General features: G+C 73.4%; 196 protein-coding genes, 1 pseudogene and 2 riboswitches (1 of these 199 running past the window's edge). Of the genes and pseudogenes, 108 read left to right on the plus strand and 89 right to left on the minus strand.

Features of this window, described 5'->3' with window-relative positions; translation table 11 throughout:
- Together CCE02nite_RS00005 and CCE02nite_RS00010 are read left to right on the plus strand one after the other, a co-directional pair.
- The coding region (locus tag CCE02nite_RS00005; protein ID WP_141386972.1) for an IS3 family transposase at positions 1-888 on the plus strand (888 nt) is incomplete at its 5' end.
- Between the two features lie 184 nt (positions 889-1,072).
- Positions 1,073-2,917 (plus strand): hypothetical protein, encoded by a 1,845-nt coding sequence (locus CCE02nite_RS00010; RefSeq protein WP_141386976.1) that lies wholly within the window; start codon positions 1,073-1,075, stop codon positions 2,915-2,917.
- Positions 2,918-2,975: 58 nt separating this feature from the next.
- On the opposite strand, the gene CCE02nite_RS00015 is transcribed toward CCE02nite_RS00010, so the two are convergent.
- The gene (locus CCE02nite_RS00015) at positions 2,976-5,153 is read right to left on the minus strand and encodes a KAP family P-loop NTPase fold protein (RefSeq protein WP_141386978.1); all 2,178 of its coding nucleotides are present in this window, start codon (positions 5,151-5,153) and stop codon (positions 2,976-2,978) included.
- A 282-nt stretch (positions 5,154-5,435) separates the two neighbouring features.
- On the opposite strand from CCE02nite_RS00015, the gene CCE02nite_RS00020 reads away from it, so the two are divergent.
- The 5 genes from CCE02nite_RS00020 to CCE02nite_RS00040 are packed head-to-tail and all read left to right on the plus strand — an operon-like array spanning position 5,436 to position 9,963.
- Positions 5,436-6,413 (plus strand): nucleotidyltransferase domain-containing protein, encoded by a 978-nt coding sequence (locus CCE02nite_RS00020; protein WP_141387516.1) that lies wholly within the window; start codon positions 5,436-5,438, stop codon positions 6,411-6,413.
- Positions 6,410-6,952, plus strand: coding sequence for a hypothetical protein (locus tag CCE02nite_RS00025; RefSeq protein ID WP_141386980.1), 543 nt, complete (start codon positions 6,410-6,412; stop codon positions 6,950-6,952). The genes CCE02nite_RS00020 and CCE02nite_RS00025 overlap by 4 nt, the downstream gene beginning before the upstream one ends.
- Entirely contained in the window at positions 6,942-8,234 is a 1,293-nt protein-coding gene (locus tag CCE02nite_RS00030) for a HesA/MoeB/ThiF family protein (RefSeq protein WP_141386982.1), read from the plus strand. Before CCE02nite_RS00025 ends, CCE02nite_RS00030 begins: the two co-directional genes overlap by 11 nt.
- Positions 8,231-8,695, plus strand: coding sequence for a Mov34/MPN/PAD-1 family protein (locus tag CCE02nite_RS00035; protein WP_141386984.1), 465 nt, complete (start codon positions 8,231-8,233; stop codon positions 8,693-8,695). The genes CCE02nite_RS00030 and CCE02nite_RS00035 overlap by 4 nt, the downstream gene beginning before the upstream one ends.
- Positions 8,692-9,963: an SAVED domain-containing protein gene (locus CCE02nite_RS00040; RefSeq protein WP_141386986.1), complete on the plus strand. Its 1,272-nt coding sequence runs from the start codon at positions 8,692-8,694 to the stop codon at positions 9,961-9,963. Before CCE02nite_RS00035 ends, CCE02nite_RS00040 begins: the two co-directional genes overlap by 4 nt.
- 275 nt (positions 9,964-10,238) lie before the next feature.
- Here the strand turns inward: CCE02nite_RS00040 and CCE02nite_RS00045 are convergent, their stop codons facing one another.
- Positions 10,239-11,216 (minus strand): choice-of-anchor L domain-containing protein, encoded by a 978-nt coding sequence (locus CCE02nite_RS00045; protein WP_141386988.1) that lies wholly within the window; start codon positions 11,214-11,216, stop codon positions 10,239-10,241.
- 346 nt (positions 11,217-11,562) lie between these two features.
- Here CCE02nite_RS00045 and CCE02nite_RS00050 point away from each other — a divergent pair, with 346 nt between their 5' ends.
- From CCE02nite_RS00050 to CCE02nite_RS00060, 3 genes are all read left to right on the plus strand, one after another.
- A complete protein-coding gene (locus CCE02nite_RS00050) occupies positions 11,563-13,281 on the plus strand; it encodes a glycoside hydrolase family 68 protein (RefSeq protein ID WP_255318537.1) in 1,719 nt (572 codons plus the stop codon).
- 105 nt (positions 13,282-13,386) lie between these two features.
- The gene (locus CCE02nite_RS00055) at positions 13,387-15,030 is read left to right on the plus strand and encodes a glycoside hydrolase family 32 protein (protein WP_141386990.1); all 1,644 of its coding nucleotides are present in this window, start codon (positions 13,387-13,389) and stop codon (positions 15,028-15,030) included.
- Positions 15,031-15,251: 221 nt separating this feature from the next.
- The gene (locus tag CCE02nite_RS00060; RefSeq protein ID WP_170227146.1) at positions 15,252-15,518 is read left to right on the plus strand and encodes a hypothetical protein; all 267 of its coding nucleotides are present in this window, start codon (positions 15,252-15,254) and stop codon (positions 15,516-15,518) included.
- A 225-nt stretch (positions 15,519-15,743) separates the two neighbouring features.
- Here CCE02nite_RS00060 and CCE02nite_RS00065 read toward each other — a convergent pair whose 3' ends face one another.
- Positions 15,744-17,675 (minus strand): sigma-70 family RNA polymerase sigma factor, encoded by a 1,932-nt coding sequence (locus CCE02nite_RS00065; RefSeq protein WP_170227147.1) that lies wholly within the window; start codon positions 17,673-17,675, stop codon positions 15,744-15,746.
- 536 nt (positions 17,676-18,211) lie between these two features.
- Between CCE02nite_RS00065 and CCE02nite_RS00070 the strand changes: the two genes are divergently transcribed.
- The 9 genes from CCE02nite_RS00070 to CCE02nite_RS00110 all read left to right on the plus strand — a co-directional run bounded on the left by CCE02nite_RS00070 (position 18,212) and on the right by CCE02nite_RS00110 (position 30,283).
- Positions 18,212-20,260, plus strand: coding sequence for a DUF6923 family protein (locus CCE02nite_RS00070; RefSeq protein ID WP_170227148.1), 2,049 nt, complete (start codon positions 18,212-18,214; stop codon positions 20,258-20,260).
- Positions 20,261-20,368: 108 nt separating this feature from the next.
- Entirely contained in the window at positions 20,369-20,530 is a 162-nt protein-coding gene (locus CCE02nite_RS00075; protein ID WP_141386998.1) for a peptidase, read from the plus strand.
- A 26-nt stretch (positions 20,531-20,556) separates the two neighbouring features.
- Complete coding sequence (locus CCE02nite_RS00080) at positions 20,557-21,975, plus strand: XrtP-associated glycosyltransferase (protein ID WP_255318538.1); 1,419 nt, start codon at positions 20,557-20,559, stop codon at positions 21,973-21,975.
- A gap of 50 nt (positions 21,976-22,025) precedes the next feature.
- Positions 22,026-22,520 (plus strand): exosortase S, encoded by a 495-nt coding sequence (gene xrtS / locus CCE02nite_RS00085; RefSeq protein WP_170227149.1) that lies wholly within the window; start codon positions 22,026-22,028, stop codon positions 22,518-22,520.
- On the plus strand, positions 22,517-23,632 hold the full coding sequence (locus CCE02nite_RS00090; RefSeq protein WP_141387002.1) for an acyltransferase family protein: 1,116 nt from the start codon (positions 22,517-22,519) through the stop codon (positions 23,630-23,632). The genes xrtS and CCE02nite_RS00090 overlap by 4 nt, the downstream gene beginning before the upstream one ends.
- A gap of 57 nt (positions 23,633-23,689) precedes the next feature.
- Positions 23,690-24,934 (plus strand): non-hydrolyzing UDP-N-acetylglucosamine 2-epimerase, encoded by a 1,245-nt coding sequence (gene wecB / locus CCE02nite_RS00095; RefSeq protein ID WP_255318539.1) that lies wholly within the window; start codon positions 23,690-23,692, stop codon positions 24,932-24,934.
- A 4-nt stretch (positions 24,935-24,938) separates the two neighbouring features.
- Entirely contained in the window at positions 24,939-27,329 is a 2,391-nt protein-coding gene (locus tag CCE02nite_RS00100; protein WP_170227150.1) for an SGNH/GDSL hydrolase family protein, read from the plus strand.
- Positions 27,330-27,386: 57 nt separating this feature from the next.
- On the plus strand, positions 27,387-29,414 hold the full coding sequence (locus CCE02nite_RS00105) for an ATP-binding protein (protein WP_141387008.1): 2,028 nt from the start codon (positions 27,387-27,389) through the stop codon (positions 29,412-29,414).
- On the plus strand, positions 29,411-30,283 hold the full coding sequence (locus CCE02nite_RS00110; RefSeq protein WP_141387010.1) for a VOC family protein: 873 nt from the start codon (positions 29,411-29,413) through the stop codon (positions 30,281-30,283). Before CCE02nite_RS00105 ends, CCE02nite_RS00110 begins: the two co-directional genes overlap by 4 nt.
- A 14-nt stretch (positions 30,284-30,297) precedes the next feature.
- On the opposite strand, the gene CCE02nite_RS00115 is transcribed toward CCE02nite_RS00110, so the two are convergent.
- The 3 genes from CCE02nite_RS00115 to CCE02nite_RS00125 are packed head-to-tail and all read right to left on the minus strand — an operon-like array spanning position 30,298 to position 33,166.
- Positions 30,298-31,287, minus strand: coding sequence for a DUF8320 family protein (locus CCE02nite_RS00115; RefSeq protein ID WP_503826120.1), 990 nt, complete (start codon positions 31,285-31,287; stop codon positions 30,298-30,300).
- The gene (locus CCE02nite_RS00120; protein ID WP_141387014.1) at positions 31,287-32,483 is read right to left on the minus strand and encodes a sensor histidine kinase; all 1,197 of its coding nucleotides are present in this window, start codon (positions 32,481-32,483) and stop codon (positions 31,287-31,289) included. The genes CCE02nite_RS00115 and CCE02nite_RS00120 overlap by 1 nt, the downstream gene beginning before the upstream one ends.
- Complete coding sequence (locus CCE02nite_RS00125; RefSeq protein WP_141387016.1) at positions 32,480-33,166, minus strand: response regulator transcription factor; 687 nt, start codon at positions 33,164-33,166, stop codon at positions 32,480-32,482. Before CCE02nite_RS00125 ends, CCE02nite_RS00120 begins: the two co-directional genes overlap by 4 nt.
- A 580-nt stretch (positions 33,167-33,746) precedes the next feature.
- On the opposite strand from CCE02nite_RS00125, the gene CCE02nite_RS00130 reads away from it, so the two are divergent.
- Both CCE02nite_RS00130 and CCE02nite_RS00135 read left to right on the plus strand, forming a co-directional pair.
- A complete protein-coding gene (locus tag CCE02nite_RS00130) occupies positions 33,747-34,853 on the plus strand; it encodes a DUF4434 domain-containing protein (protein WP_141387018.1) in 1,107 nt (368 codons plus the stop codon).
- 126 nt (positions 34,854-34,979) lie between these two features.
- Positions 34,980-35,348 carry a hypothetical protein gene (locus CCE02nite_RS00135; RefSeq protein ID WP_141387020.1) on the plus strand — a complete coding sequence of 123 codons (369 nt, stop codon included), beginning with the start codon at positions 34,980-34,982 and terminating at the stop codon, positions 35,346-35,348.
- Between the two features lie 9 nt (positions 35,349-35,357).
- Here the strand turns inward: CCE02nite_RS00135 and CCE02nite_RS00140 are convergent, their stop codons facing one another.
- Positions 35,358-35,693 (minus strand): hypothetical protein, encoded by a 336-nt coding sequence (locus tag CCE02nite_RS00140; RefSeq protein ID WP_141387022.1) that lies wholly within the window; start codon positions 35,691-35,693, stop codon positions 35,358-35,360.
- A 527-nt stretch (positions 35,694-36,220) separates the two neighbouring features.
- Here CCE02nite_RS00140 and CCE02nite_RS00145 point away from each other — a divergent pair.
- Together CCE02nite_RS00145 and CCE02nite_RS00150 are read left to right on the plus strand one after the other, a co-directional pair.
- Positions 36,221-42,889 (plus strand): DUF11 domain-containing protein, encoded by a 6,669-nt coding sequence (locus CCE02nite_RS00145; RefSeq protein ID WP_170227151.1) that lies wholly within the window; start codon positions 36,221-36,223, stop codon positions 42,887-42,889.
- A gap of 230 nt (positions 42,890-43,119) precedes the next feature.
- Positions 43,120-44,934 (plus strand): DUF5979 domain-containing protein, encoded by a 1,815-nt coding sequence (locus CCE02nite_RS00150; RefSeq protein WP_141387026.1) that lies wholly within the window; start codon positions 43,120-43,122, stop codon positions 44,932-44,934.
- A gap of 276 nt (positions 44,935-45,210) precedes the next feature.
- On the opposite strand, the gene CCE02nite_RS00155 is transcribed toward CCE02nite_RS00150, so the two are convergent.
- Positions 45,211-45,744, minus strand: a complete 534-nt coding sequence (locus tag CCE02nite_RS00155) for a hypothetical protein (RefSeq protein WP_170227152.1) — start codon at positions 45,742-45,744, stop codon at positions 45,211-45,213.
- Positions 45,745-46,162: 418 nt separating this feature from the next.
- On the opposite strand from CCE02nite_RS00155, the gene CCE02nite_RS00160 reads away from it, so the two are divergent.
- Positions 46,163-48,064 (plus strand): glucoamylase family protein, encoded by a 1,902-nt coding sequence (locus CCE02nite_RS00160; protein WP_141387030.1) that lies wholly within the window; start codon positions 46,163-46,165, stop codon positions 48,062-48,064.
- A 159-nt stretch (positions 48,065-48,223) separates the two neighbouring features.
- On the opposite strand, the gene CCE02nite_RS00165 is transcribed toward CCE02nite_RS00160, so the two are convergent.
- The 3 genes from CCE02nite_RS00165 to CCE02nite_RS00175 are packed head-to-tail and all read right to left on the minus strand — an operon-like array spanning position 48,224 to position 50,846.
- On the minus strand, positions 48,224-49,240 hold the full coding sequence (locus CCE02nite_RS00165) for a LacI family DNA-binding transcriptional regulator (protein WP_141387032.1): 1,017 nt from the start codon (positions 49,238-49,240) through the stop codon (positions 48,224-48,226).
- Positions 49,237-49,899 (minus strand): beta/alpha barrel domain-containing protein, encoded by a 663-nt coding sequence (locus CCE02nite_RS00170; RefSeq protein WP_141387034.1) that lies wholly within the window; start codon positions 49,897-49,899, stop codon positions 49,237-49,239. The genes CCE02nite_RS00165 and CCE02nite_RS00170 overlap by 4 nt, the downstream gene beginning before the upstream one ends.
- Positions 49,896-50,846 carry a sugar-binding transcriptional regulator gene (locus CCE02nite_RS00175; RefSeq protein WP_170227153.1) on the minus strand — a complete coding sequence of 317 codons (951 nt, stop codon included), beginning with the start codon at positions 50,844-50,846 and terminating at the stop codon, positions 49,896-49,898. The genes CCE02nite_RS00170 and CCE02nite_RS00175 overlap by 4 nt, the downstream gene beginning before the upstream one ends.
- Before the next feature lie 151 nt (positions 50,847-50,997).
- Between CCE02nite_RS00175 and CCE02nite_RS00180 the strand changes: the two genes are divergently transcribed.
- Genes CCE02nite_RS00180 through CCE02nite_RS00205 form a run of 6 tightly spaced genes read left to right on the plus strand, consistent with a single transcriptional unit; the run spans position 50,998 to position 57,470 of the window.
- The gene (locus tag CCE02nite_RS00180; protein ID WP_141387038.1) at positions 50,998-52,002 is read left to right on the plus strand and encodes an ABC transporter permease; all 1,005 of its coding nucleotides are present in this window, start codon (positions 50,998-51,000) and stop codon (positions 52,000-52,002) included.
- 26 nt (positions 52,003-52,028) lie between these two features.
- A complete protein-coding gene (locus CCE02nite_RS00185; RefSeq protein ID WP_141387040.1) occupies positions 52,029-53,039 on the plus strand; it encodes a substrate-binding domain-containing protein in 1,011 nt (336 codons plus the stop codon).
- 1 nt (position 53,040) lies between these two features.
- On the plus strand, positions 53,041-54,600 hold the full coding sequence (locus tag CCE02nite_RS00190) for a sugar ABC transporter ATP-binding protein (protein ID WP_141387042.1): 1,560 nt from the start codon (positions 53,041-53,043) through the stop codon (positions 54,598-54,600).
- Positions 54,601-54,632: 32 nt separating this feature from the next.
- Complete coding sequence (locus CCE02nite_RS00195; RefSeq protein ID WP_087470396.1) at positions 54,633-55,292, plus strand: KpsF/GutQ family sugar-phosphate isomerase; 660 nt, start codon at positions 54,633-54,635, stop codon at positions 55,290-55,292.
- 2 nt (positions 55,293-55,294) lie between these two features.
- Complete coding sequence (locus CCE02nite_RS00200) at positions 55,295-56,770, plus strand: FGGY family carbohydrate kinase (protein ID WP_141387044.1); 1,476 nt, start codon at positions 55,295-55,297, stop codon at positions 56,768-56,770.
- A 40-nt stretch (positions 56,771-56,810) separates the two neighbouring features.
- Positions 56,811-57,470, plus strand: a complete 660-nt coding sequence (locus CCE02nite_RS00205; protein WP_141387046.1) for a transaldolase family protein — start codon at positions 56,811-56,813, stop codon at positions 57,468-57,470.
- Between the two features lie 135 nt (positions 57,471-57,605).
- Here the strand turns inward: CCE02nite_RS00205 and CCE02nite_RS00210 are convergent, their stop codons facing one another.
- Positions 57,606-58,664 (minus strand): hypothetical protein, encoded by a 1,059-nt coding sequence (locus CCE02nite_RS00210; protein ID WP_255318541.1) that lies wholly within the window; start codon positions 58,662-58,664, stop codon positions 57,606-57,608.
- Positions 58,665-59,038: 374 nt separating this feature from the next.
- Between CCE02nite_RS00210 and CCE02nite_RS00215 the strand changes: the two genes are divergently transcribed.
- The 6 genes from CCE02nite_RS00215 to CCE02nite_RS00240 all read left to right on the plus strand — a co-directional run bounded on the left by CCE02nite_RS00215 (position 59,039) and on the right by CCE02nite_RS00240 (position 66,649).
- Complete coding sequence (locus CCE02nite_RS00215) at positions 59,039-60,112, plus strand: LacI family DNA-binding transcriptional regulator (RefSeq protein WP_141387048.1); 1,074 nt, start codon at positions 59,039-59,041, stop codon at positions 60,110-60,112.
- Between the two features lie 78 nt (positions 60,113-60,190).
- Complete coding sequence (locus tag CCE02nite_RS00220) at positions 60,191-61,465, plus strand: sugar ABC transporter substrate-binding protein (protein WP_255318542.1); 1,275 nt, start codon at positions 60,191-60,193, stop codon at positions 61,463-61,465.
- A gap of 60 nt (positions 61,466-61,525) precedes the next feature.
- Positions 61,526-62,491 carry a carbohydrate ABC transporter permease gene (locus tag CCE02nite_RS00225; protein WP_141387052.1) on the plus strand — a complete coding sequence of 322 codons (966 nt, stop codon included), beginning with the start codon at positions 61,526-61,528 and terminating at the stop codon, positions 62,489-62,491.
- A 3-nt stretch (positions 62,492-62,494) separates the two neighbouring features.
- Positions 62,495-63,403 carry a carbohydrate ABC transporter permease gene (locus CCE02nite_RS00230; RefSeq protein ID WP_141387054.1) on the plus strand — a complete coding sequence of 303 codons (909 nt, stop codon included), beginning with the start codon at positions 62,495-62,497 and terminating at the stop codon, positions 63,401-63,403.
- A gap of 108 nt (positions 63,404-63,511) precedes the next feature.
- The gene (locus CCE02nite_RS00235; protein WP_141387056.1) at positions 63,512-64,480 is read left to right on the plus strand and encodes a family 43 glycosylhydrolase; all 969 of its coding nucleotides are present in this window, start codon (positions 63,512-63,514) and stop codon (positions 64,478-64,480) included.
- A 108-nt stretch (positions 64,481-64,588) separates the two neighbouring features.
- Complete coding sequence (locus CCE02nite_RS00240) at positions 64,589-66,649, plus strand: glycoside hydrolase family 32 protein (protein WP_141387058.1); 2,061 nt, start codon at positions 64,589-64,591, stop codon at positions 66,647-66,649.
- A gap of 46 nt (positions 66,650-66,695) precedes the next feature.
- Here CCE02nite_RS00240 and CCE02nite_RS00245 read toward each other — a convergent pair whose 3' ends face one another.
- Genes CCE02nite_RS00245 through CCE02nite_RS00260 form a run of 4 tightly spaced genes read right to left on the minus strand, consistent with a single transcriptional unit; the run spans position 66,696 to position 71,012 of the window.
- Positions 66,696-67,865 (minus strand): glycoside hydrolase family 1 protein, encoded by a 1,170-nt coding sequence (locus CCE02nite_RS00245; protein ID WP_308463671.1) that lies wholly within the window; start codon positions 67,863-67,865, stop codon positions 66,696-66,698.
- A 23-nt stretch (positions 67,866-67,888) separates the two neighbouring features.
- Complete coding sequence (locus CCE02nite_RS00250) at positions 67,889-68,782, minus strand: carbohydrate ABC transporter permease (RefSeq protein ID WP_141387060.1); 894 nt, start codon at positions 68,780-68,782, stop codon at positions 67,889-67,891.
- Between the two features lies 1 nt (position 68,783).
- Positions 68,784-69,707 carry a carbohydrate ABC transporter permease gene (locus tag CCE02nite_RS00255; protein WP_047230920.1) on the minus strand — a complete coding sequence of 308 codons (924 nt, stop codon included), beginning with the start codon at positions 69,705-69,707 and terminating at the stop codon, positions 68,784-68,786.
- Positions 69,708-69,722: 15 nt separating this feature from the next.
- Positions 69,723-71,012 carry an extracellular solute-binding protein gene (locus CCE02nite_RS00260; RefSeq protein WP_141387062.1) on the minus strand — a complete coding sequence of 430 codons (1,290 nt, stop codon included), beginning with the start codon at positions 71,010-71,012 and terminating at the stop codon, positions 69,723-69,725.
- A gap of 139 nt (positions 71,013-71,151) precedes the next feature.
- On the opposite strand from CCE02nite_RS00260, the gene CCE02nite_RS00265 reads away from it, so the two are divergent.
- The 3 genes from CCE02nite_RS00265 (at position 71,152) to CCE02nite_RS00275 (ending at position 76,057) form a co-directional block, all read left to right on the plus strand.
- Positions 71,152-71,925: a TetR/AcrR family transcriptional regulator gene (locus CCE02nite_RS00265; RefSeq protein WP_141387064.1), complete on the plus strand. Its 774-nt coding sequence runs from the start codon at positions 71,152-71,154 to the stop codon at positions 71,923-71,925.
- On the plus strand, positions 71,922-75,353 hold the full coding sequence (locus tag CCE02nite_RS00270) for a GH36-type glycosyl hydrolase domain-containing protein (RefSeq protein ID WP_141387066.1): 3,432 nt from the start codon (positions 71,922-71,924) through the stop codon (positions 75,351-75,353). Before CCE02nite_RS00265 ends, CCE02nite_RS00270 begins: the two co-directional genes overlap by 4 nt.
- 110 nt (positions 75,354-75,463) lie before the next feature.
- A complete protein-coding gene (locus CCE02nite_RS00275) occupies positions 75,464-76,057 on the plus strand; it encodes a hypothetical protein (RefSeq protein ID WP_141387068.1) in 594 nt (197 codons plus the stop codon).
- Positions 76,058-76,093: 36 nt separating this feature from the next.
- Here CCE02nite_RS00275 and CCE02nite_RS20830 read toward each other — a convergent pair whose 3' ends face one another.
- Entirely contained in the window at positions 76,094-77,206 is a 1,113-nt protein-coding gene (locus tag CCE02nite_RS20830) for a 3-keto-disaccharide hydrolase (protein WP_255318543.1), read from the minus strand.
- Between the two features lie 144 nt (positions 77,207-77,350).
- On the opposite strand from CCE02nite_RS20830, the gene CCE02nite_RS00285 reads away from it, so the two are divergent.
- Positions 77,351-78,007, plus strand: coding sequence for a GntR family transcriptional regulator (locus CCE02nite_RS00285; RefSeq protein WP_218026984.1), 657 nt, complete (start codon positions 77,351-77,353; stop codon positions 78,005-78,007).
- A gap of 28 nt (positions 78,008-78,035) precedes the next feature.
- Here CCE02nite_RS00285 and CCE02nite_RS00290 read toward each other — a convergent pair whose 3' ends face one another.
- Both CCE02nite_RS00290 and CCE02nite_RS00295 read right to left on the minus strand, forming a co-directional pair.
- Positions 78,036-78,473: a hypothetical protein gene (locus tag CCE02nite_RS00290; RefSeq protein WP_141387070.1), complete on the minus strand. Its 438-nt coding sequence runs from the start codon at positions 78,471-78,473 to the stop codon at positions 78,036-78,038.
- Between the two features lie 199 nt (positions 78,474-78,672).
- The gene (locus tag CCE02nite_RS00295; RefSeq protein WP_141387072.1) at positions 78,673-79,947 is read right to left on the minus strand and encodes a glycosyltransferase; all 1,275 of its coding nucleotides are present in this window, start codon (positions 79,945-79,947) and stop codon (positions 78,673-78,675) included.
- A 90-nt stretch (positions 79,948-80,037) separates the two neighbouring features.
- Between CCE02nite_RS00295 and CCE02nite_RS00300 the strand changes: the two genes are divergently transcribed.
- The 6 genes from CCE02nite_RS00300 to CCE02nite_RS00325 all read left to right on the plus strand — a co-directional run bounded on the left by CCE02nite_RS00300 (position 80,038) and on the right by CCE02nite_RS00325 (position 83,748).
- The gene (locus CCE02nite_RS00300) at positions 80,038-81,342 is read left to right on the plus strand and encodes a hypothetical protein (protein ID WP_141387074.1); all 1,305 of its coding nucleotides are present in this window, start codon (positions 80,038-80,040) and stop codon (positions 81,340-81,342) included.
- Between the two features lie 24 nt (positions 81,343-81,366).
- Positions 81,367-81,441, plus strand: a riboswitch (Fluoride riboswitch).
- A 42-nt stretch (positions 81,442-81,483) separates the two neighbouring features.
- Positions 81,484-82,032, plus strand: coding sequence for a universal stress protein (locus CCE02nite_RS00305; protein ID WP_141387076.1), 549 nt, complete (start codon positions 81,484-81,486; stop codon positions 82,030-82,032).
- Positions 82,029-82,466 carry a FluC/FEX family fluoride channel gene (locus CCE02nite_RS00310; RefSeq protein ID WP_141387078.1) on the plus strand — a complete coding sequence of 146 codons (438 nt, stop codon included), beginning with the start codon at positions 82,029-82,031 and terminating at the stop codon, positions 82,464-82,466. Before CCE02nite_RS00305 ends, CCE02nite_RS00310 begins: the two co-directional genes overlap by 4 nt.
- On the plus strand, positions 82,463-82,840 hold the full coding sequence (locus CCE02nite_RS00315) for a fluoride efflux transporter FluC (RefSeq protein WP_218026985.1): 378 nt from the start codon (positions 82,463-82,465) through the stop codon (positions 82,838-82,840). Before CCE02nite_RS00310 ends, CCE02nite_RS00315 begins: the two co-directional genes overlap by 4 nt.
- A 105-nt stretch (positions 82,841-82,945) precedes the next feature.
- Entirely contained in the window at positions 82,946-83,431 is a 486-nt protein-coding gene (locus CCE02nite_RS00320) for an SRPBCC domain-containing protein (protein ID WP_141387080.1), read from the plus strand.
- A complete protein-coding gene (locus CCE02nite_RS00325; RefSeq protein WP_141387082.1) occupies positions 83,428-83,748 on the plus strand; it encodes an ArsR/SmtB family transcription factor in 321 nt (106 codons plus the stop codon). The genes CCE02nite_RS00320 and CCE02nite_RS00325 overlap by 4 nt, the downstream gene beginning before the upstream one ends.
- Before the next feature lie 10 nt (positions 83,749-83,758).
- Here the strand turns inward: CCE02nite_RS00325 and CCE02nite_RS00330 are convergent, their stop codons facing one another.
- The 5 genes from CCE02nite_RS00330 to CCE02nite_RS00350 all read right to left on the minus strand — a co-directional run bounded on the left by CCE02nite_RS00330 (position 83,759) and on the right by CCE02nite_RS00350 (position 87,109).
- The gene (locus tag CCE02nite_RS00330; protein WP_141387084.1) at positions 83,759-84,364 is read right to left on the minus strand and encodes a flavodoxin family protein; all 606 of its coding nucleotides are present in this window, start codon (positions 84,362-84,364) and stop codon (positions 83,759-83,761) included.
- Between the two features lie 138 nt (positions 84,365-84,502).
- Positions 84,503-84,949 carry a PRC-barrel domain containing protein gene (locus CCE02nite_RS00335; protein ID WP_141387086.1) on the minus strand — a complete coding sequence of 149 codons (447 nt, stop codon included), beginning with the start codon at positions 84,947-84,949 and terminating at the stop codon, positions 84,503-84,505.
- A complete protein-coding gene (locus tag CCE02nite_RS00340) occupies positions 84,946-85,374 on the minus strand; it encodes a hypothetical protein (RefSeq protein WP_141387088.1) in 429 nt (142 codons plus the stop codon). Before CCE02nite_RS00340 ends, CCE02nite_RS00335 begins: the two co-directional genes overlap by 4 nt.
- On the minus strand, positions 85,371-86,600 hold the full coding sequence (locus CCE02nite_RS00345) for an NRAMP family divalent metal transporter (protein ID WP_141387090.1): 1,230 nt from the start codon (positions 86,598-86,600) through the stop codon (positions 85,371-85,373). The genes CCE02nite_RS00340 and CCE02nite_RS00345 overlap by 4 nt, the downstream gene beginning before the upstream one ends.
- A complete protein-coding gene (locus CCE02nite_RS00350; RefSeq protein ID WP_141387092.1) occupies positions 86,597-87,109 on the minus strand; it encodes a hypothetical protein in 513 nt (170 codons plus the stop codon). The genes CCE02nite_RS00345 and CCE02nite_RS00350 overlap by 4 nt, the downstream gene beginning before the upstream one ends.
- Positions 87,110-87,241: 132 nt before the next feature.
- Between CCE02nite_RS00350 and catA the strand changes: the two genes are divergently transcribed.
- On the plus strand, positions 87,242-87,895 hold the full coding sequence (gene catA, locus CCE02nite_RS00355) for a type A chloramphenicol O-acetyltransferase (protein ID WP_141387094.1): 654 nt from the start codon (positions 87,242-87,244) through the stop codon (positions 87,893-87,895).
- A 27-nt stretch (positions 87,896-87,922) separates the two neighbouring features.
- Here catA and CCE02nite_RS00360 read toward each other — a convergent pair whose 3' ends face one another.
- Together CCE02nite_RS00360 and CCE02nite_RS00365 are read right to left on the minus strand one after the other, a co-directional pair.
- Complete coding sequence (locus CCE02nite_RS00360) at positions 87,923-88,939, minus strand: zinc-binding dehydrogenase (RefSeq protein WP_141387096.1); 1,017 nt, start codon at positions 88,937-88,939, stop codon at positions 87,923-87,925.
- Between the two features lie 94 nt (positions 88,940-89,033).
- Complete coding sequence (locus CCE02nite_RS00365; protein ID WP_141387098.1) at positions 89,034-89,741, minus strand: ANTAR domain-containing protein; 708 nt, start codon at positions 89,739-89,741, stop codon at positions 89,034-89,036.
- Between the two features lie 189 nt (positions 89,742-89,930).
- Between CCE02nite_RS00365 and CCE02nite_RS00370 the strand changes: the two genes are divergently transcribed.
- The gene (locus tag CCE02nite_RS00370) at positions 89,931-90,560 is read left to right on the plus strand and encodes a PAS and ANTAR domain-containing protein (protein ID WP_141387100.1); all 630 of its coding nucleotides are present in this window, start codon (positions 89,931-89,933) and stop codon (positions 90,558-90,560) included.
- A 75-nt stretch (positions 90,561-90,635) separates the two neighbouring features.
- Entirely contained in the window at positions 90,636-91,301 is a 666-nt protein-coding gene (locus CCE02nite_RS00375; RefSeq protein WP_141387102.1) for a flavin reductase family protein, read from the plus strand.
- Between the two features lie 45 nt (positions 91,302-91,346).
- Here CCE02nite_RS00375 and CCE02nite_RS00380 read toward each other — a convergent pair whose 3' ends face one another.
- Positions 91,347-92,219, minus strand: a complete 873-nt coding sequence (locus CCE02nite_RS00380; RefSeq protein ID WP_141387104.1) for an alpha/beta fold hydrolase — start codon at positions 92,217-92,219, stop codon at positions 91,347-91,349.
- A gap of 147 nt (positions 92,220-92,366) precedes the next feature.
- On the opposite strand from CCE02nite_RS00380, the gene CCE02nite_RS00385 reads away from it, so the two are divergent.
- Positions 92,367-94,334 (plus strand): AfsR/SARP family transcriptional regulator, encoded by a 1,968-nt coding sequence (locus CCE02nite_RS00385; RefSeq protein WP_255318544.1) that lies wholly within the window; start codon positions 92,367-92,369, stop codon positions 94,332-94,334.
- Positions 94,335-94,347: 13 nt separating this feature from the next.
- On the opposite strand, the gene CCE02nite_RS00390 is transcribed toward CCE02nite_RS00385, so the two are convergent.
- Positions 94,348-94,920 carry a TetR/AcrR family transcriptional regulator gene (locus CCE02nite_RS00390; protein ID WP_141387106.1) on the minus strand — a complete coding sequence of 191 codons (573 nt, stop codon included), beginning with the start codon at positions 94,918-94,920 and terminating at the stop codon, positions 94,348-94,350.
- Positions 94,921-94,996: 76 nt separating this feature from the next.
- Between CCE02nite_RS00390 and CCE02nite_RS00395 the strand changes: the two genes are divergently transcribed.
- Complete coding sequence (locus CCE02nite_RS00395) at positions 94,997-95,593, plus strand: dihydrofolate reductase family protein (RefSeq protein ID WP_141387108.1); 597 nt, start codon at positions 94,997-94,999, stop codon at positions 95,591-95,593.
- A 38-nt stretch (positions 95,594-95,631) separates the two neighbouring features.
- Here CCE02nite_RS00395 and CCE02nite_RS00400 read toward each other — a convergent pair whose 3' ends face one another.
- From CCE02nite_RS00400 to CCE02nite_RS00425, 6 genes are all read right to left on the minus strand, one after another.
- Positions 95,632-96,570 (minus strand): nucleotidyl transferase AbiEii/AbiGii toxin family protein, encoded by a 939-nt coding sequence (locus tag CCE02nite_RS00400; RefSeq protein WP_170227154.1) that lies wholly within the window; start codon positions 96,568-96,570, stop codon positions 95,632-95,634.
- Positions 96,567-97,514, minus strand: coding sequence for a type IV toxin-antitoxin system AbiEi family antitoxin domain-containing protein (locus CCE02nite_RS00405; protein WP_141387112.1), 948 nt, complete (start codon positions 97,512-97,514; stop codon positions 96,567-96,569). The genes CCE02nite_RS00400 and CCE02nite_RS00405 overlap by 4 nt, the downstream gene beginning before the upstream one ends.
- Positions 97,515-97,787: 273 nt before the next feature.
- Positions 97,788-98,552 (minus strand): anti-sigma factor, encoded by a 765-nt coding sequence (locus CCE02nite_RS00410; RefSeq protein WP_141387114.1) that lies wholly within the window; start codon positions 98,550-98,552, stop codon positions 97,788-97,790.
- A complete protein-coding gene (locus CCE02nite_RS00415) occupies positions 98,536-99,108 on the minus strand; it encodes an RNA polymerase sigma factor (RefSeq protein ID WP_255318545.1) in 573 nt (190 codons plus the stop codon). The genes CCE02nite_RS00410 and CCE02nite_RS00415 overlap by 17 nt, the downstream gene beginning before the upstream one ends.
- Before the next feature lie 130 nt (positions 99,109-99,238).
- Positions 99,239-99,958, minus strand: coding sequence for a class F sortase (locus CCE02nite_RS00420; RefSeq protein WP_141387118.1), 720 nt, complete (start codon positions 99,956-99,958; stop codon positions 99,239-99,241).
- A complete protein-coding gene (locus CCE02nite_RS00425; RefSeq protein WP_141387120.1) occupies positions 99,955-100,851 on the minus strand; it encodes a DUF4397 domain-containing protein in 897 nt (298 codons plus the stop codon). Before CCE02nite_RS00425 ends, CCE02nite_RS00420 begins: the two co-directional genes overlap by 4 nt.
- Before the next feature lie 280 nt (positions 100,852-101,131).
- Between CCE02nite_RS00425 and CCE02nite_RS00430 the strand changes: the two genes are divergently transcribed.
- A complete protein-coding gene (locus CCE02nite_RS00430) occupies positions 101,132-106,261 on the plus strand; it encodes a glycoside hydrolase domain-containing protein (RefSeq protein WP_141387123.1) in 5,130 nt (1,709 codons plus the stop codon).
- Between the two features lie 157 nt (positions 106,262-106,418).
- Positions 106,419-107,030, plus strand: coding sequence for a hypothetical protein (locus CCE02nite_RS00435; protein ID WP_141387125.1), 612 nt, complete (start codon positions 106,419-106,421; stop codon positions 107,028-107,030).
- A 6-nt stretch (positions 107,031-107,036) separates the two neighbouring features.
- On the opposite strand, the gene CCE02nite_RS00440 is transcribed toward CCE02nite_RS00435, so the two are convergent.
- From CCE02nite_RS00440 to CCE02nite_RS00450, 3 genes are all read right to left on the minus strand, one after another.
- The gene (locus tag CCE02nite_RS00440; protein ID WP_141387127.1) at positions 107,037-108,704 is read right to left on the minus strand and encodes an ATP-dependent DNA ligase; all 1,668 of its coding nucleotides are present in this window, start codon (positions 108,702-108,704) and stop codon (positions 107,037-107,039) included.
- A 219-nt stretch (positions 108,705-108,923) separates the two neighbouring features.
- On the minus strand, positions 108,924-109,967 hold the full coding sequence (locus CCE02nite_RS00445; RefSeq protein WP_141387129.1) for a cation diffusion facilitator family transporter: 1,044 nt from the start codon (positions 109,965-109,967) through the stop codon (positions 108,924-108,926).
- Positions 109,964-110,380, minus strand: coding sequence for an ArsR/SmtB family transcription factor (locus tag CCE02nite_RS00450; protein ID WP_141387131.1), 417 nt, complete (start codon positions 110,378-110,380; stop codon positions 109,964-109,966). Before CCE02nite_RS00450 ends, CCE02nite_RS00445 begins: the two co-directional genes overlap by 4 nt.
- A 194-nt stretch (positions 110,381-110,574) precedes the next feature.
- Between CCE02nite_RS00450 and CCE02nite_RS00455 the strand changes: the two genes are divergently transcribed.
- The 3 genes from CCE02nite_RS00455 to CCE02nite_RS00465 are packed head-to-tail and all read left to right on the plus strand — an operon-like array spanning position 110,575 to position 112,866.
- Positions 110,575-110,910: an ArsR/SmtB family transcription factor gene (locus CCE02nite_RS00455; protein WP_064314954.1), complete on the plus strand. Its 336-nt coding sequence runs from the start codon at positions 110,575-110,577 to the stop codon at positions 110,908-110,910.
- The gene (locus tag CCE02nite_RS00460) at positions 110,907-111,644 is read left to right on the plus strand and encodes a cation diffusion facilitator family transporter (protein WP_174774873.1); all 738 of its coding nucleotides are present in this window, start codon (positions 110,907-110,909) and stop codon (positions 111,642-111,644) included. The genes CCE02nite_RS00455 and CCE02nite_RS00460 overlap by 4 nt, the downstream gene beginning before the upstream one ends.
- A 37-nt stretch (positions 111,645-111,681) precedes the next feature.
- Positions 111,682-112,866: an SLC13 family permease gene (locus tag CCE02nite_RS00465; RefSeq protein WP_141387133.1), complete on the plus strand. Its 1,185-nt coding sequence runs from the start codon at positions 111,682-111,684 to the stop codon at positions 112,864-112,866.
- A 71-nt stretch (positions 112,867-112,937) separates the two neighbouring features.
- Here CCE02nite_RS00465 and CCE02nite_RS00470 read toward each other — a convergent pair whose 3' ends face one another.
- A complete protein-coding gene (locus tag CCE02nite_RS00470) occupies positions 112,938-113,483 on the minus strand; it encodes a GNAT family N-acetyltransferase (protein WP_141387135.1) in 546 nt (181 codons plus the stop codon).
- Positions 113,484-113,578: 95 nt separating this feature from the next.
- On the minus strand, positions 113,579-114,469 hold the full coding sequence (gene dapA, locus CCE02nite_RS00475; RefSeq protein ID WP_141387137.1) for a 4-hydroxy-tetrahydrodipicolinate synthase: 891 nt from the start codon (positions 114,467-114,469) through the stop codon (positions 113,579-113,581).
- A 72-nt stretch (positions 114,470-114,541) separates the two neighbouring features.
- Here dapA and CCE02nite_RS00480 point away from each other — a divergent pair, with 72 nt between their 5' ends.
- Entirely contained in the window at positions 114,542-115,432 is an 891-nt protein-coding gene (locus CCE02nite_RS00480; RefSeq protein ID WP_141387139.1) for a LysR family transcriptional regulator, read from the plus strand.
- A 21-nt stretch (positions 115,433-115,453) separates the two neighbouring features.
- Here CCE02nite_RS00480 and lepB read toward each other — a convergent pair whose 3' ends face one another.
- Positions 115,454-116,260: a signal peptidase I gene (lepB, locus tag CCE02nite_RS00485; protein ID WP_255318546.1), complete on the minus strand. Its 807-nt coding sequence runs from the start codon at positions 116,258-116,260 to the stop codon at positions 115,454-115,456.
- Between the two features lie 67 nt (positions 116,261-116,327).
- Positions 116,328-116,669 (minus strand): YciI family protein, encoded by a 342-nt coding sequence (locus tag CCE02nite_RS00490; RefSeq protein ID WP_141387141.1) that lies wholly within the window; start codon positions 116,667-116,669, stop codon positions 116,328-116,330.
- Between the two features lie 379 nt (positions 116,670-117,048).
- On the opposite strand from CCE02nite_RS00490, the gene CCE02nite_RS00495 reads away from it, so the two are divergent.
- Entirely contained in the window at positions 117,049-120,450 is a 3,402-nt protein-coding gene (locus CCE02nite_RS00495) for a CARDB domain-containing protein (protein WP_255318547.1), read from the plus strand.
- A gap of 158 nt (positions 120,451-120,608) precedes the next feature.
- Entirely contained in the window at positions 120,609-122,318 is a 1,710-nt protein-coding gene (locus tag CCE02nite_RS00500; protein ID WP_170227156.1) for an alpha/beta hydrolase, read from the plus strand.
- A 52-nt stretch (positions 122,319-122,370) separates the two neighbouring features.
- Here CCE02nite_RS00500 and CCE02nite_RS00505 read toward each other — a convergent pair whose 3' ends face one another.
- The gene (locus CCE02nite_RS00505) at positions 122,371-123,621 is read right to left on the minus strand and encodes an MFS transporter (protein ID WP_170227157.1); all 1,251 of its coding nucleotides are present in this window, start codon (positions 123,619-123,621) and stop codon (positions 122,371-122,373) included.
- A 42-nt stretch (positions 123,622-123,663) separates the two neighbouring features.
- Between CCE02nite_RS00505 and CCE02nite_RS00510 the strand changes: the two genes are divergently transcribed.
- Positions 123,664-124,341 (plus strand): FadR/GntR family transcriptional regulator, encoded by a 678-nt coding sequence (locus tag CCE02nite_RS00510; RefSeq protein ID WP_141387147.1) that lies wholly within the window; start codon positions 123,664-123,666, stop codon positions 124,339-124,341.
- Between the two features lie 27 nt (positions 124,342-124,368).
- On the opposite strand, the gene CCE02nite_RS00515 is transcribed toward CCE02nite_RS00510, so the two are convergent.
- From CCE02nite_RS00515 to CCE02nite_RS20845, 4 genes and pseudogenes are all read right to left on the minus strand, one after another.
- Positions 124,369-124,806 (minus strand): VOC family protein, encoded by a 438-nt coding sequence (locus CCE02nite_RS00515; protein ID WP_141387149.1) that lies wholly within the window; start codon positions 124,804-124,806, stop codon positions 124,369-124,371.
- A 9-nt stretch (positions 124,807-124,815) separates the two neighbouring features.
- The gene (locus CCE02nite_RS20835) at positions 124,816-125,445 is read right to left on the minus strand and encodes an MFS transporter (protein WP_255318548.1); all 630 of its coding nucleotides are present in this window, start codon (positions 125,443-125,445) and stop codon (positions 124,816-124,818) included.
- Between the two features lie 91 nt (positions 125,446-125,536).
- A pseudogene (locus tag CCE02nite_RS21255) lies at positions 125,537-126,085 on the minus strand (MFS transporter); the annotation flags it as partial.
- The gene (locus CCE02nite_RS20845) at positions 126,082-126,258 is read right to left on the minus strand and encodes a hypothetical protein (RefSeq protein ID WP_170227158.1); all 177 of its coding nucleotides are present in this window, start codon (positions 126,256-126,258) and stop codon (positions 126,082-126,084) included. The pseudogene CCE02nite_RS21255 and the gene CCE02nite_RS20845, both read right to left, overlap by 4 nt.
- 73 nt (positions 126,259-126,331) lie before the next feature.
- Here CCE02nite_RS20845 and CCE02nite_RS00525 point away from each other — a divergent pair, with 73 nt between their 5' ends.
- Positions 126,332-126,979 carry a nucleoside/nucleotide kinase family protein gene (locus CCE02nite_RS00525; protein ID WP_141387151.1) on the plus strand — a complete coding sequence of 216 codons (648 nt, stop codon included), beginning with the start codon at positions 126,332-126,334 and terminating at the stop codon, positions 126,977-126,979.
- A gap of 51 nt (positions 126,980-127,030) precedes the next feature.
- Here the strand turns inward: CCE02nite_RS00525 and CCE02nite_RS00530 are convergent, their stop codons facing one another.
- Positions 127,031-127,513: a glutathione peroxidase gene (locus tag CCE02nite_RS00530; protein ID WP_141387164.1), complete on the minus strand. Its 483-nt coding sequence runs from the start codon at positions 127,511-127,513 to the stop codon at positions 127,031-127,033.
- Positions 127,514-127,648: 135 nt separating this feature from the next.
- Here CCE02nite_RS00530 and CCE02nite_RS00535 point away from each other — a divergent pair, with 135 nt between their 5' ends.
- From CCE02nite_RS00535 to CCE02nite_RS00560, 6 genes are all read left to right on the plus strand, one after another.
- Positions 127,649-128,215, plus strand: a complete 567-nt coding sequence (locus CCE02nite_RS00535) for a DUF6993 domain-containing protein (RefSeq protein ID WP_141387166.1) — start codon at positions 127,649-127,651, stop codon at positions 128,213-128,215.
- 141 nt (positions 128,216-128,356) lie between these two features.
- Positions 128,357-129,151 (plus strand): SDR family NAD(P)-dependent oxidoreductase, encoded by a 795-nt coding sequence (locus CCE02nite_RS00540; protein WP_141387168.1) that lies wholly within the window; start codon positions 128,357-128,359, stop codon positions 129,149-129,151.
- 75 nt (positions 129,152-129,226) lie between these two features.
- On the plus strand, positions 129,227-129,922 hold the full coding sequence (locus CCE02nite_RS00545) for a DNA alkylation repair protein (RefSeq protein ID WP_141387170.1): 696 nt from the start codon (positions 129,227-129,229) through the stop codon (positions 129,920-129,922).
- Between the two features lie 135 nt (positions 129,923-130,057).
- Entirely contained in the window at positions 130,058-131,284 is a 1,227-nt protein-coding gene (locus CCE02nite_RS00550) for an N-acetylglucosamine kinase (protein WP_141387172.1), read from the plus strand.
- Positions 131,285-132,172 (plus strand): MurR/RpiR family transcriptional regulator, encoded by an 888-nt coding sequence (locus tag CCE02nite_RS00555; protein WP_141387175.1) that lies wholly within the window; start codon positions 131,285-131,287, stop codon positions 132,170-132,172.
- Entirely contained in the window at positions 132,169-135,282 is a 3,114-nt protein-coding gene (locus CCE02nite_RS00560) for an FAD-binding and (Fe-S)-binding domain-containing protein (RefSeq protein WP_141387177.1), read from the plus strand. Before CCE02nite_RS00555 ends, CCE02nite_RS00560 begins: the two co-directional genes overlap by 4 nt.
- Positions 135,283-135,326: 44 nt before the next feature.
- On the opposite strand, the gene CCE02nite_RS00565 is transcribed toward CCE02nite_RS00560, so the two are convergent.
- Together CCE02nite_RS00565 and CCE02nite_RS00570 are read right to left on the minus strand one after the other, a co-directional pair.
- On the minus strand, positions 135,327-136,622 hold the full coding sequence (locus CCE02nite_RS00565; protein ID WP_255318550.1) for an MFS transporter: 1,296 nt from the start codon (positions 136,620-136,622) through the stop codon (positions 135,327-135,329).
- 120 nt (positions 136,623-136,742) lie between these two features.
- Positions 136,743-137,693: a PhzF family phenazine biosynthesis protein gene (locus CCE02nite_RS00570; protein WP_141387179.1), complete on the minus strand. Its 951-nt coding sequence runs from the start codon at positions 137,691-137,693 to the stop codon at positions 136,743-136,745.
- 170 nt (positions 137,694-137,863) lie between these two features.
- Between CCE02nite_RS00570 and CCE02nite_RS00575 the strand changes: the two genes are divergently transcribed.
- Both CCE02nite_RS00575 and CCE02nite_RS00580 read left to right on the plus strand, forming a co-directional pair.
- Positions 137,864-141,187 (plus strand): 3-keto-alpha-glucoside-1,2-lyase-like domain-containing protein, encoded by a 3,324-nt coding sequence (locus CCE02nite_RS00575; RefSeq protein WP_141387181.1) that lies wholly within the window; start codon positions 137,864-137,866, stop codon positions 141,185-141,187.
- 259 nt (positions 141,188-141,446) lie between these two features.
- Entirely contained in the window at positions 141,447-143,732 is a 2,286-nt protein-coding gene (locus CCE02nite_RS00580; RefSeq protein WP_141387183.1) for an MMPL family transporter, read from the plus strand.
- Positions 143,733-143,744: 12 nt separating this feature from the next.
- On the opposite strand, the gene CCE02nite_RS00585 is transcribed toward CCE02nite_RS00580, so the two are convergent.
- A complete protein-coding gene (locus CCE02nite_RS00585; RefSeq protein WP_141387185.1) occupies positions 143,745-144,251 on the minus strand; it encodes an FBP domain-containing protein in 507 nt (168 codons plus the stop codon).
- A 687-nt stretch (positions 144,252-144,938) separates the two neighbouring features.
- On the opposite strand from CCE02nite_RS00585, the gene atpC reads away from it, so the two are divergent.
- Positions 144,939-145,253, plus strand: coding sequence for an ATP synthase F1 subunit epsilon (atpC, locus tag CCE02nite_RS00590; protein WP_170227159.1), 315 nt, complete (start codon positions 144,939-144,941; stop codon positions 145,251-145,253).
- Between the two features lie 3 nt (positions 145,254-145,256).
- Here the strand turns inward: atpC and CCE02nite_RS00595 are convergent, their stop codons facing one another.
- Positions 145,257-145,655 (minus strand): VOC family protein, encoded by a 399-nt coding sequence (locus CCE02nite_RS00595; protein ID WP_141387189.1) that lies wholly within the window; start codon positions 145,653-145,655, stop codon positions 145,257-145,259.
- An 82-nt stretch (positions 145,656-145,737) separates the two neighbouring features.
- Between CCE02nite_RS00595 and CCE02nite_RS00600 the strand changes: the two genes are divergently transcribed.
- Entirely contained in the window at positions 145,738-145,986 is a 249-nt protein-coding gene (locus tag CCE02nite_RS00600; protein ID WP_141387191.1) for a DUF2630 family protein, read from the plus strand.
- 54 nt (positions 145,987-146,040) lie between these two features.
- Entirely contained in the window at positions 146,041-146,286 is a 246-nt protein-coding gene (locus CCE02nite_RS00605; RefSeq protein WP_255318551.1) for a hypothetical protein, read from the plus strand.
- Positions 146,287-146,370: 84 nt separating this feature from the next.
- Here the strand turns inward: CCE02nite_RS00605 and CCE02nite_RS00610 are convergent, their stop codons facing one another.
- The 3 genes from CCE02nite_RS00610 to CCE02nite_RS00620 form a co-directional block, all read right to left on the minus strand.
- Complete coding sequence (locus tag CCE02nite_RS00610) at positions 146,371-147,825, minus strand: ATP-binding protein (RefSeq protein ID WP_170227160.1); 1,455 nt, start codon at positions 147,823-147,825, stop codon at positions 146,371-146,373.
- A gap of 136 nt (positions 147,826-147,961) precedes the next feature.
- Positions 147,962-150,478 (minus strand): 5-methyltetrahydropteroyltriglutamate--homocysteine S-methyltransferase, encoded by a 2,517-nt coding sequence (gene metE, locus CCE02nite_RS00615; RefSeq protein ID WP_141387195.1) that lies wholly within the window; start codon positions 150,476-150,478, stop codon positions 147,962-147,964.
- 32 nt (positions 150,479-150,510) lie between these two features.
- A complete protein-coding gene (locus CCE02nite_RS00620; protein WP_255318552.1) occupies positions 150,511-151,575 on the minus strand; it encodes a methylenetetrahydrofolate reductase in 1,065 nt (354 codons plus the stop codon).
- 94 nt (positions 151,576-151,669) lie between these two features.
- Positions 151,670-151,772: riboswitch (SAM riboswitch) on the minus strand.
- Positions 151,773-151,907: 135 nt separating this feature from the next.
- Here CCE02nite_RS00620 and CCE02nite_RS00625 point away from each other — a divergent pair.
- The gene (locus CCE02nite_RS00625; protein ID WP_087470335.1) at positions 151,908-152,171 is read left to right on the plus strand and encodes a hypothetical protein; all 264 of its coding nucleotides are present in this window, start codon (positions 151,908-151,910) and stop codon (positions 152,169-152,171) included.
- Positions 152,172-152,240: 69 nt separating this feature from the next.
- On the opposite strand, the gene CCE02nite_RS00630 is transcribed toward CCE02nite_RS00625, so the two are convergent.
- From CCE02nite_RS00630 to CCE02nite_RS00645, 4 genes are all read right to left on the minus strand, one after another.
- A complete protein-coding gene (locus CCE02nite_RS00630; RefSeq protein ID WP_141387197.1) occupies positions 152,241-153,764 on the minus strand; it encodes a sodium/solute symporter in 1,524 nt (507 codons plus the stop codon).
- Complete coding sequence (locus CCE02nite_RS00635; RefSeq protein WP_141387199.1) at positions 153,761-154,084, minus strand: heavy metal transporter; 324 nt, start codon at positions 154,082-154,084, stop codon at positions 153,761-153,763. The genes CCE02nite_RS00630 and CCE02nite_RS00635 overlap by 4 nt, the downstream gene beginning before the upstream one ends.
- A gap of 203 nt (positions 154,085-154,287) precedes the next feature.
- Positions 154,288-155,094 carry a LytR/AlgR family response regulator transcription factor gene (locus CCE02nite_RS00640; protein WP_141387544.1) on the minus strand — a complete coding sequence of 269 codons (807 nt, stop codon included), beginning with the start codon at positions 155,092-155,094 and terminating at the stop codon, positions 154,288-154,290.
- Between the two features lie 116 nt (positions 155,095-155,210).
- A complete protein-coding gene (locus CCE02nite_RS00645; RefSeq protein ID WP_141387201.1) occupies positions 155,211-156,404 on the minus strand; it encodes a sensor histidine kinase in 1,194 nt (397 codons plus the stop codon).
- An 85-nt stretch (positions 156,405-156,489) separates the two neighbouring features.
- Between CCE02nite_RS00645 and CCE02nite_RS00650 the strand changes: the two genes are divergently transcribed.
- Both CCE02nite_RS00650 and CCE02nite_RS00655 read left to right on the plus strand, forming a co-directional pair.
- The gene (locus CCE02nite_RS00650; protein WP_218026987.1) at positions 156,490-157,455 is read left to right on the plus strand and encodes an ABC transporter substrate-binding protein; all 966 of its coding nucleotides are present in this window, start codon (positions 156,490-156,492) and stop codon (positions 157,453-157,455) included.
- Between the two features lie 79 nt (positions 157,456-157,534).
- Positions 157,535-158,380: a siderophore-interacting protein gene (locus CCE02nite_RS00655; protein WP_218026988.1), complete on the plus strand. Its 846-nt coding sequence runs from the start codon at positions 157,535-157,537 to the stop codon at positions 158,378-158,380.
- On the opposite strand, the gene CCE02nite_RS00660 is transcribed toward CCE02nite_RS00655, so the two are convergent.
- From CCE02nite_RS00660 to CCE02nite_RS00680, 5 genes are all read right to left on the minus strand, one after another.
- Positions 158,358-158,978 carry a hypothetical protein gene (locus tag CCE02nite_RS00660; protein ID WP_141387205.1) on the minus strand — a complete coding sequence of 207 codons (621 nt, stop codon included), beginning with the start codon at positions 158,976-158,978 and terminating at the stop codon, positions 158,358-158,360. The genes CCE02nite_RS00655 and CCE02nite_RS00660 overlap by 23 nt on opposite strands.
- 117 nt (positions 158,979-159,095) lie before the next feature.
- The gene (locus CCE02nite_RS00665; protein WP_141387207.1) at positions 159,096-159,614 is read right to left on the minus strand and encodes a hypothetical protein; all 519 of its coding nucleotides are present in this window, start codon (positions 159,612-159,614) and stop codon (positions 159,096-159,098) included.
- A gap of 5 nt (positions 159,615-159,619) precedes the next feature.
- The gene (locus tag CCE02nite_RS00670) at positions 159,620-160,078 is read right to left on the minus strand and encodes a hypothetical protein (protein ID WP_141387209.1); all 459 of its coding nucleotides are present in this window, start codon (positions 160,076-160,078) and stop codon (positions 159,620-159,622) included.
- A gap of 18 nt (positions 160,079-160,096) precedes the next feature.
- On the minus strand, positions 160,097-160,330 hold the full coding sequence (locus CCE02nite_RS20850; protein WP_308463672.1) for a YbdD/YjiX family protein: 234 nt from the start codon (positions 160,328-160,330) through the stop codon (positions 160,097-160,099).
- Positions 160,327-162,624: a carbon starvation CstA family protein gene (locus tag CCE02nite_RS00680; RefSeq protein WP_141387211.1), complete on the minus strand. Its 2,298-nt coding sequence runs from the start codon at positions 162,622-162,624 to the stop codon at positions 160,327-160,329. Before CCE02nite_RS00680 ends, CCE02nite_RS20850 begins: the two co-directional genes overlap by 4 nt.
- A 312-nt stretch (positions 162,625-162,936) precedes the next feature.
- Between CCE02nite_RS00680 and CCE02nite_RS00690 the strand changes: the two genes are divergently transcribed.
- Positions 162,937-163,650: a hypothetical protein gene (locus tag CCE02nite_RS00690; protein ID WP_255318553.1), complete on the plus strand. Its 714-nt coding sequence runs from the start codon at positions 162,937-162,939 to the stop codon at positions 163,648-163,650.
- A 40-nt stretch (positions 163,651-163,690) separates the two neighbouring features.
- Positions 163,691-164,245, plus strand: a complete 555-nt coding sequence (locus CCE02nite_RS00695; protein ID WP_141387215.1) for a GNAT family N-acetyltransferase — start codon at positions 163,691-163,693, stop codon at positions 164,243-164,245.
- Positions 164,246-164,258: 13 nt separating this feature from the next.
- Here CCE02nite_RS00695 and CCE02nite_RS00700 read toward each other — a convergent pair whose 3' ends face one another.
- Genes CCE02nite_RS00700 through CCE02nite_RS00715 form a run of 4 tightly spaced genes read right to left on the minus strand, consistent with a single transcriptional unit; the run spans position 164,259 to position 167,669 of the window.
- Positions 164,259-164,837 (minus strand): TetR/AcrR family transcriptional regulator, encoded by a 579-nt coding sequence (locus CCE02nite_RS00700; protein WP_141387217.1) that lies wholly within the window; start codon positions 164,835-164,837, stop codon positions 164,259-164,261.
- Between the two features lie 2 nt (positions 164,838-164,839).
- Positions 164,840-165,433: a sugar O-acetyltransferase gene (locus CCE02nite_RS00705; protein ID WP_141387219.1), complete on the minus strand. Its 594-nt coding sequence runs from the start codon at positions 165,431-165,433 to the stop codon at positions 164,840-164,842.
- The gene (locus CCE02nite_RS00710; RefSeq protein ID WP_141387221.1) at positions 165,430-166,791 is read right to left on the minus strand and encodes an MFS transporter; all 1,362 of its coding nucleotides are present in this window, start codon (positions 166,789-166,791) and stop codon (positions 165,430-165,432) included. Before CCE02nite_RS00710 ends, CCE02nite_RS00705 begins: the two co-directional genes overlap by 4 nt.
- Positions 166,792-166,847: 56 nt before the next feature.
- Complete coding sequence (locus CCE02nite_RS00715; RefSeq protein WP_141387223.1) at positions 166,848-167,669, minus strand: alpha/beta fold hydrolase; 822 nt, start codon at positions 167,667-167,669, stop codon at positions 166,848-166,850.
- A gap of 140 nt (positions 167,670-167,809) precedes the next feature.
- Between CCE02nite_RS00715 and CCE02nite_RS00720 the strand changes: the two genes are divergently transcribed.
- Positions 167,810-169,090, plus strand: a complete 1,281-nt coding sequence (locus CCE02nite_RS00720; protein WP_141387225.1) for an NYN domain-containing protein — start codon at positions 167,810-167,812, stop codon at positions 169,088-169,090.
- A gap of 45 nt (positions 169,091-169,135) precedes the next feature.
- On the opposite strand, the gene CCE02nite_RS00725 is transcribed toward CCE02nite_RS00720, so the two are convergent.
- A complete protein-coding gene (locus CCE02nite_RS00725; protein ID WP_141387227.1) occupies positions 169,136-169,978 on the minus strand; it encodes an alpha/beta fold hydrolase in 843 nt (280 codons plus the stop codon).
- A 110-nt stretch (positions 169,979-170,088) separates the two neighbouring features.
- On the opposite strand from CCE02nite_RS00725, the gene CCE02nite_RS00730 reads away from it, so the two are divergent.
- Together CCE02nite_RS00730 and CCE02nite_RS00735 are read left to right on the plus strand one after the other, a co-directional pair.
- Positions 170,089-170,658, plus strand: a complete 570-nt coding sequence (locus CCE02nite_RS00730) for a TetR/AcrR family transcriptional regulator (protein ID WP_174774874.1) — start codon at positions 170,089-170,091, stop codon at positions 170,656-170,658.
- A 241-nt stretch (positions 170,659-170,899) separates the two neighbouring features.
- Positions 170,900-172,225: a glycoside hydrolase family 16 protein gene (locus tag CCE02nite_RS00735; RefSeq protein ID WP_141387231.1), complete on the plus strand. Its 1,326-nt coding sequence runs from the start codon at positions 170,900-170,902 to the stop codon at positions 172,223-172,225.
- Between the two features lie 87 nt (positions 172,226-172,312).
- On the opposite strand, the gene CCE02nite_RS00740 is transcribed toward CCE02nite_RS00735, so the two are convergent.
- Positions 172,313-173,485: a cation:proton antiporter gene (locus CCE02nite_RS00740; protein ID WP_218026989.1), complete on the minus strand. Its 1,173-nt coding sequence runs from the start codon at positions 173,483-173,485 to the stop codon at positions 172,313-172,315.
- A 236-nt stretch (positions 173,486-173,721) separates the two neighbouring features.
- Between CCE02nite_RS00740 and CCE02nite_RS00745 the strand changes: the two genes are divergently transcribed.
- The 4 genes from CCE02nite_RS00745 to CCE02nite_RS00760 all read left to right on the plus strand — a co-directional run bounded on the left by CCE02nite_RS00745 (position 173,722) and on the right by CCE02nite_RS00760 (position 179,297).
- Positions 173,722-175,098, plus strand: a complete 1,377-nt coding sequence (locus CCE02nite_RS00745; RefSeq protein WP_141387233.1) for an 8-oxoguanine deaminase — start codon at positions 173,722-173,724, stop codon at positions 175,096-175,098.
- A gap of 164 nt (positions 175,099-175,262) precedes the next feature.
- A complete protein-coding gene (locus CCE02nite_RS00750) occupies positions 175,263-176,888 on the plus strand; it encodes a nucleobase:cation symporter-2 family protein (RefSeq protein WP_141387235.1) in 1,626 nt (541 codons plus the stop codon).
- Between the two features lie 220 nt (positions 176,889-177,108).
- Positions 177,109-178,563, plus strand: coding sequence for an amino acid permease (locus CCE02nite_RS00755; RefSeq protein WP_141387237.1), 1,455 nt, complete (start codon positions 177,109-177,111; stop codon positions 178,561-178,563).
- An 89-nt stretch (positions 178,564-178,652) separates the two neighbouring features.
- Positions 178,653-179,297, plus strand: coding sequence for a lysophospholipid acyltransferase family protein (locus tag CCE02nite_RS00760; RefSeq protein WP_141387239.1), 645 nt, complete (start codon positions 178,653-178,655; stop codon positions 179,295-179,297).
- 3 nt (positions 179,298-179,300) lie between these two features.
- Here CCE02nite_RS00760 and CCE02nite_RS00765 read toward each other — a convergent pair whose 3' ends face one another.
- Positions 179,301-180,044 carry a ZIP family metal transporter gene (locus CCE02nite_RS00765; protein WP_141387241.1) on the minus strand — a complete coding sequence of 248 codons (744 nt, stop codon included), beginning with the start codon at positions 180,042-180,044 and terminating at the stop codon, positions 179,301-179,303.
- 111 nt (positions 180,045-180,155) lie between these two features.
- On the opposite strand from CCE02nite_RS00765, the gene CCE02nite_RS00770 reads away from it, so the two are divergent.
- From CCE02nite_RS00770 to CCE02nite_RS00785, 4 genes are all read left to right on the plus strand, one after another.
- Positions 180,156-181,499, plus strand: coding sequence for a sensor histidine kinase (locus tag CCE02nite_RS00770; protein ID WP_141387243.1), 1,344 nt, complete (start codon positions 180,156-180,158; stop codon positions 181,497-181,499).
- Positions 181,496-182,146: a response regulator gene (locus CCE02nite_RS00775; protein WP_141387245.1), complete on the plus strand. Its 651-nt coding sequence runs from the start codon at positions 181,496-181,498 to the stop codon at positions 182,144-182,146. Before CCE02nite_RS00770 ends, CCE02nite_RS00775 begins: the two co-directional genes overlap by 4 nt.
- 55 nt (positions 182,147-182,201) lie before the next feature.
- Entirely contained in the window at positions 182,202-182,648 is a 447-nt protein-coding gene (locus CCE02nite_RS00780; protein ID WP_141387247.1) for a DoxX family protein, read from the plus strand.
- Between the two features lie 72 nt (positions 182,649-182,720).
- Positions 182,721-183,878, plus strand: coding sequence for a hypothetical protein (locus tag CCE02nite_RS00785; RefSeq protein ID WP_218026990.1), 1,158 nt, complete (start codon positions 182,721-182,723; stop codon positions 183,876-183,878).
- Between the two features lie 95 nt (positions 183,879-183,973).
- Here CCE02nite_RS00785 and CCE02nite_RS00790 read toward each other — a convergent pair whose 3' ends face one another.
- From CCE02nite_RS00790 to CCE02nite_RS00805, 4 genes are read right to left on the minus strand one after another with little or no spacing between them, the layout of a single operon-like run.
- The gene (locus tag CCE02nite_RS00790; RefSeq protein ID WP_141387249.1) at positions 183,974-184,825 is read right to left on the minus strand and encodes a hypothetical protein; all 852 of its coding nucleotides are present in this window, start codon (positions 184,823-184,825) and stop codon (positions 183,974-183,976) included.
- 52 nt (positions 184,826-184,877) lie between these two features.
- Positions 184,878-185,987, minus strand: coding sequence for a hypothetical protein (locus CCE02nite_RS00795; protein WP_141387251.1), 1,110 nt, complete (start codon positions 185,985-185,987; stop codon positions 184,878-184,880).
- Entirely contained in the window at positions 185,984-186,622 is a 639-nt protein-coding gene (locus CCE02nite_RS00800; protein ID WP_255318554.1) for a SigE family RNA polymerase sigma factor, read from the minus strand. The genes CCE02nite_RS00795 and CCE02nite_RS00800 overlap by 4 nt, the downstream gene beginning before the upstream one ends.
- Positions 186,623-186,669: 47 nt before the next feature.
- Positions 186,670-187,743: an App1 family protein phosphatidate phosphatase gene (locus CCE02nite_RS00805; protein WP_141387253.1), complete on the minus strand. Its 1,074-nt coding sequence runs from the start codon at positions 187,741-187,743 to the stop codon at positions 186,670-186,672.
- Between the two features lie 141 nt (positions 187,744-187,884).
- On the opposite strand from CCE02nite_RS00805, the gene CCE02nite_RS00810 reads away from it, so the two are divergent.
- A complete protein-coding gene (locus tag CCE02nite_RS00810; protein ID WP_255318555.1) occupies positions 187,885-188,343 on the plus strand; it encodes a hypothetical protein in 459 nt (152 codons plus the stop codon).
- Positions 188,344-188,413: 70 nt separating this feature from the next.
- Positions 188,414-188,998 carry a pyridoxamine 5'-phosphate oxidase family protein gene (locus CCE02nite_RS00815; protein WP_141387255.1) on the plus strand — a complete coding sequence of 195 codons (585 nt, stop codon included), beginning with the start codon at positions 188,414-188,416 and terminating at the stop codon, positions 188,996-188,998.
- A gap of 30 nt (positions 188,999-189,028) precedes the next feature.
- Here the strand turns inward: CCE02nite_RS00815 and CCE02nite_RS00820 are convergent, their stop codons facing one another.
- The 4 genes from CCE02nite_RS00820 to CCE02nite_RS00835 all read right to left on the minus strand — a co-directional run bounded on the left by CCE02nite_RS00820 (position 189,029) and on the right by CCE02nite_RS00835 (position 195,169).
- Positions 189,029-192,409: a discoidin domain-containing protein gene (locus tag CCE02nite_RS00820; RefSeq protein ID WP_141387257.1), complete on the minus strand. Its 3,381-nt coding sequence runs from the start codon at positions 192,407-192,409 to the stop codon at positions 189,029-189,031.
- A 591-nt stretch (positions 192,410-193,000) separates the two neighbouring features.
- Positions 193,001-193,873 (minus strand): ferredoxin reductase, encoded by an 873-nt coding sequence (locus CCE02nite_RS00825; RefSeq protein ID WP_141387259.1) that lies wholly within the window; start codon positions 193,871-193,873, stop codon positions 193,001-193,003.
- Positions 193,874-193,882: 9 nt separating this feature from the next.
- On the minus strand, positions 193,883-194,482 hold the full coding sequence (locus CCE02nite_RS00830; RefSeq protein ID WP_047231004.1) for a sulfite oxidase-like oxidoreductase: 600 nt from the start codon (positions 194,480-194,482) through the stop codon (positions 193,883-193,885).
- Between the two features lie 39 nt (positions 194,483-194,521).
- A complete protein-coding gene (locus CCE02nite_RS00835; protein WP_255318556.1) occupies positions 194,522-195,169 on the minus strand; it encodes a TetR/AcrR family transcriptional regulator in 648 nt (215 codons plus the stop codon).
- 158 nt (positions 195,170-195,327) lie between these two features.
- Here CCE02nite_RS00835 and CCE02nite_RS00840 point away from each other — a divergent pair, with 158 nt between their 5' ends.
- Both CCE02nite_RS00840 and CCE02nite_RS00845 read left to right on the plus strand, forming a co-directional pair.
- On the plus strand, positions 195,328-196,632 hold the full coding sequence (locus CCE02nite_RS00840) for a glycosyltransferase (RefSeq protein WP_141387263.1): 1,305 nt from the start codon (positions 195,328-195,330) through the stop codon (positions 196,630-196,632).
- Between the two features lie 18 nt (positions 196,633-196,650).
- On the plus strand, positions 196,651-197,193 hold the full coding sequence (locus tag CCE02nite_RS00845) for a DapH/DapD/GlmU-related protein (protein WP_141387265.1): 543 nt from the start codon (positions 196,651-196,653) through the stop codon (positions 197,191-197,193).
- A 129-nt stretch (positions 197,194-197,322) separates the two neighbouring features.
- Here CCE02nite_RS00845 and CCE02nite_RS00850 read toward each other — a convergent pair whose 3' ends face one another.
- The gene (locus CCE02nite_RS00850) at positions 197,323-198,765 is read right to left on the minus strand and encodes an L-serine ammonia-lyase (RefSeq protein ID WP_141387267.1); all 1,443 of its coding nucleotides are present in this window, start codon (positions 198,763-198,765) and stop codon (positions 197,323-197,325) included.
- Positions 198,766-198,809: 44 nt separating this feature from the next.
- Positions 198,810-199,454 (minus strand): DNA-3-methyladenine glycosylase I, encoded by a 645-nt coding sequence (locus tag CCE02nite_RS00855; RefSeq protein ID WP_141387269.1) that lies wholly within the window; start codon positions 199,452-199,454, stop codon positions 198,810-198,812.
- Positions 199,455-199,713: 259 nt separating this feature from the next.
- Between CCE02nite_RS00855 and CCE02nite_RS00860 the strand changes: the two genes are divergently transcribed.
- Both CCE02nite_RS00860 and CCE02nite_RS00865 read left to right on the plus strand, forming a co-directional pair.
- Positions 199,714-201,243: an ATP-binding protein gene (locus CCE02nite_RS00860; protein WP_141387271.1), complete on the plus strand. Its 1,530-nt coding sequence runs from the start codon at positions 199,714-199,716 to the stop codon at positions 201,241-201,243.
- A 16-nt stretch (positions 201,244-201,259) separates the two neighbouring features.
- Complete coding sequence (locus tag CCE02nite_RS00865) at positions 201,260-202,969, plus strand: tetratricopeptide repeat protein (protein ID WP_141387273.1); 1,710 nt, start codon at positions 201,260-201,262, stop codon at positions 202,967-202,969.
- An 18-nt stretch (positions 202,970-202,987) separates the two neighbouring features.
- On the opposite strand, the gene CCE02nite_RS00870 is transcribed toward CCE02nite_RS00865, so the two are convergent.
- Positions 202,988-203,863, minus strand: coding sequence for a TetR/AcrR family transcriptional regulator (locus CCE02nite_RS00870; protein ID WP_141387275.1), 876 nt, complete (start codon positions 203,861-203,863; stop codon positions 202,988-202,990).
- Between the two features lie 129 nt (positions 203,864-203,992).
- On the opposite strand from CCE02nite_RS00870, the gene CCE02nite_RS00875 reads away from it, so the two are divergent.
- Genes CCE02nite_RS00875 through CCE02nite_RS00885 form a run of 3 tightly spaced genes read left to right on the plus strand, consistent with a single transcriptional unit; the run spans position 203,993 to position 206,477 of the window.
- Positions 203,993-204,991: an ATP-binding cassette domain-containing protein gene (locus tag CCE02nite_RS00875; protein WP_141387278.1), complete on the plus strand. Its 999-nt coding sequence runs from the start codon at positions 203,993-203,995 to the stop codon at positions 204,989-204,991.
- On the plus strand, positions 204,988-205,839 hold the full coding sequence (locus CCE02nite_RS00880; RefSeq protein ID WP_141387280.1) for an ABC transporter permease: 852 nt from the start codon (positions 204,988-204,990) through the stop codon (positions 205,837-205,839). The genes CCE02nite_RS00875 and CCE02nite_RS00880 overlap by 4 nt, the downstream gene beginning before the upstream one ends.
- A 41-nt stretch (positions 205,840-205,880) precedes the next feature.
- A complete protein-coding gene (locus tag CCE02nite_RS00885) occupies positions 205,881-206,477 on the plus strand; it encodes a GNAT family N-acetyltransferase (RefSeq protein WP_141387282.1) in 597 nt (198 codons plus the stop codon).
- A 75-nt stretch (positions 206,478-206,552) separates the two neighbouring features.
- Here CCE02nite_RS00885 and CCE02nite_RS00890 read toward each other — a convergent pair whose 3' ends face one another.
- Together CCE02nite_RS00890 and CCE02nite_RS00895 are read right to left on the minus strand one after the other, a co-directional pair.
- Positions 206,553-207,347, minus strand: coding sequence for a hypothetical protein (locus CCE02nite_RS00890; protein WP_141387284.1), 795 nt, complete (start codon positions 207,345-207,347; stop codon positions 206,553-206,555).
- 202 nt (positions 207,348-207,549) lie between these two features.
- Positions 207,550-209,577, minus strand: a complete 2,028-nt coding sequence (locus CCE02nite_RS00895) for a YhgE/Pip domain-containing protein (protein ID WP_141387286.1) — start codon at positions 209,575-209,577, stop codon at positions 207,550-207,552.
- A gap of 411 nt (positions 209,578-209,988) precedes the next feature.
- Between CCE02nite_RS00895 and CCE02nite_RS00900 the strand changes: the two genes are divergently transcribed.
- Positions 209,989-213,060 carry an esterase-like activity of phytase family protein gene (locus CCE02nite_RS00900; RefSeq protein ID WP_255318557.1) on the plus strand — a complete coding sequence of 1,024 codons (3,072 nt, stop codon included), beginning with the start codon at positions 209,989-209,991 and terminating at the stop codon, positions 213,058-213,060.
- A 113-nt stretch (positions 213,061-213,173) separates the two neighbouring features.
- Here the strand turns inward: CCE02nite_RS00900 and CCE02nite_RS00905 are convergent, their stop codons facing one another.
- The 3 genes from CCE02nite_RS00905 to CCE02nite_RS00915 form a co-directional block, all read right to left on the minus strand.
- The gene (locus CCE02nite_RS00905; RefSeq protein ID WP_053370472.1) at positions 213,174-213,392 is read right to left on the minus strand and encodes a PspC domain-containing protein; all 219 of its coding nucleotides are present in this window, start codon (positions 213,390-213,392) and stop codon (positions 213,174-213,176) included.
- 111 nt (positions 213,393-213,503) lie between these two features.
- The gene (locus CCE02nite_RS00910) at positions 213,504-214,034 is read right to left on the minus strand and encodes an O-acetyl-ADP-ribose deacetylase (RefSeq protein ID WP_141387288.1); all 531 of its coding nucleotides are present in this window, start codon (positions 214,032-214,034) and stop codon (positions 213,504-213,506) included.
- A 104-nt stretch (positions 214,035-214,138) separates the two neighbouring features.
- On the minus strand, positions 214,139-215,347 hold the full coding sequence (locus CCE02nite_RS00915) for a beta-ketoacyl-[acyl-carrier-protein] synthase family protein (RefSeq protein ID WP_141387290.1): 1,209 nt from the start codon (positions 215,345-215,347) through the stop codon (positions 214,139-214,141).
- 202 nt (positions 215,348-215,549) lie between these two features.
- Here CCE02nite_RS00915 and CCE02nite_RS00920 point away from each other — a divergent pair, with 202 nt between their 5' ends.
- Complete coding sequence (locus CCE02nite_RS00920) at positions 215,550-216,305, plus strand: hypothetical protein (RefSeq protein WP_141387292.1); 756 nt, start codon at positions 215,550-215,552, stop codon at positions 216,303-216,305.
- A gap of 9 nt (positions 216,306-216,314) precedes the next feature.
- On the opposite strand, the gene CCE02nite_RS00925 is transcribed toward CCE02nite_RS00920, so the two are convergent.
- The gene (locus tag CCE02nite_RS00925) at positions 216,315-217,409 is read right to left on the minus strand and encodes an amidohydrolase family protein (protein ID WP_255318558.1); all 1,095 of its coding nucleotides are present in this window, start codon (positions 217,407-217,409) and stop codon (positions 216,315-216,317) included.
- A 196-nt stretch (positions 217,410-217,605) separates the two neighbouring features.
- Between CCE02nite_RS00925 and CCE02nite_RS00930 the strand changes: the two genes are divergently transcribed.
- From CCE02nite_RS00930 to CCE02nite_RS00955, 6 genes are all read left to right on the plus strand, one after another.
- The gene (locus tag CCE02nite_RS00930) at positions 217,606-218,493 is read left to right on the plus strand and encodes an SIS domain-containing protein (protein ID WP_255318559.1); all 888 of its coding nucleotides are present in this window, start codon (positions 217,606-217,608) and stop codon (positions 218,491-218,493) included.
- Between the two features lie 129 nt (positions 218,494-218,622).
- Positions 218,623-219,921, plus strand: coding sequence for an ABC transporter substrate-binding protein (locus CCE02nite_RS00935; RefSeq protein WP_255318560.1), 1,299 nt, complete (start codon positions 218,623-218,625; stop codon positions 219,919-219,921).
- Complete coding sequence (locus CCE02nite_RS00940; protein ID WP_141387298.1) at positions 219,918-220,838, plus strand: carbohydrate ABC transporter permease; 921 nt, start codon at positions 219,918-219,920, stop codon at positions 220,836-220,838. Before CCE02nite_RS00935 ends, CCE02nite_RS00940 begins: the two co-directional genes overlap by 4 nt.
- Complete coding sequence (locus tag CCE02nite_RS00945) at positions 220,838-221,779, plus strand: carbohydrate ABC transporter permease (protein WP_141387300.1); 942 nt, start codon at positions 220,838-220,840, stop codon at positions 221,777-221,779. Before CCE02nite_RS00940 ends, CCE02nite_RS00945 begins: the two co-directional genes overlap by 1 nt.
- Complete coding sequence (locus CCE02nite_RS00950; RefSeq protein WP_141387302.1) at positions 221,776-222,786, plus strand: carbohydrate kinase family protein; 1,011 nt, start codon at positions 221,776-221,778, stop codon at positions 222,784-222,786. Before CCE02nite_RS00945 ends, CCE02nite_RS00950 begins: the two co-directional genes overlap by 4 nt.
- Positions 222,783-223,718 carry a 1-phosphofructokinase family hexose kinase gene (locus CCE02nite_RS00955; protein ID WP_141387304.1) on the plus strand — a complete coding sequence of 312 codons (936 nt, stop codon included), beginning with the start codon at positions 222,783-222,785 and terminating at the stop codon, positions 223,716-223,718. The genes CCE02nite_RS00950 and CCE02nite_RS00955 overlap by 4 nt, the downstream gene beginning before the upstream one ends.
- A 13-nt stretch (positions 223,719-223,731) precedes the next feature.
- Here the strand turns inward: CCE02nite_RS00955 and CCE02nite_RS00960 are convergent, their stop codons facing one another.
- Positions 223,732-224,589, minus strand: a complete 858-nt coding sequence (locus tag CCE02nite_RS00960) for a DeoR/GlpR family DNA-binding transcription regulator (RefSeq protein WP_141387306.1) — start codon at positions 224,587-224,589, stop codon at positions 223,732-223,734.
- 123 nt (positions 224,590-224,712) lie between these two features.
- Between CCE02nite_RS00960 and CCE02nite_RS00965 the strand changes: the two genes are divergently transcribed.
- The 3 genes from CCE02nite_RS00965 (at position 224,713) to CCE02nite_RS00975 (ending at position 227,913) form a co-directional block, all read left to right on the plus strand.
- Positions 224,713-226,050, plus strand: a complete 1,338-nt coding sequence (locus CCE02nite_RS00965; protein ID WP_255318561.1) for an alpha-glucosidase/alpha-galactosidase — start codon at positions 224,713-224,715, stop codon at positions 226,048-226,050.
- Positions 226,047-226,895 (plus strand): class II fructose-bisphosphate aldolase, encoded by an 849-nt coding sequence (locus CCE02nite_RS00970; protein ID WP_141387308.1) that lies wholly within the window; start codon positions 226,047-226,049, stop codon positions 226,893-226,895. Before CCE02nite_RS00965 ends, CCE02nite_RS00970 begins: the two co-directional genes overlap by 4 nt.
- Before the next feature lie 82 nt (positions 226,896-226,977).
- Positions 226,978-227,913: an endo alpha-1,4 polygalactosaminidase gene (locus CCE02nite_RS00975; protein WP_141387310.1), complete on the plus strand. Its 936-nt coding sequence runs from the start codon at positions 226,978-226,980 to the stop codon at positions 227,911-227,913.
- A gap of 43 nt (positions 227,914-227,956) precedes the next feature.
- On the opposite strand, the gene hrpA is transcribed toward CCE02nite_RS00975, so the two are convergent.
- Positions 227,957-230,111, minus strand: partial view of an ATP-dependent RNA helicase HrpA gene (gene hrpA, locus CCE02nite_RS00980; protein ID WP_371861889.1) — the end only. 2,597 nt of this gene lie beyond the right edge of the window; 2,155 of the gene's 4,752 nt are visible here — the last part of the coding sequence; the start codon falls outside the window, past its right edge; the stop codon is at positions 227,957-227,959.

The following is a 230,111-nucleotide window of genomic DNA, read 5'->3' on the forward strand; positions in this document are numbered from 1 at the left end:
GGTCTGCGGTGGGGAGTCGAGCCGATCTGTGCGGTGCTCACCGAGCACGGCATCAAGATCGCCCCGTCCACGTACTACGAGGCACTCGACCGGTCTCCGTCCAAGCGGGCGGTGCGCGACGAGGAGCTCAAGGCCGTGATCTGGGCCGAGTGGTCCAAGCGCGGTGTCCTGGGCGCCCGCAAGCTCTGGCTGCGGCTGAGGCGGAACGGGCACGACGTGGCCAGGTGCACCGTCGAGCGGCTCATGCGCGAGCTCGGCATCGCCGGAGCCGTGCGCGGCCGGCGACCCGTGACCACGGTCGCGGATCCGCGGGCGTCCCGTCCCAAGGACCTGGTCGACAGGTACTTCGCCGCGTTCAAGCCCGACGAGCTGTGGGTCGCGGACTTCACCTACGTGCCGACGTGGTCGGGCATGCTCTACGTCGCGTTCGTGTTCGACGTCTTCTCCCGCCGCATCCTGGGGTGGCGGGCCGCGACGTCGATGCGCACCGACCTCGTCCTCGACTGCCTCGAGATGGGCATGTGGACCCGCCGCACCGAGGGCGTCACGGACCTGACCGGGCTGGTCCACCACACCGATGCCGGGTCCCAGTACACCTCGATCGCGTTCACCGACCGGCTCATCGAGCACGGCATCGACGCGTCGGTCGGGTCTGTCGGCGACGCCTACGACAACGCTTTGGCCGAGTCCCAGATCGGCCTCTACAAGACCGAGCTCATCCACCGTGAGGGGCCGTGGAAGGGCCGCGACCAGGTCGAGGCGGCAACCCTTGAGTGGGTCCACTGGTTCAATACCGAACGGACCCACGGGTCCATCGACGACCTCACGCCGATCGAGGCCGAGGCGTTCTACTACAGTCACCGACAGCGCCAAGCCGTCCCGGCCTGACGCAACCCACGAAGTCTCCGGACTCACCGGGGCGACTCAGTCCGTCCACCCGTACGAACGCGCGAGCATCTCGTGCGCGAACGGGACGCAGGGCACTGGCAGTACTTGCGGCCCTATTTGCGGCAGGTGCAGGTGCAGGTGCAGGTGCACGGTCTCGGCAATGGCGTGCGGCTAGCATCTGCGGATGAGCACGGAGACCCGAGCCGTCGGCGACATGATGTCGCTCTTCAGCCGCTGCCTTCTCCTTGATCCGGTCTTCGCAACACACGACAAGGTGCTGCTGACGGACGGGCACATCGAGATCTACAGCTCAGGCGAGTGGTCGAAGGAGACCTGGCGCGGTCGTGTAAACGCGCAGGTCAAGGGTCGCAAGGGGAAGAAGAAGCCCACTCTCTCGTTCTCGCTTGAGCGCATCGTGCTTGAGGCTCATATGGGGAACAACGGCCTGCTCCTGCTCTGCGTCGACTACCACCCGAGCAATGGCAAGGGCCGGCCGCTCTACGCCGCCCTAACGCCCTTCACGATCCGACGCGTTCTGGAGGGCATCCCCGCCGGGCAGAAGAGCGTCGCGGTGCGGCTGACTAAGCTTCCACGCGACCCCGCGGACCTGGAGCGCATCGTCGAGGTAGTCCACCGCGGCTCGCGGCAGAACCCGTTCGCCCGCACGGACCCTTCCCTGTTCGAGACGGTGACGTCTATGGTTGTCGCCACCGTCGAGCACGTCGACTTCACGGTCCCGACCCACCTGCGCATCGGCGAGAGCGCGTTCGCCATCGAGGTCACGACTAAGGACGGCTCGCAGGTCCCACTCGACGGTGACTTCGACATCGTGCCCGGCGACTACGTCGAGCGCACCGTGGAACTTCAGGTTGTCGCCGGACGTGCCGTCTTCGAGAGCTTCACAGTTCAGAGGACTGCGCCCGACCAGACCCTCATCAAGCTGGACGACAGCTTGTCGATGGTCCTTCGGGAGGACCCAGGCCGCCAGGTCGCAACCTTTAACTTCACCTACCCGAGCAACTTTGCCGCGCGCAAGCGTGCGCTTGAGTTCATCGTGGGCATCGCGGACAGCGGCCAGATCTCGTTCGGCGACCGCGCGGTGTCGATCGGCAGGAGGGACTCGGCCACGCCCCTGGACCTCGACGACATGCGCCAGCACCTGGCCTACTTGCGCCGCATGCAGGAGCTTTTCGACCGGCTCGCCATCAACTGTGCGCTCATCGACATGGACACCCTCACGGACCAGCACATTCAGAGCCTCAACGTTCTGCACAGCGTCTTCATCAACGGAGTCGCCGCAGGAAACCCCGACGGAACGCCCGGACGGGTACTCGTGAATATCGGCCCGTGGGCTGTGATGCTCGTGGTCGCGCAGGGGGAGGAGGGCGCATGGCAGTACATCGACCCGTTCAACCCCGACTCACCGAGGATGTTCCGATGGGTCGCGCAGGACGAGCGTGAGGTCACGATCCCCGTCACCGCGTACGACGTCGTGGAGGCAGAGCACCTCCCCAGGGTGCTCAACCTCCGCCTGGAGGCGATCGACTCGGCGTACGAGAGCATCGCGGACGCCGAGCGGACGACAGCGGTAGCTAACCAGTGCATGCGAGACCTGCTCGACCGCTTCGATGCCGGCGGTCCACGACGCGACGAGTTCCTTCGCGGTGCCGACCGACTGAACGAGTGGATCATCAGGCATGACGGGGCTGGGGACGCTCATATGATCAACCGCTGGCAGATCGCGTGGCGACGAGGCGATCTGGCGTCCGCTGAGCGCTCAAAGATCCGCGCGATGAAGCGGACTTCAGCACAGTCGGACGACGAGATGTCCGTGCAGCGCGAGCTAGCGTGCGCACTGCTGCTCGAGGAACGCGAGGAAGCCCAGTTCCTTTCGAGCCAGCTCCCGGACGATGCCCGAGCCATGATGCAGGAGTGGCCGATTTGGAAGCTGTATCGGCAGCTCGTCGATCAAGCGAGCCCGGACGCCGACGGTGAGCCCGAGCGTGACGAGAAGGCGGTAACCGCGTAGGCAGCAGTCGGCCGACTGGATGTGGACAAGCACCTGGACCGCCCCTGGCCACCACGCGCTACTCACCCGAGTTGGCGCGCGCGTCCCGTTCCAACTTCAGGCGGAGCAGTGCGTGCCGAACCCGGTTCTCTGGGGTCGCCGAAGTTCGGAAGGTGTCGCCCTTGAGCGGGATGACAGCGTCCAGATCGGAGTCCAGTTCAGCGAGGACGCGGTCGAGGCCGAAGATCTGGTCGACGGCGTGGAGTTCGAAGTCACCGATGCTCGGTTCTGGGTTCGGCACGCCAATCGGGAACTGTATTGTCGTGAAGGCACCCATCGTATCCGCCATGGTCCAGCGTCCGATGTCGACCTGGTTCACAAGCCAGGTATTAGCCGCATCTGGGTCGAGGTGTTGCCATGTCCAGAAGTTGGTCATGGCACCGTCTTCGAGTGGGCTAGTCGCGGCATGTCTTTCAAGTGAGGCGATAATGAGCGCAGATGCTGCGGCCTCTACGGCAGAAAAGTCGTACCCGGCTGGCAGGCGTTCGTCGTCCATGTTCGTGTCCCGAGGCTTCAGGAATCCAACGACTTTGACGACGTACTCCTCAAGCTCCTCGATGTTGCCGAGTCGAGTGACGACGTCGACGGCTCGTTCTGTGCCCATTGCGGCGAGACATGCGGCCCCGCCCCGTATGGCGGAGCGCCAAGGGTTGTCGAAGAGGTCGTTGCGAATCCGGTCGATCTTGGGCGACGTTTGTGCGATGAGGTCGAAGAGTGCAGTCTCGGGCAGGGGCACCTGGGCTTCTCGGAGCGCTTCGAGCTTGCGCATGGCTCGTGCCGTCTGGTTGGCGATCTCCACGCTGAGTCGCGCGACTGCCGGGCTTTCTGCTGACGTCGTGAGATCCTCGATCGCTGTCTCGACATCGACATCGGAGACGTCTTCCTCGGGGACACCGAAACTGACGTAGCGGTCGAAGTAGTCAACGTGACTGATCGCCTTTGGCGTCGACCGTTGTCGTGCCTGGGCGAGGTACTGCACGTCTCTGAATGCGGCTTCGAACTGCGGAAAGAGTGCGGAGAGGACTTTGATCACACCAGGGAGGTCGGCTTGCTGAACGTGTGCGGCTCTAAGGCGCTCGTCCCACCGTGCCCGCCGGCTTGCCTGGGCGGTGGCGTCGCGGCCGATGGTGAAGTGCGAGAGGTCGCGCCCGAGGAGATCGTCGCGATAGCTCTGGAGCATCCGGTAGACGCCGGGCTCCTGGGTGCGCAGCCAGTTCACGAGGAAGAAATCGACGAAGTCGACCTCGCCGTGCAGCAGCGGGTAGAAGGCTTGGATCTGGCCGAGGAAGCGGGTGATCGTGCGGGGAGTCGACAGGCGACGGTCAAGGACACTGAAGTAGATCTCGCCCAGTCGGCGCTCATCCTCTGGAGTCAGAAGCAGACCGACGGCCACCCCAGCCTTGTCCAGCCCGTCGTTCAGCAGTCTTGCCCGCTGAGTTGCTCGGAAGGCGGGCATGTCGAGCCGCACCTGAACGATCTTCTCGAGATAGGCCCGAGCCCTTCCCTCATCGTCACCGCTGACTGGGGTGCGCAAGAGCACATCAAGCAGAGTTCGCTCGTCGTACGACAAGAGGTAGTACACATGTGGGAGGCGCCCGACGAGGCGCACGAGTTTCAGAACCTCCAGCAACTCATCAGGCGTCAGGCGGTCGAGGTCGTCGACGACCATCAGAATGGGGACGTTGGCCCGGCGCAGCGCAGCCTCGGCGGACTTCTTGGCCGCTGAGGCGCTGGTGTCGCCGGCGATGAGATCTCCTGCAGCCTTGATCAAGTCCTGTGCGTCAAGACCAGCGAGGTTGCCAAGCTTTCCGAGTGGACTGATCGTCCGTGCGAAGTCCCCGATCTTTGTGCGGGCGCGCCCAGGTCGTTCTCCCTCGGGGAGTGCTGACGTGAGCTCGTTGAAGAACCCTCGGTGCAGGCTCGGGGTATCGGGGTACGTCCAAGGGTTGAAGACCGCGACGCGCCACGGCTCCTTGAGCCGACGTTCGAGCATCTCGAGGACGGAACTCTTGCCAGAACCCCAGTCGCCGATGAGCGCGAGGACCGTTGACTCGCTCTGCGCGCGGACGTTGTCCAGGAGCCTCGCGAGGTGGTCCGCGTAGCGTTGGCGGTCCAGCTCGTCGGGACGCGTTTCGGTCCCATCACGGGCGTCATCGCTCAGGAGACCTGGCCGTGTTGGCTCGCGCGTGTCCGACATGCCTGTGACCGTAGCGGCCAACGCCGACACCACCAATGCAACCAGCGCCAGGATGGCTTGAGCATGGGGCGCGTTGGGAGCGCCAAGCGATGAGATGAACCCCCTGGGGCGACGTTGCCGGACCTGCCCGATCGCGTCCTGCCAGGGGACATGCCCAGGAGCCTCACGAGTGCCTGCCTGTCGGTGGTACCGCGTACCGTCGCTGTTGCGGTCGGAGGCATCCCGAACGCGTCCTCAAGGGATCCACCGGACAGGTTCAAGGCATCAGGGGAGAGAAGCTCAGTGAACGTCAGCGACGCGTTTGGCCACTATCAGTCCTATGTGGACGCCGACCCGGCATCAGTGAAGGAGGCGCGTCGCCGCGGTAACGCCTTCAAGAGCGCCTTCGAGAAGCTCGACGAGGTCGTCGAGGTGTTCATCTCTGGATCCCTCGCTCGAAAGACGCACAAGAAGCCCATCAACGACGTCGACGTCGTCATCGTCTACGACCGCGAAGAGCATCCCGACTGGGGACAGCCCGGAAGCTCCGCCGAAGACGCGCTCAAGTACACCGGTGCCAAGGTCAACGAGCTCCTCGGCGCCACCAACGGAACTCACGAGCGGCTGGTCCGCCTCGCGCGCCCGGGCAACCACGCCGTCAAGTGCTTCGTCGACGACCCCGACGATCCAGGCGCCTTCACGGTGGACGCCATGCCCGCGTTCCGAACTGATTCCGGTCTGCTCATCCCGGAGAAGACCTCCTCGGACTGGGTCCCCGCCAACCCCGAGTACCTGATCGATCAGGTCGCGTCGCGCACCGCGGACTGGAGCAAGTACCCCGGGACCGTGCGGATGCTCAAGACGTGGGCCAAGGACCAGTCGGGCATCACGATCAAGTCCCTCGTGATGGAAGTCCTCGCTCTGGAGTTCCTGCGCCACGACGGGAGCGTGCAGTCGACCGCCGTCAAGGAGTTCTTCGTGCGAGCCGCCACCTATATCGAGGATGGGTACGAGGTCGTTGACCCGGCGGGGATCTGCGGTCCGATTCAGAACAGCCTCGACTACGACAAACTCGCGCAGTGCCTCAGGGACGCCGCCACGAAGGCGGGCGCCGCGTGGTCCAAGCAGGCGGTCGGTGACCATGCCGCCGCAATCCGCCTGTGGGGTGAGGTCTTTGGAGAAGGGTTCCCGTCCCCGCCGCCCGCTCCCGGGAAGCCGGCGATCATCCCGCCTGTCGTGCCTGACAAGCCGCGCCCCGTGAAGGACACGCCGCAGGGATGAGCAGGGCGCCTGCTCCGATCTTCTGGCCCGATGCGGAGCCCGAGATCCTCGAACGCGACCTCGCCGCGATCTCGAACTTTGCCCCAGGCCTCACGTATGAGCCCCCGAAGACCGACGGCGGCCAGGTGGAGCATCACGGGCGCTGGATCGGTGACCTGCCGATCTGGCCGTTCGACCGGCCCGAACCCGAAGGGCTTCAGAACCTCGTCCCCAAAGGGGTGTCGGTCGTGATGTCCTACTCGGCCGCTCACCCGGTGCTGCCCCCGCGGATCGTGGTGCTCGACCCAGTGCCGGAGCTGGAGGAGCGGACCCAGCACAGGTGGCACGTTGCTCCCGGCGGGTCGCTGTGCCTGCTCCAGACCGAGGGCGACTGGACACCGGAGACGAGCCCGGTCGAACTCCTATTCAAAGCAGCTGGCTGGCGCATCGAGTACGCCCTCATGAAGGCCGGGGTCGTCGACTCCATGACGACCAACGGCATCGTCAGCGACCCTGCGCGCGACCACCTAATCGCAGAGCCACTGCCCAATGAACGTTGATCACCCCTTCGTCGTCCTGCCGCGTGAGGCGGCCCAACGCATCGAAGATGCCGACAGCAACGTCGGCGAGCTCAACCTCCACTACCTGCCGTCGGAGGACATGTATGTGGTGAGGCGGGTCGCCTGGAACAACGTGGGCTTCAAGATCGCTTTGCCGAACTACCGGGTCCTCAACTGGGAGGGGGAGGTCTTCGCCGGGCAGTGGATGACGAAGCCGGCGCCAGGCATCAACGAGTCACACCTCGACATGCTGCGACGAGGTGCCGACGTGCAGTTGCCTTACAAGTTGTTCAGGGAGTGGATCCCGTCGCTCCGAGACCCTGGCGCCAAGACCGGTTTCCTGATGACCCATGACCCGGACATCCCCTCCGAGTGGGTCGCGCTTGGAGCACAGAGGTTTGCCGCCTGGCTTGTCAGACGAGATGGCGTCAGGCCAATGCCGCTTGCTGTCGAACCGGTGACGTTTGGACTCAGTCAACTCGAGGGCAAGTGGCCGGTTGCCGATCTCCAGCGTGCGAGTGTCGCCATTATCGGACTCGGCAGCATTGGTGGCGCCGCCGCGCAGGCGCTCGCTCAGTACGGCGTGGGAACTGTGGCACTTGTCGACCCTGATCGGTTCCTCTGGCACAACATGGTCCGCCACGTGCTCGGCCACGACGCTGTCGGGCGCTACAAGGTCGACGCCATGAAGACGGCACTCGAGAAGCGATGGCCGAACACCGTGGCCGACGCCTACCGGCTCGATGTAGTTGAGGACGCGCACCGGATGCGGCCGCTCTTTGCGGAGGTCGATCTTGTTCTTTGTGCAGCGGATGGCATTGCGCCTCGCCGCGTCGTAAGCCATCTCGCTCGGCGAGCCGGCAAACCCGCCATTCTCGCCTGCGTCCTCGACGACGGAGCCGTCGCGGAGGTCATCCGGCTCCGTCCCGGTCCGCGACACGGCTGCCTGCTCTGCCTTCGCCAGAGCCTCCGCGACCAAGGTGCTCTCGATGCGGAGGCTGCGCAGGAACTCGACTATGGCACCGGCTTCATCCACCGTCCCATGACGGCCGTTGGAGCCGACCTGCATCTCGTCGGGCAGTTCGCAGCAAAGGCAGCGATCGCGACGCTACTCGAGTCAAGACACGGTGACCACACTCAAAGACTCCCCGGCGACCATGCCACCATCGGTCTGCGACCGCCCGGAGACATGGCAGCCCCGTTCGACCTCGATCGCGCCCTGCAAGTGAACTGGGCCGGCCTGCCCTCCCCGCGTCCCGACTGCACCACCTGTCACCCATGAGTCCGGCGATCCACGTGACTGCTGCTGCCTGGAACACCATCCGACAGGAAGTCGCCGCGGGACCAAGTCGCCTTGAGACCGGCGGCATCCTTCTCGGCCACGACTTTGGCGACGTCCTCCAGGTCACCATTGCGGGCGATCCGGGACCGAACTCACAGCGCGGCCGCGACACGTTCCTCCGCGACCGAGACCATGCCGCGCGGCTCGCGGCCGCTGCGTGGGAGTCGGACCGTGCGACGTGGATAGGCGACTGGCATACGCACCCGACCACGCCTCCCGTGCCCAGCCCGATCGACCTCGCCTCATACGCCCGTCACCTGCAAGATCCGGACTTAGACTTCGATCGATTCCTGAGCGTCATCATCGGACTGGACGATCAGCGCCACGCCCTTGTAGCTGGTTGGGTCATCACTCGCGACGCCGTGAACCCCGTGCAAGTAAGCCTTGGAGATCCTCAATGACCGCAACGACTGAATTCGATCACACCGATCCGGTCTTCATCTCCTACCGCCACAGCGACGGCACCGACACCACGGCCGAGCTCGCATGGCTTCTCCGTGCAGCAGGGATCCCCGTGTGGCGAGATGTGGACGACCTCCCTCCCGGCGACACCAACCAGCGTCTCAAGCAGGCCATCGACTCCGGCCTCTCCGGAGCCGTCCTTGTCATCACCCCGGACGTGGAACTCAGCCCGGTCATCCAAGAGGTCGAGGCACCACGCCTCATCAACCTGCATGAGAACCACAGCGACTTCGCCCTCGGCATCGTCAACGCCGTTCGGAAGGAGTCCGGTGCCGTGGATTACGGGGCGCCTGACCGCGTCCTGAACCGAACTACCGAGACCCTCACAGGTGTCGACCAGAAAGCAAGCACGCGCGACGGCCTCGTCGCACTTGTCCGAGGCATGGTGTTCCACCGCATCGCCCATCGGCGCTCCGCGGTCGAGTCGAATGATGGAACCTTTAACCTCACTGTCCAGACCCGCAATACTCCGCAGGTGTATGACCGCACCGGTAGCGAACTAGACATCCGCATTCGCCCCTCGGAGCACGAGAGGCTGCCAAGCGCTGAGGGCCTCGTCGACCTCGCCGATGTCATCCAGTTCCTCCCGACCGCGGTCACCAGGGCGGGTGCCAAGGGCGTCAGAGTGACCGGCGGCGCCCACCTCTCGGTGGCTCTCGCCATCGGCATGGCGCTCCCAGCGTCGCGAATCGGACGGCTCGAGGTGATCGACCAGCGGGGCATGGCTTGGGCCTGCGATGGCATCGCGCGCATGCCCGACAAGCCGAGCCTCACGGTCGTTGCGAGTGGGCCCGGTTCCAACGGCAGCAAGACCATCGGTCGCCCGCGCGTCGCCGTCTACCTCGACTTGATGTCCCCGCGTAGCGACACGGCCTTCCAGAAGTTCGTCGATGAGAACCGATCCTCGTTGGCGGTGTGGGCGCACCTGCGACACATCTCTGACAACCCGCTCGACCCGGCCAGTGCCGGAGAGCTCGCAGCGGAAGCGGCGTACCGCATCCGCCAGTTCTCTACCGCCAACGCCAACGCCGAGATCGACCTTCTGGTACGCGGTCCGTTCGCCATGGCGATCCTCGTCGGATCTCTCCTCAACACCGTGCGTGTCACCGCCTACGAATGGGATGACACCCAGGGACCGTCTTACCTCCCGGCTCTGCGCCTGCTCTCGTCGACGACGGGTGGAGCTGTTCGAGAGGTGCTCCTCTGAAAGCGATACTGCCCCCAACCGAGGCTGAGCAGACGCTGTGCAACGTACTTTTCGCAGCCCCCGCGACACGCCCGGGATCTTGCAAGGTACAGCGGCGTGTCCGTGCAATCTGCGCTGCACGTCGACAGCTGGTGTCGAGATGCGGGCTACTTCTCGTGCGCTGCGGGGTGCGCCCGAGAGGCGTGGGCGTCCCCTGCGAGGGACGCCCACGCCTCGTGCTCTCCAGCACGTTCCGGCAGCAGACGCTCGGCCGTGCCGGTGTGCGTCCGGTTCTGTCAGCGTCGGATCTGCCAGTACTGTCCGCCGTGGTTCCACCTGCCGTGGTCGCGGTGATCTCGGTCGGCCTGGGGGCCGTGGCCCCTGCTTGACACGAGAGAGTCCCGCCCGAGCAGGACGGTGCTGTCGAGCTGGCCGTCGCGGGTGTCGGCCACGGCGACCCGCACGGTGCTGACCCGGCGCGGTGTGACGCGGGCGTCGCAGGTGAGGACCGTGGTGAACGCGTTGAGCTCGGTGTCGTGCGTCCCGGCGCCCGGGTCGTTCGGCGCGAAGTTCTCCACGTACAGCTCGGGGTGGGAGCTCGCGTTGACGGTGGCCGTGGACACCAGGTCACGTGTGCGCGGGACGGTGGAGCACGGCTGGCCGTTCACCCAGATGGCGAACGCGTCGGCATACTCCTGCTCGCTCCACCCGGCGTACTCCTCGCTGCCGAAGACGTAGGACAAGGAGAGGCGGTTGCCTGACGGAACGACCCGCAGGGTGAGCACGGCCGCGTCGTAGGTGGTCTGCCCGACCAGGCGGTCGAGCGCTCGCGCGCCTGCGCCCCCGAGGTCGCCGGTGGTGGTCAGTTTCTCGTTCGGGCCGAGGACGGCCGAGGCGGAGAAGTCGGTGTCGGTGTCGGACTGGGGGTCGGCGTCGATGACCGAGCCTGTCGTGAGGGCGACACCACGTGCGAGGCCGGTGGCGTTCATCCCGGAGAAGCGGCCGGCCTGGACGTCGTTGCCCGAGAAGGTGGCGCTGCGCACCGTGATGCCGCGCCCGGCGATCGTCGCGGCGAGGTCCTCCGCTTCGAGGTCGCGCAGGGAGGTGACGCTCTGTCCGGGCGAGGAGGCTGCAGGCAGTGCGAGTGCGACCGCGCCGCTCGTGGCGAGCGTGGCCGCGCAGACGATGCCGACAGCGCGGGCGGCGCGTCGGTGAAGGCGGGGCCCGCGTCGTGGCTCGGCCGGTGGTCGGCCGTGGGCTGTTGAGGTGTTCATGATGCTCCATGAGTCGTGGGAGTGCGCCCGAGGGCGCCGTCGCGCAGGGCGCGACGCGTGCGTCATGGAGGAGGAGATGTCGCGAGATTCGCGTGCCGTTCAGCCGAAGCCGCGTGAGCGGCCGGCGTCGTTGCCAGTCGTCGGGTGCGATGGGACGCACCCTGGGTGTCACCCCCTGTGACGGTCTTGCGAGATGCCTGCCAACGGCTTGACAGGTGTGGTGTGCGTCACACTACTCTCGAAAACGTTGGGGGAGAACCGTTCGGACGAAGACGCTCACGCATCCAGCAGAAGGTGAACGGACGTGAAGTCTTCGACACGCACACGACCACGCACGAAGGGGCTGGTGAGCGGTCTGCTCGCCACCGGCCTCCTCCTGGGAACCATCACGATCGGTTCCACGACCGCACTGGCGGCCGAGGACGACGAGGCACCGACGCCCCCGTCGCCCACCGAGACCACGACGGACGACACGGCGCCGCCGGCCGACGACCCGACCGACGACACGACGGTCACGCCGTTCAGGTTCCCCGGGTTCCCGGCGCCGTCGATCCACAGCCAGCAGGCATACGACCCGGAGAGTGACTTCACGGCGCGCTGGACGCGCGCCGACGCGCTCCAGATGCGGGCGATGACCGACCCGTCCGCCCCTGCGGGTGAGAACTCCATGCCGGAGGAGTACACGATGCCCGAGATCCCGCAGGACTTCCCGGTCCTGGTGGACGACGAGGGCACCCAGGTCTGGGTGTGGGACACCTGGACGCTGACGGACGAGCACTCGAACCAGCTGAGCTTCAAGGGCTGGGAGGTCATCTTCTCGCTCGTCGCCGACTCGACCGCCGGGTACACGTTCGACGACCGGCACACCCACGCGCGGATCGGGTTCTTCTACAGGCCCGCTGACGTGCCCGCCGACGAGCGGCCGGCGAACGGCGGCTGGATCTACGGGGGCCACGTGTTCCCGGACGGCGCCGCGGGTGCGATCTTCGAGGACCAGTCGTTCTCGACGGTCACCGAGTGGTCTGGGTCGACCCGGATCATGGAGGGCAACAAGCTGCGGATGTTCTACACCGCCGTCGCGTTCTACCGGGACGCGAACGACCAGGAGATCCAGCCCGCCGACCCGCGCATCGTCCAGACCGAGCTGCGCATCTTCGCCGACGAGGACGGCGTGTGGCTCACCGGCGCACGTGACCAGCACCAGCTCCTCGTGCCGGACGGGACGTACTACCAGACCCGCGACCAGAACGCGTTCGTGAACTTCCGCGACCCGTTCACCTTCGAGGACCCGAACGCCGAGGACAGCCCGACGTACATGGTGTTCGAGGGCAACACGGGCGGCGAGCGCGGGTCCGTGCCGTGCACGGCCGAGGACCTCGGCTACCGCGAGGGCGACCCGTACGCCGAGCTGCCCGAGACGGTGACGGCCTCGGGAGCGAACTTCCAGATGGCGAACGTGGGCCTCGCCGTCGCCGAGAACAAGGCGATGACGCAGTGGCGGTACCTGCCGCCGATCCTGTCCGGCAACTGCGTCAACGACCAGACGGAGCGTCCGCAGATCTACGTGCAGGGCTCGAAGTACTACCTGTTCACGATCAGCCACCGTCATACGTTCGCGCGCGGCCCGGACACCGACTCCACCGATCCGCGGTACTGGTACCTGGACGGTCCGGACGGCGTCTACGGGTTCGTGGGCAACGGCATCCGGTCCGACTTCCAGCCGCTGAACGAAGGGAGCGGGCTCGCCCTGGGCAACCCGACGAACCTGAACTACGCGGTCGGGACCCCTGCGAGCCCGGACCCGTTCCAGACCGCGCACGCGTTCCAGTCCTACTCGCACTACGTCATGCCGGGAGGCCTCGTCGAGTCGTTCATCGACGCCATCGGCAACCCGGACGTGCGACGCGGTGGGACGCTCGCCCCGACGGTGAAGCTGAACATCGCGGGAACCAGCGCGGTCGTCGACCGCTCCTACGGAGACGGTGGCCTGGGCGGATACGGGGACATTCCCGCGAACGCCGAGCAGGACGTCTCGCCCGACCCCGACCCGAGACCGCTCCCGTAGCGGACGAGGGCAGCACGCCTGAGGCGGGGCGGCGGCACCCGGCCGTCGCCCCTCCCTCGCGTCCCGGCGGGCGGGCGGGATGCCACGGTGCCTAGCGTGGTGACGATGGCGAGAACCGGAAGCTCTACGGCACGGCGCGTCCCGTCACGCGGGGTCGCGGCGTCCGTCGCGCTCGCGCTCGCTCTGCTCGCGGGGTGCACCGGCACGCCGGAGGACGACCGGGCGCCGTCGGGCACGACGACGCCCGGCCCGCCCGAGAGCACGGCGTACGCCGAGCGGTGGCGTCCGCAGTTCCACTACAGCCCGCCCGAGGGGCGCCTCGCGGACCCGAACGGGCTCGTGTGGTTCGCGGGGGAGTGGCACCTGTTCCACCAGCAGGACGGGACGTGGGCGCACGCGGTGAGCACGGACCTCGTGCACTGGAAGACACTCCCCACGGCGCTCGAGCACGACGAGCTCGGACAGGCCCTCTCCGGGAGCGTCGTCGTCGACGGGGCGAACACGTCGGGGCTGTTCCCTGGAGGGGAGGGTGGCCTCGTCGCGGTGTACACCTCGACCGAGGGCGGCGAGGCGCAGTCGCTCGCGTACAGCACCGACCGGGGCCGCACGTGGGAGCGATACGCGGACAACCCCGTCATCCCGAACGACGGCCGCGGCGACTTCCGCGACCCGAAGGTCTTCTGGCACGAGGCGACGCACCAGTGGGTCATGGTCGTCTCCGTGGGGGACGGCGTCGAGCTCCACGGCTCCCCGGACCTCCTGCACTGGGAGCGGCTCAGCACCTTCGGGGAGGGGCAGGGCCTGCACTCGGCGGTGTGGGAGTGCCCGGACCTGTTCCCCCTGCCGGTGGACGGGGATCCGGACGACGTGCGCTGGGTGCTCACCGTGAGCGTGGGGGACTCGGAGGAGACGAACGGGTCGACGGCCCAGTACTTCGTCGGCGACTTCGACGGGACGACGTTCACGCGCGACCCCGCGACGTCACCCGAGACCGTGCAGATCACCGACGTGGGCCAGGACTTCTACGCCGCCCAGACGTTCGAGCACGCCCCCGACGCGCGCCGGCTCTGGCTCGCCTGGATGGGCAGCTGGCGCTTCCCCTACTCCGCTCCGACCGCACCGTGGCAGAACGCGATGAGCGTCCCTCGCGAGCTGTCCCTGCGGCGCGTGGATCCGGGCGCCCCAGCGCCGTCGGGCGAGGTACTGCCCGACGGCGGGTACGTCCTCGCGCAGTCGCCCGTCCCCGAGCTCGAGGTACTGGGTGACGGGACCACGACCGTCACCGACCTCGCGCTCGAGGACGGCGAGGCGGTGCTCGACGACCCGGGCGCGACCTACCAGGTGGTGGCGGAGATCGAGATGGGCGACGTCGAAGAGGTCGGACTGCGGGTGCGGGAGCGTCGGGGCGAGGACGGGTCGGTCGAGGAGGCGGCGGTCGTCGGCGTCGGCCCCGACGGCTTCTTCCTGGACCGGACGCACGCCGGCCTCACCACGTTGCCCGACAGGAGCGGGGAGAACGCCGAGCTCGGGGTCCGCCGCACGGCGCCGTACGCGCCGGTGGACGGCGTGGTGCGCCTGCGCGTGCTCGTCGACGAGGCCTCCGTCGAGGCCTTCGTCGACGACGGTGCCCTGACCGGGACCATGGTGGTCTACCCCGGCGAGGGCACCGTCGGACTGTCGGTCTACGCACGCGGGGGGACGGCGATGCTGCGATCGCTCGAGGTGACGCAGCTGGCCTCGATCTGGTGAGGCGAGCGTGTGATCCCGCCCGAGGTGGCCCGGCCGCTCGGACGTCATGAAGTGCCGGGAGCCGTGTCCTGACAGATGTGACACGTACGGAGACGGGCGACCTCGCAGTGGCCGGGCCGCTGCCACGACGAACCTTGCGACAGGCCGTGGACCGGTACACCCGGGCGGCTCGCGCACGCCATCACGGCCGAGACGAGGAGTTCTCTCGTGGGGTGATGGGGGTGGTGCGGCTGATGGAGGCGGCGCTGGAGTCGTCGGGCTCGTCGGAGGAGCTCAGGGACGAGCTCCTCAACGTCTTCATCCTCGCTCTCGCCGAGTCGGACGGCCACTCCGGTCGATGGTGGACGGGAGCCAGGCTGGTGATCGGTGACATCGAGCTCGCCCTGCTCGGCTGGGGAGGGCCCGTGCCGAGCCCCTTCGCCGCGATGGCCTTCGAGGCAGCGGCGCACACCCTGACCACCCCGACCCACCCGGCTCAGCTCGCCTGAGCCCCGTCCCCCGCAGCTGGAGATCCCACCATGAAGTCCCTGCGTCGCGTCGCTCCGTTCTCGCCACGCGTCGGTGTCCCCGTCGCCATGGTCATCGGTGCTGCCCTCGGAGTCCTGGCATCGGTGCTGCTGCGGTAGTCGAACCCTCGGGTCTTCCGCACCGCGTCCGACGGAGTCGCTCGACCGGCCCCCGGGGTGGAGGGCCGTCAGTCTCCCCGTGGGGGCTCAGAGCGCCGGGACTGACGTGTCCGTGCCGTCCTCCGGGTTGCCGACCGTCTGAGGCCGCCCCTCGGCGACGACGAAGTCGACGGTGCGAGCCGCGCCGACACGGCCGGTCGCGGGGTCGACATAGCGCAGGGAGAGGGTGTGAGTACCCGGGGCGAGGCCCGCGACCTGACGCAGCAGGGAGGAGTCCCCGAGCTCGTGGAGGTTACCGGTGGGCACGCCGTCGACGAGCGCCTCGACCACGGTCCCCGCGCGACCGGCGAAGACGACGGTGGGCACGGCGACATCGTCGCGCAGCTCGACGACGTCGGGCGCCTCGAGGAGGAAGGGACCGATCAGCTCGCTCGCGTCCGAGGTCACGCCGTCGACGCTCTGTAGCGCGGACACGTAGAGGGAGGCGGCGGGGATCTCCGCGAGCTGTGCGGTGACGGTCCACGTGCCGTTCTCGCTCACGACGGTCTCTCCCAGGGCGATGCCGTCGGACGAGCTCACGGTCACCAGCGCACCCGGCACCCCCGTGCCGTGCAGCTGCGGGAGGTAGATCGCGCCGTCCCGGAAGCCGAGCATGCCGGGAGCCGCCGGGGGCTGAGGAGCCGGAGGAGGATCCGTCGGCGCCGGCTCGACCGGACCGCGAGGAGTCGCGTCCGTGGGCTCGACGGGCACCGGAGGGGTGGCGCCGGTCGGCGCAGCCGTGTCGCCGGGGTCGGGGGTGTCGGCGGGCTCGTCGTCACGTGCCGCCGGGGGAGTGCCCGTCGCGGGAGGCACCGCCGACGGCGAGGACGCGTCGTCCTGCACGACCGTCGACGGCTCGACAGGGGCGACCGCCGGCGGACGTACTCGCGGGACCTCGGCGTCCTCGGGCTGTGCCGGGGCAGGTACGGCGGTCGTCCCCGTGACGTACTCCGGAGCGGCGTGAGCGACGGGTTCCGGTGCCGTCGGGGCCTCCGGGGTGGGAGAGCTGAGCCCGGCGACCGTGACCCCGACGACGACCGAGACGGTCGCGAGCACTGCCGTGAGGCTGGTGAGGCTCGCGAGGCCGAGGGCGGGCGGAGTCGCGGCGAGCGTCGCACCCGACGCGGCACCCACGGCTGAGGTGGCGTGGGCGGCTGAAGCGGCGTGAACCGCCACCCCGGCGTGAGGGAGGGCGTCGAGCGCAAGGATCCCGGCTCCCGCGACCAGCGGGAGGATGACGATCTTGAGGTTGCCGGCGATGTCGTCCAGCTCCTCGAGGAGGATCGCGCACCGCAGGCACGAGGTGAGGTGCTCCTCGAGCACGTCCCGATCACGCCGGGCGAGCGAGCCGCGCTTGTAGGGGCTGAGTCGCTCGACGGACCACTTGCACGTGTCGGAGACACCTCCGGAGTTCACGTGCGCTCGGAGCCACGCGATCCTGAGCCCCTCGCGGGCCCGGTAGGCGAGCGCGGCGGCCGCGTTCGGGCTCAGACCCAGGAACGTGCCGGCCTCGCGGGCCGGGATGCCCTCGACCTCCGTGTACCACAGGATGGAGCGCCATTCGCTGCGCAGGCTCGAGTACGCCCGGCCGGTGATCGTCCGCTCCAGCGCGGAGTCCTCGAAGAGCGCCTCGGGGTCCATCTGGTCGGCGAGGTCCTCGAGCGGTGCCGCCTCGCTGCTGTCCCGCGTCCAGTTCATGGAGATGCGGCGGATCGCCGAGTACAGGTAGGGGCGGAACGCGTCGGTCGGGCCGTGGCCGCGACGGATCGCGGCGAGCACGCGGGTGAACGCCTCCTGCACGAGGTCCTCGGGGTCGAACCTTCGGGTGATCTGGCGCGCGGCGCGTAGCCCGGCGTCGCCGTGACGAACCCAGAGCGCCCCGAAGGCGTCGTTGCTCCCGGCGCGAACCTGGTTGATCAGCTCCAGGTCCGACACGGGGGCGGCGGTCGACGCCCATTCGGCGATGGTGGCGGCAGACACCGGTCGAGCTCCCTTCCTCGTCCAGTCGGGGCGCGACGCGCCGACGTACTGCCTGGACACGGGACGGCAAGAAAGATGACGAGGGCCCTTCGACGGGCCTCTGGTGCGTGGTCGTCGGACCGCGCGACGGCGCCTCGTGGTGCCGGGCGGGAGGCCGGGCGGAGGGCGAACGCCTACGACGGTAGAAGGTCGGCACGCCCGCGATGCGGGGACCCCCCACTTCTTGGGGCGGGCGAATCCGGTCGCCGTCCCCCTGCCGGGACGCCCGCGACGGTGGGCGGCACAGGGCCCGCTCGGAGCGCCCTGTCCTCCTCGACGCCGTGACGACGGCACCGGTTCGCGGCTCTCGCCTGCGAGTCCTCTCCGACGGGCACGTCGCGTCGGTCGGCGCTCGCGAGCACGTCGGTGCCACGTGTGTCGTCCGCCACGTCGACGGCAATCTTCGAAGCGGCGTCACAGTCGCGGCCGGCTGGTGTCCGGACCCTCGGAAGGCACTCGACGTCGCCTTCGACCGACACACAGCAAGGAGACTTCACATGAAGAACGCCCGAGCGCCCCGGCGACGGAACGGGTGGATCACCCGCTCCGTCGCGGGGCTTGCGGCCGCGATGGCGATCGGCACCTCCGCCGTCGTCATGGCCGGCCCGGCGAGCGCGGCAGCCGGTGCCTTTCCCTCCGACCCGCCGCTCGTCTTCGTGGGGCAGGACGACCCGACGGGGCTGTACACGGCCGTCCAGGGTGCCGGCGCCGTCGAGTTCCGGCACGAGGGCGGCGTCTCGTCGTACGGGTACAACGCCATCGGGTACCGCGAGAGCGACGGCTACGTCTACGGCATGCGCCGCTCGACGGCGACGGCGGAGAAGAACCAGCTCGTCCGCGTCGGGCAGGGTGGCGAGGTGACGGTCCTCGGTGCCGTCTCCGGCCTGTACCCGCTGGCCGACGGGACGCTCCAGTACTGGAACCAGGGCACCGTCGGTGACGGCCAGTTCGCCGACACGCTGTTCGTCCGCGCCTGGGTGCGCGTCGAGGAGCAGCCGACGCACCCGGTGATGAAGCAGCTCTACGCGGTCGACATCAACACCCGCACCGCCCGCGTGATCGAGCTCGACGAGCAGGTCCCCGACCTGTCCGACATCGTGTTCAAGGACGGGTTCGTCTGGGGGCAGAAGGGCCTCGACACGAGCAGCGCGTTCTACCGCATCGACCCGGTCAGCGGTCACGTCGACGTGTTCGACGTGACCCACTCCCTCGGCCTGCTCGGCGCGACGGGAGGCCAGTGGGTCTACGGCAACGGGAACATCGGGCTCTCCCGCAACTGGGACGGCACCGTGCACCAGATCGCCATCGACGACCCTGCGTCGGCGAACCCGACCTTCCGCCTGATCAGTCAGCAGGCCGGCCCGGCCAGCTCCAACAACGACGCCGCGGCGATGCCCGGGCAGCCCGTGGACCTCGGGATCGTCAAGAGCGCGCCGGCCACCTTCACCAGCGGCGACCCGGTGACGTTCACCCTCACGGTGACGAACCACGGCCCGGGAACGTCCAGCGGCTTCGTGGTCCGTGACGCGCTGCCGGCGCAGCTGTCGAACGTCACCTCGGTCACCCCGGGCTGCACCGTGAACGGCAACGTCCTCACGTGTACGGGCGGTGTGCTCGCCTCGGGGCAGAACGCGGTCATCCAGGTGACCGGCACCACCACCGCGGACTTCGACGGATGCATCGACAACACGGGCACCGTCCTCGGCAACGAGGAGGACCCGAGCTCCGCCAACAACTCCTCGACCGCGAGGACCTGCGGTGAGCCCGTGCCGGTCAACCCGACGACGGACCTGGAGCTGGTCAAGTCGGCGCCCGCGACGATGGCCACCGGGGACACGCTCACGTACACGTTCACCGTGACGAACAAGGGCGCCAGCGACTCGACCGGCTACACCGTCACCGACAACCTGCCCGCGGAGCTGACCGACGTCACGGCCGTGAGCCCGGAGTGCACCATCGACGGGGGCAGCGTCACCTGCGTGGGTGGAGCCCTCGCCGTCGGGCAGTCCCGCGAGTTCTCGATCACCGCGAAGGTGCCCGCCGAGTTCGTCGGCTGCGTCGAGAACACCGCGTCGGTCGTCGGGAACGAGGCCGACCCGAACGCGATCAACGACACGTCGAGCGTCAACACCTGCGTCGAGGCGCCGGTGTGCCCGCCCGACGCGCTGAGCGCCGTCGACGACCAGGCGGTCGCGAAGCGTGGGGAGACGGTCGACATCGACGTCCTGGCGAACGACAGGAAGCCCGCCGCCGCGGAGCCGCACATCGTCGCGGGTCCGGAGCACGGGTGGGTCCGCATCAACGCGGACGGGACGGTCACCTACCTGGCGGATGCCAGCTACACCGGCACCGACACGTTCGAGTACACGATCCACGTCGACGGCTGCGAGTCGACGACGGCGATCGTGACGATCGGCATCACGGACGACGAGATCCCGCCGATCCCGGTCGCGGACCCTGCCGCGCTCGCCTCGGTCGGCCTCCTCGGGCTGGCCGGCCTCGGCCTCGGCGTCCACCGACGCCGTCGCCAGGCGATCGCCGCCTGACCTGACCACGTGCCCTCGACGGCCCGTTCGCTCGGGCCGTCGAGGGCGGGTGGCGGCTCTCCGGACCCGTCACCAGCCCCGTCATCACCAGCGTCACGAGAGGTACCCATGTACAAGCCCGTCGGAGGGGGCGTCGTCGGAGCGGCGACGGTCTCCACGCTCGCGGTCACCGGCTTCAGCTCCTTCGTCTACGTCGCCGTCGCCGTCGGAGCGGTCGTCGCCGGCGTCCTGCTGCTCCGCACGGCACGACTCCGCGACGTGCGGCACTGAGCCGCGGCCCGGGAGATCCGTTCACCGTGCTGTCGACCCTGACCTATGTTCACGTCCTGGCGTTCGTGCTGCTCGTCGCCTTCCTGACCTACGTCGTCGCGATCCTCGTGCCGTTCGTCCGCAGGTCCCGGACCGTGCCCGGCGATGCGTCGGCCTACGAGTGGCACTTCTTCGTCCCGTGCTTGAACGAGGAGCTGGTCATCGGCCAGACGCTCGACCGGTTCGTGCGCGACTTCCCCGACGCTCACGTGTGGATCGTCGACGACGACAGCGACGACGCGACTGCGGCGATCGTCGCCGCACGCGCGGCCCGCGACGGCCGGGTCCACCTGGTCTCACGGAAGCGACCCGACGCGCGCAAGGGCAAGGGAGAGGCGCTCAACGCGGCCTACCGCGCCCTCGGACAGCACCTCGCGGGCCGCGACGTCGTGTCGGACCGGGTGATCGTCGGCGTCCTCGACGCCGACGGCGAGCTGGTGCCCGGCGCGCTCGAGCTCATGGCGGCCACGGACGTCTTCGGCAACGCACGGGTGGGCGCGGCTCAGGCGTCGGTCGCCATGAACAACGCCGGGATCGACCTGCACACGAGCGGCCCTGGCTGGGAGCGCGCGGCGAAGAACCTGTGGTCCCGGTGGCTGCTGCGCTGTCAGGACATCGAGTTCCGGACCACGATCGCCGCGATGCAGACCCTGCGGCTGCGGACCTCGTCGTCGGGCATGGGCGGCAATGGCCAGTTCACACGCCTGTCGGCCCTGGACGCGATCGCCGCGACCTATGGCGAACCCTGGCACGGAGCGCTGCTCGAGGACTACGAGCTCGGCATCCACGCGATCCTCGTCGGGTACGAGACGCGCTACGTGCACGATGCCGTCGTCCGGCAGGAGGCCCTGCCCTCGATGCGGGCCTACCTGCGCCAGCGCACGCGCTGGAGCCAGGGCGGTATGCAGTGCGCTCGGTACATCCCCGAGATCTTCAGCTCGCGCAACTTCACGAACGCCGCGGCCCTGGAGAGCACGTACTTCCTGCTCATCCCGTGGACCGGTCTCGTCGGAGTGTTCCTGTGGCCCCTCGTGGGCATGAGCGTCGTGGCCGACGGCGCCGCGAACTTCGACTCGATCGTCGAGTGGGCGCAGTTCGTGTGGTGGCTCTGGCCCCTCACGATCCTGACCGGGATCCTCCCGTTCGTCATCTGGGCCTTCGTCTACCGCGTCACGGACGACCCCGGGGCCGGCCTGCTGAGGACCACGGCACGTGGTCTCGGCTACTGGCTCTACACCTACGCCACCTACCCCGTCCTGCTCCGCGCTCTCGGGCGCGTCGTGCGCGGCCGCTCCGGGTGGGAGAAGACCAACCGGGTGGGTGCGCAGGGTGCGCCTGTCACCGCGCAACCCGCCGTAGCCACCCCTGTCGAGCATCGACAGCCCTCTCTGGAGATCGCAGCATGACCGACCACGCCCTTCCCCCCGTCGCTTCCCACCGGGGCGCTCGTGCCCTGGTGACCGCTCCCCGCCTCGCGCTGACGATCGCGCTGATCGCCGCGACCGTCTTCCTCCTGGCCGCCCACGAGCTCGTGCGCACCGTGGAGGCACGGATCGTCGCGCTCGCGATCGGACTCGTCGTCCCCGGGACGTCCGACTCGGTCGCGGACGTGGTCGTCTTCGCCGCGGGAGGTCCGGGCGGGCTCGGCATCCAGATCTCGTTCATGTGCTCGACCGTCGTGCTCCTCGCACCGCTGCTCCTCACGGCGGCGGTCGTCGCTCCGTTCCGGCGCTTCTCCGCGCGGAACGTCGTGCGTGGGCTCGCGGTGTCGAGCCTGATCGCGGTGGCCGCGAACCTCGCGCGCTTCGTCATGATCGCCTACGCCTACCACTCGTGGGGCGGTGACGGGTTCGACGTCACGCACCACCTGGTCGGCTCGCTCTTCGTCATCGCGTGCTTCGTGGTCGCCTTCGCCGTGCTCGTACGGACGGTAGGCAGGCCGACACCATGAGCTCGACGACGAGCACGCGCCGCCGGTCGTCACGACGAGGTGAGCGCGTCGTCCGGACGGCGGACGACCACCTCGCCTGGCCGCTCCTCACGCTCCTCGCGCTGGTCGTGGTGATCATGGACGACGCCAGCGGCGGCGTGGATCGCGCGCAGTTCCCCGGCCTCGGTCCGGTGCCGTTCGCGCACGGATCGACGGGCGCCGGCGTCCCCCTGTTCTTCGCGGCGTCAGCCGCGCTGATCTGCCGGGCGGTGCGCCGGCACGGTCGCGGCGGTGCCCTCCTGCGGTGGGCGACCCGCGTGATGCCGACGTACTGGGTGCTCGTCCTCGTGGTGCTCGTCGTCGGCGCCCTCCAGCCGCTCCCGATGAGCGTGTCCGCGGAGCACCTCTCGGTCCCCGACGTCATCGACAACCTGATCCTGGTGCCGCGCCTCGTCGCGACGCCCTGGGTGGACGTGTCCTACTGGTTGCTCGGCGCCCAGCTGCTCGCCCTGATGGGTGCCGCTCTCCTGTGGCCTGCGGTGCGCAGGTCGCAGCATGCCCTGGACCTGCTGCTCGTCCTGCTCCTGATCACGCCCTGGGTCGCCGGCCGGACGGCCGGTGGACCGGCCGCGTGGGACGAGCTCACCGGGCGCCTCTGGCTCGCCACGGGGGGTGAGCACCTGTACGGCTGGGTGATCGGCGTGGCGTTCTGGGCGTACGCGTCGGGTGCCATGAGCCGTTCCCGGGCCGCGGTCTACCTGTGCGCGGCCGTCGCCGCCGCGGCGCTCGGGAGCGGGACCATCTGGACGGCGCTCGTGCTCGGGGCCGTCGTGATCGTCGTCGCGGCGTCGTTCGCGCTGCCGGACTCGCACGCGCCGCACCAGGGGCTGCGCTTCGCCGCGAACCTCTCCCTCCCGGTCTTCCTGACGCACAACGCCCTGTCGGTCGCGCTCGCGCTCGCGTTGTCGTCCTCCGGTGCCGTGAGCGGGTGGAGCGCGACCGCACTCCTCGTCGTCGCCCCCTGGGTGCTCGGGACTGCGGTCTGGTTCGCGGTTCACCGGCCACTGCTCCAGTGGCTCTCCATCGACATCGACCTCTTCCCGGTGCCGTCTCGGCGGCGCTGGCGCGGGTGACGCCCTGCGCCCGAGGTCGGCGTCTCTCCCCTGAACCCCCGAAAGGCACGCGGAACAGTGACACTTCACCACCCCACTCACAGGACCCCCGAGGTCGCGGTCGTCTACGGAACGCGGCCCGAGGCGATCAAGATGGCACCGGTCGTGCACGCCCTGCAGGCGCAGGGCGCCGTGCGACCACGCGTCATCGTCACCGGACAGCACCGCCACATGCTGGATCCCGTCAACCAGCTCTTCGGCATCGCGCCGGAGCATGATCTCGATCTCTTCCAGCCCGGAGCCTCGCTCGACCAGATCGTCGCCGGTGCGCTGAGCGGCGTCGGCCGGATCATGCGCGAGCACGACGTCCGTGCGGTGCTCGTCCAGGGGGACACCAGCACCGCGTTCGCGGGCGCGCTCGCCGGGTACCACGCCAAGGTGCCCGTGGTGCACGTCGAGGCCGGTCTTCGTACCGGGAACCTGTACTCACCGTTCCCCGAGGAGGGAAACCGACGCCTCGTCAGCGCGATCACCGCGTTGCACTGCGCGCCCACCAGCGTCGCGGCGGCTCAGCTCCATGGCGAGGGGATCGCGCCCGAGTCGGTCGTGACCACCGGGAACACCGTCATCGACGCGTTGATCGAGGCGGCGGGCCGGGCCCGCCCCACAGGAGACGCCGTCGTCGACGCCGCGATGGAGTCCGGCCGCCCGATCGTCGTCGCCACGGCACACCGCCGCGAGTCGTGGGACGGCGGCATCGGCGCGATCGGCTCGGCGCTCGGCCAGGTGGCCCGGAGCCGGCCAGACGTCCTCGTCGTGGTCCCGGTGCACCTGAACCCCCGGGTGCGGGAGCTCCTTCTTCCTCCGCTCGCCGGGCTCGACAACGTGCGGATCCTCGAACCGCTGTCGTACGGGCCCTTCGCCCACCTGCTCTCCAGGGCGCGCGTCGTGGTCACCGACTCCGGCGGCATCCAGGAGGAGGCACCGGCGCTCGACGTCCCCGTCCTCGTGACGAGAGACACCACGGAGCGCCCCGAGGCCATCGCGACGGGCGCAGCAGAGCTCGTCGGGACGGACCCACGACGCATCGTCGACTCGCTCGACCGGCTCCTGCGCGATGAGGTGCACCACCAGTCCATGGCGACGGCGGGGAGCCCGTTCGGGGACGGGAAGGCGTCGATCCGCGTCGCCGCCGCCGTGGCGAACCTGCTGGGGCTCGGTGGCCGGCTCCCGGAGTTCACGGGCGACGTCGAGGCAGCCGTTCAGATGCGCGCGGAGCCCTCCGTCGCGCGGGCGGACGCGGACGTTCGGACGGGGGCGTAGGCCCGTGACGGGAGACCACCCGATCGTCGTCGCGCTCCCGACCGGCGAGCCGGACCACGACGCCTCGGACGGTGGCGCCCCGTCGCGTCAGCCGCTGATGACGCGTCGCGAGCGGCGGCTGCACCGAGAGCGACAGAGGGCGCACGAGACGGGGCCACGCCGTGGGCAGGGAGAGCTGGTCGCCCTGCCCACCGCGCACGCGGAACCCGGCGACAGCGGCTTCGCCCGCCCGGACGAGGTCGCGGTGCCGACGCGACGACCGAGCCCGTCCGAGACGGCCGTCCCGTCGTCCGGGCCCGTGTGGCACCCGACGTCGACCGTCGCTCCGGCACCTCCGGTCCTGCAGTTCGTCCCCGACGAGCCCCGAGCTGCCCCGCAGGCCGTCGTGCCTCCGGTCGTGCCCGTCGTGCCCGTCGCGTCCGCTCCCGCCGGTCCGCCGACGGCGGACGAGGCGCGCTCCGTCGAGCGTCCTGCGCCCCAGGGTCCCTCACCGTGGTTCTTCCCCGCTGTGGACGGCCTCAGGGGGATCGCGATCGCGTCCGTCCTGCTCTACCACACGAACTGGTCGCCGCGAGGACTCTTCGGTGTCGACGTCTTCTTCGTCATCTCCGGCTTCCTCATCACGCTGCTGCTGTTGCGCGAGCTCGGTCGGACGGGTCGGATCGATCTCGGCTCGTTCTTCGCCAAGCGTGTCAAGCGGCTCGTTCCCGGTCTGCTGGTCACGCTCGCCGTCGTGCTCCTGCTCGTGTGGATCTGGGGAACGCCCCAGGAGCTCCGGGCGGCCGCCGACAAGGCGGTCTTCTCGGTGCTCCAGATCGCGAACTGGCGCCAGCTCACGTCCGGCGACGCGTACTGGGACCAGGCGGGCCAGATCAGCCCCCTGGCGCACATGTGGTCCTTGTCGATCACCGAGCAGTTCTACGTGGTCTGGCCGTTCGTGCTGCTCGGGCTGTGGTTCGTGTGCCGCCGACGGCCTCGGGCGGTCGTGGTCGCCCTGATCGGCCTCGCTCTGGCGAGCGCCGCGGTGGCGCCGCTGATGTGGGACGGGAGCAACAGCGACCGTCTCTACCTCGGGACGGAGACCCGTGCCGTCGGCTTCGTCGCCGGAGCGCTCATGGCCGCAGTCGTCTACGCGAGGACCGCGCGGCGGATCGAGAGCGGCGTGCGGGGCGAGCCCACGGCGGCTGCCCGGTTCGGGGTGACGACCGTGAGCGTCGTCAGCCTCGCGGCGGTGCTCGCCGCCTCGGTCCTGACGACCTCCTACCACGAACCCTGGCTCTACCAGGGCGGGATCGCCGCCGTCGCACTGGCCGCAGCGGTCTTCACGGCATCGCTCTGCTCCGAGGCGAACATGCTCTCCCGCTTCTTCGCGGCACGGGCGTTCACCTCGTTCGGGCGGGTCTCGTACACGGTCTACCTCCTGCACCTTCCGGTGTACTGGTTCCTCATCGCGTCGGGGCGCGGCATCGAGCCTCTGGGACTCTTCGTCGTCGGGGGCGGGGTGACCTGGCTCGTGGCGCTCGTGCTGCACCACGGTCTGACCGAGCGCCTCCGGCTCGCGCCCTGGCGGGTGTCGCGGGCGGTCCCCGCCCTCGGCATCGCCTGCGCCGTCGTGCTGGTCGCGGGCGTCTACGGCCCGGGGGTGAAGGACGCGCAGCTCAGCTCGACCGATGTGCTCGTCACGGACGCGGATCGCGACTTCACGCTCGAGCCGGGGCATGCGGGAGGGCGTCCCGTCGTCCTGACCCTGGGCGACTCCCTGGCCAACGACGTCGCGACGATGCTCGTGGAGCACGGCACCGGCTCGTTCGCGGTCGTCGACGGAGGCGTCGGCGGGTGCGGGATCTTCGAGCCCGACGGGAAGGTCCGGGCGTCGAGCGGGTACGAGTGGACGGACCAGGCGCGGTGCGCGTCGTGGCGAACGTCGTACCCGAGGCTCATCGAGTCCCATCAGCCGGACCTCGTGGTCGTCCACACGTCGTGGGACGCGGCCGAGCAGCTGCTGGGGGACCGCTGGCTCGAGCCACGTGACCGCGAGTGGGCCGACCGCTACCGGGCGCACCTGGACCAGCTCGTCGGCTGGGTGGCCGCGAGCGCGCCCCACGCGCAGATCGTGCTCATGACGGACCGGCCGACCAACGGGATCATCTCGGACCCCGACCAGATGCGGGCGTTCAACGACGTCATGGAGACCTATGCCGCCGAGACATCGGGCGTCCTCCTCCTCGACCTGCACGCAGCCCTGTGCCCGGACGGGACGTCGTGCCGCAGCGAGACGGAGGACGGGCAGGGCATCTACCTGGAGGACGACGTCCACCTCGCGGACGACGGCATGGAGTTCCTGGTGCCGTGGCTGGAGCGTCAGCTCGCGCAGTTCCAGAGCACGGAGGACTGAGGTGCGGACGCGACGTCATCGTCGGGGCGGCGACGGGTCCTGGACGACGTGAGGACAATGAGGCGCCCCGCCGTTCGCACCGTGGGCGACGGCAGCCAGGGCCGCTCGCCGGTCCACCCGCCGAGCCGTCGGCGCCGGGGTTCGCTCCGTGCACGACTGCTCGTCGCGCTGTGGATCCCCGTACTCGTCGTCGCCTGCGGCGCGGGCTGGATCATCAAGGACCGGGCTTCGGAGCACGAGCAGTCTCGGGCGGCGGAGCACATGGTGTCGATCGCGCCACGGCTCGTGGCGTTCGACGTCGCCCTCGAGCGGGAGTCGCGGGCCGTCCTCGAGCTCCCCGGGCCGACGGCCGAGCGGGCGCAGCACGAGACCGACACCGCGCTCGCGGCTCTGCTGAACGACATGCGGCCCCTGGCGGACACGCTCCCCGAGGACGTCGCGCAGCACGCCGAAGGGCTGATCGCGCGAAACGGCCCGGAGCGGCTCGACCTCCGGGAGAGGGCTGCACACGGGGACGCCGGCGCGGCAGAGCTCGCGACCGCGTACGCGCGCATGCGCCACGAGGTCGCGACGCTCCCCGCTCTCCTCGCTCGAGGTCTCACCGACCGCGCACTGGCTCGTGAGCTGGATGCGCTCTCCGCCGTGAACGTGCTCGCCGTCGACGCGTCGACCTGGGACCTGCTCGCACGGGCGGGCGCGGCCTCGGGCGCGCCGGACCTGCTCGCGGATGCCGCGTCCCGGACCGCCGCGCTCAGGAGCGCCCGTGCGGCGGAGCAGGCCGTGCAGGACGTCTCCGAACCGCCGGCGATCCCCGCGCTCGTCCCGTCGGAGGACGGAGGTCCAGCAGGGTACGGCGCCTACGCAGCCGGTCTCCGCGAGGCTCAGGACCACCTGGCGGACCGATCGGCTGAGGCCGCCCGTGCTGCGACCAGGGCCTCCCTGACGACCGTCGTGGCCGCCGGGCTGATCGCGCTGGTGACCGTCACAGGACTCGCGGTGGCAGCACCGACCCTCGCGCGAAGTGTGATCCGGCCGCTGGAGGAGCTCGCGGCTCGGACGGAGGAGAGCGTTGCCGCGTTGCCGATGCGGTTGCGGTGGATCGAAGAGGGCCGGACCGTGGTCGACGCCGGCCAGCAGACGTCTCCGGCGACAGGCGACGACGAGGTCGGTCGTGTCTCGCGTCGGATCGACGAGCTGGTGACGACCACCGTCGAGATGGCGACCGCCCAGGCGAGACGTCGCGCGTCGTTGAAGGAGGCGCTCTGCACCGTCGCGCAGCGTGAGTCGAGCCTCGTCCAGCGTCAGCTCGCCCTGCTCGACGAGTTCGAGCGCTACGAGGAAGATCCCGTGGTGCTCTCCCGCCTGTTCCGGCTCGACCACCTCGCGACCCAGCTCCGCCGGAGCTGCGACTCGCTGCTGGTCATCGCCGGGGCGAGGACGACCCGGCGGTCGGCCCCCCCGATGGGCCTGGTCGACGTCCTCCGGTCAGCGGCGTCCCAGGTCGAGCAGTACGCACGGGTCGACATCGTCGCGTCGTGCGAGCCGTTCGTGCAAGGACGGATGGCGGGTGACCTCATCCACCTCTTCGCTGAGGTGCTGGACAACGCGACGACGTACTCCCAGCCCTCCACTCGCGTCGAGGTGCGGGTGGCCACGGACGGCGCCTGCGTGGTCGTCCGCGTGCGGGACCACGGCATCGGCTTCGACGGTGCCGCGCTGGAGAAGGCCCGCGCCCGGATCGCCGGGCCGGACGACGCCATGATCGATCTCGGCAAGCTCGGGCTGCTCGTCGTCGGCCGTCTCGGTGAACGGACGGGTGCCCGCACCACGATCGAGAGACCGAGCGTGGGGGAGGGGACCGTGGTCACGACCCTCCTGCCCCCCGAGGTTCTCGACCAAGCCCACGCAGGCACGCTCTCGTTGCGGGACGTCGCGGGACCGTGGCACCAGTTCGACGAGAGCGCCGCGCGCCCCGGTGTCGTCACCCTCTACGGGCAGCGCGCGGTCGTGCCTCTCGGCGACGACCAGGACCAGAACCGCACAGCGGTCCGCCGGACGGACCTCACGGACGGGAGCACATCATGACCACGACGAGAAGAGTGCGCCGGACGGCCGGCTCGCCGCGCTGGCTCACTCTGGCGACGACCGATCCGGAGGCTGCCGCCGCGTACTACGCGAGCCTCTTCGGCTGGCGGTTCGAGGTGACGTCGGGCCCGGCAGGGGTGACGGCGACGTGCCCCGTCGACCACGTCCGCATCGGACCGATGGACATCGACGAGTCGGAGGGGTGGACGACGCATTTCGAGGTCACGGACCTGGCAGCGGCGGTGCAGATCATCCGGGACGCGGGGGGCTACGTCGGGCCGGTCCGGTCGGGGCACTCCGCGGAGTTCGTCCATGCGCTCGATCCGAACGGGGCAGCGCTCGCGTTGCGAGACCCTGGTCGTGGGGTGCTGAGCTCCATCCCCGGCCGGCGCCGCGCGCTCGCCTGGAGCGACCTGCACACACGAAGCTACGAACCCGCGCTCCAGTTCTACAGCAGGCTCTTCCACTACACATACCTCGCGGTCGACAGCCCTCGAACGCCCTACAGCATGTTCCACGCGCTGGACGGCGGTGAGCTCATCGGCGGCATCCAGCTCAACACCGCGCTTCCTGAGTCCGTACCGGCGTACTGGCTCCCCTGGCTGAACGCCGCTGACGCGGACCGTGCCGTCGACCGCGCCGTCGACCTCGGCTCGACGGTGCTCACTCCCGTCACCGACGGTGTCTTCGGTCGCATGGGTATCGTGAAGAGTCCTTGGGGCGAGGTGTTCGGCGTCGTCGACGAGAGCGTGCACCGGCCCGCCGTGCCCTCGTCGCCAGGTGCCGTGGCGTTGGGCGGGGCCGGCACGCACGCGCCGACCCCGGGTGCCTCGGCCGCGATGGGCACGGACCCGACGTTCCCGTGGTGAGGGGGTCGCGGGGATCAGTCGTCGAACACGTGGCGCTCGGTCCGGTCTCCGTCGTCGACGACGACCGTCACGGCGTGTCGCCGCCCCGGAGGGAGCGCCCTGACCGTCGCGCGCCCGCGACGGAGGGCCCCGACGAGGGTCGCGACCTCGCTCAGGATGCGCGAGTCCACCGGGGCCGCGTCGCGCCCGCGGTCGTCGAGCAGGAGGACGTCGACCCCGCGGCGTCGCGCCAGCGCGACCGCCCGAGCGACGGGCGCCACGGCCAACGTCGGTGCCCGGAGCTCGTCGCGAAGCCCCGCCTCGACCTCGCGCGCTCGCGCTCGACCGTCAGGTGAGAGACCGCCGGACTCGACGATGTCGTGAAGCAGGGGAGCCGCCCGCTCCTGGACGGCCACCAGGCGCGTCCGGCTGCGGGCTGTCGCGTCCCGCGTCACCTCGGCCTGCAGCTGTGCGCGCAGCTGTGCCGCACGGTAGGCGGTGATGCGGGACGTTGACCGGAGGAGAAGACGACGCCACACCGTGCCGATGGCGAGCGCGATCGCCGGCTGGACGACCAGCTCGAACGCATCGGTGGCGTCGGGTCGGTGCACGACGATCCAGGTGAGCAGCCCCAGCAGCAGAGCGCCACCCCCGATCCACCCGAGAGCGACGGATCCTCGCACCATCAGGAGTGCCGCGAGGTAGGCGCCGATGTCGAGCAGCCAGGTCTCGTCGAGCTCCGCAGGAAGCGTGGGGAGCAGCAGGACGGCGTTCACCACCGGTACGGCGGCGACGATCGAGGCGCGCACGACGGGCAGGTCGTCGTCGCCCGGCGTCGTGAGGACGAGCGAGCCGACGAGGACGACCGCGAGTGCGACGACGGACTGCCACTCGCCATGGTCGCGCCAGTCCAGCGCGACGCGCACGACGCCGGTCGCCCAGACGATGACCAGGGTCGCTCGCGCAGCGCGTGTCCCGAGGCCGGAGGCAGCGCCCGCCGTTCGGGTCGGCGTCGGCGGGGGCATCACGCGCGCCACCGGAGAGTCACACACGTGCCCTCGGACGGTGCCGACCGGATCAGTGCGGAACCGTTGGCCAGCTCCTGCATGCGCCCGACGATGCTGTGCCGGATGCCGAGCCTCTGCACGGGCACGGTGCGCGGGTCGAACCCTGGCCCGTGGTCGCGGATCTCGACGCCGACGGACTGCGCGTCGAGACGGGCGGTGACGTCGACGGCTCGAGGATCACCGGACTCAGGGTCGCGGGCGTGTCGCCTCGTGTTGCGCAGCGCCTCACCCGTCGCGGCGAGCACCGCCTCAGCCACGTCCTGTGGGACCGAGCCCGTGCCGACCTCGACGTGGAGCCGTGCGGCAGGGACGATCTCGTGGACCCGGCCGGTGATCTCCTCGGCGAGCCTTCGTACCCCGACTGGGCCGGCCTCGACGTGCTCGAGACGAGTCTCCAGGTCGAGCACACGTCGGGCGCGGGCGGCCTGCGCGACGAGTGACGGCGCGGTCGTCGGGTCGGAGCGTCCGGCGAGGGCGAGGGTCGCCAGGATCTCGTCGTGCACGATCGTGGCCGTCCTCCGGTGCTCGGCGGCGGCCACGACTGCCTCGATGCGCTGCCGTTCCTGCTCGGCGGCGGCGGCCTCGGCCGCGGCGAGACGGCTCAGCTGAGTCCTGATCGCGACGAAGATGGCGACGAAGGCCACGTTGCCGACGTGAGTCGCTACCTGCGCCCACGTCGACGTCGTGACGGGGAGGTCCGCGAGCCACAGCGTGGCGGGCACCACGAGCGGGGTGAGGAGCGCCATCCCGGAAGCCACCTGCCACGGCGCGACGAGGAGCACGACGGTCGCGGCGTACGCCTCGACCTCCCAGATCCAGGGGAGCTGCCCGGCCGCAGCGGGAGACGTCGCCGCGGCCCAGGTGACGAGGAGAAGGAGGTAGACGGGTGGGGTGAGCGTCCACAGGACGCGCAGCGCGGGGAACGGCAGGACGTCGCCGAGGACGGCGGGGACCAGGCAGAGGGCGACGAGTGCGACGGCCGACGCGTTCCACCACGGCGCCATGAGCGCCCAGCCCTCACGCGCATGAGAGAGCGCGACGAGGACGAGAGTGGCGCCACCGAGAGCCATGAGCCAGCCGAGCTGGCGGTCGACGTGCTCGGACGGACTCGTGTCGCGACCCCAGAGCCGCTCGGTGCGTGGCCGCGTGCTCATGGGAGTGGCCCGATGATGCCGTCCTCGATCGCTCGTCGGTACAAGTCGACCTTCGTCTTGGCGGGCCGGTCGACGGAGGCGTACTTCACCCGGATCTTGCGGATGTGATCCAGCACGGTCTCGCGCGAGATGCCGAGGATGTGCGCGACGCGGTCAGCCTTCTCGCCCGAGGCGTAGAGCTCGAGGACCTGCGACTCGCGCGACGTGAGCCCGGCCTCGGGAATGGCGTCGTCACCGTCGAGGGCGGCCGCCCAGTCGGTCGAGGCGACGACCTCGCCGCGGAGGGCGGTCCGTACGGCCTCGACGAGGACCTCGGCAGGTTCCGACTTGCGGATCATGCCGACGACGTCGGCACGGGCGGCTTCGCGGACGAGGGCCGGGTCGTCACCGGAGGTGTACGCGAGTGCTCCGATCCGGGCCGACGTGAGCAACCGGACGTTCTGGTTCGGGGTCGACCCGTCGGCCAGACGAAGATCGAGCAGGACGAGGTCGAGGTCGTCCGTCGCGTTGAGCAGCGCGCGAGCTCCGCTCGCGCCGGCGACGACCCGGATGTCGGGGGTCTGGGCGAAGAGCGCCGCCACGCCGATCCTCATGGCCGCGTGGTCGTCGATGATCCCGAGCCGAGCGCCGCGCCAGTGTCCAGCAGCGTCTGCAGGGCGGGCGGGAGGTTCCTTCACGGCCATCCACGCTCCTCTCGTCGGGGCCACGAGCACCAGGCCCCCAGAACAGTCACGCCGGCACGTCACATGAAGTGTTCCAGAAGAGAGGAATTCGTGCCCCCGTTTCCAGGGGTGCGACACCCGGGACCGCAAGGTCCGTGCGCGGCTGCTCGGTCAGGGCGCTGCCGTCTCGGACCGAGGGAGCCGGTGGGGCTCCCGTCGCGGGTGCGCGGGGGGGCAACCGGAGGGCGTCTCGTCGAGCCCGACGGTCGTCTCGCTCGGCACGTGTCCTGACGTGCGAGGTCGAGGTGCGTCACGGGATGCAGGCGGGCCGCGACGCCGGGGCAGGTCACCTGGGGCGAGAGGGATGGCAGGGCGTCCTGCCTCGCTCGTGCGGTCGCGAGCGCTGGAGAGTAGCGCGGAGATCGGGCACCTTCGAGTTGGACGGGTGTCCGACAATTTCCGCCGAGAATGCATTCTCGAAGAATAGTTCCACGTGCGTAACATTGCGCGCCGAATAGCGGGAACAGGTGCATCCTGAGGCCGAGGCGGTGGCCGCGTCCGGGGAATTCATGCCCTCCGGTCACCGCGTGGGGAGGTTGTCATGAGTGCAGTCAGAACGCCCCGAGACGCCGGCCGCCGTCGTACCCGTGCGGGAGGTGTCGCCCTCGTCGTCCTCGTGGCGGCGCTGTCGAACGCGGTGGTGCATCCCGCGCCGGGACATGCGGCCCAGAGCCGGTCGGTCAGCGACGTCCCGATCGACGCGTGCCCGGCCAACCCCGGCTTCACCCATGCCTTCGTCGATCCCTATTGGTTGAACGGCAAGGACGTCGACCAGGTGGTGGAGATGCTCGAAGCGGGCAAGCAGGTCGGAGTGGGTGGAGTGATCTTGCAGTGGTCGGCGTATCGCGGCGCCGCGAGCACGGTCACCGCCTACCCGGCGGACCCGAGCCTGGGTCTTCGACTCTTCAACCGCTCGGTGCCCGTCCTCGTCGACGCGGCCGCGCGTGCCGACGTCGAGCTGTGGATGGGTCTGCTGGTCGCGCCCGGCGTCTTCTCCACGCGCGAGTCGTTGACCGACCCGGTTCTCCTCGGCGGACTCGCCCGGGACACGCTCGCCGTCGCAGACGACCTCTACCGGCAGTTCGGTGAGTCGATCGACGGGTGGTACCTGCCGATCGAGCCCAACTACAAGACCGTCACGAACCCGACCGTGGCCGTGACTCACGGGCGCTGGATCGGGGGCATGACCGACCACCTTCATCAGCGCTACCCCGCGCTACCCGTCATGTCCTCCCCGTCGATGCCGACGGCGATCCTCGACGGCAAGAGCGCAGCGACGTTCGTCCGGGAGCTCGAACCCGTCATGCGCGAGGCGGGGGTGGACGTCTGGAACTTCCAGGACGGCTACAAGATGACGGCGTGGTCGCCGACGACCGTCGCGTCCGCGCTCCGCGCGGCCGAGGTGCAGGCGAGAGGCTACGGCGCCGAGGTCTGGGCGGTGATGTACACGCCAGGGCCGGGCGAGGACGGCGGGTCGCCGATCACGCCGTCGCGGCTGCAGGAGTACATGCGGGCCATCGGGGGCACGGGAATCCGGTTGTCGCAGTTCACCTTCACGTCCTACCTCGATCCCGACCTCACGGTCCGGCACGGCGAGATCCGCGCCGAGAGCTACCGCGTCTACCGCGCGTACTGCGCCGGCGAGTGAGAGCGCAGCACGTTCGGTCTCCGCTCCGCTCGGTGCCTCGCGTCATCGATGTCCTGTGGCACGGTCCTGTCGGGTGTGAGCGTGCTTGACGACGGCCGGCGCGGACGGCCCAGGACCCGACGACCGATGAGGACCCTGCGGCAGGCCACGGCGGCCTACGTCCTGCGAGCACGTCGTCGGCACGGTGACGAGTCGGAGTCGTACTCGCGAGGCGTGATGAGCGTCGTCGACTCGATGTCCACCGCGCTGCACAGCGCCGAGACGGACCAGGAGCTCCGACGGGCGCTGGTCTGGGTCTTCGTGGACGGCCTCGCTCGCTCGGAAGCGCGGAGCGGGCCGTGGTGGGCCGGCGCGGCCGCGGTGATCGGCGACCTGGAGCTCGCCCTGCTCGGGTGGGGTGACGAGTACGTGATCGACGTGTGGTCGGCGCTGGCCTTCCAGTCGGCCGCGGAGACGCTCTCCGGCGCCGAGAGCTGCGTAGCGCTCCGTGACTGATCCCCGCCGTCATCCGGGGCCGGGACCGGGGTCCTGGGAGTCGACACAGTCTTCTCGGCGTCCGATGGGAGCCCCGTGCCCGACCTCACTCTCGACACCATGCACGACCGCCGCAGAGAGCTGCCCCCTGCCGCGGCCGTCCGCGAGGCTCGCGACGCGCGTCTCACCGTCCTTCGAGGTGACGCAGAGCTCGCGCGGCGTCAGCTCGAGGGGTTCGAGAGCGCGATCCGGGTCGGCGGGCAGGTCATCGGGATGCAGGTGCACCCGCCGGCCGAGGGCGCCTACCGCGCGCAGCTGAACGCCGAGCTCGGTCGGCTGGAGGCGCGGATCGCTCGTCTCGAGCACGGCTTCCTGGCGTCTGCCGTGCCCGTCACCTCCTCGGGACCGGTCTCGGCGACGCGAGTGCGCCCGGCGGGCGGCTCCCCGGGCTCAGGCCACCGGGCCGACGGGCCAGACGATGGCGAGAAGGACCGTTGAGACCGACGCGAGGACGCCGACGACCAGGTGGGCTCGTCGCCGACGGTCGTGGCGCGCGACCCGCTCGGGCCAGGGCGGCAGCGACGGAGGGGCGTGGCGGGTCGTGGTGTCTGCTCTCACGCACTGCCTGGACACGGCGCCCGACCCACGGTGACGCACACCGCCGCACAGCGATCGACCTCGTGGTGCCGCGCCGGACGGCATGGACCTTTTCTCCTTTGCGTGTGGTTCTCGCCCACAACTTCATCCCCCTAGAAATAGGGGGTCTCGGGTGTCGCCCGGGAGATGGCTCCGTAGCGTCGGAGCCGATGCCGGAGCCGGAACGTCTGGTGGACGAGGCGCGCACGCACAGCGGTGAACCGGGAACGCACGACCCAGCCGACAGGGAGCGATTGATGAGGACCGGCCGAACGTCAGGGACGAAGAGTCCGCGCCGCGTGTCCGCGCGTCGCCGCGCGGCGTGGAGGCGGTTCGCCGCCGCGGCGACGGCGCTCGTCGTCTCGTCCGTGCTCCTGCCCTGGACGGTGCCCAGCGCGGTCGCCGCGCCCGGTGACCCGTTCCCCGTGGACCCGGCCCGCGTGTTCGTGGCGCAGAACGACCCGACCGGCATGTACACCGCGATCCAGGGTGCCGGCTCGGTGACGTTCGTGCCCGACGGCCCGACGTCGGGCATCGGGTACAACGGGATCGGCTACCGGGTGTCCGACAACTACATCTACGGGATGCAGCGGACCCCTGTCGCGTCGAAGAACAACCTGGTCCGGGTCGGACAAGGTGGCGTCGTCACGGTGCTCGGCACCGTCAGCGGGCTCCCCACGCTCCCCGGAATCCAGTACTGGAACGCCGGCACGTTCGGGGCGGGCGCGTCGGCAGACACCCTCTTCGTCCGCGCATCGCTGCCGGACACGTCCGACGCCGTCATGTCGCGGTTGTACGCCGTCAACGTCACGACGCTGGTGGCGACGCCGATCCCGCTGTCCCAGCCCGTCCCCAACACGTCGGACATCATCTTCAAGGACGGGTTCGTCTGGGCGTTCCTCGAAGGTACGGTCGTCTACCGCATCAACCCGACGACCGGCCAGACCTCGGCGTTCGACACGGCGTACCTCGGGTTGAGCGGGGCGTTCGGTGCCCAATGGGTCTACGGGAACGGGAACGTCGGCTTGTCCGACAACGCGACCGGCGTCGTCACGCAGGTGCGCATCAACAACCCCACGTCGGCAAGCCCGACCTTCGAGATCGTCAGCCGGCAGACGGGGCCGTCGAGCGCCAACAACGACGGCACCGCGTCACCGGGCATGCCCACAGACCTCGCGGTCGTGAAGACGGGCCCCGCCGAGGTCGCGCCAGGGGGTACGTTCACGTACACGCTGACGGTCACGAACAACGGGCCGGGGACGTCCAGCGGGTTCACGCTGAGGGACGCCGTCCCGTTCTCGCTCACGGGGGTGTCCTCGCCCACCCCAGGGTGCACCGTGGGCTTCAACGTCGTCACCTGCACGGGCGCGAGTCTGCCGCCGGGGGGGTCGACGACGATCCAGATCGTGGCCACCATGCCGCCCGGTGCGACCGCGTGCGTCGTGAACACCGCCACCGTTCTCGCGAACGAGAGCGACCCCAACTCCTTCAACAACGTCGACGACGCGACGACGTGCCCGACGTCCCCGGCGCTGAGCATCACGAAGTCGTCGAACGCGACCGAGGACTCGCGGATCGGCGACGTCGTGACGTACACCGTCACCGCCACGAACACGGGTGATGCGCCCTACACGGCCGCGAACCCCGCCGTCGTCACCGACGACCTGACCGGAGTCCTGGACGACGCCACGTACAACGGCGACGCGACCGCGAGCGTCGGCGCCACGCCGTCGTTCGCCAGCCCACGGCTGTCCTGGTCGGGTCCCTTGGCCCAGGGAGCCTCGGTCGTCCTGACCTACTCCGTGACGCTCACGGGTGCCGGTGACGGCCTGGTCCGCAACGTCGCCTTCCGCGGCAACGGACCGACGCCGCCGTGCAGTCCGCCGGTGGGAGGCATCGACCCCGGCACGGGGGTGCCGTGCGCGGAGACGAGGCTCGAGCTGCCTCGCCTGACGATCGCGAAGACGGCGAGCACGTCGACGCTCCCCGCGGTCGGCAGCACCGTCACGTACACGGTGACCGTGACGAACGTCGGGCCCGGCGACACGACGGTCTCCGCGCCCGCGAGGATGGACGACGACCTGAGCGACGTGCTCGACGACGCAGACCTGGACGAGTCGAGCATCGTCGCCTCGTCGGGGACTGCGGGCTTCACGTCTCCCGTGATCTCGTGGGAAGGGCCGCTCGCGGCCGGAGAGTCGGCGACGGTCTCCTACACGCTCACCTACACGGCGGGCGGTGACCACGTGCTGGAGAACCTGGCCTGCCTACCGGCGTCGATCTCCCCAGGAACCCCCCCGTGCGCGACGGTGGTCGTGCCTGGTTCGAACCTCCGCCGGTGGAAGGAGGCCGAGGCCTCCTCGGACCCGGTCGTCGCCGGTTCGACGATCACCTACACGCTGTTCTTCGAGAACCTCGGCGCGGCGCCGGCCGACGTCGATGCGGTGGACGACCTCACGTTCGTGGCGGACGACGCCGACGTGACGCAGGAGCCGGTGGCCGGCGTCGGGCTCGCCGCGATCCGAACCGGTGACGAGATCGCGATCACGGGCTCCGTCGCCCCGGGGCAGACCGCCGCCGTGAGCTACGTCGTCACGGTCCGCCCGGACGGTGAGCGGGGAGACGACACGGCGGTGAACTTCCTGCTCGGGCCCGACCAGACCCCGCCGTCGACGCCGGACTGCGACCCTGCCGACCCGGACCTCCCGGACTGCACGAGCACGCCGATCGCCGCCGTGGTCTACACGAAGTCGGTGGCTGCGTCCGACGACCCCGTACGCGCCGGCACGGTCCTCACGTACACGGTGACGATCGAGAGCACCGGCACCGTGACGGCACCCGTCGCGCGCGAGGACGTCCTCTCGGGTGTGCTCGACGACGCCGAGCTCACCGGCGACCCGGAGTCGGACACGCCGTCGGTCACGGTGAGCGGCGTCGCGGCCGAGCAGTTCGCCATCGGCGGCGAGCTCGCGCCCGGTGCCACGGCGACCGTCACCTACCAGGTGACCGTCCGGCCCGACACCGAGCGGGGCGACAACCGCGCGGACAACTTCCTCGTCCCGCCGGGCGGTACGCCCCCGGCGGAGTGCGCCGAGGGCGACGCGGGATGCACCAGCACCCCGATCCCGCTGATCGTGGCGTCGAAGTCGTCCGATCCCGCGCCTGGGACCACGGTGCAGGCAGGTGACGAGGTCACCTACACCCTCACGTTCGCGAACGAGGGGGAGGCGACCGGTCCGGTCGACCACACCGACGACCTGGCGGACGTGCTCGACGACGCCACGCTCGTCACCGCTCCCACGTCCTCGGACGGCGCGCTCGTGGCCTCGGCCGTGACCGACGGGTCGTTCACCGTCACGGGCTCGCTCGCGCCGGGGCAGTCCGTCACGGTGAGCTACACGGTGTCGGTGGACCCTGACGGTGAGCGGGGGGACAACCTGCTCGGCAACGTCCTGGCTCCGACGGGCACGACCGACCCGCAGTGCGAGGACGACACCGTCTCCTGCACCGAGCACCCCGTGGCGCAGCTCGTGTCCTGGAAGTCGGTGGAGCCCGATGTGACGCCGGTGGTGGCGGGGACGGTGCTGACGTACACGTTGTTCTTCGAGAACGTGGGTCGGGGTGTCGGTCAGGTCGATCATGTGGACGACCTGACGCACGTGCTCGACGACGCGGACGTGACGGTCGAGCCGGGTTCGGACGACCTGTCGGTGGTGCGCGACGGTGCGGTCATCACGATCGCGGGGCCGGTTCCTGCGGGGGAGACGTTCACGGTGTCGTACCAGGTGACGGTGCGTGCCGATGGTGAGCGTGGTGACGACCTGGCGGCGAACTTCCTGCTCGTCCCGGGCGAGGCGCCGCCGGTGGATCCGGTGTGCGAGCCTGAGGATGCGCAGCTGCCGGACTGCACGGTGACGCCGATCGGGTCGTTGGTGACGTCGAAGTCGGTCGAGGCGTCGTCCGATCCGGTGGAGGAGGGCACGGAGCTGACGTACACGTTGACGTTCGTGAATCCCGGTCCGGGGCCTGTGGAGGTCAGCAAGGTCGATGATCTGAGCGGTGTCCTGGACGATGCCGATCTCGTGGATCTGCCGGTGGCGTCCGACGGTGCGTTGAGCGTCTCGGACGTCGTGGACGGTGTGTTCTCGGTGACGGGCAGTCTGGCTGGTGGTCAGACGGTGACGGTGACGTACACGGTGGTGGTGCGGCCGCAGGGTGAGCGTGGCGATCATCGTGCGACGAACTTCCTGGTGGACCCGGAAGGTGTTCCGCCTGCTGAGTGCGTGGCTGGTGATGCGCAGTGCACGTCGACCCCGCTGCCGTTCATCGAGGCGTCGAAGGGGGTGGACCCGGAGCCGGGGACGTCGGTCGGTGCGGGTGAGGTGCTGACGTACACGTTGACCTTCACGAACTCGGGGGAGGGCGCGGGGTCGGTGGACTACACGGACCTGCTCGGTGAGGTTCTGGACGACGCGCAGGTGACGGCGCTGCCCGTGGCTTCGGATGGTGCGCTGACTGCTGAGCTCGGCTCGGACGAGACGATCAGGGTGACGGGTGTTCTCGGGGCCGGACAGTCGGTGACGGTGACGTACGCGGTCACGGTTCTGCCTGACGGTGAGCGGGGGGACAACCTGCTGGGGAACTTCCTGGTCCCCACGGGCGAGGAGCCGCCGCAGGAGTGTGTCGCGGATGACCCGACGTGTACGCAGAACCCGGTGTGGGAGGTCCGGGCGTGGAAGTCGGTGGAGCCCGATGTGACGCCGGTGGTGGCGGGGACGGTGCTGACGTACACGTTGTTCTTCGAGAACGTGGGTCGGGGTGTCGGTCAGGTCGATCATGTGGACGACCTGACGCACGTGCTCGACGACGTGGACGTGACGGTCGAGCCGGGTTCGGACGACCTGTCGGTGGTGCGCGACGGTGCGGTCGTGACGATCGCGGGGCCGGTTCCTGCGGGGGAGACGTTCACGGTGTCGTACCAGGTGACGGTGCGTGGTGACGGTGAGCGCGGTGACGACCTGGCGGCCAACTTCCTGCTCGTCCCGGGCGAGGCGCCGCCGGTGGACCCGGTGTGCCAGCCGAGCGACGCGGAACGCCCGGACTGCACGCTCACGCCCGTCGGGCAGCTCGCCGTCGGGAAGGCGGTCTCGGCCTCCTCCGACCCCGTGGTCGAGGGGACGGTCCTGACGTACACGCTGACGTTCGACAACCAGGGCCAGGGGCCGGTCGCGGTCGACAGCACGGACATCCTCGACGACGTCCTCGACGACACGACGATGATCACTCCTCCCTTCGCGTCGGACGACGCCCTGGTCGCCTCCGACGTGGTCGACGGGTCGTTCCGGGTGACCGGTGAGCTGGCTGCCGGCCAGACCGTCACCGTGACCTACCAGGTCGAGGTCAACGACGAGGCGAACCGAGGCAACGACTCCGCGGACAACTTCCTCGTCAGCACCGGCGACGAGCCGCCTTCCACGTGCGTGGACGGTGACGCGACCTGCACGGTCACCCCGCTCCCGAACGTCGGGGCAGCGAAGTCCTCCGACCCGGCCTCGGGGACGACGGTCCTGCCAGACCAGGACGTCACCTACACCCTCACCTTCGCGAACACGGGCTCGGCAGCCGGTCCGGTCGATCACGTCGACGACCTGTCGGACGTGCTCGACGACGCGGACCTCACGGTCTCACCGCAGTCGTCGGACCCGGCGCTGACCGTCAGCAGCGGGACCGACGGCACGATCGCCGTGACCGGAACGCTCGCCGCCGGCCAGACGGTGACGGTCTCCTACACCGTGACCGTCCGGCCGGACGGTGCTCGGGGGGACAACCGGTTGGGCAACGTGCTCCTGGGACAGGGAGAGGAACCACCCGCGACCTGCGAGGCAGGCGACCCGAGGTGCACCGAGCACCCCGTCCCGGAGATCGTCGCAGGGAAGTCGGTCGACCCCGTGTCCGGGACACCGGTCGTCGCGGGACGACGCCTCGTCTACACGCTCACCTTCGCGAACGTGGGTCAGGCACCGGGTTCCGTCGACCGGGTCGACGACCTGACCCACGTGCTCGACGACGCGGACCTGACCGTCGAGCCCGCGGCGTCGGACACGGCGCTCGTCGTGACGCGAGACGCGAACCGGATCTCGATCACCGGGTCGCTCGAACCGGGCCAGGTCGTCACCGTGACGTACGAGGTGCTCGTGCGGCCCGCGGGCGAGCGCGGGGACGACGTCATCGCGAACTTCCTCCTCCGGCCCGGCGAGGAGACCCCGACCGAGCCGGTGTGCGAACCCGGCGCGGGGGAGCTGGTCGAGGCGCTGGCAGCGGTCGACATGTCTGACTGCACGACGAACCTCGTGGGTGAGATCGCGCCGTCGAAGAGCGTGTCGCCCGAGTCCGGCACGACGGTTCGGGAGGGACAGGTCCTCACCTACACGCTCGCGTTCGAGAACACCGGGCAAGGGGCGGTCGGGGTGGACTTCACCGACCACCTCGCGGGCGTGCTCGACGACGCGGACTGGGTCGGGAACGTGACCACCACGGGCGGGCTCGACGTGTCGGGGCCGACTGCGGATGCGCTGCTCGTGACGGGAACCGTGGAGCCCGGGGAGACGGCGACCGCCACGTACCAGGTCCGCGTGCGACCGCATCCGGACCAGGGCGACCACCAGCTGGTGAACTTCCTCGTCCCGACGGGCACGACACCGGCCTCGGAGTGTGTCGCCGAGAACCCGCTCTGCACGCAGAACCCGACGCAGCCGCCGGCTCCGGTCGTACCCGATCCTCCGTCGAAGGGCCTCGCCCACACCGGCTCGGCGCTCGTCGGGATCGTGGGGGCCGGGTCGCTGCTCCTGCTGCTGGGGATCGCGCTGCTGCTCGGCGTGCGCCGACGCGGCGTGCACCGTGGAACAGGTGTGCTCCCCGTCAGGTGACGAGCGAACCACCGCTCTCGGCCCGGACTCGCCACGGTCCGGGCCGAGGGCGTCGTGCTGCCGAGGATCGGGCGCATGGTCAGCGGGCCCGTCACGCCGGGTCCGCGCTGCGCCGTTCGCCAGGTCGCGAGAAGCAGAGCACGCGCGCGTCAGAGTGAGGACGGACCTGTGTCCAGGAGTCATGTACGGGGATCCATCGGATCCCCTCCATGATCTCTGCGAGGAGGAGCATGTCCATCCAGCCCTCGGCCCGCCCGGCACGGGCGAGCAGACGACCTGCCCTCACGACGGCGCTGGCATCGACCATGACGCTGCTGCTCGGGCTCGTCGGCGTGACCGCCGCCGCTTCGTCCGCGGCAGCCGTCGAGATCGACGCGATCACCGGCGTCACGGTCTCGCACCCGAGCGGCACCGTCGAGCAGTGGGACTCCGTCCGCGTCGACGCGACGTGGGCCGTGCCCGACAGCGCCCACCCTGGCGACACGTTCCGACTGGCTCTTCCGACGACACCGCGTGTCGTCGGGTTCCGGGACACCTTCGACATGAAGGACCCGTCCGAGGCCGTCGTCGGCTCGTGCACCGTCGAGGTCGAGGAGATCGTGTGCGTCCTCGGCGAGTACGTCGCGACGCACACGGGCGTCCACGGGAGCCTGCACTTCCTCGTCCAGGTGACGGAGACGTCAGAGGAGGACACGATCGTCTTCACGACGGGTGGAGGCGTCGAGATCCCTGCCGGCGTCCCGGGGGGTGGTGTGGGCGTGCGAGAGAACCCCGCGCCCACGACGCCCCGCAAGAGCGGACAGCTCGACCTCGCGAGGTCGACGATCGCCTGGCAGGTGCTGATCCCCGGCGAGTACCTCACCGACGAGGACGGGGAGCCCGTCGTGCTGACCGACACGCGGGACCCTCGCCTGACGCTCGACCCCGACAGCTTCTCGATCGTCTACTTCGCGGCGGAGGACTGGAACGACGGGAACTTCGCGGCTGCCGCGACCCCGCTCACCGGCGACCAGTTCACCCTCGAGAACGGGCCGGAAGCCCACCAGCTCACGTTCAGCGTGCCGGACGCCCGCGGTGAGGGCTTCGTCTACGCGATCAGCTACGAGACGGCCCTCCCGGACGACGTCCGTCCGGGGGACAGGTTCGAGAACACCGTCGCGGGCACGTCCGTCGGGGAGGTCACGGCGGTGGCGCGCTACGTGCGGGCCGGCGGCGACGCCTTCGGTGAGGGCATGCGCTCGATCCTCGTGCTCAAGCAGGTCGACGGCGACGGCGCGGACACAGCGGTGGGACCGTTCGCGTTCGAGCTCGCGTGCGTCGACGAGGAGGGCAGCCCGCTGCCGGGGTTCCCGCAGTCCGCCGAGGTGCTGGCCGGCGGGACGATCAGCTTCGCCGGAGTGCCCGTGGGCGCCACGTGCGAGCTCGTTGAGACGCACGACGGCGGCGCCGACCGGGTCGCCTTCGCCCCGGCGGGGCCGATCGAGGTCACCGCGGACTCGCCCGAGGTCATCCAGGTCGTCGCGACCAACACGTTCGACGCGCACGTGGGCCGGATCGCCGTGACCAAGCTCGTGGAAGGGGACGCCGCGGACGTCGTGCCCGGCGCGACCGAGTACACGGTCGCGTACACGTACGACACCGGCGCGGGCGAGGTGTCGGGCGAGATGGTCGTGTCCGACGGGACGACGTCCGACCTCGCGGACCTCCCGGTGGGCGCCGTCGTGACGCTCGACGAGGTCGAGCCGGCAACGGTCGAGGGAGTGGTCTGGAAGGAGCCCGTGTTCTCGGGCCACGGCGTCGAGGTCCTGGCGAACGGCAACGCCCGGGTGGTCGTCGGCGACGGGACGACGGTACAGGTCACCTTGACCAACCACGCCGACGTGCCGACGGTGCCCGTCGACCCGGCAGAGCCTGAGCCGGCCGAGCCCGGGTCGTCGCTCGCGACGACGGGCGCCGGGGTGACCGCGGCGGTCGCCGTCGCCGCGGCGCTCCTCGCCCTCGGTCTCGCGGCCGTGCTGCTGTCCCGCAGGGCGCGAGCCTCGTGACGGGAGCGCCGGAGGCAGTGCGGACGAGCGTCCGGCGTCATCCGCCCCTCCGTCTGGTGTCCTGACAGACGTGGCGGTCGCCCGACACCGTCCCGACCGTCACACCAACGGCCACGCGTGCTCTCTCCTCCCGTCTGCGCGTGGCTCGCCCGAGGCGTCACAGCCTCGGGTGGCGCGCGGGTCGCTCTCGCCCCCCACCCTTCCGGGCGAGGCGGCCCGCGCGCTTCCTTCGGATCGCCGCCTGCGCATCGGATCTCCGGACGCTCGCTGGGCCGGTCACTCTCGGTCCTGCGCGTCACGGACCGCAGCCGTCGCGGCTGCGACGGACGCGGTGTGCCGTTCGAACGAGGCGCGCTCGAGGTCTGCGTCGCGGATCGACGCCTCTGCGTGGGCGAAGAAGCGGAAGCGCGGATCCTCGTACCCGGGCCTCTCCTCGTCGGGCAGGACGTCCTGTGCGTCCTCGAGCTCGCCGGCGAGCGCGACGCGCACGGCGTCGTCGGGGACCCGCCCCTCGGAGGCGCGGTAGACCTGGCTACCGGTGGAGACCGCCTCGCGCAAGGAGTCCTCTGCCTGGCGAACCCGGGTGTCCGCCGTGCGGTGGGTCAGGGTGAGCGCATCGAGCTGTCGCTGCGTCGAGAGGCTGACGGTCGCGGTGACGACGAACCCGGTGGTGAAGGCGCTCAGAGCGAGGCACGCGCCCACGACGAGCATCCGGCCGCGGCGCCCGCGCCGGTGGCGTCGGTGTCGCGTGCCGGGAGGGTCCACAGGACCCTCGACGGCCCCATCGACGAGCTGCGACTTCTCCAGCACCATTCCTTCTTCGCTCCCTCGGCCCGCCAGGGCCTTGACCGCTGGACCTCGTCGACGCGCACCACGTGGGGTGGCGTCCCACCAAGGTGGACACGACGCGGTGGGCTGCATGACGCAGGCCCGCCTGAAGGGGTGGTGCGCATCCGTCCGGTGCCGTCGCCGAGGTCGCGTCATAGCGCGACGCGCCCCGTGTCCTCCATAGCGACGCCCGAGGTCCAGGTGTGGGGGAGGTCTTCCCCGCGCTTCCGGGGTCGTCATCACCGTCGACGTCTCCGGGGCGGCGCAGGGGGCCGGCCCGGGGACGTCGGCGGCCGGTCTCGCGTCGACACCGTTGACGCTCCACGGTCGCCGGGCTACCCTCCGGCGCCACGTTCGGAAACCGTCTACGAAATTTCGAACCGACACGAAGGAGTGCCTGATGCGAGGATCGACCGACCGCGAGCACCGTCTGACGCGACGCCGCCGAAGGGCCGTCGCCGGGATCGTCGGCGGGGTGGCGCTCGTGACCGGACTGACCGTCCCCGCGGCGGCAGGGGCCGTCCCGACGACCGCGACGCCCGACGTCGGGCGGCCCGATCTGACGGGGGCTCAGCGCGCGACGCTCGAGACGTACGTGGGGGACACCTACGCGTCGCTGGTCGCCATGACGGACGAGCGGACCGGCCTGCCCGCGGACAACATCGAGGGCGACCTGGACCCGGAGTCGAGCAGCGCGTACACGTCGCCGACGAACATCGGCGGGTGGCTGTGGTCCACCGTCGTCGCGCGCGACCTCGGTCTGGTGGACGGTGCGGTGGCGCACGATCGTCTCGCGACGACGCTCCACACGCTGGCTGCCCTCGACCGGCACGACGCGAGCGGGATGTTCTACAACTGGTACGACCCCGCGACCGGCGACAGGGTCGAGACCTGGCCGGACGACGGCAACCAGGTGCACCAGTTCCTCAGCTCGGTGGACAACGGCTGGCTGGCCGCGGGGCTGCGCGTCGTCGCGGAGGCGGAGCCGAGCCTCGCGCACGAGGCGCGCGCGATCTACGACGACATGCACTTCGGCGCGTTCTACAACCCGCAGGCACGTCCGGACCTCGGCGTCGGGCTGCTGCGCGGCGGGTTCTGGGACGAGGAGCCGCCCGGGTGCTCGGTCGCGGGCGACTACCTCGGCACGGGCACCGACGTCTACTACACGTGCCACCACTACGACACGACGGTCTCGGAGACGCGCATCGCGACGTACCTCGGCATCGCGGAGGGCGAGGTGCCTCCGGAGGCGTACTACGCGAGCTACCGGACGTTCCCGGACACGTGCGACTGGTCGTGGCAGGAGCAGAAGCCGATCGGTGAGAAGCGCGAGTACCTGGGCGTCCCCGTGTTCGAGGGGGCGTACCGCTACCGCGACCTCGCGGTCGTGCCGGGCTGGGGCGGCTCGATGTTCGAGGCGCTCATGCCGGACATGCTCGTCCCCGAGGCGGAGTGGGGGCCGACGTCGTGGGGCGTCAACCACCCGCTCGTCGTGCGCGCGCACAAGGAGCACGGCCTCGACGAGGCGGGCTACGGGGCCTGGGGCTTCTCGCCCGCGAGCAACCCCTTCGGTGGGTACGCGGAGTACGGCGTCGACGCGATCGGCCTGCGCTCGGACGGCTACCTGTCCGACGGCGAGACCGACGTCGACCTCGGGTTCGAGGGCTGCCGCGAGGCGACCGACCCCGCGCCGGAGTTCGGCGACGGCGTCGTCACGCCGCACGCGTCGTTCCTCGGCCTCGCGTACGACACCGACGGCGTGCTCGACAACCTCGCCCACCTCGCCGACGACCTCGGTGCCTACGGGCCGGGAGGGTTCTACGACGCGGTCGCCGTCCGGTCGGGCACCGTCGCCGAGCGCTACCTGTCGCTCGACCAGGCGATGATCGTCGCCGCGATCGGCAACGTCCTCGACGACTCGCGCCTCAAGGACTACTTCGTCGACGACGAGCTCGAGCAGCGCCTGCGCCCCCTCATGGAGGCGGAGACCTTCTCGGCCACGGCGGACCTCACGCCCGGTGTGGGCGCCGACGTCCAGGTCCAGGCACGCTGCCTCGCGGGCCGTGCCCACGTCGCCGTCCGGGCGACGAGCACGGGTGGCGGGCGCGCGGACGTCACGCTCGCCACGGCCTACGGGACGCGGTCGTTCGACGACGTCGCCCCGCACCGCAGCGCGTACCAGTCGTTCGCGGCGCGCACGGCGGAGATCCCGTCCGGCACCGCGACGGTGACGGTCACGGCCGACGACGGGTCGACGACCCAGGAGCTGTCGTACCGCTACGCGGGCGTCTCCTGCGGCTGACCGGCTGTCGGTACTCCGGTCGACCGACGCGCGACGACGGGAGGGGCGCGGACCGCGCCCCTCCCGTTCGTCGTGGTCCGAGCGTGCGTCGGGTGCGTGCGTCCGGACCGCACGTCAGGGCCGCCCGGGGCCGCACGCCCGGGCCGCGCCGGGATCGGCTCATGACCGCGGGGGAGCGGTGGACTCGCGGACGACGAGTCTCGTCGCGAGCTCGGTGCGCAGCGTGTGCCCGCTCGCGGTGCGCGCGCGGTGCGCGAGCTCGACGGCCGAGGCGCCCATCTCGACGAGCGGCTGGCGGACGGTGGTGAGCGGCGGGTCGGTCCACGCCGCGACGGGGAGGTCGTCGAACCCGACGAGCGAGACGTCGTCCGGCACCGACAGGCCTGCCTCCCGCAGAGCCCGTAGCGCACCGAGGGCCGTGTCGTCGCTGCACGCGAAGACAGCGGTCGGCGGCTCGTCGAGGGCGAGCAGCCGCTGAACCCCTTCGAAGCCGGCGGGCACGCCGTACGTGCTCAGGCAGACCAGGTCGTCGTCGACGGGGACGCCTGCCCGGATCATCGCGGCGCGGTAGCCGGCGAGTCGGGCGATCGCGTTGTCCTGCTCGGGGACGCCGGTGATCGTCGCGATGCGCCGGTGGCCGAGCGCGAGCAGGTGCGTCGTCGCGTCGAACGCGCCCTGGAAGTTCGCGGCCCCCACGCTGAGCACGTCCTCGGGCGGGCGGTGGCGCGGGTCGACGACGACGAGCGGCACGCCCGCCTCCGTCAGGATGGCGCGCGCCTCGGCGTCGGGCACGGCGACGACGCTCACGAGCCCGTCCGTGCCCCGGGCCAGCGCGTGCCGGACCCAGGCACCGCAGTCGTCGGGGTCCAGCTCCACGGACAGCACGACGTCCAGGCCCAGGCGCCGCGCCTCCGCGACCGCGCCGCGCACCACCGCCTCCGACCACGGACCCTCGAGGTCGACGATGCGGACGTCGACGAGGCCCGTCCGCTTGGCGCTGGGAGGCCGGATCTCGTAGCCGTGGCGCCGTAGAACCTCGGCGACGCGCTCACGCGTCGCCGCCGAGACGTCCGTGCGCGCGTTGAGCACCTTCGACACGGTCGGGACGGACACCCCGGCCTCGGCTGCGACGGCGGCGAGCGGGACGTTCCGCCGACCGGGCCGCGCGGCGCTCATCCGGCTCCTTCGTCCCCGTCGCGCCACGGAGCGACCTCCGTGGCGCGCGCCGCCGTCAGCCAGCCGAGCGGGTCCTCGCTCGCGACGAGGTCCGTCCCGGACACGAGCCACGTCGCCCCGGCGCCGAGCGCCTGCGGGACGATCGAGCGCGTGACGCCGCCGTCCAGGCCGACGGCGTGGCCCGGGCCGACGACGCGCCCCACCGTGGCGAGCGCGTCGACCTGGAACGTCGAGCCGGCCAGGCCGGGGGTGATCGACATGACGAGGACGTCCGTCCCGGGCTCGACCTCCGGCACCTCGACGCCGGGCGAGAGCGCGACGCCGGCGCGCGCACCCCGGGCACGGACGCGGTCGAGGGCGGCGCGCCAGTCGCGCGTCCCGGCGTGGACGACGACGAGCTCGCAGAAGTCGGTCCAGCGGTCGACCTCGCGCAGCGGTTCCTCGACCATGAGGTGCGCCTCGGCGGCCAGCCCGCTGCCGGCCGTCACTTCTGCCGCCTGCGCCGCCGTGAAACCTCCCGGCGCGGCGAAGCGCCCGTCAGTGTGGTCCCAGTGGACCGTGCGGAGCCCGACCCGGGCGAGCCGGTCGGCCTCCGCGGCGACGCGGTCGCGCGGCGTGGACCAGAACGAGGCGGCGACGCGGGTGCGGGGGGCGCTCATCGGCCCGTGCCTCGCGCGACGGGCGGGAGGTCGAGCAGGGCTTCGGCGCACCGTTGCTCGGTGACGAGGGCGGAGACGAGGCCGGACCGCGTGACGGCGTGGACGGCAGCCGCCTTCTCGTGCTCGGCGGCGACGGCGATCACCTGGGGTACCCGGGCGAGCTGCCGCGCGGAGATCGACAGGCACCGCTCGGCGAAGTCGGGGACGAGGTCGCCCTCGGCGGTGAGGAGGATGCCCGCGATCTCGGCGCGGACCCCGCGCGCGGTGAGGTCGTCACGCTCGTCGCGCCCGAGGACCTCGCGGAGCTGGGAGATGGGTGGGTCCCACGAGCCGATCGCGACGACCGCGACGTCGACCCGGTCGAACAGAGAGAGCGCACGGGCGATGTCGGGTTGGCGACGCAGCGTCGCGGCGGTCGCGGCGTCCTCGACGACCAGGGGGGCGAAGATCGCGTGCGCGTCACCGCCGGCGCGCAGGGAGACGCGGCGGATCACCTCGACGGGGGAGTCGGAGAGGTCGGAGCCGACCGCGCCGGTGAGCTGGACGACGGTGACGGGCGGGAGCGCGGTGAGGCGCTCCGTCATGGCGGTGAGAGTCCGCCCCCAGGCGAAGCCGAGGGTGTTGCCCGGGCGCAGGGACCGGGTGAGCAGCTCGGCGGCAGCGGCGCCGACGTCCTCGCGCAGCTCGGCCACGGTGTCGCGGCCCTGGACCACGAGGCACTCGTCCAGGCCGAGGTGGGAGCGCAGGCGCGCGGAGAGGGCCGGGTCGACGACGCCGGCGTCGTCGATGGTGATGGTCACGATCCCGGCCTCGAGCGCCTGCTCGAGCATCCGGGCGACCTTGAACCGTGAGACGCCGAGCTCCTCGCCGATCTCGACCTTGGAGGCCGAGTCCACGTAGTAGCGGCGGGCCACGTGTGCGAGCTCGTGGCGCGAGAAGTCCGTCATGTCACCCATTCTTGCTCATCTGAGCGCTCGTCTGCACATATGTTACCGATCTGTGATCGAGGCGCGTTGCTTGTGGCCTCGTGGTGTTCATACTATCGACATACGAGCAATCGAGTGCTCATATGAGCACCCGCAAGGAGGCGAGAAGTACATGTCGCGACGACGCGTCCCCGACGAGGTCGGGATCGCGGGGATCTTGGTCCTCGTGGTGGTGGTGATGAGTCTGCTGTCCCCGAACTTCCGCACCGCCGGGAACTTCGAGGTCCTGCTGCTGAACGGTGCCGTGGTGGCGCTGCTCGCCCTGGGCCAGACCTTCGTGCTGCTCACCGGCGGCATCGACCTCTCGACGGGGTCCAACCTCGCCCTCACGGGCATGTCCGCGGCGCTCGGCATGCAGGCCGGCCTGCCCTGGTGGGCCGCCACGGTCCTCGCGCTCGTCGTCGGCGTGGCGGTGGGCCTCGTCAACGGGATCTTCGTGCACTACCTGCGCCTGCCCCCGTTCATCGCGACGTTCTCGATGTTCGGCATCGCCGGCAGCATCCCGATGATCCTCACGGGCGCCGCGTCGGTCACGGTGCGCGACCCGATGTTCGCCTTCCTCGGCCGCGGCGGGGTCTTCGGCATCCCGACGCCGATCCTCATCGTCGCGCTCGTCGCCGTCGTCTTCAGCGTCCTGCTGGCGCGCACGAGCACGGGCGTCCACATCTACGCACTCGGCGGCAACAAGGAGACCGCGCGCCTCGCGGGCATCCACACCGGGCGCACGACCCTCTTCGTCTACGCGGTCTCCGGCCTGTGCGCCGCCCTCGCCGGTGTCGTGACGACCTCGCGCCTCATGGTCGGGTACCCGTCCGCCGGGTCGGGCAACGAGCTCTTCTACTCGATCGCCGCCGCCGTCGTCGGCGGGGTGAGCCTGTTCGGCGGGGTCGGCTCGATCGGTGGCGCGCTGCTCGGCGCGGTGCTCATCGCGACCGTCTCGAACGGCATGAACGTCGTCGGCGTGGACAGCTTCTGGCAGCCCCTCGTCATCGGCGTGATCATCCTCGCCGGCGTCAGCCTCGACACCTACCGCCGCTCGCTCTCGACCACCGGAGGACGAGGACGCCTCTTCCTCCAGCTCCTCCAACCACGCCGCGCCTCCGGCGCCACGTCCTGACCCCCACCGCTCGAAGGAGAGTACTCATGCGACGCAAGATCATCGTCTCGGCCCTCGCCGTGACCGCACTCGCCCTCGCGGGCGCCTGCTCGGCCGTCGACACCGGCACCGGCACCGGTGACACGAGCGGGAGCGGCTCGACCGACCAGGCCGAGACCACGCTGCCCGCCTCGTGCGACGGGGAGAACCCGTACGTCGCGGTCAGCCTCCCGAACCTCACCAACCCGTACTACGTGGCGATGAAGCAGGGCTTCGAGGACGGCGGCGCCGCCAACGGGTTCGACGTCGAGGTCCAGGTCGCGAACGACGACGACGCCCAGCAGCTCGCCCAGGTCGAGGCCATGCTGCAGAAGGACCCGTGCGCGCTCGCGCTGAACCCCGTGAAGTCGGAGCCCGCCGCCGGGATCGTCAAGGCGGCGAACGACGCGGGCGTGCCCGTCTTCACCGTGAACGTCATCGTCGACGAGGACGCGCTCGCCGCCCAGGGCGCGACGATCGTCCAGTACCTCGGCGCGGACAACGAGGCGGGCGGCCGCGCGATGGGCGAGAAGGTCCTCGAGGACCTCGGCGCCGACGCGACGCTGAGCATCGGCTTCATCACCGAGCCCGACGAGCGCCCGGTCGTGATCCGCGACGAGGGCTTCACCGACGCGGTGTCGGCCGACCCGAACGCGGAGGTCGTCGCCAAGGTCGACGGCAACGTCAAGCCCGACGACTCGCTGCGCGTCACGGGCGAGATGCTCCAGGGCAACCAGGACGTCAACGTCATCTGGGCCTCGACCGGCCCCGCCGTCTACGGCGCGCTCCAGGCGCTGGGCAACCGCACCGACGTCGCGCTCTACGGTTTCTGCGCCTCCGAGGAGCCGCTCACCGAGGTGTACCGCGGCTGCGTCGCCCAGGAGCCGGAGAGCTACGGCACCCAGGTGACCGAGCAGATCCGCGCGTACGTCGACGGCGAGGACGTCGAGCCGGAGATCCTCCTGCCGCTCAAGGCGTTCACCGTCGGCGAGACCCCCGCGCCGGGGGAGGTCGGCTGACATGACCGACGTCGCCACGTCGGTCCCGCGGGGCGCCGCCGAGGGTGGCGCCCTGCGGGCCGGCGGGATCGTCAAGAGCTTCTCGCACGTGCGGGTGCTCAAGGGCATCGACCTGACGCTCGCGGCGGGCACCGTGACCGGGCTCGTCGGGCACAACGGCGCCGGCAAGTCGACGCTGCTCCGCGTCCTCGCGGGGGCGCACCCCGCCGACGAGGGCACGGTGACGGTGGACGGCCGCACGCTGCCCCAGGGCTCGCCGACCGCCGCGCTCGACGCGGGGATCTCGACCGTCTACCAGGAGCTGTCGCTCCTGCCGAACCTCACGGTCACGCAGAACGTGTTCCTCGGTCGTGAGCTGACGCGCGGGGGAGCGCTCGACCGCCGCACCATGCGCGAGCAGTCCCGCGCGCTCGCGGACCGGTTCGGGCTCGCGGTGGACGTCGACCGCAAGCTCGGTGCCTACCCCGTCGCGACCCGCCAGCTCCTCGAGATCGCCGTGGCCGTGGCGCGCGACGCGCGCTACCTGCTGCTCGACGAGCCGACGACGAGCCTCGAGGGCGGGCAGGTCGAGCGGTTCCTCGAGACCGTGCGCGACCTGGCCCGCACCGAGGGCCTGGGGATCCTGCTCGTCGACCACAAGCTCGACGAGCTGTACGCGGTCGCCGACCACGTCGTCGCGCTCGTCGACGGGGAGGTCCGCATCGCCGGCCCGGCCCGCACGGTCGACCGGCAGGCGGTCGTGCACGCGATCGCCGGGGACGAGGCCGTCGCCTCGACGGGTGGCGTCACGGAGGCGGCGCACCGTACCGACGTCGTCCCGCTCGACGCGGGCGCGCGCCCGTCCCTCGTGGTGCGGAACCTGCGCACGCCCGCGCTCGCCGACGTCAGCCTCACGGCCCACCCCGGCCGCGTGCTGGGGGTCTACGGGCTCATCGGCGCCGGCCGCACCGAGCTGCTGCGCACGCTCGTCGGCCTCGACAGGGTCCTGGCCGGGAGCATCGAGCTCGACGGCGCGCCGTACCGGCCCGCGACCCCCGCCGAGGCCCAGCGGCGCGGGCTCGTCTACCTCACCGAGGAGCGCAAGGTCGACGGCATCGTCGGCGGCCTGGACGCGACGACGAACGTCGTCCTCCCGGTCCTCGACCGGTACCGCCGGCTCGGCCTGCTCGACAAGCGGCGGATGCGCCGCGAGGCGGCGGCCCTCATGGACCGCATGCAGGTCCGCGGGGACCGCGAGGGACCCGTCGAGCGCCTGTCCGGCGGCAACCAGCAGAAGGTGCTGCTCGCCCGGGTCCTGGCGCAGGCGCCGCGCGTGCTGCTGCTCGACGAGCCCACCAAGGGCGTCGACATCGGCGTCAAGACCGAGATCCACCGGCTCCTGCGCTCGCTCGCGCACGACGACGGGCTCACGGTCGTCGTCGTGTCCAGCGAGGAGGAGGAGATCCTCGAGCTCGCGGACGACGTCGTCACCCTCACGGAGGGCCGGTGCGACGGCGACGTCGTCGCGGCCGGCGACCTGTCCTCCGTGGACCTGCGGCACGCGGCCTGGAGCGCCGCGTGACCACACCGAGAACCCCTGGACGAGGAGTACCCATGACCATCCCCGACACCACGACGCGACGCCGTGCCGCCGTGCTCGAGACCGCCCGGGCCGTCGTCGCGCACGAGGCGCAGGGGGTCGCCGCGAGCGTGACCGACCTGGGAGACGTGTTCCTGGACGTGGTCCAGCGGGTGTACGAGTGCACGGGCAAGGTCTTCGTCACCGGGGCCGGCACGTCCGGAGCGGTCGCGCGCCGCATGGCGCACCTGCTCTCCGTGTCCGGCACCCCGTCGGTGTTCATCTCGGGTGCGGACGCGCTGCACGGCACGATGGGCGCGATGGCCCCGGGCGACATCCTCGTCGCGATCTCCCGCGGGGGCGGGAGCGACGAGATCAACGACCTGGTGGTGCGCGCCAAGGAGCGCGGCGTCGACACGGTCGTCGCGGTCACGGCCGACGCCTCCTCGCGCCTCGCGCGGAACGCGGACGTCGTGGTCGAGCTGACGATGATCCCCGGGATCGACCCCGGCGAGGTCATCGCGATGGGCTCTACCCTCGTGACGGCAGCCTGGGGCGACGCGCTCGCCGTGGTCCTCATGCGGATGCGCGGGTACTCGTGGGCGAACGTCCTGCACTCGCACCCGTCAGGGGCCGTCGGCAAGATCGACGAGGCGCCCCAGGAGCTGCCGCCCCTCGAGCCCTACTGGAAGTAGCCATGGACCTTGTCGCAGGGGTCGACTCGTCGACCCAGTCCTGCACCGTCGAGCTGCGCCGCCGGGACGACGGCGCGCTCGTCGGGACCGCGTCGGCCCCTCACCCCCGCACCGCGCCCCCGGTCAGCCGGCAGGACCCGCGGGACTGGTGGGCCGCGTTCCGGGCGGCGTTCTCCGGCGCCCTGCGCGACGCCGACGCCGACGCGGCGCAGGTCGTCGCGCTCGCCGTGGGAGCGCAGTGCCACGGGCTCGTGCTGCTCGACCGGAGCGGGGAGCCGCTGGCCCCCGCGCCGCTGTGGAACGACACGACGGCCGGCCCGGACGCGGCGCGGATCGCCCGCGAGCACGGGCTCGAGACGTGGATGCAGGACGTCGGCATGGCGCCGTCGTCCGCGCTGACGATCATGAAGCTCGCGCACGTGGCGCAGACCGAGCCCGCGCTCCTCGAGCGCGTCGCGCACGTCCTCGTGCCGCACGACTACCTCACCTACCGGCTCACCGGAGCCATGGTCACCGACCGGTCCGATGCCGCCGGGACCGGCTACCTCGACGTCCACCGCGGCGTCTGGCGGCCCGAGCTCCTGGAGCGCTTCGTCTCGCCGGCGGTCGGGTGGGCGGACGTCCTCCCGACCGTCCTCGGGCCCGACACCCCGGCCGGGACCGTGAGCCCGCACGTCGCGGCCGAGCTCGGGCTCGGGCCGGGGGTCCTCGTCGGGCCGGGGGGCGGAGACCAGCACCTCGCTGCTGTCGGGCTCGGCCTCGTCGAGGGCGATCTCGGCGTCTCGCTCGGCACCTCCGGCGTCGTCTTCAGCCCCCGCCGCACGTCCGTCGTCGACCCGCTCGGCATCGTCGACTCCGTGTGCGACGCGACCGGCGGGTACCTGCCCCTCGCCTGCACGCTCAACGCCGCCAAGGTCACCGACACCTTCGCGCGACTCCTCGACGTCGACCACGCGACCCTGGAGCGCCTCGCGCTCGCCGCGCCCGTCCGGGAGGGGCGCCCGACGCTCGTCGCCTACCTCGACGGCGAGCGCACGCCTCGGCGGCCGGGTGCGACCGGCGTGCTCGGCGGGATCACGGGCGAGACCACCCGGGAGGACCTCGCGCTGGCGGCGTTCGAGGGCGTCGTGGCCGGGCTCGTCGGGGCCGCCCGGGCACTCGATCGCGTGGGCGTCGACACGAGCGGCGAGGTCGTCGTCAACGGCGGGGGTGCCCGGTCGCTCGCGTACCGGCAGGTCCTCGCCGACGCCCTCCGCCGGCCCGTCGTCCGTCGTGCGGCCCCCGAGGCGACGGCGCGCGGGGCGTGCGTCCAGGCCGTCGCCGTCGTCGAGGGCACCACCGTCGCGGGCGTCGCCGCGTCGTGGACGCCGCCCGTGCTCGACGTCGTGCCGCCCCGCGACCGCCCCGCGGCGATCGACGCCCCCTACTACGACCTGCTCGCCACGGTCGCGGACCGGCCCCGGCCGCCCGGGGCCTGACCGCACCACAGCGGACCGACCGCACCACCAGGGAGAACGCATGCTGTACATCGACTCCGCCGACCGCGACCAGGTCGAGCGGCTCCTCGCGACCGGCCTGTTCGCCGGTGTCACCACGAACCCGACGATCCTGTACCGGTCGGGGCTCACGGTCGACGACGTCCCCGCCGTCCACCGGTGGGCGCGCGCGGCAGGTGCCGGGACGGTGTTCCTCCAGGCCGTCGGCCCGGACGAGGCGGCGCTCGAGGCGCACAGCCGGGAGCTCGTCGCCCTCGGGCCGGACGTCGTCGTCAAGCTGCCCGCGACGCGCGACGGGCTCACCGTCTCCCGCCGGCTGACGCGCGAGGGTGTGCCCGTGCTGGTCACGGCGGTCTACCACGCGTCCCAGGCGCTCCTCGCGGACGCGGCCGGCGCGGGCTGGGTCGCGCCCTACGTCGGACGGATGGGGGACCTCGGGCTCGACGGCGTCGAGCAGACTGCCGACCTCCACGCGACGCTGCGGCGCGTCCGGGCGAGCGGTGACGGCGGGTGCCGCGTGCTCGCCGCGAGCCTGCGCGACACCACCCAGGTCGCGGCGCTCGCGGCCCGCGGGATCGAGGACTTCACGCTCTCGACGCAGCTGTGCGGCCAGCTCCTGGACGAGACCAACAGTGTCGCGGCCGCAGCACAGTTCGAGGTCGACGCTCACGCCGCTCGCTGAGCCGACGCGACGGACTTCGTCGGGCCGAGCAGGCGGCTGGCCCCGACTCCCCGGGGCCGGGCATCCTGTCTCGCTCGGCAACGGTCGGTACCTCACGTTCGCGGTCATCACCGACCCGGTCCGGTGACGGGGGCATCAGTCTGCGCGGGCCAGGGCGATGGTCGTGGATCCGCGCTGACCCGCCTCGTAGAACATGTGCAGCCGTCCGTCGACCTCGACGAACGACGGCGCGGCGGCCCGTCCGGCGTCCGGTGCCCCCGACCGTGAGTCGTACAGGACCCCGAGGTGGTCCTCGCGGTCGAAGCCGGTGCCGACCCGTGCGACGTGGATGTTCCCCGAGCCGGAGTGGTAGACGACGTGCCCGCCGCCGTTGCGCGACCAGTAGTGCGCTCCCGAGAGCTGACCGCCCTCCCCGGCGCTCGGGGAGATGAGCGGCTCCGGCTTGACCTGCCAGCCGGACGTCAGCGAGCTCGACCAGCCGATGTAGATCTTCCGGGTGCCCCCGTGGTTGCCCATGAACAGCATGATGTACAGGTCGGACCGGGTCGGGTGCGGGAAGACCCGGGCGTAGGAGGTCTCGCTCACGCCGGGCAGCATGAAGGTGCCCACGACCCGGTTGTGATAGGTGAAGCTGCGGCCGTCGGCGGAGCTCGCGACCCGCGTCGTGTGGTTCTCGCCGTGGAAGAACAGGTAGATCCTGCGGTCCGCGGGGTTCCAGAACGCGTCCGGGCTGGAGACGTGACTGACGTCGAAGCTCGCCCAGGTGCGCGGGATGACCGGGTTCGCGTCGTACTCGTGCCAGGGACCCGTGACCGAGTCCGCGTAGGCGAGGCAGATCCCGCCGGGCGCGTCGTGGGGCGCGTAGTACATGTACCAGCGGCCGAGCGGGTTCGTCACGCGTCCGGCGACGTGGCGGACGGAGGGGAAGATCAGCTCGTTCGTCGGGTTGTACCGCAGCCGGCTCTTGTCGAGCGGCTGGCCGAGGTAGCTGAAGGTGGGGAAGCCGGGTACTGCCGCCTGCGCCGGAGCCGCGGCGGTGAGGTCGAGCAGTCCACCGGCCGCCGTCGCCGCGCCCAGGACCACCGCGCCGCGCAGGAGGCTCCGGCGGCTCAGCGGAGCCGGGGTGCCCGGGCGTGCGGGGCGCGCCGGGTGAGCGGGACTCGGGGTCGTGCCAGGGGATCGGTGTGCGTCCATCGTGCTGACTCCACGGTGAGAGAGCGGGTGGGACTCCAGCTACTCTCCCGAGGGTCCGTGACCAGGGGCAACACGATAATGAGAACTGCCGAACGTCGTCGCGACGGGGCCGCGGCGCCGTCGCGGACCGGTGAGCCGCGACGGTCGGCGCGTCGCTCGCCGGCGCCGGCGTGACCGTGCGCGCGACGGGCAGCTCGACTCGGCGTTCCTGCTCGCGGCCGACAGCCTCGTGTCGCCCGCCGTGCCGGGCGGGTCCCGCGCGGGGCACGAGCCCTCTTGACAGGACAGATCGACGGGGAGCACACTCCTCGTGTTCAAACGATTAAGCAGATCGACGCAGACGTCACCACGACACGAGGAAGTGGGTGGACAGCATGGCCCGAGCGCGCCTCTCCGACGTCGCCGCCGCAGCCGGCGTCTCGACCGCGACCGTGTCGCTCGTCCTCAACGACCGCGTCGAGCGGATCTCGCCGGAGACGCAGGAGCGCGTGCGTCGCGCGGCCTCGGACGTCGGCTACACGCCCAACACCGTCGCGCGCGGGCTGCGGACGCAGCGCACGCGGACCATCGGCCTCATCTCCGACACCATCGCGACCACGCCGTTCGCCGGCCGGATGCTCGCCGGTGCCCAGGACGTGGCACGCGAGCACGGGTACCTGCTCTTCCTCGTGAACACCGAGGGCGACCGGGCGGTCGAGGAGCAGGCCATCCGCGCGCTCGTCGGCCAGCAGGTCGACGCGATGATCTACGCCGCGATGTGGCACCGCGTCGTCGACGTCCCGGCCGGGCTGCCCGCCGGGACGGTGTTCCTCGACTGCCGGCCCGCGGACGGCGGCTTCCCGGCCGTCGTGCCCGACGACCGCGAGGGGGGCGTCGCCGCCGTGCGCGAGCTCGTCGCCGCGGGCCACCGCCGCATCGCGTACGTCGACGTCGACGAGGACGACCCGCCCGTCGCGTCGCGCCTGCGCCACGAGGGCTACCTGCAGGTGCTCGCCGAGGCGGGGATCACGCCCGACCCCGCCCTGCACGTGCGTGCCGAGACCTCCGCCGCGGGCGGGCGGGCCGCCGTCGGGCACCTGCTCGACCTGCCCGCGGACCACCGACCCACGGGGATCTTCTGCTTCAACGACCGCATGGCGGTCGGTGCGTACGTCGCGGCCCACCGCCGCGGCCTCGACGTCCCGCGGGACGTCTCGATCGTCGGCTACGACGACCAGCAGCTCGTCGCGGGCGAGCAGGACCCGCCCCTGACGACCGTCGCCCTGCCCCACGCCGAGATGGGGCGCTGGGCGACGGAGGTCGCGCTCGGGGTCAGGGAACCCCCGCGCGGGAGCACGTATCTCATGCCGTGCCCGATCGTCCGTCGGGACTCGGTGGGTCCGCCGCCGGCAGCAGCGCCAACTCCAGCCGGCGACGGACCAGGAACAACCCCGCGACCCGCCTCGTAGAGGCAGGTCACCGAGCAGGTGCCGGACGTGGAGGTCCGGTACCGAGAGAGGAACACCGCAATGAACCGCAGATCCCTCGTGGCGATCGTATCGGTCTCCACCGTGTCGGCCCTCGCCCTCACCGCGTGCGGCCAGGCCGGCCAGGGCGGCGGCAGCGGCTCCGGCGACGGCCCCGTGCAGCTGACCATGTGGACGCACTCCGCCGGGAACCCGGCCGAGCTCGAGGTCTACCAGCAGATCATCGAGGACTTCAACGCGTCCCAGGACGAGTACGAGGTCGTCGAGGAGTCGTTCCCCCAGGGCGCGTACAACGACGCGATCGTCGCCGCCGCGGCGGCGGACGACCTGCCCTGCCTGCTCGACATGGACGGACCCATCGTGCCCAACTGGGCGTGGGCCGGGTACATCCAGCCGCTCGGGCTGCCCGCCGAGCTCACCGACTCGCTGCTGCCGACCGCCGTCGGGACGTACCAGGGCGACATCTACTCGGCCGGGTACTGGGACGCCGCGCTGTCGATCTTCGCGCGCGAGTCCGTGCTCACGGCGAACGGGATCCGGATCCCGACGATCGACCAGCCGTGGACGATCGACGAGTTCGACGCCGCGCTCGCGACGCTGAAGGCCGCGGGCTACGACACCCCGCTCGACATCGGCGCCGAGGACACGGGCGAGTGGTGGTCGTACGCGTACTCACCCATGCTGCAGAGCGCGGGCGGCGACCTGATCGACCGCGACACGATGCTCAGCGCGGACGGGCAGCTCAACGGCCCGGAGGCCGTGGAGTTCTTCACCTGGTTCCAGGACGCGTTCGCGCAGGGGTACGCGAGCAACGGCGGCACGATCGGCAACGAGGAGTTCAACGCCGACGAGGTCGCGCTCAGCTACACGGGCGTGTGGAACGCGACGGACTCGCTCGAGGCCGTCGGCGACGACCTGCTGATCCTGCCCCCGCCGGACTTCGGGCAGGGGCCGAAGATCGGCGGCGGGTCGTGGCAGTGGGGCATCTCGTCCACGTGCGCGGACGCCGACGGCGCTCGCGCGTACCTGGAGTTCAGCTTCGCCGACGAGTACCTCACGGCGTTCTCCGACAACCAGGTCGTCATCCCGTCGACCGAGAGCGCGACCGAGGCCTCCGAGCACTTCAACGCCGACGGCGACCTGCGCCCGTTCGTCGAGCTGTCGCAGGAGCTCGCGGTCCTGCGCCCGCAGACGCCCGCCTACCCGGTGATCTCCTCGACCTTCGAGAAGGCCGCGAAGGACATCATGAACGGCGCCGACGTGCAGTCGACGCTCGACGGCGCGGTCACGGAGATCGACGCGAACATCCAGTCCAACGACGGGTACGGCTTCTGAGCCGTCCCTCCTGACCGGCGCGGGCGGGCACAGGCCCGCCCGCGCCCGGACGGAGTCGACATGACGACCTCCACCACTCCCGCGCCCGTGGCTCCCGCGCGGCCCGACGACGTCGCCCACCCCGCCCCGCGACCTCGCGGCCGCGGGGCGGCCCGCCGCCGCGAGGGCCGCTCGGGGCTCGCGATGGTCGCGCCCGCGCTGATCCTGCTCGTGCTGTTCCTCGTGATCCCGGTGCTCCTCGCGTTCGGGCTCTCGTTCACGAACGCGCGCCTCATCTCGCCGAACCCGCCGCGGTTCGTCGGGCTCGACAACTTCGTGCGGGCGTTCACCGCCGACCCGGTGTTCCTGCGCTCGACGATCAACACGTTCGTGTTCGCGCTCGTCGTCGTGCCCGTGCAGGCGGGGCTCGGCCTGCTCCTCGCCGTCCTCGTGAACCAGAAGATCCGTGGCGTCACCGCGTTCCGCGTCATCTTCTTCATCCCGGTCGTGACGTCGATCGTCGTCGTCTCGATCCTGTGGAAGTTCATGTACCAGGAGGACGGCCTGGTCAACTCGTTCATCGACACGCTGACGTTCGGCGCGTGGCAGGGCACGGCGTGGCTGAACGACCCGAGCACGGCGCTCGGCGCGATCATCGTGCTGTCGATCTGGCAGGCCGTGGGCTTCCACATGCTCATCTGGCTCTCCGGCCTGCAGACCATCCCCGAAGAGCTCTACGAGGCCGCGCGCATGGACGGCGCGAGCCCGTGGCAACAGTTCGCGAACGTCACGTGGCCGGGCCTGCGCTCGACCATGGTCTTCGTCCTCGTGACGATCACGATCGCGGCGCTCGGCCTGTTCGTGCAGATCGACGTCATGACGCAGGGCGGCCCGGTGAACTCCACCTCGACGCTCGTCTACCACGCGGTGCGCAAGGGCTACCGGGAGATGGAGACGGGGTACGGCGCCACGATCTCGCTCATCTTCTTCGTGCTCGTGCTGATCGTCGCGCTGGTCCAGCGCTTCCTGACCCGAGACAAGGACTGACCCATGGCCACCGCATCCCTCGACACGCGTGGCGCGCACGACGTGCAGCGCCGTCGCAAGGTCTGGTCGTACGTCGCCATGGGCGCGCTCGCGATCGTGTTCCTCTTCCCGCTCGTGTTCATGTTCGTCTCGTCGCTCAAGCCGGACGCGCAGATCCTCGCGGACGTGGACTCGCCCCGGGCGTTCCTGCCGGTCGGCGACATCAGCCTCGACAACTACTTCGGGGTGTTCGACCGCGTCCCCGTCGCGCGCTTCCTCGTGAACTCGGTGCTCGTCACGGTCCTCACCGTAGGGCTGGGACTGATCGTCAACTCGATGGCCGGCTTCGCGCTGTCGCGCATGCGCTGGAAGGGCCGCACGGTCGTGCTCAGCCTGGTCATCGCGACCCTCATCGTGCCCTTCGAGACCATCGCCGTGCCGATGGTCTACTGGGTCTCGAAGCTCCCGACGCTCGTCATGGAGGGCGGGATCCTCAAGTACGACTTCGGCTGGCTCAACTCGTACCAGGTGCAGATCGTGCCGTTCATCGCGAACGCGTTCTCGATCTTCCTGTTCACGCAGTACTTCTCGACGATCCCGAAGTCCCTCGACGAGGCCGCCCGGATCGACGGCGCGGGCTGGTTCACCATCTACCGGCGCATCGTCGCCCCGCTCGCGGGCCCTGCGTTCGCGACGGTCGCGATCCTCACGTTCCTGCCCGCGTGGAACCAGTACCTGTGGCCGCTCATGGTCGTGCAGCAGGAGGACCTGCGCCCGGTGATGGTCGGCATGCAGTACTTCTTCCAGCTCAACACCGCGTGGGGCGAGGTCATGGCGTACACGTCGCTCATCACCCTGCCCGTGCTGATCGTCTTCCTGTCCTTCCAGCGCGCGTTCGTCTCGAGCGTCGCCGCGAGCGGGGTCAAGGGCTGACCCGTGCCCGACGTCGTCCGCCCGACCGGGCGGACGGCCCACCCTCGCGGTGTGCGCGCACCACCTCCGACTCCTTCGCGGAGCCTCCCGAAAGGCCGTGTCTGACACATGCTCACGCTTCCCGACTCCTGGGTGTGGGACTTCTGGTTCGCCGACGACGGCGATCGCCACCACCTCTTCTTCCTCTACGCCTCGCGCGCGCTGCACGAGCCGGACGCCCGGCACTACCGCGCGTCGATCGGGCACGCGGTGTCGGACGACCTCGTGCACTGGACCCGGGTCGAGGACGCGCTCGTGCGGTCCGACGCGGGGGGCTGGGACGACCTCGCGACGTGGACGGGTTCCGTCGTGCGCCACCCCGACGGCACGTGGTTCCTCTTCTACACGGGCTCGAGCCTGACTCCCGCGGGCAACGTCCAGCGCGTGGGGTACGCGACGTCGTCGGACCTGACGACCTGGACCAAGGCGGGCGAGAACCCCGTGCTCGCCGCGGACGCGCGCTGGTACGAGACGCTCGCCGACGGTCAGTGGCACGACGAGGCGTTCCGCGACCCGTGGGTGTTCGCCGACCCGCGCGGCGACGGGTGGCACATGCTCCTCACCGCGCGCGGACGCACCGGACCTGCGGACGACCGGGGCGTCGTCGGGCACGCGTGGTCGCCCGACCTGCGCACGTGGGAGCTGCGCGCGCCGCTCACGGCGCCCGGGCAGGGGTTCGGCCAGCTCGAGGTGACGCAGGTCGAGGTGGTCGACGGCGTCCCGGTCCTGCTGTTCTCGTGCCTCGCCTCGGACATGTCCGCGTCACGGCGCGAGGGCACGACGGGCGGCGTGTGGGCCGCGCCGGCGGCGTCGCTGCTCGGCCCGTACGACGTCGCCGCGGCACAGCAGCTCACCGACGCCTCGATGTACAGCGGCCGGCTCGTGCGCGACCGCACGGGTCGGTGGGTGCTGCTCGCGTTCCACCACGACGCGCCGGACGGGTCGTTCGTCGGGAGCATCAGCGACCCGATGCCGGTCCGCTGGGAGGACGGCCTCCTCGCCGTCGAGCGCGCCTCGCGACCGACCCCCGCGAAGTAGAGCCCTGGTCCGCCGAGGTAGAGGCCTGGTCATTACCACGCCTCTACCTCGGCGGACCACGGCTCTACCTCGCATACCTAAAGCACCGATCGAGACGACGGAGTCACGATGACGTACCGCACCACCCCGCGCCTGCTCGCCCCCGTCCTGCTCGCCGCCACGCTCGTCGTGCCGCTGGCGGCGGCCCCGCCCACGGCGAGCGCCGACGGCACCCTCTCGTCCGCGCTCACCGCCGAGACGTACCGGCCCGTCTACCACCACTCGGTGCCGGACCACTGGAAGAACGACCCGCAGCGGCCGATCTGGGTAGACGGCGAGCTGCGGTACCACTACCTCTACAACCCGGACTACGACGAGAAGGTCGGCACGTCGTGGCGACTGACCACGAGCACCGACGGCGTCGTGTTCCGCGACCAGGGAGTCGCCGCGCCGAAGGGCACGAACGCGAACTACGACCTCTGGTCGGGGTCGACGGTCGTGGACCACGAGAACACCGCGGGGTTCGGCGCGGGTGCGGTGATCATGCTCGTCACGCAGATGGACCACCCGACGCCCGAGGAGATCGTCGACGCGTCCGGCCCGCAGGCGCAGTTCCTCTGGTACTCGACCGACGGCGGCCGGACGTTCCGACCCGACGGCGACCAGCCGGTCATGGCGAACGAGGGGCGCGAGCACTTCCGCGACCCCAAGGTCGTCTGGGACGACGAGCGGGGGCGGTGGGTCGCGCTCGTCGCCGAGGCGGACCGCGTGAGCTTCTGGACCTCGCCGGACCTCAAGGACTGGGACCGCGTCTCGGAGTACGTGCGCGACGACCTGGGCATGATCGAGTGCCCCGACCTGTTCCCCGTCCGTGCCGACGACGGGTCGCTGCACTGGGTGCTGGGCATCAGCGCCAACGGCTACCTCACGGGCGACCCCGCGACGTACGCGTACTGGACCGGCGACTTCGACGGTGAGACGTTCACCCCGGACGTCCATGACCCGCAGTGGCTCGACCACGGGTTCGACTGGTACGGCGCGGTGACGTGGGAGGATCCCGACGCGCCGCTCGACCGCCGGTACGCGATCGGCTGGATGAACTCGTGGGCCTACCCGTACACGACTCGGACGTGGGAGACCGACGGCTTCAACGGCACGGACTCGATCGTGCGCGAGCTGCGGCTCGCCGCGTCCGGCGACCCCTCGGGATTCTCTCTCGTCTCCCGGCCGGTGAGCGCGCTCGACGACCACGCGACGTCGACGGCGATGGTCGGCGACGTCGTCGTCGCGCCCGGCGACCCCGTCGCGCTCGACCAGGAAGGGGTCGCGTACCGGATCGAGACGACCGTGGCGCGCGCGGACGCCGCGAACCTCCTGAGCAACGCCGGGCTGCAGGTCCGCCGCTCCGCGGACGGGACGCGGCACGCCGACGTCGGTACGGTCCTCGCCGGGGACGCCCCGTACTCGTACCTCAACCGTGGCGGCACGGGTCACCCCGACGGGTCGGGGGAGAAGCTCGAGTCACGCGCGGCGCTCGCGGCCGGGCCCGGGGGCGCGACACCCGACGAGGTGCGCCTCACCGTGCTCGTGGACCGCACGACGGTCGAGGTCTTCGTCGACGACGGGCGCGTCGTGCACTCGAGCCAGGTGTTCGCCGAGCCGGAGGACGTGGGGATCGCGCTGTACGCCGTCGGAGGCGAGGCCGTGTTCCGCGACCTGACGATCACGACCTTCGCCGACGTGAACCAGCCCCCGGCCAGGCTGCTCGCCGACTTCGAGGGCGACGCGCTCCCCGCGGGCTGGTCCGCGACGGGCGGGCTCGCCCACCTCGCGCCCGTGGTGTCCGACGCACCCGGTCAGGCGGGGCACCGCGTGCTCGACACGTTCGCCGGTTCCGACGCGGCGACCGGGGTCGTCACGTCAGCCCCGTTCGTCGTGGACCGGCGGTGGCTGCGGTTCCGGGTCGCGGGTGGTGACCATCCGCTGGGCGTCGAGCCCGCGACGTCGGTCAACCTGCTGCTCGACGGGCAGCCCGTGCGCACCGCGACCGGCACCGGCGACGGCGTGCTGCGCCTCGTCGAGTGGGACCTCGCCGACCTGGCGGGCGAGACGGTCGAGCTCCAGGTCCTCGACGACGCCACCGGCGACTGGGGGCACCTCATGGTCGACCACGTGACGCTCAGCGACTGACCGGCGCGCGTCGCGGCCTGCGGGACGGGCCGCGACGCGCGCGAGATCAGTCGTCGAGCGAGACCGTGCCGCGTGCGACGCCGCCCAGCCAGGCGAGGCTGGGCTTGGGCGTGCGCTCGAAGGTCTCCGGGTCCCAGGCGACGAGCCCGAAGGTGGGGGCGAAGGAGCCCCACTCGTAGTTGTCGAGCAGCGACCAGTGCAGGTAGCCGAACAGCGGGAGGCCCGCCTCCATCTCGGCGTGCAGCGCGCGCAGGGCGACGCGCGTGTAGTCGATGCGGCGCGCGTCGTCCGCCGTCGCGATGCCGTTCTCGGAGACGAGGACCGGCAGGCCGGTGATCTCGTGCCCCAGGCGCGCGGCCTCGGCGATGGCGGGCGGGTAGTACTCCCAGCCGGTGAGCGTCGTCTCGGAGTCCTCCGGCGCCGGGAGCGGGCCGTCGACGGTGATGCGCGTGCGCGTGTAGGCCTGGACGGCGACGAAGTCGTCGCCCTTCGCGGCTTCGAGGAAGACCGTCTCGCGCGGGTAGGCGTACTCGCGCAGGACCTCCTCGGCGCCAGGGTCGGCGAAGAACTGCTGCGGCGCGACGGGCCACCCGACGGGCACCCCGACGGTCCGCACGAGCTCGACGGCCCGGCGGTGCGCGGCGATGAGGTGCTCGGTCGCGACCGGGTCGGGCGCGTGCATGGTGCCGGCCTGGAGCTGCTCGGCGCCCTTGGCGGCCGTGATCATCATCGCGAGGATGTTCGGCTCGTTGATGGTGAACACGTGCGACGCGCGGTCGAGCAGCGGCAGCACGTGCTCGACGTACCGCGCGAACCGCTCGACCGACCGCGGGTCGGTCCAGCCGCCGTCCTCCGCGAACCACCGCGGCGACGTGAAGTGATGCAGCGTGACCAGTGGGGTGACCCCGTGCTCGAGGCAGCAGTCGACCATGCGCCGGTAGTGGTCGAGCTCGGCGCGCGAGAACCTGCCCTCGGCCGGCTCGATGCGCGCCCACTCGATCGAGAACCGGTACGCGGTGAGCCCGGACTCGGCGAGCAGCCGGATGTCCTCGGCGTACCGGTGGTAGGAGTCGGCGGCGTCGCCCGACGGCTCCGCGAGCGTCGAGGCCGGGTCGACCTCGCGCGCCCACCAGTCGCTGTTGACGTTGTTGCCCTCGATCTGGTGGGCCGCCGTCGAGGCGCCCCAGAGGAAGGACTCGGGGAAGGTGATCGACACGGGCTCTCCTCGTCGGTCGCCGGTCACTTGATGCCGGTCATGGCGATGCCCTGCACGAAGTAGCGCTGCAGGAACAGGAACAGGATGAGGATCGGCGTCACGACGAGCACGGACCCGGCCATGAGCAGGCCGTAGTAGGTGCCGTTCGAGCCGACCGAGTACAGCGAGAGCGCGACCGGGAGGGTGTACATGTTCTCGGTCTGCGCGACGACCAGGGGCCACAGGAAGTTGTTCCACGACCCGAGGAACGTGAGGATGCTCAGCGTCGCGAGCGGCGGGCCGCACTGGGGCAGCACGATCCGGAAGAAGACGCGGAACTCGCCGGCGCCGTCGATCCGGGCGGCCTCGATGAGCGCGTCCGGGATGCCGAGCATGAACTGTCGCATGAGGAACACGCCGAGCGGTCCGGCCAGGAACGGCAGGATGAGCGCCGGGTAGGTGTTGACGAGCCCCATGTTGGACACGAGCACGAACATCGGCACGAGCGTGACGACGCCCGGGACCATGAGCGTGAGCATGACGAGCGTGAACAGCACCCGCTTGCCGGGGAAGCTCATCTTCGCCAGGGCGTAGCCGACCATCGAGCAGAACACGATGTTGCCGAGCACCACGGCGACCGCGACGACGATCGAGTTGGTGAAGTACTGCCCGTAGTTGAGCTGGGACAGCCACCGTTCGTAGTTGTCGAGCGTGGGGTTCTGCGGCCACCACGTGATGGGGCGCTGGAGGAGCTCGCCCTGCGTCTTGAAGCTGCCGAGGGCCATCCAGATGAACGGCATGAGGGTCAGGAGCAACCCGACGACGAGCGCCGTGTAGGTGGCGCCGCGCGACCAGCGGATCGGGCGCCGCGGTCGACGGCGGGGCGCGCCCTCCGGCGCCGACGTCGCGGAGGTGGTCCGCGAGGACGTGACGGTCATGTCAATCCTCCTTCGACCGCAGCAGGCGGAACTGGACGGCGGCCAGGGCGGCGATCAGCGCGAAGAGCACGTACGCGGCTGCGGAGGCGAACGCGTAGTTGCCGTACCCGAACTGGTTGTAGACGTAGTAGCTGATGGTCAGCGTCGAGTTGACCGGGCCGCCCTTGGTCATGACGAACGGCTCCTCGAACACCTGGAGGAAGCCGACCGAGAGCAGCACCGCGCCGAGCAGCAGCGTGGGGCGCATGAGCGGGACCGTGATCGAACGGAACCGGCGCCACGAGCCGGCGCCGTCGACCTCGGCGGCCTCGTAGACGTCGCGCGGGATCGCCTGGAGACCGGCCAGGAAGATGATCATGAGGGTGCCCATGTTGCGCCAGGCCGCCATGACGATGATCGACGGCATCGCCGTCGCGCTGTCGTTGAGCCAGTCCGGGCCGTCGATGCCGACCCAGCCGAGCACGGTGTTGACGAGGCCGGAGTCCTGGAGGATGAACCGCCAGACGACCGCCACGGCGACGATCGACGTCACGACGGGCGTGTAGAAGCCGACGCGGAAGACGCTGCGGAACTTCTCGATGCCCGAGTTGAGCGCGACGGCGAGCGCGAGCCCGAGCACCATCGTCAGCGGGATGCCGACGAGGACGAAGTAGAAGGTGTTGAGCAGCGCCTTGCGGAACAGCTCGTCCTGGAAGACGCCGGTGAAGTTCTCGAGCCCGACGAAGTTCACCGCGAACGGCGTCTTGATGTCACGGATCGTGAGGTCCGAGAACGACATCCCGAACGACGCGAGCAGCGGTCCGAGCATGAAGACCGCGAAGACCGCGACGAACGGGAGAGCGAACAACCAGGCGACGAGCGCTTGCCGTCGCCGGTGGACGGCGCCGGCCGTACGCCGGCGCCGTCCCTCGGTGGTGGTGGTCATGACTGACGGGCCCTGTTACCAGCCGAGCCCGAGCGTGTCGGCCTTGGCCTGGATGGCCTTGGCCGCGTCCTCGGAGGTCACCTGACCGTTGGCGACCTTCTCGGCCTCGGTCTCGATGGTGGCCGAGAGCTCGTCCCAGCTCGGGACGGTCGGCGGGGCGATCGTGCTGTCGAGCTGCTCCTGGAGCACCTGGGTGCGCGGGTTGGAGGTCAGCGGCTCGTAGTCCCACGCGGTGGTGAGGGCGGGCAGGTCGCTCGTCGCGTCGAACCAGGCCTGCTGCGTCTCGGGCTGGGCGAGCCAGCGCACGAGCTTCCAGGCGCCGTCGGCGTTCTTGGCCTCGGCGAACACGCCGAGGTGGGCGCCGCCGATGTACGAGTCGTTGTTCGCGGAGCCCGCGGGCACCGGGACGGTGGCGACGTTCTGCTCGACCCAGTCCTCGCCCTGCAGGTCGGCGAGCACGTTGACCATCCACGGGCCGGAGATGAAGGCCGGGTCGGAGCCGTCGACGAACGCGCTGTTCTGCGAGTCGCCGTAGCCGGACAGCGGCGACAGGCCCTCGGTGAAGAAGGACGCGTAGTAGTCGAGCGCGTCGACCATCGCCTGGTTGTCGAGGTCGAACGCGTCGCCCGCCTCGTTGAGGACCGAGCCGCCGGCCTGGGAGTAGAACGGCAGGATGACCTGCGTGGAGTCCTCCGCGTCGCCCATCGGGAGCTGGAGGCCGTAGGTCGAGCCGTTGGCCTTCATCGCCTCGGCGAACGCGGTGAGCTCCTCCCACGACGTCGGCGCCTCGACCCCGGCAGCCTTGGCCAGGTCGGAGCGGTAGTACAGGACGCGGGTCTCGACGTACCACGGCACGCCGTAGTCGACGCCGTCCGCGACGGTCGAGGCCGCGGCGCCCTCGACGAAGTCCGCGCTGTCGACGAGGCCGTCCGGGACGGGCGCGAGACCGCCGGTGGCGACCATCGTCGGCATGAAGGACGAGCCGATCATGATCGCGTCGGGCACGGTGCCCGCGGCGACGGCGGTCTGGAACTTCGTCATGACGTCGGCCCACGGGATCGTGGTGACCTCGACGTTCGCGTCGGGGTTCTCCTCCGTGAAGCCCTGGACGAAGTCGGGCAGCTTCTCGCCCTCCTCGCCCATCGCCCAGATCGTGATGTCACCCTCCGCGGGGGAGTCGTCGACCGTCGTGGTGGACCCGGCGGCGGTCTCGCCACCTGTCGAGTCGTCGTCCGCGCGACCGCACGCGGTCAGGGCCAGGAGTCCGACGACGCCGATGGCGACCGCCTTGCGTCCGAGCTTCATGAGCAATCCTCCTCATCGAGCAGTCGGCTCGCCTGGTGAGCCGCTGTGGAAACTACCTTAGCGTGCGCTCGGTTAGTATTTTCAACCGGGGCGTCCAGGCCGTACCGTTGGCGCCGACAGACTGGCGAGGGAGACGGTGATGAACGAGAGCGACTCCGCAGGTGGCGGCGCCACGACGGGAACGGCAGGGGGCCGCACGACGCCGACCGCGAACCGAGGGACGCCGACCGCTAACCGAGGGACGACGACCGCGACCCGCGGCACGACGGCGGCAGGGCTGCCCGACCGACGCATCGTCCGGGGCGAGCAGCGCCGTCGCGAGATCCTGCGCACGGCCGTCGAGGTGTTCGGCGAGCAGGGGTTCCGCGGCAGCTCGCTGCGCGAGATCGCGGCGCGCGTCGGCATCTCCGAGGCCGGGCTCCTGCACCACTTCGGCAGCAAGGCCGGCCTCCTGACCGCGACGCTCGAGGAGCGCGACCGGCGCGACCTCGTGCGGCGCACCGAGGACGAGGCCGCGGGCGCCGACCTCCTCACGACCATCCGCGACCAGGTCCGGCGCAACGCCGAGACACCGGGTCTCGTCTCGCTCCACGTGGTCGTCGCCGCCGAGGCGACGGACGCCGCCCACCCGGCCCACGACGTCGTCCGCGACCGTTACCGCGCCCTGCGCCACCAGGACGACACGCGCTTCCAGGACGCGGTCGCGCGCGGCGAGCTGCGCCCCGAGGTCGACCCGCAGGCGATCGGCCAGCTCTTCTCCGCCGTCATGGACGGCCTCCAGCTCCAGTGGCTGCTGGACCCCGACAACGTCGACATGGTCGCCCTCTTCGACCAGTTCCTCGCGCTGCTGCGCCCCGAGGGCACCCCGCCCGCAGCGCCCGAGCCCCGCACCGCCGATCAGGAGACCGCGTGACCCTCACCGCCGCCAGCCCCGCAGGCACGACCCTCGTCGCGGGCGCGACGCTCAGCTCGGGCGAGCTGACCGTCGAGCTCACCGCCGGGGGCGACGTGCGCGCCGTCAGCACGGACGGCCTGCTCGTCAACCAGTACCTGCCGGGCGAGCACGACCGCATGCCCGGCGGCGTCCTGCTGCGCGCGACCCGCGCGGACGGCACGGTCGAGGTGGCCCGGCTCACCGGGTCGTCGCCCGCGGTGACGTCGGTCGAGGTCGGCACCGACCGCGTCGTGTGGTCGGGCGAGGCGCTCGGGCTCGCCACGCGCGTCGCGCTGACGCTCGACGGCCGCGCGCTCGTCCGGCGCGTCGACCTCACAGCGGGCGCGAGCACGCCCGCGGACGTCCGCTACGACGTCGTGCACGCCCAGGATCTCGCCCTCGCGCCGCCCGCGGCCGCGCTGTCGAGCGAGCCGTACGTGTGCCAGTACCTGCTGCACCGCGCGCTCGAGCACCCCGACGCGGGGACCGTGCTCGTCAGCCGGCAGACCATGTCCGCGCAGCCGCGCCTCCCCCTCGCCGTGGCGTTCCTCGTCGAGGGCGCGGTCGCGCACCTCACGGACGCGCTCCAGGTCTTCACGGCGCGGTCGCGGCGCGACGGCGTCCCGCACGGCCTGCTCGGGCCCGTGGACTCCGCGGTGCTCCAGTACGAGTACGCGATGCCGACCCTCGTGTCCCGGCCCCTCGACCTGTCGGGCGGCGCGGCCCGCGTGCACGCGGTGACCGTCGTGGACCCCGACGCGCCCGGACCGCTCGCGGCACACCTCGACGAGGTGGCCGGCTGGGCGGCGGCCGCGGTCGCCGCCGCGGCGGACGAGCGCTCGACCACCCCGCTGCCGCGGACCGCGTCGGTGCTGCGCGACGCGCCGCTCCTCGCGGGCGACGAGCTCGGCGAGGCCGACCTGCTCGCCGCCGTCGGGCTCGGCGCCGACGACGTGCTGCTGCCCGAGCGCGACGCCGACGGCACGCTCCTCTCGTTCTTCACCGCGGCCGGGACGCACGTGGTCGACGCGCGCAAGGACACCGTCACCGAGCGCTCGCACGGGCACGTGCTCAAGGCGGGCGACGACGTGCTCCCGACGGACGACGTGCTCTCCACGACGGCGTTCGCGCCGGGCGTCTTCGCGTCGCACGTCGTGCTCGGCAACACCACGGCCAACCGCCTCGCGACGGTGCACCGGCACCACCTCAACCTGCTCCGCAGCAGCGGGCTGCGGGTGCTCGTCGACGACGGCCGCGGGCCGCAGCTGCTCGGGCTGCCCTCCGCGCTCGTCCTCGACGTCGGCGGCGTCCGCTGGGTCTACGAGACGCCGCTCGGCCGCGTCGACGTGCGGACGGTCGCGCACGACCGCGAGAACCGCATCGACGTGGACGTGCGCTGCGAGCGGCCGCTCCACGTGACCGCCACGCTCGAGCTCGACGACGAGGCCGGCGGCTGGGTCGCCGAGCACGTGGCCCCGACGGCGGACGTCGGCGAGGCCGTCGTCGTGCACCCCGTCCCGGGCGGCGACGTCGACGCGCACTACCCGGACCTGCGGTACGTCGTGTCGTCGAGCGCGCCCGTCGTGCTCGATCCCGAGGACCCGGCGCGCGCCTCCACCGGGACCGCGCACCGCCTCACGAGCGCGACCGACACCGGCGCGCTCCGGCTCGCGATCACCGGCGCGCTGGACGGGGCCGACGCCGCGCTCGCGCTCGCCGCGCCGGCGCACGACCCGCTCGCCGACCTCGACGCGACGCTCGCGCGCCACCTCGCGACCGTCCGCGGGGTCGTGCGCGGACTGCGGTTCGCGCCGCACGCGGCGCTCGAGACGCAGGAGCTCGACCTCCTCGTGCCCTGGTACGCGCACGACGCCCTGATCCACTTCCTCGTCCCGCACGGCCTGGAGCAGTACTCGGGCGCGGCGTGGGGCACGCGCGACGTGTGCCAGGGACCGTTCGAGCTCGCGCTCGCGGGCGGTCGCTACGACGTGGCGCGGGCGATCGTGCTGCGCGTCCTCGCGCACCAGCACACGGGGGGCGAGTTCCCCCAGTGGTTCATGTTCGACGCGTACGGCGAGCGCTACAACGACTCCTCGCACGGCGACGTCGTGGTGTGGCCGCTGTTCGCGCTCGCGCAGTACCTCGACGCGAGCGGTGACCTCGCGGTGCTCGACGAGCCGGTCCCGTTCTGGGACCACGCGCACCGGCGCCCCGCCGCGTCCGGGCCCGACGCGGCGGCGACCGTGCGCGACCACGTCGCGCGCCTGCTCGACCACCTCGAGGCCGACCGCCTGCCCGGCACCGCCCTGCCCGCGTACGGCGAGGGCGACTGGGACGACACGCTCCAGCCCGCCGACCCGCGCATGCGCACGGACCTCGCGTCCACGTGGACGTCCGCGCTGCTCGTGCAGGCCGCCCAGCTGCTCGCCCGCACCACGTCCGGCAGCGACGACCACGCCGCGCTCTCGGCGCGCGCCGGGGCCCTGGCCGCCGAGGTGCGCGCGGACCTGCGCGAGCGCGCGCTCGTCGACGGCGTCATGGCCGGGTACGTGCGCCACGGCGCCGACGGCGACGAGCTCGTCATCCACCCGTCCGAGACCGTCTCCGGGATGCGGTACCGCCTCATCCCCATGACGCAGTCGATCATCGCGGGGATCCTCACGCCCGAGGAGGCGGAGGAGCACGAGCGCCTCGTGGTCGAGCACCTCCACTTCCCCGACGGCGTGCGCCTCATGGACCACCCCGCCGCGTTCGACGAGGGCATCCCGCACACGTTCCTGCGGGCCGAGCAGGCGGCGAACGTCGGCCGCGAGATCGGGCTCATGTACGTGCACGCGCACATCCGCTACGTCGAGGCGCTCGCGGCACTGGGGCGTGGCCGCGCGCTCGACGAGCTGCTGCGCATCAGCCCGGTCGACCTCGGCCGTCGCCTCGCGCACGCCGCGCCCCGGCAGCGCAACGCGTACTTCTCGTCGAGCGACGCCGACTTCCCGGACCGCCAGAGCTTCGCGCGCGACTTCGACCGGCTGCGCGACGGCACGGTGGGCGTGCGGGGCGGCTGGCGCGTGTACTCCAGCGGGCCGGGCATCTACCTGCGCCAGCTCGTCCAGGGCGTGCTCGGGCTCACGGAGCAGCCCGGGACGCTCCTCGTCGACCCCGTGCTGCCCGCGGCGGCCGACGGCCTCGCCGTGGACCTCGAGCTCGCCGGGCGGACGCGCCGGGTCGTCTACCGGATCGCCCAGCCCGGCCAGGGCGTCCGGGTGCGCGCGGGATCCGACCTCGGCGCGCTCGGCGACGTCCCCACGACCCCGAGGGCGGGCGACTACCGCGAACGCGGCGTCGTCGTCGCGACGCGCGACCTCGGCGACGCGGGGCTCGTCGAGATCACGGTGCCCGTGGGGTCGTAGGGCCCGAGATCCCGCCGTCGCCGGGCGTGGCCCCGTGCGGCGGCCCGAGGCGCTAGCCTTCGGACCACGCCGCCGTCGGGACGGCGCCACCCGCGATAAAGGAGCACGCCGTGAGCCAGCCTCCGTACCAGCAGTACCCGGGCGGCGACGCCCAGCAGCCCCCGCAGGCGCCCCCGCCGTACGGGCAGGGGCAGCCCGCCTACGGGCAGCCTGCCGCCCCCGGGCCCTACGGCGAGCAGGCGCCGTACGGCCAGGGTCAGCCCGCGTACGGCCAGCCCGCGCCGCCCGAGCAGCATCAGCCGGCGTACGGGCAGATGGCGCCGCAGGCTCCTCCCGCGACGCCGTACCCGCCGCAGGGCCAGCAGCCCTACGGGGCGCCGTACCCGCCCCAGGGCCAGCAGCCGTACGGCCCGCCGTACGGTCAGCCCGGCTACGGCGGTCAGCCGGGTTACGGCGCGTACGCCCCCGTCGGCCCGCAGCCGATGACGTGGCGCACGATCCTCGCGTACGTGTTCAGCCCGATCGCGGTGTTCTTCCTGCCGATCGTGTTCGGCGTGCTCGCGATCGTCTTCTCCGCGATCGCGGCTCGCCGGAACGAGAAGACGGCGAAGATCGCGCTCGGGATCGCGATCGCGTGCACGGCTCTCGGCTTCATCCTGGGGGCGATCAGCGGCGTCCGGACCTTCCAGGAGCTCGCGGGCTGACCGGCGAGCCGGGGCGGCCACGCCCGTCCCGGCCGGTCAGGCGCAGTCGACCCCGGCGTACGGCGTCTCGACGACGGCGGGGCCGTCCTCGGTCGCCACCGTCAGCGTGGCCGTGCCGGGCTCGGCCGTCACGGACCGGGTGCTGAACGACTGGTAGGCGTTGCGGCCCGGCTGGACGCCGCCGAAGGACCGCTCGCCCGCCGGCGTGGCGAGCGTGAGGTCGACCGCGTCCTCGCCGACGTTCAGCGCGCGCACGGCGACGTGCGCCGTCCCTGCCAGGCACCGCGCGTCGACCTCGACGTGGACGGGCGGGAGCTCGCGGACCCGCACGTCGCGGTAGGACACGACGTCGGGCGCGGACCCGTGCGCCTGGAGACCGACGTACCCGACGAGGCCGCGGCTGCTCGAGCCCGGGTCGAGCGGGCGGTCGGGGAACGGGACGCCGGGGAGGTTCTCGTACTCGTTGATGACGACCCCGTCCCGGATCACCGTGTAGTGCTGCCCGACGACGCGCACCTCCAGCTCGTTCCACGTGCCCTTGGCGGTGGGGCGCGCGCGGTCGAGGCCGATGTCCGCGAAGCCGTAGACCGAGCCGGTCTTGCGCGGGTCGTTCGACCCGCCCTCGGGGGAGTCGTTGACCTGGATCTCGTGCCCGCAGTTGACCGCGATCCACGAGAGGTTGCCCGTCTCGTTGCCGTTGAACGTCGTCGGGCAACCCTCGACGGGGCCGGACAGGTCGGGGAACCGGACCTGCACGCCGCTGTTGGCGCGCGCGTCCCCGGGGGCGTCGTCGCGGAGCTGCACGACGAGCGAGAAGTCGCCGTACTGCCGGACCGGGTACCAGAGGGTGCCGAACCCGCCGCCCGCGCCCGCCCGGGAGCGGATCGTGCCGTCGTCGAGCAGGTCGAACCCGCCGTCGCCGGCGTACTCCCACGCGTCGAAGGACTCGGCGGTGCCGTCGAAGATCACGTCGTACTCCTCGCCGGGCGCCACGGCCGTCGGGGCCCCGGGTGCCGTGGTCTCCGGTGCCGTGGGCACGACCGCCGCGGCCGGCGCCGCGAGCGCGACCCCGACGGCGAGCGCGGCCGCTCCCGCGAGGCGGGCGCGGTGCGCCCGGCGGAGGACGGGGGGACGGGTGGTGCTCGACATCGGAACTCCCTCGTTCGACGCGTGTCCCTCCACCCTCGCACGGATGCCGGGCGCTCTCCACGGCACGGGGAGCGAGCGTGCAGCCGGGGCCGCGGGACGTCCGCACCCGCGTGCGCGCGTCGGGCGCGGTGGGAGAATCGACCGGTGTCCGGAGCCGAGGAGCGAGTGCTGGAGTCCGCCCGGGTCGCGGCGACGCTGCGCGACGAGATCCTCGACGGGGTGCGACGACCGGGGTCCCGGCTGGTCGAGCGGGACCTGGCGGCCGACTTCGGCGTGAGCCGCATCCCCGTGCGCGACGCGCTCAAGGCGCTCGAGGGGGAGGGGCTCGTCGTGCTGCGGCCGCACACGTGGGCCGTGGTGCGCGAGTTCTCCGACGCAGACCTCGCGGACCTCGACGAGGTCCGCGAGGTGCTGGAGCCGCTCGCGTTCCGCCTCGCGGCCGAGCGCCACGGCCCGGAGGGCCTGGAGCGGCTGCGGAGCGCGCTCGCGAGCGAGCAGGAGGGTGCTCGGACAGCCGACAGCGTCGGGTCGCGCCGGTCGGCGGCCGACTTCCACGAGATCGTGACCGAGCTCGCCGACAACCAGCTCCTGCGGGACATGATGCAGGGCATCCGCAGCCGCGTGCGCTGGGCGCTGTCGCAGCACGACGACCTCGCGCACGTGACCGAGGAGCACGCGGCGCTGTTCGAGGCGGTCGCGTCGCGGGACGGCGAGCGTGCGGCCGCCCTGGCGGAGGCGCACGTCGACAGCAGCCGGCGCCAGCGCGCCGCGCACGTCGCGGCCCTGCGCTCGGAGGGCTGACCCGGCCTCGTCGGGGCCGTGCCGGGGCTCAGACGGGGCCGGCTGTCCCGTCGTGCGACGTGGCCGGCCGGGCGGGGAGCTCGGTCGCCTTCTGCCACGACCCGACCAGCCGCCCGTCGCTCGTCTCGAGCCGGAACGGCGCGAGCGGGAGGTTGCCCGCACGGCGGCGAGCGCGGAGCACGTCGATCGCGTCCTCGTCGCTGTCCGCGCCGAACGGCTCGCCGCGGCGTGCGCCGGTGACGGTGACCACGCGGTAGCGGGTCATGCTGTCGTCGTCGTGGTGGACGTCGTCGGCGAGCGCGGCGACCTCCTTGGCGACCTCGAGGTTCGGCAGCGCGACCCAGGTGCGTCCCGGCCCGTCGAGCGTCCAGCCGTCGGCGTCGTCGCGCCGGATCACGTACTCGCGCGACGCGCTGCGGGCGCGCCAGGTCGCGTCGTCTTCGGCAGTCCAGGTGAGTGTGTTCATGAGCGCTGGTGCGGGTCGGACGGCGGTCCGGTCACTCGGCGGTCGAGCGGTTGTCCCCCCTGCCGTCGTCCGGTGACCCACCCGCAGCGTACGCGGCCCGCGCCGCTGACGTGTCCACCCTGAGGAGGAGATCGCCCGTCGGGCACGTCACACCGCGCCGCCGCGGCTGCCGGTCGCCGGGGGGGGTCCGCCCGTCCGGCTACCCCAGGCGTTCCTCCAGGAGATCCGCAGCGGCTCGTGCGCCACCCAGCGACCGCAGCTCGCTCCCGAGGCGGGCGGCCGCAGCACGGTAGGCCGGGTCGGTGGCGACCTCGCGGCAGGCGTCCCTGACCGCCTCGGGCCGCGGCGTCCCGGTGCGCAGGTTCACGCCGGCGCCGTGCCAGCCGACGCGCGCCGCGACCTCCGGCTTGTCGAGGTCCCCGCCCGCGACCACGAGCGGGACGTCGTGCCGCAGCGCCTGGAGGACGCCGCCGTAGCCGCCGTTCGTGATCATCACCGAGGTCCGGGGCAGGAGCTCGGGGTAGGGGACCATCGGCGCGACGCGGGCGTTCGCGGGCAGCGGTCCGGGCAACGGCTCGGTCCGGTGGCCCAGCCCGACGACGACGAGCACGTCCTGGTCGGCGAGCGCCTCGAGCGTGGGCAGGATCAGGTCGCGCGGGTCGACGTTCGCGGTGCCCTGCGTGACGTGGACGACGGGCGCGCCGGCGTGGACGACGTCGTCCCACCACGGCGGGAGCGAGCCCGGGGCCGGCGCCGTCCCGTCGTCGGTGAGGTCGCCGACGAAGCGGATGTGCGGGGGCAGGTCGTCGCGCGGGTAGTCGAGGCCGGGCGAACCGGCCGCGGCGACGAGGAACGGCGAGTACCACATCGTCGCGAAGGTCGCGGTGTCCGGCGCGAGCCCGGCCGACCGTCGCGTGCGCTGGTAGCGCCGGGTCAGCGCGGCGGTGCCCGCCCCCGAGACGGCGCCGAGCACCGCGTCGCGCGCCCTGCCGACGACGCCGACGCCCGGGGTGAGCCCGAGGCCCGTCGGCGGGATGCCCTTGCCGGGCAGCCAGACCGCGATCGGCGAGACCGTCGCCCACGGCGACCGGAGCCGCTCGGCCGCGAACCGGGTCCCGAGCGCCATCGGGTCGCCCGCGAGCAGGTCCCAGGGTTCGTCGTCGTGCAGCGCGAGGAGGTCCTCGGCCTGCGCGGGCGCGGTCCCGAGAAAGAGGTCCTCGAGGTTGTGGAGCACCTGCCGGAACCCCTTGCGGTCCTGGAGGCGCGGGAAGGTCGCGGCAAGGTCGCGCTCGTCGAAGTCGGGCGCTGCGACCCAGGGGACGCCGCGAGCTCCGACGTCGTCGAACATCGCGACGTACGACCTGCCGGTGTAGACGCGGACGCCGTGGCCGCGGCGGACGAGCTCGGCGGCGACCGCCCGGATCGGCCGGGCGTGCCCGGCGAACGGCATCGCTGTCAGCAGGATCGAGGCCATGGGGCAAGCATGACCCCTCGTCGGTGTCTCGGCCCGCGAGCGGTGACCGGCTACCCTGCACGAGCCGCCCGCGACGAGAGGACCCGCCCGATGTCCCACCCCACCGACCCGTACGAGCCGGTCGACGACCACACCGTCATGCGGCCGCCGCGACGGTACGGGGAGGACGGCGGGGCGAGCCCGGGCGCTTCGGGTGCCCCGGCGCCGGGCTACCCGAGCCCGCACGCGCAGGCGCCGTACGACACCGACCCGTACGGCACGGGAGGTCGCCGGGGCCCTGGCCGGCCCGGCGACCCGCACGCGACGCTCCCGCCCGCGGACACCGGGGCGACCTGGCCGCCTGCGGGGACGGCGCCCGGCTACGCGCCACCGCCCCCGCCGCCCGGTGCCCCCGCGGGCCCGCCCGTGCCCGGCGCCCCGTACGGCACCCCGCCGGCTCCGTACGCGTCCGGCCCCGCCTACGGCGCGCCGGACGACGCGACGGTCGTGCCGGGGCCGCCCGCCCCGCCGTCGGACCCCTACGGCTTCTCCCCGTACGCGACGCCCCCCGGCCGCGGGTCGCGGAAGTGGCTCGTGCCCGTCCTCGCGGGCGTGGGCGCGTTCGTCGTGGTCGCCGGCGGCCTCGGCGTGTGGCTCGCGGTGCGCGACGACGCCCCGCCCGCCCCGGAGCCGACGACCGCCGAGCAGGCGCCCGCGACGGACGCACCGGTGGGGCCGGAGGCGACCGAGGAGCCCGAGCCGACCGAGGAGCCCGTGGACACCGACGTCACGGACGACGAGCCGTGGCTCGAGCAGCAGTACCGTGCGGGGGCGGAGATGGACCCCGAGTCGGGCCCGGCGCTCGCGCCGATGTCGTGGGACTACTTCTCCGACAACGACTACCTGGTCAACGAGGACCGCATCGCGCTCGTGGCCCGCCGCGACTTCGCGTGCGACGACCTGCCCGCGATCCCTGCGATCGAGGCGCTCGCGGGCTCGTGCCAGGCCGGGTTCGAGGCCCGCGTCGTGTCGGACGACGGCCCGACCCTCGCGCTCGACCTGGTCCTGGTGGACGTCGGGTCGGAGGAGGAGGCCGAGCGCGCGGCTGCCGCCTTCAACGACGCGCCGGAGGGTGACCCGATCGCCGACACCACGGGACCCGCGCACCCGACCCTCGCCGCCGCGGTGCCGCAGCCGGGGTTCCAGGGCACGTACGCGCTGCTCGACGACGGGGACTCGCCGGCGGTCATGCTCAACACCGGGACCGTCGTCATGCTGTACCGGCTCGGCATCGACGACGGGCTGGAGCGCGACCAGATCCTGCCCGTCGCGCAGGCCGTCGGGTTCGTCATCACGGACCACGAGCTCGCGAAGTCGTTCGACGAGAAGAAGTGGCTGGACACGAAGGCCGGCTGAGCGGTCGCCGGTCGGGCTGGGTACCCTGGGGGCGGTGATGGATCCCGCCGGGGCATAGCCGCCCGAACCGCCGCCAGGGCTGATGGTTCCTGTCTCGTCGCACGTCGGCGGGCAGGGTGCTGCCCGCGGGAAGAGGTCCGCATGAGAGCCAGACCCGTGCCCCAGCCCGCGCTCGACCGCATGGTCCCGTTCGCCGGGCACCCCGTGGTCGTGGGCGTCGTGCCGGGCGGCGACCCGCTGGTCGTCCGGACGGCCGCGGCCTGGGCGGGTGCCGCCGGGTCCCGTGTGGTCGCCGCGTTCGCCGACACCTCCCGCCACGTCGTCGAGGAGCACCCCGACGGCTCGGTGACGCACGCGCCGCTCGACCCGGACTCGGCCGACGACTCCTGGGAGGACGTCGAGGCCCGGCTGCGGGCCGAGGTCGAGCACGGGCTGCGGGGGACGGGCGTCGCGTGGGAGCTGCGCTACCTCGCCGGGCGTCCCGACCGCGCGCTGACGCACCTCGCGCGGGCGGTCGACGCCGCGCTGATCGTCGTCGGGACGCGCGCGCCCGGGTCCACGGCGCACCTGCGCGAGCTCGTCGAGGGGTCCGTCGCCGCGCACCTGGCGCACCACCAGCACCGGCCGGTGCTCACGGTCCCGCTCGCGGTCGTGGACTGGAAGGAGCTCCGCACGCCGTGGGAGAGGTGAGACGACGGACCCCGCTCCTCGCGCTCGCGGGGCTCGTCGCGCTGGGGGGAGCGGTCGGCACGACGGCGCGCGCGCTGCTCGAGCAGGCGTTCGCTCCTGCGCCCGGGTCGTGGCCGTGGACGACGTTCTGGATCAACCTCGCCGGGTCGTTCGTGCTCGGCGCGCTCCTCGAGACGTTGCTCCGCTCGGGTCCCGACGCCGGGTGGCGGCGAGGCGTGCGGCTCGGCTGCGGGACGGGCGTGCTCGGCGGGTTCACGACCTACTCGACCTTCGCGGTCGAGGTCGAGCGGCTGGCGAGCGGGGGTCACGCCGCTCTCGGCGCCACGTACGCGCTGGGGAGCGTCGTGCTCGGCGTCGCGGCGGCGATGGCCGGGATCGCGCTCGCCGCCGCGGCTCGACGGCGGCTGGTCGTCCGGGGCGGTGCGGCGCGGTGACGGGCGTCCCCGAGCTGGCGCTCGTCGCCCTCGCCGGCGGGCTCGGCGCGGCGTCGCGGTTCCTGCTGGACACGCTCGTGGCCCGGCACAACCGGTGGTCGACGCCGCTCGGCACGGTCGTCGTGAACGTCACCGCGTGCTTCCTGCTGGGGCTGCTCACGGGCTGGGGTGCGACGCACCCGGGGAACGGAGATGTCGCGGCGGTGCTCGGGGTCGGCTTCCTGGGTGGCTACTCGACGTTCTCGACGGCGTCGGTCGAGGGCGCGCGCCTGCTGCTCGCCGGCCGCGGCGCCGTCGCGCTGGTGCACGCGCTCGGGATGCTCGTCGTGTGCCTGGCGGCCGCGGCGGCGGGGATCGCGGCCGGGAGCGCGTGAGCGGGCGCACCATCGACACGACGCAACTGAAGGGTTGTGCGGACCGGTGCCATATGCAACTCTGAAGTTGCAGACAGTCGTTCTTCCCAGCGGAGAGGAAGCACCATGACCACCACCAACGAGCCGGCCGTCGTCGACCGCGAGTCGTACACCGTGTCCCGGACCGTGACCATCGACGCCCCGGCGGCACGCGTCTGGGCGGCGCTCACCCAGGAGGACCTCATCAGCGGCTGGTTCGGCCAACGGACCGAGCTGCCGGACCTGCGCGTCGGCGGCGAGGGCGTGTTCAGCTGGCCGGACGCGCCCGACGTCCAGGTGCGCATCGAGGAGTACGACCCCACGACGGCGTTCGCCTTCCGGTGGGGGACCCCGGTGGGGCAGGTCATGGACGAGACCACCTCGACCGTCGCGCGCTTCACGCTCGAGCCCCAGGGGCCGACGACCGTCCTGCGCGTCGTCGAGACCGGGTTCGACCTCGTCGCGGACCCGGACGGCCTGCTCGAGAGCCACCAGCAGGGCTGGACGAGCGAGCTCGACGAGCTCGTCGAGCTGCTCGAGGGGGCGCTCGCGGCCGAGGGAGGTCGCGCGTGACCGCACCCGCGGCGGAGCTCGCTCCCGTGTTCTCGGCCCTCGCGGACGACACCCGGTGGCGGATCCTCCAGGAGCTCGGCAGCGCGGACCTCTCGGCGTCCGCGCTCGCCGAGCGCCTGCCGGTGAGCCGCCAGGCCATCGCGAAGCACCTGGGGGTGCTCGCGGAGGTGGGCCTCGTCGAGCCGCTCCGCGTGGGCCGCGAGATCCGCTACCGCGCGGTCGGCGCCAGGCTGGAGGAGACCGCGCGTGCGCTCGAGGCCATCGGCGCGGCCTGGGACCGCCGGCTCGCGGCGATCAAGCGCATCGCGGAGTCGTAGCGGTCGTCGGTCAGGATCCGGGAGCGCGGACGGGGTGCGCCTCGAGCGCCGCCGCGACGGCGTGCAGGTTGTGCGCCATGAGGCGCCCCGTCTCCCGCGCCCACTCGTGGCCGTGCCCGGTCTGGACGTAGTCGGGGCCCGGGCCGGGGCCCTGGTTCCAGTAGGTCCACGCCTGGCCGGGGATCGTGTACCCGATGTCGGCGAGCGCGCCGCTGACCTCCGAGATGACGTGGTGCGCGCCGTCCTCGTTGCCCGTGACCACCACGCCCGCCACCCGGTTGTAGGCGACGGGGACGCCGTCGGGGCCGTCCTCGGAGATCATCGCGTCCATGCGCTCGAGCATGCGCTGCGCGAGCGACGACGGGCGCCCGAGCCACGTCGGCGTGAGCACCACGAGGATCTGCGCGTCGAGCAGCCGCTCGTGCACGCGCGGCCACTCGTCGCCCTCGCCCGCGTCGGTGACGACGCCCGGTGGGACGTCGAGGTCGACGAGCCGGACGTGCTCGACCTCGACCCCGCGGTCCTGGAGCGCCTCGGCGACCACGCGCCCGAGCGCCTCGGTGTTGGACGGTTCCGGGGACTTCTTGAGCGTGCAGCTCACGAACAGCGCCTTCATGGGTCCTCCCGTGTCGCCGGACGCGGCGACGGTGCTCTCGTGCCTCCGCCCGGGCGGCCGACGGCGGGTGGCTCCACCGTCCCGTCCAGCGTCACGGGGCGGCGACCCGCTCGCAACGCGCCGAGCGGCGGGGCGGGGTCAGGGCAGGGCCGCGTCCTCGCGCCGGTACCCCGCGGCGAGGCGCACCTCGCCCGGCGTGACGGCGGCGACGTCGTCCCACGGCACGAGGAACGTCCCGCAGTGGCGGCGGCGGACGAGCTGCGGGACCGGCCACGGCGCCGTCACGTCCGTGCGCTCGTACCCGAGGAACGACGCGCCCGTGCGCGGGCTCACGAGCACGCCGACGACGCGCGCCCGCCCCACCCGGTCGCGGCGGCGCACGCCGTGGCTCAGCGCACGGTCGTCGGGGTGGGCGTCGTCGGGGTCGGGCTCGCCCGCCGCCCCGCCGGGGCGGTGCCGCGCGGCGCCGTCGGAGGGGCCGCCGTCGGGCAGCGTGTCGAGCGCGAGCCGGACGTCCACGAGGAAGCCGATGTTCTCGCCGCCGGGCCCGAGGACGCGCGCGTCGAGCAGGTCGCCGAGGATCACGACTCCTCCTCGGGGTCGTGACGGCCGCCGGGGACGCGGCCGACCACGTGCTCGCGCAGCCAGCCCTCGGTCCAGTGCAGGTCGAGCGAGTCCGCGCGGACCGTGAGCTCGATCGCCGTCCCCACGCGCCCGACGTCGGACCACGGCACGCGCTCCCAGCGGGACGCGGGCGGCCGGCCGCCGAGGAGGCGCGTCACCAGCACCGGGCCGGTGAGGAGCGCGCCGACCTCCGCCGGCGCGCCGGGCACCGCGTCGCGCGGCCCGTCGTCCCGCGCGGTGCCGTCCGCGCCGTCCGCGGCGACCAGCTCGAGGTCGTCGACGGTCGTGACCGGCTCGCCGTCGACGTCGAGCACCTGGCGGCTCAGCAGGTGCAGGCGCGCGTCCACGACGCGCACCCCCGTCGGTGTGAGGCCGTCCCGGCTCATGACCCCGCTCCCGTCGCGATCATCAGGGGGATCGCCGCGACAGCCGCGGCGACCACGATCACCAGGTACACCATGCCCAGCACGTTGGTCGCGCGCCCGTTGACGTGCTCGCCCATGTACTCCGGGTCGTTCGCGACGAGGAGGATCGGGACGTACGTGAGGGGCAGCGCGACGGCCGAGAACACGACCGACATCTCCGTGACGGCGACGGGGTCGACGCTCGTCATGAGGATCGCCACGGCGAGCAGCAGCGCGACGACCATCGTCACGTGGAAGCGCGCGGCGCGCGCCGGGCGGCGGAACTTTCCCCACGACCAGCCGAGGTACTGCGCGAGCGTGTACCCGCTCGACAGCGCGGTCTCGAGCGCGGCGCCGAACGTCGCCGCGACGATCCCGACGATCACGAGCGCGAGCAGGAGCGTCCCGCCGGCCTCCGCCACCGGCAGCACGATCTGCGACAGCGACGACACCTCGATCCCGGCCGGCAGGAGCACCACGGCCGCGCACGCCGCGATCGCGACGGACAGCAGCCCGCCGAGCGGGAACCCGACGAGCACGTTGACCCGGTTCTGCGCGAGGTCCTTCGCGGTCCACCCCTCCTCGACGGCGCCGGAGGAGAAGAAGAACACCTCGTACGGCGTCATCGCCGCCCCGAACAGCGCGACGGCGTAGTACCAGTACGTCGCGACGTGCTCCGTCGCCGGGGGAGACGGCGGCACCGCCTGGCGCAGCAGCTCGCCCCAGTCCGGGCCCAGCAGGAAGAGCGCGACCCCGAACCCCACGAGCAGCAGCCCGAGCAGGCCCGCGACGTTCTCCATGACCTGGAACTTCACGCGCCACAGCACGAGCCAGACGGCGAAGGCCGCGACCGGCATCCACAGGCGCGGCTCGACGCTGCTCGCGAGGTGCAGCGCGAGCGCGATGCCCCCGACCTCCGCGGTGAGGGTGAGCAGGTTGATGGCGAACGACGCGGCGAGGTTCGCGCCCGCGGCGCGCGGGCCGAGGCGCTCGCGGATGATCTCGAACGTCGCGCGCCCGCTCACCGCCGCGACGCGGCCGGACATCGACGCGAACAGGCAGATGCCGACGACGCCGACGACCACGACCCACACGAGCGACAGCCCGAACCGCGACCCGACGACGGCGTTCGTCACCAGGTCGCCGATGTCGACGAACCCGCCGATCGCGGTGAGGATGCCGAGCGCGACACCGAGGAGCCGCTTCACGCGCCACCCGCCAGGGCCAGCGCGGTGTCCAGGTCGTCGGCGGCGCGCGCCAGGTCGGCCTCGAGCTCGGACGCCGTGAGCGGGACGGCACCCGCCTCCGACAGGTCGCCGCCCGCCTCGCGCGCGACCCAGGTGCGCGCCGCGACGACCTCGCGCGTCGCGTCCGCGACGGCCACGAGGCCGGCGTCGCGCTGCGCGGACGAGACGTCGTCGGGCGGGACGAGCGTCGTGAGCGCCGCGGTGGACTCCTCGAGCACGCGCACCTGGTCGAGCACGGCGGCGTCCGCGACGGGCGTGGTGACGCGGTCGTCGTCGAGCAGCCGCACGGTGAGACGCGTCGTCTCGACCGCCGACCCGGCCTGCGCGAGCGCGTCGACCACGGCGGCCGTCGCCTGCCCGGGGTCCTGCCGGCTCACGGTGCAGCCCGCGGTCGTCCCGAGCGCGAGCGCCAGCACGAGCACGTGCCCCAGCACGGCCCCGGAGCGGGTGTTGCGCGCGCGACGTCCCACGTCAGCGATGGTCCCGCTCCGGACGGACGCCCGCACGCGGACACGTCGTCGGGGTGTGACGGGCCGCGACCGCGTGGGTGCGGGCGCCGAAATGCCCGTGCTCTCCGTACGGGGGACTGTGATGCTGGCGGCGTGGACACCCCCGTACCCGTCGACCTCGAGACCTGGCCGCGCCGCGAGCACTTCGAGCACTTCCTCCACGCGTCACCGTGCACGTACGCGATGACCGTCGAGCTGGACGTGACGGCGCTCGCGGCCGCGCTGGCCGGGTCGTCCCGCAAGACGTACGTCGCGCAGGTCTGGGCGCTCGCGACGGTCGTGAACCGGCACGAGGAGTTCCGCATGATGCTCGACGACGCCGGTGCCCCGGCCGTCTGGCCGGTGGTGCACCCGTCCTTCACCGTGCTCAACCCGGAGCGGGAGACGTTCTCGGCCGTGTGGGCGCCGTACGGCCACGACTTCGACGCGTTCCACGCCGCGGCGTCGGAGGTGCTCGCCGAGCACCGGTCCGCGACGACGTTCTTCCCGCAGGGCACGCCGCCGCCGAACACCTTCGACGTGTCGAGCCTGCCGTGGACGTCGTTCACGGGGTTCACGCTCGCGATCCGCGACGGCTGGCGGCACCTCGCACCGATCGTCACGCTGGGGCGGTACGTCGAGCGCGGCGGGCGGACGTTCCTCCCCCTCGCGGTCCAGGTGCACCACGCCGCGGCGGACGGGTTCCACGTGGCGCGCCTCGTGAACGAGCTCCAGGAGCTCGTCGACGACCCGTCCTGGCTCGGCTGACGCCGGACCCACCCGCGCGGGCCGGCCTCAGGGGCGCAGCAAGGCCTTGATCGCGCGCCGCTCGTCCATCGCGGCGTAGCCCTCCGCCGCGTCGTCGAGGGAGAGCTCGAGGTCGAACACGCGCGCGGGGTCGATGCGCCGGTCGAGGACGAGGTCCATCAGCTCGGGCAGGTACTGGCGGACCGGCGCCGGGCCGCCCGACCAGTGCACGTGGCGGTAGAACATGTCGACGACGGGGAGCTCGACGCCGTGCGGCAGCCCGACGACGCCGACGTGCCCGCCGGGACGCACCGACCCGAGCGCCTGGGCCACGGACTCCGGCGTGCCGACGGCCTCGACCACGCCGTGCGCGCCCAGCCCGTCGGTGAGGTCCAGGACGCGCGCGACGCCCTCGTCGCCCCGCTCCGCGACGACCTCGGTCGCGCCGAACGCCCGCGCGAGCTCCTGGCGGGGCGCGTGCCGGCTCATGGCGATGACCTGCTCGGCCCCGAGCTGCGCGGCGGCGAGGACCGCGAGCAGGCCGACGGCGCCGTCGCCCACCACGGCGACCGTCCGGCCCGGTCCCGCCTCGGCCGCGCGGGCGCCGAACCAGCCCGTGCCCAGCACGTCGGACGCGGTGAGCAGCCCGGGCAGGAGGTCGTCGTCGGGGCGCTCCGGCGTCGCGACGAGCGTCCCGTCCGCGAGCGGGACGCGCAGCAGCTCGGCCTGGGCGCCGCGCACGGGCTCGCGGTGGACGCACGACGTCTGGTAGCCGGCGCGGCAGATCGGGCACGTGTTGTCGGACGCGAAGAACGACCCGACGACGAGCTGTCCCGGGCGCACGGTCCGGACGTCGGCGCCGACCTCCTCGACCGTGCCGACGTACTCGTGGCCCATCGCCACGGGGTGCTCGATCGGGTTCGCCCCGCGGTACGTCCACAGGTCCGACCCGCACACGCACGCCGCCTCGACGCGCACGATCGCGTCGGTGGGCGCGAGCAGGCGCGGGTCGTCGCGCTGCTCGACGCGGACGTCGTACGGGGCGTGGATGACGGTCGCGCGCACGGTGGCTCCCTCGGGGGGCGGACGGGACGCTGTCGAGCCTACGACCGTGCGCCCGCCCCGGCCCGCCCGGGGGAGGGGGCCGGGAGCGCGGGCGTCAGGGTTCCTCGGTCCGCCGTGTCTGGACGGCGTTGCTCGCGTCGTAGGTGAAGCTCAGCCGCCGTCCGACCACCTCCTCGGCGACGTCCTCGAGCGTCGTCGACCGGGCGAAGGCGTGCGCCCGGAGCACGGCGAGCGCGTCGCGCGGTGCTACGCGGAGCTGGGCGGTCACCATCCCCGTCGCCTGGTGCACCTCGGCGCGCATCGACCAGTCGAGCGAGTCCAGGTCGGCCAGCAGCGCGAGCCCGACGACGTCCGCCAGGAACTGCACGTCGTCCGGCTCGCGCTCGAGCCTGGCCGAGGCGGTGAGGAGGCTGAGCACCCCCACCACCTGGCCCCCCGCGTGCATGGGGACGGCGTGGTAGGTCGAGGGCCCCGTGATCGCCCCGACGACGCGGGAGAACACGGGGAAGGCGGCGCCGCTGCGGCTCCCGTCGACCTGGCTCACCACGACGCGGTCCTCGGCGAGCGCGAGCTGGGCCGGCCCCTCGCCCAGCATCTCCTCGAGGTCCTCGACGCGCGCCGCGACGCCGTCGGACGTGGCGACCGTGAGGCGGTCGTCCGCCGTCGCGGCGACCGTCAGCGCGGCGCTCTCGGCGCCGAGCACCGTGGCGCACGCCTGGCACATGCGCGCGGGCATCGACAGGGTGTCGTCGACCTCGGCGAGCGCGCGAGCCAGAAGTGTCAGCAGCTCCGACGCGCCCACGTCCGCCTCCGTCCGGTCCTCGTCCTCCTCGTCCAGTTTTCCACCACCTCGGGCGCTCGCTCGGCGACGCGACCTGCGGCGTCAGCGCACCGCGCAGGCGGCGGGTTGCAGAAACGCCGCGCCCGACTAGAGTCCCGGTCTGAGTCTGGACCTGGCTCACGACCCGCTGAACGACGACGGAGACGACCCATGTCCGTGGAGGATCAGGCAACGCTGCACCCGCTGTCCCTCGGCGACGACACCACGCTGGGGCAGTACCGGGTCGACCTGGCGACCGACACCTGGTGGTGGTCGGCCGAGACGTACCGCCTGCACGGCTTCGAGCCGGGCGACGTCGTGCCGACGACGTCGCTCGTGCTGGCCCACAAGCACCCCGACGACCGGGACCGCGTCCGGGACGTCCTGGAGCGCGCGCGTCACGACGGCGCGCCCTTCTCGAGCCTCCACCGCATCATGGACGCGCGCGGCCGGGAGCGCGTCCTCGTCGCCGTCGGCCAGGGCCGGCGCGACCGCGACACGGGGCGGGTCGTCGAGCTGCTCGGGTACTTCGTCGACGTGACGCGATCAGTCCGGAAGAACGCCGGGCTGCTGGCGCAGCGCGACATCGCCGCCGCGGCCGACAGCCGGGGCCCGATCGAGCAGGCGAAGGGCGTCGTGGCCGTCGCGCTGGGGATCGCCCCCGAGCAGGCGTTCGCGGTCCTCAAGCGCGTGTCGAACGACCGCAACGTCCGCCTGCGCGAGCTTGCCCGGCAGGTCGTCGAGGAGGGGACGCGGCCCGACGCCGACCGCGTCGACCGGGTCGCCGCGCTGCTGTCGTAGGCGCCGCCGTCGAGCCTCGGACGCGACGTCCGACGGCCGCCAGACGCCCCGCCCTCGCGCGACGAGGCTGGGTCCATGACCACCACCTCGACCCGCACTGCCCCGTCGCACGTCGTGATCGACCCGGGGATCCTGTACTTCGGCACCCCCGTCGCGCTGCTCAGCACGGTCGACGCGGCCGGCCACGTGAACCTCGCCCCGATGTCGTCGGTGTTCTGGCTGGGCCGGACGGCGGTGCTCGGTCTGGGCGCGCGGTCGCAGACGGCGCTCAACCTCGTCGCGACGCGCGAGGTCGTGGTGAACCTGCCCTCGACGGCCGAGGTCGACGCCGTCGACCGCCTCGCCCTGACGACCGGGCGTGACCCGGTCCCGGCGCGCAAGGCGTCCGTGGGCTACCGCTACGAGCCGGACAAGTTCGCGCGCGCGGGGCTGACGCCCGTCGCGTCGGACACGGTCGCGCCACCGCGCGCCGCGCAGTGCCCCGTCGCGGTCGAGGCGCGGCTCGTGCACGCCCACCCGCTCGGTCGCGACGACGCCGGTCACGCCGGGTCGCTCGTCGCGTTCGAGGTCCGCGTGACCCGGGTGCACGTCCACGAGAGCGTCCGCATGCCGGGGACCGCGCACCGCGTCGACCCCGACCGGTGGCGCCCGCTCCTCATGAGCTTCCAGCGCTTCTACGGCCTCGGCCCGGAGGCGCACCCGTCGCGCCTCGCGACGATCGACGAGGACTGGTACCGCTGAGCGCCCGAGCGGGCCACGCGGCGGAACGGACCCGTCGCGGAGAGGTCAGCGCCGGACGAGCGCCCGGACGACCGCCGCGACGTCGGCCGGGGCCTCCTCGGCCATGAAGTGCCCGGCCGTCGTCGTGAGGTGCTCCAGGTCCGGTGCCCAGCGGCGCCAGACGCCCGCGGCGTCGTACCCGAGCCGCGCGCCCCAGTCCTGCTGCACCACGGTCACGGGCATGGCGAGCCGGTCGCCGGCGTCGAGCGACGCCTGGTCGTGCTCGACGTCGACCGTCGCCGTCGCGCGGTAGTCCGCGACGATCGAGTCGACGGCGTCCCGGCTCGCCGCCAGGTAGTGCGCGCGGACGTCGTCGGGGATCGCCGCGGGATCCTGGGTCCACGCGTCGAGGAAGGACCCGAAGAACGCGTCGGCGCTGCCCCGGATCATCGCCTCGGGCAGGCCCGGGGGCTGCGCCATGAGGTAGAGGTGGAACGCGACCGCGGCGTCCACGCCGTGCAGCACGCCCCACGTGTCGAGCGTGGGCACCACGTCGAGGATGCCGAGGTGGCTCACGCGGTCCGGGTGGTCGAGCGCGGCGCGGAACGCGACGAGCGCGCCCCGGTCGTGACCGACGAGGACGAACCGGTCGACGTCCAGCGCGTCGGCGAGCGCGACGACGTCGGCGCCCATGGTGCGCTTGGCGTAGACGTCGGGCGTGGCCGCGACGGGCTTCGCGCTGTCGCCGTAGCCGCGCAGGTCGGGCACGACGACGTGGTGGTCGCGCGCGAGGTCGGCGGCGACGTGCCGCCACATGTGACGGGTCTGGGGGAAGCCGTGCAGCAGGACGACGGGCGTGCCCTCGCCCGCGGTCTCGGCGCGCAGGGCGACGCCCGGGGCGACCTCGACGGTGCGGGTCTCGAAGCCGGGGATGTGCATGGGGGTGTCCTCTCTCGGATGGTCACAGCGCCGGGACGGGTCGTGCCCGGCCGGCTCGTGGCCATCCTCCGAGCGGCGGATCAGCATCCGATCAGTGCCGCCGCCCGCGCTCGTGCCGCGTCGTCCAGGTGCGGCGAGAATGACGGGGTGGTGGAGCTGCGCGTCGAGGTGCTCGGGCCGGTCCGGGTGCTGCGCGACGGCGGGGAGGTCGACCTGGGCGGCCCGAGACAGCGCGAGCTCCTGGCGCGGCTGGCCGCCGCACGCGGCCGCCCCGTGTCGTTCGAGCGGCTCGCGGCGGACCTGTGGGACGACGACGCGGATCGCGACCCCCGCGACCGGCGCGGCGCGCTCGCGACGTCTGCCGGCGACCTGCGCCGACGACTGGAGCCCGAGCGCGCCCCACGCACCCGGCCACGCGTGCTCGTCACCGAGCACGGCGGCTACGCGCTGCGGCTCCCGGACGACGCGCTCGACGCGGCGCGCCTGGATGCGGCCGTCGCCCGGGCGACCGCGCCCGCCGAGGCCGGGGACGCGCCGTCGGGCACGATGCGTGCGCTCGCGGACGCCGTCGCGGTGTGGCGAGGGGAGCCCTACGGCGACCTGCCGGACCGGGAGTGGGTCCGGACCGAGCGACGGCACCTCGTGGAGCTGCACGCGCGCGCGGTCGAGCTGCTCGCCGAGGCGCTGCTCGCGGACGGACGGCCCGGGGAGGCGGTCGCCGCGCTCGACCCGCACGCCGCCGCCCACCCGTGGCGCGAGCGCGCGTGGGCGCTCCTCGCGCTCGCGCTGTACCGCGAGGGCCGCCAGGCGGACGCGCTCGACGTCGTGCGCCGGGCGCGCCGTCGGCTCGCCGACGAGCTCGGCCTCGAGCCGGGACCGGAGCTCGCGCGTCTCGAGCGCGACGTGCTCGGCCAGGCGCCGTCGCTCGACGGCCCGACGCCGGGGCCCCGCCTCGCGGTCACGGCCCCGACCTCGCGCACGCACCTGCGGTCCACGGTCGACGTCGCACGCACGCTCGCCATCGCCGGGGGAGACCACCTCGCGACCGCGCAGCAGCAGCGGGTCGCCGCGGCGCTCGCGGCCGAGGCGACGGGCGACCCCGTGCTCACCGCGCGCACGGTCACGGCGTACGACGTCCCGGCGGTCTGGACCCGGAGCGACGACCCCGAGGCAGCGGACGCGCTCGTCGACGTCGCGCGGCGCACCCTGGGCCGCCTGGGCGCCGACGCGGCCCCGGTCCTGCGGGCGCGGCTGCTCGCCGTCGTCGGGATCGAGCACCGGGGGACGCGCGACGCGTGGGCGTGGGCGGCGGCGGAGGACGCCGTGGGGATCGCGCGCGACGTCGGCGACCCGGGCACGCTCGCGCTCGCGCTCAACGCCCGGTTCCTCCAGTCGTTCCAGCGGCCGGGCGCAGGCGTCGAGCGGGACCGGACCGGCGCGGAGCTCGTCGCGCTGGCGGAGGCTCACGACCTACCGACGTTCGCGATCCTCGGGCGCCTCGTCCGGATGCAGGCCGCGGCGGGCACCGGGCGGTTCGCCGTCGCCGACGCCCACGCCGCCGCGGCGGAGGACGTGGCGGCCGGGTACGAGTCGCCCGTGGTCCCGATGCTCACGGCCTGGTACCGGGCGATGCGCGACGCCGAGACCGCGCCGCCCGACGCCGCGGCGCACGCGTACCGCGCCGCCGACGACCTCCTCGCGGGCGTGCGCATGCCGGGCGTGCGGGACGGGCTGCTCCCGCTCGCGCTGCTCACCGTCCGCCTCCGGCACGGTCGTCCGCTCGGCGGGCTCGGCGACCCCGGGCCGTACACGCCCTGGGTCGAGCCGCTGCGCGCGCTCGACGCGGGTGACCGCGGCGGTGCCGCGCAGCTCGCCCGGGCGGCCCCGGAGCCGCCCGCCGACCACCTGCGCGAGCTGCGCTGGGCGCTCGTCGCGGAGACCGCCGTCCGGCTCGGGGACGCGGCCCTCGCGCGGCGGGCGCGCCACGCGCTCGCGCGCGTCCCGGACGAGCTCGCCGGGGGAGGCTCGGGACTCGTGTCCGCCGGGCCGGTCCGCGCGTGGCTCGACCGTCTCGACGGTCGCCGCACGTCGGCAGGTCCCCCCGGGGACGGGTAGGCGACGTGACGGCTCAACGCTCCGGGAGCAGCCCCGCCACGAGTGCGTCGATGACGTCGTCGGTCGCGACGTCGGGGTCGACCGGTGTGGTCAGCCGGTCGAGCAGGAGCCCGTCGATCGCGTAGTGGAACAGGGCGATCTCCTGGGGCCCTCCGGGCAGCCCGGCCGAGCGGTTGAACTCGACGTCGGCCTCGAACGCCGCGCGCAGCCACGGCCCGAGCAGGGCGGCGAGCTCGGGGCGGCGGCCCGACTCGAGCCGCAGCTCGAACAGTGCTCGGGTGACGTCGGCGTCCGCCGACAGCCGGCGCACGATGTCGCGGAGGTAGTCCGCGAAGAGCGCACGGTCCGGCTTCTGGGCGGCGCGTCGCTCCAGGTCGTCCGGTGTGGGCGCGAGGCGTTCACCGATGCGCTCGAAGAGCCCCGCGACGAGGGCGTCCCGGCTCCGGAAGTAGTTCGAGGTCGTGCCCGGCGGGACGCCCGCCTCGTCGTCGACCGCGCGGTGCGTCAGACCTCGCGACCCCTCGCGCGCGAGCACGGCGATGCCTGCGTCCGCCAGGGCGCTCCGCCGTGTGGAGTTCTTCGCCATGCGCCGACGGTATCGCAACCACTGCACCTGTTGTAGTCTCCAGTGGACCACTTCACCTGTAGTAGTTGGAGAGATGATGCGAGAACTGACCTACTACGTCGCCGTCAGCCTCGACGGGTACATCGCCGGTCCGGCCGGGGAGTTCGACACGTTCCTCGCCCAGGGGGACCACATGGAGCCGATCTGGGCGCGGTACCGCGGCACCGCGCCGACCGACCTGGCCGAGGCCGTCGGCTTCTCGGTGGCCGACGGCCCCTTCGACACGGTCCTCATGGGGTGGAACACCTACGCCGTCGGACTTCCCGACCACCACCTGCCGAACCCCTACCGACACCTGCGGCAGATCGTGTTCACCCGCTCGCACGAGGCACCGAGCGGGAGCGGCGATGTGGAGTTCACGGACGCCGACCCGGCCGAGACGGTGCGGTCGCTGAAGCAGGAGGACGGCAAGGGCATCTGGCTGTGCGGCGGGGGCACGCTGGCCGCGGTGCTGGCCGACGAGATCGACCGGCTCGCGCTCAAGGTCAACCCGGTCATGCTCGGGGCCGGGGTGCCGCTGTTCGCGGAGCGGACCTACGCACCCCGCTCGTGGCGACCGACGAGCACGCAGACCTTCAGCTCCGGCGTGACGTTCGCGGAGTACGTCAGGGCCGAGGGCGTGGCTCCTCAGTGACGAAGCCCGGCCAGGGTGGTGACGCTCCGACGTGCCTGTCACCACGGAACGCGATCCGGGTGCCTCGACTGCACCGGGGCCCAGGTCTGGGTCTTCGGGTCCCACTCGCGGTCCTGGGGGCCGTCGGGCGGCACGAGCGCCGGGCTCAGGAAGACGCGGACGAGGTGGACAGCGTCGTCGAGCGCGAGGTCCGCGCAGTGTGACGTGGCCTTCGCCAGCTCGGGGTACTGACTGGTCCAGCCGGCGGGCGGGCTGAAGTCCGCCCGTGGGGGTAGGCCACGGTGGTAGCGCTCGGATGCGATCGCGGCGCGCAGCGCGTGCAGGCTCATCGTCTCTGCCCGAGCGATCACGACGAGGTCGACGAGGTCGCGGGCCCGGCTCGAGGGGAGCCCGCTGGCGTAGATGGCTTCGGTCGCGCACACCTTGTCCGCGACGTGGTCGATGACCGGGTACAGACGCACGGTCGGCGCGGGGATCCCGAGGACGTTGATGGCGCTCGGAGCCTCCCGCTCGTCAGGCTCGGCAGTCATGACGGACCCGACGACCAGATCGATGTGGAACGCGTCGATCTTCTTCGTGCCGGCGAACGCTTCGATCCCGACGCGGATCCCGTCGACGCCCTGCTGCCCACCGGCCACGACGTGGGTCCTGGTGACCTGGAACTGGAGCTGGTCGCCGAGGTCGAGCGTGACCGCCGCGCGCAGCTGCTCGACGGCGTCGGAGAGCGTGCCGTGCTGGTGGAGCAGGTCGACGTCTCTGCTGTGGCGGGCATCGGCGTCGCGTACGAGCAGTGCGGTGCCGCCCTTGAGGACCCAGGGGGAATCGGGGTCGGCGAAGACGCGGTCGAGGATCCGCGCGTAGAGGTACTCGCGCAGCACCGCGGTGTTGGGCCGACCGGTGGCTTTCGCGACGGCCTGTGCTGTGTCGACGACGGCCCGCCACATCGCGCGTGGGTGGGGGTAGTCCTGGACTGTCACGCGTCGTCGTCCTTGTCCTCGTCGGCGGCTGCGGGGGTCGTGGCCGCGAGGCGCGCTGCGGACCAGGCTTCGGCAGCTTCCGGCGAGGTGAACCATCTCCCGACCGCGTCTGCCGGGATGGCGGTGCTCGCCCACTCGTGAGTCGACGTCGGCTCGACGAACTTGGTGAAGTCCCCACGGGGCGTGATGAGGTTCTTGAGGGCGTTGCCGGCGCCGCTGAGCCTCACGATCTCGTCGAGGACGCTGCTGGTGGCGATCCATGCGAGTCGGCGCCCGGCGTCGGTGCGCGCGACGGCGCGCTCGAGGCTCTCGGGGTCCAGGCCCGCGGCGACGACGAGCTCGCTGAGCGTGGCGGGACCCTTGTCGCCGAGGCGGCGGTCGAGTGCATCGCGCACTTCCCGAGGTGTGGTGAGGCCGTTGGTGATCGCCTCGCGCAGGATGGTTCCGACGTGGCCGCGGTCGTTGCCGGCGGCGGTGAGGTCGGCGATCGTGCGTGCGGCGGTCGTGACGGGCAGGCCTTCGACGCGTGTGACGTCGATGGGTTCGAGCGTTGCGCGGTGGGTGCGCAGCTCGGGGCGGCGCGATCGGTGCCGGTGAGGGAGGGTGACTTCGACGGAGTCGTCGAGAAGGTCTCCGATGCCGTGCAAGGCGGCCGCGGTGGCGTGGGAGAGGACGCCCGCGGTCGAGAGGTCGGCGATGCGCTCGTGCGCGGGACGGGCGGGGTCGAGCGCGAGCCAGAGAGCGCGGGTCTCGACGAGCGGGTCAGTGGCGGCTGCGGGGGTGGCGTAGACGCCGTGGGTGACCCGCTCGAGCTCGCCAGCGCTGGTCATGCGGACGAGGAGCATCTTGCTCACGCCGGCGGCGGCCGCCTGCGAGGTGGTGACGAGTCCCCACTGGTCGGCTGCGATCTGCGCGATCTGTGCGCGCGACGCCTGGCCTGCCATGGACAAATAGTAACAGTGAGCGTTACTTTCATGCCGAATCGATCCGACCGCCTGTCAAGTGGTGCGAAAGTAACCCCGAGGGTTACTTCCGCTCCACACGAATCATCCGTGGGCGCAGTCTGAGCCACCTGAGTACGCGAGCCACGTGACGATGCGAATCGGCTCCCGCGAGCCGGCAGATACCCCGGACGTAGCAGACTTGAGTCCACGGCCCCGTCGCACGAAGCATCTCTGCTGGCCCGGCCAACCGATCCAGGCCTCCGGTCAGTACGGCTAGACGTCCAGCGGGCCCCGGACGACAGAGTCGCCCGAGTGCGCGGGGTCGCCGTCGAAGTGCTCCTCGGAGACGTCGACCACGGGGAACTGCGCGAGGTCCAGACCGTCAGGCAGGTCGAAGCGGCCCTCTCCGCCGTCGAGCACGCCGAGGCTCACGAGCCCGCTGAGGTCCTCGGCGAGGAGCCACACCTCGCGGTACGTGCCCTCGGGCACCGGGGCGTCGACCGTCACGACGACCTGGCGCCGCCCGTCGGGCTGCTCCTCGACGCGCGCGTCGCCGGTCGCGCCCTCCCAGTCGGGCAGCGCGTCGAGCGTCGCGCTGGCCACCGTCGTCTCCGGCGGCTCGGCCTCGCGCCGCTCCCACAGCACCCCGCCGGCGACGCCGACGAGGAGCGCGGCGGACGCCGCGGCGACCGGCACCCAGACCCGTCGGCGACGTGGTGCGAGCGGCACGACGACGGCCCCTGCGGGCTCGCCGTCCGGCCCGTCGGTCAGGGCCGGGGCGCCGTCGGGAGACTGGTCGAGGTCCGTGCTCGCCGCCGGCAGGTCGAGCTCGGCACGGATCGCGGACCAGACGGCCGGGGACGGCTCGACGAGCTCGTCGGGCGCGCCGGCGCCGTCGAACGCGTCGGCGACGCGCGCGAGCCGGGCGGCGGCGTCGGCGCACTCCGCGCAGGAGGCGAGGTGCGCGCGCGCGTCGTCGTCGAGCACGTCCTCGCCGAGCGCGAGGAGCGCGAGGGTCTCGTCATCGATGTGCTGCACCGTCCACCTCCAATCGGTCGCGCAGCCGGATCAGGCTTCGTCGTACGTGGCTCTTGACCGTACCCAGCGGGAGGCCGAGCTCCTCGGCGATCTGCACGTGCGTCAGGTCGCGGAAGAACGCGAGCTCGAGGATCGTCCGGCCGGGATCGCCGAGCCGCTGCAGCTCGTCGGAGAGGAGCACCCGGTCGGCGACGCGTCCGACGTCGGCGTCCTCGTCCACGGCGGGCCGGGGGTCCGTCGCGGCCGCCTGCTCGGAGCGGCGCACCCGGGCCCGGGCCTCGTGCGCGTCCGCGACGGTGTGCCGCGTGATCCCGACGAGCCACGCGGGCAGCCGGGCGCGGTCGGGGTCGAACCGCGACCGCCCGCGCCACGCCGCGACGAACACCTGCTGCGTCACGTCCTCGGCGTCGGCGCGCGTGCCGAGCGACCGCAGGGCCATCGTGTGCACGAGCGAGGACCACCGCCGGTACGCCTCCGCGAGCGCGCTCTCGTCGCCGTCCGCGAACGCGCGGCCGAGGCGCCACAGGTCCGGGTCGGGCGTCCCGGTCTCGGTCACGTTCAGGGCGGGTCCTCGAGGGTCGGCGCCGACCGCCCGGGCGGCAGCGGCGAGCGGGTAGCAGCGATCGTAGCGCCGCTGCGGTCGCGCGCTCGCGGGACGCCCCGCGGGCGCCTGTCGGCGAGGGCGGTCACCGGGCGGGTGCCGCGGTCACGACGACGTTGTCCGAGTACGAGCGCCGGTCGCGGTCCCACGCGCCCCCGCACGTCACGAGCACCAGGCGGCGCTCGCCCGTGCGGTCGAAGAGCGCGTCGAGCGGGACGTCGGGCTTGGGGACGCTCCGCACGTCCGTCACTGTGTAGGTGTACGAGGCGCCCGTCGCGTCGACGACGTCGACACGGGCCCCTGTCGTGATCTCCGCGAGCCGGGCGAAGGGTCCGACGCCGTCCGGGTCGTCCACGTGGGCGGCGACGAGCGTCGTACCGGCCGGGCTCGCGGGCGCGGGACCGAACCGATACCACGCGGCGACGTCCCCGCTGTCCGGCAGCGCCATCCGTCCCTCGGGGTCGACGCCCGTCGGCTCGACGGGGAGGTCGACGTCGAGGTCCGCGACGACGACGCGCGTCGGCGCGGGCGGCGCGGGGGCGGGCACGTCCTGGGCGGGTCGCACGGGCACGTCCCGGGTGGGCCCGGACGGGCCTGCGGTCCCCGCCGCGTCCCGGTCGGGGGCCGGGACGGGCGGGGTGTCGGCCGTCGGTCCGAGGAGTCCGTCGGCCGGCTCGTCGGCGGACGGCGGGGAACATCCGCCGACGACCGCTGCGGTGACGAGCACCGCCCCCAGGAAGGTCAGGAGCCCGTCCCGCGCACCCCTGGCGGGGTGCGCGGGACCGGGGATCGTGCGCTGCGTCATGCGTCCCGGTCGCTCCGGACGGGGTGCGTGGCCTGCGCGTGCTGCTCACGCCAGGCGCGCGCGAGCATGACGAGCGCCGCGACGAGCAGCAGCCCGAACAGGGACGCGCCGAAGGCGATCGCGACGCCCGTGGCGGTGCTGCTCGGTGCCTCGGCCGCGAGGCCGGAGAGACCGGCGGGCACGCCGGACGGCGACGAGTGGAGCCCCTCGACCGTCTGCGTGGCCAGGGCGAGGTTGCCCGCCTCGAGGCTGCCCCACGCGTAGGCGATCGTGTTGACGCCCTCGGCGACCGTGAGGTCGGCCGGCCCGAGCACCGGGTCCGTCGTGCCGGCGGCGGCGATCGAGGCCGACACCGTGCCGGCCGGGAGGTCGAGCACGGCCTCCTTCGGGTTCTCGAGCCCCGTGACGACCGCGGTGCCGCCCGCGAGCACGTCGACCGCGGGTGCCGCCGCGACGTGACGGACGGTCAGCCGGCCCTGGCCCGCCGCCGTCGGCTCGGTCGAGTTGGTGAAGAGCGTCGCGGTCGGCGTGCCACCCGCGTCGAGGTGCGCGACGGCGGTGTAGCTCGTCCCCGCCTCGAGCTGGAGGTCGACCGGGCCGATGACCGGCGAGCTCGTGTCGGTCGCGTCCGGCGCGGTGATCGCGACGCTGTACGACCCGGCCGGGAGGTCGAGCGGGCCGGCGAGGTCGCCCGGCTGGAAGTCGTCGAGCGTGAGCTCGTCGTTCACCCAGACGTCGACGGGGGTGTCGGGCACGCCGTGCAGGACGGACAGGGACGCGCCGTCGGCGGTGGCGGCGTGCGCGGGGAGCGCGAGGGCTCCCACCCCGGCGAGGGTGGTGACGAGGGTGGCTGCGCCCGCGAGCGCGGCGCTGCGTCGTGCGGTGCGGTGCATGGTGTCCTCCGGTTCTCGGCCCGGTCGGTGCCGGGCGCTCGGGCAGTTGACACCCCCTCTTCCGGCGGGGAGGCGGGTACGGATGCACCGTCGCGCCACGAGTCTCGGCACGAGCTCTCGGGGGGGGCGGAGCGCGCGGCGGACTGGTGTCGGGGCAGGGAACCGTGCCCGTCGGGCAGGTGAACTTCGCGGACGGGGTCTTGAGGCTGCCCGGTCCGCCACGTACCGTGGGCGCGGCGAGGCGGAGCAGCCTCGGCACGACCCCCCAAGGAGAGCTTTCGTGGCCAGACCATCTGCCGCGCGTCTTGACAGCGCTGTCGGACGACGCGGGGCCAGCCCGACGTCCGACCCCCACCCCCGACGCGGCCGCCGCAGCCGGCTCGGCGGAGCCCTCGCCGGGGCTCTCGCCGCCGCGCTCGCCGTCGGCGTCCTGCCGCCCGCCGCCGCGGTCGCGGCACCCGCGGCGCCGACCGCGGAGAGCGACCTCGCGTCGCTCGTCGACGTGTTCGTCGGCACCGAGGGCGACTACGGCAACGACATGCCGGCCGCGCAGGCGCCCAACGGCCTGGCCAAGGTCAACCCGCGCACGACACCGGGGCGCAACAACACCGGGTACGACTACGCGCAGTCCAAGATCTCGGGCTTCACGCACACCAACCTCGACGGGGTGGGGGGCTCCGGCGGCGGCGGTGACATCCTCGTGGTCCCGACGTCCGGGTCGTACACGGCGCGCCCCGGCACGGGCACGTACGCGCACCCGTTCTCGCACGACGACGAGCAGGCGGGCCCGGGCTTCTACTCCGTGGGGCTCGGCAACATCGCGGGCAAGGACGGCGCGATCGCGGCCGCGCCGGGCACGATCGAGGCCGAGGTCGCGGCGACCACGCGCTCGGGCGTGCACCGCTACGCGTTCCCCGAGGGCTCGACGCCGAGCCTCGTCGTCGACCTCGAGACCAACAACACGAGCCGCCGGTCGTCCTCGGTGGACGTCGAGACGCGGGCGGACGGCACCGTGGAGCTGTCCGGGCAGGTCACCGGCTACTTCTACAACGCCGCCTACACGCTGTACTACACCGCGCGCACGCTCCAGCCCGCGACGGTGCAGACGTGGGGCGACGACGACAAGCTCGTCGACGCGACGGCCCAGGACGGCGTCGACACCGGCGCGATCCTCACGTTCGACCCGGCCGACGCGGGGGACGTCGGCCTCCAGGTCACGTTGTCGCCGGTGAGCGTCGAGCAGGCGCGGATCGACCAGCAGGTCGAGCTCGGTGACCTGTCGTTCGACGCGGTCCGCGACCGCACGCGCGCGGAGTGGAACGCGACGCTCGGGCGGGTCGCGATCGACGCCTCGACGGCGACGGACCCGACGGGCGAGCTCCAGAAGCTCTTCTACACGCACCTGTACCGCATGTTCGCGATGCCGATGAACGCGACGAGCACGTCGGGCACGTACCGCGGCGTCGACGGCGCGGTGCACGCCGCGCAGGGCTTCACGTACTACGACTCGTGGGCCACGTGGGACGACTTCCGCAAGTTCTCCGTCATCGCCTACATCGACCCGGCGCTGTACCGCGACATGGTGCAGTCGCTCGTCTACCTGTTCGCGGACGCCGAGGCGACCGGCACGGGCAGCGGCCTCGGCGGGTTCGTGCACTCGGTCCCGACGGTCCGCTGGGAGCGGTCGCCCGTCGTGGTGGCGGACGCGATCGCCAAGGGCTTCGACGGGTTCGACCGTCTCGACGAGGCGTACCCGGCGCTGAAGCGGCTCGCCGGGCAGTACAGTGCGGACGAGCTCCAGCGCGGCTACGTGGCGGGCAACCCCGGCGCGTCGGTCCAGCGCGGCTACGACCAGTACGGCCTCTCCGTGATCGCGGACGAGCTCGGCCTGACGGACGAGGCGCAGACGATGCGCGAGCAGGCGTCGTGGCCGATCGAGAAGCTCACCAAGCCGGGCGCGTGGACCGCGGCCGACGGCACGCAGGTCGGCCTGCTCACGCCGCGCGCCGCCGACGGCTCGTGGCAGACCGCGGACTACGCGAAGTTCGAGGCCGCGAGCCTCTACCAGGGCACGCTCTGGCAGTACCACTGGTACGACGCGTACGACATGGACGCGCTCGTCGAGGCGATGGGCGGCCCCGAGGCTGCGCGGCTCGCGATGCGCCACATGTTCGGCGAGCACGCACCGGACGACGGCAAGGCCATGCTCCACTCGAACGCCAACGAGATCGACCTGCAGGCGCCGTACCTCTTCAACTACACGGGCGAGCCGAGCCTCACGCAGAAGTGGGCGCGCGCGATCTACACGAAGGAGACCTGGAACCGGTACATCGCGACCGGCTCCTCCAGCGCGGTCCCGAGCGGCGGCGGCGAGTTCACGCCGCCCGTGAAGACGAAGGTCTACCAGCTCGACCCGCGCGGCATGCTCCCCACGATGGACAACGACGCCGGCACGATGTCGACGATGTTCGTCGCCGCGGCCGTGGGCCTGTTCCCGGTGACCGCCGGGTCGTCCGAGTTCCAGATCGGGTCGCCGTTCTTCGACTCGACGACCATCACCTACGACGACGGCAGCGCCTTCACGGTGACGGCCGACGGCGTGTCCGAGGACGCGTTCTACGTCCAGTCGGCGACGCTCGACGGCGCGCCGTTCGGCAACACGTGGGTCGACTACGAGACCGTGATCGGGGGCGCGGACCTCGCGTTCCGGATGGGCGAGCAGCCGAGCGACTGGGGCACGGACACCGAGCCCGCGTTCTCGATGAGCACCGCCTCCGACGAGCCCGCCGAGGGGCCGCGCGTCAGCGCCGACCCGACGACCGTGCAGACCGGCGACGGCGGCGCGCTCGACGCGACCGTGACCCTCACGCTCGACGGCGCGCGGTTCGCCGCGTCCGTCGGCACGGACCTCGTCGCGAGCGGGGCGGCGAGCGTCGTCGGGCTGCCCGACGGCGTCACGGCGGCCGTGACGGTCGCGTCACCGACCGCGCTCACCGTCTCCCTGACGGGGACGGCGTCCGCCGACGCGCGCTTCTACGTGCACCTGGGCGACGGTGCGCTCGCCGACGGCGTCGCCGCGTCGTCCCTGCGCGGACAGGGCGTCTCGGTGCTCTCCCCGCTGCGCCTGTCCGTGGCGTCCGCCGAGCGCGACGCGCTCGCCGGGCTCGTCGACGACGCCGTGCTCGTGCGGCACGGCAACTACTCCTCGGTGACGTTCGACCGGTTCTCCACCGCGCTGACCCAGGCGCAGGACGCCCTCGCGGACGAGGCCGCGACGAGCATCGCGCTGCGGTTCGCGGCGGACCGGCTCGGCGCGGCGATCGACGCGCTCGACCTCACGGGCGGCGGCTACCGCACGCTCGAGGCCGAGCAGTCCGAGGCGTGGTCGGGCGGCGAGCTGAAGAACGAGGCGAACAGCTCGTCCGGCAACCTCGGCGGCGTGCGCTCCGGGTCGTGGGTGCAGTACCGCGACATGACCTTCGAGACGGCCGCCGGGGACACCCCGCCGCGCTTCCTCACGGTCCGGTACGACACGAGCTTCGCCCCGACGGACACCCCGAGCACCGTGCGCGTGCACGCAGGAGAGGTCGACGGCCCTGTGGTCGCGACCGTGGACCTGAAGGGCACGAGCGGCTGGGGCAAGTACACCGAGGTGACGGCGGAGCTCGGCGACGTGCAGGCGCTCGTCGACGCGAAGGCCGTCACGTTCGAGCTCCTCGCGCCGTCGGGCCGGAGCTGGGTCGGCAACTTCGACTGGTTCCGGTTCAGCGCCGAGGACCCGGCCGCCCCGGGCCAGCCGGGCGAGTCCCCGACGGTGACGATCGAGGCCGAGGACTGGACCGCGAACTCCGGTCGCGGGCTCAAGAAGGAGTCCTCGACGTGGACGAGCGGGCCGGTGACGAACGTCGGCGGCACCGCGGACGGCGACTGGATCGCCTACGGCGAGGTCGACCTCGGTGAGCTCCCGCTCGGCGAGCTGTCGGTCCACTACGTGCACAACTCGAACCGGTCCGGGAACAACTCGGCGCTTTCCGTGTACCTCGACGCGTTCGACCCGGAGAACCCGGGCGAGCCGTTCGTCACCGTGCCGCTGCCGACGACCGGGTCGAGCTGGACCTCGGACGGGACGGCGACCGTCGTCCTGCCGGAGACGGTGCAGGGGACGCACAAGGTGTTCGTGCGCCTGACGACCGAGGCGTACGCCGACCACCCGTACGTCGCGAACCTCGACAGCCTGACGTTCGCGCCGGGCGGCCCGACGTCGGTCGTCGTCGAGTCCGAGGCCTGGACCTCGAACTCGGGCCGCGGGCTCAAGAACGAGAGCTCGACGTGGACGAGCGGGCCGGTGACGAACGTCGGCGGGACCGCGGACGGCGACTGGCTCGCGTACGGCGAGATCGACCTCGGCTCCGCCGCGCTCGACCAGATCTCCGTGCACTACGTGCACAACGCGAACCGGTCGGGCCGGAACTCGGCGCTGTCGGTCTACCTCGACGCGTTCGACCCGGCGAACCCGGGCGAGCCGTTCGTCACCGTCCCGCTCGCGAACACCGGGTCGAGCTGGACGACGGACGGGACCGCCGTCGTCGACCTGCCGACCACGGTGCGCGGCAAGCACCAGGTGTGGGTGCGCCTGTCCACCGAGGCGTACGCCGACCACCCGTACGTCGCGAACCTCGACAGCATGCGGTTCTTCACCGACGCGTACGACGTCGAGGCACCGTCGACCGACACCGCGGCCCTCGCGGCGGCGGTCGACGACGCCGAGGCGTTCGAGGCGGAGATCGACCGGTACGGCCGGATCGACGCGGGCGTCTTCACGCGGGAGCTCACCGCGTCGCGCGCGCTGCTCGCCGACGCCGGCGCCACCCAGGCGCAGGTCGACGAGCGGGCGCGGCGCCTCGGGCTGGCGACCGACCAGCTCGTGCCGGCCGAGCGTCGTCGTCTCGAGAACCTCGTGACGAGCGCGGAGGCCCTGACCGACGAGGGGTACAGCCCCGAGTCGTGGCAGGCGTTCCGCACGGCGCTCGCCGCGGCGACCGAGACCCGGGACGACGCCGCGGCGTCGGACGAGGCGCTGCGCGACGCGCGCCTCGCGCTCCAGGGCGCGATCGACGCCCTGGAGGAGCCGGCCGACGTCGAGCTCGTCGAGGTCACGCTCAGCCCGCGCTGCCTCGCGGGCAAGCCGTACGTCGCGGTCCGCGCGGTGAACGTCTCCGCCGCCGCGGTGGACGTCGAGCTGGCCTCGGCGCTCGGGGCCAAGAGGTTCGCGGACGTCGCGCCCGGGGCGAACGCCTACCAGTCGTTCGCGGCGCGCGGCGCGACCGGTGACCTCGTGGTCACCGTGACCGCCACCGGCCCGGACGGCGAGCAGACGGTCGAGCAGACGGTCACCGTCCCGACCTGCTGACCCGCACCCGACGTGCCCGCGTCACGGCCTCGCGCCGTGACGCGGGCACGGTCGTCCCTCGGGACGCGCGTGTGCGAGAGAATGCGCGGAGGTCGGCCCCGGTCGAGGGACCGGGACGGGGAGGCGTGCGATGTCGGTCGAGGCGCAGAGACGTCTGGTGACGGTGCTGGCGCGGGAGCTGGCGGCGGCACAGACCGAGCGCTGGGACGAGCTGTCGTACCGGGCGTTCGTCGTGGCCGACCGGACGCAGGAGCACGTGTCGGTCGTCGGCGGATGGCCACCGCCACCCGCGCAGAAGCCGACCTCCCCGGTCTTCCGGGACGCCCTCGACGAGCTGCGGGCCGTCACCGCGACGGCCGGTCTGGGCGCCTGGTTCACGATCTCGCTGACGGTCCGCGCCGACGGCGAGGTCGACGCGTCGTACGACGCCGACACCGAACCCGGCTTCCTGCCGCCGGCCGGCCCCGCCGACTTCGCCCGCGACGTGGAGCGGTTCCCGCGGTCGGTCGAGACGCAGCCGCCCTGGCTGCGCGAGCGGCTCTCGTGGGCGCGGCTGACGCCGGAGCAGAGGTCGCGCGCCGAGGCCGGGGTGGGTGCGCTCCAGCCGTACCCGGCGTTCGGCGGGAGCCGGCCGCTGTTCACCGTGACGGTGTCACCGGAGGACGACGTCGTCGACGTCCTCGGCCACGCGTCCGGCCGGCGGGCACTCGTCGACCGGGACGGCGTCGTCCGGCTCGTCGAGCCCGACCCCTCGATGCGCCCGTTCTGAGCGCGGCTACCGCGCGAGCGCTCGCACCGCGTCGATCGTGTCGGCCTCGGCGGCGGTCTTGTCGTCGCGGTAGCGGAGCACGCGTGCGAACCGGAGCGCGAGGCCGCCGGGGTAGCGGGTCGAGCGCTGGAGGCCGTCGAACGCGATCTCGACGACCTGCTCGGGCCGCACGTGCACGACGTACCCGTCGGCGGACGTCTCCAGCTCGCGGAAGCGCCGGGTCTGCCACTCCAGCATCTCGTCCGTCATCCCCTTGAACGTCTTGCCGAGCATGACGAACCCGCCGTCGGGGTCGCGCGCGCCGAGCCAGATGTTCGACAGCCAGCCGCGCCGGCGGCCCGAGCCCTGCTCGACCGCCAGCACGACGAGGTCGAGCGTGTGCCGAGGCTTGACCTTGACCCAGCCCGCGCCGCGCCGCCCGGCCGCGTAGGGGGTGTCGAGCGACTTCACGACGACGCCCTCCTGCCCCTCGGCCACGGCGCCCTCGAAGAACGCGGTGGCGGCGTCGGCCTCGTCGGTGACGAGGCGCCGCACGGCGTGCGGTCCGGCAGCGTCGGCGAGGAGGTCGTCGAGCACCGCGAGCCGGTCGCGCAGCGGCTCGTCGAGCAGGTCGCGGCCGTCGACGTGCAGCGCGTCGAAGAAGAACGGCGACAGCTCGAGCGACGCCGCGAGCTCGGCCTCCTCGGCGGCACTCCGCTCGCCCTGGGTCGCCGAGCGGGCGGCGGTCTCCTGGAACGGGCGCGGGACGCCGTCGGGCCCGACGACGAGCGCCTCGCCGTCGAGCACGAGCGTCCGTGCGGGCAGGGCCCGCGTCGCGGCGACGATCTCCGGGACGCGCTCGGTGATGTCGTCGAGCGAGCGCGTGAACACGCGCACGTCGTCGCCGTCACGGTGCACCTGGATCCGGATGCCGTCGAGCTTCACGTCCACGGCGACGGCGGTGCCCGGGTGGTCGCCGTCGGCCTCGCCGCCGTCCGTGCCGGGCCCGGCGCCGAGCTTCTCGAGGGCGGCACCGACGTCGGGCGCGGACTGCGCGAGCATCGGCCGCACGGGCCGGCCCACCGTGAGCCGGAACGTCGCGAGGGCGTCGGTCGCGGCCTCGGGGCCTCCGGCCGTCAGCGCGGCGCGCGCGACCGGTCCCGTCGCTCCCGCGAGCATGACCGCGCGACGCACCGCGTCGGCGGGCACCCCGGCGGCCTCGGCGACGGCGTCGACCACGACGGAGTCCAGCGCGCCCTGCCGCAGCTCGCCCGAGACGAGTCCCGCGAGGAGCGACTGCTCGCGCGCCGTCGCGGCGCCGAACAGCGCGGCCGCCTCGGCCTGGCGGGCCGTCGCGGAGCCCGGGCCCGAGAGGTCGGCCATGCGGGCGAACGCGGCGTCGACGGCGGTCAGCGTGAGGCTCGGCTCCTCGGCCGGGGTGGGGAGGTCGCGCAGGGAGCGCCACCCGAGACCCGTGCGGCGTTGGCGCAGCTCGCCTGCGAGATACGCGACGGCGATCTCGACCCCGTCGCGCCCGCCCCCGTCGCCCGGGCCGTCGGTGCCGTCAGCGGTGCCGGCCGGGCCGGCGCCGTCCGCGACGCGGCGCAGCAGGTCCGCGATGGCCGCGCGCTTGGCGAGCCGCGAGCGCGTGGCGGCGACGGCGTCGGACGTGGCGGCGACCTCGGCGAGCAGCATGCTCCATCCTCACGCCGACCACCCACGCCCGCCCGCGCTCCCTTCAGCACCGAACCCGGAACGCCGGGAGCCCTCGCTCCGCCCGGTGTCGAACCCGGGTCTGTGTGGCACGTCGGGTCGCCGATCACGCGCAACCCCGGGTTCGGCGGCAACGCGTAGCCGTGAACCCCGGGCTCGGCGGCGAGGCACGGGCATGTACCCGGCCGGGGCGGCAGCTGGTCAGCGGACGGGTGCCACCACGACGTCGACCGTCCCCACCGACGGCAGGGCACGGCGCAGCGCCGTATCGGCCGCGGCCATGACCTGGTCGGCTGCGGCGACCGGTGTCTCGGGCGGCAGGAGGACGCGCGCCTGGACGGCCAGGCGGTGGCCCGACCAGCGCAGCCGGACGTCGTCCACACCCTCGAGCCCGTCCAGGCCGTCGAGCACGTGGCGCGCCCTGTCCGTGAGGTCGGGGTCGACGCCGTCGAGGAGCCGGCGCCCGACGTCGCGCGCGGTGCCCCACAGGAGCACGAGGATCGCGACGGTGATGAGCAGCCCGACGAGCGGGTCCGCGAGGGGGAGGCCGGCGAGGACACCCAGCGCGCCGAGCACGACCGCGAGGGACGTGAACCCGTCGGTGCGAGCGTGCACGCCGTCCGCCACGAGCGCGGCCGAGCCGATGCGACGCCCCACGCGGATCCGGTACACGGCGACCGCCTCGTTGCCCGCGAACCCGACGATCCCCGCCGCGATCACCCAGCCCAGGTTGTCCACAGGCTGTGGATCCGCGAGGCGCCGCACCGACTCGACGCCGGCCACGACCGCCGAGAGGGCGATCATCGCGACGATGAACAGGCCCGCGAGGTCCTCGGCCCGGCCGTAGCCGTGCGTGTACCGGCGCGTCGCGGCACGACGGCCGAGCACGAACGCGATCCACAGCGGCACGGCCGTGAGCGCGTCGGAGAGGTTGTGGACGGTGTCCGCGAGCAGCGCCACGGACCCGCTGACCGCGACGATGCCGAGCTGCGCGAGCGCCGTCGCGCCCAGCACGACGAGGGACACCTTGACCGCCCGGATTCCCTGGCCGCTCGCGACGAGCTCGTCGTCGATCGAGTCGGCGGCGTCGTGCGAGTGCGGCACGAACACCTCGTGCAGCCAGCCGCGCAGCCCGCTCGGGTGAGGATGGTCGTGGTCGTGGTCGTGGTCGTGGTCGTGGTCGTGGTCGTGGTCGTGGTCGTGGTCGTGGTCGTGGTCGACGGCGGCCGGGCGGGTCGTGCTCATCGGTCCGCCGCGGTGGACGTGGTGGCCTCGGTGGCGGGGGAGGACCCGTCGACCGCGCCGTGCGCGTCGTCGGCGTGGTGCGCGGGGTGGTCGTCCACGGCGTGCTGCGCCTGGAAGACGGCCTGGGTCACGAGCGTGCGCGCGTGCTCGTCGACGAGCGAGTAGAAGACGCGGTTGCCCTCCTGGCGGGCGCGGACGATGCGACCCCAGCGCAGCTTGGCGAGGTGCTGCGAGACCGCCGTCGGCGACTTGCCGACGATCTCCGCGAGCGCGTTGACCGGCAGCTCGGTGTCGCGCAGGGCGAGGACGATCCGGACCCGCGTCGCGTCCGCGAGCAGCGAGAACACCTCCGCCGCGAGCTCGACGTACTGGCTCTCCACCCCGAAGGTGCACCCCTTCGTATCTTCACGCATACGCAGATACTAACGGAGCGTGCGCCGCCACGGCGCCGAACCCGGGGTTGCCCCCCACAGCCGCCCCGCCGTGAGGAGCAACGCCGGGTTCGGCGGCTCGGGTGGCGGGTGGGTCGGGGCTGCGGCCTCGGCGAGGTGGTCCCGTGCTCGGTACAGGGTTTCCTGAATACAGGAGCGCGTGTACTGTCGGCCCCATGGTCGAGACGGTCACGCTCACCCACACCGCGGCGCTCGCGCGGCTGGGGCACGCCCTGTCGGACGAGACGCGCACGCGCGTCTTGCTCGCGCTGCGGGAGGCTCCGGCCTACCCGTCCGACCTCGCCGACGCGCTCGGCGTCTCGCGCCAGGTCATGTCGAACCAGCTCGCGTGCCTGCGCGGCTGCGGTCTCGTCGAGGCGATCCCCGACGGTCGTCGCACCTGGTACCGCCTCGCCGACCCTCACCTGGCCCCGGCCCTCGACGACCTGCTGCGGCTCGTCGTCCAGGTCGACCCCACGTGCTGTGGTCCCGACGGGTGCTCGTGCTCGTGACGCCCGTCTCGCTCGGCCGCACGCCGCCCGGACCCGCTGCCCCGACCGTCGCGCGTCGTGCCGTCCTCGAGCGGAGGGTCCGGTGGGTCGTCGCGGCGACGATCACGTGGAACGTCGTCGAGGCGGTCGTCGCGATCACCGCGGGCCGCGTCGCGTCGTCGGCCGCGCTCGTGGGGTTCGGTCTCGACTCGCTCGTCGAGGTGCTCTCCGCCGCCGCGGTGGCCTGGCAGTTCGCCGCGCCCGACCCGCACTGGCGCGAGCGGACCGCGCTGCGCGTCATCGCCGTCTCGTTCTTCGGTCTCGCCGTCTTCGTCTCCGTGGACGCCGTCCGGTCGCTGCTCGGCGCCGCGGAGCCCGCGCACTCCGCCGTGGGCATCTGGCTCGCCGCGGTGAGCCTTGCCGTCATGCCCTTCCTGTCGTGGTTCGAGCGCCGCACGGGCCGCGAGCTCGGGTCGGCGTCCGCCGTCGCGGACTCCAAGCAGACGCTCCTGTGCACCTACCTGTCGGCGGTGCTGCTCGTCGGCCTCGTGCTCAACGCGACCCTCGGCTGGACGTGGGCCGACCCGCTCGCCGCGCTCGTCATCGCTGCCGTCGCGGTCAAGGAGGGCATCGAGGCCTGGCGTGGCGGCGCGTGCTGCGCGCCCGCCGCGGCGCTCGTCGGCGACGGCGAGGCAGACACCTGCGCCGACGGGTGCTGCGCGCCCCGGGGCGGCGGGCCGCCGTCGCGTCCCTGAGCGTTCGTGGTCGTGCCACGGGCCCTACGATCACGACGTGAACGCCTCGGGAGCACCGGCGCGCCGCCGTGTGCCGTCGTGGCTCGTCGCGGCGGCGGTGGTCGTCGTGCTGCCCGCGACGGGGTTGCTCCCGGCCGCCGACGCGCGCGACCTGCTCGTACGCACCGGGCCGGTGCTGATCTTCCTCCTCGCCATCACCGTGGTCGCGGAGCTGTGCGCGGGCGCGGGCCTGTTCGACGCCGTCGCAGCCCGGGCGGCGCGGCTCGCCCGCGGGCGGCGGTTCGCCCTGTGGGGTCTCGTCGTCGTGCTCGCGACGGCGAGCACGGTCGTGCTCTCCCTCGACACGACGGCGGTGCTCGTCACGCCCGTCGTGCTCGCCCTCGCGCGCCGCACGGGCACGCGGCCCCTGCCGCTCGCGCTCACGGTCCTCGCGCTCGCCAACACGGCGTCCCTGCTCCTGCCCGTCTCGAACCTCACCAACCTGCTCGCGGCGCACCGGTTCGGCACCGGGTACGTCGGGGTGATGTGGGCTCCGGCGCTCGCGGTCCTCGGCGTGACGGTCGTCGTCCTGCTCGCGCTGCACGGTCGTGACCTGCGCGGGCGCTTCACCCTCGCGGGAGCCGGCCCGACGCCGCCCGACCGGGTGCTCCTGCGGGTCACCGGCGCGGTCGTCGCACTGCTCGCGGTCGCGTTCGCGATCGAGCTGCCGGTCGCGCCCGCGGCGCTCGCGGGCGCCGCGGTGCTCGCGCTCGCGACGTGGTGGCGGCGCGTGCGGCCCCTCGTGCCGGTGCGCGAGATGCTGCCGTGGCGGTCGGCGCTCGTCGTCGCGGCGCTGTTCGTGCTCGTCGAGACGTGGCACGCGCACGGTCTCGGCGACCTCCTCGCCGTCGTCGCAGGCACGGGCGACGGGCCGGGCGACCTGGCGCGGCTCGCCGCGACCGGCGTCGTCGCCGCGAACCTGGTGAACAACCTGCCTGCCTTCCTCGCGCTGCTGCCCGCGGCGGGGGAGAGCGTCGACCGGCTCGCGACGCTCCTCGTCGCGGTGAACGCCGGGCCGCTGATCACGCCGTGGGCGTCGCTCGCGACCGTGCTGTGGTGGCAGCAGTACCGCCGCCACGCGTTCGAGCACGGGCCGCCGCCCACGTGGCACGTCGTCCGGCAGGGCCTCGTGCTCGCGCCCCTCGCGGTGGCGGCGGGTGTCGCCGTCGTCGCGCTCGGCTAGGAAAGGGCGGGCTCGTCGCACGGGTTCGTGGTCGGCGTCTCGCCGTCGTGAGCGCGGCGCACGGCGTCACGTCACAGGCGGTCGAACGGGGCGGCATAGGTGAACCGTCCCGCGTACTCCCCGCGCCAGGTGCTCAGTGCGCGTGCCTGGAAGTAGTCGCCCCACGCCGGCTCGGGAGCCTCGATCCCCAAGGAGCTGGCGGGCACGAACCCGAACCGGGAGTAGAGGGCCGGCTCCCCGAGCAGCACCACGACCGGCTCTCCCAGACCGTCCGCCGCACCGAGGAGCGTGTGCATGAGCGCGGAACCGACCCCGCGCTGCTGGTGGTCGCGACGGACGCTGAGCGGCCCGAGCCCGAGCGCCGGCCGGTCCCCGACCCGCCCGCGGGTGGCGACGACGTGCCCGACGACCTGCGGGTCGGGCAGCCCGGTCTCGGCGACGAGCGACAGCTCCGGGATCCACCCGGGGTCCTCGCGCAGCCACCCGACCAAGGTCGCCTCACCGGGTACGCCGTCAGCCTCGACCGGTGGGGCAGCGTGCTCGACCGCGGAGAAGGCGTCTGCGGTGACTGCGCGGATCGCCGGGGCGTCCGGCGGGCGCTCGCGTCTGATCAACATGCCGACACTCTTGAGGGGCACGTGCGGGAGAGCAACGGAAATATCCCGGCCGCGCCGTCGTGCGGACGTGACGGCTGACGAACGATCGGTCGTGCTCACAGGGAGGACGCGAACAGCGCATCCTGACGCGCGAGAGCGGCCGAGGCGGCTCCCGGGGTCGCCGGGAGCAGCGGGAGCCGTACGCGCGGGCTGGCGATCCGGCCCTCGGCTGCGAGGACGGCCTTGATCACGGCGGGGTTGGGCTCGGCGAAGAGGGCACCGGTCAGGGGCACCAGCGCGTCGTGCACGGCGAGCGCCCGCTCCGACGGGCCGTGCCGCCAGGTGCGGACGAGCTCCGCGTACGCGCGGGGGGCGACGTTGGCGCTCGCGAGGATCCCGCCCCGCGCACCGAGCGCGATGAGCGGTCCCGCGTACAGGTCGTCACCGGCCAGCACGGACACGTCCGAGCGGGCGGTGCTGAGGAACGCGACCGTGGTGTCGTCGATCGAGCCGACCGTGTGCTTGAAGCCTGCCACGCCGGGCAGGTCGGCGAGCCGGTGGAGCGTGTCCACCGTCAGCGCGAGCCCCGTCCGGTAGGGGACGTTGTACACGACCAGGGGGACGGGCGCCGCGGCGGCCAGGGCGCGGAAGTGCTCGACGACGCCGGCCTGGGAGGGCCGCGTGTACGCGGGGACCGCGACGAGCGCCGCGTCGGCCTGCGGGTGGAGGTCGGCGAGCAGGTCGACCGACGTGGCGGTGCTGCTCGTCCCCGTACCCACGAGCAGGTGCCGACCTCGCGCCGCGCACACCTCGGCGCAGACCTCGACGACCTGGCGCGCCTCCGCCCGGGTGAGCGTCGCGGGCTCCCCGGTCGTGCCCACGGAGACGACGCCCGCCGCGCCCTCGTCGAGGACGGCCGTGGCGAGCGCGGCGAGCGCGTCGAGGTCGAGCCGGTCGTCGTCGGTGAACGGGGTGACCAGGGGGACGTAGAGGCCGGAGAGCTCCATGACGGCAACTCTCCGGCCGTCACTGACCACCAGTCCAGTTCACGTTCCTCCGCAGTGCCGTAAGTTCTTCTTATGCTCGACGTCCGCAGGCTCCGGCTGCTCCGCGAGCTGTCGCACCGCGGGACGATCGCCGCGGTGGCCGAGGCGCTCACCTACACGCCCTCGGCCGTGTCGCAGCAGCTCTCCGCGCTCGAGCGCGACGCCGGGGTGCCGCTCCTGGAGCGGTCGGGGCGCCGGGTCCGGCTCACGGCGGCCGCGGAGACGCTCGTCGGGCACACCGAGAGGATCCTCGAGATCCTCCGCGAGGCCGACGCCGACCTCGCGACGGCCGCCGCGACGCTCCGCGGGACGCTGCGCATCGGCGTCTTCCCGACGGCCGTGCCGACCCTGCTCACGCCCGCCGTCGTGCGTCTGAGCTCCGACCACCCCGGACTGCGCCTCCTGGTCTCCGAGCTCGACCCCGCCACGGTCCCCGACGCGCTGCGCGGGGACGCGGTCGACGTCGCCCTGGTCCAGGAGTACGACCACGTCCCGCTCACGGTCGGCCCCGGCGTCGAGGCGGAGCCGCTGATGGAGGAGACGGTCCACCTGGCCGCCCTGGGCGCGGGGTCGATCGCCGACCGTCGGGACGCGCCCTGGATCGCCGGCACGCTCGGGACCCTGTGCCACACCCTGACCGTCCGGGCGTGCGAGGCGGCGGGCTACGCACCGGGCATCCGTCACCACGCCGACGACTTCGGCGCCGTCCTCGCCCTGGTCGCGGCGGGGCAGGGCGTCGCCCTCGTGCCGGAACTCGCGGCCGGGGGCGCCCCGGACGGCGTGGTCCTCACGCCCCTGGCGATCCGCCGCAGGACCTCCCTGGCCTACCGCCGCGGGTCCGGGACGCACCCGGAGGTCGCGGCCGCCCGCGAGGCGCTGCACACGGCAGCGGTGGCGGCCGGCCTCGCGCACGCCGCCGGATAGCCGCGGCCGGTCGGTGCGGCGTCACCCCTCGTCGACGGTGCCCGGAGCGGGGACGTCGGTGAACACGTCGCCGGGGTTGCGCAGCAGGCCCAGGTGGGACAGCGGCCAGACCTTGACGAACGCCGTCCCCACGACGTTGCCCGTCGGCACGAACCCGCCGCCGGGCTTGCCCGTGTTGTAGCGCGAGTCACCCGAGTTCTGCCGGTTGTCACCCATGACGAACAGCATGTCCGTGGGCACGGTGGTGTCGAAGGCGAGCTCGCTCGGGTCGGAGCCGGGCTTGATGTACGTCTCGTCGATCGACACCCCGTTGACGCTCACCCGGCCCTCCGCGTCGCAGCACACCACGTGATCACCCGGTGTCCCGACCACCCGCTTGATGAGGTGCTCACCGGTGTCCTGCGGCAGCAGACCGACGAAGGTCAGCGCCGCGCGCACCGCCTCCGACACCGGGCTCTCCTCCTGCGGCACCGGCGGCGGCAACCACCCGCCCGGGTCCTTGAACACCACGACGTCACCCCGGTGCACGTCGAACGCGCCCGGCACGAGCCGGGACACCATCACCCGGTCGCCCTCGACCAGCGTGTCCTCCATCGACGGGCTCGGGATGAAGAACGCCTGCACGAGGAACGTCTTGAGGAGCAGCGAGAGCACCAGCGCGCTGACGACGATGATCGCCGTCTCGCGCAGCAGCGACGGTCGACGAGGGCGATGCCGGGGGAGCGCGGCAGAGGTGTCGTCAGCGACGCCGGACGCTGGCCGGGCGTCGGCCTCGGTGTCCACCGTCGAGTCGGGGAGCGGATCGCGCAGCGTGGCGTCGTCGGGCACGGGCCCACCCTGCCACGTCGGCGCTCGGCGCCAGGCCACCCGGTCCGGGCGGCATGCGGGGGCGCCGTCAGCTCTCGGGGTCGTCCTGGAACATGCGCACCTCCTGCCGGCACCGGCAGGCGACGGCGATCTTGCTGGCCCACCGGAGCGCCTCGTCGCGCGTGGGCACCTCCAGCACGGTGTAACCGCCCTCGAGCCGGGCCGTCTGCGGGTACGTGCCGTCGGTGACGGTGCCGTCCCCGGAGACGAGGACCGGCGGGACGCTCTCGTCGATCCCGCCGCCGAACACCCAGACGCCTGCGGCCTTCGCCTCCTGCACGACCGCGTGCGCCGCGTCCGCGGCCGCCTGGAGCCCGCCGGGACCGAGGTCCATCTCGCCGCTGGGGAACGAGATCAGGTACTTCGCCATCGCACGACTCCTTCGTCTCCGGGGATTCGCCCCATCGTCGCGCGGGTCCCCGCATCACGCCGACCCTTGACGCCCCGGATGTCCGTCTCGTAGCGTCCGTCCTGCACGACGCAAGAAGTTGACAGAAGTCCAGCACAAAGCAGTGCACACGCTGCAACTCTCGTATGCCGCCACGGGTCCGACCGGTGACCATCCCCGCCGGTCGTTCGTGGCACCCGGACGACCGGTCTCGACCTCGTCGGTCCCGGTCCCGACCCTGAACCAGCCCTGACCCGACCCACCCGTGACGGTGGCGCGGCACCAGCACGGTCGCGCCCGCCGTCGGGCACCGCTGCTCGCGGGTGGACGAGCCCGCCCCGGCGGGAGAACGAGGACGTTCATGAGAACCCCCTGGAAGCACACGGTCGTGGCGGGCGCCGCCCTGGCGCTCGTCGCGCCGCTCGGCGTCGTCGCCGTGGCGCACGCCGCGGACGCCACCAACCTGGCGCTCGGCAAGCCGATCGCCGCGTCGTCGGTCACGCAGACGTACGTCGCGGGCAACGCGAACGACGGGAACACCGGCTCCTACTGGGAGGGCGCGGGCGGGCAGTACCCGTCGCACCTCACCGTCGACCTCGGGGCGGAGGCCGACGTCGACCGCGTCGTCGTCACGCTGCCCCCGCCCTCGGTGTGGTCGTCACGCACGCAGACGTTCAGCGTGCTCGGTCGCTCCGACGGCGAGTCGTCGTTCCGGACGCTCAAGGCGTCGGCGGCCTACGGGTTCGACCCCGCCAGCGGGAACACGGTCGAGATCCCCCTCGACGCCGAGGTCGACGAGGTGCGCCTCGCCTTCAGCGCCAACACCGGCGCGGGCAACGGCCAGGTGTCCGAGCTCCAGGTGTGGGGCACGCCCACGGGCGGCACGGACCCGACGGACCCGACGGACCCGACCGATCCGACGGACCCGACCGGCACCAACTACGCGAAGAGCCGCCCTGCGTCGGCCTCGTCGACCGAGTGGCAGTTCGTCGCCGCGAACGCGGTCGACGGCAGCGCGACCACCTACTGGGAGGGCGCGGGCGGGCAGTACCCGTCGACGCTCGACGTCGCGCTCGCCGCGCCCACGCAGCTCAGCAGCGTGCGCGTCCGGCTCAACCCCGACGCCGCGTGGGGGCCGCGCACGCAGACGTTCTCCGTGTGGGGCCGCACCGGCACGGGCGCCTGGCAGGAGCTCAAGGCGTCCGCCGGCCACGCGTTCGCGCCGGGCAGCGGCAACCTCGTCGACGTGCCCGTGACCGGCACCGCCACCGACGTGCGCCTGCGCTTCACCGGCAACACGGGCGCGGGCAACGGCCAGGTCGCCGAGCTCGAGGTCTACGGTGCCCCCGCACCCAACCCCAACCTCACCGTCACCGCGGTGACCGCGTCCCCGGCGTCGCCCACGGCGACCACCCCGGTGACGCTCACGGCGACGGTGAAGAACACGGGCGACCGCGCGTCGTCGGCCACGACGCTCGACGGGAGGCTCGGCGGGTCGACCGCGGGCTCGACCGCCGTCGCGGCGCTCCAGCCGGGAGCGAGCGCGCAGGTGCAGGTCGCGGCGGGCACGCGGCCCGCGGGCGAGTACACGGTCGGTGCGGTCGTGGACCCGGCGAACACCGTGGCCGAGCAGGACGAGACGGACAACGCGTTCACCGCGACGGCGACGCTCGTCGTCGGCGAGGCGCCCGGGCCGGACCTCGAGGTCGTCTCGGTGTCGTCGAACCCGGCCAACCCGGCCGTCGGCACGGCCGTGACGTTCTCGGTGGCGGTGCGCAACCGCGGCAACCAGCCGGTCGCGGCCGGGTCGGTGACGCGCGTCGTCGCCGGGTCCACCACGCTCAACGGCACGACGCCGGCCGTCCCCGCGGGCGCGACCGTCACCGTCACGCCGAGCGGCTCGTGGACCGCGACGAACGGCGGGGCCACCGTCACCGCGACGGCCGACGCGACCGGCGTCGTCGCCGAGACGAACGAGGGAAACAACACGGGCACGCTCGCCGTCACGGTGGGCCGGGGCGCCGCCGTCCCGTACACGACGTACGAGGCCGAGGACGGCCAGTACACGGGCACGCTGCTCCAGACCGACGCGCTGCGCACGTTCGGGCACACGAACTTCGCGACCGAGTCGTCGGGCCGCGAGTCCGTGCGCCTCACCAGCACGGGCCAGTACGTCCAGCTCACGTCGACGAACGCGACGAACTCGATCGTCGTGCGGAGCTCGATCCCCGACACCGCCGCTGGCGGTGGCCAGGAGAAGACGATCAGCCTCTACGCGGACGGCCAGTTCGTGCAGAAGCTCACGCTCTCGTCCAAGCACTCCTGGCTCTACGGCACGACCGACCAGCCCGAGGGCCTGGTCAACACGCCGGGCGGTGACGCCCGCCGCCTCTTCGACGAGTCGCACGCCCTGCTCGGCCGGTCCTTCCCGGCCGGGACGGTGTTCAAGCTCCAGCGCGACGCGGGCGACGACGCCGCGTTCTACGTCATCGACCTCGTCGAGCTCGAGCAGGTCGCGCCCCCGCTGAGCAAGCCGGCGCAGTGCACGTCCATCACCGAGTACGGGGCCGTGCCGAACGACGGGCTCGAGGACACCGCCGCCATCCAGGCCGCCGTCACCGCGAACCAGGACGGCGAGATCGACTGCGTGTGGATCCCGGCGGGCCAGTGGCGCCAGGAGAAGAAGATCCTCACCGACGACCCGCTCAACCGGGGGATGCACAACCAGGTCGGCATCAGCGACGTGACGATCCGCGGCGCGGGCATGTGGCACTCGCAGCTCTACAGCCTCATCCCGCCGCACCTCGCCCCGGGCGTCATCAACCACCCGCACGAGGGCAACTTCGGGTTCGACGTCGACGACAACACCCAGATCTCCGACCTCGCGATCTTCGGCTCCGGCACGATCCGCGGCAACAACGGCCAGGAGGAGGGCGGCGTCGGCCTCAACGGCCGGTTCGGCAAGAACACGAAGATCACCAACGTGTGGATCGAGCACGCGAACGTCGGCGTGTGGGTCGGTCGGGACTACTCGAACATCCCGGAGCTGTGGAACCCGGGCGACGGGCTGGTCTTCTCCGGCATGCGGATCCGCAACACCTACGCGGACGGCATCAACTTCAGCAACGGGACGCGCAACTCGACGGTGGTGAGCTCGACGTTCCGCAACACCGGCGACGACGCGCTCGCCGTCTGGGCCAACCAGTACGTCAAGGACCGGAACGTCGACATCGGGCACAGCAACACGTTCCGCAACAACACCGTGCAGCTCCCGTGGCGCGCCAACGGCATCGCGATCTACGGCGGCTACGACAACTCGATCGAGAACAACCTGATCTACGACACCATGAACTACCCCGGCATCATGCTGGCGACCGACCACGACCCCCTGCCGTTCTCGGGGACGACGCTCATCGCCAACAACGGGCTCTACCGCACCGGCGGGGCGTTCTGGAACGAGGACCAGGAGTTCGGCGCGATCACGATCTTCCCGCAGACGCACGACATCGTCGGCGTCACCATCCGCGACACGGACATCGTCGACTCCACCTATGACGGCATCCAGTTCAAGAACGGCGGCGGGACCATGCCGGACGTGAAGATCACGAACGTGCGGATCGAGAAGTCCAACAACGGCTCCGGCATCCTCGCGATGGCCGGCGCCCGCGGCAACGCGATCCTGTCGAACGTGACCGTCACGAGCTCGCGCGACGGCGACGTCGCGAAGGAGCCCGGCTCGCCGTTCGTCTTCACGGGCCAGTAACCCGAGGGTGCACCGGACACGGGGTTGGTGTCGTCATCCGGTCGGACGACGACACCGACCCCGTTCTCGACGGCGGGGGGCCGTGCTCGGCGCCGGACGGGTCGAGGTGCGCTCGTCGGGGGCCCGTGTTCGGATGGGGAGCGATGACTTCGCGATCGATGACGACACGAACAGTCCGCGCCGCAGCCTCGTCGCTGGCGGCAGTCCTCCTCCTCGGCGGCGTCCCTGCCGCCGCCGTCGCGGGCCCGGGGGGTGAGCCGACCCGCACCAGCGCAGCCGCGCCGTCGGCCCGCACGACCCCGGGGACGACGGCGGCAGGCCAGGTCGAGGCGCCCGTGCCGGACGTCGCGTGGGGTCCGTGCGAGGGCGACGGCCTCGACGCGTTCGAGTGCGCGAGCGTCGAGGTGCCCACGGACTACGACCGGCCGCAGGGCCGCACGACGACGATCGGCCTGACCCGCATGCCGGCCGCCGACCCGGCCCAGCGGGTCGGCAGCCTGTTCACCAACTTCGGCGGCCCCGGCGGGCCGGGCGTCGAGACGCTGCACGCGCTCGGCGGCACGCTGTTCGACGACGACGTGCTCGCCCGGTTCGACGTCGTCGGGTTCGACCCGCGCGCCGTGGGGACCTCCGATCCTGCGACGTGCTTCCGCGACGCCGAGCGCGAGAACGCGTTCCTCGCCGGGCTGCCGGCTTTCCCCGTCACGAGTCGCGAGGAGGTGCGCTTCCTCGGCCAGATGGCGACGTTCGGGGCGTCGTGCACGTTCTTCTCGGGCGACCGCATCGCCCATGCGTCGACGGCGAACGTCGCGCGCGACATGGACCTGCTGCGCCAGGCCGTGGGGGACGAGCAGCTCAGCTACGTCGGCTATTCGTACGGCACCGTGCTCGGCGCGACGTACGCCGTGCTGTTCCCCGACCGTGTCCGCGCGATGGTGCTCGACGGCACGATGGACGTCGACGCGTGGTCCGGGGTCGGGTCGCGCGAGCTCGTCGGGGCGCGCATCGGCCAGGCCGCGGGGGCGACGGAGACGTTCGACGAGTTCGCACGGCTGTGCGGAGAGGCCGGACCGGCGGGCTGCGCGTTGTCCTCGCTCGGCGACCCGGGCGAGGTGGTCGAGGCGACGTACGCCGCGCTGCGCGAGGCGCCGGTCGACGTGCCGATGCCGGACGGCACGTCCGTGCCGATCGGCTACCCGGACACCGTCGCGCTCGTCTTCCAGTACCTCTACGAGCCCGCCGCGTGGGGCGACCTGGACCTGACGCTCGCGTCGCTCGCCGTGCTGAGCGGCGCGGTCGAGCCGCCCCCCGCGCCGGCACAGCCGCGTGCGCTGGGCGCCGCGCCGTCGCTCGGCGAGCTGCTGCGGCGCGCCGGGTTCGCGGAGGACTACCCCTCCGTCGGCGGCGCGCTCGCGAGCCTGTGCGTCGACACGACGACGCCAGGCCGCCCGTGGGAGTACCCCGCCAAGGTCGACGCGCTCGACGCGCAGTACCCGCACTTCGGCCGCTTCCGCGGGTGGGTGGGCGTGCAGTGCGAGTTCGTCCCCGTCGCGGACCGCGACGCGTTCACCGGGCCGTGGGACCAGACGACGGACGCGCCCGTGCTCGTCGTCGGCACCCGGTTCGACCCGGCGACGCCCTACGGGTTCACGCAGCCGTACGCCGACCGCTGGCCGGACGCGCGCGTGCTCACGGTCGAGGGGTGGGGCCACACGATCATCGGCAAGAGCGCGTGCGCCGACGCCGCGGTCGCGCGCTACCTGGTGGGCCTCGACGCGACCGACGGTGCGACGTGCGCACAGGACGTCGTGCCGTTCCAGGGCCCGTCCGTGCCGCTCGGCGAGGCGATGCGCCTCCCGGTGACGTGACCTGACGCGCGACTCCTCGGCGGCGTCGTCGGACGCTGTCGAGGGGTCGCCCTCAGCGGGGCGGCAGCCGGTCGGCGACGGGCTCCGGGGGCACCGTGTCCTCCACGAAGCGGGGACGGCAGGCGAACCAGCCGCCGACCACCCCGGGGACGGCGGTCGCGGCGAGCACGAGGAGGGGGGCCGACCACGACCCGGTCGCCTCGCGCAGCAGGCCGAGGCCGATCGGGCCGAAGCACGCCAGCGCGTACCCAAGGCCCTGGACGAAGCCCGAGACGGCCGAGGCGGACTGCGGCGTCCGGGTCCGCCGGTTGATGAGGGTCATGCACAGGGGGAAGGTGCTCACCCCGATCCCCAGCGCGCACATCCACAGGACCGTCCCGTCGAGCGGGGACAGGAGCAGGCCGAGGTACCCGGCCACGAGGACGACGGCGCACACGACGACCACGACGAACGGGTTCGCCATCCGCGTGGCCAGGTGCGGGACGATCAGTGCGGCGACCATCCCCCAGGCGGAGTAGAGCGCGACCATGGTGCCGCCGAGCGCCGCGCTGCCGCCCGCGTCGGTGAGCACGGCCGGGACCCACGTGATGATCCCGTAGTTGGACCACGAGATCGCCGCGAACAGGACCACGAGGCCCCAGACCGTCGACGACCGGCCGATCCGCAGCCTCCCTCCGGTCCCTGCGGCCGCCGCAGGCGCGTGGTGGTCGGCGCGCCGCCGGGTCGCGAGGACGAGCCAGACGGCGGCGGCCAGCGCCGCGGGCCCGGCCCAGATCCCGACGGAGAACCGCCAGCTCGTCGCCTCGGCGACCGGGACGGCCAGGAGTGGGGCGACGAACTGCCCCGTCTGCATGAGAATCAGGTAGAGCGACGTCCACAGGGCGATCCGGTCGGGGAACCACGCCTTCACCAGGGGCACGATCACGACGTTCGCCGCCCCGATCCCGGCGAGGGCCAGCACGGTCGACGCGACGACCCAGGTGGTCGTGGGGGAGACGGCGCGCAGGACGAGCGAGAGCGCGGTCAGGGCGAGCGCGACCGTGGCCGTGCGCTCGAGCCCGAACCGGCGCGTCACCACCGGGGCGAGGAACCCGAAGAGGCCGAACGACACGGCGGGCACGGTGCCGAGCAGACCCGCGACGGCGACGCCGTAGCCGAGGTCCGCGCCGATGGTCTCCAGGAGCGGGGTGAACCCTGTGACGGCTGTCCGCAGGTTGAGCGCCGTCAGGGCGATGGCCAGCCCGGCCCACGCGAGCTGCTGGCCACGACGCACGGGGGTGCGCGAGGGGGAGAGGGTCGCCACGCTAAACTCCGGTATCAGATCGGCCGATGATGGGATCATGGGATGAATCACGAGCAGTCTGGCACGCGCGAGCCGATGCGTCGAGTGGGGCTCATCGACCAGGCGGCGGCCCGCTTCCGCGAGGAGGTGGTGTCCGGGCGCTGGCCGGTCGGGGAGCGCATCCCGACCGAGGCCGCCCTCGTGGCGGAGTTCGGCGTCGGGCGGAACACCGTCCGTGAGGCGCTCCAGTCGCTCGTGCACGCCGGTCTGCTGCGCCGCGAGCAGGGGCGCGGCACGTTCGTCATCTCGAGCTCCGAGCTGACCGGCACCCTCGAGCGTCAGCTCGCGGGCGGCAGCCGCCGCCACTACCTGGAGCTGCGCCTCGCCCTCGACAGCACCGCGGCGTCGCTCGCCGCCGCGAGCCGCACGGACGCGGACGTCGCGCAGCTGCGCGACCTGCGCGACCGCCGGGAGGCGGCGTGGTCCCACGACCCCGACGCGCGCGCGAGGGCGGACCTCGACCTGCACCGCGCGATCGTGGAGGCGACGCACAATCCCCTGTACGTGACGCTGTACTCGAGCATGCTCGACGTCTTCGCCGTCCACATGCGCGACGACGAGAGCGGGGACGAGGACGCGGCGCACCGCAGGCACCACGAGCTCGTGGAGGCGATCGCCGAGGGGGACGCCGACCGTGCTGCGGTGTCGGTGGCCGCCATCATGGACCCGTTCCTGCGCTGAGGCGCGGCGCGGCAGCCGAGCCCGCGGTCAGTCCAGGCAGAACTCGTTGCCCTCGACGTCCTGCATGACGATGCACGACTCGTTCTCCTCGTCCGCGACCATCACGCGCACGCACGTCGCGCCGAGGGCGACGAGCCGGTCGCGCTCGGCCTCGAGCGTGGCGAGGCGCTCGGCGCCGACGAGCCCGGTGCCGACGCGCACGTCGAGGTGCACCCGGTTCTTCACGACCTTGCCCTCGGGGACGCGCTGGAAGTACAGGCGCGGCCCGACCCCGCCGGGGTCGCTGCACGCGAACCAGGTGTCGCGCTGCTCGGGCGGGAGCGCGGCGTTCGCGTCGTCCCACGTCGCGAAGCCGTCCGGGGGCGACGGCGGGACGTAGCCCAGCACCTCGCACCAGAAGCGGGCGACGCGCTCCGGCTGCGCGCAGTCGAACGTGACCTGGACCTGCCTGACCGTCGTCGTCATCCCGTCACCCTAGGCGCGCAGGTGCTCCTGGTCGGAGGGCATCTCCGACCCCGGCGCGCCTGTCACCGGCGCGTCCGTCACTGCCGCTTCCGGCGCCGGCGCGGTCGGCGTCGCGGGGAACGTGCGTCGCGCCACGAGCGCCACGACGAGCGCGACGGCGACGATCCCCGCCCCGACGAACGGGACGACGTCGAGCCCGGAGCGGGCGAGGACGAGTGCGCCGAGCGCGGCGCCCCCGCCGATGCCGACGTTCGACGTCGCGTTGACGAGCGCGCCCGTGAGGTCCGGCGACGCGCCGTGCGCGCGGATCGCGGCCGCCTGGAACACCGGCGCGACGGCGCCGAACCCCGCGCTCCACACCCCGATCGCGACGAGCACCCCGACGGTCCCGGGGAACGCGAGCCCGACCGCGAGCATGCCCGCCACGACGGCGACGAGCGTCACGACCGTCGTCCGCCGCGGCCGGTGGTCGAGGCGCGCGGCGGCGAACGCCGTCCCGACGAGGCCGAGCGCCCCGAGCACGAGGAGCGCCGGGCCGAGCGCCGACTCCCGGAGGCCCGCGCCCAGGAGCAGGAGCGACACGAAGGTGTAGACCGTGTACTGGCCCAGGTACGTGAGGGCATTCGTGGTCGTGGCCACCGCGAGCGCGGAGCGTCGGCTCGCGCTCGACGCGTCCGACGGCGGAGCCCCGCCCCCCCGGCACGGGAGGCAGCAGGAACGCGATGAGCACGGTGGCCAGCGCGCACGCGCCCGCGAGCACGCCGAACGCGGGACGCCAGCCGATCGCGGTGCCGAGCGTCGTCGTCAGCGGCACGCCGAGCACGAACCCGACGGCCGCGCCCGCGGTGACGAGCGACAGCGCGCGCCCCGTGAGGTGCGGCAGCACGAGCCGTGACGCATACCCGATGCTCACCGAGAAGAACACCGCGTGCGACGCGCCTCCCAGCGCCCGCGCCGCCGCGACGACGGCGAACGTCGGAGCGACGGCGACGAGCACATTGCTCACGGTGTAGAGCCCGAGCGTCGTCAGGAGCAGGCCCTTGCGCGGGAGCCGGGCCGTCCCGAGCGTGAGGGGCACGGCGAGCGCCGCGACCATGACCGCGTACGCCGTGACGAGCAGCCCGGCGACGGACTCCGTGACGTCCAGGTCCACGCTGAGGAGCGGCAGGAGGCCGACGGGCACCAGCTCGGTCGTGATGGCGACGAACGTCGCGAGGCCCAGGGCGACGATGCCGCCCATGGCCTCGCGGACGGTGCCCGGCCGGAAGGGTACGGTCATGCGTCCGTCTCGACCTGGAGCGTCGTGCGAGGGTTCTCCAGGCCCTCGACCATGACGATGGTGCACGCCGTGACCCGGCCCTTCCACCGGACCGCGGCCTCGAGCTCGGTGACCGCCACCGTGTGCCCGACGGGCAGGGGTGCGGGGTGGTCGAGGGTGACGGTGCGCAGCATGCGTCCACCCTAGGAGCCCGACCTGCCGGACGTCCCCGGAGAGGCTGCCGCGCGGCCGTGACATCCTGACGCCGTGCGCGTCGAACCGGTGACCGAGGACGTCCTCGTGGACCGGGTCGTGGACCTCGTCCTCGGGTTCCGGCGCCGCGACCGGGCAGCGGGGCCCGACGGCGCGGTGCGGCTCCTCGTCGACGGCCACCCGTCCACACGGCCCGAGGCGCTCGCGGACCTGCTGGTCGCGCCCCTGCGGGCTGCCGGCCGACCGGTCGCGCGGGTGCGCGTGCAGGACTTCTGGCGCCCCGCGTCGCTGCGGCTCGAGCACGGCCGCGAAAACCCGGACGCGCTGCTCGACGCGTGGATCGACGTGGCGGGCCTCAACCGCGAGGTGCTCGACGCCGTCGGCCCGGGCGGGTCCGGGCGCTACGTGCCGAGCCTGCGCGATCCCGCGACCAGCCGGTCGACGCGCGCGGCGTACGTCGCCGCGGAGCCGGGGCTCGTCGTCGTGCTCGACGGCGCGCTGGCCCTCGGTCGCGGGCTCGCCGTCGACCTCGCCGTGCACCTGGCGCTGCGCGCGCCGACGCTCGCGCGCCGCACCTCGGCAGAGGACGCCTGGACGCTCGCCGCGTACGCGCGCTACGAGCGGGAGGTGCGCCCCGACGAGGTGGCCGACGTCGTCGCGCGGGTCGACGACGCGCGGCACCCCGCGCTCGTCGTGCGCTGACACCCCGCGTGAGGACCGCGCGCTCACGACCGTCCGCAGGGTGGCGCGCGCTCAGCGCGGCAGGTGCGCCTCGACGAGGTCGATGATCGCCGGGTCGTCGGGCAGGGTGCGGGGGCGGAAGCGGTGCACCTCGCCGCCGGGCACGACGACGAACTTCTCGAAGTTCCAGGTGACCCGGCCGGCCTTGCCCTCGGCGTCCTCGGCCTTCTTCAGCTCCTGGTAGAGCGGGTGGGCGTGGCGCCCGTTGACGCGGACGCGGTCGACCACGGGGAACGTCACGCCGTACGTCAGTGAGCAGAACTCCTGGATCGCCTCGTTGGTGCCGAGCTCCTGGAGGAACTGGTTGCTCGGGAACCCGATGACGGTGAACCCACGGTCGCGGTACTTCTCCTGCATCGCCTCGAGCGTCGCGTACTGCGGCGCGAGGCCGCACCGCGACGCGACGTTCACGACGAGCACGACGTCGTCCGCGTGCTCGCGCAGGGTGTGCGTCGTCCCGTCCATGGCGTCGAACGGGATGTCGTACAGGCTCATGCGGGACTCTCCTGACGGTCGGGCGGGGGTGCTTCGCCTCCCATCCTGCACCCGACGGCGCCCGAGATGTGAAGATCTCGGGTCGAGGTCGCGCCCGCGGTCGCCGCGCACCACCCGGCCCGTCAGACTCGCGGCATGGCCACTCCCGACCTGGACGACTCCCGCACGGACGGCACGTCGCGCCTCGGGAGCGCGGTCGTCGGCGTGGTCGTGGGGCTCGTGATCTTCGCGTGCGTGGGCGTCGTGGGGTACTTCCTGTTCGTGGGGGTCGCCATGGAGCGGTGGGCCCAGTCGTACGACTCGTCCGAGCCCGAGGTCACCGTGACGGCCGAGGACACGACCGCCGTCGAGCAGGAGACCGGGCTCGACGCGTCCAACGAGGCGTACCGGCAGCGGATGGGCACGCCCGAGGACCACGCCGAGGCGGCGCTCTCCGTGCCCGCGGTCGAGGCCGCCCTGGAGCCGCTCGCCGACGGGTCCGCCGTCACGGGTGACGAGGTCCGGGACACGCTCGTCGCGGCAGGGTTCGAGAACGTGCAGGTCGTGGACAGGAACGCCTCCGGCGACGTCGTACCGGCCGTCGGTGTGGGGGTCGCGGTCCCCGGCGGCTGCGTGTACGGGGCGGTCGCGCCCGACGCCGTGACGCTCGACGCCGGGGGACCGATCGCCGACGGCGGGTGCCTGGAGATGCCGTCGCACTGACCTCCTCGCCGGTGCCGCCGTGAGACCGGCCGGCGCGTCCGAGATCGACTCTCGGTGGGTCGATCTCGCGACCTGCGGGTCGACCTGGGTACGGTCAGCGGGGCGGGCGACGGCGCCCGCGCAGGTGACGGAAGGTGAGACATGCGGATCGAGGGCACGGTCGCCCTGGTGACGGGAGGGGCCTCGGGCCTCGGGCGCGCGACGGCGGAGGGCCTGGTCGCGGCGGGAGCCCGGGTGGTCCTCGCGGACCTCGCGTCGTCCGACGGCGTCGCGGTCGCCGACGCGCTCGGTGACGCCGCGCGGTTCGTCCCCACGGACGTGACGAGCGAGGACGACGTCGCGCGGGCGCTCGACGCGGCGGATGCCCTCGGCGGGGTGCGTGTCGTCGTGAGCTGCGCCGGGATCGTGCTCGCGCAGCGCGTGCTCGGGAAGTCCGGCGTGCACGCCCTGGACGTGTTCCGGCGCGTCGTGGACGTCAACCTCGTCGGGACGTTCAACGTCGTCCGCCTCGCGGCGGAGCGCATGCTCGCCCTCGACCCGGTGGGGCCGAGCGGGTCCGACGGGGAGGACTCTGCCGGGGAGGAGCGCGGCGTCGTCGTGCAGACCGCGTCGGTCGCGGCGTTCGACGGGCAGGTCGGCCAGGCCGCCTACGCGGCCTCCAAGGCGGGCGTCGCGGGCCTCACGCTGCCCCTCGCGCGCGACCTCGCGCAGCACCGGATCCGCGTCATGACGATCGCGCCGGGCATCTTCCGCACGCCGATGATGGCGTCGCTGCCCGAGGCGGCGCAGGAGTCCCTCGGCGCGCAGGTGCCGCACCCGAGCAGGCTCGGCCGCCCGGAGGAGTACGCGCACCTCGTGCGCGCGATCGTCGAGAACCCGATGCTCAACGGCGAGGTGATCCGCCTCGACGGCGCGATCCGCATGGCGCCGCGCTGAGCGCACGGATCACGGGCGCGCCGCGGCGCGGACCGCAGGACCGCGGGCGACCGCCCGGACGAGAGGAGGAGGACGATGCCGCCGTACCCGACGGCGACCGACTTCCGCGCCGACCTGCTCGCGCGCGCGACCGCGGCCCAGCGCCGCGCCTACACGCGGTACTTCCCCGGGGACGACACGCTCGCCGGCGTGCGCATGGGCGACGTCTTCACGCTCGCGAAGGGCGCGCTCGACATGCCGGTGGACCAGATCGAGCTGCTGCTCGAGGACCGCGTGCACGAGGTCCGCGCGGGGGGTTGCTCGATCATGGGGAAGTCCGCCACGGCTCGCCGCGTGACCGTCGAGCGGCACGCGGAGCTCGTCGAGCTCTTCCTGCGCCGCCACGACCGGATCGACACGTGGGACCTCGTGGACCTCACCGCGTACCAGGTGCTCGGGTCGTGGCTCCTCGACCGGCCGCGCGACGTCCTCGACAGCCTCGCCCGGGCGCCGGACTGGCCGCGCCGGCGTACGGCCATCGTCGCCACGGCTGCCTTCCTGCGCCGCGGTCAGGTCGACGACACGTTCCGGCTCTCCGAGGTCCTCGTCGACGACCCCGAGCCCTACGTGCAGAAGGGCGTGGGCTGGATGCTGCGCCACGCGGGCGACGTCGAGCCCGAGCGGCTGCGCGCGTTCCTCGAGGTCCACGCCGCGACCATGCCGCGCGACGTGCTGCGGGCCGCGGTGGAGAAGCTGCCGCCCGCGGAGCGCAAGGAGTGGCTCGGGCGCTGATCCCGGCCGGCACGGCCGGGTCGGGCCGCGGGTCTGGCGACGGCGTATCGTGGTCGCACGCGGAGGCGCCACGACGAGGTGGCGAGAATCTCCAGGGTTCCGTTTCTCCGTGAAAATTTGTGCCAGAATGGCTGCGTGAGCAGCAGCACGCCCGGCTCCGCGTGGGTCGTCGGGCTCGACGTCGGGGGCTCGGGGAGCCGCCTCGTCGCGCGGCGTCTCGACGACGTCCGACCGCCCGGCGCACCGTCGAGCGCGCGGGACGTCGCCCTCGCCGGCCGACCGGTCGCGATCGGACCCGCCGGGAGCGACGCGGCGGACGTCGTCCGCGACCTCCTCGCGCGGCTCCGCACCGAGGTTCCCTCGCTGGCGCACGACGGCGTCGCCGCGGCTGCCGTCGGGGCGACGGGCCTCGCGTCGCTCGTCCGCGACCCCGCCGAGCTGCACGCCGCCCTCCGCGCCGGCCTCCTCGCCCCCACCCCGACCCCCGTCGAGCACGACATGAAGGTCGTTCTGGGCGGAAAGACGACCTTCACGTCGGGTTCGACGGCGGGCGCTGTCGTGCTCGGCGACGGCACGTCGGACGGGGGCGGGCCGCGGACGGCGGTCGCGGCCGACGCGCTCACCGCGCACCTGGGAGCGCTGGGCGGACGGCCCGGGGCCGTCGTCGCGGTCGGGACCGGGGCGATCGCGCTCGGCACGGACCTGCGCGACGTGTGGCACCGCGTCGACGGCTGGGGCCACCTGCTCGGGGACCTGGGCTCGGGGTCGTGGATCGGGGCGCAGGGGCTGCGGGCCGCGGTCGCCGCGCACGACGGTCGCGACAACGGCGGTTCGGCGGCGCTGCTGGCCGCCGCGACGGAGCGGTTCGGCCCCGTGCCGACCTGGCCCGAGCAGCTCTACACGCGTCCCGACCGGGCCCAGGTGCTCGCGTCGTTCACGCCCGATGTCGCGGCGGCGGCCCGCGACGGCGACGCCGTCGCCCGGCAGGTCCTGGCCGGTGCGGGCACGCACCTCGCGACGACGCTCGCCGCGGCGCTGGTCGACGGCGTCCCGCCCCTGGCCGCCGCGACCGGCGGCGTGCTGGGGATCGGCCCGCTGCTCACCGACGCCTTCCGCGCACGCCTCGCGGTCCTGCGCCCCGACGTCGAGCTCGTCGACGCGGCCGGCACCCCGCTCGACGGCGCGCTGCACCTGGCCGCGCGCCTCGCGACAGACCCGGGCTCCGTCGTCGGGCACGAGCCGTGGCTCACGCTCGGCGGCCCAGCCACGGCCGTGCCTCACGACCCGACCGACGCCCGGCACCGGACCGGTCCGCAGAGCCCGACCCACCCGCAGCACCCGACCATCACCGAGGAGGACTGAATGGCCGCCGACGGTCTCGTCCGCATCCGCCAGTCCCTGCCGAACCTGCGCCCCGCCGAGGCGCGCATCGCCGAGGTCGTGCTCGCCGACCCGGCTGCCGTCGTCAGCAAGACGATCACCGAGCTCGCGGCGCTCGTCGGGACGTCGCAGGCGACGGTCGTGAGGTTCTGCCGCGCGGTCGGGTACGCGGGGTACCCGGAGTTCCGGATCGACCTCGCGCAGGCGACGAGCCGCCGCGCGGTCGAGCAGGAGCGCGCCAACGTCGCGCACGGCGAGATCGACCCCGACGACACGCTGCAGGACGTCGTCACGAAGATCGCGTTCCACGAGGCGCGGACCATCGAGGAGACGGCGCGCATGCTCGACCTCGACGCGCTCGAGCAGGTCGCGGACGCCGTCGCGCAGGCGCCGCGCATCGACCTGTTCGGCGTGGGGTCGAGCGGGCTCACCGCGCAGGACCTCGCCCAGAAGCTCCAGCGCATCGGGCTGCTGTGCTTCGCGTCGCCCGACCCGCACGTGCAGCTCCAGTCCGCCGCGCTCCTCGGGCCGGGGGCGGTCGCTGTCGGCGTGTCGCACAGCGGCCTGACGGTCGAGACGAACGACGCGCTGCGCATCGCGCACGACCGCGGCGCGACGACCGTGGCCGTGACGAACTTCCCCGAGTCGCCGCTCGTCGCGCACGCCGACGTCGTGCTCACGACGACGGCGCGCGAGACCCAGTTCCGGTCGGGCGCGCTGTCGAGCCGCATCGCGCAGCTCGCGGTCGTGGACTTCCTCTTCGTGCGCGTCGCCCAGCGCCGCTACGACCGCACCACCGAGAGCCTGCGCGCGACGTACGAGGCGGTGCAGCCCCACCGCCTCGGCTACGACCGCAAGGCGCGCCCATGAGCGCGCGCCGGCCCGTCGAGACCGGAGGATCCGCCCCTGAGACGCGCGAGTCCGGGGCGGATATCCACTTCTCGGCGGTCGGTGACCCCGGGTTCGAGGTGCGTGCCGACCTGCTGACGCGGGTCGCGTCGGCGCACGACGCGTCGCACTACCTGCTGCGGCCCGAGGTCGTCGTGCGCGCGCACGACCGGGACGGCGTCGTCGCCGCGATGCGCGAGGCGACGCGGCGGGGCCTGCCCGTGACGTTCCGCTCGGGCGGGACGAGCCTGTCCGGGCAGGCGTCGGGCGCCGGCGTGCTCGTCGACACGCGCACGCGCTTCACGCGCGTCGAGGTGCTCGACGGCGGGGCGCGCGTCCGGTGCGAGCCCGGCGCCACGCTGCGGCTCGTCAACGCGCACCTGCTGCGGCACGGCCGACGGCTCGGCCCGGACCCGGCGAGCGAGATCGCCTGCACGATCGGCGGCGTCGTCGCGAACAACTCGTCGGGCATGACGTCGGGCACGACCCGCACGGCGTACCGGACCGTCGAGGCGATGACGGTCGTGCTGCCGAGCGGGACGGTCGTCCGTACGGGCGCGCCCGACGCCGACGCGCGCCTGCTCGCGACCGAGCCGGAGCTGCACCGGGGCCTCGTGGAGCTCCGTGACCGCGTACGGGGCAGCGCGACGATGCGCGCCGAGATCGAGCGGCAGTTCGCGACGAAGAACACCATGGGCTACTCGGTCAACGCGTTCCTCGACCACGACGAGCCCGTGAAGATCCTCGAGCACCTGATGATCGGCAGCGAGGGCACGCTCGGCTGGGTCGCCGACGTGACGTTCCGGACCGTCCCGCTGCTCACGCACGCTGCGACGACGCTCCTCGTGCTCGACTCGCTGGAGCACGCGACGGACGCGCTCGTGCCGCTCGTCGCGTCGGGCGCCGAGGCGATCGAGCTGCTCGACGCGGCGTCGCTCCGGGTCGCCGCCGCGGACCCCGCGGCGGACGCGTCCATGCGTACCCTCGCGCGCGGGGACGGCATCCGGAACCAGACCGCGCTGCTCGTCGAGTACCGCGCGGCGACCGAGGACGGGCTCGCGCCGTTCCAGGGCGCGGCGCGCGACGTCGTCGGCTCGCTGACCGGGTCCCTCGCCGTGCCCGCCACGGTCACCACCGACCCCGCGACGCGCGAGCGCCTGTGGCGCGTGCGCAAGGGCCTGTACACCGCCGTCGCGGGAGCGCGCCCCGCGGGCAGCACCGCACTGCTGGAGGACGTCGCGGTCCCCGTCGCCGACCTCACCGCGACGGTCCGCGACCTCGGCGGCCTGTTCGCACGCCACGGCTACGGCGACGCCGTGACGTTCGGGCACGCCAAGGACGGCAACCTGCACTTCATGATCACGCCGCGGCTCGGCGACCGCGCCGAGCTCGACCGGTACGCCGCGTTCAGCGACGATCTCGTCGACCTCGTGCTCGGGCACGGCGGCACCCTCAAGGCCGAGCACGGCACGGGCCGCATCATGGCGCCGTTCGTGCGGCGGCAGTACGGCGACGACCTCTACGACGTCATGCGCGAGGTCAAGCGACTGTTCGACCCGCGCGGGCTCCTCAGCCCGGGCGTCCTGATCACCGACGACGACCACGAGCACCTGCGGAACCTCAAGGTCGAGTCCTCGGCGGGCGGGGACGACGCCCCGCTCGTCGACCGGTGCGTCGAGTGCGGGTACTGCGAGCCGGGGTGCCCGTCACGCACCGTCACCACGACCCCGCGACAGCGCATCGCGCTGCTCAAGGAGATGGCTGCCGCACCGCCCGCCGAACGGCGCGAGCTCGAGCGGCAGTACCGCTACCAGGGCGTCGAGACGTGCGCCGCGGACTCGCTGTGCGTCGAGGCGTGCCCCGTCGGCATCGACACGGGCGTCGTCATGAAGGGCCACCGCGCGCGGTCGCAGCCGGGGGTCGTGCAGCGCGGGGGAGCGGCGGTCGCCGAGCGCTGGGGACCCGTGGTCACCGGGCTGCGGGGCGCGCTCCGGGTGGCTCAGGCGCTCCCGACGCCGCTCGTGCACGTCGCGTCGCAGGTCGCGCGCGGGGTGGTCGGGACCGACGTCGTGCCGCGCGTCGACGCGGACCTCCCCGGCCCGGGGGCGCGCCGCGAACGGCGGGGCGCGCCCGGGGCGGGCGGTGCGGACGGGCCGGTCCGCGCGGTGCTGTTCGCGTCGTGCATGGGCGAGCTCTTCGCACCCGCGGCCGGTGGTCTGCCCGCGGGGACGAGCGGCGGTGCGGAGGGCGACGGGAACGTGAGCACGCGCGCCGGGGCGAACCGGCCCGTCGGCGCCGAGGCGGCGTTCCGCGCGCTGTGCGAGCGTGCGGGCGTCGGGCTCGTCGTGCCCGAGGGCATCGGGGGCCTGTGCTGCGGCACACCGTGGACGTCCAAGGGTCTGCCCGACGGCGCGGCGGCCATGGCGCGGAAGGTCGTCGACGCGCTGTGGGCCGCGACGCGCGAGGGCGAGCTCCCCGTCGTGTGCGACGCGTCGAGCTGCACGCACGGGCTCGTCGAGACCGCCCGCCACCTGGGCGGCACGGGAGAGCGCGCGCCGGACGAGCGAGGTTCTGGTGAGCCCGGTGCGCCCGGCTCGCCGGGAGAGCCGGACCTCGACGCCGTGGCTCGGGAGCGCTTCGCCCGGCTGCGGATCGTCGACGCGGTGACGTTCGTCCGCACCGACGTGCTCCCCGGCCTCGCCGCGCGGGGGGTCGATGTCGAGAAGGTGGGCGACGTCGTCCTGCACCCCACGTGCGCGACCGTGCACCTGGGAGCCGTGGACGACCTGCGCGCGGTCGCGGAGGCCGCCGCGGACCGTGCGACCGTCCCCGCCGCGTGGGGCTGCTGCGGCTTCGCCGGCGACCGCGGGATGCTGCACCCCGAGCTCACCGCCGGTGCGACGCGCGCCGAGGCGGCCGAGGTCGCGACCAGGGCCGCCGGGCTCCCGCACGACGCGTTCGACGCCTACGTGTCGAACAACCGCACGTGCGAGATGGGGATGTCGCGTGCGACCGGCCGCGACTACGTCCACGTCCTCGAGCTCCTCGAGGCCGCGACCCGCCCGACACCGACGCCGGCAACCGCGAGGTAGGTGAGGAGAGCGACCGGGCGAGGCACGTCCGGAGGGACGACTCCTCACGCCCTCGGTGCGGGAGCCGTCGACCTCGCGGGGTGGACGGCGCCCGCGACCGCAAGGCTCAGCACCGTGGCGGCGCAGATGACGAGGAGCGCGTGCCGCGCCCCCACGCCGTCCACGAGGAGGCCGAGCAGCGGCGGCGCGGTGAGCATCGCGACGGTCGAGAACGACGTCGCGACGGCGACGCGCGGCGCGGCGTGAGCCGGGTCGTCGGAGGCCGCGGCGATGGCGACGGGGTTGGCGAGCGCTGCGCCGCAGCCCCACAGCACGATGCCGACCCAGGCGAGCGGCAGGCTCGGCGAGAGTCCGAAGACGAGCAGGCCGACGAGCGCGGAGACGCCCGACGCGCGCAGGACGGCGACGCGCCCGAACCGGTCGATGAGACCGGTCCCGGCGAACCGGAACACCGTCATCGCGCCGACGAACGTGCCGTACGCGACCGCACCCAGCGCCTCGCGCACCTCGAACCCGTCGACGACCGCCATGGAGAGCCAGTTGCCCGCCGAGCCCTCGGACAGTGACGACGCGAGCAGCACGAGCCCGATGAGCAGCGTGCGCGGCTCGCGCCACGCGGCGAGCGCGGCGCGGACCCCGGCCCCGCGGCGGGGCGAGGCCGCGGGTGCGGCGCCGTCGACCAGGTCCGTGGTGCCTGCCGGCGCAGGCGCGCCGGAGGCGACCTGGTCGGGCGCGAGCGCGGTCGCGGGGGCGATGAGCACGGCGCGCGCCACGGTGACGGCGAGCGTCACGACGAGGATCTGGGCGGTGATGCCGACGTGCGCCCACGAGAACGCGGCCGCGACGATCGCGCCGCACGCGGCGCCGATGGAGAACGCGGCGTGGAAGTGGGGGAGGATCGCCCGCCCCACGTGCTGCTCGACGGACGCCGCGCAGATGTTGATCGGCACGTTGGTCAGGGCGCCGCACACGCCGTTGAGGAACGCCCCGACCGCGAAGAGGACGACGCCGCCCGTCCCGGTGCCGAGCGCGACGAGCCCGAACCCGACGACGTTCCCCACGGTCGCGACGACGAGCGTCGTGCGGCTGCCGAACCGTGCCACGACCGCACCCGCGGACACCACGGACACGAGCGACCCCAGGCCGCCGACGACGAGCAGCAGGCCGAGCTGGCTCGCGCTGATCCCCAGCGCCTCGCGGACCGAGGGCAGGCGGCTCATCCACGACGCGCCGACGACCCCGAACAGCCCGAACTGCACCATGAGCGCCCAGCGGGCGCGCGCGACGACCGCGCGGTCCGTCAGGGCGCGGTCGGAGAGAACTGGTGGGGTTGTTGACACTTGCCCCAGTCTACGGAGAGCGCGACCCGCCGAGCCCGGGAATATCGCCGGGATCGAGCGCCGGGCTCGGCGGTGCCCCCGGGTTCGGCGGCTGGCCCGCGCCCGTCATCTGCGCACGGCTCAGAGGCGGACGGTCCCCGCCACGCACGTGACGCTCGCGCCGCCGACCCAGACCGTCCCCGAGCCGTCGCGCTCGACGTGGACGCGGCCGGCCCGGCCGAGCGCCGCGCCCTGGGCCGCGACGTAGCGCTCCGGGAGTCGGCCGTCGCGCACGAGCCACTGCCCGACGACGGCGTTGAGGCTCCCGGTGACCGGGTCCTCCGGGATGCCCATGGCGAGCGCGAACCCGCGGACCTCGACCGCCGCGCCGTCAGGACCGCCGTCGTCGCCGTACAGCCCGGCGACCCCGACGGAGAGGTCCGGGTGCTCGACGCGAAGCCGCGACCAGTCGGGCGCGAGCCCGGCGACGCGGTCGGCGGAGTCGAGCAGCACGACGCGCCAGCCCGGCCCGTTGTCGAGGACGCGGTGGTCGAGCACGGCGTCGTCCGGGACGCCGAGGGCGGCGACGATCGCGGCGAGGTCGTCGGCCGGCACCGGCTCGTCGGTGAGCAGGCCCGGCGCGGCGAACGCGAGCCTGCCCGGGTCGTCCCCGTCGGACTCCTCGTCCGGCACGACGGCGCCCCCCGCCTCGCGCCGGATCGTCACCAGGCCGACACCGCACTCCTGCACGACGGCGTCGCCCGCCCGGGGTGCGCCGCCCGCCTCGAGCCACGCGTGGCAGGAGCCGAGCGTCGGGTGCCCGGCGAAGGGGAGCTCGCCGCCAGGGGTGAAAATCCGCAGGCGGTAGTCGGCGCCGCCGGCGGCGCCGTCCACGGTCGGCGGCAGGAGGAATGTCGTCTCCGAGAGGTTCGTCCAGCGGGCGAAGGCGGCCATCTGCTCGTCCGTGAGGCCCTCGCCGTCGAGCACGACCGCGACGGGGTTGCCGAGGGTCGGGGCCTCGGTGAACACGTCGACCTGCGCGAACGGCCGGGACGCGGTGCTGTCGGCGATGTCGCCGTGGCGTGCGCTCATGCCTCCGAGCGTACGTCCGGGCAGGCCAGAGCACTTTTGTCGATGGCAAGTCGGAAGTTGTAGACACATCGATAGAACGAGGGCTAGCCTGTCCAGCGTTGTCATCGACGGAGCCAGGCAGGGGTTACGCTCCGTGGACTCGAAGTCCGACCGAGTATGAGGGAGCAACGATGCTCGAACGCACCAGCCTGCCGGTGTCCCGCCGGATCAGGTACCGACGCGGCGCGGCCGCCCTGACCCTTGGCGCCGTGGTCGTCGCGGGCTGGGCCGTCCCCGCCGCGGCCGACCTCCCCGAGCAGGAGCCCGGCGTCACGCTGCGGACCTTCCAGCTCGCGCAGAACCCCGGGGCGGTCTGCACCCTGAAGTCCGGCCAGACCCCCAACGTCGACAAGCTCATGCCGACCATCGACTGGTCGACGGCCGAGCAGTTCGGCGCGGAGGACAACTTCATCTCGCAGGTGAGCGCGAACCTGCACGTCCCCGCGGACGGCCAGTACCAGTTCCGCGTGACCAACGACGACGGCGCGCTCGTCTACATCGACGGCCAGCTCGTGGTCGAGAACGACGGCCCGAACGACTCGACCTCCGTCGAGGGCAGCGCGACGCTCACCGCGGGCGTGCACGACCTGCGGGTCGACTACTACGAGGGCAGCGACAAGCAGCGCCTCACGCTCGCGTGGAAGACGCCGGGCAGCTCGACGTTCGAGGTGATCCCGACGTCGGCGCTCAGCACCGAGGCGGGCGTCGTGCGCGTGACCGCGCCCGGCTACAAGTACTGCGAGGGCGCGACCGACACGGCCGGCGACGGCCTGCGTCTCGACAGCGTCAACCCCAACTACGACCTCGTCGACCTGCGCCCCGAGGGCTTCGAGCCCAAGGTCTCGGGCCTGGCCTTCACGCCGGACGAGAAGCTCGCCGTCGTGACGACCGGCGAGGTCAGCTCCGGCGGGTGGCGCCCCGACCCGGTGTCCGGCGAGGTGTACTTCCTCGACGGCGTCCTGGACGCGGACGGCCCCGAGGACGTCACGGCGACGAAGGTCGCGGACGAGCTGCTCAACCCGATGGGCATCGAGGTCGTCGAGGACTCGATCTTCGTCTCGGAGCGGTACCAGCTCACGCAGCTCACCGACCCTGACGGCGACGGCTTCTACGACACGCACACGAAGATCGCGGAGTGGCCCGACGGCGGCAACTTCCACGAGTTCGCGTTCGGCCTGATCCACGACGAGGACTACTTCTACGTCAACCTCTCCGTGGCCATCAACAACGGCGGCGCGACGACCAACCCGCAGCCGGCGGCCAACCGCGGCACGTCGATCAAGATCGACCGCGAGACGGGTGAGGTCACGTACGTCGCGGGCGGTCTCCGCACGCCGAACGGCATCGGCTTCGGCCCCGAGGACGAGATCTTCGCGACGGACAACCAGGGTGCCTGGCTCCCGTCGAACAAGCTCATCCACATCCAGCAGGACAAGTTCTACAACCACTACACGAACCCGGCCGGGCCGTTCGACGCGAACCCCGTCACCCCGCCGGCCGTGTGGCTCCCGCAGAACGAGATCGCCAACTCCCCGGGCAACCCGATCCTCGTCGAGGACGGCGAGTTCGCCGGCCAGATGCTGCTCGGCGACGTGACCTACGGCGGCATCCAGCGCGCGTTCCTCGAGAAGGTCGACGGCGAGTTCCAGGGTGCGGTCTTCCGCCACACCGCGGGCCTCGAGGTCGGCGTGAACCGTGTCATCTACGGTCCCGACGGCGCGCTCTACGCCGGCGGCACCGGTGAGGGCGGCAACTGGGGCGAGTCCGGCAAGCTCCGGTACGGCCTCCAGAAGCTCGTCCCCGTGAACGAGGACTCCTTCGACATGAAGGAGATGCGCGTGGTCGAGGGCGGCTTCGAGATCGAGTACACCGACCCGGTGTCCGACGAGGTCGTCGAGAAGCTGGCCGACGCGTACCAGGTCAAGCAGTGGCGCTACGTGCCGACGCAGCAGTACGGCGGCCCGAAGGTCGACGAGGAGCCCCTCTTCGTCACCGACGCCACCGTGTCCGAGGACCGCACGACCGTCACGCTGACGATCGACGGCCTCAAGCCCGACCACGTCGTCTACATCCGCTCGCCGCGCCCGTTCGCGTCCGCCGAGGGCACCGAGCTCCTCAGCACCGAGGCCTGGTACACGCTCAACTCGCTGCCCGGCTACGTCGCCCCGGCCGACCGCGGCTGGTACGAGGCGGAGCTGGCCCAGCCGCTCGGCAGCTCGAGCATCGGCTCGGACCACAGCAACTACTCCGGTTCGGGCTTCGCCGCGGGCATGACGAACGTCGGTGCCGGCCGCACGTTCTCCGTGACCGTCCCCGAGGCGGGCACCTACCCGGTCAACGTGCGCTACGCCAACGGCATCCACCCGTACACGTCGCTGCGGTCGAAGAACGTCTCGCTCCACGTGAACGGCCAGGACCTGGGCCAGTGGAACTTCCCCACCACGGGAAGCTGGAAGGACTGGGGCGTGCAGACGCGCGACCTCCAGCTCCAGGCCGGCACGAACACCATCACGCTCGCGTACGAGGCCGGTGACGAGGGCAACATCAACATCGACGTCCTGTCGATCGGCGAGAACCCGGACATCTGCTCCCCGGGCGAGGTCGAGGAGGGCTACACCGCGATCTACGACGGCACCCTCGCGAGCCTCCAGGAGGGCTGGCGCATGGCCGGTCCGGGTGGCTTCGGCCGCCAGGAGGACTGCTCGATCCGCGGTGCGGGTGGCATGGGCCTGCTCTGGTACGACCAGGAGCTCGGCGAGAACTACAGCCTGAAGCTCGACTGGAAGCTCACGAAGGACGACAACGGCGGCGTGTTCGTCGGGTTCCCGAACCCGGGCGACGACCCGTGGGTGGCCGTCAACAAGGGCTACGAGATCCAGATCGACGCGACGGACGCCGACGACCGCACCACCGGCGCGGTCTACACGTTCCAGGGCGCCGACGAGGCAGCGCGCGACGCCGCCCTCAAGCCGGTCGGGCAGTGGAACGCGTACGACATCCGTGTCGAGGGAGACCGCATCCGCATCTACCTCAACGACGTGCTCGTCAACGACTTCACGAGCACCGACCCGGCCCGGCTGGTGAACAGCTTCGTCGGCATCCAGAACCACGGCAGCGGCGAGATGGTCAACTACCGGAACATCCGGTTCAAGGAGCTGACCGACGAGCCGGTCGAGGAGCTCGCGATCTCGACGACGGTCCAGACCCGCTGCCTGGCGGGCAAGGTCTACGTCGCGGTCCGTGCCACGAACGACGACACGGTGCCGGCGGACATCACGCTGACGACGCCGTTCGGGACGAAGACGGTGACCGGCGTCCAGCCGGGTGCCTCCGCGTACCAGTCGTTCGCGTCGCGCTCGACCTCGGTCGAGGCGGGCACCGCCCAGGTGTCCGCGACGGGCGGCGACCTGACGTTCCAGGCGGACGTCGCCTACGAGGCCGCGTCCTGCGGCTGAGCTGAGACCCCGGGGCGGGCGGCGTGAGCCGTCCGCCCCGGGACGGGACGGGCGGGGGCGGCAGCACGAGCCGTCCCCGCCCGTCCCGTCTCACCCCTTCTCCACCTCGGTCTCCCGAGGCGCACCCCTCGCACGGGCGGAGCGTGGTCCGACGGCGCTCCCACCCTCGCGTAGGGTGCTCACCTCACCCCACGGCCTCGTGGCCTCGCCAGCACCACCCCGCCTTCCGCACGACGTCCCTCGACGAGGAGGACCGCCCATGGCGCTCGGACGCCTCCTGCACCGGACCGGACGGTTCGCCGCGCGTCGCCGTGCCGTCGTCCTCGGCGTCTGGGCCGTCCTCCTCGTCCTCGGCGCGGTGCTGGGCGGCGCCGTCTTCGACAAGACCACCGACGTCGAGCCCGCACCGCCAGGCAGCGCCTCCGCCCTCGCGGCCGAGCGCCTCGACGAGCTCAAGCCCGAGGGCGAGACCGTCGTCGCCGTCCTGTCCGGGCGCGACTACTTCTCCACGGAGCTGATCGCCCAGGCGAGCGAGGTCATGCACGGCATCCGCGCGATGCCGGGCGTCGTCGAGGTGTTCGACGCCTACACGGGCGGCGGCCTCATCGCCGACGACGGCCAGGGCTCGCTCGTGATCGTCGAGCTCGACCCCGTGCTGTCCGACGACGAGGCGCTGGCCCTCGCGCACCAGGTCGCCGACGCCCTCCACACCGTCGACACCCCCGAGGTCCTCGTCGGCGGCGCGCTCCTCGCCGAGGAAGCGTTCGTCGACCAGGCGATCACCGACGCCGCCGTGGGCGAGGGCGTGGCGATCGCCGTCCTGCTGGTCGTGCTCGTCGTCGTCCTCGGTGGCCTGCGCGCGGGGCTGGTCCCGCTGCTGTCCGCGCTCGCCGCCATCGCGGTCGCGCTGCTCGTGCTCAGCGGCCTGCTCGGGATCGTGCCCGTCAACGAGTTCGCCGTGAACGTCGTGACGCTGCTCGGCCTCGGGCTCACGGTCGACTACTCCCTGCTCGTGCTCGCGCGCTTCCGCGAGGAACGCGCCGAGAACCCCGGTCTCCCGCTCGACGAGCTCGTCGGTCGCACGCTCGCGACCGCCGGGCGCGCCGTGCTGGCGTCCGGCCTCGCCGTCGCGATCGCGCTCACCGGGCTGCTCCTGCTCGGCGACTCGCTGCTCTCCGGCATGGCCGTCGGCGGTGCCGTCGTCGTGCTCGTCGCGACCGCCGCCGGGCTCACGCTCGTGCCCGCGCTCGTCGCCACGTGGCACCGCGCCATCCCCGCGCCGGGCGCGCGGACATGGTCCCACCCGTGGACCGGGCGCGGCGGCGCCGGCACGCTCGGCCGCCTCGCACGCACCGCGCAGCGCCACGCCGTGCTCGTCACGCTCGGCGCGACGGCCCTCCTCCTCGCCCTCGCCGCCCCGCTCGGCTCGATGACGCTCGGCAGCTCGGAGGTCCACTCCCTGCCCGCCGACGCCGAGGCACGGCTCGCCGCCGACGCGTCCACCTCGCGCTTCGCCGACCTCGGCGTCACCCCGATCACCGTGCTCGTCGAGGCGCCGCGCGGCGACGAGGCCGCCTCCGCCTACCTCGACCGCGTCGCCGCCCTGCCCGGCGTCGACGACGCGATGCAGGACACCGACTACCCGCCCGAGGTCCTCGTCGTCGACGTCACGCCCGACGTCGGCGAGGGCGGCGACGCGACCGCCGCCGAGGCCCAGGACCTGCTGCGCGCGATCCGCGCGATCGACACCGGCGACCTCGACGTGCACGTCGCCGGCCCGGCCGCGGAGGTCGTCGACACCCAGGAGCACCTCGCGCAGCGCCTCCCGCTCGCCGCGGGCGTCGTCGTGCTCGCGACGTTCGCGCTCCTCTTCCTGCTCACCGGCTCCCTCGTCGTGCCGCTGAAGGCGCTCGTGCTCAACCTGCTCACGCTCGCCGCGACGCTCGGCGTGCTCGTCTCCGTGTTCCAGCACGGCGTCGGCGCCTCGCTGCTCGGGTTCGAGCCGTGGGGCGCGCTCGACGTCACGACGCCCCTGCTCATCGGCATGCTCGTGTTCGGCCTGTCCACCGACTACGAGGTGTTCCTCCTCGCGCGCACGGCCGAGGAGTGGCGCGCCCGCACGCCCGGGGAGGACCTGCGCGCCGCCAACGACCGGGCCGTGCTCCGCGGCATCACCGCGACCGGCCCGGTCGTCACGACGGCGGCCGTCGCCATCGGCATCGTGTTCCTCGGCTTCGCGGCGGGCGAGCTCGTCGCGATGAAGGAGGTCGGCGTCGGCATGGCCGTCGCCGTGCTGCTCGACGTGACCGTCGTGCGCGGGCTCCTGCTCCCCGCGACGATGACGCTCCTCGGGCGGTGGAACTGGTGGCCGTGGTGGCGGGACGGTTCCGAGGGTTCAGTCCGGGCGAAGGCTCCGCGGGGGCGCGACGGGTCTTCCATCCGCCGCTCGTCCCTCGCGGCTCCCGCCAGACCCGCCACGACCCGTCACACCCCCGCTCCGCCCTCGCCCTCGTCTTCCGCCTCACCTTCCGCTCCGCCGAGGTAGAACCGCCGTCGGTCAGACGTCGCGCATGACCTCGGTGACGAAGCGGGCGGAGCGTTCGCGGAGGCCGTCGACCCGGAGCTCGACGAACAGCTCGCGCATCGACTCGTCGTCGCCCATCTCGGTGCGGGTGGGCGCGCGGCGCACGTTCTGCGAGCAGAGGAACTCGGTGCAGATGAGCGTGCCGACGGTGTTGCCGCGACGCCCCGCGGCGCCGGCGCGGCGCGCGACGTAGAGGCTCACGTCCTCCGTCACGACGACGTCCTCGCACCACGCGCAGACGGCGCGCTTGCGCATGCCGCCCGTCTTGGCGTCGGTCGAGCGCAGCAGGACGCCGCGCGGCTCGCCGTCGACCTCGACGACGGCGTACGCGAGCAGCGGCGCCTTGCGGTCGCGCCACCCGAGGTAGTCGAGGCGGTCCCAGTCGAGCGAGTCGAGCTCGGGGAGGGTCGCCTGCGCGGCCTCGCGCTTGGAGGCGTTGACGAACGACGCGCGGATCTGCTTCTCGGTCAGGGGAATCATGGGTTCAGGGCTTCCGTGTCGGTTCGGTCCCACCCTGCCCGACGGCGTGCGGTGGCGTAGGCGGTCGGCTCACGACGACGCGGGGTCGCCGTGGCGCACGACGGCGCCGCTCGGCCGAGGCGGGGAAGGCGGGGATGACGGCATGCCCGCACCGATCGTCGGAACCCGCTGAGTGCTGGGTATCTGTCGTGCTGACGTCCGTGCGACGACAGATGTCCACCACTCACGGGGCCTCGCCGGACGTCGGGTCGGCGTCCGGGTGTGGTCTCAGCGGGTGACGGTGCGGGAGGGGAGGGCGCCCGAGCAGGCCGCCATGGCCACCTCGCAGCCTGCGGTGCCGTGCATCCGCGTCTCCTCGTCCCGTGCGGTGCGCCGTCCGGCGCGACCTGTTCCCTGGTCGTGCCCGTCCGGCACGACGAACGGCTGCCCTCGGCAACCGTCACCCTCGATGGTGCGCCTCGCACACCGCCGTCGTCAACGTGATTGCGGTGACTCGGCACCGCCCGACCGTCGAGCCAGGGGTTCCTCCCCGGGGTGCGCTCCGTGCGGGAAGCGACCCCGGGTTCGGCGCGGGCGGCGTCCCCGGTGACCTCCGGCGACGGGGACGGGACGAAAGACGGCCGGTCCGAAGCGGTCGTGGGCGGGAGACTCGGAGGCTCCGCCACCCGTCGTCGAGGAGGATCCTCCGTGCCCGTCGCGCCCTCACCGTCCGAGACCGCCGCCCCCGTGGGGGAGCGCCTGGTGTCCGTCGAGGTGGTGGTGCCGTCCGGGGCGTTCTGGTCGGGCCCGGCGCGCAGCGTGACGGTCCCGACGGTGTCCGGGACGCTCGGGATCCTCGCGCGGCACCAGCCCGTCGCGGCGACGCTCAAGGCCGGACGCGTGCGGCTGCGCACGCCCGACCGTCCGACGGCGGAGCTGCGCATCGGCGGCGGCTTCCTCGTGGTCGACGACGACGAGGTGACGATCCTCGCCGACGACGCGACGTGGGTGCAGGCCCGGTAGCCCCTACGCGGGGTCGGAGCCCGGGCCGAGCTGCACGACGACGATCCGGTGCCCGTCGGGGTCGTCGACGTGCGCGAACCGGTCCCCGGACTCGGCGTCGGCGTCAGGGCCGACCAACGGCTCGACCCCCGCGGCGGCGAGCCGGGCGAGGGTCGCGTCGAGGTCGTCGACGTAGAGCACGAGGTTCGGCAGCCCGTGGCGCACGAGGGGTGCGCCGCCGACGGGGAGCGGGACGAGCCACAGCCCGGGCTCGTCGACGCGGCCGGGGCCGACGTGCAGCAGCGGGAACCCCTCGGTCTCGCCGCGGAACAGCGTCCCGAACCCGAACCCGTCCGCCCAGAACGCGGCGCTCGCGTCGAGGTCACGGCAGAGCAGGACCGTGCGGCCGATCGTCGTCGTCATGCGCCGAGCCTAGGCCGTGCCTCCGACGCCTCGCCCGCGACCTCCCGGGCGCACGTGCGCCGTCGGGCATACCGTGGACCGCATGACGACCGACGGCGGCATCCGCAGGACGATCAGCGACCTCGTGGCGCAGGAGCGCGAGCTCCGCGAGCAGCTCGCGCAGGGGGAGATCACCGGGGGGCAGGAGCACGAGCGGCTCCGCGCGATCGAGGTCGAGCTCGACCAGTGCTGGGACCTGCTGCGCCAGCGCGACGCCGCGCGCGAGTTCGGGAGCGACCCGGATGCGGCGACCGTGCGCGACCCCGGTACGGTGGAGAACTACCTGGACTGATCGTCGCCGACGACGACGTCCGGGCCCCCGCACCGACCTCAGAAGGAGAACGCCATGACCACGACCAGCGAGCAGGCGGCCGACAGCCCCCTCCCCACCGGGACGGAAGGCCGCGACATCCCCGGGCACGCGGGCGCGCTGGCGCGGTTCGTCGTCTCGTTCGCGCTGTTCGTCGGCGGCCTGGTCCTCATGGGGTCGGGCATGTCCGGCGTCGACGGCGGCGTGTGGCTCTTCGTCGGCGGCCTCGCCGCCTCCACGCTCGCGTTCGCCCTCCCGATGGCGGGCGCCGCGGAACGCTGATCCGTCCGCTCCCGCGCGGCGTCAGGTGGCGCCGCGCGGGAGCCTCCCTGGTCGCGACCGCCGCGGCGCACCTCTTCCGGCCGGCTACGCCCAGGCGCCCAGCAGGTCGTCTGCACCGAAGGCAAGGTCAGCACCGGCGGGAATCTCGCCCGATGGGCTGATGGCGACGATCCGTGCGTCAGCCGCCCGCGGGACCCGGTCGCGGACGGAGCGCAGTGCGCTGATCTCCCCGGCCGACACGCCGCGTTCCCGCCGCCACTTGATGGAACCGACCAGCGAAGAGCGGTCGCGTGTCATCGCGACCACGTCGACCTCGACACTGCCGTCCCGGGTCCACCACGGGTGCACCGCCTCGACCTCGGCCAGCCGCTCGTCGTCTCGCGACAGGAGGGTGAGCGCTTCTCGGACCACCGGTTCGATGCTTCGCCCTCGCCAGCTCGCCCAGTCGCGATCGAAGGCGGTGATGGCAAGGTCCTCTCGACCGCGCGAGATCTGCTCCACCCTCCGTTCGACGTAGCGGAACCAGAAGCGAAGGTACGGATCCGTGATCCGGTAGCGACGCAGTCGGCCCGCCGGTGCGGCCCACGCCGGGGCCTCGCGCTCGACGAGCGACTTCGTCTCCGTCAGGGTCTTGAGCGCCCGAGTCGTCGCGGTCTCCAGCGCCTTGCGTTCCGAGGAGTCCTGGATCGCGGAGAGCACGTCGCTGAACCCGGGGTTCGCCGTGTCGTCCGAGCCGATCGCCGCGAGCACCCGGTACGCGGCGGGTGCGTCGGGGAACTCGGCGTCGAGCGTCAGCCGCGCCGTCGCGACGAGCGGGCTGTAGGGGTCGGCCAGGGAGGCCCGGACGTACTCCTCGGTGCTCAGGCCCGACCTCGCGAGGTCGGTGACCAGTCGCGGGTACCCGCCCGTGACCAGGTAGGCGTCGAAGACGTCGAACGCGCTGCGGCGAGGGAGCGCGGACGCTACCTCGGCCGGGTCGAGCGGTGCGACGGCGCACGGGCGCAGACGCCCGAAGAGGGGGCGACCATGGGTCGCCAGCTGTTCCATCATCGCGACGTCGGAGCCGATGAGGACCAGCAGGATCGGGAGCTTCTCCAGCGTCCGGTCCCACTGGGCCTGCAGCTCACCCTCGAGGGTCGGATCGGCGGTGACCATCCACGGGAACTCGTCGAGAACGGCGATCACAGGTCCGGACCGTGCTGCGACGGCCAGGCGTCCGAACCATTCCCGCCACGAGGCGGCAGGCGTCTGGGTCAAGAGCTCGGCGTCCGGCAGTGGGCGGCGAGACTCGACGATCGCCCGGGTGGCGTCGTCGAGCTGACGCCGCAACGACGACCCGTAGATGCCGGGGACGTAGACGGACGGCACGTCCACCGACTCCACGAACTGTTCGACCAGGGTGGACTTGCCGACCTGCCGCCGCCCGCGCAGCGCGACGATCCGCCCGGTCCCGTGGCTGACCACGGCATCGAGGTGCGACCGGAGCGCGTCCATGCCCGTCGTGCGGCGCACCAAACCGTCATCGAAGGTAGCAGACATGCTCTGAAGCATACATTGCATGTAGGTAAAGAGTGTTCCCCTGCCAGAGCTCAGACCGGGGGCGAGGCGTCGTCCGGCGGGTGCCGCGGGCCGAGGTAGTGCCGGGGTCAGGACCCCGGCACTACCTCGTGGACGACTACGTCGCGAGCGTCGCGCGGACCGCCTTCGTCGCCGCGACGAGGTGCTCGAGCGACGGCACGGTCTCCTCGTAGCGGCGCGTCTTGAGGCCGCAGTCGGGGTTGACCCACACGACCTTCGGGTCGATCGACTTCACGGCGAGCTCCAGCAGCTCGGTGACCTCCTCCGTCGAGGGCACGCGCGGGCTGTGGATGTCGTAGACGCCCGGCCCGATGCCGCGCGCGTACCCGGCGTCGCGCAGCTCCGGCACGATCTCCATGCGGGAGCGCGCCGCCTCGACCGACGTCACGTCGGCGTCGAGGCCGTCGATCGCGCCGATGACCTCGCCGAACTCCGAGTAGCACAGGTGCGTGTGGATCTGCGTCGCCGCCTCCACGCCCGACGTCGCGAGCCGGAACGACCCGACCGACCAGTCGAGGTACGCGGGCTGGTCGGCCTTGCGCAGCGGCAGGAGCTCGCGCAGCGCGGGCTCGTCGACCTGGACGATCCCGATGCCGGCGGACTCGAGGTCCGCGATCTCGTCGCGCAGCGCGAGGCCCACCTGGTTCGCCGTGTCGCCGAGCGGCTGGTCGTCGCGCACGAACGACCACGCGAGGATCGTCACCGGCCCGGTGAGCATGCCCTTGACCGGCTTCTCGGTGAGCGATGCCGTGTACGACGACCACTCGACGGTGATCGGCGCCGGGCGCGTGACGTCGCCCCAGAGGATCGGCGGGCGCACGCAGCGCGACCCGTACGACTGCACCCAGCCGTTCGCCGTGACGGCGAACCCGTCGAGGTGCTCCGCGAAGTACTGCACCATGTCGTTGCGCTCCGGCTCGCCGTGCACGAGCACGTCGAGGCCCAGCTCCTCCTGGAGCGCGACGACGCGCGCGATCTCCTCACGCATCGTGGTCGTGTAGTCCGCGTCGGAGAGGTCGCCCTTGGTCCACTGCGCACGGGCGCGGCGGATCTCCGGCGTCTGCGGGAACGAGCCGATCGTGGTCGTCGGCAGCAGCGGCAGGTTCAGGCGCTCCTGCTGAGCCGCCGCGCGCTCGGCGTAGTCGCCGCGCGAGAAGTCCGCGTCGGTCAGCGCCGCGGCCCGCTCGCGCACCGCGGGCACGACGACGCCGCTCGCCTCCGCGCGGGACGCCACCGCCGCGCGGGACGCCTCGATCTGGGCCGCGACGGCGTCGCGACCCTCCGTGAGCGCGCGGGCGAGCGTCGCGACCTCGCCCACCTTCTGGTCGGCGAACGCGAGCCAGTCGCGCAGGCGCGGGTCGAGCGTCGTGCCCGACGCCGTCCCCGCCTCGGCGAACGCCTCGTCCTCCACGTCGTGCGGTACGTGCAGCAGCGACGTCGACGTGCCGACCGAGACCGCGCCGGCACCCAGGCCCTCCACGGCGTCGACGACCTCGAGCTTCGCCGCGAGGTCCGCGCGCCACACGTTGTGCCCGTCGATCACGCCCGCGACGAGCGTCTTGCCTGCGAGGCCGGGGACACCGCCGTCGGCTGCCGTCGGGACGGCGCCCTTGACGAGGTCGATCGCGATCGCGTCGACGTCGGTGCCCGCGAGGAGCGCGAGCCCGTCCCGCGCCGCCCCACCGGCGGTCTCGGCACCGGCCTGGAGCCCGCCGAACGGCGCCGCAAGAAGGATCGCGGGCCGCACCCCGACTGCCGAGCCCGGGGTTGCGGGCCAGCCGGCGGTCGGCGTGGCGTCCAACCCCGGGCTCGGCACGGGGCGGAGGTCGGTCGCGAGGGCGCGGTACGCCGACTTCACCGCGGCGGCGACGTCGGCGAACGGGACGTCGACCGAGTCGGTGACGAGGATCGGCTCGTCGAGCTGCACCCACGGCGCGCCGGCCGCGGCGAGCGCGCGCAGCAGGTCGGCGTAGGCGGCGACGACGTCGTCCAGGCGGTCGAGCGGCGAGAACCCGGCGGGAGCGTCGTCGGCGGGCTTGGACAGCGCGAGGAACGTCACCGGCCCGACGACGACGGGCCGCGTCACGACGCCAGCCTCCTGGGCCTCGACGAATTCCCGCACGACGCGGTCGTCCACGAACCGGATCGGGGTGTCCGGGCCGATCTCGGGCACGAGGTAGTGGTAGTTCGTGTCGAACCACTTGGTCATCTCGAGCGGGGCGTCGTCGCCCTGCCCCCGGGCCACGGTGAAGTAGCCCGCGAGGTCGAGGCGACCGGCGTCGTCGGTCAGCGACGCGAACCGCGACGGGACCGCCCCGAGGGCGGCGGCGACGTCGAGCACCTGGTCGTAGAAGGAGAACGACCCGGGGACGGACGCGTCGTCGGCGCCGAGGCCGAGGTCGACGAGCCGGCGGACGGTCGCGAGGCGCAGCTCGCGGGCAGTGGCCTCGAGCTCCTCGGCCGACGTCGTGCCGGCCCAGAACGCCTCGACGGCCTTCTTGAGCTCACGGCGACGCCCGATGCGCGGGTAGCCGAGCACGGTGCCGGCGGGGAACGCGGTGCCGACGGGAGGAGCGACCGGATTCTGGGTAGGGGAGGGTACGGAAGTGGCCATGATCGAAACCTCTTGCTGGTCCGGAGGACCGGTCAGACGGGCGTGCCGTGCGTGGCAGCGCTCGTCGTGGGCAGGGAGGTGCCGGTGACCCACGGCCCGCTGGCCAGGTCCGGGACGAGCGGGGCGGCGGCAGCGCTGGCGCTGCCCCCGGTCCCGCGCGACCCGCCGCCGAGGTGGACACCCTCGAGCAGGTCAAGTGCGGCGCGGTGCTTGTTGAACGTGTACACGTGCAGACCGGGCGCGCCCGCGTCGAGGACGCGCTGCGCGAGGTCGACGGTGTACGCGACCCCGTAGGCGTGCTGCGCCTCCGGGTCGGGCAGGGCGTCGAGCGCGTCCAGCAGGTGCTGGGGCGCGCGCACGCCCGTGAGCTCCTCGACGCGGCGGAGCCGCGCGGGCTCCGTCGTGGGCAGCAGCCCGGCGAGGATGGGGATCGTCACGCCGGCCGCGCGGGCCTCGGCGACGAAGTCGGTGTACGACGACGCGTCGTAGAAGAGCTGCGTGATCGCGAAGCTCGCGCCCGCCTGCTGCTTCTGCCACAGGCGGCGCACCTCCTGCGTGCGCGTCGTGCCCGCGGCGGGGTTGCCGTCGCAGAACGTCGCGACGGCGATCGTCAGCGGACGGGCAGCGCCGCGCAGCGCCGCGGCCGGGTCTGCCGCGCAGCGCGACGCCTCGACCTCGCGCAGGAGCGCGACGAGCTCGGTCGACGACCGGACGCCGTCGGGTGCGGGCTGCCAGTCCGGCTGGTCGCGCGGCGGGTCGCCCCGCAGCGCGAGGAAGCTGCGCACGCCCTCGTCGAGGAAGTCGTTGATGACCTCCTCGACGTCCTCGCGCGACGCCCCGACGCACGTGAGGTGCGCGATCGGCAGCACGGGCGTGCCCTGGAGCAGACGGCCGACGACCTGGCGTGCGGTCGCCCGGTCGGTCCCGGCCGCGCCGTACGTCACCGACACGAAGTCGGGGTGCGTCGCGACGAGCTGCCGCGCCGTCTCCCAGAACTTGGGCGCCGCGTCCGGGCGCCGCGGGGGCATGAGCTCGAACGAGACCGTCGGCCGTGCCGCCCCGCCGTGGGCCCGCCCGACGGCGTCCGCGACGCTCACGACGTCGCCCCGGCCGGGGTGCGTGCGTGCGCGACCGCCGTCGGGCACGTGCTGCCCGGACGGTGCGCGAAGGATGCCTCTGAGACCATTAGTCGCTCCATCGACCCTGGCGTTAGCACCTTTGTCCTCGGGAGGCTTCCGTCGGCGGGTTGCTGCGGTGTCGTCGAGCCAGGACTCTCGACCGCTCTGGATGGTTGCCACGATCCTACGACCCATCCGACATGCGGTCGAGGGCGCCCGCCAGGTGAGACGTCCCGTCGGCGGGTGATCCCTCCCGCCGCCCTCTAAGGTGAGTCGCGACTCGTCGACCGACCCGAGCACAGGAGCCCGCCGTGTACGCCACTCCCACCCGCCCGATGACGCAGGACGAGCTCGACCGGATCTGCCGGGTGTGGGCCGACTGCGGCAGCGACGACCCCACCGACCGGTGGCTCGAGCTCTGGGACGGCGGCGACGCCGACGACCACCCGGAGCAGCGCGACGCGATCGTCGCCATCGCGCGGGAGGTCGGCCTGGAGGCTGCGGTCGAGGACGGCGTCCTGCGCGTGCAGAAGACGCAGCAGCTCCACGACGAGATCGGCGCGCGCTGGATCTGACCAGGTCAGGGCTCCTGCGCTACAGATCTCACGCTCTCTACGCTACAGATCTCAGGCTCTGCACCGTCGTCAACGGCGCCGGAGCTCCGGGACGTGCAGGCGCCGAAGGAACCGGTCGGTACGCAGCGGCGGGCCGTGGCGGTCGAGGAGCGACACGACGACGACGGTCGCCGTCGCGAGCGGGATGGTCCACGCCGCGGGCTGGGCGAGCAGGGCGCGCACGACGCCGGGCAGACCGTCCGCCGTCGTGCCGGACGAGCCCGTCCCGTAGCCCGCGGCCACGAGCGCGGACGAGGCGAGCAGCGCCGTCGCGCACAGGACGGACCCCACGACCATCCCCGCCACCGCGCCGCGCGCGGTGAGGCGGCGCCACCACACGCCGAGCAGGATCACGGGCGACAGCGCGGAGGCGGCGAACACGAACACCGTCCCGACGCTCGTCACGAGGCCCTGGGGGATCGTGACGAGCGCGAACGCGAGCGGGATGAGCGTGCACGCGACCGCCGACCACCGGAACGACCGCACGGTCCCGCCGAACAGGTCCTGGCTCACGACGCCCGCGAGCGCCACCACGAGCCCCGACGAGGTGCCGAGGAACGCCGCGAACGCCCCGGCGACGACGAGGGCCGCGAGCAGCTCGCCGCCGAGGCCGGGCACGAGGCGGGTCGGCAGGGTGAGCACCACGGTGTCGGCGACCCCGGGCGTCGCGAGGTCGGGCGCGACGACCCGGGCGACGAGGCCGAGCGTGCTCGACACCATGTAGAAGACGCTGATCATCACGAGCACGACGACGGTCGTGCGACGGGCCGAGCCGCCGTCGGGCGAGGTGTAGAAGCGCACGAGGACGTGCGGCAGGCCGGTCGTGCCGAGCAGCAGCGCGAGCAGGAGCGAGACGGTTGCGTACGCGTCGAGGCCGCCGGGCCCGGCGTCGTGGGGGAACACGGCGGCGGGGTCGAACGTGACGGTCGCGCCGCCGGGCTCGAACGCCCCGCCGAGCGCCATGAGCACGAACACGAGGGGCAGCGCGAGCGCGGTGAGCTTGACCCAGAACTGGAACGCCTGGACGAACGTGATGGAGCGCATGCCGCCCGCCGCGACGACCGCGCTCACGACGACCGCGATCCCCACCGACCCGACCCACGGCGGCACGGGCGCGACGCTCGTGATGACGAGCGCCGCGCCGTGGAGCTGCGGCACCACGTAGAGCCACCCGATGACGAGCACGAGGACGCTCGTGACGCGGCGCGCGACGACGGAGTCGAGCCGGGCGTGGACGAAGTCGGGGATCGTGTAGGCGCCGCTGCGGCGGAGCGGGCCGGCGACGAACAGCAGGACGAGCAGGTAGCCCGCCGCGTACCCGACGGGGAACCAGAACGCCTCGGCGCCGGAGAGCAGCACGAGCCCCGAGAGGCCGAGGAACGTGCCCGCGGACAGGTACTCGCCGCTGATCGCCGACGCGTTCCACACCGGGCGCACCGTGCGCGACGCGACGAAGAAGTCGCTCGTGGTGCGGGAGATGCGCAGGCCGTAGAACCCGATGAGGCCGGTCGCGAGCAGGAGCAGCCCGATCGCGACGAGGGGCAGCGCGCTCACGGGGCGCCTGCCTCGTCGGGGACTGCCTCGTCCGGCCCGGCCTCGCCGGGCCCTGCCGATCCCTCGGCGAGCGCGCGGTACCGGCGCTCGTTGCGCGCCGCCGCGACGGCGAACACGACCGCGAACGCGACGATCACGGGGTAGAAGCCGTACGCGTGCACGATCCAGGGGAGCGGGACGCCGAGGATCACCACGGCGTCCAGGGCGGGCACCGCGCTCATCGTCACCGTGAGCAGGGTGACGACCACGAGGAACGAGACCACGCACGCGAGCCCGAGCCGGAGCTGCGCGCGGACGAGGCCGCGCGTGTAGTGGGCCACGTCGTCGTCCGGCTCCTCGGGGCGACCTCGCGAGGTGTCCGACGGCGGCCCGGTGTCGGGCCGCGCGTCCGTCGACCGGACGCGCACGCGCCCCCGGCCGAGCGCTGCGTCCGCGGCCGAGTGCTGCGTCCCTGGACGCAGCGCTGGAGCGGGAACGCATCCGTCGCCGGACGAGGTCGGGTCCGACGACGGGTCCGAGCCGGTCACGACGGACCCCGGTGGGGGCCGAGCAGCGCCTCGCGCACCGCCGGGACCATGCGGCGGCTCACCGGGACCTCGTGGCCCGCGACGACGAGCGCGGGCTGCGCGCCGCCGAACCGCGCCGCGGTCACGGCCGCGCGGTCCACGAGGTACGACCGGTGGACGCGCAGGAACCCGGCGGGGGCCCAGCGCTCCTCCAGGTCGGACAACGGCTCGCGCACGAGGAACTGCTCGGTGTCCGTCACGAGGCGCGAGTAGTCGCCCTGGGCCTGGACCCACCGGACGGCGCTGCGCCGGACGAGGCGCGTCGTCGTCCCGACGGTCACGACGAGCGTCTCGTCCTCCGGCGCCTCGGGGCCCGGCCGGGAGGGGGCGCCCGTCGGGGCTCCGCCCGTCGGCGGTGTCGACGCGCCGTCCGGTACGGCGCCGGGAGCACCGCCCCGCCCGGCGCGGTCCGCGACCCGCTCCACGACGCGGTCGACAGCACGCGTCAGGCGCTCGCGGCGCACGGGCTTGAGCACGTAGTCGACCGCCTCGACGTCGAACGCCTCGAGCGCGCGGGCCTCGTCGGCGGTGACGAACACGACGGCGGGCCGGTCGGCGAAGCGCGAGAGCGCACGGGCGAGGTCGAGGCCGGTGAGGCCGGGCATGTGGATGTCGAGGAACGCCGCGTCGACCGTGCGCGAGGAGAGCTCGCGCAGCGCCTCCGAGCCGGTCGCGACCCCGATCACGGTCCGCACGCGCGGGTCGCGCCGCAGCAGGGCGACGAGCTCGTCGAGCACGGGCCGTTCGTCGTCGGCGACGAGCACGTCGAGCCCGACGTCGGCCGGGTCGTCCTCGGACGCGGCGCCGGGGCTCGCCGGGCGGCGCGGCGGCTGGGCAGGCGTCCGCCCGCCCGCCGGGCCGGGTGTCGGGTCGGTGCCGGTCACGGCACGCTCACCTCCGTCTCGTGCAAGGGCTGGGACCGCGGCACGCGCAGGCGCACGAGCGTGCCGGAGCCGGGCGCGGTCTCGATGTCGAGCGCGTGGTCGTCGCCGTAGAGCTGGCGCACACGTCGGTCGACGTTGCGCAGGCCCACGTGCTCGCTGCCGCGGGACGTGAGGAGCTCGCGCACGACGGAGGGGTCCATGCCGACGCCGTCGTCCTCGACGGTGATCTCGGTCTGGGTGCCCTCGTCGCGCGCGGTGATGACGATCGTGCCGCCGCGCTCCCGGGGCTCCAGCCCGTGCCGGACCGCGTTCTCGACGAGCGGCTGCACCGACAGGAACGGGATGACGGTCGTCAGCGACTCGGGCGCGATCTGGAGGGTCACGGCGAGGCGCTCGCCGAACCGGGCGCGCTCCAGCTCGACGTAGGAGTGGATGGAGCGCAGCTCGTCCGCGAGGGTCGTGAAGTCGCCGCGGCCCCGGAACGAGTAGCGCGTGAAGTCGGCGAAGTCGAGCACGAGGTCACGCGCCCGCTCCGGGTCCGTGCTGATGAACGACGCGATGGCGCCGAGCGCGTTGTAGACGAAGTGCGGGCTGATCTGGGCGCGCAGAGCGCGCAGCTCGGCCTGCGCGAGCGCGGTGCGCGACGCTTCCAGCTCGCCCAGCTCGAGCTGGGCCGAGCACCACTGCGCGACCTCGCCCGTCGCGCGCACGAGCGGCGGGCGGACCGTGCCCGCGAACGCGACGACGACGCCCGCGACGCGCCCGCCCGCGACGACGGGCGCCCCGACGGCGTCCGCGACGTCGCCGCCCTCGTGCCCGGCGGTCCCGCTCTCGACGTGCCGCCGACCGGTGGCGAGCACGCGCTCGGCGACCCGGCGCGCGTCGGGCTCGAGGGTCGTGCTGCCGTCGAGCGCGACCGCGCCCTCGGCGGTGATCACGGCGAGCGCGTCGGCGCCGAGGAGCTGTCGCAGCGAGCGGGCGGCGCGGCCGACGTCGTCGCCGTCGAGCCCGCCGCGCAGGTGCGTCGCGGCGCGCGACGCGAGGTGCAGGGTGCGGAACGTGGCGCGGTCCGAGTCGCTCCCGAGCTCGCGCGACCCCCGCGCGAGCCGCCAGGCGAGCACGAGCCCGAGGGTGAGCAGCACGCCCACGACGAGACCGGCGGCGGCGCCGGCGAATACGGGCCCGGACATGCAGCGATCGTAACCAGCGTCACGTCGTCTCCCGGCCCCTCCGGAGATAAGGTGAGGCAAACCTACGCGTGAAGAAGGAAACCCTGTGCCGATCTCCCGGACCGCATCGTCCAGCCCCCGCGTGCGCCGCGGCGCCCTCGCGGGTGCGCTCGTGCTCGCCTCCGCCCTGCTCACGGCCTGCTCGTCGGGCCCGGCGGAACCCGCGCCGACGGCGACGGTGGACGCCACCGCCGCGGGGTACGCCGTCGAGCACGCGCGCGGGACCGCCGAGCTCGCGGCGGCGCCGCAGCGCGTCGTGACGCTCGAGCCCGTGGAGACGGACACCGCGGTCGCGCTCGGCGTCGTCCCGGTCGGTGCCGCCGTGCTGAGCGTCGAGACCGGCGTGCCGGCGTACCTCGGCGAGGACGCGCAGGCGATCGAGGTCGTGGGCACGGTGCCCGAGCCGAGCCTCGAGGCCATCGCCGCGCTCGAGCCGGACCTCATCCTCGGCACGGAGTCGCGCCACGCCGACCTCTATGACCAGCTCGCGGGGATCGCGCCGACCGTCTTCATGGCGACGCAGACCGACCCCTGGCAGGAGAACGTGCTGCTCGTGGGTCGCGCGCTCGGCCGCGAGACCGACGCGCAGGCCCTGCTGGACGCCTACGACGAGCGGTGCGCCCAGCTCCAGGAGGACTACGACGTCACCGGGACGGCGCAGCTCCTGCGCCCCCGCGACGGCATCGTGTCCGCCTACGGCCCGCGGTCGTTCGCGGGCAGCACGCTCGAGTGCGTCGGGTTCTCGACGCCGGAGCAGGACTGGGGCGAGGACATCTCGGTCGACCTGTCGCCCGAGCGCGTGACCGAGGCCGCCGCCGACCTCGTCCTCGTCTCTGCCGCCGACCCGGCCGACCCGGCCGCGGTCCCGGCCGAGATCCCGCTCAACGCGGGTGCGTTCCCCGACGTGCGCGTCGTCGACCAGTCGTACTGGATCAGCGGCGTCGGCCCGCTCGGTGGCCAGGCCGTGCTCGACGACGTCGAGCAGTTCCTCCAGGACCGTGCCGGGTCCTGACCGGCCGGCCGGGTCCTCGGGCCCGGTCGGGAGCCCGGCAGGGGGCGCGGCCGGGTGCCGGTTCCACCGGTCGCCCAACGTGCTCTTCCCGACGACGGTCGCGCGCGTGCACGACGTCGGCCCGCGCCTCGTGCGCGTGACCCTCGCCGGTCCCGACCTGGCGGGGTGCGCCGACGTCGGGCTCGACCAGCGCGTGAAGATCCTGCTCCCCGGGCCGGGTGCGGACGAGCTCGCCCGGCGTGCGGGGCTCGCGTCCGAGAGCGCGTGGCGGCGTGAGTGGTCCGCGCTCGACGACGACGTGCGGCCGGTGATGCGCTCGTACACGCCCGTGGCCGTGCGGGCGCAGGACGCCGAGGTGGACCTCGACCTGTACCTGCACGAGCCCGCCGGACCCGCGAGCGCGTGGGCGCGGCGGGCGGCGCCCGGGGACCGGGTGCTGCTCTCCGCCCCGCACGCGCGGTTCGGCGTGACCGACCACGGCACCCAGTGGGACCCGGGGCCCGCCGTCGGGCAGGTGCTCCTCGTCGCCGACGAGACCTCCGCGCCCGCGGTACGCGGGATCCTCGCGAGCCTCGGCCCCGACGTCCGGGCGCACGTGCTCGTCGAGGCCGACGACCCGGCGGACGCCCCGCTCGGGGACGTGACCGCGACCGTGCGCGTCGAGCACGTGCCCCGCGCGCGACGCGGCGGTGCCGAGCGGGCGGTGCTGGGCGCCGTCCGCGGCTGGGTCGCGGAGCACGGCCGGTCCGCGTCCGCTGCGGGCCACGGCTTCTACGCGTGGTGCGCGACGGAGAGCGCCACGGTCGCGCGCGTCCGGGCCGAGCTCGTGGCGGCAGGCGTGGCGCGGTCGCGCGTGCACGCCCAGGGCTACTGGCACGACCGCGCCCGGCCGGACGCGGCCATCACACGAGGAGCGCGACCATGACGACGAACGCGACCAGGAAGAACAGCAGCACGCCGAGCCCGACGAGCAGGCCCAGCGCGACCGGGTGCGCCTGACGCCACGGCACGAGCCGGGGGTCCATCGCCCGCAGCTGCACGGGCGTGATCGGCTGGTGGATCGGGTGGAGCGGGACGCCGCGGTGCGCGAGGTCGAGCGCGACGGCCGAGAGCTGGTCGCGGTCCCACATCTGCCCGACGAGCAGGGCCAGGCGCTTCGTCGGCCCCACGACGATGAGGTGGTGCGTCGGCGTCGTGCCCCCGAACCCCATGCTGTCGACCGTGACGACACGCTCGATCTCGGCGACGGTGAAGCGTCGTGGCCGGCCCCAGCCCTGGACCGTCACGGACCCGTCGCCGAACGTGACGCGGGAGCGGTCGGTGAGACGGCGCGCGAGCACGTACGTCAGCGGGATCATCGCGAGCACGACGCACGCGTACCCGACCGCGAGGGCGAGGTTGCGCGTGCTGATCCCCAGGGAGACCGCCGTCAGCCCGAGGATCGGCACGAGGATCGCGACGAACATGAGGTTGGCGCGCACCACGCGGCGCTTGGCGTCGTCGTGCAAGGTCAGCTCCGTCACGGGCGGCATCGTCCCACGGTGCCCCGCCCTCGCGCCGGGCAGCCCGCCCGCACGGCGCACGACGTCGTCGGCGTGTGCGCGTCCTGGGCCGACGGCACGCCGCCCGCAGCCTTCCGCTCAGGAGCCGCGGAACAGGCGCTTGCGCGACCGCGGGTCGCCGGGGGAGCCGGCGGGCAGGTCGTAGGCGCTCGTCCACACCGGGACGTCGTCGGGCGGGAGCGCCCCGGCGCGGACCGCGACCTCGTGCAGGTGCCGCGCGACGGCACCGAAGCTCTCGCGGCAGGAGAGCTGGCCCTCGACGAGGGAGAGCGTGACGACGGTGCGGTGCGCGGCGCCGTCGGGCCGGACCGTCGCGACGGCCCGCCCGTGGGAGAAGAACGCCGCCGCGCGCGGGGTGACGAGGCGGAGCACGTCGAGGTCGTCGAGGAAGAACGCGCGGGCCGCGCCCCCGACCTCCCACAGCGACGCGCCCTCGCGGTGCGCGACGTCGGACGCCCGGCGCTTCCAGCGCAGCGCGCCGAACGCGGCGGCGACCCACCCCGCCGCCGTCTCGGGGTCGGTGGCGAGCACGAGGGTGCACGCGGAGAAGGTCCCCCGCGGCGGGTCGGACGTGATGCGGACGGGAGGGCGAGCCACGCGCGTCACCGTAGCCCGTCCGAGCCGGGCCTCTCACCGAGGTCGGCGAGCGCCCGGAGCAGCACGTCGTGACCGGACCGGGCGGCCCCGGGCAGCCAGGCGGCGAAGACGGCACCGAACGCGAGGGGGAGGAGCGCGACGAGCCACGCGACCCCGCTCTGGTAGACGGCACCGAGGGAAGCGATCCCGACGGCCGCGGCGAGCCAGATCGCGACCAGGGCGAGGTCCAGCCCGCTCGGGGCCACCGCCCCGCGCACGCGGACGCCGTCGGGCTCCTCGGTGAGACGGGCGCGCAGCACGCTGTGCCCGCTCGCGTGCGTGCCGGGGGCCCAGCGGCGCGCGACGAGCACGTCGTCGCGCACGCGGACCCGGACCTCCTGCCGCCGGGGGAGCTCCGCGGCGCGCCGGCGGACGTCGGAGGTCGAGACCCGCGGCAGGAGCAGGTCGAAGGGGACGCGGAGCACGGCGCCGAGCCTAGGCCGTCAGCAGCAGCGCGACCCCGGGTTGGCGTCCTGCTCGGCGTGCCGCATGCGCCAGAACTCGCGCTCGGTCATGACGACGCCGCCCGGGTGCACCGCGCGCTGGTGCGCGGCGTAGGTCGCGTACGCGTCGTCGCCCATCACCTGCCGCACGTACCAGCGGACGGCGCGGAGCCCCGCCACGACGGTCGCGCGGACCGTCGTGGCGGGACCCTGCGAGCCCTGCGGCACCGTCACCGGTGCCCCGTCGCGGCAGGACGCTTCTCGGGCGGCAGCGCCGCCCACTCCTTCTGGATCTCCTTCTCGGCCTTCGTCGCGAACAGGTCGGCCGGGGCGAAGCGGCGCGACACCACGGGCGGGTCCTCGTGGTTCGTGCCGCCGCCGACGCGCAGCGCCTTCGCGGTCACGAGGACCGACGCGACGATGACGACGATCGCGAGGACGACGAACACGATCGAGAGCGTGCCCTGGACGAACGTGTTGCGGACCACCGCCTCCATCGCCTCGACCGAGCCCGCCGTGCCGAACGACGTCTCGCCCGCGGCGAGCGCGTCCTTGAACGCGTTGTGGTTGGCCCAGTACCCGACCGCGGGGACGGGGGAGAAGATCTTCTCGATCGACGCCCAGATGGTGATGACCGCGGTGAACGCGAGCGGCGCCGCGACGATCCACAGCCAGCGCTGGTAGCTGCGGCCGCGCTTGGCGACGATCGCCAGCACGACGGCGAGCGCGATGGCCGCGAGGAGCTGGTTCGCGATGCCGAAGAGCGGGAAGAACGTGTTGATGCCGCCGAGCGGGTCGGTGACGCCGAGGTAGAGGATGCTGCCCCACCCGGCGACCATGATCGCGGTGCACAACCACACGCCCGGCCGCCACGTCACGTCCCGGAACCTGGGCGCCACGTTGCCGATCGTGTCCTGGAGCATGAACCGCGCGACGCGCGTGCCGGCGTCGACGGCCGTGAGGATGAACAGTGCCTCGAACATGATCGCGAAGTGGTACCAGAAGCCCATCATCGCGGTGCCGCCCACGAGCTGCTGCATGATGTGCGCGAGGCCGAGCGCGAGCGTCGGGGCGCCGCCCGTGCGAGACACGATCGACGGTTCACCGACGGCCGCGGCCGTGGACGTGAGCATGTCCGGCGTCAGGTCGACCCCCATGAGGCCGAGCCCGTTGACGAACGCGACCGCGCCCTCGACGGTGCCGCCCGTGGCGGCCGCGGAGGAGTTCATCGCGAAGTAGATCCCGCGGTCGATCGAGATCGCGGCGACGAGCGCCATGATCGCGACGAACGACTCCATGAGCATGCCGCCGTAGCCGATGAAGCGCGTCTGGCGCTCCTTCTCGACGAGCTTGGGCGTCGTGCCCGACGCGATGAGGGCGTGGAACCCGGACAGGGCACCGCACGCGATCGTCACGAAGAGGAAGGGCCAGAGCGCTCCGGACACCACCGGGCCGGTCTCGCCGCTCGCGAACTCGCTGATCGCGGGGACGGTGATCTCCGGCCGCACGACGATCACCGCGACGGCGAGGACGACGATGACGCCGACCTTCATGAACGTCGACAGGTAGTCGCGCGGGGCGAGCAGGAGCCACACCGGCAGCACGGCGGCGACGAAGCCGTAGACGATCACGCCGACCGCGATGGTCGTGCGGTCGAGGGTGAAGAGGTCGGCGCCCCAGGCGGTGTCGGCGATCCAGCCGCCGCCGATGATCGCGGCGAGCAGCAGGACGAAGCCGATGACCGAGACCTCGGTGATCTTGCCCGGGCGGAGGTAGCGCAGGTACACGCCCATGAAGAGCGCGATGGGGATGGTCATCGAGACGGAGAAGACGCCCCACGGGCTCTCGCCGAGCGCGTTGACGACGACGAGCGCGAGGATCGCGACGATGATGATCATGATGAGCAGCGACGCGACGATCGCGGCGGTGCCGCCCACGCGGCCCAGCTCCTGGCGCGCCATCTGGCCGATGGTCCGTCCGCCGCGGCGCATGGAGAAGAACAGGACGAGGTAGTCCTGCACCGCGCCCGCGAGCACGACGCCGACGATGATCCAGATCGTGCCCGGCAGGTACCCCATCTGCGCGGCGAGCACCGGGCCGACGAGCGGGCCCGCCCCGGCGATCGCGGCGAAGTGGTGGCCGAAGAGCACGTGGCGGTCGGTCGGGACGTAGTCCTTGCCGTCCTCGCGAGACTCGGCGGGGGTCGCCCGCCGGTCGTCGGGGCGCGTGATGTAGCGCTCGATGACCTTGGAGTAGAAGCGGTACCCGATGAGGTAGGTGCAGACGGCCGCGAACACGAACCAGATCGCGTTGACGGTCTCGCCGCGGACGACCGCGAGCATGACCCAGGCGATGCCGCCGAGCAGCGAGATCGCGGCCCACAGGGCGATCTTCTGCGGCGTCCAGCGGGTCCGCGTCTGCGCTCCGGGGGCGGAGTCGGGCACTGCGGTGGGGGGCAGCGACGGGTCCGGCACGATCTCCGGCTCGTCGGGGGCGGCGTTCCGCGCCGCGCGGGTGTCTGTCGTCATCGAGCCTCTCCAGGGTCGCGTCGTTGCGTCCGACCACGGAAGGCTAGGGAGCCCGCGAGGGGGTGATCCAGGTCACGTCGACCGGCGGTCGAGGTGTGCGACGAACGGTGGCCCGCGTGCGACGAACGGTGGCCGCCGAGCGTCCCCGAGAGCCGGGATACGTTCGATCCGTCCCGCCGGAGGTGCCTGTGCCGATGCCGTCCCTGCGTCACCCCGCTCGTCACGCACGTCGCGACCCGCCGCGGCGCTCGCTGCACCGGCGCGGCCGAGGCTCGCCGCGCGGTGCGTGTGCCTCCGGGCTACTGTCCTGCCGTGGCCGACGAGGGCGAGCGGGTCGAGCAGGCCGAGCTGACCGAGACCGGGCCGGTCGAGCGGACCGAGCCGGGCGAGACGGCCGAGCGTGACGGGCACGCGAGGCGGTCGTGGCGCGAGACCGTGACGGTGGTGCTGCTCGCCGTGACGGCCGTCCTCACCGCGTGGAGCGGGTTCGAGGCGAGCAAGTGGGGCGGCGAGATGTCGATCGCCTTCTCGCGCGCGTCGACGCAGCGCATCGAGGCGTCCACGGAGCGGGCGCACGCCGACGCCGCGCGCGAGATCGACCTGCAGGTGTTCTCGCTGTGGCTCGAGGCGTACGCGACCGAGGACACGGTGCTGGAGGAGTTCACCCGGGCCCGCTTCACGGAGCACTTCCGGCCGGCGTTCGACGAGTGGCTCGCGTCGCGCCCGTTGCAGAACCCCGACGCGGCACCGAGCCCGTTCGCCCTCGACTCCTACGTCCCGCCGGGGCAGGAGGAGGCGCGGGAGGCCGACGCCCGGGCCGACGCCCTCTTCGCGCAGGCGCTGGAGAACAACCAGCGGGGCGACAACTACACCCTCACGACCGTGCTCTTCGCGCTCGTGCTGTTCTTCGGGGCGTTCGCCGGCCGGTTCCGCCAGGAGCGTGCCTCGTGGGCGATGGTCGGGCTCGCGTGCGTGGTCCTCGTCGTCGGCGTGGGGTTCCTCCTCAGCTTCCCGAAGATCGTCTGACCCGGCCCTGCCGGGGCGGGCACGTCCCTAGGCTGGTGGGATGCAGACCCTGACGACGCCACGCCTCACCCTCCGCCCCTGGCGGCCCGACGACGCCGACGCCGTGCTCGACATCTACTCGCGCTGGGACGTCATGCGGTTCATCGGCGTGACGCCGCGCGTCCTGGAGCACCGCGACGAGGCGCTGGAGCGGGTCGAGCGCTGGGCCGCCGCCGACGACGGCACGCACGGGGTGTGGGCAGTCGTCCCGCGCGAGGGGGAGGGCGCGGGCCTGCCCGACGCCGCGCCCGTGGGGACCGTCCTGCTCAAGCCCATCCCGGCGTCGGGCACGGGTGACCCGCTGGAGCCGTCGGGCGACACGGAGATCGGGTGGCACTTCCACCCCGACGTGTGGGGTCGCGGGTACGCGACGGAGGCAGCGGCCGCGGTGCTCGCGCACGCGTTCGAGCGCGGGCTCGACCGCGTCGTCGCGGTGACGCACCCCGACAACGCGGCGTCCCAGGCGGTGTGCCGGCGGATCGGCATGACCCACCGCGGCACGACCGACGCGTACTACGACACGACGTGCGAGCTGTTCGACGTGACCGCGCCCTGACGCGAGCGCCCCGTCAGGGCACCCGTGTGAGGCGCCGGACCGCGCCGAGGACGTCGACGTCGTCGTGCGGCTCGGTGTCGAGCGCGCGGTGGATGGTCATGCCCTCGATGAACGCGTCGAGCACGCGGCACGTCGCGGGGTCGAAGTGGCGGCCGAGCGCGTCGCGGCTGCGGCGCATCCAGTCGTTCGTGAGCGTCCGGTAGGCCGGGTCGCGCGCCGCGAGCGTGTAGAGCTCGTGCGACAGGACGAGGTCGCGCTGGGTCGCGAACACGTCGTGCGTGATGAGCGTGGTGACCGCCTGCACGGCCTCCTCGGGCGTGCGCGCGTCGCTCATGCGGCGCTCGAACTGGGCGGCGGCGTCGCGCGTGAACAGCCCGAACGCCTCGCGCAGCAGCTCGTCCATCCCGGCGAAGTGGTACGTCATCGACCCGAGCGGGACGTCGGCCGCGGCCGCGACGCGCCGGTGCGACGTGCCCGCGACGCCGTGCTCGGCGACGACGTCGAGGCACGCGTCGATGATGCGGTCGCGCCGCTCGGGGTCGTGGCGGCGGGCGCGGGGCGTCGGTCCGGTCGGGGCCTCGGGGGCGCTCATGGTCAGATGTTCTCGCGGATCACCCGGGCCGGGTTGCCCACCGCCACGACGTTCGCGGGCAGGTCGCGCGTCACGACGGAGCCCGCGCCCACCACCGTGTTGTCGCCGATCGTCACCCCCGGGCACACGATCACGCCGCCCCCGAGCCACACGTTGTCGCCGAGCGTGATGGGCTCCGCCGCCTCGAGCTTGTCGCGCCGGGGCTGCGGGTCGACGGGGTGGGTCGGGGTGAGGAGCTGGACGTTCGGGCCGATGAGGCAGTCGTCGCCGATGGTGATCGCCGCGACGTCGAGCGCGGTGAGCCCGGAGTTGACGAACGTGCGGTCGCCGAGGTGCACGTTGCTGCCGAAGTCCACCGCGAGCGGCGGCTTGACCCACGCCTCCTCGCCGAGCGACCCGAGCAGGTCGGCGAGGATCTCGCGGGCGCGCGTGTCGTCGCCGTCGCCGTCGAGGACGGCGCGGTGGAACGCGTCGACGAGTCGCATGCCCCGGTGGACGCCGCGCGCGATCTCCGGGTCGTCGGCGACGTACAGGTCGCCCGCGGCCATGCGCTCGTAGCTCGTGCGGCCGTCGCCGGCGAAGTAGTCGGTGGTCATGCGGTGGCCTCCTCGGGCGCGGGGGTCGTGCGGTGGTCGGGGTCGTCATGCCGGTCGGGGGTGCGGTCGCGGTCGTGCTCGACGACGTCCGTCCGGCCCGGGGTGGGACGTCGCGGGGTGAGCACGCCTGCGAGGAGCACGACGACGGCGCCCGCGATCGGCAGCACGAGAAGGCCGGTGCGCAGGCTCGTGGCGTCGGCGACGAGGCCGACGATCGGCGGTGACAGGAGGAACCCGAGCCGCATGAGCCAGGACACGAGCGTGAGGCCCGTCCCCGTGCGCAGGCCCGGGAGCTCGTCGGCCTGCTGCATCGCGGCGGGGACGAGCGTCGCGACGCCGAAACCGGCCGCGGCGAACCCGGCGATCGTGCCGGGGACGGACGGGAACGCGAGCGCGAGCCCGGTGCCGAGCAGCACGAGCGTGCCGCCGGACCGGGCGACGGCGCGCTGCCCGAACCGGTCGACGAGCCGGTCGCCCACGAGGCGCCCGACGAACTGCGCGCCGACGAGCGCGACGAACCCCGCCGCGGCGATCGTCGCCGGGGCACCGAGCGAGCCGGAGAGGTAGACCGCCGCCCACGTGCTGCCCGCGTCCTCGACGAGGGTCCCCGCGACGGCGACCAGGACGAGCGCCGCGAGGATCGCGGCCGTGCGTGCGCGGGAGGTCCGCGCGACGACCACTGCGGCCGTGCCCGCCGTGACGTCGGGGCGTGCCGGAGAGCCCGGAGCGGTGCTCGTCCCGGCCTCGGCGGCGGCGCCGTCGGGCACCTCGCCGTCCAGACCGGGCAGGCACGAGCGCAGGGCCACGAGCGCGACGACCGAGAACAGCGCTCCCGTGATTGCGAGGTGCACGCCGAGCGGCAGGTCGAGCGCGATCGCGGCGGCGGCCATACCCCCGCCGAGCACGGCGCCGACCGACCACAGCGCGTGGAACCCGTTGATGATCGAGCGGCCGTGGCGGCGCTGCACCCGCAGGCCGTGCGCGTTCTGCGCGACGTCGGTGAACGCGTCCGTCGCGCCCGCCGCGAACAGCGCGACGACGAGCAGCGGCAGGGCGGGCGCGAGGCCCGCGAGCAGCAGCCCGGCCGCGGTGAGCACGGTGCCGGCGACAGCGACGCGCGCCGACCCGAACCGGCGCACGAGCGCCGCTGCGGCGAGCCCCGCGGTGATGGCCCCCGCGGGGAACGCGGCGACGGCGAGCCCGTACGTGGCGTTGCCCAGGTCGAGACCGGTCTTGATCTCGGGGTAGCGCGGCACGAGGTTCGCGAACAGCGCGCCGTTCGTGAGGAACAGCGCGGCGACGGCGACCCGCGCCCGCCGGACGTCCGGCGCCGGGCGCGCGGGGAGGGGGGACGACATGCGGACGATCGTACACACGATGTGTACGACCGTACACACTGGCAGGTCAGCGCTGGTCAGCGCTGGTCGGCCTCGCGGACGAAGCGCACCAGCACCTCGGCCATCGTCACGGGCTCCCACGAGTGGAAGGCGCCCTCGACCTCGCGGACCTCTCCGTGCGGGACCGCCGCGACCACCTTCCGCGCGGAGACCGGCATCTCGGGGAAGGTGGACGTCCCGTAGGTCGCGAGCACCGGCACGTCCACGGTCGCGAGCGTGCCGTCCTCGAGCGCCCGCGTCGCCCAGACGAGGGACTCGCCGTCGGCGCGCTGGCTGCGAGAGCCGCGCGCGAGCTGCTCGAAGTCGGGGGAGCGGCGCATGCCGTCGAGCCACTCGGGCGGCATGTCCTTCATGTACTGCTCGGTCGCGCCGACGTAGTCCTCGGCGTCGAGCCGGCGCTCGAACTCGTCGATCCACTCCTCGGTCGCGGCCGCGTCGTCGCCGAGCGGCGCCTCCCACAGCACGAGCCCGGTGACGGGCAGCCCCGCGTGCGCGGCGGCGAGGGCGATCGTGCAGCCCGACGAGTGCCCGCACAGCACGGCACCCTGGCCCGACCCGCGGTCCGCCACGGCGATCGCCGCCGCGACGGCGGCCAGCTCGCGCTCGAGGTCCAGCACGCCGTCGGCCGGGCTCTCGCCGCGCCCGAGGCGGTCGTGGACGACCGTCCTCACGCCCTGCGCGGAGACGCGCCCGGCCGTCTCGGTGGTGATCGGGTCGATCGCGCGGAACGGGCCTGCGCCGGCGACGAACACGAGGCCGGGGCCCTCGCCGCGGAGGTCGTAGGTGGCGGTGTCTCCTCGGGCTGTAGTGACGTGGCTCGTCGTGACGCGGTCGGTCATGGCTGCTCCCTCGGCTCGGTGCGGCGGGCGCCGTCGGTCCGCCACCGAGGACGACCGGCGCGGGGCGCGGGACTCATCGACGGGGGGACGCCATGCTGTTCGGTGGGGCGTCGCGGCGGGCAGCACCTAGGCTGACGGGCATGGACACCGAGGAGCGCCTGGCCGTCTTCATCGACTACGAGAACCTCGCGCTCGGGGCGCGCGAGCACCTGGGCGGCATGACGTTCGACTTCGGGCCGATCGCCGACGCGCTCGCCGTGCGCGGGCGCGTCGTCGTGCGGCGCGCGTACGCGGACTGGTCGTACTTCGACGAGGACCGGCGCTCGCTCACGCGGCACCAGGTCGAGCTCATCGAGATGCCGCAGCGCATGGGCGCGTCGCGCAAGAACGCGGCCGACATCAAGATGGTCGTCGACGCGATCGAGATGGCGTTCGAGCGCGACTACATCTCGACGTTCGTCATGTGCACCGGGGACAGCGACTTCTCCCCGCTCGTCCACAAGCTGCGCGAGCTCAACAAGCGCGTGATCGGCGTGGGCGTCGAGAAGTCGACGTCGCGCCTCCTGCCGCCCGCGTGCGACGAGTTCCTCTTCTACGACCGGCTCGAGGGCGTCGACGTCCCGGACGAGCCGGAGCCCCGCTCGGTCCGCGGATCGCGCGCGTCCGGTGCGACGACGTCGGGCGGCGCCAAGCCGAAGCGTTCGGGCGGGCGCACGTCCGGGCGTCGCAAGGCGACCGAGATCGCGGAGCCGGAGGTCGAGACGCCGGCCGCCGCCGCGCTCGCGGAGCTGGGCGAGGCGGTCGGTCGCTCGTCCCGCCGCGGCGAGCCCGTCGCGACGGAGAACGCCCAGGTCGACGGTGGGACGACGCCCGTCGAGCAGCCCACCGACGAGCCCACGCTCGTCGAGGCCGCCGCCCCCGAGGCCGACGACGACGCGCCGCCGAGCGAGGACGTCCCCATGGAGGTGCGCGTCGCGCAGACGCTCGCGGACCTCGAGGCCTCCACGAGCGGGCCCGTCACCGCGTCGGTGCTCAAGCGCACGCTCCTGCGCAAGGACCCGACGTTCAGCGAGGCCGACTACGGGTTCCGGAACTTCGGTGAGTTCCTGCGGTTCCTCGCCGACCGGAGCTTCGTCGAGCTCGCGCCCGGACCGGCGACGGGGGACCCGGAGGTGTCGCTGCCCGCGCAGGGCGACACCGACCAGGCGTTCGCGCTCGTGCGCGACGTGGTCCGGGAGGAAGGCGGCTCGACCGTCCTGTCCGGGCTGAAGAACGCGATCCGCAAGAAGCGCCCCGACTTCAGCGAGAAGGCGCTCGGGTACCGCGGCTTCCTGCAGTTCTGCAAGGCGGCGCAGGCCGCCGGCGCCGTCGACCTGGCGTGGGACGACGACGCCGACGACTACCGCGTGTCGGTCGCCTGACGGTGCGGGCCGGGCGCCGCCACCCCGGCACCCGGCCCGCGTGCGTCAGCGCCCGACGAAGGCGAGCAGCGCCTCGTTGACCTCGGCCGCGTGCGTGACGAGCAGGCCGTGGGGAGCGCCCTCGACCTCGACGTACTCGGCGTCCGGGACGAGCTCACGGAAACGTCGCCCGGTCGCGTCGATCGGGAGGATGTTGTCCTTGGTCCCGTGGAGGATGAGCGTCGGCTTGCCGGCCGCGCGGACCGCCTCGACGTCGGCGCGGAAGTCCTCGATCCACGTGGGCACGACGGCGTACGCGGCGACGGGAGCGGACCCGATGGCGGTGATCCAGCTCGCACGCACGGTGTCCTCGCTGATGCGCGTCCCGAGGTTCTCGTCGAGGTTGTAGAAGTTCTTGTAGAAGTCGGTGTACCAGGCGTACCGGTCGGCGCGGGCCGCCTCGGCGATCCCGTCGAACACCGACTGCGGGACGCCCTCGGGGTTGTCGTCGCGCTGGACGAGGAACGGCTCGAGCGACGCGAGGAACGCCAGCTTGGCGACGCGCTCGTGCCCGTGGTTGTGGACGTAGCGGGCGAGCTCTCCCGTGCCCATGGAGAACCCGACGAGGATCACGTCGCGCAGGTCGAGCGTCTCGAGGACGGTGTTGAGGTCGGCCGCGAACGTGTCGTAGTCGTACCCGCTGCCGACCTTGCTCGACGCGCCGAACCCGCGGCGGTCGTACGTGATCACGCGGTGTCCGGCGTCGATCAGCTCGCGCTTCTGGAGCTCCCAGCTGTGCCCGTCGAGGGGGTAGCCGTGGATGAGGACGACCGGCTGCCCGGCGCCCTGGTCCTCGTAGTAGAGCTCGATGTCGGTGGAGTTCTCCTGCCCGACGGTGATGTACCCCATGGTCGTGCTCCCTTCGTGGAGCGGGGAGAACGGTCGTTCTCCCCGTTGGTCGCTACACTAGAGAACGATGGTTCTCCCCGCAAGTGGTGTGACGTGAACAGGAGATGACGATGCTCGACGACGCGAGCGCACGCGCGGCGGTCGTGGCCGCCGCCGACCGGCTGTTCTACGCGCGGGGCGTCCAGTCCGTGGGGATGGACGCGGTCCGCGCCGAGGCCGGGGTGTCGCTCAAGCGCATCTACTCGCTGTTCCCGTCCAAGGACGACCTCGTCGTCGCCGTGCTGCGGCACCGCACCGAGCAGTGGGACGCGGGGATCGCCCGCGCGGCGGCCGGCGAGACCACGCCCCGCGGCCGGCTGCTCGCCGTGTTCGACTTCCTCGACACGTGGTTCCGCGAGGACGGGTTCCGCGGGTGCGCGTTCATCAACTCGTTCGGAGAGCTCGGCGCGACGTCGCCCGCCGTGGCCGCGGCCGTGCGCGAGCACAAGGAGTCGTTCCAGCGGTACGCCCGCGGCGTCGTGCGCGAGGCGGGGCTCCCCGACGACGTCGCGCTCCAGGTCGTGCTGCTCGCCGAGGGCGCGCAGACGACGGCGGCCATCACGCAGGACGTCGACGTCGCGTACCAGGCCCGCCGGGCGGCCGAGGCGATCCTCGACGCGGCGGTCCCGGCGACCACCTGACCCGTTCCGGCGCTCGCACGGGCCGCCGCGCGCCCCGCCCCCGATCCCGCTGTCGACTCACCGCGGATGTGGGAGCGATCCCACGACACGCCGAGAGAGCGCTTGCTCGGCGTCGTCCCTCCCCCGTAGGTTCGCGGACGGAGGGCCGAGGAACGGCCCCCGCCCGGTGCAGAGTCGCGCCGAGAGCACGTCGCGCACCGTGGCGAGACGCAGGCGGCACCGCCGCCGGACTGGAGGATCGATGGACCTCGCACGTCAGCGCTCCCTGCCCACCACCCCACCCGGCGCCCTACCCAGGACCCGGGTCCGCACCGCCGTCGGCACGCGCCGCCGGGTCGCGGGCGCCGTCGTCGCCGCGCTCACGGCCGCTGCGGCGGCGCTCGCCGTGACCGTCCCGGCGACGTCGGCCGTCGCCGCGCCGGGCGACATCCTCTGGTCGGACGAGTTCGACGGCGCCGCCGGCTCGGCCCCGAGCTCCGCCCGCTGGAACCACGAGACCGGCGCGCACGGGTGGGGCAACGCCGAGCTCCAGAACTACACGGCCTCGCGCGCGAACTCCGCGCTCGACGGCCAGGGCAACCTCGTCATCACCGCGCGCCGCGAGGGCGACGGGTCGTACACGTCCGCGCGCATGACGACCCAGGGCAAGTACCAGCCGCAGTACGGGCGCGTCGAGGCGCGCATCCAGATCCCGCGCGGCCAGGGCATCTGGCCGGCGTTCTGGATGCTCGGCGGGAGCTTCCCCGGCACGCCGTGGCCGTCGTCGGGCGAGATCGACGTCATGGAGAACGTCGGCTTCGAGCCGCACCGCGTGCACGGCACGGTGCACGGGCCGGGGTACTCCGGAGGCGCCGGCATCACGGGCATGTACCAGCACCCGCAGGGCTGGTCGTTCGCGGACGACTTCCACACCTTCGCCGTCGACTGGAAGCCCGGCGAGATCACGTGGTTCGTCGACGGCCAGCAGTTCCACCGCGTCACACGCGCGAGCGTCGGCGCGAACGCGTGGGTGTTCGACCAGCCGTTCTTCCTCATCCTCAACGTCGCGGTCGGCGGACAGTGGCCCGGGTACCCCGACGGCACGACCCAGCTCCCCCAGCAGATGAAGGTGGACTACGTGCGGGTCTACGACAACGGCTCGGGGACCTCGAACCCGTCGAACCCCGGCGGCAGCCTCCCGACCGGGACCGGGACGATCCGGATCGCGAACGGGTACTGCCTCGACGTCCCGTGGGGCCAGACGCACGACGGCAACCGCGTGCAGATCGTCCCGTGCAACGGCAACGTCGCCCAGTCGTGGACGCGGGGGAGCGACGGGACGGTCAGGGCGCTCGGCAAGTGTCTCGACGTGAGCGGCAGCGGCACCGCCAACGGGACGGCGGTCCAGCTCTGGACCTGCAACGGCACGGGCGCCCAGAGGTGGTCCTACGACGCGGGGTCCAAGACGCTGCGCAACCCGCAGTCGGGCAGATGCCTGGACGCCGAGGGCGGCAACCCGCTCTACGAGGGCCAGCGGTTCGTGATCTGGGACTGCCACGGGTCGACCAACCAGCAGTGGACCTTCTGACCCGTCCGCAGCCGAGCGATGCGTCCGTGTGCGAGCGCTGCGTCCCCGGACGCATCTCTCGCGCGCGGACGCATCGCTCGCCCGGGGTCAACGGGCGCCCGGTGGCGTGGGGCGTGGGTCCAGGCGGCTCGCGACCATCGGGAGCACGATCACCGAGAGCACGCCGGCGCCCACGAGCGCCGCGCCGACGCGCGACGTCATCGCACCCTGCTCGACCGCGATCTCCGTGAGCGCGACGAGCAGCGGCAGCGCGGTCGCGGCGTAGAGCGCGGTCTGGACCCGCTCGACCGACGGCAGCTCGCGTCGGAACCACAGGAGCACCGGCCCGCCCCGCACGACCACCATGAGCGCGAAGAACGTCAGCGGCAGCAGCGGCGACGCGACGATGGAGTCGATGTCCAGGCCCATCCCGGAGCTGACGAAGAACACGGGCACGAACACGCCCCACGCGACCGCGTCGAGCTTCTTCTCCAGCGCCTCGACGTCGCCGGGCGCCCAGCGCCGCAGCACCATCCCGCCGACGAACGCGCCCAGCACCGCGTCGAACCCGAGCCCGGCAGCGAGCGCGAGCAGCGCGACGAGCAGCAGCACCGTGAGGCGCAGCGTGCTCTGGCCCGTCCCGTGCTCCGCGGCGCTGAAGAGGCGGTCGCCGCCGAGCGCCTTGAGGCGCCCCAGCCGGCCCGGCAGCGCGGACAGCGCGATCGCGACGACGGCGAACAGGACGAGCAGGATCGCCGCGACGCCGCTCTCGCGCGCGCCGAGCAGCACCGCCATCGCGACGATCGGCCCGAGCTCGCCCACCGCCCCGACCACGAGCACGGTGCGCCCGAGCCGCGACCCGAGCTGACCGCCGTCGCGCAGGATCGGGAGCACGACGCCCAGCGCGGTGGTCGTGAGCGCGATCGCCCCGGCCGCGACCCGGTGCGGGGTGCCGTCGCCCACGACCACGAGGACCAGCACCGCGCCGACGACGAGCGACGTCAGCCACGCCGCCCCGGCGCGTCGCCCGACGCGCTCCCGCAGGAGGTTCGGCTCGAGCTCGTACCCGGCGAGGAGGAAGAGGAAGCCCATGCCGAGGTCGGACAGGAGGGTGACGTCGGCGGGCGTCGCGAGGTCGAGCGCGGACGGCCCGATGAGGATGCCGCCGAGCAGCAGCACGACGACCTGCGGCACGCGCGAGCGCACCGGCATGAGGCCCGCGAGCAGCGGAGCGAGCAGCGCGACGACGAACACCGGCACGAGGGGGGCGTAGACGTTCACGGGCGGGTCTCCGGGTGTCGGCGGGCGGCGGGTCCCAGGATCCCGCAGCGCCGCAGGTCGCGCGCGGGGGGAGGCCCGCGTCGTCGTCCGCCGGGGTTGACGGTCCGTCGCGGCCGGGCCTACGGTCGGCCCAGCCGCGGGTCCCGCGGCACCTGGATCGGCAGACAGGACCACTGAGCCGGCGCACCGTGGCGCCGGAGCCGCGCCTCGGTGAGCACGAGCCACCAGGAGGCACCATGACCACCCCTTCGGCCGGCACCCGCACCTGGATCCGCGACCCGCTCGGCGTCTTCACCGCGGACGACTCCCCGGACGCGCCCGACGCGCGCGGCGGGGTCGTCGTCGAGGACGGGGTGATCGCCGAGGTCGTGGCGGCGGGCGCGCAGCCGTCCGCCCCGGTCGACGCGACGTTCGACGCCTCGCAGCACGTGCTCACGCCCGGGCTGATCAACACGCACCACCACTTCTACCAGACGCTCACGCGCGCCTGGGGGCCAGTGGCCGACGCTCCGCTCTTCCCCTGGCTCCAGCGCCTCTACCCGGTGTGGGCGCGCCTGACCCCGCGCGACCACGAGCTCGCGACGACGGTCGCGCTCGCCGAGCTGCTGCTCTCCGGCTGCACGACGGCGGCCGACCACCACTACGTCTTCCCGGCCGGCCTCGACGACGCGATCGACCTCCAGGTCACGGCGGTCCGGCGGCTCGGGATGCGCGCCACGCTCACGCGCGGGTCCATGACGCTCGGCCAGGACGACGGCGGCCTGCCACCGCAGTCGGTCGTGCAGAGCCTGGACGTGATCCTCGCCGACTCGCAGCGCCTCGTGGAGCGCTATCACGAGCGGGACGCCGGGGCGCAGGTCCAGATCGCGCTCGCGCCGTGCTCGCCGTTCTCGGTGACGACCGACGCGATGCGCGAGAGCGCGGCGCTCGCGGAGGACCTCGACGTCCGCCTGCACACGCACCTCGCCGAGACGATCGACGAGGAGGACTTCTGCCGCGAGCGCTTCGGGATGCGCACGGTCGACTACCTCGAGTCGGTCGGCTGGCTCACGGACCGCGCGTGGCTCGGCCACGGCATCCACCTCGACGACGAGGAGGTGCGCCGCCTCGGGGCCGCGGGCACCGGCGTCGCGCACTGCCCGACGTCGAACATGCGCCTCGCGTCCGGGATCGCGCGGGCCGTGGAGCTCGAGGACGCGGGCGCGCCCGTCGGGCTCGGGGTCGACGGCTCGGCGTCGAACGACGCGTCGACGATGATCCTCGAGGCACGCCAGGCGCTCTACCTCCAGCGCCTCAGGTACGGCGCCGACATCCCCGTGACCCGCGCGCTCGGCTGGGGCACGCGCGGGTCGGCGCGCGTCCTGGGCCGGGACGACGTCGGCGTGCTCGCCGTCGGCAAGCAGGCGGACCTCGCGCTGTGGCGCCTCGACGCGCTGCGCTTCTCCGGCTCGCACGACCCGGTCGCCGCGCTCCTGCTGTGCGGGGCAGACCGCGCGGACCGCGTCATGGTGGGCGGTGAGTGGCGTGTGGTCGACGGCGCGATCCCGACCCTCGACCTCGACGCCCTGGTCGCCGAGCACTCGGCCGCGGCCCGCCGTCTCGTCGCGGGCTGACGGGCGCCGGCGGGGACGGCCCGGGCGCCGGCCCGGGGCCGGGGCCCGTGGCCGCAGGCCACGTGCGAGTTGCCGGACGGGACTTGACACGGGTCACACTTGGCGTTCGAATAGTGGAAGTAGTTTTCCGCCAAGCGGAACGATAGCTGACGAGGAGGTCCGCTATGAACGCGCGAGCCACGAGGGCCACGGACGGCGCCGAACGCCGTCCGGGACGCCCCGAGGACGAGCGGCTGCCCATCGGGTCGACGTTCGGGTACGGGTTCCAGCACGTGCTGACGATGTACGGCGGCATCATCGCCCCGCCCCTCATCGTGGGCGGCGCCGCCGGGCTGACCGGGGCCGAGATCGGGACGCTCGTCGCGGCGTCCCTCTTCATGGGCGGTCTCGCGACGATCCTCCAGACGCTCGGCATCCCGTTCTTCGGCTCGCAGCTCCCGCTCGTGCAGGGCGTGTCGTTCGCGGGCGTGTCGACGATGGTCGCGATCGTCAACGGCGGGGGCGGGATCCCGGGGGTGCTGGGCGCGGTGCTCGTCGCGTCGGCGGTCGGCCTGCTCATCACGCCGTTCTTCGCGCAGATCATCCGGTTCTTCCCCCCGGTCGTCACGGGCGTCGTCATCACGACGATCGGCCTGACGCTCATGCCCGTCGCGGCGAACTGGGCGATGGGCGGCAACGCGAGCGCGCCCGACTACGGCTCGGTGAGCAACATCGGTCTCGCCGCGCTGACGTTCGCGATCGTCATCCTGCTGTCGAAGGTGGGCAGCGGCACGATCTCGCGCCTGTCCATCCTCATCGCGATCGTCGTCGGCACGCTCATCGCCCTCGCGCTCGGCAAGGCGGACTTCTCCGGCGTCGGTGACGGCCCGGTCGCCGCGTTCCCGTCGTTCCTCGGCTTCGGCGCCCCGACGTTCGAGATCGCCGCGATCATCTCGATGCTCATCGTCATCCTCGTGACGCTCACCGAGACGACGGCGGACATCATCGCCGTGGGCGAGATCGTCGGCACCAAGGTGGACCGCAAGCGCATCGCGAACGGCCTGCGCGCCGACATGGCGTCGTCCGTCGTCTCGCCGTTCTTCGGCTCGTTCACGCAGTCGGCGTTCGCGCAGAACGTCGGCCTCGTGGCCATCACGGGCGTGAAGTCCCGGTTCGTCGTCGCGGCGGGCGGCGCGATCCTCGTGGTCCTCGGCCTGCTGCCGGTCCTGGGGCGTGTCGTGGCCGCGGTCCCGACGCCGGTCCTCGGCGGTGCGGGCGTCGTGCTGTTCGGCTCCGTCGCGGCATCCGGCATCCGCACGCTCGCGAAGGTCGACTACTCCCGGCCGATGAACCTCATCATCGTGGCGGCGTCGATCTCGTTCGGCATGATCCCCATCGCCAAGCCCGACTTCTACGACCAGTTCCCCACGTGGTTCGGCATCATCTTCCACTCGGGCATCAGCTCCGCCGCGGTCATGGCGATCCTGCTCAACCTGCTGTTCAACCACGTCAAGCTCGGCAACCCGCCCGACCCGTCCGTGTTCGCCGCGGGCGCCGAGCACGGGGCGAGCGCGGTGGACGAGGACGACCTCGACGACCTCGAGGACGACGGCGTCATCAACGGCTCGACGCGCCGCCCGGTCGGCGCGGACGCCGCACCCGTGGACGACCCGGCACCGAGCGCCCCGCGGGTCGAGGGGACGTCCGCCCTCGCGCCGGACCCGGCCTCGACGGACGGTGCGGCCGACGACGAGAGCACGGCGCCCCGGCACCGCGCGGTCGCACCGCTCCCGCGGACGGCGACTCCGTAGCAGCAGGCACAGCGTCGTGCCCGACGCCGCCCCGCACCCGAGCGACCCCTTCGCCCTCGGTGCGGGGCGCCGTCGTGCCCGGAGCGACCGACGGGGCGGAGCGTCCCGGGACCGGCGGGACCCCCTGGTCGGGGCCGCGGGCGGAGGACGGCGTCGGGCCGTGTAGCGTCGTGGGCCGGCGTCGAGCACGGCGACCGGGACCCGACCGCAGGACCGCACCATGAGCACCCCCACGCCCGTACCCACGGCACCCACCGCGAGCCGGACGTCGGCCGACACCCCTGGACCCGATCACCTCGGGCACGGGCTGCGGACGCGGCACCTGACGATGATGGGGCTCGGCTCCGCGATCGGGGCGGGCCTGTTCCTCGGCTCGGGCGTCGGGATCGCGACCGCCGGACCGGCCGTGCTCGTGTCGTACGCGATCGCGGGCGTCGTCGTCATCCTCGTCATGCGGATGCTCGCCGAGATGGCGAGCGCGCGGCCCGCGAGCGGGTCGTTCTCCGTCTACGCGGAGGAGGCGCTCGGCCCGTGGGCCGGGTTCCTGCTGGGCTGGCTCTACTGGTTCATGCTGGTGATGGTCCTCGGCGCGGAGATCACCGGCGCCGCGCGCATCGTCACCGGCTGGTACCCGGACGTGCCGCAGTGGGGCGTCGCGCTCGTCGTGGTCGTCGTGTTCGCGGTGGTCAACCTGTGGGGCGTGCGGCAGTTCGGCGAGCTGGAGTTCTGGTTCGCGTTCGTCAAGGTCGCGGCGATCGTCGGCTTCCTCGTCGTCGGCGTCCTGCTGGTCCTCGGGCTGCTGCCCGGGACCGATCCCGTCGGCACGTCGAACCTCCTGGGCCACGGCGGCTTCGCGCCCGAGGGCTGGGGCGGGATCGCCGCGGGGCTGCTCGTCGTCGTCTTCGCGTTCGGCGGCATCGAGATCGTCACGATCGCCGCGGCGGAGGCGCGCGAGCCGCGTACCGCCGTCGCGCGCGCGACCCGCAGCATCGTGTGGCGGATCCTCGTGTTCTACCTGGGCTCGGTCGCGATCATGGTGCTCGTCCTGCCCTGGGACTCACCGCTGCTCGCGGAGAGCCCGTTCGTCGCGGTGCTCGACCTCGCCGGGCTCCAGGGGGCGGCGCGCGTCATGGAGGTCGTCGTGGTGATCGCGCTCTTGTCGGCGTTCAACGCGAACGTCTACGGGACGTCGCGCATGGCGTACTCGCTGGCCGGGCGCGGTGACGGGCCGCGGGCGCTGCGGCGCGTGTCCCGGCGTGACGTGCCGTGGGTCTCGGTGCTCGTCTCGGTGTTCTTCGCGCTCGTGGCCGTGGGGCTCAACCGGCTCCTGCCCGAGGCGCTGCTCGGCATCCTCCTCAACGCGGTGGGCGCGGCGCTGCTGGTCGTGTGGGTGCTCGTGGCGGTGTCGCAGCTCCGGCTGCGCCGCCGGATCGAGGCGCAGGCGCGCGCGTCGGGCGAGCCGATGACGCTGCGCATGTGGGGCTTCCCGTGGCTCACGTGGGCCGTGCTCGCAGGTCTCGCGGCGCTGGCCGTCCTCATGCTGACCGACGACGTCGCGCGCGCCCAGCTCCTGTCCACCGTCGGGCTCGTGGTCGTCATCCTGGCCCTCTACGTGCTGACGCGCCGCGGCCGCGCCCGGCGCGTCGCGTCGGCGGAGGCACGCCGGGACGCGTGAACCGGGGGTGACGCCGGACGACCTGCGGGGACACCGGGGACGAACGCCGCGTGCACGGACGTGCGCCGACGAGAGTGCACAATGAACGAATGACCTATCGCGTCCTGAGGCTCATCCTGTCGCTGCTCGCCTACGTGCTGCTGCGGCCACAGGTGACCGGACGCAACAACATCCCGCGCAACGGGGCGGTGATCCTCGCGAGCAACCACCTGTCGTTCATCGACTCGATCCTCATCCCGATCGTCGCGCCGCGGCACGTCACGTTCCTCGCCAAGGCCGAGTACTTCACCGGCCGCGGGCTCAAGGGCCGCCTGTCGCGCTGGTTCTTCACGACGATCGGCATGATCCCCGTCCAGCGCGACGACCCGCGCGCCGGGCAGCGCTCGCTCGAGGACGCCCTCGAAGTGCTCCAGCGCGGCGGCGCGTTCGGCATCTACCCCGAGGGCACGCGCTCGCGGGACGGCAAGCTGCACGCGGGCCGCACCGGCGTGGCGTGGCTCGCGCTCGCCGGGCACGCCCCGGTCGTCCCCGTCGCCGTGCGCGGCACGGACAAGGTCCAGCCCATCGGCAAGCGGATCCCGCGCCTGCACCGCGTCGAGGTGCACTTCGGCAAGCCCATCGACCCGCAGCGCCAGATCACCGCGGGCACCAAGCCCGCGCAGGCGCGGCGCGAGCTCACGGACGAGGTCATGGCGTCGATCCACCGCCTGAGCGGCCAGGACCTCGCGGCCTGACGCTCAGAGCGAGCTCAGCCCGAACGCCGTCGCGAAGCCCAGCACCGTGACGAGCCCGGTGACCGGGCCGCCGAACTCCGTGGCCTCCGGGATCATCGTGTCGACGAGCATGGTGAGGAGCGCCCCCGCGGCGAACGCCTGCGTGATCGCCACGACCGCGGGCGACGCGCCGTCGAGCGCGATGTAGCCGATCCCGGCCGCGAGCGCCGAGACGAGAGTCGTCGACCCCCACAGCACCCAGAGTCGCGACGGCTTCGTGCCCGCCTTGAGCAGCCCGGACGTCGCGGACATCGCCTCGGGCAGGTTCGAGACGAACACGGCGGCGAGCATCGCGACGCTGACCCCGCCGCCCCCGATGAGGGTCGCGCCGAGCACGACCGACTCGGGGATGCCGTCGAGCACCGTGCCGAGCGCGATCGCGGCACCGCCGGTCCCGCCCGCCGCCTGGACGGACTCCGCCTGCACGCCCGTGGACCGCTTGCGGCCCTCGCCGCCCATCCGGTCGATGATCCGGTCCCCGACGAAGAACGTCAGCGCCCCGCCCGCGAGGCCCGCGAGCAGTACCAGGCCGTTCGCGTGCGTGGACGCGTCCTCCACGAGGTCGTACGCGACCGCGCTGATGAGGACGCCCGAGCCGAACGCCATGACGAGCCCGACGAGCCGCTGGCCCGGCGGCCGCCAGAAGACCAGCGCGGCGCCGAGGAGCAGCGAGGACGCGCCGACGAGGCCCCACCAGAAGCCGATCATGGGCCCATTGGACCAGCGGCCGGGCGGGACCGCGCGGGGACGGGCGGTCGGCCCGCGTGGTTCCCCCGGCCGGGGGAGGCGCGCCCTGCCCGGTCCCGCGAGACTGGGGCCATGACGCCCGACGACGCCCGCCCGGCCCGCCCGGCGAGCACGCCGCGGCGGGGTGCGTGGGTGGGGGTCGTCGCACCGCTGCGCAGCGCGGCCACCGTGCGGGCCGGGGTGTACCTCGTGGTCGGGGGCGTGGTGGCCGGCGCGTACGTGACCCTGGTCGCGGGATTCGTGCAGATGTTCGCCTCGTTGGAGACGCCGCGCGTCGCGACCCTCGTGCTCGCGCTCGTCTCCGCGGTCCTCGTGGCCACGCCGCCGTTCCTCGCCCCGGTCCGCGCGCTCGAGATCGCGGCCGTGCGGACGTTCCTCGACGTCGACGTGCCTCTGCCCGCGCCCGGGGCGAACCCGCCCGGCGCGGCCACGCGCTGGCGCGCCGCCGCCTGGTACGGGCTGCACCTCGCCCTCGGCGCCGCGGTGCTCGTCGTGGTGCTGTTCCTCGTCCCGGTCGCGACGCAGCTGGCCCTCTCCGCGACCGGGGTCGAGCCGGTGCTCCTCACGGACTGGCGGCCGTGGGAGGCGCTGCCCGCGTGGACGTGGCTGGTCACCGCGGTGCTCGCGCTCCTCGCGGTCCCGTACGCGGTCGCGCTCGCGCGCGCGGTGCTGCGCCAGGCGGCCCTCCCGCTCCTCGGGCCCGACCAGTCGGAGCGCATCGCCGAGCTCGAGGCCGCGGCCGACCGCGACGCCGAGCGGGGCCGGCTCGCGCGCGAGCTCCACGACTCGGTGGGGCACGCCCTGACCGTCACGACCCTCCAGGCCGCCGCTGCCGCCCGCCTCCTCGACTCCGACCCCGCCGCCGCACGCGCCGCGCTCGCCGCGATCGAGGAGACGGGCCGCACCGCGATGGCGGACCTCGACCACGTCCTCGGGCTGCTCCGCGCGGAGACGTCACCGGCCGAGGCGGGCCGACCGCGCGCACCCGCGCGCAGCCCGGCGCGCACGCTCGCCGACCTCGACGCCCTGCTCGACGACGCACGCCGCACGGGCGTCGACGTGCACCTCGCGCGGGACGACGCCATGCTGCCGGACGTGCCGCGCGCGGTGTCCCAGGAGGCGTACCGGGTGGTCCAGGAGGCGCTCACGAACGCGCTCCGCCACGCCCCGGGCGCGCCGGTCGCCGTCGCTGTGGCGCGGGGTCCGGTCGGCGCGCTCGTCGTCGAGGTGCGCAACCCGCTCGGGCCGGGCACGCGTCGTCGGGCACCCGAGGGTCCCGGCCGTGAGGGTCGCGGCCTCGCGGGCATGCGGGAGCGGGCCCACCTGCTGCGCGGAGAGGTGTCGGCGGGCCCCGTGCCCGACGGCGGCGCGTGGGTCGTGCGCGCGACGTTCCCGCTGGCAGGATCGGGCGGATGACCGACGGGACGACGCGCGTGGTGCTCGTGGACGACGAACCCTTGGTGCGCGCGGGGCTGCGCGTCATCCTCGGCGCGGAGCCGGACCTCGAGGTCGTCGGCGAGGCGGGGGACGGCGCGGAGGTGCCGGGGGTCGTCGCGCGGGCGCGCCCCGACGTCGTGCTCATGGACGTGCGCATGCCGCGCGTCGACGGCATCGCGGCGACGCGCGCCCTCCTCGCGCGCGACGACGCACCGCGCGTGCTCGTCCTCACGACGTTCGAGAACGACGACCACGTGCTCGACGCGCTGCGGGCGGGCGCGCACGGGTTCCTGCTCAAGCGCGCGCGGCCCGAGGAGGTCGCGCAGGCCGTGCGGGTCGTGGCGCGCGGCGAGTCGCTCCTGTTCCCGGACGCGGTGCGGCGCCTCGCGACGGCGCGTCCGCCCGCGGGCGACGAGCTGCGCGCCGCGCACCTCACCGAGCGCGAGGGCGAGGTGCTGCGGCTCGTCGCGCAGGGGTTGTCGAACGCGGAGATCGCGGGCGAGCTCTACCTCGGCGTCGAGACGGTGCGCACGCACGTGGGCAACGTGCTCGCCAAGCTCGGCGTACGCGACCGCACCCAGGCCGTCGTGCGCGCCTACGAGTCCGGGTTCGTGCGAGCCGGCTGACGGCGGGCCGGCACGTAGCGGTGCGGGTGCCCCGGGCCGGTGCGACCATCGCGCCATGGACCTCTCCGTGCTCGCCCGCCCCGCACCGCCCGTCCCGCCCGTCGCGACGCTCGCCCGCGTCGCCCTCGGGCTCGCCCTCGTGGGTGCGGGCATCAGCCACCTCACGGTCGCGAGGGAGGAGTTCCAGGCCCAGGTGCCGTCCTGGTTCCCGGTCGACGAGGACGTGACGGTCCTCGCCTCGGGAGCCGTCGAGATCGCGCTCGGCGGGTCGCTCGTCGTGCTGTCCCGGTGGCGGGTCGCGGTCGGCCTGCTGGCCGCCGCGTTCTTCGTCGTGATCTTCCCGGGCAACGTGGGCCAGTGGCTCGAGGGCAAGGACGGGTTCGGCCTCGACACCGACGCCAAGCGGTTCGTGCGCCTGTTCTTCCAGCCCGTCCTCGTGGCGTGGGCGCTGTGGTCCACGGGCGCGCTCCGGGCGCTGCGCCGCGGGCCCGCGCGCGACTGATCCCCCGCGCGGGGGAGCGACGTCGTCGCCGCGGGGGATCCGGCGCGCGACGGCGGGCGCGAGGGTCGAGTCATGAGCACACGAACCCCGCCCCCGTCCGCTACCGCACCTTCCGGCCCGCGCACGGTCGCCGTCGGGTCCCTCGCCGGAGCGCCGCCCGGTCCCGGGGCGCATGCCACCCGTGGTCGGTGGATCGCCCCCACGGCCGCGGCGTGGTGGGCGGTCGGGGGAGTCGCGGCCCTCGTCGTGACCCTGGCCGGTGGCACGCTCGCGGTGGGCGACGCGAACGACCTGTCGTTCGGCGCCCTGAGCGGGGTCGCGGGCGCGACGCTCACGCCCTGGGTCGCGGTCCTCGCGCTCGTCGGCGCCGCGACCGCGCTGCGGGCGTGGCTCGGGGGCCGGCACGGCCCCGTCGCCCGGGCCGACCGCGCGCTGACCGTCGCGGCGACCGCGGTCGTCTCGGCCGGGGTGCTCGCCCTCACCGACGCGTCGATCCTGGCGCGGCTGGGGTACCTGCCGGTCACGCTCGTCATGGCACCGTTCGACCCCGTGATCCGGGCGGCGTTCGAGGACTTCCTGGGCCCCGGCCCGCTCACCCAGCTCGCGCTCCTGGCCGGCGGCGCCCTGCTCGTCGCCTCGACATGGCGGTTCGTGCGCCGCGGGGTCGGGGCGTGCGCGTCGTGCGGGCGGCGGCACGACGGCCACGACCCCGCCTGGACGACGCCCGCCGCCGCGGCGCGCTGGGGCCGGACGGCCGCGCTCGTCGCCGCCGCGATCCCGACGTTCTACGCGGTGACCCGCATCGCCTGGGTCCTCGGCATCCCGCTCGGCTTCTCGCCCGACGACGTCGCGCAGCTCGCCGGGGACGACGGCTGGGTCGCCGCGCTCGGGCTGGGCGGCTTCGCGCTCGTCGGCGCGGTGCTCACGCTCGGCCTGTTCCAGCGCTGGGGCGAGGTCTTCCCCCGGTGGACGGTCGGGCTCGCGGGCCGCAGGGTCCCGGTCGGGCTGGCGGTCGTCCCCGCCACGATCGTCGCGGTCGCGGTGCTCCCCGCGGGGCTCTCGCTCATCGTCCTCGGGTTCGGCGAGAGCCGGCTGGCCCTGACCGCGGACTCGTGGGGCGCCGTCGGACCGACGCTCCTGTGGCCGGTGTGGTCCCTCGCCCTGGGTGCGGCGACCTACGCCTACTGGCTCCGCCGCCGCGCCACGTGCCGCACCTGCGCCCGCGGGTGACACCGCACGCGGTCGAGCACGACACCGCACGCGGTCGAGCACGACATGAGGGTCGTTATCCGACGGATAACGACCCTCATGTCGTGCTCGGCGGGCTATTGGGGTGCTTCCGGGCCGTCTTGGCCGGCGATCAGGTCGCCGCAGGTGGTCTCCTGGGCCGTCGTGACGACCGGGTTGTCCGCGGCGGCGTCCTGCGCGACCGTCTCCTCCTCGCCGTTCGTCGCCGTCTGCGCGCCCGCGTCGAGGTCGACGAAGGTGCGGGACACGGTGAAGGTCGTCCCGTCGTCGGACACGGCGTTCAGACCCGCGAGGCGCAGCTCCCCGTCGACCTCGGTGCAGCCGACGCCCGTGCCGAACCCGGTGAAGCCCTTGTCGAACGTGTACTGCTCGCCCTGGGGGTTCTGCGTCGGGGTCACGGCGCAGTCGGCGGCGGAGAACAGCAGGACCTCACGGCCCGTGTCGACGAGCGCGATCGGCGCGGTGGCGTCGCCCGCGGCGACGAGCTGGACGATCGCGCTCGCCGCGACCGGGCTCGCGGACTCGATCGGGGCGGAGAACGTCGCGCCCGACGCGGTCGTGATCCCGAACGCGCGGTCCGCGCCGCCGGTCAGCCACGCGGTGTCCGGGCGGCCGTCGCCGTCCACGTCGACGATCTCGTGCGTGCCCGCCCCCGCGGGGACGCCGTCGCCCGCCGCGGGGCACCCCTCGGCGGCGGGCGTCGACGTGTCGTCGGTCGGCGTGCCCGTGTCCGTCGGCGACGGGTTCGGGGACTCCGTCGCCGTCGGGGTCTCCGCCGCGGGCGCGTCGTCCGTCGGGCGGTTGACGAGCCACACGACGACGCCGATCACCACCACCGCGACGATCGTGAGCACGACCCACGGCCAGGTCCGCCGCGGCCGCTCGGGCTCGGGGTCGGGCGTGGGGAAGGGCAGCTCGGGCGTCGTCATTCCCTCAGGCAATCACCCGCGACGACGCGCGGCACCCCGGCGCGCCGGAGGGTCACGGGGTCGGCGCGTCCGTCCAGCGGAGCCAGTCGACCATGTCGTCCGCCTCGCACTGCCACGTCAGGTCGTCCTCGTCGTCCCGGGTGATGCCCCTCGCCGCGTCGAGCGCACGTCGCTCGTCCCGGCAGGTGGCGACGAAGTCACCCGGGCTGGCCCAGATGTCGTTCGCCACGTAGTCGTCGGCGAAGGCCTGGAGGGCGGCGTCGTCCGCGGACAGCGCGCTGCTGCGCGTCACGGCCGCCCGAGAGCCCTCGGCCGCGTCCCAGACCGTCGCGCACGCCTCGGGGTCGGGGTCGGTGTCGCAGCCGCCGTACCCGGCGTTCCTGCCGTACTCGTCGCGCACGAAGACCCCGCGGACGGCCGGAGCGGGGAGATCGGTCCGTGCGTCCGCGGCGACCCGCATCGCGAAGATGCCGCCCCATGACCCGGCGGCGAGCGGCGAGACGGGTAGGTCGAGGGTCACGCGCGCCTCGCCCTCCGGGCCGCGCAACGTCTCTCGTGCCACGACGGTCGCGACCGTCGGGTTCTCGGTCGTGCCTGGGTTCGACACGAGTCCGGCGGCGAGCTGGTCGCTGCCGTCCGGGCCGGTCACGAGGGCGAGGTCACCTCGCGACTCGACCACGGGACCCTCGGGCAGCTCGGCACCGGACAGCAAGGTCTCGAGGTCGGCGTCGTCGCCGGCCCAGACCCGCAGCGGCAGGTCGACGGCACCCGGCTCGACCGTGAGGAGGAACCGCGTCCCGGGCTCCCAGGTCGGCAGGCCCAGGTCCACGACGACCCCGCCGCCCGCCCGGTCGTGGACGCGCGGGTCCGCGGCCGCGGTGACGCCCGGGGCGACCTCGACCACCCCCGCCGCGCCGGTGCTGCCCGACGCCGCGGCCGAAGGCGCGTCGTCGGCACCCGTCCGGGGGGAGAGCGGCCCCGTGAGCAGCCCGACCGCTGCGGCACAGCCGGCGGTCGCGGAGAGCGCCGCCGTCCGGCGGCGGCGCTGCGCGCGGCGCGACGAGGTCAGGACACGGTGGGCGTCGAGCGTGGAGTGCAGGTGGTCGGGCGCGACGGCGGCGCGCAGCCCGGCGGCGAACGCCGCGTCGTCGTGGTCGGTCATGATCGGTCTCCTTCGAGTCGGGCGGTCGACGGGTGGGCGCGGGTCTCGGTGACGGCGGGGTCGTCGGCGAGTGCCGTGCGCAGGCGGGCGAGGGCGCGGGACGCGGTGGACTTCACGGTCCCGACGGGGATGGAGAGCTCACGCGACACCTCCGCCTCCGAGAGGTCGAGCAGGTGCCGCAGCACGACGACGCGGCGTTGGCGCAGGGGAAGCGTGAGGAGCGCCCGCACGACGGCGTCGCGGTCGTGGACGGGGCCCGTCGCGTCGGGCGCGTGCCGTCGGGCGTCGTGGTCGAGGCCGGTGAGCACCTCGCGGCGCGTGCGCCGCCAGGTGTCGACGCGCAGGTTGGCGAGGATCGCGCGGGCGTAGGCGAGCGGGTCGCCCTGCCGCGCGCGCCCCCACGCGCGCCACGTGCGCTCGAAGGTCTGCTGCGTGAGCTCCTCCGCGCGGTGATGGTCACCCGAGAGGAGGTACGCGAGCCGGTAGAGCGGGTCCTTCGCGGCCTCGACGAACGACACGAACTCCTCGGCGTGGTCCGCGCCGGTGACCACGTGCAGGTCACGGTCGGTCCACATGCTCGTTGCTGCCGGGTCGTCGGCCGTCATGAGGGTGCCCTCGTCGTCATCGTCACGCACTCAGCACGCAACGGGAGACCGAGAGGTTCCACCCGGGCGGAGACCGGTCAGCGGCGCAGGGCCCGGGCGAGGGCTCGGGTGAGCGCGTCGCCGTCGGGGCCGAACGCCGTCGGGACGCCGCCGCCGACCTCGCCCGGGAGGCTGCCCGGCGTGGGCAGCGGCGAGCCGTGGGCGAGGACCTGCTGCGCGGGCGTCAGCTCGCGGATCGCGACGGCCGCGACGTGGTCCGGGTACCGCCGCGCGGCACGCGCGTAGATCTCGGGGTCGTGCTGGCCGTCGTCGCCGACGAGCAGCCAGTCAACGTCGGGCAGCTCGCGGAAGAGGCGGTCGAGGGACGTGTCCTTGTGCTCGGGGCCGCTGCGGAACCAGCCGGTGTTCGTCGGGCCCCAGTCGGTGAGCAGGAGCGGGCCGGGCGGGAACCCGTGCCGCTGGAGGAACCGGCGCAGGTTCGCGGCGGTGTTCCAGGCGCCCGTCGAGACGTAGACGAACGGGGTGCCGGGGCGCTCCGTCGCGATCCCGCGGTAGAGGGCGGCCATCCCCGGCACGGGCACGCGCGCGCTCGAGTGCCGCACGAACGTGTTCCACGCCGCGATGAACGGGCGGGGGACGGCGGTCACCATCGCGGTGTCGTCGATGTCGGACACGACGCCGAGCCGGCGCCCGTCGGCCACGACGAACACGCGGCCCTTCGCGACCGCGCCCGAGGAGGGGCGGAACGTCACGTCGTGCCAGCCCGGTGCGAGCGCGACGTCGATCGTCGCGTCGAGGTAGCCGCCGCGGTCGGACACGAGGTCGACCGTCGTGCTGCCCACGTGGACCCGGACCTCCTCCCGCGGTGCCGGGGCCGTGAAGAAGTACCGCCATCCGCGGCGGTCCGCGGACTCGCGCTCGTGCAGCGCGGGGTCGAACGCGGGGCTCGCGAGGAGCACGCGCCCCAGGACGCGGACGCGTCGGGGGCTGCCGTACCCGGCGAACGGCTCGACGCGCGGGCGCCACCCGCGCGCCTTCTGGAAGCGGGAGACGACGGCGCGCCACCGGTCCTCGAGCCGCGCCGCCCGGTGGGGTCGCTGGCTCGGGGTGGCCTCGGTCGTGACGGTCGGTACAGGTGCGGTCTGGGGCATGGGCGCAGCGGTGTCCTCGGTCGGGGGTGGCTGGTCAACCCTGTCACAGCCTCCCGACGCGCGCGGTGCCGGCCGGCCTCGGCGCGTGGCCCTCGGGCCTGGCGGGGTGCGGGCCGGTGCGCCCGAACCTAGCGTGGGCGCGTGAGCCAGCAGACGCCCCCGAACCCTGCCGACCTGCCCGCGCGGGCGACCCCGCCGGGCGTGAGCGACGCGACCGTCGAGGCGCTCGGAGCGCTGAGCGAGGCGCTCGAGACGACCGAGCGGGCGCGCGGGCACCTGTACACGTTCCACCAGCTCACCGGCGAGGCGGACCTCGCGCTCGGCGACGCCGTCGAGAAGCTCCGGGCGGCGGGGCACACGGAGGTCGCCGACCGGATCGCGACCGACCTCGTCGGGCGCAACGTCGCGCCCGGACGCTGGACGTTCCAGCTCGTCGAGGAGTACGACGACGGCTACTGGTCGGTGTTCCGCGAGCACGAGCGCGCGGCGCGCGACGAGCTCGCGGGCGGCGTGCGGCACCTCTTCGAGGCGCGCATGAAGCAGGAGCGCCGCACGGCCGGCCGGGCGGGCCACGAGGCGGGGCCGGGCGACCTGGGCTGAGGCCGATGAGTCCGGGCGCGCTCGCCGGTCCCAGGAGGGACGGACGAGACCGCCGACGAGAGGACTCCGCATGACGACCGCACCCCCCACGAGCACGCCCGGCGCGCCGGACGGCACGCTGATCCCCGGCTACAGCTCCCCGGGCGCGAGCCCGGTGCCCTGGGAGTCCGTCCGGCGAGCGCTCGAGCGCGCCGAGATCTCCTGGATCTCGACCGTGCGGCCCGACGGCCGCCCGCACGTCACGCCGCTCATGACGGTCGTCGCGGACGGCTGCCTGCACGTCACCACGGGGCCGCACGAGCGCAAGGCCCGCAACCTCGCCGAGAACGCGCACGTGGTGCTCACGACCGGGACGAACGTCTACGAGGACGCGCTCGACGTCGTCGTGGAGGGGACGGCCGTGCGCGTCACCGAGGACGCCGCGCTGCACCGCCTCGCCGAGCGGTGGCGCTGCAAGTACGGCGACGAGTGGTCGTTCACGGTCGAGGACGGCGCGTTCGTCAACGACGGCGACCCGGCGCTCGTCTTCGCGGTACGGCCCGAGGTCGTGTTCGCCTACGAGCGCACGGCCGAGCACGCGGCGATGCGGTGGCGGTTCGGGTCGGACGAGCGGCCCGACCTGCATGCCCCGGACGCACCGCAGCCCGCCTCGTGAGGCGGGCTGCGGCGTCGGGCGGGGACGGGCTCAGCTGCGCGTGATGGTGAAGGTCGACGTCGTGTTCTCGATGTCCCGGAAGTTGCCGGAGAACGTGAGGTTCGTGAACGTCGCCGTGCCGACGGCCGGGCCCTGGCCGGCCTCCGGCATCGGGTTGGCCCAGATGCCGTAGCCCGACGTGGCGTCGTACCGGTCGCCGCTCTTCTTCGCCCCCGTGATGGTGACGTTGGTGAAGGTCGGGTTCTGGAACGTGTTCTGCGGCTGGCCGCCGACGTAGTTCGTCTGGAACATGATCCCGGAGTACGTCGGGTCGATGACGTCGAGGTTGTTCACCTGGATGTTCCCGAACGCCTTGGACGCCGAGAACATCCACACGGCCCCGAACACCTGGTCGCCCCAGAAGTGGCCGCCGGAGCGCACGACCGTGAGCCCGTCGAACACCGTCGGGGCCGGGCCGAAGCCCTCCATCGGGTACCCGAAGTCGAGCGAGCTGATCGTGACGCCCGAGTAGACGAGGGTGTCCGCGATGTAGATGTTGCGGAACGTGTTGTCCTGACCGCCGTAGACCGCGAGGCCCGCCGCGCGCCACGTGTTGGTCGACGTGAGGTTCTCGAACACGTTGCCGCGCTGCCCGCTGCCGCCGTTGTCGGTGGCCGCGAAGAGCGCGAACGAGTCGTCGCCCGTGCCGCGCGCCTGGTTGTTGTGCACGTGGTTGTTCGCGCTGCCGTTGGTCATGTTGATCGCGTCCGCGAACGTGTTGCGGATGCGCGAGTTCGTGACCTCCGAGTCGTCCATGTTGGACGCCCAGAACATGCAGATCATGTGCTCGACCCAGATGTTGTCGATGGTCATGTCCTTCACGTTGGCGAAGTCGAACACCTTGCCCGGGCCGTCGATGCGCGACGTGTAGTTCCCGAAGTACGCGAAGTCGCGGAACGTCGAGCCGTTCGCGCTCGCCTCGGCACGGAAGCCGACGTCGGTGTTCTCCTGGCCCTGCGGCGCGAAGAACCGCGTGAACCACGGCCCGGCGCCGACGACGTCGACCCCCTTGCCGTACACCTGGAACTTGCTCGACGTCTGGTAGTCGCCCGCGGTCAGGTAGACGCCCTTGAGCGTGCCCGTGGCGTCCATGCGGACCCGGTCGAGCGCGGCCTGGACGTCCTGGTGCGTGAAGCCCGCGGGCTGCGTGTACTGCGCGGGGTTCGGGTTCGCCCGCGGCGTCGCGAGCTCGAGGTCGACGAAGTCGATCGCGTACTGGCTCGTGCTGCCCGCCGTCTTCTGGAGGCGGATCGTCGAGCCCGCCGGGACGGTCGTGCCGAGCAGCGTGCTCGCCTCGTCGTAGACGTGCCGCGGCGCGCCCTGGCCCGGCTGGTTGCCCGGGTTGGTCTCGTTGCCGTAGAGCCACGCGTAGCGCGAGGTGAGGTCGATGTTCTTGAGGAACTGGCCGTCGACGTAGATCGCGAGGGTCGCGTTCGTGCCGCCGCCGCCCGCCGAGTCGGGGATGGAGAAGCGGGTCAGCAGGGTGTTCGTCGGGGCCTTGGTGGTCCACTCGACGTACGCGCCGGTCTGGTTGAGCGTCACCGCGCGCCGGCCCGAGGCCTCGCCCGCGAGGTCGCCGACGACACGGTTGGGCGCGAGCACCGTCGCGCCGCCGCCGGTGACGCCGTCCTCCGCCTCGTACGTGTCGAACGGCAGGTTGGCGCCGCGCCCGACGAAGAGCGGTCGGGTGGCGGTGTTGTTGGCCTGCTTCGCGGCGGCCTCGGTCGAGTCCGGCGCGGCGACGACCTTGACGTCGTAGTTGCCGTTCGCGGCGGTCCAGGTGCCGAGGTTGACGCTCGCGCTGCTCGCGCCCGCGGCGATCGCGCCGCTCGCAGACCCGGTCAGCGTCCGCACGACGGCGCCCGTCGCCTTGTTCGTCACCGTGACGGTGAGGCCGTGGGCGGCCGTCGACGTCGCGACGTTGCCCTGGTTGGCGATCGTCGCGGAGAACGTCACCGTGCTGCCCGCGGCGGGGTTGCTCGGCGACCACGTGAGGGTCGGGACGAGGTCCGAGCTCGGGACGGCGGTGACGACGAGCGGGGTCGGGTTGACGTAGGCGTTGTTGCCCTCGTTCTGCTCCGCGACCGTGCCGCCCGCGTCGGCGACCGCGCCGATCGTGTAGCTCGCGGCAGGGCGGGCGCCGACGTCGGCCGTGACGGTCGCCTGGGCGCCGGCCGCGAGGCCGCCGACCGGCTTGGTCGCGACGGTCTGGCCGTTCAGCGTGAAGGCGACGTCGGTCGCGGCGGATGACTGCGTCCCGATGTTCTTCACGACCGCCGACAGCGTGACCGCCTGCGACTCCAGGGGCGACGCGGGGGTCGCGGTGACGCCCGTGACGACGAGGTCGGGGTTCGGCGCGGCGGTGCCGAAGACCTGGAGCTCGGCGACCTGGCCGTTGCCGGAGCCGGTGTTGCCCGTGAACCGCAGCCGCACGTCCTTCGCGGTGCCGGTGACGGGGACGGTCACGGTGTTGCCGGTGCTCGGGGAGAACGCGTAGCCCGCCGAGGCCTTGAGGGTCTGCCACGTGCTGGTCGCGGTCGCGCGGCCCTGGACCTCGAAGGTCTGGGTGCGCGGGCCCCACACGGATGCCGGCGGGAGCTTCACGACGACGTCCGTGAGCTGGGCCGCGGCGTCGAGCGAGACCGTGAGCGTGCTCGGGTACTGTCCGCCCGCGCCCTCCCAGTAGGTCGTCGTGCTGTCGTCGTTCGCGTTCTTCGCGACGAACTGCCACTCCGTCGACGACGCCTCGATCGGCTTGTTCAGCGCGAGGTTGGTGCCGGTCGGAGGCTCCGGGTCGCCGGGGCCTCCCGGGTCGGTGCTGCCGGCCGTGCCGCGCACCTCGAGCTCGGAGAGCTGGCCCGCGGGCCAACCCGTGTTCGCGGTGATCTGCACGCGCACGTAGCGGGCGGACGTGTCCGGGACGTCGATCGTCACGGTGTTCCCCGACGCGGGGTCGAACGCGTACGCCTGCGACGCCTTGATCGTGGAGAAGCTCGAGCCGTCGGTGCTCGACTGCACGCTGAGGGTCTGGCTGCGCGTCTCCCAGCCCGTGGGCAGCTTGAGCACGAGGTCCTCGACCGTGGCGGCCGCGCCGAGGTCGACCTGGGCCCACTGCGGGAACGTGCTGTTGGTCGACTCCCAGTAGGTGCCCTGGTTGCCGTCCGTGAGGTTGCCGGACAGGTACGGCGAGTTGTTGCTGCTCGCCGCCGTCGACCTCCCGGCGGACAGCACCGTGGGCGCCGCCGTCGCGGTGGTCGTCAGGCCGAGCGGGACGAGCAGAGCCGCCGCTCCCGCCGTCGCGGCGAGGAGGCGGAGCCGGCGCAGCGGCGCCCCGGCGGGTGTGCGGTTCGACGTGCTGGGTCGATGTCTCATCGATGTCCTCGATCTCCCGTCGTCGTCGACGGGCGTCAGGCCGCGCCGAGCGCGACCCCGCACCGGACCGGATGCCCGGGTCGGAGGACGGGCCACGGCGCACGTCCGGCCGTGGCCGGGTGGCTCGGGTCAGTACCTTCGAGAATTGCGGACCCGCTGTGCCGCACCGCACAACGGAGTGTTGAGTTCTTGCATCAACACGCAAGAACGCTACTGCCGGGTGAAGGAGGCGTCAAGAGATGTCGCAAGCACCCGATGTGCCACGTTCATCGAGGTAGAACCCTGGTCCCGCGAGGTAGAGCCGTGGTTGCGCGAGGTAGAGCCGTGGTTCTTGGGCCCGACGGCGTGTGGTTGCGTTGGGTGGTCGGGGTGGGTGGTGGTGCCGCGTCTACCATCCGCGCCGCTCGTTCCTCGCGTCGCTCCCGCCAGGCCCGCCACGACGCGGCACCACCACCCACCCCGCCCTGCTCCGTCTCGCCCTGGTCGTCGCGCACCCCGGGCGACCGCCCGCAGCGTGCTCGCGGAGCGCGACGCCCGGGCCCGCTCGGGCTGGACGCCGCCGCCGCCGGCGTAGGCCGCGCGGACCGCCCCTCAGTCCGCGGCAGGGCCGAAGCGCTCGGTCTTGACCCGCGCCGGGTCGTGGCCGAGCGAGACGAGCTGCCGTGCGACGGCCTCGACGAAACCCGTCGGCCCGCACACGAAGCACGCGGGCTCGATCTCGGCGGGCCAGCCCCACGCGGCGAGGTCGCGGCGCTCGAGGCGGCCGGGGCCGCGCATCGACCCGAGCGGGGTCGAGCGCGTGAAGACGACCTGGACGTCGAGGCCGTCGTGCGCGGACGCGAGCCGGTCGAGGTCGTCGACGTAGAGCCGGTCCTCGGGGCGACGCACCGAGTAGACGAGCCGGAACGGCGTCCTGTCACCGGCGTCCCGCCGCGTCCGCAGCATCGCCATGAGCGGGACGAGGCCCGACCCGCCGGCCGCGAGCAGGACCGGCGTCCCGGCGTCGCGCTCCGGGGACCAGACGAACCAGCCGCCGATCGGCCCGCGCAGCTCGATCGCGTCGCCGACCGCGAAGGCGTCGGTGAGGTAGGTCGAGACCTCCCCACCCGGGACGCGCTGCACGGTGATCTCCACGCGCGCGGGGGAGCCGCCGTCGTGCACGACGCCGTTCGGCGCGCCGCCGTTCGCCGCGACGGCGGGTGAGCCGTCCGCGCCGTGGTCGTCGCCCAGGGGCGCGCGCGTCGCCGCGCTGCCGATCGAGTAGCTGCGCTCGGCCGTGTAGCCGTCGGGCGCGGTGAGGCGCAGGTCCACGTGCTGGCCGGCCAGGTGACCGGGCCAGGCGGGGACCTCGAGGACGAGCGTCCGCGCGGACGGGCTCTCCTCCCACGCGTCGACGAGCGTCGCGACCTGCCAGCGCGACGGCGTCGCGTACCGGGCGCCGAGCCGGACGGGCGCCTCGGTCATCGTGAAACCTCAATCACCTTGGTACCTCTGCTCGCGCCACGGGTCGCCGAGGTCGTGGTAGCCCAGGCGCTCCCAGAAGCCCTGCCGGTCCATGGGCATCAGCGTGATGCTGTTGACCCACTTGGCCGACTTCCAGAAGTACAGGTGCGGCACGAGCAGCCGCGCCGGGCCGCCGTGCACGGGGTGGAGCGGGGCGCCGTCGAACGTGTGCACGACCCAGGCCTTTCCGCCCAGCAGCTCCGCGACCGGGAGGTTCGTCGTGTACCCGCCGTAGCAGCCGATCATCGCGAAGTCGGCGGTGGACTCCACGTCGGCGAGGAGCGTGTCGAGAGAGACGCCGCGCCACGACGTCCCGAACTTGGACCAGCGGGTCACGCAGTGGATGTCGACGGTCGGCTCGTCCTGCGGGAGGGCCATGAGGTCCGCCCACGACCACGCGTGGGTCGTGCCGGTCTCGGTGGTCACGTCGAGCCGCCAGGTCGCGGTGTCGACGCGCGGTGTGGGCCCTGCCGAGAGCACCGGGAACCCGGTCTCGACGTACTGGCCCGGCGGGAGCGCCACGCCCTGCGGGCGTGGCCGGCCGTGGAAGCCGGGGGTGAGCGTGCTCATGGCACACGGTAGACGCGGTTCCCGACGGCGCGCCAGGGCTCAGGCGTTCGCCTCCCCGGCGGGCGGTGCCGCGACGAGGCGCACGACGGCGTCGCGCAGCCAGGCGCGGTACCGCCCGTCCGACCATCCCGCGCCCTTCACGAAGTGGGCCCAGCCCTCGGGCGCGAGCAGGTAGGAGAGGGCCTCGGCCGCCTCCTCCCGGGAGGAGTGCGGGCGGAACCCGTGCGCCACGAGCACGTCCACGCTCGCGCGCAGGTCGGCGCGGCGGCGTCCGAGGAGCGCGTCGAGCTCCGCGGCGACCGCCTCGTCGGAGCGTGCCGCCGACGTGAAGGCGGACCACAGGCCGGCGACGCGGGCGTTCGCCGCCGCGACGAGCGCGACGAGCCCGTCGAGGAACTCCTCGGGGTCGGCGGTGCCGGCGACGGAGCGACCCTCGGGCCGCTCACCCAAGGACTCCCGACCCTCGGACCCGGCGAACGTGAGCTCGAACGCGGCGAGCAGCAGCGCCCGCTTGGGCCCGTGCGCCTTGACCGTCTCGAGCGACACCCCCGCGCGCTCGGCGACGCGCGCGAGGGTCGTGCGCTCGTAGCCGCGCTCGGCGAGCTCCTGCGCGGCGGCGCGCACGACCCGTTCGCGCGTGCGTGCGGCCTGCTCGGCGCGGAGGTCCGACGTGTAGGGACGAGGCACCACTATTGACTACCCCTTAAAGGTGATGAATACTCCTGACGGTTGATCGATCTTCTCACACGCCGGCTCCCCACCGGCGTCCCCGCGCGGACGGCCCGGTCCTGCGCCCTTCCCGTCCGTCCGGCGCGCCGCGCGCCGCCACGAGAGAGGCACCACCCATGGCCGACGTCCTGCTCTGCTCGACACCCGTGCACGCCCACGTCACCCCGCTGCTCGCCGTCACCCGGGCTCTCGTCGCCCGTGGGCACGGCGTCCGGTTCCTGACAGGGTCCCGGTTCGCCGCGGCCGTCGAGGCAGCGGGCGCCACGTTCCTCCCCCTCCCCGCGGAGGCCGACTTCGACGACCGGGACCTCGCGGCCGCCTTCCCCGGTCGCGCGGGGCGCACGGGACTCGACGCGATCCGGCACGACATGCTCGAGATCTTCGTCGGGCCCGGCGTCGCGCAGCACCGTGCGGTGGTCGGCGCCCTCGCCTCGCGCCCGGCCGACGCCGTGCTCGTCGAGCCGCTGTTCCTCGGCGCGATGGCGCTCGTCGCGTCACCCGTCGACAGTCGGCCGCCGGTGCTCGCGCTCGGCATCTTCCCGCTCGGGCTCAAGAGCGACCGCACCGCGCCGTTCGGCCTCGGAGTCCTGCCGGCGCGGGGACCGCTCGGCGTGGCGCGCAACAGGGTGCTGCACCGGTTCGTCGAAGGCGTCGCGTTCGCCGCTCCGCAGCGCGCCGCGCAGGACATGGTCCGCGCGACGGGCGGGGAGCCCGGCGGCACCTTCTTCCTCGGCTGGCCGGCCGACGCGGACGCCGTCGTGCAGCTCACCGTCCCCGAGCTCGAGTACCCGCGGCCCGACGTCGCGACCCCGGTCCGGTTCGTCGGCCCACCCCGCCCGGCGCCGGGGAACGGCGACCTCCCCGCGTGGTGGGGCGACCTCGACACCCGCCGGCCGGTCGTCCACGTCACCCAGGGGACCGTCGCGAACGAGGACCCGACCCAGCTCCTCGTCCCCACGCTGCGCGCGCTCGCCGACGAGGACGTGCTCGTGGTCGCCGCGACGGGCGGACGCCCCGTCGGTTCGCTCGGCCCGCTCCCGGCGAACGCGCGCGCGGCCGAGTACCTCCCGTACGACGCGCTGCTGCCGCGCACGTCGGTCTTCGTGACCAACGGCGGCTACGGCGGCGTGCACCACGCGTTGCGGCACGGCGTCCCCGTGGTCGTGGCGGGCAAGACCGAGGACAAGGCCGAGGTCGCGGCGCGCGTCGCCTGGACGGGTGCCGGCGTGCGGCTGCGGACGAGCACGCCGCGGCCCGCCCAGGTGCGGCGCGCGGTGCGGCGTCTGCTCGCCGACCCGTCGTACGCGCGAGCCAGTGGCCGCATCGGCGAGCGCATCGCCGTCTCGCCGGGCGAGGACGGCGTGGTCGACGTCGTCGAGGAGGTCGTCGCCGCCCGGGAGGCGTCGCGCGCCGTCCGCTGACCGGGGCAGGATCGGGGGATGCCCAGCGACCTGCTCATGCGCATCCACGGCACCGAGTTCCGCGCCATGACCGAGAGGGTGCTGCGGGCCACCGAGCTCACCTCACGGCTCAACGTCCTGCCGTTCGACGACGAGGAGGGCCGGGCGCGGCTGTTCGAGCAGATCCTGGGGCGCCCGCTGCCGCCGCGCGTGACGATCTACCCGCCCTTCTTCACGGACCACGGCCTGAACCTGGAGCTGGGGGAGCGGGTGTTCGTCAACCAGAACTGCACCTTCCTCGACTACGCGGGGATCCGGCTGGCCGAGCGCGTCATGGTCGCCCCGCGGGTCACGTTCATCACCGTCGGGCACCCCGTCGACACCGACGACCGCAAGGTCTGGTTGACCGGCGGCCCGATCGACGTGCACGAGAACGTGTGGATCGGCGCCGGTGCCACGATCCTCCCCGGCGTGACCATCGGGCACGACGCGGTCGTCGCCGCCGGAGCGGTCGTGGCCGACGACGTCCCGCCGCGCAGCCTCGTCACCGGCACCAAGGCGGCCGTGCGTCGCACCTGGTGAGCGCCGGCCTCCGGCTCAGCACTCGATCCGTCGGTCGTGCTGAAGCCTGCGCTCGCTCCGCTGCGCTCCGGCTCGGCACGGGATCTGTCGGTCGTGCTGAAGCCTGCGCTTGCTCCGCTGCGCTCCGGCTCAGCACTCGACGACGTTGACCGCGAGGCCACCCGTCGAGGTCTCCTTGTACTTGGTCGACATGTCGACGCCGGTCTGTCGCATCGTCTCGATGACGGTGTCGAGCGAGACGACGTGCGAGCCGTCGCCCTGGAGCGCGAGGCGGGCTGCAGACACGGCGGTGCAGGCGGCGATGGCGTTGCGCTCGATGCAGGGCACCTGGACGAGCCCGCCGACGGGGTCGCACGTGAGCCCGAGGTTGTGCTCCATCGCGATCTCGGCCGCGTTCTCCACCTGGGCGGGGGTGCCGCCGAGGACGGCGCAGATCGCGCCCGCGGCCATCGAGCACGCGGAGCCGACCTCGCCCTGGCAGCCCGCCTCCGCGCCGGAGATGGACGCGTTGCGCTTGTAGAGCGCGCCGATCGCTGCGGCCGTGAGGAGGTAGGTGCGCATGGCCCGACGCCGGCGCGCGGGGTCCGCGGCGACGTCCGGGTGGGTGCGCAGGAAGTGGCGGCCGACCGCGGGGATGATCCCGGCGGCGCCGTTCGTCGGGGCGGTCACGACACGACGCCCGTCGGCGTTCTCCTCGTTGACCGCCATGGCGAACGCCTGGAGCCACTCGATCGCCGTGTCGGCGCCGCGCTCGTCGGCGAGCTCGAGGCGCTCGCGCTGGGCACGTGCCCGACGGCGGACCCGGAGCCGCCCGGGCAGCACGCCGTCGCGCTCCAGGCCCGCGTCGACGCACGCGCTCATGGTGTCCCAGATCCGGTCGACGCCCGCCTCGACCTCGGCGGCGGGGCGCAGGGCGGACTCGTTCGCCCACGCGACCGCCGCGATGGACGTGCGCTCGCGCTCGCACAGGGCGAGGAGCTCGGCGGCGTTGGCGAAGGGGAACGGCACGCCCGACGGCTCGGTCCGGGGGTCGATCGCCTCGCCCGCGAGCTCGGCGCCGAGCTGCGCGGCCTCGTTCGCGGCGGCGGACTCGAGCTCGGCGGCCGTGAGGACGAACCCCCCGCCCACCGAGTAGTACGCCTCCTCGGCGAGCGGGGTGCCGCTCGCGTCGAGCGCGGTGAAGCGCATGCCGTTGGGGTGGCCGGGCATCCGGGTCAGCGGCGCGAGGCGCACGTCCTCGCTCGTCATGGTGATGCGGTGCCGGCCCAGCAGCGCGACGGGCGCGCCGTCGCCGAGCTTCTCCCACGAGCCGGGGACCCGGGCGGGATCGCACGTCTCGGGGTCGAGGCCGAGCAGCCCCGCGACGACGGCGTCCGGCGTGCCGTGGCCGACGCCCGTCGCCCCGAGCGACCCGCACAGCACGACGCGCACGCCCGTGACGTCGCCCAGCGCACCCCGGTGGTCCAGCGTCGCGACGAACGCCTTCGCGGCCCGCATCGGCCCGACGGTGTGCGAGCTCGACGGCCCCACGCCGACGGAGAAGAGGTCGAGGACCGACACGTACGCGCTCATGGACACCATGGTCGCACCTCGTCCCACGATGCGGGCGGTTTTTGCTATAGCGAATCTCGCGACCGCTCGACCCCGCCGAGGACGACCGGGCACGTCGCGAGGTGGTCGTCGACGAGCCCGCACGCCTGCATCGCGGCATAGGCCGTCGTGGGCCCGACGAACCGGAACCCCTGCTTCTTGAGCGCCTTCGAGAGCGCGGTCGACTCGGGCGTGAGCCCGGGGACGTCGCCCCAGGTCGCCGGGCGCTCGCGACCGGCCGGTGGCGCGAACGACCAGATCAGCTCGTCCAGCGTGCGCCCGCTCTCCTGGAGCGCGAGCAGGGCGCGCGCGTTGTCGATCGTGGCGGTGATCTTCTGCCGGTTGCGGATGATGCGGGCGTCGCCGAGCAGTCGCTCGACGTCGGGCTCGCCGAACGCGGCGACGGCCACCGGGTCGAACCTCGCGAAGACCTCGCGAAAGGCGGGGCGCTTCCGCAGCACGGTGATCCACGACAGGCCGGACTGGAACCCCTCGAGCGCCAGGCGCTCGAACAGCGCCGTGTCCCCGTGCACGGGCACCGCCCACTCGGTGTCGTGGTACTGCTCGTAGAGCGGGTCGCCGTCGCCGAAGCAGCGGGCGCCGGGCTGCGGGGAGGCGGGCGCGTCGTCGGGCACCACGAGGGGCGTCGGCGGGGGCGTCTCGGTCGTCATGCGCCCACTCTGCCCGGTCCCGCCGACACCTGGTCCGCTCCCGGCGCCCCCTGTGGACGGGGACCGCGCGATCCGGGCCTGTGCACGCTCACGTTCCCGGGGCGGCGCCTCGTGGGGAGATGTGCCGATGGTCAGGCGTCTCGTGGGGAGATGTGCCGATGGTCGGGCGTCACCGGTCCGGGGCACACTGTTCCCGGCCGGCCGCGCACGCGGGTGCACCGGCGTCGTCGTCCCGCCCGCGCCACCCGAGGAGCACCCCATGTCCGACGCCCTGGCCGCGCTCGCCGCCGCCGTCGCGGCGGCGCCGTCGAGCGCCCCCCTGCGCGTCCACTACGCGAGCCTCCTGCTGGCGGCCGGGCACCCGGTCGAGGCGCTCGAGCAGGCGAGCGCCGCGCTGCGGATCGACCGGGCCGACGGAGAGGCGCTGCGCCTCGTCCAGGACTCGGCCGTCGCCGCGGCGACGGGAGCCCGCCCCGCGGCCGACCCGTCCGCGACGGGCCCCGCCGCGTCGTCGGGGCCGGTCGCCGGGCTGCACGCACCGACGTCGGCGCCGGGCGGCGTCGACGACGGGATCATCACGGGCGTGCCGTCCGACGCGACCGTCCCGCGCGCGCCCGGCGCGCCTGCGCCCGGGTCCCCGACCGCCGGGGTCCCCGCAGCACCCGGCCCCGCGGCGCCGTCGGGCATCGACTGGGACCGGTTGGAGCACGAGGTGGGCGTCCACGTCCCGGCACCGTTCGTCGAGACACCGGCCGTCGAGGCGCCGCCCGGGCAGGAGCCCGCCCTGCCGCCCGCCGGGCCGGGTTCCGCTCCCCCCGCGGGGGCCGACGGCACCGCGCCGCCCGCACCGGGTGGCCAGCCGTTCCTCGTCCCCGCGCGCGACGACGCCCCCGACGACGGGTCCGGCCTGCTCGAGGTCTCGCGCGAGACGGTGACGCTCGCGGACGTGGGCGGCCTGGAGCCGGTGAAGCAGCGCATCCGCGAGGCGTTCCTGGAGCCGATGCGCCACCAGGCGATCGCGAAGGCGTTCGGCAAGTCGCTGCGGGGCGGGCTCCTGCTCTACGGGCCGCCCGGGACCGGCAAGACGTACATGGCCCGGGCCGTCGCAGGCGAGCTCGGCGCGCGGTTCCTCACGGTGACGCTCGCGGACATCCTCGACAAGTACATCGGGGAGAGCGAGCAGAACCTGCACGCGCTGTTCCAGAAGGCACGCCGGCTCGCGCCCGCCGTGCTGTTCCTCGACGAGGTCGACGCGATCGGCGGCAAGCGCGCGCAGTACTCCGGATCGTCGGGCATGCGGACCGTCGTCAACCAGCTCCTCCAGGAGATGGACGGCATCGGCTCCGACAACGACGGGCTGTTCGTCCTCGGCGCGACGAACCACCCGTGGGACGTCGACACCGCGCTGCTGCGCCCGGGGCGGTTCGACCGCGTCGTGCTCGTGCTGCCGCCCGACGAGCCGGCGCGCGAGGCGATCCTGCGCCACCACCTCGCCGGCCGTCCGGTCGCGGGGATCGACCTGCGCTCGGTCGTGCAGCGCACCGACGGCTTCTCCGGCGCCGACCTCGAGCACCTCGCGGCGACGGCGGCCGAGAAGGCGATGATGGACTCGATCGCGTCGGGGCAGGTGCGGCCGATCACCATGGCGGACCTGGACGCCGCCCTCGCCGACGTGCGTCCCTCGACGACGGCGTGGCTCCAGTCCGCGCGCAACGTCGTCACGTTCGCGAACAACGACGGCCGCTACGACGACCTCGCCGCGTACCTGCGCGCGCGGCGCATGCTCTGAGCCGGCGGCCCCGACCGTGAGCGCCACGACCGACCCGCGCGCCGTCGCCTCGCGCGCGGAGCTGCTCGTCCAGATGGGGCGGCCCGAGCGCGCGCTCGACGAGGTCGACGACGCGCTCGCGAGCCTGCCCGACGACCCGCGACTGCTCCTCGCCGCCGCCTGGGTGCGGCTGCACCTCCAGCGGTCGGCCGAGGCGCTGCCGCTCCTGGAGCAGGTCGTCGGCGCCCAGCCCGCGGCCGACGGCGCGCTGTACCTGCTCTCGATCGCGCGCCAGAACACCGGCGACGTGGCCGGGGCGCGCGACGCCGCGGCGAAGGCGCTCGAGCTCGACCCCGACGACGCGCGGTACCACCTCCAGCTCGCCGACACCCACCTGTCCGGCCGGGTCCGCGGCGCCGACCGGAGGCTCGCGCGCGAGCGCATCGAGTCGGCGCTCGCGCTCGCCCCGGAGAACCCCGACCGGCTCGTGCAGGCCGCGCGGCTGTGGTCGAGGCTCGGCGACGACGACCGGGCACGCACGCTCGTGCGCCAGGGCCTCGCCGTCGCCCCGGAGCACGAGGACCTGCTCTACCTCGACGCGGCGCTCGCGCTCGACGCCGGCCGCAGCGCGAAGGGGTACAGCGGCGTCCTCGCGATGAACCCCGAGCACGCCGAGGCCGGCTACCTGCTGCACCTCAGCGTGTGGCAGCAGATCCTGCGACTCGTCGAGATGCCGGTCCTGCTCGTCGGGGCGGTCGCGCTGGTCGTCGCCTTCTCGATGAGCGACTCGTACGTCGGCAGCGTCCCGGTCTGGGGGATCGTGGTCCTGCTGTGGACCGGGATCACCGCCCTGCGCGTGCTGCCCGTCCTCCTCCAGGTGCCGCGCGGCCTGCTGCGCCGCACGCTGCGCCGGACGCCGTTCCGGGGCCCGGCCGTCGCCGCCGTGGTCGTGGGCTGGTCGGGGGTGCTCGCGGGTCTCGCGCTGCTCTACGTGGTGCGCGACGCCGTCGTCGTGCGCTGGTTCCTCGTCGGCCTCGGGGTGGTGCTCGCGGTCACGGCCGTGACGTCCGCGGTCCTGCACGCGGCGATGCTCACGCAGACGCGCGAGCTCGGGTACCTCCCGCCCGGTCCCGCGGGGGCAGCCCGCATCGCCGGGCTGCGCTCAGGGCTGCGCGGCGCCGTCGTGCGGCGCACGGTGGTCATGGGCCTCGTCGCGATCGTGGTCGCCGCGATCGGCCCGGGAGCGTTCGCGCGCGGCGACGCCCGGCCCGTCGCGGCGCTCGCCGTCGTCGCGTTCGTCCTGCCGGTCGCGGTCGGGCTGTGGGTCGCGTGGCGCGTGGCGGCCCAGCAGCGTGCGGCGTCGGACGAGCGCCCGGTCGCCGGTGCCGGGGCCGCCGTCCGCGCCGGGCTGGGTGCCGCCGTCCTCCTGGTCACGACGACGCTCCTCGCGCTCGGCGGCGTGGCGGCGCTGGCAGCGCTGCCCGTGAGCCCGGGCGAGCACGACGCCGACGGCCGGTACGTCCAGGCACCGAAGGCCCCGCGCGACCCGGACTCGGACGTCCAGGAGTGCGCCGGCCGCCCCGTGACCCGCCTCGCCTGCATCCAGGAGAACAACCGCACCCGGCAGGAGGAGCTGCGCGACCGGATGGAGGACATCGACATCCCGAGCATCGACGTCCCGACGCTCGACCTGCCGGACCTGCCCGAGGTCCAGGTTCCCGACGCCCCGGCCCAGCCCACCCCCTGACCCGGTACCGCGCGGCGGTCAGGCGCCGCCGGCGGCCCCGCGGGCGGCCGCGCGCTTGGCGACGAACGCCTCGATCCCGTCGAGGAGGATGTCGAGCCCGAACCCGATGTCGCTCTCCCCGTCGTCGGGCTGGGCCTCGGCGGGCGTCCACGCGGCGAGCGCCCCGGTGAGGGCGGGGTACGTCTCGGGGTCGACGAGCCGGGTGAGCACGAGCTCGTAGTCGGCGTACGGGTTGGCGGCCGCGACTGCGTCCTGGTCGAGCTCGGCCTCGGGCGTGTCGGCCGGGAGCCCCTGCGCGTGGCGCACGGCCTCGGCGGCGGCGCGCCGGGTCTCGACCTGGACGCGCCCCTCGCCGAGCACGTGCTGCGCGAGGAGCCCCACGATCTGGAGCTTCTCGTCCGTGGTCAGGTCGAGCGGCGCGAGGATCGCGAACGCGCGGTCGATCCAGCGCAGGCGGCGGGGGCCGACCTGCGCGGTCGTGAGCGGCAGGTCGAGGAACCAGGGCCGCGCGAGGACGCCCGCGATCTGCGCGCGCGTCCACGCCGCGAGCCCGGCGCGCCAGTCGGCCTCGTCGTACGGCGGCAGCTCGAGCACGTCCGCGGCGGCGTCGGCCATGAGGACGAGGAGCTCGTCCTTGCTCTCGACGTAGCGGTAGAGCGCCATCGACGAGTACCCGAGCGACTCGGCGACGCGCGCCATGGACACCGCGGGCAGGCCCTCGGCGTCGGCGAGGTCGACGGCGGCACGCACCACCTGCTCGACGCTCAGGGCGGGCTTGGGGCCGCGCCGCGGCGCGTGGCCGCGTCCCCAGAGTCGTGCGACGACGGGCGGGAGCTCCGTCCCGGCGGCCGGTCGGTCGGTGCGGGGTCGGTCGTCGGCGTCGGTCCCGGTCATGTCGTCATCCTCCCGCGGGCCTTGACCGCTCGCGAAACTGTGTCTACCGTCAGCAGAACATTAGCGTCCATAAACAGTTTCTCTCCAACGCTGTTCTCGGGACGTCCCCAGGAGTCCCCAGGAGTCCCCATGTCAGCACCCGACGTGCTCGTGCGTGCCGAGGGCCTGCGCAAGAGCTACGGCTCCGCCCGCAGGTCGGTCCGCGTGCTCGACGGCGTCGACCTCACGCTGCACCGCGGCGAGGTCCTCGCCCTCCTCGGCCCCAACGGCGCGGGGAAGACCACCACCGTCCGCATCCTCGCCACGCTCTTGCGCCCCGACGGCGGGACGGCCACCGTCGCGGGCCACGACGTCGTGCGCGACGCCGCGCGCGTGCGCAGTCTCATCAGCCTCACCGGGCAGTACGCTGCGGTCGACGAGAAGCAGTCGGGGCGCGAGAACCTCACGATGATGGGCCGCCTCGCGCACCTGCCGCGTCGTGCCACGCGTGCCCGCGTCGACGGCCTGCTCGACGCGTTCGACCTCGCCGGCGCCGCCGACAGGCGTGTCGGCACCTACTCCGGCGGCATGCGACGTCGGCTCGACCTCGCGGCCGGGCTGCTCACCCGTCCCCAGGTCATGTTCCTCGACGAGCCCACCACCGGCCTCGACCCGCGCAGCCGCCAGGCCATGTGGGAGGTGATCCGGGGCGTCGTCGCCGACGGCACGAGCCTGTTCCTCACGACGCAGTACCTCGAGGAGGCCGACCAGCTCGCCGACCGCGTCGCGCTCGTCGACGACGGCCGTGTCGTCGCCGAGGGCTCCCCGTCCGACCTCAAGCGCCGCGTCGGCGACGCGAGCATCGAGCTCACCTTCGCGTCGGTCGCCGAGGCGGCGTCGGTCGGGTCCGCAGGGCCCTGGCCGGAGGCGCCCGCCGTCAGCTCCGCGACGCTCCGCGTGCCGACCGACGGTTCGGTCGAGCACGTGCGCGACGTCCTCGCCGCGGTGGCGCGGACGGGCGTCGAGCCCGTGCGGTGGGAGGTGCGCGCGCCGACGCTCGACGACGTGTTCCTCACCCTGACGGGCCACGCCGCGCGGACGCGCGACCGGGACGACGTCGCGACCGCCCACGAGGGGACCGCAGCATGACCGCCCTGACCACCGCCGCGCCGTCGGGCACGACGCCGCGCCTCCCCGCTCCCGTGGCCCGGCCGGGCCGCCACGTGCTCGCCGACGCCGGGACGATGGTCGCGCGCTCGCTGCGGCTCGTGCGCCGCGAGCCGGACGAGCTGATCCTCGCGCTCGTGCTGCCCGTGATGCTCATGATCCTGTTCGTGTACGTGTTCGGCGGCGCGATGAGCGTCGGCACGGACTACGTCACGTACGCGACGCCAGGGATCATCCTGCTGTGCGCGGGCTACGGGGCGTCGAACACGGCGATCGCCGTGGAGCAGGACATGTCCGGCGGCATCATGGACCGGTTCCGGTCGATGCCGATCGCGAGCTGGACGGTGCTCGTGGGGCACGTCGTGGCGAGCGTCGTGAAGAACCTCGTGACGACGGCCGTCGTGCTGGGCGTCGCGTTCCTCATCGGCTTCCGGCCCGACGCGGACGCTCTCGAGTGGCTCGGGGCCCTCGGGGTCGTCGCGGTGTACGTGCTCGCGATCACGAGCGTCGCGGCCTTCGTGGGCGTGCTCGTGCGCTCGCCCGCGGCGGCCGGGGGGTTCAGCTTCTTCATGCTCTTCCTGCCCTACGTGTCGAGCGCGTTCGTGCCGCCGGAGACGATGCCGGCATGGCTGCGCGGGTTCGCGGAGCACCAGCCCGTCACGCCGGTGATCGAGACGATCCGCGGCCTGCTCGTCGGCACGGACTCGACGGGGGCGCCGGTCACGGACCTGGGCCCGACGGCGGCCCTCGCCCTCGCGTGGTGCGTCGTCCTCGTCCTGGTGTTCCTCGGCGCGGCGGCGGCCGTGTTCGCGCGCCGTCGTCGCCGATAGATCGATCCGTGCGGCGAGCTCACCCAGGAAGCAGGGAACGAATGATCGAGATCAGGCGCGGCGACGAGCTCGGCGAGAGCAGTCGGCGGCGGATCACCGAGGTGCTCGTGCGCGGCTTCGCGGACGACTTCGCGTACTTCTCGAAGGACCCGCGCGAGCTGGCGGACGCGTTCGCGCACATGCTCGTCCTCGAACGGTTCTACGTCGCGGTCGTCGACGGCGAGCCCGCCGCCGTCGCCTCGGTCACCGAGGGCGCGCAGGAGTGCTTCGCCCCCGAGAAACGTCCCTTCCGGGACACGTGGGGTCGGGTCCACGGCGCGATCAGCTACCGGATCGTCCGGAGCCAGTTCCTCGGCGCGTACGACGGTGCACGGGACGGCCTCGCCGAGATCGGGTTCGTCACGACCGCGCCGGAGCACCAGGGTCAGGGTGTGGGCACCGCACTCATGCGCCACCTGATGACGCTGCCGTACGACGAGCTCGTGCTGCGCGACATCAAGGACACCAACGCCCCGGCGCTCGGGCTCTACCGCAAGCTCGGGTTCACGGAGACGGGGCGCCGTCCGGTGCGGTTCGCCCGGCGGGCGGGGTTCTCGGCGTACGTCACCATGAGCCGCGCCCGGGTCGTCGCGTCGTGACCGCTGCCGGCGCGGTGCCCGTCGGTCGACCTGCCCGGTGAGCGGCGGCGCCGGAGTGCGCGCCGGGCACCGTCGTCAGTAGCGGCGGCGCCGGCCCGCCGCGCCCACCGCGAGCCGACCGGCGAGCGGGACGACGGTCTGGACGGCGAGGCTCGCGGCCAGCGCGATCCCGAAGGCTGCGGCGACACCGAGCCGGTCCACGAGGAGCGCGACGAGGAGGCAGAAGACCGCGAACCCGGTGAGCCCGGCCAGCATGCCGCGCAGCAGGCGGACCGTCTCGGCCGACCCGCGCTGCGCGAGCGCGAAGGCCGCGACCACGCTCGACGCGATCGGGAACGGCGCGAGCACGCCCGTCATCGCGGGCCCGAGCGCGCCTGACGCGGTGGTGACGGCGAGGACGAGCGTCGCCGTCGCGGCGGCGCGCGCCGGCAGGTCCCACCAGGGCGCCGCCGCGACGGGCGGCGAGGTGCCCGGCCCGTCGGGCGGCATGACCCGGGACGCGCCCCAGAACGTCGCGAGCGCCACCACGAACGCGATCCCGGCGGGCAGCGTCAGCCGGGCGAGGGCGACGTCCGCGACGAGGCACGCGGCCCAGGACGCCGCGAGCGCACCCACCCAGCCCGTCCGGCGCGAGCACCAGCCGAACACCACGGCGAACAGGGCGAGGGACGTGAGGCCGAGGAGCGCCGAGGACGCTGCGGCGGCGCCGAACGCGGTGCCGTGGTCGAGCGTGGTGATGAGCAGGATCGGCCCGGCGACGACCGGCAGCCCGACGAGCACCCCCGCGAGCCGGGCTCCCCAGCGCCGTCCGGCGAGCGTGGACGCGACCACCAGGGCCGGCGCCAGCACGAGCTGGAGGAGCAGCGTCACGCGGTCACGGTAGCCGGTGCCTGTGGCCGTTCCCGAACGCGCCCCGGGCGCCGAGCGCCGGGGGACAGGAAGAAGGGCGGCGGTCCCGGAGTCCTGTCCACCGGGACCGCCGCCCGCGGGGGCGACACCGTCGACGTGAAGCCGCCCCCGAGTCGGGGGCCGGGCGGTGAGGAGGGTCCGCCCGGCCGTGCGCGGCGGTCGGTCAGACCGCCGCGAGCCGACGGCGCAGCCCGAGCCCGACGCCCGCGACACCCGCGAGCACGGTCCCGCCGACGAGCGCCGACATGCCGAGCGACACCCGTCCGACGGGGCTGTTCTCGACGCTGTCCTTGAGCTCCGCCGTGCCGTCGGAGAGGGTCCCCGTGCCGTCGGACAGCGCGGCGGCGCCGTCCGCGATGCGGGTGCTGCCGTCGTGCAGGTCCGACGCGCCGTCGGCGAGCGTCGTCGTCCCGGCGTGCAGCGTCGTCGAGCCCTCGGCGAGCGCGGCGTTGCCCGCCGCCAGGGTCGTCGCGCCGGTGGAGAGCGTCGTGAGCCCGTTCTGCAGGCGCAGGGTCCCGTCCTCGAGGCGCATCGTCCCGGCGAACAGGTCGCCTGCGCCGGTGCGCAGCCGCACCGTGCCGGCGGAGAGATCGGCCGCGCCGGTCGTGGCCCTGGCCGTCCCCGCCTTGAGGTCGGCGGCACCGGTGGCGAGGTCCGACGTGCCCGTCGCGAGCTCGGAGGTCTTCGTCGCGAGGAGCGCGCTGCCGCCGCTCACGCGCGCGGCACCTGCGGCGAGGTCGGCGTTGCCGTCCGCGACCTTCGAGGCGCCGGCGCTGAGCTCGCCGACCTTCCCGTGGAGCGTCGCGGCACCCGTCTCGAGCTCGCCGATCTTGCCGTCCAGGGTCGTGGCACCGGTAGCCAGCGCGTCGATGCCGCCCGCGAGCTGGACGTCGATGCCGGTCCGGAGCTGCTGGACCCCCGCTGCGAGACCCGGCTGCGCGGGGGTGCCCTCGCCGAGGCCCGCGCGGAGCCGCGCGAGCCCCGTGGTGAGCCCGGGCCGCTCCGGGGTGCCGGTCCCCAGGCCGGCCGAGAGCTGGTCGATACCGGCGGTGACGTCGGCCGCCCCCACGGAGAGCTCACCCGCGCCGGACGCCAGTCGTCCCGCGCCGACCGCGATCTGCGCTGACGCGCCGGGAGCCGACTCGGTGCCGTTGCCCAGGGCACGGAGGGACGCCGCGATCGTCCCGAGGCTCTCCGGGGTCGCTGCGGCCTCTCCGCGCGCGATCCTGTCCAGCTGCGCCGCAAGGCCGTCCAGGTTGGTCCCGACGGTCACGGCGGAGCGCTGGAGCTCGTCGGCAGAACCCCGCAGCTGGTCGGCGCCTCCGCCGAGGGCGACCGCACCACCGCGCGCCCGGGCCGCTCCTCCCCGCAGCTCGTCGACCCCGGCCTGGATCGTGCCGACCGCGCCGTCGGCCGTGGCGACTCCGCCGGCCAGGCGCGCCGCGCCGCCGGAGAGCTGCGCCCGGCCCTGGTCGAGGGCCTGGACCCCGGCGCCGAGGCTCTCGCGCACGCCGGTGCGGAGCTCGGTCGTCCCCGCGGCGAGGGTGCCGGCCCCCGTCGCGAGCCGACCGGCTCCGGACGCGAGGTCGGCGGAACCGTCCGCGGCGCGCGCGGCCCCGGCGCTCAGGTCGCCGGCGCCCGTGCTGAGGTCGCCCGCTCCCGCGGCGATCTGCGACGCACCGTCGGCGGCGCGCGCGTTGCCGGACGCGAGGCGGGCGGCCCCGGCGTCGAGGTCCGCGCTGCCCGCGGCGAGGCGGGCCGCGCCGTTCGCGGCGTCGCCCGTGCCCGCGGCGAGGCGGGCGGCCCCGGCGTTCAGCTCGTCCGCTCCGGCGGCGAGCTCGGTCGCCCCGTCGAGCGCGGTGGTACCGCCCGCGGCGAGCTGGGCGGCGCCGTCGGAGGCCTTCTGCGCCCCGGCGACGAGATCGCCGGCGCCGTCCTCCAGGTCGCCGGCCCCGTCAGCGAGGCGCTGGGCGCCGGCCTGGGCCTCGGCGGTCCCGTCGGCGAGGGTCGTGGCGCCGTCGGAGAGCTGTGCGGCCCCGTCGTCGAGGCGGGTCGCGCCGTCGGCGACCTTGCCGTTGTACACGAGCAGGAACGCGATCAGGCCGGCCACCGCGAGGGCGAGCACGGCGAGCGCGACGGACGTGAGGACCGTGTGGGTGCGCGACGGTCGGGGAGAGGCGTGCTGCGTCATCGGTCGTCCTTCCTCGCGCCCGGCGTCGTCGCAGGGCGGTCGGCAAGAGGGGAGAAGAGCGGGAGAGAGGCGGGGTCACGTGCGTGCCCGCCGCGGGAGTGCGCCGGGACCACCTCCCGCCAACGTTGGCGGGACGTGGAGTAGCAGGTAAATCCCGAACGACGCTAGCAACCACCGGGACAGGGCGGACAGCGAGTACTAGGTACTTTCGCCGTCACGATTCGGTCACGGGGCGGAAGTATCAGGTACTCCGCCCCGAAACCTGTCGCTCGGGGCAACGGGTGGGTCTCCAGAGGCCCGCACCTGCCGGCGCGCACTGTTCATCCACCCGTCACCCGCCGGTCCCGGGACGGTCGTCGTCGCGCCACCGCGGGCCACCAGCCTCTGCTCGACCCTCGTCGAAGGAGAGACATGCCAGCCATCCCTGAGCAGGCCCGTCAGCGGACCGCGATGCGCACCCCCGTGCGCGCCCCGGCCCGTCGCACGCGCCTCGCCGCGCTCGTCGCCACGGGCGCGACGCTCATCCTGGGCCTGGGCGCGCTGCCCGCGCTCGCGGCGGCTCCCGCGCACCCGGCCGGCGGCGCGTCGTCGTCCCCGACGGCGGCGCTCGGCCTCGCGGCTCAGGCCGCCTGGACGGCGCCCGCCGCGGACGAGGCGTTCCACCGCCTCGCCACGTACCCCGTGTTCCAGAACCGCCCGGCCGGCGAGGACGCCGCTGCCGAGACGGTCGCCGAGATCTCGGCGGTGAGCGAGGACGGGCGCACGGTCGTCCACACGGACGCGCTCGCGCGCCGCATCGGCTTCCTCGACATCACGGACCCGACCGCGCCGAAGGGCCTGGGCACGCTGAGCCTCGCCGAGCTCGGCTCGGAGCACGACGAGCCGACGTCGGTCGCGATCGTCGGCGGGTACGTGCTCGTCGTCGTGGACACCTCCGTGAGCTTCACCGAGCCCAGCGGTCGCCTCGACGTCGTCGACCTCGCCACGCGCGAGCGCGTGCGGTCGTTCGACCTCGGCGGCCAGCCCGACTCGGTCGCCGTGACGCCCGACGGCGCGCACGCCGTCGTCGCGATCGAGAACCAGCGTGACGAGGAGATCACCCCTGAGGGGGGTGACGAGGGCGACCTCCCGCAGCTCCCCGGCGGCTTCCTCCAGATCCTCGACCTGCCGGGCGACGACCCGGCCGCCTGGTCGACCCGCGCCGTCTCCTTCCTCGACGAGGCCGGCGCGCCGCTCCCGGTCGTCGAGGCGGCCGGCCTCGACACCCCGCAGGACCCCGAGCCCGAGTACGTCGCCGTCAACCCGGCGGGCACGAAGGTCGCGGTGACGCTCCAGGAGAACAACGGCGTCGCCGTCGTCGACATCGCGACGGGCGAGATCGAGACCGTCTTCTCCGCGGGCGCTGTCGCCGTGTCCGGGATCGACGTGAAGAAGGACGGCGTGATCGACCAGACCGGGTCGATCCCCGCGACGCCGCGCGAGCCCGACGCGATCGGCTGGCTCGACGACGCGCACGTCGCGACCGCGAACGAGGGCGACTGGAAGGGCGGCTCGCGCGGCTGGTCGGTGTTCGACGCCGCGTCGGGCGAGGTCGTCTGGGACGCGGGCGCGGAGCTCGAGCGCCTCGCCGTCCGCGTCGGCCTGCACACGGAGGACCGTGCGGCCAAGAAGGGCGTCGAGCCCGAGGGCCTGACCGTCGCGACGCTCGGCGGGACGCGCTACGCGTTCGTCGGGTCGGAGCGCTCGAACTTCGTCGCCGTCTACGACGTCTCCGAGCCGAGCGCCCCGCGGTTCGTCCAGGTGCTCGCGACGACCAACGGTCCCGAGGGCCTGCTCGTCGTCCCGGAGCGCGACCTGCTCGTCGTCTCGAGCGAGGAGGACGACGCCGGTGCGGGCGTGCGGTCGGCCGTCACCGTGTTCGGGCGCGGCGCGCAGTGGTCCGACGGCGCGGGGTCGCCGCAGTTCCCGAGCGTCGTCTCCGCGGACGCGACCGAGGGCGCGCAGGCCGGCGCCCCGATCGGCTGGGGCGCGCTCGGCGCGCTGACCGCCGACCCGACCGATCCCCAGCGCCTGTGGACGGCGACCGACGCCGCGTACTCCACGACGCAGCTCCTGTCGCTCGACGTGAGCGGCTACGGCGCGGGCTCCCCGGCCGTCATCGACCGGACCGTGACGCTCACGCGCGACGGCGCCCCGGTGGGCCTCGACGTCGAGGGCGTCGCGGCGCGCGCCGACGGCGGGTTCTGGCTCGGCGTCGAGGGCGCGACCGGTGCGGAGAACGCCATCGTGCGCGTCGATGCCGCGGGCGCGGTCGTCGAGTCGGTCGCGCTGCCCGAGGCGGTCGCCGCGGGCCTCGGCAAGCAGGGCATCGAGGGCGTCGCGGTCGCCCCGGCGGTCTCGACGGCCGACGGAGCCGCGGGAGAGGCTGCGGGCGAGCAGGTGTGGGTCGCGCTCCAGCGCGGCCTGACCACCGACGAGGGCGGCACGGCGGGCACCGCGCGCCTCGGCCGCTACGACGTCGCGTCGGGAACGTGGGACTGGTTCGCGTACCCGCTCGAGCAGACCACGACCGACGGCGACTGGCTGGGCCTCAGCGAGGTGACCGTCGTCGACCACGACACCCTCGCCGTGATCGAGCGCGACAAGCTCAACGGCCCCGCCGCCGCGGTGAAGCGCGTCTACGCGGTCGACGTACCCGACGTCGCCGTCGGCGCCGCGTCGACGACGCCGGTCGCCGTCACCAAGACGCTCGCGCACGACGTCCTGCCCGCCCTGCGCGCCACGAACGGCTGGACGCAGGAGAAGCTCGAGGGCCTCACGGTCGGCGGCGACGGCACGGTCTGGGCAATCACCGACAACGACGGCCTCGACGACGCCACGGGCGAGACCGTGCTCCTGAGCCTCGGCGCGGCGTCCGACGTGTTCGAGGGTCACCTCGACGGCGAGAACCCGGGCGGACCGGGCGAGCCCGGCGAGACGCCCGGCGCGGGCGAGCAGCCTCCGTCGTCCCCGCTCCACACGGTCGACGTCGACGACCTCACCGACGCGAACCACGGCGGCGTCACCCTCTCCCCGGCGCGCGTCCGCGCGGGGGAGCAGGTCACGGCGACGGCCGAGGGCTTCGCGCCCGGCGAGTGGGTCTCCGCGACCCTCTTCTCGACCCCGGCCGACCTGGGCATGGTCCGCGCCGACGCCTCGGGCACCCTCACCGCGACCGTGACGATCCCCGCCGACGTCGCGGCGGGCGAGCACCGGTTCGCGATCGTCGGGCAGGTGGACGGCCGCGTCCTGTGGACGGAGCTCGAGGTCCTCGCCGCGGACGGCGCGCCCGGCGGGTCGGACGGCGAGGAGCCGGGCCGGCCGGACGGGCTCGCCACGACCGGGTCGCACGTCGGCGCCCTGGTGGGCCTCGCCGTCGTGCTGGTCGCCGGCGGCGCGACGATCGTCGTCGCCCGGCGTCGCCTGCGCGGTCTCCCGGGCTGACGCCCCGGCCCCACGCCGAACCCGGGGTTGCGGGCGATCTCGAGCCCGAGACCGCCCGCAACCCCGGGTTCGGCCGACCGGGTGACCGGCGCCCGGCGCCCGGCGCGACCGGCTCAGTCGCGGTCGTTGGGCATGAGGGCCCAGAGGATGAGGTACGCGATGACCTGCGGGCCGGGGAGCAGGATCGAGACGGCGGCGACGATACGGACGACGGTCGGGTCCCACCCGAACCGGCGGGCGATCCCCGCGCACACGCCCGCGATCATCCGACCGTGGCGCGGCCGGGACAGGGTCGGCCGGAACGAGGCTGCGGAGGCGTCTGAGGTGCTCATACCTCGACGGTAGGAGTGCGCTCGTCGCGGCGGTATCGGGAAGTCCCCCGAACCGACCCTGATCCTCGCGAGGCTGACCCTGACCCCTGGCTCAGCTCCGGGGCGCCCGGCTCAGCTCCCGAGGGCGGCCTCGAACGCCGCCAGGGCGCGGGGCGACGCGAGCGCGAACGTCACGGCGGTGCCACCCAGGTCGGCACCCGCACGGGCGGCGGACCACCCGCGCACGGCCCCGACCGCGACCCGCGCGACGTCGTCGACGTCCCAGCCGTAGACGCCCGCGCTCACGGCGGGGAAGGCGACGGTCGCGGCGCCGAGGTCGGCGGCGACGTCGAGCGAGCGCGTGAAGCACGACGCGAGGAGCACAGGGTCGGTCTGGCCGCGATGGCGGTTCGGCCCGACGGTGTGGACGACCCAGCGGGCGGGGAGGTCGTAGGCGCCGGTCGCGACGGCGTCGCCGACGGGCAGGCCGTCGGGGAGGGCGGTGCGTCGGATCCGGCGGCACTCCTCCAGGAGCCCGGGACCGGCGGCTGCGTGGATCGCACCGTCCACGCCCCCGCCACCGAGCAGCGACGAGTTGGCGGCGTTGACGATCGCGTCGACGGTGAGCGTCGTGATGTCGGCGAGCCGGGCGTCGAGGTCCATGACCCCATCCTCACGCGACACCGAGGGTGCTCGCCGTCGAGCACGGGCTCGATGGCGACCTGGATGCCGAGAACGACAGCGGCGTCGTCCTCGGCGCGGAAAGATCAGTCGCGCGAGACGACGACGCTCGCGCTGTGGCCGCCGAACCCGAACGCGTTGACCAGCGCGTGCCGGGCGGCCGTCTCCCGGGCGGCGCCCCGCACGACGTCGAGGTCGATCGCCGGGTCCAGCGCGTCGAGGTTGAGCGTCGGCGGCACGCGGCCGTCGCGCACGGCGAGCAGCGCGACGAGGATGCCCAGCGCGCCCGAGGCACCGAGCAGGTGGCCCGTCGCTCCCTTGGTGCTCGTCACGGGCGGCGGCATGCCGAGCGCGGCGTGCAGGGCGTCGGACTCGTTGACGTCGCCCACGGGGGTGGACGTCGCGTGCGCGTGGACGAGCCCGAGGTCGCCGGGGGAGAGGCCCGCCGAGCGCAGGGCCATCCCGATCGTCCGTGCCTGGTTCTCGGGGTCGCCGCCGACGATGTCGAACGCGTCGGAGGTCAGCGCGGCGCCGGAGACCACCCCGTGCACCGTGGCACCGCGGGCTCGCGCGTGCTCCTCGCTCTCGAGGACGAGGAGCGTCGAACCCTCGCCCATGACGAAGCCGTCGCGGTGCACGTCGAACGGTCGCGACGCGCGCTCGGGCTGGTCGTTGCGCGTCGACATCGCCCGGGCCGCGGCGAACGCGGCGAGCGAGAACGGCCGGACGCCCGCCTCCACCCCGCCGCACACCACGACGTCGGCCGACCCGGCGAGGATCATCTCGCGGCCCATCGTGATCGCCTCCGACCCCGCGGCGCACGCGCTGATCGGCGCCCGCGCGCCCGCCTTGGCCCCCAGGTCGATCGAGAGCCAGGCCGCCGGACCGTTGGCCATGAGCATGGTCACGGTGTGCGGCGAGACGCGCCGGGGCCCCTGCTCGTCGAGCACGTGGGACTGGTCGAGCGTCGTCGCGATCCCGCCGTTCGCGGACCCGACGACGATGGCGAGCCGTGTGGGGTCGACGTCGGGCGACCCGGCCGACGCCCAGGCCTCGCGGCCCGCGACGAGCGTGAGCTGCTCGGCCCGGTCCGTGCGGCGCGCCTCGCGCACGGCGAGCCCCTCCGCGAAGGCGTCGTCCACCCGTGCCGCGATGCGCACGGGCAGGTCGGCGGCCCAGTCCTCCTTGATGGCCCGCACCCCGGGCTCGCCGCGCAGCAGCGCGTCCCAGGTGTCCTCCGCGGTGAGCCCCACGGGGGTCACCGCCCCGTAGCCGGTGACGACGGCTCGTGTCATGGTGTCCCCCTACCTGCGGGCGTCGCCCCGGCGGCGACGGTTGTGGTCGATGGGTCCCATTCCAAGACATCCGTATGGGGTTTGTCTTGTCCGACAGTGTGACAGTGCGCACGCTCTCGCTCACCACGAGTGAAGCGGCCGGTCGTTGAACGGGGCGCGGCGGGGCTCGCAAGGTCGCGTACGGTCGGCACACAGACGGGACATGAGGGAGATCCAGGTGGGTCGTGCTGGGCGCGTGGTCGGGGCCGGGCTGGCGGTCGTCCTGGGCCTCGGAGCCTGTGCGACGGCGGACGGGCCGGCGAGCAGGACCGCGGGCGAGGGGTCGTACCGGTGCTGGGAGACCGTCGTCCCCGACGACGTGCTGGAGTCGGGCGTGACGGCGGACCACCTGAGCGAGGACGGCCGGGCCGCACTCGACGGTCTCGAGGTGCCGCCGATCGACCCTGCCGAGTGGACCGTCGTCGAGGACGGCGCCGAGCGGGTCGCCCTCCTGCGCGAGCTCGACGGCCCCGAGGACCTGGGCGCGGGCGACGTGCGCACGCACGAGATGCTGGTGATCGAGTGGACCGACGCGCCGAACCTCGACCCGTCGCCCACGTGGGTCCTCACCGCCGCCCAGACCTGCGCGCTGCGCGCCGATCTCGGCGAGCTCGGCACCGCGACGCTCACCCTGGACCCGGAGCACCCGCCGGTGCCCGACGCGCGCGAGCTGCACCTGCTCGTCACCGAGATGGCGTGCAACAACGGCGAAGATGCCGAGGGCCGGGTGCGGCTGTCAGCGCTCGCCGTGCGCGACGACGCCGTCGCGGTGACGGTCGGCGTCGAGCCGCGCACGGGCGAGGCGAACTGCCCGTCGAACCCGCCGACGCCGTTCGTCGTCGAGCTCGACGAGCCGCTCGGGGACCGGGTGGTGCTCGACGCCTCGGTCCACCCGGCGCGGGAGGTCGTGCTGCCGTGAGGCGGTGGGTCAGTCCGCGTCGAGCCTGAGCACCCGGCGCGCGTTCCCCGCGTAGAGCGCCGGCAGGAGGTGGGCGGGGAGGTCCGCTCCCGAGATGGCCCAGCGACCCTGCGGCGGTACGGGGTCGCCGGGGGCGTAGGCGAAGTGCTCGTCGGCCGTCTCGAGGAACCGGAAGTGCGTCTCGAGCTGCTCGCGGGACAACGGGAAAGCGTCGGTGCCGAACAGGACCCGGTCGGGGAACTCCTCGACGAGCCGGCGGAAGCGCCGTGGCTGACGCCCGAGCTCGCCCAGCCGGCCCGCGATGTCGACGACGAGGTTCGGCGCGGCCCGCAGGAGCCGGGAGACGTGGTCGAGGTCCTCCGCGACGCAGCCGACGTGCGCGCCGACATAGGTGGTCCCCGGCGTCGCGACGAGCAGACGTTCGAACGCGTCGAGCAGGTGCTCGAACGACGGGAAGCGGGACCGGTCGGCGAACGACCACGACGGCTGCGCGGCGAGCTCGTCGACGCGCTCGTTGTACCGGTCCAGCGGGTCGAAGAACGCCTTCGGGTCGGCGACGTGGATCAGGACGGGCAGCCCGAGCTCGCCCGCGAGCGCGAGCGTCTCGAGGACGCGCGGGTCGTCGGGCGCGACGAGCGCGCCGTCCGGGCCGGTGACGGTCAGGCCGAGGTTCTTCCACACCTTGAGCCCGCGGGCGCCGCGCGCCGCGGCGTCGCGGAGCTGGCGCTGCACCGCGCGCTCGCCGCCCGCGTGGGCGAGCGCCGTCCAGTCGACCTGGCAGAAGGTGAGGAACCGGCCCGGGTGCGCGCGGTCGTACCGGTCGAGGTTGGCCTCGAGCTCGTCGCCCCACAGGCCGTCGAGGTTGACGACCGTGCGCACGTTCGTGCGGTCCATCAGGTCGAGCAGCGCCGGGACGTCGGGCGCGCACCAGTCGGTGGTGAGCCAGCGGCCCAGGTGGTTGTGGACGTCGACGGCGGGCACCGCGGCCCGGGGGACGTCGGTCCGGGGGAGCCGCACGCGGGCACGCGGCTCCCAGTCGGCGAGCCGCAGGTCGGGTGCGGGCGGCTCCGGGGGCGGGGCGGTGTGGTGGAGAGGATCGGTCACGTCCCCGAGCATCGGCCCCGCGCGCGCAGATTTCACGGATGTTACGCGAACCGATCATCCGGAGTGAGTGAATGTGCCACTCTACGTGACTATCGCGCAGAGCATGAGCAGAATCTTGGGCATCGGGTCCGCGCCGAGCGGCACCCACCCACCGCAGGACCCGGGGTCACGGCCCCGCCGACGACAGGACAAGCACGTGAGCCCGAGCGCCGTCACCGAGCGAGAGATCCACAGCCAGCCCGAGGTGTGGGCCAGGGCCCTCGCGGGCGGACCCGCCACCGGTTCCGTGCTCGGCGCGCCCGGCGAGCGCGTCCTCGTGCTCGGGTGCGGGACGAGCGCGTTCGTCGCCGAGGCGATCGCGGTCCTCCGTGAGGACGCGGGGCTCGGCGAGACCGACGCCGCGTACGCGTCGGAGTGGCGCCCGACGCGGCCCTACGACCGCGTGGTCGTCATCAGCCGTTCCGGGACCACGAGCGAGTGCCTCGAGGCGCTCGCGGCCGTCCCCGCGGGCACGCGCACCGCGGCGGTCGTCGGGGTCGCCGGGACGCCCGTCGCTCTCGCGGCGGACGACGTCCTCGTGCTCGATCTCGCGGACGAGGAGTCGGTCGTCCAGACGCGGTTCCCGACCACCGTGCTCGCCGTCGCCCGCCAGGCGTTCGGGGAGAACCTCTCCGACCTCGTCGAGCAGGCCGAGCGGGCGCTCGCGGCGCCGCTGCCCGTCGAGCCGGGCGCGTTCGAGCACTTCGTGTTCCTCGGCCGCTCGTGGGCCTACGGCCTCGCGCAGGAGGCGGCGCTGAAGATCCGCGAGGCGGCGCAGGCGTGGTCCGAGTCCTACCCGGCGCTCGACTACCGGCACGGGCCGGTCGCCGTCGCGACCGACGCGACGCTCGTCATCCTGCTGGGCGACGACGACCCGGCGCTCGCCGAGGACGTGCGGCGCACCGGCGCGACCGTCGTGCACCTCGCCGGGGACCCACTGGTCCAGCTCGTGCAGTGCCAGCGCCTCGCCGTCGCCCTCGCGGCCGACCGCGGCCTCGACGCCGACGCGCCGCGCCACCTCACCCGCTCCGTCGTCCTCGGCTGAGGACGATCCGCGACAGCCCGTCACCGACGGGGACGCAGTACCCGGACACTCGACGAAGAGACCGCCCAAGAGACAAGGCCGACAATGTTCCGTCATCCCACCCGCCGCCGTCCCGACCGTCCTCTCTCCGTGGCCCGGGGAGCCGCCGGAGCGGTCGTCGTCTCCGGCGCCCTGCTGCTCGCGGCGTGCTCGTCCGGGACGTCGGGCGCCACGACCCTCGACCCCGAGGCCGACGTCACCCTCACGTGGTGGACCGGCCAGGCCGACCAGGCGCAGACCATCCTCACGGGCCTCGCCGAGGAGTTCGAGGAGCTCCACCCCAACGTCACGATCGAGGTGTCCTCGGGCGCGCCGTCGACGGAGGATCTGCTGCAGAAGCTGTCGTCCTCGTTCGCGGGCGGTACCTACCCGGACATCTCCTACGCGTTCGGCTCGTGGGCGAGCGAGCTCGCCGAGTCGGAGCGCACGCTCGACATCACCGACCAGGTGAGCGACCCCGGCGTCGGCTGGGACGAGTTCTCCGGGGCCGCCCGCGCCACCGCGCAGCCGGACGGCGAGACGACGATCGGCTTCCCGGCGGTCGTCGACAACCTCTCCCTCCTGTACAACAAGACGGTGTTCGACGCCGCCGGCGTGGACTACCCGACCGAGGACTGGACCTGGGACGACTTCCGTGCCGCGGCGAAGGAGCTCACGGACCCCGCGACGAGCACCTACGGCTACGCGTACGGCGTCTCCGGCTCCGAGGAGACGACCTGGCAGTTCTGGCCGCACCTGTGGCAGCGGGGCGGCGAGATCCTCGACGAGTCCGGCACCACCGCGACGTTCGACTCCGACGCGGGCGTGGACGCGCTGACGTTCCTGCGCGACATGGCCGTCCAGGACGGGTCGGTCTACCTCGACCAGACGGACACCAAGTTCACGCAGATCTTCGCGAGCGACCAGATCGGCATGGTCACGTCGGGACCGTGGACGCTGTACGACCTCCAGGTCGCGGGCACGCAGTACGGCGTGGTCCGGCTGCCGACCTACGACGGCGAGCACACGACGATCTCCGGCGCCGACCTGTGGGTCCTGTTCGACCACCAGGACGCGAACCGCGAGCACTGGTCGTACGAGTTCACGAAGTGGCTGACCGACCCCGAGCAGGACGTGCGCTGGAACGTCGTCTACGGCAACCTCCCGCTGCGCGAGAGCGAGATCGACTCGCCGGAGTTCCAGGCACAGGTCGCGGCGATGCCCGGCCTGGACGTCATGGCGCAGAACAGCGAGAACGCGACGATCCCGCGCCCGACCGTGCCGGGATACGTGAACCTCTCCGAGGCGGTCGGCACGGCCGTCTCGGAGGTCCTCCAGGGCAAGGGCGAGCCGCGCGATGCGCTCGAGCGCGCCGCCGCCGAGTCGAACGACGCGCTGGCGAACCAGTGACGACGACGCTCGCGCCCAGCCCCGCCCGGCGCGCCCCGCGGCGCCGCCGGACGGGGGAGGCGCTCGCCGGGTGGGGCTTCGTCACCCCCGCGACGCTCCTCGTCGTCGGGCTGTCGATCTTCCCCGCGGTCTGGGCGTTCCTGCTGTCGTTGCAGGACTGGAACGGCTTCTCCACCCCGGAGCCGGTGGGCGCGGACAACTACCGGCGCATGCTGACCGACGCCGAGCTGGGCGCCGCGGTGGGCCACACGCTCCTGTACACCGCGCTGTTCGTCCCGGCCTCGCTCTTCCTCGGTCTCGGCCTCGCGGTCGCGCTCAACCGCCGGCTCGTCCTGGTCGGGGTCTACCGCACCCTCGTGTTCCTGCCGTTCGTGGTCTCCGCAGCGGCCACCGGCATCCTCACGACCTACCTGTTCAACCCGCAGTTCGGGTTCGTGAACAACGTGCTGCGCGTCCTCGGCCTCCCGCAGCAGGGCTGGCTCGAGGACCCGTCGCAGGCGATGGTCGTCATCACGATCATGTCGCTGTGGGGCCAGGCCGCGTTCACGACGGTCATCTACCTCGCCGCGCTCCAGGACATCCCGGTCGAGCTCGCGGAGGCCGCTCGCGTGGACGGCGCGAACCGGTGGCAGTCGTTCTGGCACGTGACGTTCCCCCAGCTCGCCCCGGTCACGGTGTTCGTCGCGATCTGGCAGACGATCCAGGCGATCCAGCTCTTCGACCTCGTCTACACGACGACGCGCGGCGGCCCGCTCGGGTCGACCGAGACGGTCGTGTACTACCTGTGGAAGGCGGCGTTCAAGGAGCTCGAGTTCGGGTACGCGTCAGCCGTGGCGTACGGGCTGTTCGCCGTGACCCTGCTCATCACCATCGCCGTGACGCTCTACTCCCGCCGCACGAAGGTTGGTGGACTCTGATGCCGACGACCGTTCCCGGACCCGCCGCGTACGCCGCGGCGCCCGGCGGACCGCAGGCGGTGCCGCCCGGCGCCCCGGACGGCCCGCCCCCGGCTTCCACCACCGCCACCGCCGCGCCGCGGCGCCGGCGGCGACGCGCCTGGCTCTGGCACCTGCTGCTCGTGCCCGTCGCCGCGCTGTTCGCGACGCCGTTCGTGCAGATGTTCCTCACGTCGCTCACTCCCGAGGCGGAGATCAACCGGTTCCCCCCGCGGTTCTGGCCCTCGCAGCTCACGCTCGACGGCTACGTCAAGCTCTTCACCGAGACGGACGTGCTGCGCTGGACGACGAACACCGTCCTCGTCTCGGTCGTCGCCGTCGCGTCCCACATCGTGCTCTGCTCGCTCGCCGGGTACGGGTTCGCGCGGCTCAAGTTCCCGGGCCGCACGTTCGGGTTCCTCGCGATCATGGCGACGATCATGATCCCGACGCAGCTCCTCATGGTCCCGACGTACGTCCTCTTCGCGCGCATCGGCATCATCGACACGCTCGCCGCCGCGATGGTCCCGTGGCTCGCGTCGGCGTTCGGGATCTTCCTCATGCGCCAGTTCTTCCTGTCGCTCCCGCCCGAGCTCGAGGAGGCGGCCGTCCTCGACGGGTGCTCGCGGCTCTCCACGTTCTGGCGCATCATCCTCCCGCTCGCGCGGCCCGCGCTCGCGACGCTCGCGATCTTCACGCTGCTCGGCTCGTGGAACGACCTCGTCTGGCCGCTCATCGCGATCAACGACCCGTCGTCGTTCACGCTCCAGCTCGGGATCACGAACTTCCAGGGCGCGCGCCGGACCGACTGGTCGCTGCTCATGGCGAGCAACGTCGTCGCGACCCTGCCGCTGGTGCTGTTCTTCCTGTTCGCCCAGCGCCAGTTCATCGCCACCATGACCTTCACCGGAGTCAAGGGATGACCACGCCCCCCACCGTTCCCGCAGCACCCGACCGGACCGCCGCCCCACGACCCGTCGTCGTGGTCGGGGACGCGAACGTCGACCTCGTGCTGCGTGGTGACGTCGTCCCGCGCTTCGGCCAGGCCGAGCAGCTCGCCGACTCCGGCGACCTCGTCCTCGGCGGCTCCGCGAGCATCGCGGCCGCCGGCGTCGCGCGTCTCGGGGTGCCGACGACGCTCGTCGCGCGCGTCGGCGCGGACGTGTTCGGCACCTTCACCCTCGACGCGCTGCGCGCCGCCGGGGTGGACGTGTCCGCCGTCGACGTCGCCCGCGACGAGGCGACGGGGCTCTCGGTCATCCTCTCCACGCCCGACGACCGGGCGATCCTCACGGTCCCGGGCACGATCCCGACCCTCACGGGCTCGCACGCGCTCGCCGTGCTCGACGGCTGGCACGGGCCGCCCGGCGTCGTCCACGTCGCGTCGTACTTCCTCCAGCCGCGACTCGCCGCGGACCTGCCCGCCGTCCTCGCGTCCGCGCGCGAGCGGGGGTGGACGACGAGCCTCGACACGAACTGGGACCCCGCCGAGCGCTGGACCGGGCTCGCGGACCTGCTGCCCCACGTGGACGTGCTGCTGCCGAACCGCAACGAGCTGCGCGCCGTCGCGGGCGCGCTCGGCCCAGGTCCGCAGGGCGCGGCGCACACCGGTGACCGCGACGTCGTGCTCGCCCGGACGGTCGCTGCGCGCGGCCCCCGCGTCGTGGTCAAGGACGGTGCGCGCGGCGGGTGGTCCGTGGGACCGGCCGGAGCCGTCGTGCGTGCCCCCGGGCTCGCCGTGGAGGTGGTCGACACGACCGGGGCCGGTGACAGCTTCGACGCCGGATACCTCGCGGCGCTCGCGCACGGGATCGAGGACGAGACCGAGCGCGTGCGCTGGGCCGCCTGCGCCGGCTCCTTGTCGACGCTCGGCCCGGGCGGCACCGGAGCGCAGGCCACGCTGGCCGCGCTGCGGGCCGCGCTCGCATGATCTCCGCGCTCGCCCTCAGCCCGTCGCTCGACGTCACGTACGTCGTCGACGCGCTCGAGGGGATCCAGCGCCCGCGCGAGGTCCGTCGCGTCGGCGGAGGCAAAGCGCTCAACGCGGCTCGGGCCGCCGCGACGCTCGGCGCCTGCACGGCGGCGGTGGCGGTCCTCGCCGGGGGGTCGGGCGAGGACGTCGCGGCCGGGGCGAGAGCCGACGGCGTGGACCTGCACGTCGTCCCGGGAACCCACCCGACCCGCACGTGCGTCTCCGTCCTTGCCGCAGAGACCGGCGCGCTCACCGAGATCTACGAGAGTGCCGTCCCCGTGGAGCCGGACACGCTCGACCGCGCCGTGGGGCTCGCGCTCGACCTCGCCGCGCGAGACGGCGGGTGGTGGCTGCTGTCCGGCGGCCTCCCCGGCACGATCGCGCCGAGCGTGGTCGGCACCGTCGTCGGCCGGCTGCGGGCGGCAGGGGCCAGCGTCGCCGTGGACAGCCACGGTCCGGCGCTCGCGGGTGCCGTGGGCGAGGGACCGGACCTGGTCAAAGTGAACCGGGCCGAGGCGGCGGAGCTGTTGGGCGTCCCCGTGGACACGCCGGGGCCGGGGCTCGTCACCGGGCTCGGCGACCGGTCGGGCGGCCTCGTGGTCGTCACGGACGGCGCGGAGGGGGCGTGGGCGAGCGACGGCACGAGCGTCCTGCGCGTGCGGCTCGAGGGCCACGTCGGCCGCTTCCCGGTGGGGAGCGGCGACTCGTTCCTGGGCGGGATGCTCGTCGCGCTCGACGCGGGAGCGTCCCTCGCCGAGGCGGTGGCGCTCGGTGCCGCCGCGGGCACGGCCAACGCCCAGGTCCCCGGTGCAGCCGTCCTGGACGCGGACCTGGCCCGCCGTCTCGCCGGCGAGGTCGGGGTCGAGACCGTGGCGCTCCCGGTGCCGTAGACGCGCTGCGGGGTCAGGGCTGCGCGGTCGGCCTCTCGGTCGGCTGCACGGCCGCGACCGGACCGTCGTCGGGCACGACCTGGACGTCGACGCCGGCCGCGGCGATCGCGTCGAGCGCCGCCGGGTCGGCGGACGAGTCCGTCACGAGCACGTCGATCTCCTCGAGGTCCGCCATCTTGGCGAGCGTCACGCGCCCCACCTTCGACCCGTCCGCGACCACGACGACGCGCTCGGCGTGCGCGACCATCGCGTGGTTGGTGCGCGCCTCCGTCTCGTCGTGCGTCGTCGCGCCGCCGCGCACGCTGATGCCGTCGGTGCCCAGGAACGCGGTGCCGACGTTGATCGCGTTGAACGTGTGCTCGGCGAGCACTCCGACGGCCTCCAGCGAGCTCGAGCGGACGAACCCGCCGGTCATGATGACCTGCAGGTTGCTGCGTGCGGCGAGCTCGGTCGCCGTCGTCAGGGCGTTCGTGGCGATCGCGAGGTCGGGTCGCGTCGCCAGGGCGCGCGCGACGGCCGCCGCCGTCGTGCCGCCGCTGATCGCGACGGAGTAGCGCCCCGGCGGGAGCAGCCCGGCGGCGTGCTGGGCGATGCGCAGCTTCGCCTCGCGGAACCGGGAGTCGCGCAGGAGCACCGGGACCTCCGTCGTGGGGTCGAGGGCGCGCACCCCGCCGTGCGTGCGGAGCACGAGGCCCTGCTCCTCCATGTCCGCGAGGTCGCGCCGCATCGTGGCCGAGGAGACGCCGAGCTCACGGACCAGCTCCGTGAGGCGTGCCGTGCCGTGCTCGTTGACGTACGTCAACGCCCGCATCATGCGGTCGCTGCGCTTGTGGGAGATCGCGCGGGGCGCGGCGTCGGGTGCGACGGACATGCGCTTCCTTCCGGCGGTGCGTGGGCGGACGTCCGAGGCTCTCGGTGCCCGGACGAGGCAGATCGCTCAATCAAAGTGAGTGTTATCAGCGAAATATGATCGTATTCTTGCACAGTGCGCTCGATGGCGCCGAAGATCGTCGACATGGTCAGCATCGCGTTCGTCGGCGCCGGGAGCGTCGTCTTCACCCGCCAGCTCGTCGCCGACATCCTGCGCTACCCGGAGCTCGCCGACGCCCGCCTCGTGCTGCACGACATCGACCCCGAGCGGCTCCGCGTCGCCGAGGGCACCGCGCGTCAGGTGAGCCGCCAGCTCGGGGCGTCGGCCACCGTCGAGGCGTACGCCGACCGTCGCCGGGCCCTCGACGGTGCCGACTTCGTCGTCAACATGATCCAGGTCGGCGGCATCGACGCGACGCTGAAGGACCTCGAGATCCCCGCGCGCCACGGCCTGCGCCAGACCATCGGCGACACGACCGGCGTCGGTGGCGTGTTCCGCGCGCTGCGCACGTTCCCGGTGCTCGAGGGAATCGCGACCGACATGCGCGAGCTGTGCCCGCAGGCGTGGCTGCTCAACTACACGAACCCGATGGCGATGAACGTGTGGTGGGTCTCCAGCGTCGCCCCCGACCTCAAGGTCGCCGGGCTCTGCCACTCCGTGTACTGGACCGCGCACGATCTCGCGGAGCTCGTGGGCGTCCCGGTGGAGGAGACGCGGTACCGGGCTGCGGGCGTCAACCACCAGGCGTGGCTGCTCGAGTGGGAGCACCGGGGCGAGTCGCTGTACCCCCGGCTGCGCGAGACGATCCGCCGCGACCCCGGGCTCGAGCGTCGCGTCCGGGTCGAGATCTTCCGCCGCCTCGGCTACTACCCGACGGAGACGAGTGAGCACTCCTCCGAGTACCTGCCGTGGTTCCTCCGCTCCGACGAGCAGGTCGAGCGCTACCGCCTCCAGCCGCTCGAGTACGTCGGCATCAGCCGGGAGAACGTCGCGGAGTTCGAGGCGGCGCGGCGTGCGCTCGCCGCCGGCGAGGACCTCGCGCTCGAGGACGGCGCGAGCGAGTACGCGCCCCAGATCATCCACTCCCTCGTGACCGGCACGCGGCGCGAGGTGCACGTCAACGTCCCCAACCACGGCCTGATCGACAACCTGCCCCAGGGTGCGGTCGTCGAGGTCCCGGCGGAGGTCGACGGCGACGGCCTGCGCCCCGTGCCGATGGGCTCGCTCCCGGCACAGTGCGCGGCGCTCAACCAGCCGTACGTCTCCGTCGGGGCGCTGACCGTCGAGGCGGCGCGCACCGGCGACCCCCGGCTCGTGCGCCAGGCCGTGCTCATGGACCCGAACGCGTCCTCGACCCTCACGCCGGAACAGATCTGGGCCCTGTGCGACGAGCTCGTCGCGGCGCACGGGGACCTGCTGCCCGAGCCGCTCCGCGCCCTCGTCCCGGCGGGTGCCCTGTGACCTTGGCCGCGACGGGGAACCTCGTCGCTGCGGCGGTGCGCGACGGCGCCGCCGTGCTCGCGTTCAACGTCATCACGCTCGAGCACGCCGAGGGCATCGTCGCCGGCCTCGAGGACTCCGGGGCTCCCGGCATCCTGCAGGTCAGCGAGAACGCCGTCCGCTACCACGAGGGGCGCATGACGGCGCTGGTCGCCGCGTGCCGGGAGATCGCCGTCGCCGCACGGGTCCCGGTCTCGCTGCACCTCGACCACGTCCAGGACGTCGACCTCGCGCGCCAGGTCGTCGACCAGGCGTGGCGGCTCGGGATCACGTCGGTCATGGTCGACGCCGCCCACCTCGACTACGCGGACAACGTCGCCACGACCCGCGACCTCACCCGGTCCGCGCACGACACCACGCTGTGGGTCGAGGCCGAGCTCGGCGCGATCGGCGGCAAGGACGGTGCGCACGCACCCGGCGTGCGGACCGACCCGTACGAGGCGGCGTCCTTCGTCGCCGCGACCGGTGTCGACGGGCTCGCCGTCGCCGTGGGCAGCTCCCACGCCATGACGAGCACGACCGCGGAGCTCGACCTCGACCTCGTCGAGCGGATCGCCGCCGAGGTCCCCGTCCCGCTCGTGCTGCACGGGTCGTCCGGCGTGCCTTCCGCGATGCTGCGCGACGCCGTCGCACGCGGGATCCGGAAGATCAACGTCGGGACCGCGCTCAACGTCGGCTACACGCGTCAGGTGCGAGACTTCCTCGACGCGAACGACGGGGTGACCGACCCGCGCAAGTACCTCGCCCCGGCGCGAGGAGCTGTGCGCGACGCCGTCGACCGGCTCTGCACCCAGGTGTTCGCCTGACACCTCGGACCGTCCTGCATCTCCTGATCGGCACCCCCACCATGGCGCGCGGGCAGCGCGTCACGACGAGAGGAACGAGCACATGAGACGAACGACGACCGGCCTGGCACTCGGCTCGGCGCTGGTGCTGACCGCGTGCGCGAGCGGCCCCGCCGTCGGCGGCACGAGCCCGGTCCCGGACGCGGCGCGCACGACCACGACCGACGCGACGACCGCGGGGGCGGTCGCGCTGCCCCCCACGAGCGGGATCCTCGACTACCAGCTCGGCGGCGCCTACGACCAGGTCGACGCGGGATCGGGGCCGGTTGCCCCCGACGTGGTGGTGCGCGACGCGACGGCAGCGCCGCTCCCGGGCGCGTACAACGTCTGCTACGTCAACGGGTTCCAGACGCAGCCCGACGACGCCGACCTCTGGCTCGACCACGAGGAGCTCTTGCTGCACGACGCGGGCGGGGAGCTCGTGATCGACCCGGACTGGCCGGACGAGTTCGTGCTCGACCCCTCGACCGCCGCGCAGCGGGACGGGATCGTCGACCTCATCGGCCCGGTCGTCACCGGATGCGCCGACGACGGGTTCGACGCGGTCGAGATCGACAACCTCGACACCTGGACCCGGTTCGACCGGATCGACGAGGCCGGCGCGCACGCGCTCGCCACGGCGTACGTCGCCCTCGCGCACGACGCAGGTCTCGCCATCGCCCAGAAGAACGCCGCGGAGATCACGCAGGTCGCGCACGACGACCTCGGCTTCGACTTCGCCGTGACCGAGGAGTGCGCCGTCTGGGACGAGTGCTCCGCGTACACCGACGTGTACGGGGACCACGTGCTGCAGGTCGAGTACCCCGGCCCGCTCGCGGGCGAGGGCCTCACGTTCGCCGACGTCTGCGCTCTCGGCGACCGCGCACCCCTGACCGTGCTGCGCGACCTCTACCTCGTCACGCCCGACACAGACGTGAGCGGGTTCGACCCCGTCGAGGAGACGGGCGAGCCGTACTCGTACGTGTTCGAGACCTGCTGACCGCGGGGCGGCGGGCGGCGCCCACGCCGTGCGCCGCCCCGTGTCACCAGCCGTCGGGGGCGAGGAGCTTGCGGATGCGCTTCTCGCTCACCGGGCCGTCGGTGCCGAGCTGTTGCGCGAACAGCGACACGCGCAGCTCCTCGATCAGCCACCGGACCTCGGCCAGGTCGGCCGCGCGGGCGGGATCTGCCGGGCCCTGGGCGTAGGCGGCGCGGGCGCGCTGGTACGCCTCCTCGACGTCGTGCACGCGCCACGCGAGCTCGGCGTCGCGGTTCGGGTTCGCCTGCGCCTTCTCCAGCCGGTACGACGCCGCGCGCAGGTAGCGCGTGAGGTGCGGCAGCCGTCGGGGCGGGGTCTGGGAGACGAAGCCGTCGTGGATCAGGCCCGCGGCCTGGTCGCGCAGGTCCGTGAGCGTGTTGAGCAGCGCGAGGCTGTTCGACGCGCGGATCTCCGCGTCGAGGTTCCGCGACGCCGTGAGCGCGGCGACCACGTGCCCGACCACCTGGTGCACCTGGTCCTCCAGGTGCGTCCGCACGAACGCCCGCGCCGCCGCGTAGGCCTCGGCGTCGCGGATCGTCGCGACGTCCGGCTGCGTGCCGTACTGCCCGCTCCCGCCGCTCGTCAGCGCGATCACCGCGGCGAGCTGGAGGTCCGCGACGAGCGCGTCCGTGTTCCGGTACGGGCTGGCCGCCATCGTGAGCGACTGCGTGCCGTTCCACCGGCTCGTGACGCGCCCGGTCTGGAGCGCCGTCTCGGACAGCAGCAGGCGCCGCACGCCGCGCGCGTGCTCGCGTGCCTGAGCGGTCGCGTCGGCCAGCACGCGGAGCGCGACGACCGGCTTCCCCTTCGCGTCCTGCTCCTCGACGACCGCGGGGTACCCCCGGACGACGACCCCACCCCCGAGGTCGGTCGACACCGTCGCCGGGATCGCACCCCCGGGCAGGTCGGGCCACGTCGTCAGGTCCGTGCGTTCGCTCACCAGGCTCGTGGCCGAGTCCGCGGCCGGTGCGCCGTCGGTGCTCGGGCTGGCCGCGCCGTCGCCTCGGGCGGTCGGTCGTCCGTGGCCGCGCGCGGCCTCGACGCCCTTCGCATCCGACGACGCGCCGCCCGCTCGTCCTGCGCCTCGCCCGGGTGAGCCGGACGCGGAGGCGGGGGAGGGGGCGTCGGATGCGAGAGGGCGTGGGGGTGTCGAGGATCCAGTGGGAGCGCCGTGAGCATCGAGCGGCGCGGAGGGTAGCCCGAGCACCGACGCCCCCTCCGCCGCCGAACCCGACCCCGAGACCGCCGTACCCGACCCGGAGACGGAACTCGACGCCGCCTCGCGCAGCGCCGCACCCACCGCGCCCTTGACCGCCGCGCGGACCGCGGCCTGGTTCTGGGCGGCGAGGCGGCGCTGGAGCGCGAGGAGGTCCTTCGACTCGTCGAGCACGACGGAACCGCCGCGGCCGCGCGGGTCCTCGACCCGGAACGTCATGCGCAGGTGCGCGGGCAGGCGCGCCTCCTGCTCGGGGCCCCACGCGTCGTCGGGGATGACGACGTCGCGCAGCGCCCGCACGGCGCGCGTGAACGCGACGTGGAACGGCTCGGCCATGTCGCCCGCGCGGGCCATGTCCACCCAGGCGGGCGTGTGCTCCCGGAGCCAGGCGACGACGTCGCGCGCGACGTCAGGCGCCGGCACGAGCTGGACGCGGACCGGCTTGGGCAGCGAGCGGATGGTCGCGGTGGCGAGCTCGTCGAGCAGGCCGGGGACCATCCAGTCGAACCCGTCGGGCACGACGCGGTTGAGCACGGAGATCGGGAGGTGCACGGTGACGCCGTCGGCCTCGGTGCCGGGCTGGAACTGGTACGTGAGCGGGAGCGTGAGCTCGCCCTGGGGCCACGTCTCCGGGAACTGCGACGTGTCGACCTGCTCGGCGTCGGGCACGAGCTGTTCGAGCGTGAACGTGAGCAGGTCGGGGTCGCGGCGCCGCGCCGTCTTCCACCAGCGGTCGAAGTGCGCGGCGGACACGACGTCGTCGGGCACGCGCTCGTCGTAGAAGTCGAACAGCACGTCGTCGTCGACGACGAGCCCGCGCTGGCGCGAGCGCGCCTCCAGCTCCTCGGCTTCCTCGAGGAGCTTCCGGTTCTCGTGGAAGAACTGGTGGTGCGTCGTCCACTCGCCCTGCACGAGCGCGTGCCGGACGAACATCTCGCGCGCG

The sequence above is a fragment of the Cellulosimicrobium cellulans genome (assembly GCF_006539945.1).
GTDB classification, from domain to species: domain Bacteria; phylum Actinomycetota; class Actinomycetes; order Actinomycetales; family Cellulomonadaceae; genus Cellulosimicrobium; species Cellulosimicrobium cellulans.

Coding starts and splice junctions, on each gene's coding strand:
- CCE02nite_RS00010 (WP_141386976.1), top strand. CDS start 1,073: ATGAGCACGGAGACCCGAGCCGTCGGCGACATGATGTCGCTCTTCAGC.
- CCE02nite_RS00015 (WP_141386978.1), bottom strand. CDS start 5,153: ATGTCGGACACGCGCGAGCCAACACGGCCAGGTCTCCTGAGCGATGAC.
- CCE02nite_RS00025 (WP_141386980.1), top strand. CDS start 6,410: ATGAGCAGGGCGCCTGCTCCGATCTTCTGGCCCGATGCGGAGCCCGAG.
- CCE02nite_RS00030 (WP_141386982.1), top strand. CDS start 6,942: ATGAACGTTGATCACCCCTTCGTCGTCCTGCCGCGTGAGGCGGCCCAA.
- CCE02nite_RS00035 (WP_141386984.1), top strand. CDS start 8,231: ATGAGTCCGGCGATCCACGTGACTGCTGCTGCCTGGAACACCATCCGA.
- CCE02nite_RS00040 (WP_141386986.1), top strand. CDS start 8,692: ATGACCGCAACGACTGAATTCGATCACACCGATCCGGTCTTCATCTCC.
- CCE02nite_RS00045 (WP_141386988.1), bottom strand. CDS start 11,216: ATGAACACCTCAACAGCCCACGGCCGACCACCGGCCGAGCCACGACGC.
- CCE02nite_RS00055 (WP_141386990.1), top strand. CDS start 13,387: ATGGCGAGAACCGGAAGCTCTACGGCACGGCGCGTCCCGTCACGCGGG.
- CCE02nite_RS00070 (WP_170227148.1), top strand. CDS start 18,212: ATGAAGAACGCCCGAGCGCCCCGGCGACGGAACGGGTGGATCACCCGC.
- CCE02nite_RS00075 (WP_141386998.1), top strand. CDS start 20,369: ATGTACAAGCCCGTCGGAGGGGGCGTCGTCGGAGCGGCGACGGTCTCC.
- CCE02nite_RS00090 (WP_141387002.1), top strand. CDS start 22,517: ATGAGCTCGACGACGAGCACGCGCCGCCGGTCGTCACGACGAGGTGAG.
- CCE02nite_RS00105 (WP_141387008.1), top strand. CDS start 27,387: ATGAGGCGCCCCGCCGTTCGCACCGTGGGCGACGGCAGCCAGGGCCGC.
- CCE02nite_RS00110 (WP_141387010.1), top strand. CDS start 29,411: ATGACCACGACGAGAAGAGTGCGCCGGACGGCCGGCTCGCCGCGCTGG.
- CCE02nite_RS00115 (WP_503826120.1), bottom strand. CDS start 31,287: ATGCCCCCGCCGACGCCGACCCGAACGGCGGGCGCTGCCTCCGGCCTC.
- CCE02nite_RS00120 (WP_141387014.1), bottom strand. CDS start 32,483: ATGAGCACGCGGCCACGCACCGAGCGGCTCTGGGGTCGCGACACGAGT.
- CCE02nite_RS00125 (WP_141387016.1), bottom strand. CDS start 33,166: ATGGCCGTGAAGGAACCTCCCGCCCGCCCTGCAGACGCTGCTGGACAC.
- CCE02nite_RS00130 (WP_141387018.1), top strand. CDS start 33,747: ATGAGTGCAGTCAGAACGCCCCGAGACGCCGGCCGCCGTCGTACCCGT.
- CCE02nite_RS00135 (WP_141387020.1), top strand. CDS start 34,980: ATGAGGACCCTGCGGCAGGCCACGGCGGCCTACGTCCTGCGAGCACGT.
- CCE02nite_RS00145 (WP_170227151.1), top strand. CDS start 36,221: ATGAGGACCGGCCGAACGTCAGGGACGAAGAGTCCGCGCCGCGTGTCC.
- CCE02nite_RS00150 (WP_141387026.1), top strand. CDS start 43,120: ATGTCCATCCAGCCCTCGGCCCGCCCGGCACGGGCGAGCAGACGACCT.
- CCE02nite_RS00160 (WP_141387030.1), top strand. CDS start 46,163: ATGCGAGGATCGACCGACCGCGAGCACCGTCTGACGCGACGCCGCCGA.
- CCE02nite_RS00165 (WP_141387032.1), bottom strand. CDS start 49,240: ATGAGCGCCGCGCGGCCCGGTCGGCGGAACGTCCCGCTCGCCGCCGTC.
- CCE02nite_RS00170 (WP_141387034.1), bottom strand. CDS start 49,899: ATGAGCGCCCCCCGCACCCGCGTCGCCGCCTCGTTCTGGTCCACGCCG.
- CCE02nite_RS00175 (WP_170227153.1), bottom strand. CDS start 50,846: ATGACGGACTTCTCGCGCCACGAGCTCGCACACGTGGCCCGCCGCTAC.
- CCE02nite_RS00180 (WP_141387038.1), top strand. CDS start 50,998: ATGTCGCGACGACGCGTCCCCGACGAGGTCGGGATCGCGGGGATCTTG.
- CCE02nite_RS00185 (WP_141387040.1), top strand. CDS start 52,029: ATGCGACGCAAGATCATCGTCTCGGCCCTCGCCGTGACCGCACTCGCC.
- CCE02nite_RS00190 (WP_141387042.1), top strand. CDS start 53,041: ATGACCGACGTCGCCACGTCGGTCCCGCGGGGCGCCGCCGAGGGTGGC.
- CCE02nite_RS00195 (WP_087470396.1), top strand. CDS start 54,633: ATGACCATCCCCGACACCACGACGCGACGCCGTGCCGCCGTGCTCGAG.
- CCE02nite_RS00200 (WP_141387044.1), top strand. CDS start 55,295: ATGGACCTTGTCGCAGGGGTCGACTCGTCGACCCAGTCCTGCACCGTC.
- CCE02nite_RS00205 (WP_141387046.1), top strand. CDS start 56,811: ATGCTGTACATCGACTCCGCCGACCGCGACCAGGTCGAGCGGCTCCTC.
- CCE02nite_RS00210 (WP_255318541.1), bottom strand. CDS start 58,664: ATGGACGCACACCGATCCCCTGGCACGACCCCGAGTCCCGCTCACCCG.
- CCE02nite_RS00215 (WP_141387048.1), top strand. CDS start 59,039: ATGGCCCGAGCGCGCCTCTCCGACGTCGCCGCCGCAGCCGGCGTCTCG.
- CCE02nite_RS00225 (WP_141387052.1), top strand. CDS start 61,526: ATGACGACCTCCACCACTCCCGCGCCCGTGGCTCCCGCGCGGCCCGAC.
- CCE02nite_RS00230 (WP_141387054.1), top strand. CDS start 62,495: ATGGCCACCGCATCCCTCGACACGCGTGGCGCGCACGACGTGCAGCGC.
- CCE02nite_RS00235 (WP_141387056.1), top strand. CDS start 63,512: ATGCTCACGCTTCCCGACTCCTGGGTGTGGGACTTCTGGTTCGCCGAC.
- CCE02nite_RS00240 (WP_141387058.1), top strand. CDS start 64,589: ATGACGTACCGCACCACCCCGCGCCTGCTCGCCCCCGTCCTGCTCGCC.
- CCE02nite_RS00250 (WP_141387060.1), bottom strand. CDS start 68,782: ATGACCGTCACGTCCTCGCGGACCACCTCCGCGACGTCGGCGCCGGAG.
- CCE02nite_RS00255 (WP_047230920.1), bottom strand. CDS start 69,707: ATGACCACCACCACCGAGGGACGGCGCCGGCGTACGGCCGGCGCCGTC.
- CCE02nite_RS00260 (WP_141387062.1), bottom strand. CDS start 71,012: ATGAAGCTCGGACGCAAGGCGGTCGCCATCGGCGTCGTCGGACTCCTG.
- CCE02nite_RS00265 (WP_141387064.1), top strand. CDS start 71,152: ATGAACGAGAGCGACTCCGCAGGTGGCGGCGCCACGACGGGAACGGCA.
- CCE02nite_RS20830 (WP_255318543.1), bottom strand. CDS start 77,206: ATGTCGAGCACCACCCGTCCCCCCGTCCTCCGCCGGGCGCACCGCGCC.
- CCE02nite_RS00290 (WP_141387070.1), bottom strand. CDS start 78,473: ATGAACACACTCACCTGGACTGCCGAAGACGACGCGACCTGGCGCGCC.
- CCE02nite_RS00295 (WP_141387072.1), bottom strand. CDS start 79,947: ATGGCCTCGATCCTGCTGACAGCGATGCCGTTCGCCGGGCACGCCCGG.
- CCE02nite_RS00300 (WP_141387074.1), top strand. CDS start 80,038: ATGTCCCACCCCACCGACCCGTACGAGCCGGTCGACGACCACACCGTC.
- CCE02nite_RS00305 (WP_141387076.1), top strand. CDS start 81,484: ATGAGAGCCAGACCCGTGCCCCAGCCCGCGCTCGACCGCATGGTCCCG.
- CCE02nite_RS00320 (WP_141387080.1), top strand. CDS start 82,946: ATGACCACCACCAACGAGCCGGCCGTCGTCGACCGCGAGTCGTACACC.
- CCE02nite_RS00330 (WP_141387084.1), bottom strand. CDS start 84,364: ATGAAGGCGCTGTTCGTGAGCTGCACGCTCAAGAAGTCCCCGGAACCG.
- CCE02nite_RS00340 (WP_141387088.1), bottom strand. CDS start 85,374: ATGAGCCGGGACGGCCTCACACCGACGGGGGTGCGCGTCGTGGACGCG.
- CCE02nite_RS00370 (WP_141387100.1), top strand. CDS start 89,931: ATGTCCGTGGAGGATCAGGCAACGCTGCACCCGCTGTCCCTCGGCGAC.
- CCE02nite_RS00375 (WP_141387102.1), top strand. CDS start 90,636: ATGACCACCACCTCGACCCGCACTGCCCCGTCGCACGTCGTGATCGAC.
- CCE02nite_RS00380 (WP_141387104.1), bottom strand. CDS start 92,219: ATGCACATCCCCGGCTTCGAGACCCGCACCGTCGAGGTCGCCCCGGGC.
- CCE02nite_RS00390 (WP_141387106.1), bottom strand. CDS start 94,920: ATGGCGAAGAACTCCACACGGCGGAGCGCCCTGGCGGACGCAGGCATC.
- CCE02nite_RS00395 (WP_141387108.1), top strand. CDS start 94,997: ATGCGAGAACTGACCTACTACGTCGCCGTCAGCCTCGACGGGTACATC.
- CCE02nite_RS00405 (WP_141387112.1), bottom strand. CDS start 97,514: ATGGCAGGCCAGGCGTCGCGCGCACAGATCGCGCAGATCGCAGCCGAC.
- CCE02nite_RS00420 (WP_141387118.1), bottom strand. CDS start 99,958: ATGACGCAGCGCACGATCCCCGGTCCCGCGCACCCCGCCAGGGGTGCG.
- CCE02nite_RS00425 (WP_141387120.1), bottom strand. CDS start 100,851: ATGCACCGCACCGCACGACGCAGCGCCGCGCTCGCGGGCGCAGCCACC.
- CCE02nite_RS00440 (WP_141387127.1), bottom strand. CDS start 108,704: ATGCTGCTCGCCGAGGTCGCCGCCACGTCCGACGCCGTCGCCGCCACG.
- CCE02nite_RS00445 (WP_141387129.1), bottom strand. CDS start 109,967: ATGAGCACGACCCGCCCGGCCGCCGTCGACCACGACCACGACCACGAC.
- CCE02nite_RS00450 (WP_141387131.1), bottom strand. CDS start 110,380: ATGCGTGAAGATACGAAGGGGTGCACCTTCGGGGTGGAGAGCCAGTAC.
- CCE02nite_RS00455 (WP_064314954.1), top strand. CDS start 110,575: ATGGTCGAGACGGTCACGCTCACCCACACCGCGGCGCTCGCGCGGCTG.
- CCE02nite_RS00470 (WP_141387135.1), bottom strand. CDS start 113,483: ATGTTGATCAGACGCGAGCGCCCGCCGGACGCCCCGGCGATCCGCGCA.
- dapA (WP_141387137.1), bottom strand. CDS start 114,469: ATGGAGCTCTCCGGCCTCTACGTCCCCCTGGTCACCCCGTTCACCGAC.
- CCE02nite_RS00480 (WP_141387139.1), top strand. CDS start 114,542: ATGCTCGACGTCCGCAGGCTCCGGCTGCTCCGCGAGCTGTCGCACCGC.
- CCE02nite_RS00490 (WP_141387141.1), bottom strand. CDS start 116,669: ATGGCGAAGTACCTGATCTCGTTCCCCAGCGGCGAGATGGACCTCGGT.
- CCE02nite_RS00495 (WP_255318547.1), top strand. CDS start 117,049: ATGAGAACCCCCTGGAAGCACACGGTCGTGGCGGGCGCCGCCCTGGCG.
- CCE02nite_RS00500 (WP_170227156.1), top strand. CDS start 120,609: ATGACGACACGAACAGTCCGCGCCGCAGCCTCGTCGCTGGCGGCAGTC.
- CCE02nite_RS00510 (WP_141387147.1), top strand. CDS start 123,664: ATGAATCACGAGCAGTCTGGCACGCGCGAGCCGATGCGTCGAGTGGGG.
- CCE02nite_RS00515 (WP_141387149.1), bottom strand. CDS start 124,806: ATGACGACGACGGTCAGGCAGGTCCAGGTCACGTTCGACTGCGCGCAG.
- CCE02nite_RS20845 (WP_170227158.1), bottom strand. CDS start 126,258: ATGCTGCGCACCGTCACCCTCGACCACCCCGCACCCCTGCCCGTCGGG.
- CCE02nite_RS00530 (WP_141387164.1), bottom strand. CDS start 127,513: ATGAGCCTGTACGACATCCCGTTCGACGCCATGGACGGGACGACGCAC.
- CCE02nite_RS00535 (WP_141387166.1), top strand. CDS start 127,649: ATGGCCACTCCCGACCTGGACGACTCCCGCACGGACGGCACGTCGCGC.
- CCE02nite_RS00540 (WP_141387168.1), top strand. CDS start 128,357: ATGCGGATCGAGGGCACGGTCGCCCTGGTGACGGGAGGGGCCTCGGGC.
- CCE02nite_RS00545 (WP_141387170.1), top strand. CDS start 129,227: ATGCCGCCGTACCCGACGGCGACCGACTTCCGCGCCGACCTGCTCGCG.
- CCE02nite_RS00555 (WP_141387175.1), top strand. CDS start 131,285: ATGGCCGCCGACGGTCTCGTCCGCATCCGCCAGTCCCTGCCGAACCTG.
- CCE02nite_RS00560 (WP_141387177.1), top strand. CDS start 132,169: ATGAGCGCGCGCCGGCCCGTCGAGACCGGAGGATCCGCCCCTGAGACG.
- CCE02nite_RS00570 (WP_141387179.1), bottom strand. CDS start 137,693: ATGAGCGCACGCCACGGCGACATCGCCGACAGCACCGCGTCCCGGCCG.
- CCE02nite_RS00575 (WP_141387181.1), top strand. CDS start 137,864: ATGCTCGAACGCACCAGCCTGCCGGTGTCCCGCCGGATCAGGTACCGA.
- CCE02nite_RS00580 (WP_141387183.1), top strand. CDS start 141,447: ATGGCGCTCGGACGCCTCCTGCACCGGACCGGACGGTTCGCCGCGCGT.
- CCE02nite_RS00585 (WP_141387185.1), bottom strand. CDS start 144,251: ATGATTCCCCTGACCGAGAAGCAGATCCGCGCGTCGTTCGTCAACGCC.
- CCE02nite_RS00595 (WP_141387189.1), bottom strand. CDS start 145,655: ATGACGACGACGATCGGCCGCACGGTCCTGCTCTGCCGTGACCTCGAC.
- CCE02nite_RS00600 (WP_141387191.1), top strand. CDS start 145,738: ATGACGACCGACGGCGGCATCCGCAGGACGATCAGCGACCTCGTGGCG.
- CCE02nite_RS00605 (WP_255318551.1), top strand. CDS start 146,041: ATGACCACGACCAGCGAGCAGGCGGCCGACAGCCCCCTCCCCACCGGG.
- CCE02nite_RS00610 (WP_170227160.1), bottom strand. CDS start 147,825: ATGTCTGCTACCTTCGATGACGGTTTGGTGCGCCGCACGACGGGCATG.
- metE (WP_141387195.1), bottom strand. CDS start 150,478: ATGGCCACTTCCGTACCCTCCCCTACCCAGAATCCGGTCGCTCCTCCC.
- CCE02nite_RS00645 (WP_141387201.1), bottom strand. CDS start 156,404: ATGTCCGGGCCCGTATTCGCCGGCGCCGCCGCCGGTCTCGTCGTGGGC.
- CCE02nite_RS00680 (WP_141387211.1), bottom strand. CDS start 162,624: ATGACGACAGACACCCGCGCGGCGCGGAACGCCGCCCCCGACGAGCCG.
- CCE02nite_RS00695 (WP_141387215.1), top strand. CDS start 163,691: ATGCAGACCCTGACGACGCCACGCCTCACCCTCCGCCCCTGGCGGCCC.
- CCE02nite_RS00700 (WP_141387217.1), bottom strand. CDS start 164,837: ATGAGCGCCCCCGAGGCCCCGACCGGACCGACGCCCCGCGCCCGCCGC.
- CCE02nite_RS00705 (WP_141387219.1), bottom strand. CDS start 165,433: ATGACCACCGACTACTTCGCCGGCGACGGCCGCACGAGCTACGAGCGC.
- CCE02nite_RS00710 (WP_141387221.1), bottom strand. CDS start 166,791: ATGTCGTCCCCCCTCCCCGCGCGCCCGGCGCCGGACGTCCGGCGGGCG.
- CCE02nite_RS00715 (WP_141387223.1), bottom strand. CDS start 167,669: ATGACCGACCGCGTCACGACGAGCCACGTCACTACAGCCCGAGGAGAC.
- CCE02nite_RS00720 (WP_141387225.1), top strand. CDS start 167,810: ATGGACACCGAGGAGCGCCTGGCCGTCTTCATCGACTACGAGAACCTC.
- CCE02nite_RS00725 (WP_141387227.1), bottom strand. CDS start 169,978: ATGGGGTACATCACCGTCGGGCAGGAGAACTCCACCGACATCGAGCTC.
- CCE02nite_RS00730 (WP_174774874.1), top strand. CDS start 170,089: ATGCTCGACGACGCGAGCGCACGCGCGGCGGTCGTGGCCGCCGCCGAC.
- CCE02nite_RS00735 (WP_141387231.1), top strand. CDS start 170,900: ATGGACCTCGCACGTCAGCGCTCCCTGCCCACCACCCCACCCGGCGCC.
- CCE02nite_RS00745 (WP_141387233.1), top strand. CDS start 173,722: ATGACCACCCCTTCGGCCGGCACCCGCACCTGGATCCGCGACCCGCTC.
- CCE02nite_RS00750 (WP_141387235.1), top strand. CDS start 175,263: ATGAACGCGCGAGCCACGAGGGCCACGGACGGCGCCGAACGCCGTCCG.
- CCE02nite_RS00755 (WP_141387237.1), top strand. CDS start 177,109: ATGAGCACCCCCACGCCCGTACCCACGGCACCCACCGCGAGCCGGACG.
- CCE02nite_RS00760 (WP_141387239.1), top strand. CDS start 178,653: ATGACCTATCGCGTCCTGAGGCTCATCCTGTCGCTGCTCGCCTACGTG.
- CCE02nite_RS00765 (WP_141387241.1), bottom strand. CDS start 180,044: ATGATCGGCTTCTGGTGGGGCCTCGTCGGCGCGTCCTCGCTGCTCCTC.
- CCE02nite_RS00770 (WP_141387243.1), top strand. CDS start 180,156: ATGACGCCCGACGACGCCCGCCCGGCCCGCCCGGCGAGCACGCCGCGG.
- CCE02nite_RS00775 (WP_141387245.1), top strand. CDS start 181,496: ATGACCGACGGGACGACGCGCGTGGTGCTCGTGGACGACGAACCCTTG.
- CCE02nite_RS00780 (WP_141387247.1), top strand. CDS start 182,202: ATGGACCTCTCCGTGCTCGCCCGCCCCGCACCGCCCGTCCCGCCCGTC.
- CCE02nite_RS00785 (WP_218026990.1), top strand. CDS start 182,721: ATGAGCACACGAACCCCGCCCCCGTCCGCTACCGCACCTTCCGGCCCG.
- CCE02nite_RS00790 (WP_141387249.1), bottom strand. CDS start 184,825: ATGACGACGCCCGAGCTGCCCTTCCCCACGCCCGACCCCGAGCCCGAG.
- CCE02nite_RS00795 (WP_141387251.1), bottom strand. CDS start 185,987: ATGACCGACCACGACGACGCGGCGTTCGCCGCCGGGCTGCGCGCCGCC.
- CCE02nite_RS00805 (WP_141387253.1), bottom strand. CDS start 187,743: ATGCCCCAGACCGCACCTGTACCGACCGTCACGACCGAGGCCACCCCG.
- CCE02nite_RS00815 (WP_141387255.1), top strand. CDS start 188,414: ATGACGACCGCACCCCCCACGAGCACGCCCGGCGCGCCGGACGGCACG.
- CCE02nite_RS00820 (WP_141387257.1), bottom strand. CDS start 192,409: ATGAGACATCGACCCAGCACGTCGAACCGCACACCCGCCGGGGCGCCG.
- CCE02nite_RS00825 (WP_141387259.1), bottom strand. CDS start 193,873: ATGACCGAGGCGCCCGTCCGGCTCGGCGCCCGGTACGCGACGCCGTCG.
- CCE02nite_RS00830 (WP_047231004.1), bottom strand. CDS start 194,482: ATGAGCACGCTCACCCCCGGCTTCCACGGCCGGCCACGCCCGCAGGGC.
- CCE02nite_RS00840 (WP_141387263.1), top strand. CDS start 195,328: ATGGCCGACGTCCTGCTCTGCTCGACACCCGTGCACGCCCACGTCACC.
- CCE02nite_RS00845 (WP_141387265.1), top strand. CDS start 196,651: ATGCCCAGCGACCTGCTCATGCGCATCCACGGCACCGAGTTCCGCGCC.
- CCE02nite_RS00850 (WP_141387267.1), bottom strand. CDS start 198,765: ATGAGCGCGTACGTGTCGGTCCTCGACCTCTTCTCCGTCGGCGTGGGG.
- CCE02nite_RS00855 (WP_141387269.1), bottom strand. CDS start 199,454: ATGACGACCGAGACGCCCCCGCCGACGCCCCTCGTGGTGCCCGACGAC.
- CCE02nite_RS00860 (WP_141387271.1), top strand. CDS start 199,714: ATGTCCGACGCCCTGGCCGCGCTCGCCGCCGCCGTCGCGGCGGCGCCG.
- CCE02nite_RS00870 (WP_141387275.1), bottom strand. CDS start 203,863: ATGACCGGGACCGACGCCGACGACCGACCCCGCACCGACCGACCGGCC.
- CCE02nite_RS00875 (WP_141387278.1), top strand. CDS start 203,993: ATGTCAGCACCCGACGTGCTCGTGCGTGCCGAGGGCCTGCGCAAGAGC.
- CCE02nite_RS00880 (WP_141387280.1), top strand. CDS start 204,988: ATGACCGCCCTGACCACCGCCGCGCCGTCGGGCACGACGCCGCGCCTC.
- CCE02nite_RS00885 (WP_141387282.1), top strand. CDS start 205,881: ATGATCGAGATCAGGCGCGGCGACGAGCTCGGCGAGAGCAGTCGGCGG.
- CCE02nite_RS00895 (WP_141387286.1), bottom strand. CDS start 209,577: ATGACGCAGCACGCCTCTCCCCGACCGTCGCGCACCCACACGGTCCTC.
- CCE02nite_RS00900 (WP_255318557.1), top strand. CDS start 209,989: ATGCCAGCCATCCCTGAGCAGGCCCGTCAGCGGACCGCGATGCGCACC.
- CCE02nite_RS00905 (WP_053370472.1), bottom strand. CDS start 213,392: ATGAGCACCTCAGACGCCTCCGCAGCCTCGTTCCGGCCGACCCTGTCC.
- CCE02nite_RS00910 (WP_141387288.1), bottom strand. CDS start 214,034: ATGGACCTCGACGCCCGGCTCGCCGACATCACGACGCTCACCGTCGAC.
- CCE02nite_RS00915 (WP_141387290.1), bottom strand. CDS start 215,347: ATGACACGAGCCGTCGTCACCGGCTACGGGGCGGTGACCCCCGTGGGG.
- CCE02nite_RS00920 (WP_141387292.1), top strand. CDS start 215,550: ATGAGGGAGATCCAGGTGGGTCGTGCTGGGCGCGTGGTCGGGGCCGGG.
- CCE02nite_RS00945 (WP_141387300.1), top strand. CDS start 220,838: ATGCCGACGACCGTTCCCGGACCCGCCGCGTACGCCGCGGCGCCCGGC.
- CCE02nite_RS00950 (WP_141387302.1), top strand. CDS start 221,776: ATGACCACGCCCCCCACCGTTCCCGCAGCACCCGACCGGACCGCCGCC.
- CCE02nite_RS00955 (WP_141387304.1), top strand. CDS start 222,783: ATGATCTCCGCGCTCGCCCTCAGCCCGTCGCTCGACGTCACGTACGTC.
- CCE02nite_RS00960 (WP_141387306.1), bottom strand. CDS start 224,589: ATGTCCGTCGCACCCGACGCCGCGCCCCGCGCGATCTCCCACAAGCGC.
- CCE02nite_RS00965 (WP_255318561.1), top strand. CDS start 224,713: ATGGCGCCGAAGATCGTCGACATGGTCAGCATCGCGTTCGTCGGCGCC.
- CCE02nite_RS00975 (WP_141387310.1), top strand. CDS start 226,978: ATGAGACGAACGACGACCGGCCTGGCACTCGGCTCGGCGCTGGTGCTG.